Origin of the sequence: Nitrospira sp. (genome assembly GCA_035968315.1) — a bacterium.
GTDB lineage: Bacteria > Nitrospirota > Nitrospiria > Nitrospirales > Nitrospiraceae > Nitrospira_D.
The window spans coordinates 286310-516995 of sequence record JAVYIN010000007.1 but is presented as its reverse complement, the minus strand read 5'-3'; the positions used below and the strand labels follow the sequence as shown (position 1 = coordinate 516995).

226 protein-coding genes, 5 tRNA genes and 1 pseudogene (2 of these 232 cut by a window edge) are annotated in these 230686 nt (G+C 60.5%); 113 read left to right on the top strand and 119 right to left on the bottom strand.

Annotated elements, in window-relative coordinates; translation table 11 throughout:
• Positions 1-2864 carry the 5' portion of a PAS domain S-box protein gene (locus RI101_12320; GenBank protein ID MEC4890835.1) on the bottom strand. 244 nt of this gene lie to the left of the window's left edge, so 2864 of the gene's 3108 nt are visible here — the first part of the coding sequence; the start codon lies at positions 2862-2864; its stop codon lies beyond the left edge, outside the window.
• A 13-nt stretch (positions 2865-2877) separates the two neighbouring features.
• Complete coding sequence (locus RI101_12315; protein MEC4890834.1) at positions 2878-4374, bottom strand: phosphatidylglycerol lysyltransferase domain-containing protein; 1497 nt, start codon at positions 4372-4374, stop codon at positions 2878-2880.
• A gap of 165 nt (positions 4375-4539) precedes the next feature.
• Here RI101_12315 and RI101_12310 point away from each other — a divergent pair, with 165 nt between their 5' ends.
• The 12 genes from RI101_12310 (at position 4540) to RI101_12255 (ending at position 14306) form a co-directional block, all read left to right on the top strand.
• Entirely contained in the window at positions 4540-6027 is a 1488-nt protein-coding gene (locus RI101_12310) for a hypothetical protein (GenBank protein MEC4890833.1), read from the top strand.
• A gap of 110 nt (positions 6028-6137) precedes the next feature.
• On the top strand, positions 6138-6383 hold the full coding sequence (locus RI101_12305; GenBank protein ID MEC4890832.1) for a glutathione S-transferase N-terminal domain-containing protein: 246 nt from the start codon (positions 6138-6140) through the stop codon (positions 6381-6383).
• Between the two features lie 90 nt (positions 6384-6473).
• Positions 6474-7595 (top strand): KamA family radical SAM protein, encoded by a 1122-nt coding sequence (locus RI101_12300; GenBank protein ID MEC4890831.1) that lies wholly within the window; start codon positions 6474-6476, stop codon positions 7593-7595.
• Positions 7596-7602: 7 nt separating this feature from the next.
• Positions 7603-8757 carry a 2'-deoxycytidine 5'-triphosphate deaminase gene (locus tag RI101_12295; GenBank protein ID MEC4890830.1) on the top strand — a complete coding sequence of 385 codons (1155 nt, stop codon included), beginning with the start codon at positions 7603-7605 and terminating at the stop codon, positions 8755-8757.
• A gap of 2 nt (positions 8758-8759) precedes the next feature.
• Positions 8760-9164, top strand: coding sequence for a hypothetical protein (locus RI101_12290; protein MEC4890829.1), 405 nt, complete (start codon positions 8760-8762; stop codon positions 9162-9164).
• A 42-nt stretch (positions 9165-9206) separates the two neighbouring features.
• On the top strand, positions 9207-9899 hold the full coding sequence (locus RI101_12285) for a TIGR04283 family arsenosugar biosynthesis glycosyltransferase (GenBank protein MEC4890828.1): 693 nt from the start codon (positions 9207-9209) through the stop codon (positions 9897-9899).
• A gap of 130 nt (positions 9900-10029) precedes the next feature.
• Complete coding sequence (locus RI101_12280; protein ID MEC4890827.1) at positions 10030-10734, top strand: TIGR04282 family arsenosugar biosynthesis glycosyltransferase; 705 nt, start codon at positions 10030-10032, stop codon at positions 10732-10734.
• Positions 10735-10754: 20 nt separating this feature from the next.
• A complete protein-coding gene (locus tag RI101_12275; protein MEC4890826.1) occupies positions 10755-11489 on the top strand; it encodes an SDR family oxidoreductase in 735 nt (244 codons plus the stop codon).
• Positions 11490-11635: 146 nt separating this feature from the next.
• Complete coding sequence (locus RI101_12270; GenBank protein MEC4890825.1) at positions 11636-12040, top strand: hypothetical protein; 405 nt, start codon at positions 11636-11638, stop codon at positions 12038-12040.
• Positions 12041-12112: 72 nt separating this feature from the next.
• Positions 12113-12691, top strand: a complete 579-nt coding sequence (locus RI101_12265; GenBank protein MEC4890824.1) for a hypothetical protein — start codon at positions 12113-12115, stop codon at positions 12689-12691.
• A gap of 127 nt (positions 12692-12818) precedes the next feature.
• Complete coding sequence (locus RI101_12260) at positions 12819-13919, top strand: hypothetical protein (protein MEC4890823.1); 1101 nt, start codon at positions 12819-12821, stop codon at positions 13917-13919.
• Between the two features lie 18 nt (positions 13920-13937).
• Positions 13938-14306: a hypothetical protein gene (locus tag RI101_12255; GenBank protein MEC4890822.1), complete on the top strand. Its 369-nt coding sequence runs from the start codon at positions 13938-13940 to the stop codon at positions 14304-14306.
• Between the two features lie 249 nt (positions 14307-14555).
• Here RI101_12255 and RI101_12250 read toward each other — a convergent pair whose 3' ends face one another.
• Positions 14556-14879: a glutaredoxin domain-containing protein gene (locus RI101_12250; protein MEC4890821.1), complete on the bottom strand. Its 324-nt coding sequence runs from the start codon at positions 14877-14879 to the stop codon at positions 14556-14558.
• 35 nt (positions 14880-14914) lie between these two features.
• On the bottom strand, positions 14915-15154 hold the full coding sequence (locus RI101_12245) for a BolA family protein (protein ID MEC4890820.1): 240 nt from the start codon (positions 15152-15154) through the stop codon (positions 14915-14917).
• A gap of 611 nt (positions 15155-15765) precedes the next feature.
• On the opposite strand from RI101_12245, the gene RI101_12240 reads away from it, so the two are divergent.
• From RI101_12240 to RI101_12225, 4 genes are all read left to right on the top strand, one after another.
• A complete protein-coding gene (locus RI101_12240; GenBank protein ID MEC4890819.1) occupies positions 15766-16200 on the top strand; it encodes a response regulator in 435 nt (144 codons plus the stop codon).
• Between the two features lie 95 nt (positions 16201-16295).
• On the top strand, positions 16296-17342 hold the full coding sequence (locus RI101_12235; GenBank protein MEC4890818.1) for an ATP-binding protein: 1047 nt from the start codon (positions 16296-16298) through the stop codon (positions 17340-17342).
• Between the two features lie 4 nt (positions 17343-17346).
• Positions 17347-19842: an ATP-binding protein gene (locus tag RI101_12230; GenBank protein MEC4890817.1), complete on the top strand. Its 2496-nt coding sequence runs from the start codon at positions 17347-17349 to the stop codon at positions 19840-19842.
• Positions 19794-20387, top strand: coding sequence for a DUF3365 domain-containing protein (locus RI101_12225; protein MEC4890816.1), 594 nt, complete (start codon positions 19794-19796; stop codon positions 20385-20387). The genes RI101_12230 and RI101_12225 overlap by 49 nt, the downstream gene beginning before the upstream one ends.
• 61 nt (positions 20388-20448) lie before the next feature.
• Here RI101_12225 and RI101_12220 read toward each other — a convergent pair whose 3' ends face one another.
• The 3 genes from RI101_12220 to RI101_12210 form a co-directional block, all read right to left on the bottom strand.
• Positions 20449-21546, bottom strand: coding sequence for an AI-2E family transporter (locus tag RI101_12220; protein ID MEC4890815.1), 1098 nt, complete (start codon positions 21544-21546; stop codon positions 20449-20451).
• A gap of 146 nt (positions 21547-21692) precedes the next feature.
• Entirely contained in the window at positions 21693-22133 is a 441-nt protein-coding gene (locus RI101_12215; protein ID MEC4890814.1) for a polymer-forming cytoskeletal protein, read from the bottom strand.
• 109 nt (positions 22134-22242) lie between these two features.
• On the bottom strand, positions 22243-24534 hold the full coding sequence (locus tag RI101_12210; protein MEC4890813.1) for a PBP1A family penicillin-binding protein: 2292 nt from the start codon (positions 24532-24534) through the stop codon (positions 22243-22245).
• Positions 24535-24843: 309 nt separating this feature from the next.
• Here RI101_12210 and RI101_12205 point away from each other — a divergent pair, with 309 nt between their 5' ends.
• The 4 genes from RI101_12205 (at position 24844) to RI101_12190 (ending at position 28404) form a co-directional block, all read left to right on the top strand.
• Positions 24844-25095 carry a hypothetical protein gene (locus RI101_12205; protein MEC4890812.1) on the top strand — a complete coding sequence of 84 codons (252 nt, stop codon included), beginning with the start codon at positions 24844-24846 and terminating at the stop codon, positions 25093-25095.
• 41 nt (positions 25096-25136) lie between these two features.
• Positions 25137-25499 carry a response regulator gene (locus RI101_12200; protein MEC4890811.1) on the top strand — a complete coding sequence of 121 codons (363 nt, stop codon included), beginning with the start codon at positions 25137-25139 and terminating at the stop codon, positions 25497-25499.
• A 135-nt stretch (positions 25500-25634) separates the two neighbouring features.
• Positions 25635-27458, top strand: a complete 1824-nt coding sequence (locus tag RI101_12195) for an ABC-F family ATP-binding cassette domain-containing protein (GenBank protein ID MEC4890810.1) — start codon at positions 25635-25637, stop codon at positions 27456-27458.
• A 133-nt stretch (positions 27459-27591) separates the two neighbouring features.
• The gene (locus RI101_12190; GenBank protein ID MEC4890809.1) at positions 27592-28404 is read left to right on the top strand and encodes a mechanosensitive ion channel family protein; all 813 of its coding nucleotides are present in this window, start codon (positions 27592-27594) and stop codon (positions 28402-28404) included.
• Between the two features lie 27 nt (positions 28405-28431).
• Here RI101_12190 and RI101_12185 read toward each other — a convergent pair whose 3' ends face one another.
• Positions 28432-29859, bottom strand: coding sequence for a sodium:solute symporter family protein (locus RI101_12185; GenBank protein ID MEC4890808.1), 1428 nt, complete (start codon positions 29857-29859; stop codon positions 28432-28434).
• A 125-nt stretch (positions 29860-29984) separates the two neighbouring features.
• The gene (locus RI101_12180; GenBank protein ID MEC4890807.1) at positions 29985-30389 is read right to left on the bottom strand and encodes a hypothetical protein; all 405 of its coding nucleotides are present in this window, start codon (positions 30387-30389) and stop codon (positions 29985-29987) included.
• A gap of 301 nt (positions 30390-30690) precedes the next feature.
• Here RI101_12180 and RI101_12175 point away from each other — a divergent pair, with 301 nt between their 5' ends.
• From RI101_12175 to RI101_12160, 4 genes are all read left to right on the top strand, one after another.
• Positions 30691-31797 (top strand): HEAT repeat domain-containing protein, encoded by a 1107-nt coding sequence (locus tag RI101_12175; GenBank protein MEC4890806.1) that lies wholly within the window; start codon positions 30691-30693, stop codon positions 31795-31797.
• Between the two features lie 82 nt (positions 31798-31879).
• A complete protein-coding gene (locus RI101_12170) occupies positions 31880-32968 on the top strand; it encodes a saccharopine dehydrogenase C-terminal domain-containing protein (protein MEC4890805.1) in 1089 nt (362 codons plus the stop codon).
• A gap of 43 nt (positions 32969-33011) precedes the next feature.
• Positions 33012-34580: an aldehyde dehydrogenase family protein gene (locus tag RI101_12165; GenBank protein MEC4890804.1), complete on the top strand. Its 1569-nt coding sequence runs from the start codon at positions 33012-33014 to the stop codon at positions 34578-34580.
• Positions 34561-35160, top strand: coding sequence for a VOC family protein (locus RI101_12160; protein ID MEC4890803.1), 600 nt, complete (start codon positions 34561-34563; stop codon positions 35158-35160). The genes RI101_12165 and RI101_12160 overlap by 20 nt, the downstream gene beginning before the upstream one ends.
• A gap of 11 nt (positions 35161-35171) precedes the next feature.
• Here RI101_12160 and RI101_12155 read toward each other — a convergent pair whose 3' ends face one another.
• The 5 genes from RI101_12155 to RI101_12135 all read right to left on the bottom strand — a co-directional run bounded on the left by RI101_12155 (position 35172) and on the right by RI101_12135 (position 39185).
• Positions 35172-35750, bottom strand: coding sequence for a DNA-3-methyladenine glycosylase I (locus tag RI101_12155; GenBank protein MEC4890802.1), 579 nt, complete (start codon positions 35748-35750; stop codon positions 35172-35174).
• A gap of 37 nt (positions 35751-35787) precedes the next feature.
• A complete protein-coding gene (locus tag RI101_12150) occupies positions 35788-36324 on the bottom strand; it encodes an alpha/beta hydrolase (protein ID MEC4890801.1) in 537 nt (178 codons plus the stop codon).
• A gap of 10 nt (positions 36325-36334) precedes the next feature.
• A complete protein-coding gene (locus RI101_12145) occupies positions 36335-37135 on the bottom strand; it encodes a class I SAM-dependent methyltransferase (protein MEC4890800.1) in 801 nt (266 codons plus the stop codon).
• A 76-nt stretch (positions 37136-37211) separates the two neighbouring features.
• Positions 37212-37562 carry a hypothetical protein gene (locus tag RI101_12140; protein ID MEC4890799.1) on the bottom strand — a complete coding sequence of 117 codons (351 nt, stop codon included), beginning with the start codon at positions 37560-37562 and terminating at the stop codon, positions 37212-37214.
• An 18-nt stretch (positions 37563-37580) separates the two neighbouring features.
• Positions 37581-39185, bottom strand: a complete 1605-nt coding sequence (locus RI101_12135; protein ID MEC4890798.1) for a peptide chain release factor 3 — start codon at positions 39183-39185, stop codon at positions 37581-37583.
• Between the two features lie 154 nt (positions 39186-39339).
• Between RI101_12135 and RI101_12130 the strand changes: the two genes are divergently transcribed.
• Positions 39340-40125 (top strand): carbon-nitrogen hydrolase family protein, encoded by a 786-nt coding sequence (locus RI101_12130; GenBank protein MEC4890797.1) that lies wholly within the window; start codon positions 39340-39342, stop codon positions 40123-40125.
• Between the two features lie 82 nt (positions 40126-40207).
• On the opposite strand, the gene RI101_12125 is transcribed toward RI101_12130, so the two are convergent.
• From RI101_12125 to galE, 3 genes are all read right to left on the bottom strand, one after another.
• Positions 40208-40852, bottom strand: coding sequence for a hypothetical protein (locus tag RI101_12125; GenBank protein MEC4890796.1), 645 nt, complete (start codon positions 40850-40852; stop codon positions 40208-40210).
• A gap of 158 nt (positions 40853-41010) precedes the next feature.
• Entirely contained in the window at positions 41011-41742 is a 732-nt protein-coding gene (locus RI101_12120; protein ID MEC4890795.1) for a Crp/Fnr family transcriptional regulator, read from the bottom strand.
• Between the two features lie 165 nt (positions 41743-41907).
• A complete protein-coding gene (gene galE / locus RI101_12115) occupies positions 41908-42924 on the bottom strand; it encodes a UDP-glucose 4-epimerase GalE (protein ID MEC4890794.1) in 1017 nt (338 codons plus the stop codon).
• Positions 42925-43092: 168 nt separating this feature from the next.
• On the opposite strand from galE, the gene RI101_12110 reads away from it, so the two are divergent.
• On the top strand, positions 43093-43626 hold the full coding sequence (locus RI101_12110; protein MEC4890793.1) for a GNAT family N-acetyltransferase: 534 nt from the start codon (positions 43093-43095) through the stop codon (positions 43624-43626).
• Here the strand turns inward: RI101_12110 and RI101_12105 are convergent, their stop codons facing one another.
• The 4 genes from RI101_12105 to RI101_12090 all read right to left on the bottom strand — a co-directional run bounded on the left by RI101_12105 (position 43627) and on the right by RI101_12090 (position 47198).
• Positions 43627-44202 (bottom strand): lipocalin family protein, encoded by a 576-nt coding sequence (locus tag RI101_12105; protein ID MEC4890792.1) that lies wholly within the window; start codon positions 44200-44202, stop codon positions 43627-43629.
• A gap of 89 nt (positions 44203-44291) precedes the next feature.
• On the bottom strand, positions 44292-45956 hold the full coding sequence (locus tag RI101_12100) for a SulP family inorganic anion transporter (GenBank protein MEC4890791.1): 1665 nt from the start codon (positions 45954-45956) through the stop codon (positions 44292-44294).
• Positions 45957-46041: 85 nt separating this feature from the next.
• Complete coding sequence (locus tag RI101_12095; GenBank protein ID MEC4890790.1) at positions 46042-46635, bottom strand: hypothetical protein; 594 nt, start codon at positions 46633-46635, stop codon at positions 46042-46044.
• Between the two features lie 242 nt (positions 46636-46877).
• Positions 46878-47198 (bottom strand): hypothetical protein, encoded by a 321-nt coding sequence (locus tag RI101_12090; protein MEC4890789.1) that lies wholly within the window; start codon positions 47196-47198, stop codon positions 46878-46880.
• A gap of 143 nt (positions 47199-47341) precedes the next feature.
• On the opposite strand from RI101_12090, the gene RI101_12085 reads away from it, so the two are divergent.
• Together RI101_12085 and RI101_12080 are read left to right on the top strand one after the other, a co-directional pair.
• On the top strand, positions 47342-47494 hold the full coding sequence (locus RI101_12085; protein ID MEC4890788.1) for a hypothetical protein: 153 nt from the start codon (positions 47342-47344) through the stop codon (positions 47492-47494).
• Complete coding sequence (locus RI101_12080) at positions 47478-47783, top strand: GIY-YIG nuclease family protein (protein ID MEC4890787.1); 306 nt, start codon at positions 47478-47480, stop codon at positions 47781-47783. The genes RI101_12085 and RI101_12080 overlap by 17 nt, the downstream gene beginning before the upstream one ends.
• On the opposite strand, the gene RI101_12075 is transcribed toward RI101_12080, so the two are convergent.
• The 7 genes from RI101_12075 to RI101_12045 form a co-directional block, all read right to left on the bottom strand.
• Complete coding sequence (locus RI101_12075; protein ID MEC4890786.1) at positions 47780-48085, bottom strand: hypothetical protein; 306 nt, start codon at positions 48083-48085, stop codon at positions 47780-47782. The genes RI101_12080 and RI101_12075 overlap by 4 nt on opposite strands.
• A gap of 15 nt (positions 48086-48100) precedes the next feature.
• Positions 48101-48970, bottom strand: coding sequence for a hypothetical protein (locus RI101_12070; protein MEC4890785.1), 870 nt, complete (start codon positions 48968-48970; stop codon positions 48101-48103).
• 256 nt (positions 48971-49226) lie between these two features.
• A complete protein-coding gene (locus tag RI101_12065) occupies positions 49227-49604 on the bottom strand; it encodes a hypothetical protein (GenBank protein ID MEC4890784.1) in 378 nt (125 codons plus the stop codon).
• Positions 49605-49747: 143 nt separating this feature from the next.
• Positions 49748-50734, bottom strand: a complete 987-nt coding sequence (locus RI101_12060; protein ID MEC4890783.1) for an alpha/beta hydrolase-fold protein — start codon at positions 50732-50734, stop codon at positions 49748-49750.
• A gap of 114 nt (positions 50735-50848) precedes the next feature.
• Positions 50849-51922: a hypothetical protein gene (locus RI101_12055; protein ID MEC4890782.1), complete on the bottom strand. Its 1074-nt coding sequence runs from the start codon at positions 51920-51922 to the stop codon at positions 50849-50851.
• Positions 51923-52161: 239 nt separating this feature from the next.
• Positions 52162-53208, bottom strand: coding sequence for a medium chain dehydrogenase/reductase family protein (locus RI101_12050; protein MEC4890781.1), 1047 nt, complete (start codon positions 53206-53208; stop codon positions 52162-52164).
• A 77-nt stretch (positions 53209-53285) separates the two neighbouring features.
• The gene (locus RI101_12045) at positions 53286-53771 is read right to left on the bottom strand and encodes an alpha/beta hydrolase (protein ID MEC4890780.1); all 486 of its coding nucleotides are present in this window, start codon (positions 53769-53771) and stop codon (positions 53286-53288) included.
• Between the two features lie 880 nt (positions 53772-54651).
• Here RI101_12045 and RI101_12040 point away from each other — a divergent pair.
• Both RI101_12040 and RI101_12035 read left to right on the top strand, forming a co-directional pair.
• Positions 54652-55707, top strand: a complete 1056-nt coding sequence (locus RI101_12040; protein MEC4890779.1) for a protein kinase — start codon at positions 54652-54654, stop codon at positions 55705-55707.
• Positions 55708-55823: 116 nt separating this feature from the next.
• Positions 55824-57212, top strand: coding sequence for a hypothetical protein (locus tag RI101_12035; GenBank protein ID MEC4890778.1), 1389 nt, complete (start codon positions 55824-55826; stop codon positions 57210-57212).
• A 511-nt stretch (positions 57213-57723) separates the two neighbouring features.
• Here RI101_12035 and RI101_12030 read toward each other — a convergent pair.
• The 4 genes from RI101_12030 to RI101_12015 all read right to left on the bottom strand — a co-directional run bounded on the left by RI101_12030 (position 57724) and on the right by RI101_12015 (position 59268).
• On the bottom strand, positions 57724-57987 hold the full coding sequence (locus RI101_12030) for a hypothetical protein (protein ID MEC4890777.1): 264 nt from the start codon (positions 57985-57987) through the stop codon (positions 57724-57726).
• Between the two features lie 5 nt (positions 57988-57992).
• On the bottom strand, positions 57993-58229 hold the full coding sequence (locus RI101_12025) for a hypothetical protein (GenBank protein MEC4890776.1): 237 nt from the start codon (positions 58227-58229) through the stop codon (positions 57993-57995).
• A gap of 386 nt (positions 58230-58615) precedes the next feature.
• The gene (locus RI101_12020) at positions 58616-58912 is read right to left on the bottom strand and encodes a helix-turn-helix transcriptional regulator (GenBank protein MEC4890775.1); all 297 of its coding nucleotides are present in this window, start codon (positions 58910-58912) and stop codon (positions 58616-58618) included.
• Between the two features lie 29 nt (positions 58913-58941).
• Complete coding sequence (locus RI101_12015) at positions 58942-59268, bottom strand: type II toxin-antitoxin system RelE/ParE family toxin (GenBank protein ID MEC4890774.1); 327 nt, start codon at positions 59266-59268, stop codon at positions 58942-58944.
• A 330-nt stretch (positions 59269-59598) separates the two neighbouring features.
• Here RI101_12015 and RI101_12010 point away from each other — a divergent pair, with 330 nt between their 5' ends.
• The gene (locus RI101_12010) at positions 59599-60693 is read left to right on the top strand and encodes a serine hydrolase domain-containing protein (protein ID MEC4890773.1); all 1095 of its coding nucleotides are present in this window, start codon (positions 59599-59601) and stop codon (positions 60691-60693) included.
• A 341-nt stretch (positions 60694-61034) separates the two neighbouring features.
• On the opposite strand, the gene RI101_12005 is transcribed toward RI101_12010, so the two are convergent.
• The gene (locus RI101_12005; GenBank protein ID MEC4890772.1) at positions 61035-61172 is read right to left on the bottom strand and encodes a hypothetical protein; all 138 of its coding nucleotides are present in this window, start codon (positions 61170-61172) and stop codon (positions 61035-61037) included.
• Here RI101_12005 and RI101_12000 point away from each other — a divergent pair.
• The 3 genes from RI101_12000 to RI101_11990 all read left to right on the top strand — a co-directional run bounded on the left by RI101_12000 (position 61171) and on the right by RI101_11990 (position 65164).
• The gene (locus tag RI101_12000) at positions 61171-61941 is read left to right on the top strand and encodes a lytic transglycosylase domain-containing protein (protein ID MEC4890771.1); all 771 of its coding nucleotides are present in this window, start codon (positions 61171-61173) and stop codon (positions 61939-61941) included. The genes RI101_12005 and RI101_12000 overlap by 2 nt on opposite strands.
• A gap of 88 nt (positions 61942-62029) precedes the next feature.
• Positions 62030-64216, top strand: a complete 2187-nt coding sequence (locus tag RI101_11995) for a hypothetical protein (GenBank protein ID MEC4890770.1) — start codon at positions 62030-62032, stop codon at positions 64214-64216.
• A gap of 33 nt (positions 64217-64249) precedes the next feature.
• The gene (locus RI101_11990) at positions 64250-65164 is read left to right on the top strand and encodes an AEC family transporter (protein MEC4890769.1); all 915 of its coding nucleotides are present in this window, start codon (positions 64250-64252) and stop codon (positions 65162-65164) included.
• Positions 65165-65181: 17 nt separating this feature from the next.
• Here RI101_11990 and RI101_11985 read toward each other — a convergent pair whose 3' ends face one another.
• The gene (locus tag RI101_11985) at positions 65182-65475 is read right to left on the bottom strand and encodes a hypothetical protein (GenBank protein MEC4890768.1); all 294 of its coding nucleotides are present in this window, start codon (positions 65473-65475) and stop codon (positions 65182-65184) included.
• The gene (locus RI101_11980) at positions 65393-65683 is read right to left on the bottom strand and encodes a BrnT family toxin (protein MEC4890767.1); all 291 of its coding nucleotides are present in this window, start codon (positions 65681-65683) and stop codon (positions 65393-65395) included. Before RI101_11980 ends, RI101_11985 begins: the two co-directional genes overlap by 83 nt.
• A 307-nt stretch (positions 65684-65990) precedes the next feature.
• On the opposite strand from RI101_11980, the gene RI101_11975 reads away from it, so the two are divergent.
• A complete protein-coding gene (locus tag RI101_11975) occupies positions 65991-67706 on the top strand; it encodes a multicopper oxidase domain-containing protein (GenBank protein ID MEC4890766.1) in 1716 nt (571 codons plus the stop codon).
• A 204-nt stretch (positions 67707-67910) separates the two neighbouring features.
• Here the strand turns inward: RI101_11975 and RI101_11970 are convergent, their stop codons facing one another.
• From RI101_11970 to RI101_11960, 3 genes are read right to left on the bottom strand one after another with little or no spacing between them, the layout of a single operon-like run.
• Positions 67911-71111, bottom strand: coding sequence for a hypothetical protein (locus RI101_11970; protein ID MEC4890765.1), 3201 nt, complete (start codon positions 71109-71111; stop codon positions 67911-67913).
• An 18-nt stretch (positions 71112-71129) separates the two neighbouring features.
• Positions 71130-74411 carry a hypothetical protein gene (locus RI101_11965; protein ID MEC4890764.1) on the bottom strand — a complete coding sequence of 1094 codons (3282 nt, stop codon included), beginning with the start codon at positions 74409-74411 and terminating at the stop codon, positions 71130-71132.
• A 3-nt stretch (positions 74412-74414) separates the two neighbouring features.
• Entirely contained in the window at positions 74415-81824 is a 7410-nt protein-coding gene (locus tag RI101_11960) for a hypothetical protein (GenBank protein ID MEC4890763.1), read from the bottom strand.
• Between the two features lie 504 nt (positions 81825-82328).
• Between RI101_11960 and RI101_11955 the strand changes: the two genes are divergently transcribed.
• Complete coding sequence (locus RI101_11955; protein ID MEC4890762.1) at positions 82329-83210, top strand: hypothetical protein; 882 nt, start codon at positions 82329-82331, stop codon at positions 83208-83210.
• 4 nt (positions 83211-83214) lie between these two features.
• Here the strand turns inward: RI101_11955 and RI101_11950 are convergent, their stop codons facing one another.
• The 7 genes from RI101_11950 to RI101_11920 all read right to left on the bottom strand — a co-directional run bounded on the left by RI101_11950 (position 83215) and on the right by RI101_11920 (position 89435).
• A complete protein-coding gene (locus RI101_11950; GenBank protein ID MEC4890761.1) occupies positions 83215-83988 on the bottom strand; it encodes a transporter in 774 nt (257 codons plus the stop codon).
• 8 nt (positions 83989-83996) lie between these two features.
• A complete protein-coding gene (locus tag RI101_11945; GenBank protein MEC4890760.1) occupies positions 83997-84938 on the bottom strand; it encodes a hypothetical protein in 942 nt (313 codons plus the stop codon).
• 43 nt (positions 84939-84981) lie between these two features.
• On the bottom strand, positions 84982-85716 hold the full coding sequence (locus RI101_11940; GenBank protein MEC4890759.1) for an FAD-binding oxidoreductase: 735 nt from the start codon (positions 85714-85716) through the stop codon (positions 84982-84984).
• A gap of 42 nt (positions 85717-85758) precedes the next feature.
• Entirely contained in the window at positions 85759-87135 is a 1377-nt protein-coding gene (locus tag RI101_11935) for a glycosyltransferase (protein MEC4890758.1), read from the bottom strand.
• Positions 87136-87310: 175 nt separating this feature from the next.
• Positions 87311-87565: a DUF2024 family protein gene (locus RI101_11930; GenBank protein ID MEC4890757.1), complete on the bottom strand. Its 255-nt coding sequence runs from the start codon at positions 87563-87565 to the stop codon at positions 87311-87313.
• 115 nt (positions 87566-87680) lie between these two features.
• Entirely contained in the window at positions 87681-88916 is a 1236-nt protein-coding gene (locus tag RI101_11925; GenBank protein MEC4890756.1) for a TCR/Tet family MFS transporter, read from the bottom strand.
• Positions 88917-88973: 57 nt separating this feature from the next.
• Positions 88974-89435 (bottom strand): hypothetical protein, encoded by a 462-nt coding sequence (locus tag RI101_11920; GenBank protein MEC4890755.1) that lies wholly within the window; start codon positions 89433-89435, stop codon positions 88974-88976.
• Between the two features lie 282 nt (positions 89436-89717).
• Here RI101_11920 and RI101_11915 point away from each other — a divergent pair, with 282 nt between their 5' ends.
• The 11 genes and pseudogenes from RI101_11915 to RI101_11865 all read left to right on the top strand — a co-directional run bounded on the left by RI101_11915 (position 89718) and on the right by RI101_11865 (position 95605).
• Positions 89718-90299 carry a TetR/AcrR family transcriptional regulator gene (locus RI101_11915; GenBank protein ID MEC4890754.1) on the top strand — a complete coding sequence of 194 codons (582 nt, stop codon included), beginning with the start codon at positions 89718-89720 and terminating at the stop codon, positions 90297-90299.
• A 180-nt stretch (positions 90300-90479) separates the two neighbouring features.
• Positions 90480-90914 (top strand): hypothetical protein, encoded by a 435-nt coding sequence (locus RI101_11910; protein MEC4890753.1) that lies wholly within the window; start codon positions 90480-90482, stop codon positions 90912-90914.
• Positions 90915-90934: 20 nt separating this feature from the next.
• Positions 90935-92095, top strand: a complete 1161-nt coding sequence (locus tag RI101_11905) for a hypothetical protein (protein ID MEC4890752.1) — start codon at positions 90935-90937, stop codon at positions 92093-92095.
• A complete protein-coding gene (locus RI101_11900) occupies positions 92092-92352 on the top strand; it encodes a MoaD/ThiS family protein (protein MEC4890751.1) in 261 nt (86 codons plus the stop codon). Before RI101_11905 ends, RI101_11900 begins: the two co-directional genes overlap by 4 nt.
• 17 nt (positions 92353-92369) lie before the next feature.
• Positions 92370-93227 carry a methyltransferase domain-containing protein gene (locus tag RI101_11895; GenBank protein MEC4890750.1) on the top strand — a complete coding sequence of 286 codons (858 nt, stop codon included), beginning with the start codon at positions 92370-92372 and terminating at the stop codon, positions 93225-93227.
• A gap of 9 nt (positions 93228-93236) precedes the next feature.
• Positions 93237-93545, top strand: coding sequence for a TfoX/Sxy family protein (locus tag RI101_11890; GenBank protein MEC4890749.1), 309 nt, complete (start codon positions 93237-93239; stop codon positions 93543-93545).
• Positions 93542-94099 (top strand): DUF488 domain-containing protein, encoded by a 558-nt coding sequence (locus tag RI101_11885; GenBank protein MEC4890748.1) that lies wholly within the window; start codon positions 93542-93544, stop codon positions 94097-94099. The genes RI101_11890 and RI101_11885 overlap by 4 nt, the downstream gene beginning before the upstream one ends.
• Complete coding sequence (locus tag RI101_11880) at positions 94047-94502, top strand: DUF2784 domain-containing protein (GenBank protein MEC4890747.1); 456 nt, start codon at positions 94047-94049, stop codon at positions 94500-94502. The genes RI101_11885 and RI101_11880 overlap by 53 nt, the downstream gene beginning before the upstream one ends.
• A gap of 167 nt (positions 94503-94669) precedes the next feature.
• Positions 94670-94987 (top strand): type II toxin-antitoxin system RelE/ParE family toxin, encoded by a 318-nt coding sequence (locus RI101_11875; GenBank protein MEC4890746.1) that lies wholly within the window; start codon positions 94670-94672, stop codon positions 94985-94987.
• Positions 94984-95295 (top strand): NadS family protein, encoded by a 312-nt coding sequence (nadS, locus tag RI101_11870; GenBank protein MEC4890745.1) that lies wholly within the window; start codon positions 94984-94986, stop codon positions 95293-95295. Before RI101_11875 ends, nadS begins: the two co-directional genes overlap by 4 nt.
• An 82-nt stretch (positions 95296-95377) precedes the next feature.
• Positions 95378-95605 (top strand): annotated as a pseudogene (locus tag RI101_11865) (IS3 family transposase).
• Between the two features lie 196 nt (positions 95606-95801).
• Here RI101_11865 and RI101_11860 read toward each other — a convergent pair.
• Together RI101_11860 and RI101_11855 are read right to left on the bottom strand one after the other, a co-directional pair.
• Entirely contained in the window at positions 95802-98678 is a 2877-nt protein-coding gene (locus tag RI101_11860; GenBank protein MEC4890744.1) for a hypothetical protein, read from the bottom strand.
• Complete coding sequence (locus RI101_11855) at positions 98671-99672, bottom strand: SIR2 family protein (protein MEC4890743.1); 1002 nt, start codon at positions 99670-99672, stop codon at positions 98671-98673. Before RI101_11855 ends, RI101_11860 begins: the two co-directional genes overlap by 8 nt.
• Positions 99673-100102: 430 nt before the next feature.
• Between RI101_11855 and RI101_11850 the strand changes: the two genes are divergently transcribed.
• Together RI101_11850 and arsS are read left to right on the top strand one after the other, a co-directional pair.
• Complete coding sequence (locus RI101_11850) at positions 100103-101290, top strand: methyltransferase domain-containing protein (protein ID MEC4890742.1); 1188 nt, start codon at positions 100103-100105, stop codon at positions 101288-101290.
• Positions 101291-101298: 8 nt separating this feature from the next.
• Positions 101299-102339 carry an arsenosugar biosynthesis radical SAM protein ArsS gene (gene arsS, locus RI101_11845; protein MEC4890741.1) on the top strand — a complete coding sequence of 347 codons (1041 nt, stop codon included), beginning with the start codon at positions 101299-101301 and terminating at the stop codon, positions 102337-102339.
• Between the two features lies 1 nt (position 102340).
• On the opposite strand, the gene RI101_11840 is transcribed toward arsS, so the two are convergent.
• The 3 genes from RI101_11840 to RI101_11830 are packed head-to-tail and all read right to left on the bottom strand — an operon-like array spanning position 102341 to position 104285.
• Positions 102341-102757 (bottom strand): arsenate reductase ArsC, encoded by a 417-nt coding sequence (locus RI101_11840; protein MEC4890740.1) that lies wholly within the window; start codon positions 102755-102757, stop codon positions 102341-102343.
• A complete protein-coding gene (gene arsB, locus RI101_11835; GenBank protein ID MEC4890739.1) occupies positions 102754-103845 on the bottom strand; it encodes an ACR3 family arsenite efflux transporter in 1092 nt (363 codons plus the stop codon). The genes RI101_11840 and arsB overlap by 4 nt, the downstream gene beginning before the upstream one ends.
• 53 nt (positions 103846-103898) lie before the next feature.
• Positions 103899-104285, bottom strand: a complete 387-nt coding sequence (locus tag RI101_11830) for a metalloregulator ArsR/SmtB family transcription factor (protein ID MEC4890738.1) — start codon at positions 104283-104285, stop codon at positions 103899-103901.
• Positions 104286-104340: 55 nt separating this feature from the next.
• On the opposite strand from RI101_11830, the gene hflK reads away from it, so the two are divergent.
• Both hflK and hflC read left to right on the top strand, forming a co-directional pair.
• On the top strand, positions 104341-105375 hold the full coding sequence (hflK, locus tag RI101_11825; GenBank protein MEC4890737.1) for an FtsH protease activity modulator HflK: 1035 nt from the start codon (positions 104341-104343) through the stop codon (positions 105373-105375).
• The gene (gene hflC, locus RI101_11820) at positions 105372-106232 is read left to right on the top strand and encodes a protease modulator HflC (protein MEC4890736.1); all 861 of its coding nucleotides are present in this window, start codon (positions 105372-105374) and stop codon (positions 106230-106232) included. The genes hflK and hflC overlap by 4 nt, the downstream gene beginning before the upstream one ends.
• Before the next feature lie 6 nt (positions 106233-106238).
• On the opposite strand, the gene RI101_11815 is transcribed toward hflC, so the two are convergent.
• From RI101_11815 to cutA, 3 genes are all read right to left on the bottom strand, one after another.
• Positions 106239-107921, bottom strand: coding sequence for a formate--tetrahydrofolate ligase (locus RI101_11815; protein ID MEC4890735.1), 1683 nt, complete (start codon positions 107919-107921; stop codon positions 106239-106241).
• 165 nt (positions 107922-108086) lie between these two features.
• Entirely contained in the window at positions 108087-109124 is a 1038-nt protein-coding gene (locus RI101_11810) for a M23 family metallopeptidase (protein ID MEC4890734.1), read from the bottom strand.
• A gap of 125 nt (positions 109125-109249) precedes the next feature.
• Positions 109250-109582, bottom strand: a complete 333-nt coding sequence (gene cutA, locus RI101_11805) for a divalent-cation tolerance protein CutA (GenBank protein ID MEC4890733.1) — start codon at positions 109580-109582, stop codon at positions 109250-109252.
• 415 nt (positions 109583-109997) lie between these two features.
• Here cutA and RI101_11800 point away from each other — a divergent pair, with 415 nt between their 5' ends.
• Entirely contained in the window at positions 109998-110318 is a 321-nt protein-coding gene (locus RI101_11800) for a rhodanese-like domain-containing protein (protein MEC4890732.1), read from the top strand.
• A 63-nt stretch (positions 110319-110381) separates the two neighbouring features.
• On the opposite strand, the gene RI101_11795 is transcribed toward RI101_11800, so the two are convergent.
• The 9 genes from RI101_11795 to RI101_11755 form a co-directional block, all read right to left on the bottom strand.
• Complete coding sequence (locus RI101_11795; protein MEC4890731.1) at positions 110382-111305, bottom strand: NAD-dependent epimerase/dehydratase family protein; 924 nt, start codon at positions 111303-111305, stop codon at positions 110382-110384.
• The gene (locus tag RI101_11790) at positions 111306-112118 is read right to left on the bottom strand and encodes a TlyA family RNA methyltransferase (GenBank protein ID MEC4890730.1); all 813 of its coding nucleotides are present in this window, start codon (positions 112116-112118) and stop codon (positions 111306-111308) included.
• A 52-nt stretch (positions 112119-112170) separates the two neighbouring features.
• Positions 112171-112428: an exodeoxyribonuclease VII small subunit gene (xseB, locus tag RI101_11785; protein ID MEC4890729.1), complete on the bottom strand. Its 258-nt coding sequence runs from the start codon at positions 112426-112428 to the stop codon at positions 112171-112173.
• Positions 112429-112485: 57 nt separating this feature from the next.
• A complete protein-coding gene (gene xseA, locus RI101_11780; GenBank protein MEC4890728.1) occupies positions 112486-113844 on the bottom strand; it encodes an exodeoxyribonuclease VII large subunit in 1359 nt (452 codons plus the stop codon).
• Positions 113845-113918: 74 nt separating this feature from the next.
• Entirely contained in the window at positions 113919-114698 is a 780-nt protein-coding gene (locus RI101_11775) for a TIGR00282 family metallophosphoesterase (GenBank protein MEC4890727.1), read from the bottom strand.
• Positions 114695-116296, bottom strand: a complete 1602-nt coding sequence (rny, locus tag RI101_11770; GenBank protein ID MEC4890726.1) for a ribonuclease Y — start codon at positions 116294-116296, stop codon at positions 114695-114697. The genes RI101_11775 and rny overlap by 4 nt, the downstream gene beginning before the upstream one ends.
• A gap of 518 nt (positions 116297-116814) precedes the next feature.
• Complete coding sequence (locus tag RI101_11765; GenBank protein ID MEC4890725.1) at positions 116815-117111, bottom strand: cell division protein ZapA; 297 nt, start codon at positions 117109-117111, stop codon at positions 116815-116817.
• Complete coding sequence (locus RI101_11760) at positions 117104-117358, bottom strand: hypothetical protein (GenBank protein ID MEC4890724.1); 255 nt, start codon at positions 117356-117358, stop codon at positions 117104-117106. The genes RI101_11765 and RI101_11760 overlap by 8 nt, the downstream gene beginning before the upstream one ends.
• 78 nt (positions 117359-117436) lie before the next feature.
• Positions 117437-119677 (bottom strand): transglycosylase SLT domain-containing protein, encoded by a 2241-nt coding sequence (locus RI101_11755; protein ID MEC4890723.1) that lies wholly within the window; start codon positions 119675-119677, stop codon positions 117437-117439.
• A 139-nt stretch (positions 119678-119816) separates the two neighbouring features.
• On the opposite strand from RI101_11755, the gene rlmN reads away from it, so the two are divergent.
• From rlmN to larE, 4 genes are read left to right on the top strand one after another with little or no spacing between them, the layout of a single operon-like run.
• Positions 119817-120905 carry a 23S rRNA (adenine(2503)-C(2))-methyltransferase RlmN gene (gene rlmN, locus RI101_11750; GenBank protein ID MEC4890722.1) on the top strand — a complete coding sequence of 363 codons (1089 nt, stop codon included), beginning with the start codon at positions 119817-119819 and terminating at the stop codon, positions 120903-120905.
• Positions 120906-120930: 25 nt separating this feature from the next.
• Positions 120931-122304 carry a pitrilysin family protein gene (locus RI101_11745; GenBank protein ID MEC4890721.1) on the top strand — a complete coding sequence of 458 codons (1374 nt, stop codon included), beginning with the start codon at positions 120931-120933 and terminating at the stop codon, positions 122302-122304.
• Between the two features lie 5 nt (positions 122305-122309).
• A complete protein-coding gene (locus RI101_11740; protein ID MEC4890720.1) occupies positions 122310-123692 on the top strand; it encodes a pitrilysin family protein in 1383 nt (460 codons plus the stop codon).
• A gap of 27 nt (positions 123693-123719) precedes the next feature.
• A complete protein-coding gene (gene larE, locus RI101_11735) occupies positions 123720-124547 on the top strand; it encodes an ATP-dependent sacrificial sulfur transferase LarE (GenBank protein ID MEC4890719.1) in 828 nt (275 codons plus the stop codon).
• An 8-nt stretch (positions 124548-124555) separates the two neighbouring features.
• Here the strand turns inward: larE and atpF are convergent, their stop codons facing one another.
• The 4 genes from atpF to RI101_11715 form a co-directional block, all read right to left on the bottom strand.
• Complete coding sequence (gene atpF, locus RI101_11730) at positions 124556-125059, bottom strand: F0F1 ATP synthase subunit B (protein ID MEC4890718.1); 504 nt, start codon at positions 125057-125059, stop codon at positions 124556-124558.
• A gap of 79 nt (positions 125060-125138) precedes the next feature.
• A complete protein-coding gene (gene atpE, locus RI101_11725; protein ID MEC4890717.1) occupies positions 125139-125369 on the bottom strand; it encodes an ATP synthase F0 subunit C in 231 nt (76 codons plus the stop codon).
• A gap of 37 nt (positions 125370-125406) precedes the next feature.
• Complete coding sequence (locus RI101_11720; protein ID MEC4890716.1) at positions 125407-126156, bottom strand: F0F1 ATP synthase subunit A; 750 nt, start codon at positions 126154-126156, stop codon at positions 125407-125409.
• A 2-nt stretch (positions 126157-126158) separates the two neighbouring features.
• Complete coding sequence (locus RI101_11715; GenBank protein MEC4890715.1) at positions 126159-126404, bottom strand: AtpZ/AtpI family protein; 246 nt, start codon at positions 126402-126404, stop codon at positions 126159-126161.
• Between the two features lie 175 nt (positions 126405-126579).
• Between RI101_11715 and RI101_11710 the strand changes: the two genes are divergently transcribed.
• From RI101_11710 to RI101_11700, 3 genes are all read left to right on the top strand, one after another.
• Positions 126580-128052 carry an anthranilate synthase component I family protein gene (locus RI101_11710; protein MEC4890714.1) on the top strand — a complete coding sequence of 491 codons (1473 nt, stop codon included), beginning with the start codon at positions 126580-126582 and terminating at the stop codon, positions 128050-128052.
• Positions 128049-128948 carry an aminotransferase class IV gene (locus tag RI101_11705; GenBank protein MEC4890713.1) on the top strand — a complete coding sequence of 300 codons (900 nt, stop codon included), beginning with the start codon at positions 128049-128051 and terminating at the stop codon, positions 128946-128948. Before RI101_11710 ends, RI101_11705 begins: the two co-directional genes overlap by 4 nt.
• A gap of 141 nt (positions 128949-129089) precedes the next feature.
• The gene (locus RI101_11700) at positions 129090-129761 is read left to right on the top strand and encodes a lytic transglycosylase domain-containing protein (protein MEC4890712.1); all 672 of its coding nucleotides are present in this window, start codon (positions 129090-129092) and stop codon (positions 129759-129761) included.
• Here the strand turns inward: RI101_11700 and nadB are convergent.
• Complete coding sequence (gene nadB, locus RI101_11695; GenBank protein ID MEC4890711.1) at positions 129664-131355, bottom strand: L-aspartate oxidase; 1692 nt, start codon at positions 131353-131355, stop codon at positions 129664-129666. The two genes, RI101_11700 and nadB, sit on opposite strands and share 98 nt — an antisense overlap.
• Positions 131352-131876 carry a hypothetical protein gene (locus RI101_11690; protein MEC4890710.1) on the bottom strand — a complete coding sequence of 175 codons (525 nt, stop codon included), beginning with the start codon at positions 131874-131876 and terminating at the stop codon, positions 131352-131354. The genes nadB and RI101_11690 overlap by 4 nt, the downstream gene beginning before the upstream one ends.
• 285 nt (positions 131877-132161) lie before the next feature.
• Here RI101_11690 and RI101_11685 point away from each other — a divergent pair, with 285 nt between their 5' ends.
• From RI101_11685 to RI101_11670, 4 genes are all read left to right on the top strand, one after another.
• A complete protein-coding gene (locus RI101_11685) occupies positions 132162-132380 on the top strand; it encodes a hypothetical protein (GenBank protein MEC4890709.1) in 219 nt (72 codons plus the stop codon).
• 114 nt (positions 132381-132494) lie between these two features.
• On the top strand, positions 132495-134225 hold the full coding sequence (locus RI101_11680) for an ABC transporter ATP-binding protein (protein ID MEC4890708.1): 1731 nt from the start codon (positions 132495-132497) through the stop codon (positions 134223-134225).
• Positions 134226-134349: 124 nt separating this feature from the next.
• Positions 134350-134727, top strand: a complete 378-nt coding sequence (locus tag RI101_11675) for a PilZ domain-containing protein (GenBank protein MEC4890707.1) — start codon at positions 134350-134352, stop codon at positions 134725-134727.
• Between the two features lie 665 nt (positions 134728-135392).
• On the top strand, positions 135393-136709 hold the full coding sequence (locus RI101_11670) for an FRG domain-containing protein (GenBank protein ID MEC4890706.1): 1317 nt from the start codon (positions 135393-135395) through the stop codon (positions 136707-136709).
• Positions 136710-137180: 471 nt separating this feature from the next.
• Here RI101_11670 and RI101_11665 read toward each other — a convergent pair whose 3' ends face one another.
• The 4 genes from RI101_11665 to RI101_11650 form a co-directional block, all read right to left on the bottom strand.
• Positions 137181-137843, bottom strand: a complete 663-nt coding sequence (locus RI101_11665) for a hypothetical protein (GenBank protein MEC4890705.1) — start codon at positions 137841-137843, stop codon at positions 137181-137183.
• Between the two features lie 67 nt (positions 137844-137910).
• Entirely contained in the window at positions 137911-138546 is a 636-nt protein-coding gene (locus RI101_11660) for a Maf family protein (GenBank protein ID MEC4890704.1), read from the bottom strand.
• Entirely contained in the window at positions 138537-139721 is a 1185-nt protein-coding gene (locus tag RI101_11655) for a tRNA-dihydrouridine synthase (GenBank protein ID MEC4890703.1), read from the bottom strand. The genes RI101_11660 and RI101_11655 overlap by 10 nt, the downstream gene beginning before the upstream one ends.
• Positions 139718-141202 (bottom strand): DUF692 family protein, encoded by a 1485-nt coding sequence (locus RI101_11650; protein ID MEC4890702.1) that lies wholly within the window; start codon positions 141200-141202, stop codon positions 139718-139720. The genes RI101_11655 and RI101_11650 overlap by 4 nt, the downstream gene beginning before the upstream one ends.
• A gap of 239 nt (positions 141203-141441) precedes the next feature.
• On the opposite strand from RI101_11650, the gene RI101_11645 reads away from it, so the two are divergent.
• The 4 genes from RI101_11645 to RI101_11630 all read left to right on the top strand — a co-directional run bounded on the left by RI101_11645 (position 141442) and on the right by RI101_11630 (position 144963).
• The gene (locus RI101_11645) at positions 141442-142146 is read left to right on the top strand and encodes a CBS domain-containing protein (GenBank protein ID MEC4890701.1); all 705 of its coding nucleotides are present in this window, start codon (positions 141442-141444) and stop codon (positions 142144-142146) included.
• Between the two features lie 120 nt (positions 142147-142266).
• A complete protein-coding gene (locus RI101_11640; protein MEC4890700.1) occupies positions 142267-143322 on the top strand; it encodes an LOG family protein in 1056 nt (351 codons plus the stop codon).
• A gap of 48 nt (positions 143323-143370) precedes the next feature.
• Positions 143371-144243: a DHHA1 domain-containing protein gene (locus tag RI101_11635; protein ID MEC4890699.1), complete on the top strand. Its 873-nt coding sequence runs from the start codon at positions 143371-143373 to the stop codon at positions 144241-144243.
• A gap of 9 nt (positions 144244-144252) precedes the next feature.
• On the top strand, positions 144253-144963 hold the full coding sequence (locus RI101_11630) for a rhomboid family intramembrane serine protease (GenBank protein ID MEC4890698.1): 711 nt from the start codon (positions 144253-144255) through the stop codon (positions 144961-144963).
• Here RI101_11630 and RI101_11625 read toward each other — a convergent pair.
• Complete coding sequence (locus RI101_11625; protein MEC4890697.1) at positions 144960-146120, bottom strand: 5-(carboxyamino)imidazole ribonucleotide synthase; 1161 nt, start codon at positions 146118-146120, stop codon at positions 144960-144962. The genes RI101_11630 and RI101_11625 overlap by 4 nt on opposite strands.
• Positions 146117-146698, bottom strand: coding sequence for a 5-(carboxyamino)imidazole ribonucleotide mutase (gene purE, locus RI101_11620; protein MEC4890696.1), 582 nt, complete (start codon positions 146696-146698; stop codon positions 146117-146119). The genes RI101_11625 and purE overlap by 4 nt, the downstream gene beginning before the upstream one ends.
• Positions 146699-146912: 214 nt before the next feature.
• Here purE and RI101_11615 point away from each other — a divergent pair, with 214 nt between their 5' ends.
• The 4 genes from RI101_11615 (at position 146913) to RI101_11600 (ending at position 152548) form a co-directional block, all read left to right on the top strand.
• Positions 146913-148349 carry a biotin/lipoyl-binding protein gene (locus RI101_11615; protein ID MEC4890695.1) on the top strand — a complete coding sequence of 479 codons (1437 nt, stop codon included), beginning with the start codon at positions 146913-146915 and terminating at the stop codon, positions 148347-148349.
• A gap of 120 nt (positions 148350-148469) precedes the next feature.
• On the top strand, positions 148470-149957 hold the full coding sequence (locus RI101_11610; GenBank protein ID MEC4890694.1) for a TolC family protein: 1488 nt from the start codon (positions 148470-148472) through the stop codon (positions 149955-149957).
• Between the two features lie 121 nt (positions 149958-150078).
• Complete coding sequence (locus tag RI101_11605; protein ID MEC4890693.1) at positions 150079-151746, top strand: ATP-binding cassette domain-containing protein; 1668 nt, start codon at positions 150079-150081, stop codon at positions 151744-151746.
• Positions 151747-151759: 13 nt separating this feature from the next.
• On the top strand, positions 151760-152548 hold the full coding sequence (locus RI101_11600) for an MCP four helix bundle domain-containing protein (protein ID MEC4890692.1): 789 nt from the start codon (positions 151760-151762) through the stop codon (positions 152546-152548).
• Here RI101_11600 and RI101_11595 read toward each other — a convergent pair.
• The 7 genes from RI101_11595 to RI101_11565 form a co-directional block, all read right to left on the bottom strand.
• Complete coding sequence (locus RI101_11595; protein ID MEC4890691.1) at positions 152545-153288, bottom strand: pseudouridine synthase; 744 nt, start codon at positions 153286-153288, stop codon at positions 152545-152547. The two genes, RI101_11600 and RI101_11595, sit on opposite strands and share 4 nt — an antisense overlap.
• A gap of 10 nt (positions 153289-153298) precedes the next feature.
• A complete protein-coding gene (gene speB / locus RI101_11590; GenBank protein MEC4890690.1) occupies positions 153299-154231 on the bottom strand; it encodes an agmatinase in 933 nt (310 codons plus the stop codon).
• 61 nt (positions 154232-154292) lie between these two features.
• Positions 154293-154862 carry an arginine decarboxylase, pyruvoyl-dependent gene (locus tag RI101_11585; GenBank protein MEC4890689.1) on the bottom strand — a complete coding sequence of 190 codons (570 nt, stop codon included), beginning with the start codon at positions 154860-154862 and terminating at the stop codon, positions 154293-154295.
• A gap of 122 nt (positions 154863-154984) precedes the next feature.
• On the bottom strand, positions 154985-156424 hold the full coding sequence (locus tag RI101_11580; GenBank protein MEC4890688.1) for an aldehyde dehydrogenase family protein: 1440 nt from the start codon (positions 156422-156424) through the stop codon (positions 154985-154987).
• 14 nt (positions 156425-156438) lie between these two features.
• On the bottom strand, positions 156439-156702 hold the full coding sequence (locus RI101_11575) for a hypothetical protein (GenBank protein ID MEC4890687.1): 264 nt from the start codon (positions 156700-156702) through the stop codon (positions 156439-156441).
• Positions 156703-156788: 86 nt separating this feature from the next.
• On the bottom strand, positions 156789-157424 hold the full coding sequence (locus RI101_11570) for a thioredoxin domain-containing protein (protein ID MEC4890686.1): 636 nt from the start codon (positions 157422-157424) through the stop codon (positions 156789-156791).
• A complete protein-coding gene (locus RI101_11565) occupies positions 157421-158527 on the bottom strand; it encodes a deoxyhypusine synthase family protein (protein ID MEC4890685.1) in 1107 nt (368 codons plus the stop codon). Before RI101_11565 ends, RI101_11570 begins: the two co-directional genes overlap by 4 nt.
• A 577-nt stretch (positions 158528-159104) precedes the next feature.
• On the opposite strand from RI101_11565, the gene RI101_11560 reads away from it, so the two are divergent.
• Positions 159105-159317 carry a hypothetical protein gene (locus RI101_11560; GenBank protein MEC4890684.1) on the top strand — a complete coding sequence of 71 codons (213 nt, stop codon included), beginning with the start codon at positions 159105-159107 and terminating at the stop codon, positions 159315-159317.
• Positions 159318-159436: 119 nt separating this feature from the next.
• Positions 159437-160177 carry a response regulator gene (locus tag RI101_11555; GenBank protein MEC4890683.1) on the top strand — a complete coding sequence of 247 codons (741 nt, stop codon included), beginning with the start codon at positions 159437-159439 and terminating at the stop codon, positions 160175-160177.
• Between the two features lie 208 nt (positions 160178-160385).
• Here RI101_11555 and RI101_11550 read toward each other — a convergent pair.
• Positions 160386-160463 (bottom strand) — tRNA-Glu (locus tag RI101_11550).
• Between the two features lie 248 nt (positions 160464-160711).
• Here RI101_11550 and RI101_11545 point away from each other — a divergent pair.
• The 6 genes from RI101_11545 to RI101_11520 all read left to right on the top strand — a co-directional run bounded on the left by RI101_11545 (position 160712) and on the right by RI101_11520 (position 165956).
• Positions 160712-161248 carry a hypothetical protein gene (locus tag RI101_11545; protein ID MEC4890682.1) on the top strand — a complete coding sequence of 179 codons (537 nt, stop codon included), beginning with the start codon at positions 160712-160714 and terminating at the stop codon, positions 161246-161248.
• Positions 161249-161325: 77 nt separating this feature from the next.
• The gene (locus RI101_11540; protein ID MEC4890681.1) at positions 161326-161760 is read left to right on the top strand and encodes a hypothetical protein; all 435 of its coding nucleotides are present in this window, start codon (positions 161326-161328) and stop codon (positions 161758-161760) included.
• Positions 161761-161871: 111 nt separating this feature from the next.
• Positions 161872-163572 (top strand): glutamine--tRNA ligase/YqeY domain fusion protein, encoded by a 1701-nt coding sequence (locus RI101_11535; protein MEC4890680.1) that lies wholly within the window; start codon positions 161872-161874, stop codon positions 163570-163572.
• A gap of 164 nt (positions 163573-163736) precedes the next feature.
• Positions 163737-164066, top strand: coding sequence for a PilZ domain-containing protein (locus RI101_11530; protein ID MEC4890679.1), 330 nt, complete (start codon positions 163737-163739; stop codon positions 164064-164066).
• Positions 164067-164401: 335 nt separating this feature from the next.
• The gene (locus RI101_11525; protein MEC4890678.1) at positions 164402-165445 is read left to right on the top strand and encodes an NAD(P)-dependent alcohol dehydrogenase; all 1044 of its coding nucleotides are present in this window, start codon (positions 164402-164404) and stop codon (positions 165443-165445) included.
• A gap of 307 nt (positions 165446-165752) precedes the next feature.
• Positions 165753-165956 (top strand): hypothetical protein, encoded by a 204-nt coding sequence (locus tag RI101_11520; protein ID MEC4890677.1) that lies wholly within the window; start codon positions 165753-165755, stop codon positions 165954-165956.
• A 267-nt stretch (positions 165957-166223) separates the two neighbouring features.
• Here the strand turns inward: RI101_11520 and RI101_11515 are convergent, their stop codons facing one another.
• Positions 166224-166706: a hypothetical protein gene (locus RI101_11515; GenBank protein MEC4890676.1), complete on the bottom strand. Its 483-nt coding sequence runs from the start codon at positions 166704-166706 to the stop codon at positions 166224-166226.
• A gap of 192 nt (positions 166707-166898) precedes the next feature.
• Between RI101_11515 and RI101_11510 the strand changes: the two genes are divergently transcribed.
• Positions 166899-167177, top strand: a complete 279-nt coding sequence (locus RI101_11510; GenBank protein ID MEC4890675.1) for a hypothetical protein — start codon at positions 166899-166901, stop codon at positions 167175-167177.
• A gap of 95 nt (positions 167178-167272) precedes the next feature.
• Here RI101_11510 and RI101_11505 read toward each other — a convergent pair whose 3' ends face one another.
• Complete coding sequence (locus tag RI101_11505) at positions 167273-169621, bottom strand: glycosyltransferase (protein ID MEC4890674.1); 2349 nt, start codon at positions 169619-169621, stop codon at positions 167273-167275.
• A gap of 402 nt (positions 169622-170023) precedes the next feature.
• On the opposite strand from RI101_11505, the gene RI101_11500 reads away from it, so the two are divergent.
• The 3 genes from RI101_11500 to RI101_11490 all read left to right on the top strand — a co-directional run bounded on the left by RI101_11500 (position 170024) and on the right by RI101_11490 (position 171866).
• Entirely contained in the window at positions 170024-170485 is a 462-nt protein-coding gene (locus tag RI101_11500; GenBank protein ID MEC4890673.1) for an ArsI/CadI family heavy metal resistance metalloenzyme, read from the top strand.
• A 25-nt stretch (positions 170486-170510) separates the two neighbouring features.
• On the top strand, positions 170511-171131 hold the full coding sequence (gene sigZ / locus RI101_11495) for an RNA polymerase sigma factor SigZ (protein ID MEC4890672.1): 621 nt from the start codon (positions 170511-170513) through the stop codon (positions 171129-171131).
• A 78-nt stretch (positions 171132-171209) separates the two neighbouring features.
• Positions 171210-171866 (top strand): hypothetical protein, encoded by a 657-nt coding sequence (locus RI101_11490; protein ID MEC4890671.1) that lies wholly within the window; start codon positions 171210-171212, stop codon positions 171864-171866.
• Between the two features lie 66 nt (positions 171867-171932).
• Here RI101_11490 and RI101_11485 read toward each other — a convergent pair.
• The 4 genes from RI101_11485 to RI101_11470 all read right to left on the bottom strand — a co-directional run bounded on the left by RI101_11485 (position 171933) and on the right by RI101_11470 (position 174134).
• Positions 171933-172006: transfer RNA gene (locus RI101_11485), tRNA-Gln, on the bottom strand.
• A gap of 46 nt (positions 172007-172052) precedes the next feature.
• Positions 172053-172126 (bottom strand) — tRNA-Gln (locus RI101_11480).
• Positions 172127-172200: 74 nt separating this feature from the next.
• Positions 172201-173613 carry a glutamate--tRNA ligase gene (gltX, locus tag RI101_11475; protein ID MEC4890670.1) on the bottom strand — a complete coding sequence of 471 codons (1413 nt, stop codon included), beginning with the start codon at positions 173611-173613 and terminating at the stop codon, positions 172201-172203.
• Between the two features lie 104 nt (positions 173614-173717).
• On the bottom strand, positions 173718-174134 hold the full coding sequence (locus RI101_11470; protein ID MEC4890669.1) for a 2Fe-2S iron-sulfur cluster-binding protein: 417 nt from the start codon (positions 174132-174134) through the stop codon (positions 173718-173720).
• 135 nt (positions 174135-174269) lie between these two features.
• On the opposite strand from RI101_11470, the gene RI101_11465 reads away from it, so the two are divergent.
• The 7 genes from RI101_11465 to iscX all read left to right on the top strand — a co-directional run bounded on the left by RI101_11465 (position 174270) and on the right by iscX (position 179600).
• Complete coding sequence (locus RI101_11465; protein MEC4890668.1) at positions 174270-174743, top strand: Rrf2 family transcriptional regulator; 474 nt, start codon at positions 174270-174272, stop codon at positions 174741-174743.
• A complete protein-coding gene (locus RI101_11460) occupies positions 174740-175957 on the top strand; it encodes an IscS subfamily cysteine desulfurase (GenBank protein ID MEC4890667.1) in 1218 nt (405 codons plus the stop codon). The genes RI101_11465 and RI101_11460 overlap by 4 nt, the downstream gene beginning before the upstream one ends.
• A 27-nt stretch (positions 175958-175984) precedes the next feature.
• The gene (gene iscU, locus RI101_11455) at positions 175985-176368 is read left to right on the top strand and encodes a Fe-S cluster assembly scaffold IscU (protein MEC4890666.1); all 384 of its coding nucleotides are present in this window, start codon (positions 175985-175987) and stop codon (positions 176366-176368) included.
• Positions 176369-176387: 19 nt separating this feature from the next.
• Positions 176388-176744 (top strand): iron-sulfur cluster assembly accessory protein, encoded by a 357-nt coding sequence (locus tag RI101_11450; GenBank protein ID MEC4890665.1) that lies wholly within the window; start codon positions 176388-176390, stop codon positions 176742-176744.
• Positions 176745-176757: 13 nt separating this feature from the next.
• Positions 176758-177480 carry a Fe-S protein assembly co-chaperone HscB gene (gene hscB / locus RI101_11445; protein MEC4890664.1) on the top strand — a complete coding sequence of 241 codons (723 nt, stop codon included), beginning with the start codon at positions 176758-176760 and terminating at the stop codon, positions 177478-177480.
• A gap of 5 nt (positions 177481-177485) precedes the next feature.
• Entirely contained in the window at positions 177486-179306 is a 1821-nt protein-coding gene (gene dnaK / locus RI101_11440; protein MEC4890663.1) for a molecular chaperone DnaK, read from the top strand.
• A gap of 81 nt (positions 179307-179387) precedes the next feature.
• Positions 179388-179600, top strand: a complete 213-nt coding sequence (iscX, locus tag RI101_11435) for a Fe-S cluster assembly protein IscX (GenBank protein ID MEC4890662.1) — start codon at positions 179388-179390, stop codon at positions 179598-179600.
• 4 nt (positions 179601-179604) lie between these two features.
• Here the strand turns inward: iscX and RI101_11430 are convergent, their stop codons facing one another.
• Positions 179605-182019: a PBP1A family penicillin-binding protein gene (locus RI101_11430; protein ID MEC4890661.1), complete on the bottom strand. Its 2415-nt coding sequence runs from the start codon at positions 182017-182019 to the stop codon at positions 179605-179607.
• A 297-nt stretch (positions 182020-182316) separates the two neighbouring features.
• Here RI101_11430 and RI101_11425 point away from each other — a divergent pair, with 297 nt between their 5' ends.
• From RI101_11425 to RI101_11400, 6 genes are all read left to right on the top strand, one after another.
• Positions 182317-185880 carry a response regulator gene (locus RI101_11425; protein MEC4890660.1) on the top strand — a complete coding sequence of 1188 codons (3564 nt, stop codon included), beginning with the start codon at positions 182317-182319 and terminating at the stop codon, positions 185878-185880.
• Entirely contained in the window at positions 185877-189317 is a 3441-nt protein-coding gene (locus tag RI101_11420) for a response regulator (GenBank protein ID MEC4890659.1), read from the top strand. The genes RI101_11425 and RI101_11420 overlap by 4 nt, the downstream gene beginning before the upstream one ends.
• Positions 189318-189416: 99 nt before the next feature.
• Positions 189417-189920 carry a response regulator gene (locus tag RI101_11415; protein MEC4890658.1) on the top strand — a complete coding sequence of 168 codons (504 nt, stop codon included), beginning with the start codon at positions 189417-189419 and terminating at the stop codon, positions 189918-189920.
• Between the two features lie 109 nt (positions 189921-190029).
• Positions 190030-190365 (top strand): Hpt domain-containing protein, encoded by a 336-nt coding sequence (locus tag RI101_11410; protein MEC4890657.1) that lies wholly within the window; start codon positions 190030-190032, stop codon positions 190363-190365.
• Positions 190366-190394: 29 nt separating this feature from the next.
• Entirely contained in the window at positions 190395-190793 is a 399-nt protein-coding gene (locus tag RI101_11405) for a response regulator transcription factor (protein MEC4890656.1), read from the top strand.
• Between the two features lie 23 nt (positions 190794-190816).
• On the top strand, positions 190817-191917 hold the full coding sequence (locus RI101_11400) for a HEAT repeat domain-containing protein (GenBank protein MEC4890655.1): 1101 nt from the start codon (positions 190817-190819) through the stop codon (positions 191915-191917).
• A gap of 24 nt (positions 191918-191941) precedes the next feature.
• Here the strand turns inward: RI101_11400 and RI101_11395 are convergent, their stop codons facing one another.
• Genes RI101_11395 through RI101_11385 form a run of 3 tightly spaced genes read right to left on the bottom strand, consistent with a single transcriptional unit; the run spans position 191942 to position 195422 of the window.
• Positions 191942-193771, bottom strand: coding sequence for a tetratricopeptide repeat protein (locus tag RI101_11395; protein MEC4890654.1), 1830 nt, complete (start codon positions 193769-193771; stop codon positions 191942-191944).
• Positions 193737-194768 (bottom strand): hypothetical protein, encoded by a 1032-nt coding sequence (locus RI101_11390; protein MEC4890653.1) that lies wholly within the window; start codon positions 194766-194768, stop codon positions 193737-193739. Before RI101_11390 ends, RI101_11395 begins: the two co-directional genes overlap by 35 nt.
• Complete coding sequence (locus RI101_11385; GenBank protein MEC4890652.1) at positions 194769-195422, bottom strand: hypothetical protein; 654 nt, start codon at positions 195420-195422, stop codon at positions 194769-194771.
• On the opposite strand from RI101_11385, the gene RI101_11380 reads away from it, so the two are divergent.
• The 7 genes from RI101_11380 to RI101_11350 all read left to right on the top strand — a co-directional run bounded on the left by RI101_11380 (position 195403) and on the right by RI101_11350 (position 205291).
• Positions 195403-196809: a glycosyltransferase gene (locus RI101_11380; GenBank protein ID MEC4890651.1), complete on the top strand. Its 1407-nt coding sequence runs from the start codon at positions 195403-195405 to the stop codon at positions 196807-196809. The genes RI101_11385 and RI101_11380 overlap by 20 nt on opposite strands.
• Positions 196810-196970: 161 nt before the next feature.
• Entirely contained in the window at positions 196971-198830 is a 1860-nt protein-coding gene (typA, locus tag RI101_11375; protein MEC4890650.1) for a translational GTPase TypA, read from the top strand.
• An 11-nt stretch (positions 198831-198841) separates the two neighbouring features.
• Positions 198842-199588, top strand: coding sequence for a hypothetical protein (locus tag RI101_11370; GenBank protein ID MEC4890649.1), 747 nt, complete (start codon positions 198842-198844; stop codon positions 199586-199588).
• A 184-nt stretch (positions 199589-199772) separates the two neighbouring features.
• Positions 199773-200243: a redoxin domain-containing protein gene (locus RI101_11365; protein ID MEC4890648.1), complete on the top strand. Its 471-nt coding sequence runs from the start codon at positions 199773-199775 to the stop codon at positions 200241-200243.
• 77 nt (positions 200244-200320) lie between these two features.
• Positions 200321-200650, top strand: coding sequence for a thioredoxin family protein (locus RI101_11360; protein ID MEC4890647.1), 330 nt, complete (start codon positions 200321-200323; stop codon positions 200648-200650).
• Between the two features lie 168 nt (positions 200651-200818).
• Positions 200819-202345: an ATP-binding protein gene (locus RI101_11355; protein ID MEC4890646.1), complete on the top strand. Its 1527-nt coding sequence runs from the start codon at positions 200819-200821 to the stop codon at positions 202343-202345.
• Positions 202346-202510: 165 nt separating this feature from the next.
• Positions 202511-205291, top strand: coding sequence for a PAS domain S-box protein (locus RI101_11350; protein MEC4890645.1), 2781 nt, complete (start codon positions 202511-202513; stop codon positions 205289-205291).
• Between the two features lie 75 nt (positions 205292-205366).
• Here the strand turns inward: RI101_11350 and RI101_11345 are convergent, their stop codons facing one another.
• The 6 genes from RI101_11345 to RI101_11320 all read right to left on the bottom strand — a co-directional run bounded on the left by RI101_11345 (position 205367) and on the right by RI101_11320 (position 209801).
• The gene (locus tag RI101_11345) at positions 205367-206119 is read right to left on the bottom strand and encodes a 6-carboxytetrahydropterin synthase (GenBank protein MEC4890644.1); all 753 of its coding nucleotides are present in this window, start codon (positions 206117-206119) and stop codon (positions 205367-205369) included.
• A gap of 146 nt (positions 206120-206265) precedes the next feature.
• Positions 206266-206856, bottom strand: a complete 591-nt coding sequence (locus RI101_11340; protein MEC4890643.1) for a DUF3501 family protein — start codon at positions 206854-206856, stop codon at positions 206266-206268.
• A 41-nt stretch (positions 206857-206897) separates the two neighbouring features.
• On the bottom strand, positions 206898-208172 hold the full coding sequence (locus tag RI101_11335) for a heterodisulfide reductase-related iron-sulfur binding cluster (GenBank protein ID MEC4890642.1): 1275 nt from the start codon (positions 208170-208172) through the stop codon (positions 206898-206900).
• Positions 208173-208280: 108 nt separating this feature from the next.
• Complete coding sequence (locus RI101_11330) at positions 208281-208709, bottom strand: rubrerythrin family protein (GenBank protein MEC4890641.1); 429 nt, start codon at positions 208707-208709, stop codon at positions 208281-208283.
• A 104-nt stretch (positions 208710-208813) separates the two neighbouring features.
• Entirely contained in the window at positions 208814-209374 is a 561-nt protein-coding gene (rfbC, locus tag RI101_11325; GenBank protein ID MEC4890640.1) for a dTDP-4-dehydrorhamnose 3,5-epimerase, read from the bottom strand.
• Complete coding sequence (locus tag RI101_11320; GenBank protein ID MEC4890639.1) at positions 209364-209801, bottom strand: hypothetical protein; 438 nt, start codon at positions 209799-209801, stop codon at positions 209364-209366. Before RI101_11320 ends, rfbC begins: the two co-directional genes overlap by 11 nt.
• A 63-nt stretch (positions 209802-209864) precedes the next feature.
• Between RI101_11320 and RI101_11315 the strand changes: the two genes are divergently transcribed.
• Complete coding sequence (locus RI101_11315; protein MEC4890638.1) at positions 209865-210140, top strand: MoaD/ThiS family protein; 276 nt, start codon at positions 209865-209867, stop codon at positions 210138-210140.
• 130 nt (positions 210141-210270) lie between these two features.
• Here RI101_11315 and RI101_11310 read toward each other — a convergent pair whose 3' ends face one another.
• Positions 210271-210558, bottom strand: a complete 288-nt coding sequence (locus tag RI101_11310; protein MEC4890637.1) for an HU family DNA-binding protein — start codon at positions 210556-210558, stop codon at positions 210271-210273.
• Between the two features lie 306 nt (positions 210559-210864).
• Between RI101_11310 and RI101_11305 the strand changes: the two genes are divergently transcribed.
• The 4 genes from RI101_11305 (at position 210865) to RI101_11290 (ending at position 212334) form a co-directional block, all read left to right on the top strand.
• Positions 210865-211422: a hypothetical protein gene (locus RI101_11305; GenBank protein MEC4890636.1), complete on the top strand. Its 558-nt coding sequence runs from the start codon at positions 210865-210867 to the stop codon at positions 211420-211422.
• Positions 211423-211427: 5 nt separating this feature from the next.
• Positions 211428-212075, top strand: a complete 648-nt coding sequence (locus RI101_11300) for a YkgJ family cysteine cluster protein (protein ID MEC4890635.1) — start codon at positions 211428-211430, stop codon at positions 212073-212075.
• A gap of 48 nt (positions 212076-212123) precedes the next feature.
• Positions 212124-212200, top strand: a tRNA-Arg gene (locus RI101_11295).
• A 58-nt stretch (positions 212201-212258) separates the two neighbouring features.
• Positions 212259-212334, top strand: a tRNA-Lys gene (locus RI101_11290).
• Between the two features lie 5 nt (positions 212335-212339).
• On the opposite strand, the gene RI101_11285 is transcribed toward RI101_11290, so the two are convergent.
• The 14 genes from RI101_11285 to ricT all read right to left on the bottom strand — a co-directional run bounded on the left by RI101_11285 (position 212340) and on the right by ricT (position 222499).
• Positions 212340-213458, bottom strand: a complete 1119-nt coding sequence (locus tag RI101_11285; GenBank protein MEC4890634.1) for a tyrosine-type recombinase/integrase — start codon at positions 213456-213458, stop codon at positions 212340-212342.
• 4 nt (positions 213459-213462) lie between these two features.
• Positions 213463-213669, bottom strand: a complete 207-nt coding sequence (locus tag RI101_11280) for a helix-turn-helix transcriptional regulator (GenBank protein MEC4890633.1) — start codon at positions 213667-213669, stop codon at positions 213463-213465.
• Positions 213670-213713: 44 nt separating this feature from the next.
• A complete protein-coding gene (locus tag RI101_11275) occupies positions 213714-213905 on the bottom strand; it encodes a helix-turn-helix domain-containing protein (protein ID MEC4890632.1) in 192 nt (63 codons plus the stop codon).
• Between the two features lie 281 nt (positions 213906-214186).
• On the bottom strand, positions 214187-214417 hold the full coding sequence (locus tag RI101_11270; protein ID MEC4890631.1) for a hypothetical protein: 231 nt from the start codon (positions 214415-214417) through the stop codon (positions 214187-214189).
• A 54-nt stretch (positions 214418-214471) separates the two neighbouring features.
• Positions 214472-215848, bottom strand: coding sequence for a hypothetical protein (locus RI101_11265; protein ID MEC4890630.1), 1377 nt, complete (start codon positions 215846-215848; stop codon positions 214472-214474).
• Complete coding sequence (locus RI101_11260; GenBank protein MEC4890629.1) at positions 215839-216123, bottom strand: hypothetical protein; 285 nt, start codon at positions 216121-216123, stop codon at positions 215839-215841. The genes RI101_11265 and RI101_11260 overlap by 10 nt, the downstream gene beginning before the upstream one ends.
• 170 nt (positions 216124-216293) lie before the next feature.
• Positions 216294-216509 (bottom strand): helix-turn-helix domain-containing protein, encoded by a 216-nt coding sequence (locus RI101_11255; protein MEC4890628.1) that lies wholly within the window; start codon positions 216507-216509, stop codon positions 216294-216296.
• 127 nt (positions 216510-216636) lie between these two features.
• Positions 216637-217326 (bottom strand): hypothetical protein, encoded by a 690-nt coding sequence (locus RI101_11250; GenBank protein ID MEC4890627.1) that lies wholly within the window; start codon positions 217324-217326, stop codon positions 216637-216639.
• Positions 217327-218660: 1334 nt separating this feature from the next.
• A complete protein-coding gene (locus RI101_11245) occupies positions 218661-219017 on the bottom strand; it encodes a helix-turn-helix transcriptional regulator (GenBank protein MEC4890626.1) in 357 nt (118 codons plus the stop codon).
• Entirely contained in the window at positions 219017-219352 is a 336-nt protein-coding gene (locus RI101_11240) for a type II toxin-antitoxin system RelE/ParE family toxin (protein MEC4890625.1), read from the bottom strand. Before RI101_11240 ends, RI101_11245 begins: the two co-directional genes overlap by 1 nt.
• Positions 219353-219472: 120 nt before the next feature.
• The gene (locus tag RI101_11235) at positions 219473-220480 is read right to left on the bottom strand and encodes a hypothetical protein (GenBank protein MEC4890624.1); all 1008 of its coding nucleotides are present in this window, start codon (positions 220478-220480) and stop codon (positions 219473-219475) included.
• A gap of 3 nt (positions 220481-220483) precedes the next feature.
• Positions 220484-220936 carry a c-type cytochrome gene (locus RI101_11230; GenBank protein ID MEC4890623.1) on the bottom strand — a complete coding sequence of 151 codons (453 nt, stop codon included), beginning with the start codon at positions 220934-220936 and terminating at the stop codon, positions 220484-220486.
• 91 nt (positions 220937-221027) lie between these two features.
• The gene (locus tag RI101_11225) at positions 221028-221546 is read right to left on the bottom strand and encodes a DUF1264 domain-containing protein (protein MEC4890622.1); all 519 of its coding nucleotides are present in this window, start codon (positions 221544-221546) and stop codon (positions 221028-221030) included.
• Positions 221547-221743: 197 nt separating this feature from the next.
• On the bottom strand, positions 221744-222499 hold the full coding sequence (gene ricT, locus RI101_11220) for a regulatory iron-sulfur-containing complex subunit RicT (protein ID MEC4890621.1): 756 nt from the start codon (positions 222497-222499) through the stop codon (positions 221744-221746).
• A gap of 245 nt (positions 222500-222744) precedes the next feature.
• On the opposite strand from ricT, the gene RI101_11215 reads away from it, so the two are divergent.
• Positions 222745-222996, top strand: a complete 252-nt coding sequence (locus tag RI101_11215) for an ImmA/IrrE family metallo-endopeptidase (protein MEC4890620.1) — start codon at positions 222745-222747, stop codon at positions 222994-222996.
• Between the two features lie 21 nt (positions 222997-223017).
• Here the strand turns inward: RI101_11215 and RI101_11210 are convergent, their stop codons facing one another.
• Entirely contained in the window at positions 223018-223491 is a 474-nt protein-coding gene (locus RI101_11210) for an EVE domain-containing protein (GenBank protein MEC4890619.1), read from the bottom strand.
• Positions 223492-223563: 72 nt separating this feature from the next.
• On the opposite strand from RI101_11210, the gene RI101_11205 reads away from it, so the two are divergent.
• A complete protein-coding gene (locus tag RI101_11205; protein MEC4890618.1) occupies positions 223564-224379 on the top strand; it encodes a YdcF family protein in 816 nt (271 codons plus the stop codon).
• A 23-nt stretch (positions 224380-224402) separates the two neighbouring features.
• Here the strand turns inward: RI101_11205 and RI101_11200 are convergent, their stop codons facing one another.
• The gene (locus tag RI101_11200) at positions 224403-224789 is read right to left on the bottom strand and encodes a hypothetical protein (protein ID MEC4890617.1); all 387 of its coding nucleotides are present in this window, start codon (positions 224787-224789) and stop codon (positions 224403-224405) included.
• A gap of 242 nt (positions 224790-225031) precedes the next feature.
• Between RI101_11200 and RI101_11195 the strand changes: the two genes are divergently transcribed.
• Positions 225032-225841 (top strand): YkgJ family cysteine cluster protein, encoded by an 810-nt coding sequence (locus tag RI101_11195; GenBank protein ID MEC4890616.1) that lies wholly within the window; start codon positions 225032-225034, stop codon positions 225839-225841.
• Positions 225842-225922: 81 nt separating this feature from the next.
• Positions 225923-226540 carry a bifunctional phosphoserine phosphatase/homoserine phosphotransferase ThrH gene (gene thrH, locus RI101_11190; protein MEC4890615.1) on the top strand — a complete coding sequence of 206 codons (618 nt, stop codon included), beginning with the start codon at positions 225923-225925 and terminating at the stop codon, positions 226538-226540.
• A 149-nt stretch (positions 226541-226689) separates the two neighbouring features.
• Here the strand turns inward: thrH and RI101_11185 are convergent, their stop codons facing one another.
• From RI101_11185 to RI101_11170, 4 genes are all read right to left on the bottom strand, one after another.
• Positions 226690-226941: a hypothetical protein gene (locus tag RI101_11185; GenBank protein ID MEC4890614.1), complete on the bottom strand. Its 252-nt coding sequence runs from the start codon at positions 226939-226941 to the stop codon at positions 226690-226692.
• A 163-nt stretch (positions 226942-227104) separates the two neighbouring features.
• A complete protein-coding gene (locus RI101_11180; GenBank protein MEC4890613.1) occupies positions 227105-228961 on the bottom strand; it encodes an ATP-dependent DNA helicase RecQ in 1857 nt (618 codons plus the stop codon).
• A gap of 277 nt (positions 228962-229238) precedes the next feature.
• Complete coding sequence (locus RI101_11175; GenBank protein ID MEC4890612.1) at positions 229239-229493, bottom strand: hypothetical protein; 255 nt, start codon at positions 229491-229493, stop codon at positions 229239-229241.
• 121 nt (positions 229494-229614) lie between these two features.
• The gene (locus RI101_11170) at positions 229615-230373 is read right to left on the bottom strand and encodes a hypothetical protein (protein ID MEC4890611.1); all 759 of its coding nucleotides are present in this window, start codon (positions 230371-230373) and stop codon (positions 229615-229617) included.
• A 158-nt stretch (positions 230374-230531) separates the two neighbouring features.
• On the opposite strand from RI101_11170, the gene RI101_11165 reads away from it, so the two are divergent.
• Positions 230532-230686, top strand: partial view of a hypothetical protein gene (locus RI101_11165; GenBank protein ID MEC4890610.1) — the 5' portion only. Its footprint extends 1348 nt past the window's final position; only the first 155 of its 1503 coding nucleotides appear in the window; the start codon lies at positions 230532-230534; its stop codon lies beyond the right edge, outside the window.

Genomic DNA, 230686 nt, shown 5'->3' with positions numbered 1-230686 from the left:
ATCGTCCCGAGATGCTTCGTGCCGGCCAACAAGGCCTCAATGCCGTGGCGCGCCTCCAGCACCGTATATCCCTGCAAGCGCAACGTTTCATGGACCAGCCCTCTGACCGCCGGCTCATCCTCCACCAGCAGAATCGTTTCACGCCCCTGCACGTTCTCTCCGCTGGGAGCGTCCACGACTCCGCTTTCCGCCACCCCGTCCACACGCGGAAAATAAATTTTAAAGGTGGTGCCGCTCCCCACCTTGGTTTCCACGCCGATCACGCCGCCACTCTGCTTCACAATGCCATAGACCGTGGACAGCCCCAACCCGGTGCCCTTGCCCTTGTCCTTGGTCGTAAAGAAGGGCTCGAAAATGTGCGACTGCGTCTCCTCATCCATGCCATGGCCCGTATCTTTCACGGCCAGCAGCACATAGTCCCCCTTCTCCAGAACCAGCATGTCGCGCAAGGTCTTCTTCCGGATCGAGACGTTGCGCGTCTCCACCGTCAAGCGCCCCCCGGTCGGCATCGCATCTCGGGCATTAACCGCCAGATTCATAATGATCTGCTCAATCTGCCCGGGATCGGCCTTGATCGCCCCCAGATCCGGATCGAGGTCGGAACAGAGCTCGATGATGTCCTCGCCCAGGAGGCGCCGGAGCATGCCGTCCATATTCGCCACCAGCGTATTCACATCTACGATTTTGGTCGCCACGAACTGGCGGCGGCTGAACGCCAAAAGCTGCCCCGTCAAACCGGCCGCGCGGTCCGCCGCCTTCTTCACTTCTTCCAGTTCCCGCTTGGACGGGTCCCCGGGCAGCAACCGGCCAAGAACCAATTCACTGTACCCCCGAATCACCGTCAGCAGATTGTTGAAGTCATGCGCGACCCCGCCGGCCAGCCGCCCAACCGCCTCCATCTTCTGAGATTGCCGGAGCTGCGCCTCCGTCTGATGCAGCGCCTTCACGGCTTTGGTCCGCTCGCCGAACTGTCCGATCTTCAAGCCGATGTCCGTGACCATCTTGAGCAATTCTTCATCCGGCTCGCGCACATACCGGCTGAAGAATTCGATCACGCCTTCAACCTCCTCACCGATCCTAATCGGCAACCCGAACCCGCCGTGCAACCCCACTTGCGCCGCGATGCTCGACCGCACAAAGCGGGGATCGACCGTCACATCTGCCACCCAATAGGGCTCCCCGCTGGCCCATACCCGCCCCGGCAGCCCCTCGCCGGAATGAAACGACTGCTGCCACCCGGCCGCCTCAAACTCGTCGCCCTTGAAGGTCGGGGTGTGCCATTGATTCAAACACCGCAACACCCCCGCTTGTTTATCGAACCGCCAAAACACCCCGTAGTCCCATTCCAGACTCTCGCCGACCGCCTGGATGATTCTCGGCACCGCCTCTTCCAACGTCAACGATTCGGACAGCACGCGGGTGACGGCGTATTGCGACGCCAGCCGCCGCTCGGCTTTCCGCCGATCGGTGATATCGCGGATGAAGGCGCTGAAAATATAGGCCTCGCCGATGCGGGCGGGGGAGACCGACAATTCGACCGGGAACTCCCGCCCCTCGCGATGCCGCGCCGTGACTTCAATCCGCCGGTTGAGAATAGGCCCGGTCCCGCTCTTGAGAAATTCACGCAGACCCTGGTTATGGGCCTCCCGGTCCCGCTCCGGAATCACAGTCTCCGCCAGCAACTGGCCCAGCACTTCTTCACGGGACCACCCGAAGATGGCGGTCGCCTGGGCATTCCAGTCCGTGATCACCCCGGCCGCATCGATGGTAATCACACCGTCCAGCGCCGTATCCACGATGGCGCGGTTCCGTTCCTGGCTTTGCAGCAGCGCCGCTTCCGCGGCGCGCGCCCAGGCGCTTTCCTGCTGAGCCTGGCGATATTCCGCCCGCAACCGCCCGGTAGACCATAAGAGCAGCACCAGCAGCGGAACCCAGACCGCTAGCGCCCCGCCGCCCACTTTCCAGAAGACCTCCGACTGGATCGGCGAGAGCACGGCATCGCGGTCCATGCGAACCAAGACCGTCCAGCCCAATCCCGGGAAATCCCCATACCCTTTCGTTGCGGCATATCCTGTCACAACCGGCACATGCCGCCGCCGATGCTCTTCCTCCACAAACCCCGGCTCCCCCTGCTGGCTGAGCACCGCCGAGGGGAGCCCCATCTCCTGCAGATTCACCGGCGTGGCGAAATGCTGGGTGGAATCGATAAAGATACTGCCCTTTTTATCCAGCATCTGATATTCGATCGACCCCACGAACCCTTCATGCAACTGAAGCGACCGAATGGTTCTGGTGGTCACGGCCTCCAGAACCGACACGGACACCCGCGTGGTGACCACCCCGAGAAAGGTCTCTTGGGCATCGAGAATCGCTGCGGTAAACGCCACCGTGGCGCCCCCTTGTTCACCCTCGTGGCTCGCAACCTCTCCCACCACCACATCCCGCTGTCCGTGCGCTGCCTGGAACCATTGGCTCTGACTATAGTCTTGACCGACCATCGCCGAATCCGTGGCGGCAATTACGACCCCCTGTTGATTCGTCACCGCGAGCGACGCATACATCGGGGCATAGGCCGTCTTCATCCAGTTCAGATAGCTGGTCAGATAGGCCCGATCGGACGACCGGAGCGCAAAGGCCCGCGCCATCATGCGCGCATCGCCGTAGCGCTCGAACAGCAGCCGGTCAAGCTTGTCCGTCACTTCGGCGGCGGCCAAGGTCAGTTGATGGCCCGACGCCCCCAGAAACCGGTGCTCCACGTATTGCAGCAGGATCGCACCAATCCCCACGGCAAACAGCGTCATGAAGATGATCAGAAACGGCAGCCAGCCGTACCGGCGGGAACGATTGAGATCTGGCGTCGTCACGGGGAAGGTCATATCAGCGTGCCATCGCAATCCAACTATTCACCATCGCGGCCGGATGGTAGGCCATCTTGGCCGCCTGCAAGCCGGGCAAGCCGGCATCGTCCATCGCATTGATCCATGTGGCGCCGTTGCGCAACGCGGTCCGGCAGGTCTGCCGAAACAGCGCCTGCGCGAGCCCCGGCACCGAACGATCCGCCACCTCGAACAGCACGGCAAACGTCGCGGGCGTCAGCCAATACCCGAACGTGTACCCCGCAATCTGATCGCCGACCCGCGCGACGGTTCCCGCCAAGCCGATCCGTTCGCCCAGCGCCCAGGCGATCTCATGCGCCGCTTCGGCATCCTCCAGGAGCCACTGCCCCATCTGGTCGAGCCGGCCCGCTTGTTTTTGCGCCACCCACTGCCGGTACAACGACCGGCAGCCCTCCTGATGGTCGCCGGGGCGATAGGATTCGAACGTCACCGGCTGCTCACGCTCCACGCGATTACAGAGGGCGCGCTGGGATTTGTACCGGTCTCCGGCCAAGTTCGCCAAGGCCTCCGCGCGATACAGATAATCGGGGCTCTTGCTCGAAAAGCGGTAGGCGCGCGCATCGAGTCCGTTCTTTTGGCCGTCCGTCAAATTCTCGATCCGGCTGACGGGGGATGCGCCATTCCACTCCCGCAGCAACGCCAACCCCTCGCGAACGGCCCCCTCGAATGAGCCTGGCCCGAAGGGAGGCAGCGGCATAAACCACCCATCCGGAGACTGGGCAAACAGCCAGAATACCCCCTTCTGCTCCATCCACCAATAGGGCAGCGTCGTGGTCCAGACATAGTGATAGGGAAAGGCCCGGGCCGCTAGAGCCGCTTGGCCAAGCATTTCGGACTCGTGCAGCGCAGCTGCCAGCGTTGAGGCATCGGCAAGACGCAGAGGCTGCAGCCGCCGGTCCGGTTGCTGCGCCCGTACCCGCCGAGTGACATCCGGCAACGGGGCCAGAACCACCACATCATCCTGATACCGGCCGATCAGGCGGGGATGGGCCTCGAGAACCCGAAGCGCAGGTTCCTGCCCAAGAAGTTGCTGAACCCGTTCCCCGTGCAGACGAATCTCGTTCGGAACAGCCTCCCGCATAAACGGGCATTTCGTATCCCAGCCTAAAAGAATCTGATCCCCGGCCTCGCTCCACATGAGCGCCAGCGGATACAGCTGGCAATCCAACGGCCGCTGTTGATAGATCCCGCATTGAGCGCGGCCGGCATCGAAGGCCGGGCAGTGATAGCCCTCTCCGGCGGGATCCTTTACCAGCGCAATCTGCGATCCGGCAGGATCGTCGAACAAGGCGGGGGATAGGCCGAGGGAAACCGCCGCGCGTATTTCGTCACGGGTAAAATAGGGGCGGAGAAAGCTGTCGGACTCAGGAAAACGGCAACAGACATCACATTGCGCACAGACCGCACCGGGAACCATCTGCGGCAGAAGCGGCAACAGCGTCACCTGGGAGTGGCACTCCATCTGGACAGGCGTCATTAGGTTCCCATCATACGATGGGCCGCCTGATCGAGCAAGCATCCTTTGCTTCGCCGCCAGGCCTGAAGAGCCAGATCCACTACTTGTCCGGCCCTCGCCCCCGTGGTAGCATCCGTCAACTGACGCTCAATCGTTTGGACGATTGCCCCACTAAGGATTCTCCCATTGGCACAAACTGAGCCCCATCCCGCATCCCCTTGTTCGTCCCTTGCTTCTGATCATGCCCTCCGCCGCTGTGCCGAGATTCGCGCACAGGTCATCTCCGCCGGGCTCTATGCGCCAATCGCCGACGCCGCGCCGGAGACTCATCCCGCCGGCCTGCACGCCACCACCACCTGGCGCGTCAGTCCCTGTCCGCTCTTCCTCTCGCACGAACAACTCGCCTTTTTTACCAACTTGGGGCCCCAGTTGTTGACGTTCTATCGCGCCCTCAACCGGCTCTATCAGGACAGCGTGAAGGGCCAGCAACCAGCCTGGGTGGCGCGCTATCTCGACCAGGGCAAACCCGAATCCTTGATCGCCTACAGCCGGATGAAACGGTTCCGCGACGATCTGCCCGCCGTGATCAGGCCGGATGTGATTCCCACCCAGGATGGCATGGTCATCACCGAACTGGACTCGGTCCCCGGCGGGATCGGACTGACCGCCTGCCTCTCTTCCATTTATAGCGGGCTCGACGCGCCCCCCCTCTCGATCGCCGGAGGGCCAGACGGCATGGTGCGCGGGTTTGCGGCTATGTTACAGGCGGTGCAGGGCGCACGAGCCGGCTGTATCGCCATCGTCGTGTCGGACGAAGCCAAAGACTACCGGCCGGAAATGGCCTGGCTGGCCGCACGGCTCCGCGAACGGCAGGTGGAAGCCTACTGCGTGGAACCGCGCGACGTCCGTTTCACCGAAGAAGGGCTGCGGCTCCGGCTCGACACCCGCGAACAGCCGATTGCCCTGCTCTATCGCTTCTATGAACTCTTCGACCTGTTGAACATTCCCAAAGCCGAATTGATTCAGTATGCCGCCAAAAAGGATTGGGTGTCCGTCACCCCCCCCTATAAACCGGCACTGGAGGAGAAGTCCGCCTTTGCCTTGCTGCACCATCCGGTCTTGCGGCCGTTCTGGGAAAAAGAATTAGGCGCCGCCACGTTCCTCGACCTGACGGCGATCATGCCGCGCACCTGGCTGCTCGACCCGGCGCCTATCCCTCCGGCCGCGACGATTCCCGGCCTTCAGATGGGAGGCCGAGCCGTCACCAATTGGCGTGATCTCGCGGCCGCCACGCAGAAGGAACGGCATTACGTCATCAAGCCCTCCGGTTTTTCGGAACTCGCCTGGGGCAGCCGGGGAGTCTCCGTGGGGCACGATCTCCCGCAGGCTGAATGGGCCGCCGCCATCGACCAGGCGCTGTCGTCATTCCCAACCACGCCCTATATCCTGCAAGAATTCCACAAAGGACGCCTGTTCGAACTGGACTACTGGGACGCGGCATCCCAGACGATGCAGCGCATGAATGGACGCGCCCGCCTCTCGCCTTACTATTTCGTCGCCGGCGGCAAGGCGGAACTCGCAGGCATCCTCGCGACGATCTGTTCGGCTGAAAAGAAAATCATCCACGGCATGAAAGACGCCATCATGGTCCCCTGCGCCGTGCCGCCGCAATAAACCGGAAAGAGCGCCGGCCGGAGCCCGCCTGAGGCGATCAGGAATATGTGCACGATCCCCCAACTCCCTCATTCCACTTTCAGGGATGTCCATGGTAGCCTAAGGCCATTATGGCTCTGACGCTGTATCACGTCGATTGGTGTCCGGACTGCGAAGTCGTCCGCGATAAACTCGCGGAACTGGGTGTTGCCTATGACGAGGTGATCGTGCCGGATGCCAGGCCGATGCGGAAGCAGGTCTATGCCGTGTCCGGACAATACTTCGTGCCGGTCCTGACAGACGGCGAGACGGTCCTGACCGAAACACACGATATTCTGTCCCACCTCGATACACACTATGCCAAGACCTCTCCATAGGAGCGCCCACGCTCCCGAACAATCGACGCCAGGGTCAACTCAGCCCTGCCGCGGATGGGTTCATCTCTTGAAAAGGAGGCCGTGAGACCCGTGGAAGAATGGAGACGCATCCTCGCCGAGAGCATCGTCAAGCCGAAAGACCTGGCCGAACGGTTTGGCCTGGACGAGAAAGACATCGAAGCGATCGTCGGTCCCTATCCGATGCGGATCACCCCGACCGTGCTCGGCACGATCAAAGAAAAAGGCGACGCGATCTGGAAACAAGTCGTCCCGGAAATGGCGGAGCTGGCCGATATCGATGCGGAGGACGACCCCCTCGAAGAAGATCTCATGAGCCCGGTGCCCCATCTAGTGCATCGCTATCCCGATCGCGCGCTCTTAATGGTCACCAACCAATGCCCCATCTACTGCCGCTTCTGCACCCGCAAACGGCTCGTCGGGAAACCGGGGTTTCTCAAGAAGGGCGAACTGGACCGGGCCATTACCTATTTACGCGAGCACCGGGAAGTGCGGGATGTGATCCTGTCGGGCGGCGACCCGTTATTGCTCCCCGACTACTTGCTCGAACGGGTGCTCAAAGCGCTCCGGACGATTCCCCACTTGGAACTGATTCGGATCGGCTCGCGGGTGCCCGGCACGTTGCCGCAACGAATCACGCCGAAGCTCTGCGAGATGGTCAAGAAATACCATCCCATTTATATGAATCTGCACTTCAACCACCCGGACGAACTGACGCCCGAGGTCAAAGCCGCCTGCGGCATGCTGGCCGACGCGGGCGTGCCGCTCGGCGCGCAAACCGTGCTCTTAAAGGGCGTGAACGACGATCCCGAGATCATGAAACGCCTCGTTCACCAGCTGCTGCTCGCCCGAGTGAAACCCTACTACCTCTATCAGGCGGATCTGACCAAGGGCACCAACCATTTCCGCACCACGGTCGAGACCGGGCTGAATATTATCAAGGCCCTTCAAGGCCATACCAGCGGCATGGCAGTCCCGCATTTTGTGATCGATGCCCCCGGCGGAGGCGGAAAAATTCCCCTCCTCCCCGACGACTACCTGGTCCACCTCGACGAAGACGGGGCCATGCTCAGAAATTACGAACACAAAACGTTCCACTACCCCCAACCCAAACAGGGCCAGGGCCGCGAGCTGCCGATGGTGGGCGCGCACCCGGGATGGGGATCGTGCGCGAACGGTCATGAGGAGGCGTGAGCATCCGGTGAGCAGACGCGCAACCCAGGGCATTCTCCCCTACCAAGACATCAAGCAACTGATCGCCAACCGGGCCATCACCGCCTCTCCGGCCGTCGAGGAGCGGCAAATCCAGCCGGCCAGCCTCGACTTGCGCCTGGGGCGCAAAGCCTACCGGCTCATCAGCAGCTTTCTCCCGGAACTCTCTACCATCTCCTCACGGCTCAATGTGCTCGACTTCTATCAATCCGATCTCGTGATGTACGAGATGGATCTGACCGAGGGCGCAATTCTGGAGAAGGGCCACGTGTATCTGGTGCCGCTGCTCGAAACCCTTGCGCTCCCCAAGACCTTGCGGGCCAGGGCCAATCCGAAAAGCACCACCGGCCGGCTGGACGTCTTCACCCGCATCGTCACCGACTTGAACACCGGCTTCGACGAAATCCGCGCCGGCTACCAGGGTCCGCTCTTTCTCGAAATCGTCCCGCGCTCGTTCGCGATCAAGGTGCGCACCGGCCAATCGCTGAATCAGATCCGCTTTGTCCGGGGCGAGGCCACGGTCTCCGATGCGTCGCTGAAAACGCTGCACGGCAAATCCCCGCTGCTCTACCACAACAGCGCCCCCAGAAAACCATTGGGGGCCCGTGAATTCCGCGCCGAGCGCGGGCTGTTCCTGAGGATCGATCTCAAAGGGGAAGACCGCGCCGATTCCACTATCATCGGCTATCGCGCCAAGAAAAACAGCCACGTGATCGACCTGGCCAAAGTCGGCCATTACGCCGCCGCCGACTTCTGGGAGCCGCTCCACCGGCACCGGCACAACAGTTTACTCCTGGAACCGGAAGAGTTTTACATTCTGGCCTCGAAAGAGCGGATCCGCGTTCCGGCGGGCTATGCCGCCGAGATGGTCGCCTACGAAGCGGCCTGCGGAGAACTGCGCACCCACTATGCGGGATTCTTCGACCCCGGATTCGGCTACGGCGCCGACGGGGAAATCAAAGGCACCCAGGTCGTCCTGGAAGTCCGCCCGCATGACGTCCCCTTCCTGATCCACGACGGCCAGACATTTTTTAAGGTTGTATATGACCGCATGCTCGACGTACCCTCACAGCTCTACGGCACCACGTTAGGGTCGTCCTATCAGCGGCAGGCCCTCACGCTCAGCAAACATTTTAAAGTGTAACTATGGCCCCCACAGATTTGCCCTCAAAAGATCCGTCGCACAGCCCCCCGCCGCCGTCCGCCGATGACGAGTCGGGAAACGACAAGCAGTTGAGCGTGGCCGGCATGATGACCGGCACCGCGCTGATGTTCATCGGCTTTTTGAACGTGTTCTTGTCGATCAGCGGCGGATTTGAAATCAACGCCGTGCCGCTGCTCATCTACTTCGGCGGCGTGGCCGTCTGGGCCAACGCGGTGATCGAGCACCCGACCTGGCGCTACAGCGTCATGATCGGCGCCATCGTGATCGGGCTGGGATTCTTTCACTACGGCGAAGTGCTCTTCTGGCACAAGCAAGTCGTCTTCTGGTCGACCGTCGTGCTCGTGATGTACTTCATGTTCCGCGAGCCGAAACAGCCGGACCGATAAGGACTGAATACCGCGGCCCCCTTAGCTCACCATCCTGCGCAGATGACGATTTCCGTCATTATCCCGACGCTGAACGAATCCTCGACCATCGCGCGCACGTTGACGCGCACGGTGGCCTTGGGATTCGACGAGATTATCGTCAGTGACGGAGGCAGCACCGACCCCACCGTCCCCATGGTCCAAGTCTGCTGCGACCGCGTCCCCTCCACCCGCCTCGTGACAGGTCCGACAGGCCGCGCACGCCAACTGAACACCGGCGCTCGGGCGAGCGGCGGCGAGATCCTGTTATTCCTGCATGCCGACACAGAGCTGCCCCCCACTGCCAAGACAGTGATTGAGGCGACGCTGGCAGACCAGACCATCGTCGGAGGCCGTTTCGACGTCCGCTTCGACCGCCCCTCCCGCTGGGGCAACACGATCAGCTGGTTCATGAACCGGCGCTCGCGCATGACCGGCATCGCCACTGGCGACCAGGCCATCTTCGTCCGGCGCCAGGTCTTTGAGCAGATCGGCGGTTTCCCGGACATCCCCTTGATGGAAGACATCGAATTCAGCTGCCGGTTAAAACGCCTGGGATCCACGGCACCGCTCACCGAGACCGTCACGACATCCTTTCGCCGCTGGGAGCGGAACGGCCCCCTCCGCACAATTCTCTTGATGTGGACCCTCCGCTTCCTGTATTGGCTCGGCGTGAATCCGCATCGACTCAACCATTTCTATAGGGCCGTGCGCTAACAGGCGCGGGGCACGAGGCTAGGGGCTAGAGAACGAGATGAACCACCCATCGACTCCGAAAAAATCACCGCGTCCTACCTCTCACCCCTTGCCTCAAGCCTCTCGCCAGCAGGGCGCAGGAAGCGCCCTGGTGATCTTTGCCAAAGCCCCAGTTCCCGGCCAGGTGAAGACACGCCTGTGCCCACCATTGACGCCGGACGAAGCGGCGACCCTGCACGGCAGCTTTGTCCTCGATACGCTCGAACGCTCCAAGCTTGCGGCCACGAAACTGAAGCTCCCGATCGATCGCTATCTGGCCTGCGCCCCGTCCTCCACACATGTCTTTTTCAAAATTATGGAGGAGCGGCAGGGGGTGAAACTCCTCGACCAAGTCGGCGACGATCTGGGCGCGCGCATGCAGCAGGCCTTCGACGCCCTGTTTGCCAAGGGCTATCGGCGCGTGCTCATCGTCGGGACCGATGTGCCCTCGCTGCCGCTGGAGCACTATAAACAGGCCCTCACCCTCCTGGAGACAAACAACCTCGTGCTCGGCCCAGCCCTGGACGGAGGCTATTATCTGATCGGCCTCACCCGCCCAGCGCCCGAGCTGTTTGCCGGCATGGCCTGGTCCACCGACCGGGTGCTTGCCGCCACACAGGAGAAAGCCGCCCAGCTTGGATTGAGCACCACGCTGCTGCCGCCCTGGCGCGACGTCGATACGATCGACGATCTCAACGCGCTCATCGACGCGGCCGCAGTAGACGTCAAGAAGCCCAAACACGAACAGGTATTTTCACAACGGACCGCCGGAGCCCTCCAATTCATCGGGAAGAAGCTGCGCTCACGGCCCTCATAGCAAGAGAGAGCACGATCAGCATGAACGAACGAGTGGCACTCATCACCGGCGGGGCCAAAGGCATCGGGCGGGGCATCGCCCTCGACCTGGCGTCGCAGCAGTGGAAGGTGGCCTTCTGCTATCGGACCAGCGAAGCCGAGGCGCAACAGACCGCACTGGCCATCACGGAGCGAGGGGGGGAAGCCCTGGCCATCCGCTGCGATGTGTCGGACTCGGTAGCGGCACAGAGTCTGGTACAGCAGGTGGAGCAGCAGTGGGGACGCATCGATGTCCTCATCAACGGCGCCGGTCCCTATCACCGTGTGAACCTGTTCGAAGAAACGGTCGATGGCTGGAGCGAGATGTTCGACGGCAATCTCCACCCGATTTTCTACCTAGCCAAAGCGGTGACCCCCGGCATGAAAGTGCGCAAGAGCGGCCGCATCATCAATTTCAGCATGGCCAACGCCGACCAGATGATTGCCCAGCCTGAGGTGACCGCCCACTACATCGCGAAAGCCGGCGTGCTGATTCTCACCCGCACGCTGGCCAAACTGCTCGCCCCGCACGGCATCACCGTGAACGCGGTATCACCCGGCTTCATCGACTCCGGCAGCGCCCCGCCGGAAGAACTGGCCGGGATGACCAAACGCATTCCCGCAGGCTATATTGGAACGGTCGACGACACCGTCGCAGCGGTGCGATACTTGTTGAGCGAGGACGCCCGCTATGTGAACGGGGCGAATATTCAGATCAGTGGGGCATGGGGGATATAAGGGGATGGGGCTATGCTCGTGATGCTTCCTTGCTCACTGAGCGCGCACCAAGGATGATCGAACTTGCAAACTAGCGGCGGTGCTCGCTCAACGTGCGCAGGGGAACCACCACGAGCACAGCCCCATGGAGGGGAGGGCGAAGATCCATGAAAACCGATCAAGAACGCGAACAGCACCATCGGTTCGTGCAGGCCCTACAGCATGAGCACTTGACCTGCGCCAAGCCAGGATGCGGCGGAGCGATGGATGTCGTCGATCTCACGCCGCACAACGCCCGGATCAAGACCTACGAAGCGACCTGCGAACGCTGTCACGTGGTTGAGAAGATTACCGGCAAGGAAGAACACTCACCGTCCTGGGATGTCGCCTCGATCACCATGATGGCCGAAGTGCATCTGCTCCACGACCAGCCGACCTGTCCGTTCGACGATACGCCGATCACGTTCATCTCGATGCCTAATCCCCGCCGCAAAGCCCGCTACCGCCTCTGCTGCTTCTACTGCGGCCGCCACACCGAAATGAACTGGCCGCCACCGGAAGCGAAACGGTAGAGAGCCCGAAAGCGTGATGGGCAGCCAAACATCGGATCGTTGCAGCTAATAGCGATTGAAGGAGATGCTGCAGTGGAACCCTGGCTAAGTTTTTATTTGCCACATTTTGCACTGCTAGAGGAAGCAGAGCATTTCGTTCAAGCATGTGAGAACCTCCATCCGTTGGCACCAAATCATGATGCCAAAATAATGATGCATCAGACTCAACGGTTGATATCCATCGCGGACGATCTGCCACAAATTAGGCCGCATAAGGAACCGCTGCAGGTGTTGTTTCTGATAATGTGCTCAGAAAACATTGCCAAAATTCACGACGGATTCAGCGGTGAAGGAAAATCACGGCATTATGTTCAACAATTCTTTAACAAATTTCTTCCGCAGTCAGACAAGGACACCCTGTCTCATGGCTTCACGGTTAATACAGACCTGCTGCCTCCTATTGGATTCAGCAAAGCTGTAGACCTGTTATACGACATCCGTTGCGAAGTGGTTCATGAAGGAAACTATACGGATTTTGCGTTTCATGATGGTCGCATGTCGTTGGTAAATACCGACCCAGCCGTGACTGCTGAGATCTCACTCGTTCAAATTCGTGACATCGTTGTCCGAGGATGCATTAGAGCGGTCAAGGATAAATTGCAAAGCGCCTAAACTGCGCCTCAAACCAATCGTTTAACAATGGCGGCTAGACTTCGAATTTTCTGCTTACGAGGCTCACAGTTGAACCACTTTGCCGCCAGCTAAACGCATTCAATTTGTACTTGAAGAGGATACGAATATGGCTTTGCCCATCATATGTTCAGAATGTGGCATCCATAATTCACCAGAAAATCGATGGTGTGAATGTGGCCATGAATTGGACAAAGTTCAGAAACTGCCCTCAGTTCCTCCTGCTGCCATAGCCACAGAACAAAAAAACTATACCGCACCAAGATCTTCCCTGTTTCAACGAATCATAGAATATGAAACCCAGGATTGGGTGGCGCTCAAAAGCTACGTCGTCGCGCATTGGCGTGGAGACCTACCTCTTGGATTGAGTTTCTGGGTCAATTATTTGGGAATAAACGTCCTAGCGTATTTTATCTTCGTCAAATGTATCGACTCCGTTCTTGCCGAAAACTCACTTCTTCATGCTCAGCTGCGATTGGTCGTTTTGTACTTTTCATCATTTCTATTATCTCCTTGGCAGATTATTGGCCTCTGGCGATCCGCCCAGAATCATCTTCTGATGAAAAGGCCTGCCTTCTGGGCCAGGTGCGCTCAAGCGAGTTGTATTTTTATTGGAGCATCTGTGTTTTGGTCGTCCTTATCTATTTTCGAATGGACTGGCATGGTTTTTCGTGACAGTGGTTACAAATATACGGTAACTGTCATCCATCATCCTCAAGATGACTTTGATGAGATTGTAGTCAGCGGATTCATGGGACCTGGGATTGCCGACAAAGTAAAAGACGAATTGGCGAATACGCCAAAGGCTTTTATTGTGACGCTGGAACTTGTTGGGGGTCTTCTGCAACAAGCTGAGAAAATTGGAGAGTTGATCGAAAAACGCCAATTGGCAACATACACAGGAACACAATGTGACAGTGCCTGCACCTATGCGTTTATGGCAGGATCATCTCGCATTCTCCATTCTGACGGAAGACTTGGGTTTCATGCGTTTCAGTGGATCGGACCTGACTGGTTCAATATGAACAACTCGCAAGCAAACGAGGGCGGCACCGCTTATTTCAGGAAACGTGGGGTCAGGCCGAAATTCATAGAAAAGGCGTTTAGCGTTCCGGGTACAGACATGTGGCACCCTTCCGTCGAAGAACTGATTGATGCAGGAGTCGTTACGCACACATATGATGGCTCAAAATTTGTAGACCGCAGGTAGAACTGGAGAAACCTAGCAGTGACACTGCCTTGGCGAGCGCTACTGAGGGATATTGGCATTATTTTTGTCCTTACCTTTATTGGAGGGCTTCTCATGCCCTTTGCACCAACTGCTATTAAACAGAATCCATATGTTGGGGCAACAGTCATCATTCTCTTTGGCGCTATGGGATTTTGTATTGCCGGTTGCTTAACAAAGGTTGACCGGTTTAAGTATCTCGGCATGGTGTTTCTAGGGACATGGTTTACTGGCGTTATCAATGTAATTATTGGGCAGCCTCTTAGCACATGGCTGGCCAGTAGCGTTTCGGTTGCATACATGGCAATCTTGGGCGGAGGGCTATCCTACTTTGTTGCGCCAACGCCAGTGGAGAATCAAAACTATTAATCGTAAGTCTAAATTGGTTGTGGATTGGAATCGTTGTTTCGCTAGCAGCTGAGATTCGCCTGCTAGACTCAAGGATGCTGATGCCGGCGAAAATTTGAGGGGGAATTAGAAACTCTCCAGCAACGAAGCAAGGGCACCTTACACTGCCCCCACGAAGCCAAAAGGTGACCGCGGCCACCCGAAACAACACCGGCGGATGCTCGCCACGAGCACCCGCCGGCTGATCCCTGCACAGGATACGATCGCGATTTATTTCCCGAACGCCTTCTTCAGCAACGGCTCGATCTCACCCTTTGCCGCCATCGGATCGAGGATGTCGGTGTCGCCGTAGAAAGTGCCGTCGATGAAGACTTTGGGCAGCGTCGGCCACTTGGTGATCTTCGTGAGGGTTTCCCGCTTGGTGGGCTGGGACAGCACGTCGATCACTTCGTAGGGGTACCCGTACTTATCGAAAAACTGCATCGTCTCGCGGGTAAACCCGCACATCGGCATCTGCTTGGTCCCCTTGCCGTAGATGAGGATCTTATGGGTTTTCACTTCCTGCTGAATTTCGTCTTCAATTGGGTCTGCCATCGTCGGCCTCCTTTGTATCGATCGCCTATCTGTAACTATTTTTCGTCATTGGTCCGCGCCGTCAACTCCAACGCATGGATCCGTCCGTCTTTCATGGGAACGTCCAAGGCCTCATAGATCAGCCGGTGCCGGTCCAGCAAATTCTTCCCACGAAACACATCCGAGACCACCACCACTTTGAGGTGATCCATAGTCCCGGTCCGATCCGTGACCGTCACAACCGCATCCGGCATGCACTTATGAATGTAATCCGTCAACACTGCTGGTGTAATCATCCAGGCCTCCGTTTCCCTTCGGAGAATACCTTAGCCTAAACGGGAAACGCAATTCGACGGGGACGTCGGACGATCGGTGGCGCAAGCACAAGATGCCGAATCCTTTTTTATCCACCCTGAATGAGTTTGGATACGGGCGCCTGCGGAATCCTCTCAGCTCGCGACACACACCGGCCGATTACCGCCGCAATCTCATGGGGTTCAACACTCTGCACGACTTCATCGCCATCGGCATAGTCTTTGCGCCCCTCCCGCGTATCAACACAATTACGTAGGAAGGAGAGCATGATGTATCTCGCGATGCTCCTGTGGGCAGCCGTGCTGCTGATCGTCGGCGTCGCCTTCCTTCGCCGCATGTGGTGACCGCGCCTCGGCATTGCTGGCCTCCTTCATCCCCCATCCCCGCATGGTGCATCTCAGCCAGCGGTGGTGGTGGCTTTCAACCAACTCCATCCGTTCGTTTTCCCCTCACATCACCAAATCATTCAATATCACGGCTTTTTCTTTACGCGGCACGAGGCATCGAGATTGCTCATACAGAAATGCAAGAGAGGCCACCATGAATCGATCCAACCAACTCTGTGCCATCATCCATCACCCAGGAGGCTGCCATGACGGAATTTAAATCGGGGTTCTTCGTCGGCGAAGAAAATTGCAACGGACGCGTCCTCGTCGTGGACGACGAGGCGGATATCCGCAAGGTCGTCCGTATGACCTTGCAGAAAGCCGGCTATGAAGTTTTGGAAGCGGAAAACGGAGAAAAAGCCATCGAGACGATTAACAGCGGCGAAAACCGTCTGCTGCTGGATGTGATGATTTGCGATATCCGCATGCCGAAGGTCAACGGCATCGAGGCCATCGCCTATTTTCGCCAGAACTACCCGCGCGTGCCGTTGATCGTGCTGACCGGTTTCCCCGATACCGACATGGCCACCTCCCTGCTGCGGCAAGGCGTGGTCGATTATCTCGTGAAACCGGTCGAGGGCGAGAAGCTCAAAGCGTCTGTCGCACGCGCCATGGAACAGAGGGAATTGGCCCCGCTATGAAACCAGTGGGGCCCCATCACACTAAGCTCGACCGGGGGGAGAGGACCGCATCTCCATCCTCTCCCCTCTCGGCACACCAGGGTTCGACTCGTCCTATGAGCACCTCACACCCACTGCCCGCCGCTCCCGCCAAAGTCGCCATCATCGGGGCGGGGCGGGGCGGGACCGCCCTGCTGGACCTGCTGCATCAAATTCCCGCGATTGACATCGTCGGCATCAGCGACCGCAATCCGCAAGCCCCCGGCCTGCAACGGGCGCGCGATCTGCACATCCCCGTGGTCGAACACATCGACGATCTTCTCCACAACCACCACACCCAACTGATCCTGGATGTGACCGGAGACCCCGCGATGGATCAACGCCTGCGCCGTGACGCCCGGCCCGGCCTCGACATCCTCAGCGGATCGGCCTCCCGCGTCGTCTGGGAACTGGTGCAGCACGAGTCCGCGCTGCAGGCCGAACTCCTCCACGCTGAAAAACTCGCGGGAATCGGGTCCTTCGCGGCCGGAATCGCCCACGACATCAATAACCCGCTGCAGCTCATCCTCGGGCTGGCTGAAAATCTGGCGGACGAAACGGATCTTTCCACCGTCCACGAGCACGCGCGCGAGATTATCGAAGCCGTCAAGCGGACGACGGCGATCTGCCGCGATCTCACCTCCTACGCCCGGCGGTCCGCCGCCCACCAACAGAGCCTGGTAGACGTGAACACAAAGCTCGACGATGCCCTCAAAATCGCCCGCTACGCCGTCGCCTTTCAAGACATCGCGGTGGTCAAGGCCTATGCGCCGGACGCCGCCGTGCCGGGGAATGCCGACGAGCTCCTGCACGTCTTCGTCAATCTCATCACGAACGCCGTCCAGGCGATGGAGCACGGCGGCACCCTGACGCTGCGCACCGTAGCCGAGGACACGGGTGTGTCCATTCAGGTGTCGGATACGGGCTGCGGCATTCCGCCCGAGCTGTTCCACGAAATCTTCGAGCCGTTTTTTACGACCAAGCCTCCCGGAAAGGGCACCGGGTTAGGGCTGTATAATATCAAGCACGTGATCCATCAGATGCACGGCACGATCGCGGTAACCAGCGACATCGGCCGCGGCAGCACCTTCACCATCACCTTGCCCCGCACCACTTCAGCGTGACCCCATGGCGACACCCAGGCCGGCACAGTCCCTCTACACGCGACAAGGCACCCGGTGGGGCCTCAAGGCCAAGCTGATCCTTTCGATGCTCTTCGTCGGGGTCGTCCCGCTCGTCGTCGGGTTGAGCATGGCCTTCTGGCAAGGATCGCAAGAAATTCGCGACGTCAACGGAGAAAGCTTCAAAGCGCTCGCCACCGAGGCGGCCAGAAAGCTCGATCTGCTGGTCGCCGACGAAGTGGCGCGCACCGCGCGCATTGCGAACGACCCTCTGGTCGTCCAGGAACTCGAGCGTCGGCGGGATGCGCTCGCGAACCGCCAAGCCCAGGGCCCAACCGATGAAGAATCCCGATGGGCAGCCCGCGACCCCGGCCTCGTCAAGCAGATCAACGGCAGCCCCCTCGCCGCGCTCTTACAGGAGTACTACACCGGCACGCGCAGCGCCCCCGATCAACTGCTCCCCCAGGTGGTGCGCTCGGCCACGAAGATGCTCTTTCTCACCGATCTCCAGGGCACGCTGGTGGCCGCCATGACGGCCAATCCGAGCTACCGGCACAGCCAGACGCCCTGGTGGCAAGGCGCCTACAACAAGGGCGTCGGCAAGCTGTACATCGAAGACGTCCATTTCAACAAGCAGGCGGACGCCTACGTCTTTACGATTTCGGTGCCTGTCATGGACAGCCTGCGCTACGAAGTGGTCGGCGTGCTGCACCGCGTGATCGACGCCAAAGAGTTCTTTTCCCCCTCCACCCATGTGATCCGGTTTGGGAAAACCGGCCACGTCATGTTGATCGACAGCCGGGGAATCGTCATGAGCTGCCCCATCCTCCCCACCGGGGTCGCGCTCTCCGACAGAAGCCTGACTCCGCTCATCACCCTGTTACAGCCCGGCTGGGTCGAAGCCCCCAGTGACGGGCACGGAGGCCATACCGCCTCCATTATCGGCTTTGCGCCGCTGCCGGAAACCAGCCGGGCCACCAACGGCTCCCTCAGCGGCGGCTCCTGGCATACATTCGTCTGGCAATCCTCCGACGAGCTCTTCGCCCCCATCCAGCATCTGTTTATGTGGATGACGGTCTTCGGCAGCGTGGCCATTGCGCTCCTCGCCGTGCTCGGCTATGTCGCCGCCAGCCGCATTGTCACACCTGTGCGCACGCTGCAACAGGCGGCCCAGGCCATCGGACGAGGGGAGCTCCGCACCGCCATCGACATCCGCACGGGAGACGAGCTGCAAGACCTCGCCGATGAATTCAACCGCATGAACGCCCAGTTGGAAGCCGCCTTTGCCGGGCTGACCGACCAAGTGACCCTCAAAACCCAAGAGGTCACGTACCTCCAGCGATCCACCGATCAAATCCTGGACGCCGTCCCGACCCCCATCATCTTGCTCAATACGCGGGAGTCGGTCCAATACATGAATCGCGCCGCGCGCGCGGCCTTTCACCTGTCGCCGGAGGCCACCCTGCCGTTCTCTCTGGCCACACTGCAACCGCTTGGTACCGTCGTGCACTCGCAGCTGCGGCAGGACGCTGCCGGAGAAGAAGCCGGCTCGCCACCCCAGAGCGGGCACCCGCGCGACCCGCTCGCTCCGGCCGCGAGTCACGACGCCGGTCACACCCGATCCCGCTCGGAACTGCAGATCGGGCCGCGCACGTATCACTATCAGTGGTTCCGCCTCCCGGGCCGCCCGGGAATCGAGCCCCGAATTGGATTGGTGCTGCGGGACATCACCGACGAAAGCCGGCTGCAGGATCAGCTGATTCAGGCGGAGAAGTCCGGCAGCCTCGGAGTCCTGACCGCCGGCATCGGGCACGAACTGAACAATCCGCTGTTCGGCATCGTCGGCCTCGGAGAAGCCATTCTGGACGAAACCGACCTCTCCCGCGCCCAGTCCCATGCCCGCGATATCGTCGCGCAGGGACAGCGCATGGCCGCCATCATCCGCGACTTCACCGGAGTGACCACGCGGGAAAGCTCGGATCAGCGCATCCCTGTGTGCATAGAGGAGACGATCGATCAAGCACTGGCCGCCATGCATACCGCCGCCGACATGCGGCAGATCACGATCGAAAAACTCTTTTCCGGCAAGACCATGGTCCTGGCGCTCCCGGATCAGCTCCGGCAGGCTGTGATGAATTTGCTCATGAACGCGGTGCAGGCCATGAAAGGCGTCGGCACGGTGCGCATCAGCACCGCCGTCGCCGACCGGTTTGCCATAGCCGAAATTACCGACACCGGTCCCGGGATTGCCCCGCACCATCTGGCAAAAGTTTTCGATCCGTTTTTCACTACCAAAGAACAAGGGGAGGGATCGGGGTTGGGCCTGACCGTCGCCCGCCGCATCATCAGAAAATTCGGGGGAGACCTTCGAATCGACAGTCGTGAAGGACAGGGCACGACCTGCATCATGACCCTTCCGGCGATCCCCCCCCCGCCATCACCCGAGGAGGAGCCATGGACCGCTTCCGCACCGCGCTCGGAGCCGCAGCCGTCACGATCATGATCGGAAGCCTGCTGGCGATTCCCTTCTCTCCGTCGGCAAAAGAGCCGCCCGCAGCTCAAGGCATCTCGCCCGAAAAGGTCGCCGACTATGTGCATGCGATCGTCCAAGCCGATCGGACGATCTACACGACCCAAGTGGTGACGCGCATGCAGGAGAAAGGCATTGTGAAGGCCAGCGAGCATTGGGAACAGGACAATGCGCTGCCGCTGCCCGCCCAGTTTCTGCAGCATTCGGGACGGATCGTCGCCGAAAGCGGCCGCGGTATCCGGTACCGGCTGATCGGCCTCTCCCCAATCTATCAGCGCAACGCCCCCGCCACCGACTTTGAGCGGAACGCCCTGGAAACCCTTGCACGCCAACCGAACCAGCCCGTCATGGGCATGGTCGCCAGCGGGAAAAAGCAGTTCTTCCAAGCCATCTACGCCGATCGCGCGGTCTCTCCGACCTGCATCATCTGCCATAACAGCCATCCGCTGAGTCCCAAGCGGGACTTCAAAGTGAACGATGTCATGGGAGGCATTGCGATCACGATTCCGCTGGAGTAGGGAAAGACGTTCGGCCACGCAGACATGGCGCGGCGCGTGCGAATGCCGGATGCTCCGAGCCTTACACCGGAGAGGGAGGATTCGTCGACGCCACGGGGGCCGGCGCGTAATATTCTTCCCGGTAAATTTGGACGGCCGTCATGAAGAGACTGATGATGATCGGGCCAACAAAGAGCCCGATCAGCCCATACAACGCCAGCCCGCCGAGCACGGACAGCACCAGCAGCAGGACGGGAATCTGCACCTCCTGTCCGATCAGCCAGGGACGGAGAAACTGATCGACCATCGAGACCACGCCGACGCCCCAAACCAGCATCCCCAGCGCCTTCCCGACCGCACCGATCCACAACAGATACAGGACCACCGGCCCCCATACCAGCGCCGTGCCGCCGAAGGGAATCGGCGCCAGCACGATGGTCAGCGCCGTGAGCACCACCGGAAACGGAACCGCCAGCACCAGATAGGCCAGCCCCGCCAGCACGCCCTGCACCATCGCCGTCACCAACATCCCCTTCACCACCGCCCGCACCGTCTGGTCCAGCCGGGTCACGATCTTCCGCTTATGCGACTCGTCCATGGGAATCAATGCATACAGCCCGGCCAGCCAGCGCTCGCCGTCTTTGAGCAAAAAGAACAGCACCAACAGCATGATGAAAAAATTGCTCACGAGCACCACGGCATTCTTGAGCACATCCCCCACCTGACTCACCAAAAACTGGCTCAGCCACTTGGCCCCGGCCATCACCGAATCCTCCATCGACAGCGCCTGCATCCTGTCGGCCGTCACCAGCGAGCGCAACCCCTTGCCGATCAGCGGCACCGCGGCCACACGCTCCGGCAGCTGCTGCAATCCCCCGGCCGCGATCCACTCCCTCACCGCCTGATCCACCGCCCCCGCTTCGCCCACCAGCAGCGCACTCATCCACACCAAGGGCACCACGACCACCGTCAGCACCCCGAAGGTCAGGCACCCGGCAGCCAGCGCATCACGCCCCCCCACGACCAGCGTCAACCGGCGGTGGAGAGGGAACACCCAATGAGCCAGCAGGCCGGCCCACAAGGCCGGGAAGAGGAATGGCTGAAGAATCAGTCCAATTTGATACAGCAACAACGCCAGGAGGGCGAAGAACACGATGGTGAACAGTTGCGGACGAATCATAGAGGCCGCCGGCTCAGGTGAACGCACGCGTCGTTGATAGCAGATCCAGGGCCGCTTGTCACCGCAGGAAGGCCGTACGCGCGGAATGAGAGAATAAGGGGCGGTGCCGCACAACAGAGGCACGCCCCGGCATGGAGTCACACGTCCTACAAATCAGACTCTTTCCCGATGAGGGCCACCGGACGGTTTCGGTGGCTGGCCTGCTCGCGCGGATGAGCCGGCTGGCGCGGCGCTTCCTCGGGCCATGTCGTGACGCCCATATCGCTCGTCCCCTGAAATTTGGCGCCTTCCTCCATCCCAAACATCGGCGTATGCACATCGCCCATCAGCAGGCCGGTCTTGAGCAATTGCACCCGCTCACTCGCCGTCACCGTCGCTTTGATGCGCCCGCTGCTGATCAAAACACCAGCCGTAATCGTGCCCTTCACGACCCCATCTTCCCCGACAATGACCTGGCCCTTGGTATAGATGTCGCCTTCAAGACGGCCATCGATGCGCACGGTGCCATCGACGCGAATTTCGCCCTTCAGCTCAACCCCTTTGGCCAACAGCGTAATGTTGCCGTCATCAAACCCGTTTTTTTTCATAGCCGATCCCCTCTCACCAAGATTCGCATCACAGAATACCCCAGGACGGCAGGGATACCTAGCAGTTTGTGGAAACAACACGCCCCCTGAACCGAAGGGCCCGCCCCGCTTACAAGAATCCAAAGGTCTGCTTGAGGCGGTCCCACAATCCGCTGCCATGGACCTCGCACAACACCGTCGGCTCCGTGCCCTCGCGAAACACTTCCGTCACCCGTTCGGGACATTGCGACGTCGCCAACTGCCCTGTCCGGGGATCGATCGGCCGCGAAACAATCCCGGTGGCCACCTCAAAATCCGGCGCATCCTCCGGAATCAGACGGCGCGCCAGATCCACCCAAATCGGCAGCGCCGCTTGTGAACCCGTCAGCCGGATCGGCCGTTCATCGTCGAATCCCACCCACACTCCGATGACCAATTCAGGCGTATAGCCGACAAACCAGGCATCGTGATAGCCGTCCGTCGTCCCGGTTTTCCCGGCCACCGGACCGCGCAACCCCAGCCCTCTGGCCTTGACACCGGTGCCTCGGTCGATGACGCCTTGGAGCAGCGAGGTGATGAGATACGCGGCCTGCGCGGAAGCGGCCTGCTGCCGATCCAGCACCGGGCTCCACACCGTCTCGCCGGTCTCGCGCGCCAGGTGCGTGACCGCCACCGGCCGCGCCACCACCCCCTCATGCGCCAACCCGCCGTAGGCGGACGTGATCTCCAGCAAGGACACCGATGCGCTCCCCAAGGCGACGGACAAATTCTCCGGCAACGCCCCTTGCAGGCCAAACCGGCGCAACGTGGCATTGACGGTGGCCATCCCGACCAGCTGCGCGGCCCGCACCGCCGGAATATTCAACGACTGCTCCAGCGCCGCCCGCACCGTCACCTGGCCGTGAAACTGCCGGTCATAATTCTGCGGGGACCAGGGCCCGGCCCCCGAGTCGAACGTCATCGGTTCGTCGGCCAGCAACGTGGCCGGCGTCAGCCCCGCCGCCCCCGCTTCACGGCTGGCTTCAAACCCCGCCAGATACACAAAGGGCTTGAAGAGCGAGCCCGCCTGACGCCGCGCCTGCACGGCGCGATTGAATTGGCTGGTCCGATACTCGCGGCCGCCCACCATGGCCAGCACATGCCCCGTGCGCGCCTCCAGCACCACCACCGCCCCCTGCAACGGCGGCTCCGCCTCCTTCAGCGCCGGATAGGTCCGCTCCAGCTTGGCCAATCCATTCCGCAACGCTTCCGTCGCCAGTTGCTGGACATAGGCATCGAGCGTGGAATACAGGCGCGCCCCTTCAGGAATGCCAAGCCCCGTCCCCTCTTCCACTTGCCGCAACAGATAATCGACAAAGTACGGCGCGTCCGGCAGCACGTCTTCCGGCAGCGCCACCTGCACCGGACGATTCACCGACCGCATCCAGGCTTCATCCGAGAGCAGCCCTTCCTCACGCAGCCGGCGCAGCACCACATTGCGCCGCTGCGTCGCAAGCTCCAGATTCTTCACGGGAGAGTAGGCATTGGGCCCTTTGATCAACCCCGCAATCAGTGCAACTTCTTCGATGGACAGCGCTCCGAGGGGCTTCCCAAAATACCGATGCGCCGCTTCGCCGACCCCATAGATCGAGACCGACCCGGCCTGCCCCAGATAAATTTCGTTGAGATAGCTTTCAAGAATCTCCTCTTTCCGGTACTTGCACTCCATCACCAGCGCCGCGACGACCTCACGCACCTTGCGCGTCAACGTCCGCTGCGGCGAGTAGAAGAGATTCTTCGCCAATTGCTGCGTAATTGTGCTGCCGCCCTGCACCACCCCGCCGCGCGTCACGTTGGCCCAGAACGCCCGGCCAACGGCCACAGGATCGATTCCATAGTGAGAAAAAAACCGCCGGTCTTCGACCGCCAAGACCGTCTTGATGACATCGGGCGGGATCTGGCTGTACGGAATCCACTCGCGGAGTTGGCGGGAACTGCCGCGCATCCCGCTCAACAAGGGCGGTTCGAGCAACACAAACGGGAGCGATTCCTGCTCCTGGACAGACAGGACATTGGCGATCACCCCGTCAATAATGTCCAGCCGCACATGCCGGGCCGGAATGTGCGTATCGTCCTGCGCACGGAGGAACAGCTCGAATCCGCTCGAATCCGCCGCATAGTCACCGGGAGCCCGAACGGTGGGCACGGCCTGATAGCCCAGCCGATGCAGCCGGTCGAGCAGCCCCGATTCAACCACATGCACACCGGGCTTGAGGAGAAAGGGCGCGCCATAAATCAGCAGCGGCGGATGCTCATCGCTCTTGGGCAGCGCAAGGGATGCCGCCAGCATCGCGCCATAGCCCGCGAGCGTCAGACAGGCCAGCCCAAGAAGGGCGCCAATCCCACCCACCGTCCATTTTACCCAGCGGCCACGTGCGCGCATGCCACTCTCCTTCGTGACCACAGCCTACACGAGGGACGGGCGAGACGCGACCATGATCGCGCCGGCGCGGTCACGGAAGAATTCACCAGTCCGATGCGTTCGTCGATGCGCTTCGGCCTGTTACCGGCGGCTTGACTTCGCTCTGCTCGTTCAATGACTTGCGCCATCGCCTCCCTCCGGCCCATTGGCTCATCTCTGCACCCCCCTCTTCCGAGGTAACTCCTCCGGGTCTAACAATTCTCCGCAGATCCGCTATGCTCATGTGGACAACGGATAGGCGCCTGGTCCTGTCATCAAAAGGAGAACGACATGAGCTGTTCACGCTGCTGCGGCCTGATGATCAAGGATCATTATATGGACCATGAAGGCACCTCCGGATACACCTGGATGAGTGCCTGGCGCTGCATGAATTGCGGCCATGTCCACGACACGACCATCGAGCGGAACCGCCAGCCCCTGCAGGCCCAGCGGCCGGTATTGGCCGTTGTGACCAGCGAAGCCGATTACGCCGGGGAAGACGTCCACTTGGGAGCGGAAACGATGGTCGCCCAGGCAGCCTGAGCACAACCTCTTCGTAACGGATTATCCAGGGAGCATCTGGCATGGCCTCGATCCTCATCGTAGACGACGAAGAACCCATTCGGCAGCTTCTCCGCTCCATCCTGGAAGGGGACGGCCATCAGGTCATCGAAGCCGCCGACGGACGGGAGTGCCTGACCCTCTACCGGCAAGCGCCAACCGACCTCGTGATCACCGACATCTTGATGCCCGAACGGGACGGCATGGAAGTAACCCTCGAACTCACGCGCGAATTCCTCGACGCCAAAGTCATCGCCATGACCGGCGCCACGGGAGGGCAAAACTTCCTCAACGTCGCCAAGCTCTTCGGCGCCCGCCAGCTGCTCCAAAAACCATTCGGCCTCCAGGAGGTCCGCCACGCAGTCCAGTACACCCTAACGCATTAGTCCCAAACACGCCCTAGCCAGGCATGCCGTATCCTTGCTACACTACCGATTAGAGAAACCCTCTCCCAACTCGGGACTGCTCTCCACGACAACATCTGTTGCCTCGTCACCGAATAACACTCCACGGGATTGTCTATGCCACCCACCATGCTCTTGAGTTGCGAATCCATCAGCAAAAGCTACGGCGTGAAGCCGCTCTTTTCCGGCTTGTCCATCGGATTGGCCGAAGGCGACCATGTGGGCCTGATCGGCCCGAACGGATCCGGGAAATCCACGCTCCTGAAAATTCTGGCCGGACTCGAAGATCCCGACGACGGCACCCGCTCGGTTCGCCGCCATGTCCGCATCGGCTACGTCCCCCAAGAGCCCTCGTTTCCCCAGGACCTGACCATCGAAGAGGTGCTGGCGCAAGTGTTGCGCGACGACGGGCTCGACCCGCATGAAGAAAGCGGCCGGATCACCCGTGCGTTGAGCCTCGGCGAGTTTCCGAATGCCGAGCAGACCATCCGCACCCTCTCCGGCGGCTGGAAAAAACGCCTGGCCATCGCCCAATCCCTGCTGCTGGAACCGGATGTGCTGATGATGGACGAGCCCACCAACCATCTGGATGTCGAAGGCATCCTCTGGCTGGAGCGCGTGCTGCGAGCCGAATCCCGCGCCTTCCTCGTCGTCAGTCACGACCGGCGCTTCCTCGAATCGGTCGCGGGCCGCATGATCGAAATCAGCCGCATCTACCCCAACGGGGTCTTTGAAGCCAAAGGCCGCTACAGCGACTTCCTGGAGCAGCGCGATGCCGCGCTGCACGCGCAGGCCAACGAACAGGCCACGCTCGCCAACAAGGTCCGCCGCGAAGTCGAATGGCTCCGCCGCGGGCCGAAAGCCCGCACGACGAAAGCCAAAGCCCGCATCGACTCAGCCGGCCAGCTGATCGACGCCCTCGCCGAAAGTGAATCCCGCCGGGAATCGGCCCCAGCCGGCATCGACTTCACGGCCTCCGGCCGCCGATCGAAACAATTGATCGTCGCCCAGCATCTGAGCAAAGCGCTCGGCCCCAAGAAGATCGTGACCGATCTGGACCTCATCCTGGGCCCCGGACAACGGTTGGGCCTGCTGGGCCCCAACGGCAGCGGGAAATCCACCCTCATGAAATTGCTCTCCGGCACCCTGGCCCCCGATGCCGGCACCGTCACGCGCGCCGACAAGCTCCGCATCGTCAGCTTCGAACAACACCGGGATTCCTTGGACCAGCAGGCGACCCTCCGCCGCTCGCTGGCCCCCTCCGGGGGGGACGCGGTCGTCTATCAGGATCGCTCCGTCCACCTCGTCTCCTGGGCCAAACGTTTTCTCTTCCGCCCCGAGCAGCTGGATCTCCCGGTATCCCGTCTGTCCGGCGGGGAGCAGGCCCGGCTCTTGATCGCCCGGCTGATGCTCCAACCGGCCGATGTCCTGATGCTGGACGAACCGACGAATGATTTGGACATCCCCACCCTCGATGTGCTGGAAGAAAGCCTGCTGGAATTTCCCGGCGCCCTCGTGCTCGTCACGCACGACCGCTGGCTGCTCGACCGCGTCTCCACCATGCTGCTGGCGCTGGACGGCGAAGGGAAAGCCGAATGGTTTGCCGACTTCGCCCAGTGGGAAGCCGCCCAGGGGCGCAGCGCCTCGGCAGACTCCGGCCAAGCCCCCGCACGCAACAGCGGCAACGCCGGCCCCCGCGTGAAACCGTCCAAGAAAGGCTTGTCGTACGCCGAGCAAAAGGAGTGGGACAAAATGGAGGCCATGATCGAAAAGGCCGAGGCCGCCGTCGTCGCAACCCAGAAAGCTACGGAGGATCCGGCGGTCATGTCCAACGCCGGCGAGCTGCGGACACGCTATGCCGCGCTGGAGGCCGCACAAACCGCCGTCGAACGGCTCTACGCCCGCTGGGCGGAGCTGGAAGAAAAACGCACGCAGGGCTGACAAGACACCTGCGTGCCGGTCCTGCCGCGAGCGCCTTGCGCCCGACGGAAATTCTTGCTAAGACACGGCCGGCTCGCGCCATCTCGCGGGCCATGGGCCTCGTCCTCGACGACCACTGTGATAGGAGCCTCCCATGGACATGAATCTCTCCTACATCCATAACTTCATCACAACCCACGTCATCCCCTTCGGCTGGACCGTGCTCGGCGCGCTGGCCATCTGGATCCTCGGCAGCTGGACGATACGGCTCCTCCGCGCCGCGTTGGGACGCGCCATGGCCGCGCGCGGCATGGACCACACGCTGGTCGGCTATCTGGATACGGCCACCGGTGTGCTGCTGAAGATCCTGTTGCTGGTCGCCGTGCTCGGCACCTTGGGGGTCGCCACGACGTCGTTCGCGGCCATCATCGCGGCGGCGGGTGTCGCCATCGGCATGGCCTGGTCGGGCCTGCTGGCCAACTTTGCCGCGGGTATTTTTCTGATCGTGCTCCGCCCCTTCCGCGTCGGCGATATGATCAGCGCCGGCGGAATCACCGGCGAAGTGAAAGAAATCGGCGTGTTTGCCACCACCCTGCATACCGGCGACAACCTGCGCGCCGTGGTGGGCAACAACAAGATCTTCTCCGACAATATCGTGAACTATTCCAGCAACGCCTTCCGCGGGGTGGACTTGCGCGCGCAACTCGCGCATGGCGTCGATACGAAAGAGGCGATGGCCCGGATCAAGCAGGCCGTCAGCCAGATTCCCAACCTGGTGCCGGAGCCGGCGCCGCTGGTCGAAATTTTGGAATTCAACGCCTACGGCACCTTGCTCGTCGTCCGCCCGTTCTGCCACAACCGCCATTACTGGCAGGTCTACTTCGACACCAACCGGGCGATTCAAACTGTCTGTAAAGAATCCGGCTATCCCATTCCCGAAGCCCGTCAAGCCATCCGCAGCTTGTAGCGCACAGAATCCGGCACAGCGAACCGCTTAGGGATTCCGGCTAAGCGGCGACGGACTCCCCTGTGTCGCCCACGATCCGATGACCATCCCGGCCGCCGCCGCAAGCAACCCCACCAGTTGCGGCGGCCAGACGGCCTCGGGGGAACTGACTAGTTCGAGAGCTAGCCACGTCACTATTCCGGCGGCAATGGCCGTGACGGCGCCTTGGGTCGTCGCCCTGGGCCAATACAACCCGGCGAGCAGCGGAATAAACGCCACCACCAGCGTCACTTTGTAGGTGTTCACAACCAGCTTGTAGATACTGGCATCCGACCAGAGGGCAATCGCCAGCACGGCAGCGGCAAACGTCACCAAAACCACGCGCATCAACCGGAGGAACTCCGAATCGTTCAGCCGGGGGATGGCTTGTTTCAACACATTCTCACTGAGCGCGACGGAGGGCGCCAGGAGGGTCGCGCTGGAACAGCTCATCACCGCCGACAGCACCGCGCCGAAAAAGATAATCTGTGCGGCGACCGGCGTATGCTCCAGAATCAGGGTCGGCAGGATCAGCTGCGAGTCCGTCTCCAGGATCGCGAGAAAGCGCGCCGGATCGACCAGCGTCGCGGCATAGGCCAGGAACATCGGCACGAAGCAAAAGGCGAAGTAGAGACTGCCGCCCAGCAACGACCCGCGTACCGCCGTCGCCTCGTTTTTGGCCGAGGTGATGCGCTGAAACACATCCTGCTGCGGGATGGATCCGAACATCATGGTCACCCAGGCGCCGATGAAGGGAATCCACGCGTTCAGACTCGCGGGCGGGAAAAAATCCAGCTTGCCGGCCTGCGCCGCATGGGCAACGACCGTCTCGACGCCACCGGCCAGGCCGCTGATCAGCGACGCGATATAGAGCAGCCCGCCCATGATGACCGTAATCTGCACGAAATCCAGCACGGCCACCGAGAACATCCCGCCGAACGTCGTGTACGTCAGCACGATCACCGCGCCGGCGATCATCCCGGCCGGCTGGCTGATGCCTCCGTCGCTGACCACGTTCAACACCAGCCCCAGCACCTTGAATTGCGCCGCCACCCAGCCCAGATACGAGGCCACCACGGCCAGCGTACAGAGCACTTCGACCGTCCGGCTGTACCGGATCCGGTAGAAATCTCCGACGGTCAGCAGATTCATCCGATAAAACCGGGGGGCGAAAAATAATCCGGCAAGAATGAGACAGAGACTGGACCCGAAGGGATCGGCGACGACCCCGCGCAACCCCTCTTTTACGAACGTCGCCGAGATGCCAAGCACGGCTTCGGCGCCGAACCAGGTGGCAAAGACCGTCGCCGTCACCACCGGCAGCGGCAAACTTCTCCCGGCGACCGCAAAATCCTTCGTGTTGTGCACACGCGTGGCGGCGTAGAGCCCGATCCCGACAGATAGACACAGATAGAGAATGACGAACCCGAGCAGCATGCCGCCGATCCAGGATGAATAGATGGCGGGATTCTAACCAGGCCATCGCGAGGGCGCAACGGGAATACACCGTCACCCCGCCACAATGCGCAAGGGCTTTGGAAGAGAGAACGGGGCGATGCCTGTTAGATGGAGCCTGCGGGACGAGAGCGCCCGGCCGCGGAGAACCCGACGGTCAACCGGCATCCCACGAGGAACATCGGCTCTCCGGTCTCGATCTGAATCGGACGGGTCCACCGCACGTGATAGACCATCATGGACCGCAGCCAGCCGAGCTTCGTACTGTGCACTTCGATCAACTGATTGACCGCCGGAGCCGCTCGCATCATGAGCAAAATGCCATGGGCACTGCGGTTGACCGTGAATAACTGCCCCTCGCAAATCGCGACCGCGCCATCCTGAGCCGATTCGCAGATCTCGTAGGCGCAACAATGGCAATCCGCAACCCTGGCTTCCTGCCGGCGATTGTGGCCCCCGGTCGAATCGTCACGCTCTGCACCCACATCCATCGCAAAGGGACGAGTTGTCATAGCCTGCCCCCTATCGCAACCAGTTCAAACCGAACACATCCGCCTACAACCACCTGAGAGCAAAGGCTATACCTCACACCGATCCGTTCCCTATCCCCCAATTTTATGGGGAATTATCGTCACCTCCACCTCTGTAGGCCTGTATTTAACTGGGCGAACTGAAGGGAAAGAGCTGCACCTGAGAAGCCAAGAATCTACAATCTCCTACCCAGGACCGGAGGCCTTCCCCCGCTCCCATCGCCTGTGCCACAATCTGCCCCATTCCGTCTTCTTCATTCCGATCGAGAGGCAGACCGTGAGCATGACACGCATCACCGGCACCAGCCGTCCTTGGATAGAGGCCCTCATCCTCATCGGCACCCTGGTCATCTGGCTCACGCCCGACATCGGTCACGCGCGCAAGGAACTCCTCACCCAGGAAGAAAAAGACCAGCAAGCCAAGGCCGAACGCATTTTTCTTGAAGCCCTCGCCCTCACCGGCCACGGACCGATCGATACGGCCAGTCTCGTGAAGGCGGCAGCCGAACGGCTGGCACAACTCGGCTACCGCACGGTCACCGATCCGGCGCAGCCGCACGACGTGACCCTGAAGATCAAATGCGAAGAGCTCAAAACCTGGGAAGGCACGGGGCGCTCCGGCGGCGATGCCGACATGGTGGATGCCGCCGTGCGTTTATGGAAAGGGCCGGCCTGCCAAATCTCCTATCGCTTCGGCGCCCGATGGGCCGACTGGCGGCACGAAGTCCGCACGGAGTTCGCCAATCCGCAAGAGGCCGCACGGCACGCAGGGCCCACGGATAGCGGCGCCTTTGCCATTGCGAAACTGATCGAGCGCGTCCAGACCGACTCGTTCCCATTTCTGCTCGCCGCCGAGTGGGGGCAAGCGGCGCGCCTGGCCGCCGTGCTGGACACCGCCGGCACCACGCCGCCACAGAAGCAGCTGGTGATCGGTTTACTCGGCACCATGCTCGCGACCGACGCGATCCCGCGATTGACAACGTCGCTGAAAGACCCGGATCAGGCCGTCGCCCAGGCCGCCGCGGCCGCGCTCGGCACCATCGGCCATGAAGACTGCATTCCTGCGCTGCTGAGCCTCTTCCGATCAGGCACCGCGGAACAACATCGCGCGGCCGCCTCAGGATTGGGCCGGCTCGCCCCGCTCCACCCCAATAGCGAGATCGTCCCGACGCTGCTCGCCGCCCTCCCCGCCGAACCGGTCCAGACCCAAACCCTCGTGGTCCGCGCCTTGGGGAAAACCACCGACCGCCGCATTCTCGAACCGCTCCGCGCGCTGCATCGTGCCGTGCTCAAACAGGCGCGATCCGACAGCGCGCCGGAACTCAAAGAACTGCTCGCGACACTGGGCATCGCGCTCGATGGATTCGACGGAACCCATACTGAAGAATAAGCCAGCCGGGCTGCCAGCTTGTGGCCGGCCCACGTGCCCGAACCTGGCGAGAGGAGTATACTGAGAATACGCGAGGTCTCCCATGTACCGAGTCCTTGTTCTTGGAGCGGGAAAAATCGGTTCGCTGGTGGCCTGCCTCCTGTCCCAGCAGGGAGAGTACGAGGTCCATTGGGGGGACATACACCTCGATGCGTCCACACGTCTCGTCGATGAGTTAAAACTCCAGCGCGTTACGCCCAGCCTCCTCGATGTGCGGCACCCCGATGCGGTCAGCACCTACCTGTCGGCCAATCCGGCCGATGCCATCGTGTCCTGCCTGCCCTATTTCTGCAACCCGATCGTCGCGGGACTCGCGCTGACACATGGTGCCCACTACTTCGACCTCACCGAGGACATCGAAGTCACCAGCCAGATCCGCATCCTGAGCGCCGGCGCCACACAGGCCTTCATGCCGCAATGCGGATTGGCGCCGGGCTTTATCAGCGTCGTCACGCACGACCTGATGACCCATTTCGAGACCCTGGACACGGTAAAAATGCGCGTGGGCGCGCTGCCGGTCCATCCCAGCAACGCACTGAAATATTCCCTCACCTGGTCCACCGACGGGCTCATCAACGAATACGGCAACCTCTGTTACGGCATTGAAGCGGGCGAAAAAGTGCCGCTGCAGCCGCTGGAAGGCTATGAAACGATCGAGCTGGACGGGCTGCTGTACGAAGCCTTCAACACCTCGGGAGGACTGGGCACGTTAGCGGACAGCTACGCGGGCAACGTCCAGACGATGAACTACAAAACCCTCCGCTATCCCGGCCACTGCGAAAAAATCCACCTTCTGATGAAAGATCTGAAACTGAACGAGGATCGAGAGACCCTCAAACGCGTGCTCGAGCACGCCATTCCGCAAACACTGCAGGATGTGGTGCTGATTTACGCCTCCGTGACCGGCACCAAAAATGGCGGATTCTTCGAAGAAAATTACGTCAAGAAAATCTACCCCCAATGCATCAAGGGCAAACTCTGGTCGGCGATCCAGGTCACCACCGCCTCCAGCCTCTGCTGCGTCATGGACCTCGTCCTGAAGAACCCGGCGCGGCACCACGGGTTCGTCACGCAGGAATCGGTGCCGTTGAAAGATTTTTTGGCCAACGACTTTGGGGCCTGTTTCCGGTGAATACGAATCGGCCCTCGTTCAACGACTATGGAGGCTGATGCCTATGAGCACGATCCACGCGGCACTTCAGGATCTCGGCATCCAGGCCGTCAATCCTGGCGGCCACGCCGGAACGGCACCGTGGTCCGCCGACAGCAAGGCCCCCGTCTTGCCGTCACTGAATCCGGCGACCGGCGAGACCATCGCCGGGGTCCAGCCCTGCTCCGCCGACGAGTACGACCGCATCGTCAAAGCCTCGCTCGAGGCCTTTGCGAGCTGGCGCCTGGTTCCGGCACCGAAACGCGGAGAACTGGTCCGGCTGATCGGCCTGGCGCTGCGAGAGCACAAGGACCACCTGGGCACGCTGGTCTCCCTCGAAGTCGGCAAGATCAAAGCCGAGGGGGATGGCGAAGTTCAGGAGATGATCGACATGGCCGACTTCGCCGTCGGGCAGGCGCGGATGCTCTATGGCGCGACGATGCCCTCCGAGCGGCCAGCCCACCGCATGAGCGAACAATGGCACCCCTTGGGGCCGGTCGGCGTAATCACCGCGTTTAATTTCCCCGTGGCCGTCTGGGCCTGGAATGCGTTCCTGGCCGCGATCACCGGCGACACGGTCATCTGGAAACCGTCCTCCAAGGCCCCGCTCTGCGCCATCGCCGTGCAGCGCATCTGCAACCGCGTGATGGAGCAGCAGGGCTGCCCGGGGATTTTCTCGCTCTGCGTCACCGACCAGACGACGCTCGCCGAGACGATGGTGCAGGACAAGCGGCTGCCGCTCATATCCTTTACCGGCTCGGTTCCGGTCGGCCGCCGCGTCGCCTCGACCGTCGCCCGGCGCCTGGGACGCACCCTCCTCGAACTGGGCGGCAATAACGCGGTCATCGTCGATGAGACCGCCGACCTCGACCTGGCGCTGCGCGCGCTCCTCTTCGGCGCCGTGGGCACCGCCGGCCAGCGCTGCACCACCACGCGGCGCCTCTTGGTCCACGCCGCGCGGTACGACGAATTCCTCGGCAAACTGGTCAAGGCTTACAGCCAGGTCCGCATCGGCAACCCGTTAGAGCCGGATGTGCTCATGGGACCGCTCATCGATCAGGCCGCAGTGGAGGCCTATTGTGCCGCGATCGAGGAGGTCAAGAAAGAGGGCGGGCAGATCCTCTCCGGCGGGCATGTGCTGAATCGTCCCGGCTGCTTCGTCGAACCGACAATCGTCAGGGCGGAGAATCACTGGCCGGTCGTCCAGCAAGAAACCTTTGCGCCGATTCTCTATGTGATGCCGTTTCAATCGCTTGACGAGGCGATCCGCCTCCAGAACGGCGTCCCGCAAGGCCTCTCCTCCGCCCTCTTCACCAACGACCTGCGGCACAGCGAACGGTTCCTCTCCGCCTCGGGCAGCGATTGCGGCATTGCCAATATCAACATCGGGACGTCCGGCGCGGAGATCGGCGGAGCCTTCGGCGGAGAAAAAGACACCGGCGGCGGACGGGAGGCCGGCTCTGATGCCTGGAAGGCCTACATGCGCCGTCAAACCAATACCGTCAATTGGGGCACGGATCTCCCTCTGGCACAAGGCATCACGTTCGGATCATCGCTCGACAGGAGGAACGGCCATGACAGATCACAACCGTGAACTCGATCAGCTCATGGACAAGATGGTGTCGGAGTACGTCGCACACAACAAGGCCGCAACCGTGCTGAAAGCACTGCTGGACGAAGCCGGCGTCGGACTCGCACCGGTCGTCGACCACGTGACGATCAGAACTCTCGACATCGACCGGGGGGCGGCCCCATTTGCCGCACTCGGCTATGCCTACGACGAAACGCTGCAATACGACGATTGGTATGCCAAGGTCTATCGGAAACCAGGCTACCCCGCCCTCTTCGTCGATCAGGCCTACCCGGACGAGCGCGGCAAGACCAGCATCATCCCCGGCTGGGTGAAGAAGTTCGGCGATCAGGTGTTTCACCACGTGGCTGTGCGTGTCGAAGACATTGAGCAGGCGATCGACCGGCTCAAGAAGGAAGGCGTGGTGTTCGCCGGAAGCATCGTGGGGGCCAGGGGCGGCCAGCTCCGGCAGATTTTTTCATCACCTGAAATGGTCGACGGCCAGCCCTTCTCGGTGCTGGAACTCGCGGAACGGCACCGCGGTTATCAAGGATTCTCCCCGCCGCAAGCCGACAGCTTGATGAAATCCACGGCACCCCGCTAAGCCAATGACCTTCACCGGCCGCGGGCTGGCGGTTGCGTCACGAAACAATCCGTCGTGTGATCGTTCACGAGCCCGCACGCCTGCAAGTAGGCGTAGATGATCGTGCTCCCGACAAACCGGAACCCACGCTTCTTGAGGTCTTTGGACAGAGTCTCGCTCACCGGGCTCGTGGCAGGAATCTCGCTCATCCGCTTCCAGCGATTGACGATCGGCTCCCCGCCGACAAACGACCAGACATAGGCATCGAACGAGCCGAATTCTTGCTGGATGGCCAGGAAGGCCTGCGCATTGCCGACCGCCGAGTCGATCTTGAGCCGGTTGCGGATGATATCGGGATTCTCCAGCAACGCCGCTTTCGTCCTGGCCGTGAACCTCGCCACCTTGTTCGGATCGAACCCCGCGAACGCCTTGCGATAACCGGCCCGCTTCCGCAACACGGTGTCCCACATCAGCCCCGCCTGCGCGCCTTCGAGCACCAGCATCTCGAAATGCGTCCGGTCACGATGGACCGGCTGGCCCCATTCCCTGTCGTGATAGCGGATCATGTGCGGCTTGTCCCCGACCCACCGGCATCGAGTCTTTCGATCCATGCCAACCCCTCCAGCCTCTCGCCTCACCACGGCTCGTCTACACCGCCTGTGCAAAATGTTGGAACAGCGCGTAACCCTCGTCCCACTCGCCGAGATGACTGTCGACGTTGATGTGCCCGGCCTCGCCGATGTCCACAAACCGGCTGCCCCAGGCCGTCGCACAGCGCCGGGCGAACGCCGACGATCCAAACGGATCGTTCGCGCTCGTCACCACGAGAGAGGGAAACCGGAGTTGCTGCATCGGCACCGGCGTGAATCCCACGGCCGTGGGCGGGAAACTGGGGTTGCCCGGTTCGGGAATCGCCACCAGGAACGCGCCGCGAACCTCGGCAGTGGACTGTGTCGCCCAATGGGCCACGAGCAAACAGGCCAGGCTGTGCGCCACGAGGAGCGGCGGAGCCGCACAATCCCGGACGGCTTCGTCCAACACACGAACCCATTCGCCGCACACCGGCGCATCCCACCGGCCGAGCTCGACCCGCCGCCACGCAGGATGGCGGGCCTCCCAGAGGGTTTGCCAATGTCCGGACCCGGAATTGCCGAAGCCGGGGAGCACCAGAACAGGGGTCTCCATCACCACCTACTCACTCGGATCTCTTGCGGCCCATCACCGCCACCGTCGCATAATAGATCGCGCGGCTGCGCGGGTCTTCGGTGAAACGGCCGTAGTCCTCCACATCCGACTCCGTCACCAACCCGGTCGCCAGATACTTGTCGCGAAGCTGCGCGGCGGACATCGCCATCAGCCTCGCCATCTCGGACCCGCCGGGAGACCATGGCGCATCGAACTCCATCGCAAGATCATGCAGCCCCCGCACTTGGAGCAGAGACAGGAGCTTCAGCCCCAAGGCGGCATCCATGCCTCGAGTCTCGTACATAGATTGGATCGCCTGATTGATCCGCCGGACCGACGCCAATTGCGCGGCCTCGCCGGCGATGCCGCGGGAGGAGGAGAAATCCGGCTCCTCCAGCACCAACCAGCCGCCCGGCTTGAGCGCCGCCAGCATCGCCGAGAGCGCCACCTCGAAATCCGGCAAATGGATCAGCACATAGCGCGCGTGAACAAGATCAAACGAGGCCGCGGGTAACGGCACCGTTCGTATATCCGCCTGGCGGATTTCGACATGCGCCGGAAGCTGAGCGGGAAGAAATTTCGTCGAGAGATCGACCGCGCAGACCCGTCCGGATGGGCCGACCTTGTCGGCCATCCAGCGCATCACCGAGCCGGCACCAGGCCCCACTTCAAGACAGCGCCACCCGGTCGTCAGGCCGGCTGTGCCCAACCGTCTGCGGCTCGCGGGATCGCACTCCCGTTCGATCGCCTGGAGCCGCTCAATTTCACGCTGATCCCCGGCCGAGGTGAAGACATATTCCGGCTGGCTCATCCCGACACCCTATGATGTGGATACACTCAATCCGTGCCGCAACGAGACGCCATCGACTATGCAGCCTGTCATCAGACTATTCCAACTTCGTAAAACAACGCCCTCCGGAAGCCGCTTCCAGCCGGCGGCAGGTCAGCACGCGTGTGGAGCCGTTCAGATCGTTCTTGATCTGCACCACATACGATTGGCCGCCCGAGCATTCCACATTCCAGAACACGTTCCCCTTCTCATCCTCGCCCTGAAAGAACGTCCGGGCCACCGCTCGGCAGACCTGACCGCTGCTCTCCACGAAGATCGCGAGCGCCTCGCTCCGGTCCACCTCCGACATGGCCGCCAGCCGCTCCTGCGCCGGATTCGCCCAGGCATGCGGCGGCACCAGGCAGAGAAGTCCCCCCGCAGCCAGCACCAGCCATCGGCGATACGCCATACGCTCCCCCTCCGGCTCCTAGCCCATATCTTTTAAAACATGACCGGGGTTGCGGTCTCGGGCGATGTTCTTCATGACCTGATCGGCGAACAGGACCACGATACGGCCGCGGTGATCCTTCACGATCATGGAATTGGATGGGAGCTTGAAGGTGTTCGCATCGCCTTCGAGCCAGGCGCTGCAGGAATACGACAGGACATCGAGCACCGTCTCAACCCGGTATTCTTCACGCAGCCGGTATTGCAAGACCTCGAACTGCAGCCGCCCGACCGCCGCCACCAAGGACTCCAGGTCGTTGAGGCTCCGGAGAATCTGCACCGTCCCCTCCTGCGCCATCTGCTCCATCCCCTTGTCGAACGACTTCCGCTTCCCCACATCGCTGGGGCGGATGCGGGCGAAAATCTCCGGCTGAAATTGCGGCAGAGGCTTGAAGTTGAACCCGCCTCCCACGGAAATCGTATCGCCGATCGCAAAGAGACCGGGATTGATGATGCCGATGATATCGCCGGGGTAGGCTTCTTCCACCGTGCTCCTGGTTTGCGCCACCATGCTATGGGGGCGCGAGAGGCGCACCTCGCGGTTCAAGCGGTGGTGCTTCACCACCATGTCGCGCTCGAACCGTCCGGAACAGACCCGCAGAAACGCCGTGCTGTCCCGGTGTTTGGGATTCATGTTCGCCTGCAATTTGAAGACATAGGCGCTGAACGGGGTGTCGATCGGATCCACCAACACTTCCGTGCCGTCATCCCGGTCAGCCAGGCGGGCGCTTGGCGAGGGCGCCAGGTCCACAAAGGCGTCCAGGAAACTCTCGATGCCGAAATTCGTGAGGGCGGACGCAAAAAACACCGGCGTGACGTCGCCTTGCAGGAACTGCTCGCGCGAGAAGGGATTGCCGGCGATCTCGATCAATTCCAAGTCGTGCTGCACCTGCGCCATCACGTCATCGGACACGCGCCCGCTCCGTGCCAGTTCGTCCAGCATCAGGGTGTCCACCGTCACCTTCGTCGCCCCGCCAGGCGCCGTGCGGCTGAACAGCTGCACCCGGTTGTCGCTGCGGTTCACAATCCCGGCAAACTCGCTGCCCGATCCGATCGGCCAGTTGATTGCGCTGGCATGAATGCTCAAGGCCTGCTCGACTTCGGTCATCAGATCGAGCGGCGGCCGCCCCGGCAAGTCCATTTTATTGATCAGCGTCAGCACGGGAATGCGGCGCAGGCGGCAGACCGCAAACAGCTTGCGGGTCTGCGTTTCCACGCCTTTGGCCGCGTCGATCACCATGATGGCGCTGTCCGCCGCCGTCAGTGTGCGATAGGTGTCTTCGGAGAAATCCTGGTGTCCGGGCGTATCGAGCAGGTTGATGACGGCGTTCTTATAGTTGAATTGCATGGCCGAGGCGGTGATCGAAATTCCGCGCTCCTGTTCCATGCCCATCCAATCCGAGGCGGCCACCTTGCCGCCCTTGCGCCCGCGGACCATGCCCGCCGTGCGAATCATGCCGGAATAGAGCAGCAGTTTTTCCGTCAGCGTGGTTTTTCCCGCATCCGGATGGCTGATAATGGCAAAGGTCCGCCGTTGCGCGGTCGCAGCAGCCAGTTCACCGTGAAGTGTCGCGTCGGTAGTCATAGTGGGTGGGCAATATACCACACCAAGAGGGTGACTGCGCCAGGCGAGGCGGCATCGTCCACAGGAGAAGGCTTATGCGTCCGATCGCTCGCACTGCCGGGAAAGACCTTGTATGATGCCGCCCGGCAGGGTTCCCCTTGACGCCCGCGAGACCATGATGTCCCGAACGGCTCTCCGCATCGCCTTTCTGCACCTGGCCCCGCTCCCCGGCCAGATTGCCCATAACCGCCGGCTCATCGAAGCCGCCATCACGGCCGCCGCGCAAGCCGGTGCCACCTGGATCCTCACGCCGGAACTCGCGGTCTGCGGCTACACGTTCGCCGATCAGATCGGAGTCGAGTGGATCGAACCCCAGCCGGATCCCTGGATGACGCACATCTGCCGGCTGGCGGCGCACTGGCGGCTCACACTCTTCCTGTCCCATCCGGAGCGCGACCGGCAAACGAACCAACTGCACAACTCCCTGTTCGTCATCACGCCTGACGGAGCCATTACCGGGGCCCATCGGAAGATCAACGCCCTGCGGGTGGGGTCGGAAGCCTGGTCAACGCCAGGCCTTGAAGCGATCCCCGTCATGGCACCGCCGCTGGAGCGTGTAGGCCTCCTCATTTGCGCCGATGCCTATTCGCCGGGGATCGCCGAGAACCTCCGACGGCAGGGGGCCGGCCTCCTGGTCTCCGCCGCCGCCTGGGCGCCGGGACTCCACGGCCCCAACGGCGAATGGGAACACCGCACCAAAGACACCGGCCTTCCCTTGCTCGTGTGCAACCGGACCGGACCGGATATCACGCTGGATTTCACCAAAGCGGAAAGCGTCGTGGCGAAAAACGGCCGGCGGCTGCTCTCCATGAGCGCGGTCCGCTCCACGATCTTCCTCATTGAGTGGGATCTGCGCCTACAGGACCTGGCCGCCCCTACATACGAACGCATTGAGTTGTGAGCTCCAGCCTCTCACCTGAGACGCCAGGGGCGGTTCATTCGCCCCTGGCGGCAAGAGACCGGCCTCTTGCTTCGTGACGTCGCTAGAACTTGTTTGGAAACTGCGCGGCCAATCCCATGGCCAGGGTATCCGCCACCACATAGATATGCGACTTCATGCCTGTCCAGGTTTCACCCTCGTGCACATAATCTCCATCTTTCAGCTGTTGAAACTGTTGAAGGTGATGAGCCGCATGAGCCGTGAGCAATCCCATGACGGCATCCTTGGGCCAGTTCGGATTCGCGCCGCTCAGGAAGGTTGAGATTTCCATGGCGTTCGCAGTGAGCTGCTTAACAGCGGCCTCCTGCTGCGCCGAATTGCCCGCAACCGTCGCATCCAAGTGATCGCGAATCGCGCCATAGTGTCCGGCCAGCAGGGTGAACAGCTTGTCGGACGCTGACTTGCCGTAGAACGGCTCGATAGACCCCGCGATCTGTTGAGCATTCGCGACCACGCCTTTTTCAGCCGCCTCGCGCGCGGACGCATTCTTATCCATCGTCGCGACCGCCACATTGCGAATAGACAAGACATGGCCTAGCCAGAGATCCCGAAGCGCCGCTTTGGTTTCCGCTACCTTGACCGGGTTGGCCTGAGCCCCTGCAGCAGCAGGCGAGGACGCACTATGCGCACACGCCACCGGGGACAACAGCAGCACGGCGAGAGACAAGGCATACAATGAATGACGCATGAGACACACTCCTTTGTTCAAGATGGACCATGTGACAACCTCCACACCTGGCCGAACCAACCGACACCGGTCATAGCCAGGCGGAGCAGCGATGGGCAAGCATAGCGAATGGAAGCGGCGCTGTAAGTTAGCGGGATAACACTGACGACAGGAACGATCTAAAAGCTGGAATCTTTCAAACTGACAGAGGCTTTTTCCGAAGACAGCAGGTACCGTTCGATGGCAGGGCGATGCAAGAGCAGCCCATCCTTGCGCGCATAGGTGACGAGGCCCTGCTCGCGCAGCTGATTCAAAAGCGTCGAGACAACCTCACGGCGCGCGCCAATCATCTGCGCCAGATCATCCTGGCGGAAATAGTGGGTGAGTCTGGTCCACTCGCCCTCCGGCTCACCAAATTCATCGGCCAGCCGGTTCAACGTGCGCACCAACCGCTCCATCGTGCTGCTGAACGACAAGGTCTGAATCTGTTCATACGCCGACGACAGTTGCTGTGCCACATTGGAGAGGAAGAGCAGAAACGCCGGACGATTGCCTTGCAGATGGGACACAAATTCGTCGAAGCTCAACTCAACGACTTCACCGTCTTCCATCGCCACCGCCTGTTCGCGACGCTCGCCGGTGCAATGACACAACTCGCCAAACACATCCCCCGCCTGGTGCAGGCGCAAAATGAGCTCGCGCCCATCTTCGTTCAAGGAGGTGAGTTTCACCAGACCCTGCCGGAGGAAGAAGACACTTTGCGCCGCATCGCCGAGCCCATAGACAAGTTCGCCCTTGGACACCGGCCGTCCAGGCCGGCTCATGAGCTGGTCGCAGAGCTTGCCGCGAAAGCACATCGACAGGGCTTGGCACTGCCGATGGTCCGCAATATTCATGGCCGTCTGAATCATGCATCCCTCACGCGTCACCATTTTACAGAGTCGCCACAGCCGATAGCCAGCCCCCGCCCACCACGAAAACGTCTTGAAACTGGTCTTCGCCCAGGAGAGAAAACAATCCGGTCGGGGAAAGCCGGAGATAGGCACGAGAAGAAGCGCACGTGAGAATTCACGCGTCTACTTGTACCCGCCGGGATTCATGCTCTGCCAGCGCCAGGCGTCGGCGCACATGGCGGCCAGCCCGCGTTCTGCGCGCCATCCCAGGATGTCGAAGGCCTTCTTAGGATCCGCGTAGCAGGCGGCGATGTCTCCGGGGCGCCGGGCGGCGATCTTGTACGGCACCGGTCGCCCGCTGGCCGTTTCAAAGGCCTTCACAATGTCCAGCACGCTGTAACCCGTGCCCGTGCCGAGGTTCACCGTCAGCAACGTGTCGGCTCCCTTGCCACGAGCCAGCGCGTCAAGCGCCTTGATGTGGCCGAGCGCCAGGTCCACCACATGGATATAGTCCCGCACCCCGGTCCCGTCTTGCGTCGGGTAATCGTTGCCCCACACATTGAGACACTCGCGCCGCCCCACCGCCACCTGCGCCACAAACGGCAGCAGATTGTTCGGGATGCCCTGCGGATCTTCCCCGATCAATCCGCTGGCATGAGCCCCCACCGGATTGAAATAGCGGAGAATGCCGAGCCGCCATGACGGATCGCTCCGGTGCAGATCGCGCAGCATCTCCTCGATCATCAGCTTCGAGCGCCCGTAGGGATTGGTCGCGGAGAGCGGATGGTCCTCCGTCAGCGGCAGCCGCTGCGGATCGCCATACACCGTAGCGGACGAACTGAACACCAGCGTCTTCACCCCGCACTCACCCATCGCTTCCAGCAACCGCAGGGTACCGACCACATTGTTGTCGTAGTAGGCCAGCGGCTGTTCGACGGATTCTCCCACCGCCTTGAGACCGGCAAAGTGGATCACCGCCTGGGCCCCGCTCTCGCGCAAGGCCGCCACCAATGCCGCACGATCGCGAATGTCGCCCCGGACCAGCCGCAGTGATGTCCCGGTGATGCGCTCGACTCGCGCCAGCGCTTCGGGATGGCTGTTGCAGAAATTGTCGAACACGGTGACCGCATGGCCCGCGTTCAAGAGCTCCACACAGGTATGTGACCCGATATAGCCCGCACCGCCAGTGACAAGAATCATGCGTTCCTGCTTGATAAGAGGGTCAACGGCCAACGCCTCGTCCATCGATCAAAGCCTATCGAGATGGAAAGACCGGGTCAATCAATCTCGCAACTTCTTCCGCCCACAGGCCATGTTTGTCAAACCGGCCTCTGCTGTGGTTTCATCGCCCCTATGGCGCCAGCCCCCATGGTTCGCACAGATCGGCTCCTGCTCCGGCCCTTTGGGATGGGCGACGCCCCGGACGTGCAGCGCCTGGCCGGCAGCTACGACGTCGCCAAGGGGACGCTCGTCATCCCCCACCCGTATCCCGAGGGCGAAGCCGAACGATGGATCGCCAGCCTGCGGCGCGACGAGGAAGCCGGCACGCTCGTCAACTTTGCCATCGTCTTGCAGGCGGAAGATCGTGTAATCGGGTCCATCGGGCTGGACATCGCCGCCGCGCACCGGCATGCCCGGATGAGCTATTGGCTCGGCCAGCCCTATTGGAATCGCGGCTACGGCACCGAAGCGGTACAAGCCCTGCTGGCCTACGGATTCCAACAGTTGCACCTGCACAGGATCTACGCTCCGCATTTCCTGAACAATCCGGCATCAGGGCGAGTGCTGCAGAAAGCCGGGATGCGGTATGAGGGCCGGCTGCGCGAGCACTATGTGCGCTTCGGCCAGTCCGTCGACGTCGAGCTCTACGGCCTTTTGGAGCAGGAATTCGACCGCCGCTGATCAGGGCCGCCGGTCGCGGACGAGGCCGTCTGTGCGATAGCCGAAGCCGCGGCTCAGCTCGACCAGCCGTCTGTAGACCGGCTCCTCCAGCTGCGGCGTCCGCGAAAGGATCCAGAGATACCGGCGATCCGGCGTCCCCACCAGCGCCGTGCGGTACTCGGCATCGAGATCGAGAATCCAATAGTTCCCCTCGCGGGATGAGCCAAAGAGCCGCGCGAACCAATTGTCGAACTGGACGTTCAGCTTGGCGTTCGTCCTCGCATCCACGACCGCCGCCACGCCCTCGATCTGATCCCGCTCACCCGCATCGGTCACACATTCATTGTGCACGCCGACGGTGCCATCGGAACGAAGCGTGTAGATCGCCTTGGAATCGATGCAGTGCCGTTGAAACCACATCGGCAGCCGTGCAATCTCATACCAGGTCCCGGCATACCGGCTCAGATCGACGGCCGCGACCGTCTGCACCTCCCGGCGCGATTCGATCCCCGCGCAACCGCCGAGCACAGCACAAGCCAGGGCAAGGCTCCACCAGAGTTTACTGTGGGCGGTCGATCGAACAGACGGCTGCATCATGATCTGCCTCATTAGCGGACAAACCTCGCTACCGCCCCCTGCGTAACGACGCACGTCCCCGGCGTCGGGGGAGGCGGGCGGCGGCTTAATTATTCGACAGCCCGATCAGCGGAGACGGTCGAGTCCGCCAGCCTGGCCGCATGATGAAGCGCCTCAATCCGGCGGGCATGGTGGTGATCCGGCGGGACGAGGCGCAGAACCCCCAAGCCCTCCAGCACCTTGGTCACGGACGGCTGCATCCCGACCAGGACAAGGTGCTGGCCATGCGCCCGGGCCAAGTGGATCATATCCTCAACCGCCAGAGCAGCCGTCCCGTCGATGGCCGGCACGGCCGACAGATCCAACACCACCGCTCTAAAACTGCTCCAGCGCGCCACGCCTTCAAGCCGCCGAACCATGTCTTTCGCCGACCCAAAGCTCATCGGGCCGTCGATGTGAATGAGGATAATCCGGCCCTCGTGGCGCCCGAGCACCAGGGCCTCTTCCTCGCTGAGCGGAGATTCGGCGGCCGAGTCCGTGATGACCCGCAGATTCATCAATTCAAGATCCGCCATCCGCTTGACGAACAACAGACTCGCCAGCACCAGCCCGACCGCCACAGCCATTATCAGGTCCGCGAGCACGGTCATGGCGCACACCACCGCCATGATCATCACATCCGCTCGCGGGGCTTGGAGCACATGTTTCAGCAAACGCCAGTCGATGATATCGACACCCACCTTGACCAGAATCCCCGCCAGCACCGCCAGCGGAATACGCCCGGCCAGCGGCCCCATCCCCAGCAGCACCGCCAGCAGCACCACGGCATGGAGCGATCCCGAGAGAGGCGTCCGGCCGCCGCTGCGGATGTTCGTGACGGATCGCATCGTGGCCCCGGCGCCCGGCAGTCCTCCAAACAGGCCTGCCACGGCATTGCCGATTCCCTGTCCGATCAATTCGCGGTTGGAGTCGTGGCGCGTGCGGGTCATGTTGTCGCAGACCAGCGAGGTCAGCAGACTGTCGATGCTGCCAAGCACCGCCAGCACGATGGCTTGCCCGATGACAATTTTCACGGCATCAAGATGGAGGCTGGGGAGCCCCGGCATGGGAAAGCTGGCCGGAATCGCCCCGATCACCGGCGCGCCGGGAAACACCAGCACTCCGAGCGCCGTGCCGGCCAGCAGCGCGAGCAGCGGCGGCGGGACGATCTGTCCCACCCGCTCCGGCGTGCCGGAGACGATCGCCAGCGACAGCACCCCGAGCACCAGCGCATCGACGACCGGATCGGCCGCGAAGGACGGCAGCATGGCCAGCGTCGCGAGCACACCCCCCGGATGGGCGGCGTGGCCGACCAGCGGAGCGGCCTGGAGAATAATGATGATCGCGCCAATCCCGCTCATAAACCCGGAGATCACGGGATAGGGCATCAGGGTAATGTAGCGCCCGACACCCGTCAGCCCGAGCAGGATCTGCAATCCGCCGCCCAAGATGACTGCCGTGAACGCCAGCGCCGGCTCCTGGCCGAATTGGAGAATGAGGCCGGCCATGACGACCGTCATCGGGCCGGTGGGACCCGACACCTGCGCGGGAGTCCCGCCGAACAAGGCGGCAAAGAATCCGACGAAGATGGCCCCGTAGAGGCCGGCCATCGCCCCGGCGCCGGACGCCACGCCGAACGCGAGCGCCAGCGGCAGCGCCACGACCGCCGCGACAAGACCGCCGGAGAAATCACCGCGCAGATTGTTGAAGGAGAGACCGTGGATCAGAGGCACCATGTACTCACGCTCAATGGAGTGGCAAGAAGGTCGTAACAAACTCGGCGGCGCGAGTCCATGAAAATGACGCAGCGCCTTCCGGCGCTCACGGCCGCAGCTCCTCCCGAAGCCGGGCCAGCTCCTTCCGGTACGCACCCGCATCGCCGAAATCGAGAAACTCGTGATACCGCTTATGCGCGCCGGCGCAGCGGTGGGCATGCTTGATCGGGCAAAAGTACTGCTCGGTCCGCGACGCGATCTCGCGCGCATAGGCGATCAATCCGTTCGCATAGCCGCAATAGTCACAATTGAACCGCTCGATCGCATTCAGATACCGCAGCTGGCCCCGATCCAGCAGGATGTAGCGCGACCGGTCGACTTTTGCGATTCCATAGACCGGGAAACAAATGGCTTGATAGAGCCAGAGCCAGAGATCGAGCAGCACGAACGGCACGATCAGAGAGTAAATCACCGGCGCCACCAGCAGGCTCGCCACCGGCGCCTCCCGCAGAAACGCCGGCACGCTCTGGCGGACCCTCCGGTGCGCCGCGCGCACATCGGACTCGAAGGCCACCTTCCCCTTCTCAATCACGTAGAGAAACTGGCGCCGCTTCCCCTCCACCTCCTCGGCCAGCGCCCGCTCCAATTGCCCTTCCAGCTCGGCCATCCGGGCCGCAATCTCGGAGATCGTTGCATTCATCAGAGGCTCCTTCCCTCGGCCGCCGGTTAGGCTGTCCGGAACAATTCCAAACCTGAAAAGACCCTACGCCCAGATGGAGGAAGCGTCAAGGAGGGGAACAGGCCGGGCGGTCGGGCATGGCACAGAAGCAGGAGCGTGATGAACAGCGTGGTGCCGATGGCGGGAGCAGAGCAGGCCGAACGGCGCCCGCGGCCTGCGAGGACACCGGCAAGACCAGGGCGCGGCTCCGAGCGGAGCGCCGGCTAGCGGGAGCCCGGCGTGGTGAGGCCCGCCCCGCCGTCTGGAATCTGCAAGGTGATGGACAGCGCATGGCCGTCGGAGCGGACCTGCGCCACGATCTTATCGCCGGTTTTCAACCGGCTCACCACCCCTTCGATTTTCGTCTCGGCGGTGACATGCAGACGGGCTTCCCGGCCGGAGATCTCCTTCACCACCAGCTCGTCACCGTCCCAATACAACACATCGCCCTTCACCGCGGCGGATTCGGCGGCAGGAGAACCGTCCAGGGCTTCTGCATGGGTGGCGAACGCACAGACCAGAATGAGCGCGAGAAGAATTGGCATGATGATCCCTCCCTCGCCATGTAGGCTACGAAGAGGACCCGCCCCTTGTCAATCAGCCCTTTGAAATCAGCCACCCCGGTGCGTCCCTGAACGCCGCCGCACGACGCTGGCGGACGTCCGCGCGAGCCTGCTAGAGTGACGCCATGAGTGACCTGGACTGGCTGGGAGTGGCCCTGGTGATCGGCGGCGCGCTGTTCCCCTTCGGATGGCGATGGTACCGGCGCCGCCGCGCCGCGAAAGCGGCCGACCGGTTATTGGCCGACGTGCTCAAGAGCAAAGATGGCTTCCGCCGATAAGCCCGCGCGGCCGCACACCCCGACGGATGACCCCGCCTGCAGGGACTGGATCGTCTATATCCTGGAGTGCAAAGACCGGAGCCTCTATACCGGCATCACGAATGATCTGGAGCGGAGGCTGGGCGAGCACGGCAAGGGCACCGGCGCCAAGTACACGAAGACCCGCCGGCCGGTGCGGCTGCGCTATACCGAAGTCCACGAGACCAAGAGCGCCGCGCTGAAGCGGGAAGCGGCAATCAAATCCCTGACGCGCACGAACAAACTGGCGCTGATCGCAGCACGCGGTTAGATGCCGGACACTTTGGCCGCGACCTTCACCACCGCGTCAACCGCTTTAGCCACCGTCTTGATCGCCTTGGCCACATCGCCGACATCGCGCTTGGCCTGGCGAAGCTGGGTCACGGCATCATTCAATCCCTCAACGGCCTTGTCATAGGCCGCCGTGTTCTCCCCCAGCACCTTGTCCGCCAGATCCAAGACCGCCTGCAGCGCCCGGTCGTAGGCATCCTGAAGCTGCTGCCGCCGTTCCGGATTCGGCTCGGCCCGATACGTTTCGCGCAGTTCCCAGAGTGCATCATTGATGGCCGCCATGTCGTCCCTTTCTCGTTACTTGATGAGCACCGTCTTGGCATGCGAGACCAGCGTCTTGACCGTCTTCGTCAGCGCCGTGAGATCCGCCCGCGTGACCGTGTGGCCCTGCACCGCCTGCACCAAATCCGCATGCCCCGCCTTGAGCTGCGCCGCCGCGCGGGCAATCTCCAGATACACCGTCTCCGTCGTCCGCCTCAACTCCACACCCCGGCGATTGGCCTCGACGGCGGGAATCCGGTCCTGCACACTCGCGTTCGGCTGATCCAGCACGGAGTCCGCCGCCGTCACTGCCAGCAAGCCCACGCCATTGACGTATTGGGTCAACGGCCCATCCTGCCCAAACTCCGCCGCGAAGAGACCCGCAATCCGCTGCACCTGCTCATCGGCCTGCGGCACAATCTTCTCCAAGGCCTTGCGCTTCTTGTAGTCCACCACCAGGCCGCCGATGTCCTGCACCAGCTCCCCGACCGCCGTCAGTTGCTCCTCATTCAGCCGCCGGCTCTCAGGATCGAGCCCCCGGATGCTGTCCGTGAATGTGGCGGAGGCCTGTGCCAGCTCCGCCTGCCCCGTCTCCTCCACCAGCGCTACCAGCAATTCCGCATAGGTCCGAAGCGTCTCCGCGGCACGCACCCGCGCGCCGACCCGATCCGGCGTGAGCGCCCCATCGATCCTCTCACGATCCTTGATGCGCTGCGGCGTGAGGATCAACACCGACGCATTGGCCTCCATCACGGCACGGCGGGCATCGGCCAGCTCCGCGCCGACGGTCTCACTAAATGACGCCGAGGACCGGCCAAACTCTCCAATCGTGTCCTTCTGCACCTGTGTCAGCCCGCAGCCCGACAGGGCCAGAGCCGCCATCACGCACAATCCTCTCATCCACATAGACTGCCTCCTGGCAATGGGGCGTTGGGCAACCGGCATTGACCGCCCCGTCAGATCCGCGAGCCGGCTGATTCCACACCCTGTTCTCTTACTGGAAAATTCCGTAGCCAACCTACCCGAGAACAACCATGAGCGCAAGACCGGTATGCAGGTACAGCCCTGCCGATGACACGCGGGGGCATGAAGGGAAGGTCTCAGACCGGCCGCCGCGCCGGATCGACGCAAGCCGGATGGGGACGTGATCTGGCGACCGCGGCTATTTCGAGGCCAGCTTCCACACATTGACCGCAAACAGCACGACCGAGGCGCCCAGCAGCAGCGAACCGATGCCGACAAACGGCTCAAGATGGCGGTACCCGAGCAGAATGCCGCTCAGGGACAGCATCGTAATCGGCAGCGCCACGTTATGGAGCCAAAACTGAATCGTGGCCAGCCGGTTCCCGGCAATCTCCGGAAACTGGCGGTACACCAGGCCGATCACCGCCAGCGACACCCAGCCGAGCAGGTTGATGTGCGCATGGGCGGGAAAGAGCGTATGGTTTTGGGAGACCCCCATCACGATCCCCAATCCAACCCCGATGACGAGATACACCACCGCGATTTTCAACCAGCGCACACCGGCAGACTGAGCCATAGCAGCCTCCTAGAATGAGAGGGAGAAGACGGCAGGCTACCGCCGTCATGCCGAGGTGTCAACGAAAAGCCGTGGAGTGGGAAGACAACATGATAGTCCTGCCCGGGATTGCCAGGGAGAATTCCAATACCCTCCCCACCGGACTATCGCCCTGGCTGCTGGCTTGTGGCATCACCCGTGAGGTTGCCGGACAGCGTGCCGCTCAAGACGGCGCGATAGAAGTCCCAGTTGGCATCGCCCAGCGCCTGCAACAGTCTCAGCGGCTGATGCGCCACGTTGGGGACGAGATGAAACGTATGGGGGATGCGCAAACGCAACACGTGCGCCGCGAAATCCTGATTCGGCCCTTGCATCGCATCCTGATCGCCCACCGCGATGCGCAGCCTGGTCCGACCCCGCAACACGTCCGCCTGTTGCTCCGCCAGCGCCCAGGGATTGAGGGCCTGGAAGTACGCCTGGTCGCCGCCATAGACCTGTTCTAAAATTCTGGCCCGGTCGGCCGCCAAGTTCCTAGGGCCCACAGAGGCGTGAAACTCCCGCTGCATCGGCCCGGCACCCAGTAAAGAGATCGCGCCGAACAACGCGGGATATTTCATCCCCAGCCGGGCCGCGCCATAGCCGCCCATGCTGAATCCCTCGATCAGCCGGCCGGCGCGGGAAGGGATCGTGCGCCACGCCGCATCGACCTGCGGCACCAATTCGTCGATCACCACCGTTTCCATCGGCACCGCGCCGTCCTTCGAGTTGCACCACATGCTTTCCGGCATGCCGTTGGGAAACACCACCAAAGCGGGCGGGATTTTTCCCAAGCGCATCGCCCGGTCGAAATACTCCACAATCTGCGGCAGCGCCTGCACCCCGCCGCCATGGCCATGCAGCCAATAGATCACTGGGAACCGCCGCGCCGGGTCGGCCTCATACGAGTCCGGAATGTAGATGTGATAACTGACGTCCGTCTTCGCCGCCGCGCTGTGAAACAGGCGTTGGACGAGATGCGGCGCACGGACCGCCGGGGTCACCCACTCCGGAGCAGCCTGGCTCTGCGCCGCCGGTACGGCAAAGAGACCGGCGGCGGCAAGACCACACCCCAGCCCCATCAGCACAAGACCGCGTTTCAATCGAGTCTGCATCGTGTGCTCCATCTCCACCCTCCTCGCCGATGCGAGGGGCAAGCCACCAATCATTCTGCGCAAACGCTTCGGCGAAGGCAGGGAACGCCGCCGGCAAATCTTTTCAACACTCTGCTAATAACAGGACACCCCCACACCACAGGGAAATCCATTCCAGATCTCCAGCCCCGTCATCAAACTCTGCACACCGGAATGCCCGCCACTGTAGGCGGTCGTGATCATCAGACGAGTAATGGGAAGGTTGTACGCGCCCATGTTGGGGCCGTGATGATCGGCGACCACCTGGCCGTTCACCGCCGCCCAGAAACGGCCATCGCTGCCACTTGACCGGTGCCAGAACACTTCATATTTGAACCACGCATCCACCGGAACGGGAACCCGGGAATTATCCTCGATCCAATAGTCCACCCTGGGCCCGACTCGTGGGCCATTGGCGTCATTGTCCCCCTTGGCCCGCCAAAAGAGCCGGCCATCAGCCCCCTTCATCACATACGTGATAATCCGGTAATCCCCCTGCCCATCAATGCCGCGATAGCCTCCCGTCTTGAACTCGAATTGCGCCCGCCAATTTCCAGCAGGCACCGTGTTGTCCAGTTGCGTCGCGAGATCGGCCTGGTGCTTGAACCAATAGGAAAGATACACATCAGGAACATCGCCGAGCGCCGCCGGCCTGATGAGAATGAGCGGCGCCTGCGCATGCCCCTTCCCCGCCGGCACCATGCCCGCCGGCGCTTTCTTGTGCACACGTTGAAACAGAGCGGAGACCGGCGTGCCGTTGGGCCCCGGCACCTGCCGGATCTCAGCCGTGATGTGCTCGCCCACGGTTTCGGGCGTGATCGGATCGACTGTGATGAGTTGTATCCCTGAAAACTTCGCGCCCAACGCGGCAACTGGCCAGATAAAACCGGTTTCCCGATCGGTCCCGGCAAGATCCTGCCAGCCTCCGCCCCCGCCAGTGGAAGGCGCGTATAAATTCCGGGGCGCGCCGAGCGAGACGCCAGGCCCGAAGTTTGACTTGAAGAGCAGCGTAGGCGCGGAAGTCGTGAGCGGCGGCGCGGGGCCGGCCGAAAGCGGCTCGGCAAAACTGCCGCCCCCAGCGCCCAGGAGCACGACCATCACGAGTCCGACACGTGTGCCGAGGAAAGCAATCATCGCGAGCGCCTCTCGATGGGTCTGAAATCCTGCCACGAGTGATGACAGGCCTCCGTGAGCCTCTCACGAAGAGAACGCGCACCTCACCAGCCCGTTGACGGGATTACGACCGTGATCAGAAATGAAGAATGGCGGGCCTTCTGTAATCGAGAATTAATCAGATCTCCTCTAAGTGAGGTTAGCACGGGGGTTTACGGATCAGTACCTTCATCACACGCATCACAAGCAGACCAAGCGATCAAAAATATTCCCGCCCTCTTTTCGTGTTCCCCTCTTCACTCATTCTTTCCTCCGAGCACGATCTTGCCCGTCACGCCTCCTTCCCCGAGCAGCTCGTGCGCCTGTCGTGCCTCGGCAAGAGGAAATCGTTGCGCGATAAGCGGCTTGATCTTCTGCTGGTGAAGGAGATCCAACAAGGCGGTCAAGTCCTGCCGAAACAATGCCGGTCTCAGCCGTTTAAGCCATTGAATGCTGTAGGGCACCACCCGTTTCCGGCCGGGGAACAGCCAGCCGCCGGCAATATACAACCCGAAGACCGCGATGGCGCGAAAGCGATGCCGCCCGCCTGAACGGCCTGAAGCCAATCGTCCCCCGCGGAGCGAGCCGGTCAGGCCGTAGGCCACCACCCGCCCGCCAGAACGAAGCGCTTTGCGGGACTGCCAGATATGCGCGCCGCCGATGCTGTCAAACACGGCGTCCACGCCCTCGCCCGTGAGGCGGTGAATGGCTGTCACGAAATCCTGATGCTCGTAATCGATCGGGATGCCGCCCAGATCCGAAACCGTCTGCGCCCCGCGCAATGAACAGGTGCCATACAGCTCCAGCCCGGCAAGGCGCCCAAGCTGCAAGAGCGCCGAGCCGACCCCTCCGGCTGCCCCGTGAATCAACACCCGCTGGCCCGGCTGCACCCGGGCGGAATGATGCAGCATCTGGTACGCCGTCACATAGTTCAGCACGAGGCTGACCGCCTCGGCAGGATCCAGCCCAGACGGCACTGGAACCAGTTCACGCGGCGGCAGACAGATGAACTCCGCATAGGCGCCGCTGATCGGCAGCGCGGCAACCCGCTGGCCCGGTTCGATTCCGGAGACACCGGCGCCAAGCCGGTCCACCACGCCCACCAGATCCCAGCCCGGCGTGAAGGGCAGCGGGGGCGTCTCGGGATGAATGCCCTCGCGCATCATCAAGTCGGGCAGGGACACACCCGCAACCAGCACTCGCACCCGCACTTCACCGGCCTTCGGCTCAGGACACTCTTCTTGAATCACCCGCAGGGCATCAGGCCCGCCGTAGTGGCTCACGATAATACGTGTGTGTGTCATGATCCTCTTCCTCCCTTGGCGGACGCCCAGTCTTGTGTGGCTTCATGAGTGACGATGCGGACCTCCCGAGAAGTCTCTCAGGACAATGGCTGCACCACCGGCAACACCCATTCAGCCATCGCCCGGTTGAACGTGTCCGCTTCCTCGACCGCCGGCTCATGGGCGGACTCCTCAAACCAGACGAACCGCTTCGAACGTGCCGAGAGCGATTCGAAATAGGCGGCGCTGGTTTCCCCGGCGACCACATGATCATGGCGTCCTATGAAGAAAAAGATGGGCATCTGCAAGACGGGAACCGTCTTGGTGAGATCCACGGCGGAAATTTCATCCCACATCAGTTTCGGAGACCAGAGGCATCCTCGCAGAATATTGGGGAGATCAATGATGGAGGCTTCCGGCCCGCCATGCAGGAGAATCAAGATCGGGTTGGTGAGGTTCCTGCCACGGATCATCACCCATTGATCAAGACCGCCCAAGCGCAGGTAGGTAATCTCCGCGATGCTGTCAGGCAGGACCCGGCCATCAGGACCGCGAAAGGGCGGTGTCGTTCCCCGGTAGGTCATGGCGTGTCCTTCGGTGTGCCGGCCACCATTGTATCCGTCCCGACAAACGCGGTCTATCGTCGAAGGAGGGGGGAGGCAAGAGACAGTCCGTTCGCCCAAAGGGGCCTGACAACATGTCGTTGTCCCAAAAGCAGCCCGCCGCCTGTATATTTCACGATTCTTTCAGCCCATGATTCCGCACGCACGACCTTATCGCCGCAATCACATCTCCCCGCCACAGCTGCTCGACGGCTGCGTTAGAAGGGTGGACGACTGAGTCGGTTCGGGTGTCATCTAACGAGCAGTACCCCGACCATTGGAGAGTCAGATATAGGCTAGGCGAGTGCTGGCGCGGGCTCTATGAATGGGAAGCTGATATCGCACGCATCACGAGCGGGCAAGGCGATCAATAATATTTCCGACCACCGGCCACTTTTCTTGTCTCCCTTTTTTATTCTACAGTTGACTTAGCCCCGCAAGCAGTGTTAAGTGTTCACTTAACACGAAACACGTTGAGATCCCTATGACGTCCAAAATCGGCAGACTTATAAAAGAGGCACGGCAAAAGAAGTCATTGACACTACGGGAACTTGCCAGACGAATCGGCAAATCTCCCGCTTACATTGTTTTACTCGAAAGATCTAGCAACTCCCCTGGAATCGCTGAGGAAACGCTTCAATCAATTGCTCACGAACTAGAACTAGACCCTGACATGCTCCATGCAGCCGTCCAAAGAACCCCTGAAAATTCTGCTCCACGATCATCGACACAAGTAGCACTATATAGGCTAATCGGAGAGTTACCTGAGGGGCGGCAAGTTGAGCTCAAGGCTGAGCTTGAAGCTGAACTGAAGAAGCGCAAACCAATCCAACGTTCGCAAGTATGATTTCCAGGAGGAGTCATGACAACCAGAACATTTCCCCATGAACTCTTAGAGGGCTTGACTCTTGCCAATGATTGGCATGTCCTAAAAAGAGTGGAAAAGCATGGGACCAGCACAGGAGGCTTCTTCTCTTGTGGATATATTGCCCAGCACAAAGATGGGAAACAAGGCTACGTCAAAGCACTGGATTTTTTCTCAAGACTTTCGGACCATACAAATCCAGCAGTAGCCCTAAAACCATATATTGACGCGTTTGTGTTTGAATGTGACCTATTACACAGATGCAGAGATAGAAAGCTATCCCGAGTTGTGACAGCCTTGGATGATGGGGCCGTTACTGTACCAGGAATTCCTCCTCCATCTACGGTCCAGTACATAATATTCGAACTTGCTGATGGGGATATTCGCTCACAACTTGCGAAGGCAGACCAGGTTGATATCGCATGGATGTTTCGATCACTACACCATATTGCATTAGGGGTGGAACAGCTTCACTCGATAAATGTAGCGCATCAAGACCTCAAACCGTCTAATGTTTTGGTCTTCGATGATGCCTCATCTTCAAAGATAGCCGATGTCGGTCGGGCTGCTGCTCGAGGAGTTGAGCCACCGCATTACGACCTTGTTATTCCAGGTGAGCAGCGCTATGCACCACCCGAGCTTCTCTACGGCTCAGCTCCTAGCTCATGGGAAGCAAGACGGATGGGCTGCGACGCCTACCTTTTGGGAAGTATGATCTCATCTTTTTTTACAACCCTGAGCATGACACAGCTCATTCAAATGACTCTCGATGAGCGATTTCATTGGCTCAACTGGCACGGAACCTACGAAGAAGTGCTTCCATATCTTAGAGCAGCTTTCGCTGACGCACTGGATTATTCAGCACATGAGTTCCCGGCTGAGTTTAGATCAGAGCTACGTGAAGCACTGAGCCAATTATGTGATCCTGATCCATCATTACGAGGCCACCCAAGAGACCGAAGTATGAAATTTGGAAACCCGTTTTCGCTTCAAAGATATGTTTCGCTATTTAACCTATTAGCGAGTAGAGCCGAAATTGGGCTCCGAACATAAACCATATGTCTTCATCATTAGAAGATCCCAGAAGAAGAGTAGTTCCGCGTTGGCGACCCTGGAGAGAAGCCATTAGTCTCGGAGGCGTTGATAGTTCTGCGGATCGACACACTCCTTTGAAACCCCAACTTGAGGAACTAACCAAGGCTAAGGCAGATTGGGACACTCATCACAGCCTCCCCTTCGCAGGAGATTTTATTGGAGCAGCCTTTGCTCTAGGCCAATCATCCGTCGCAAAGCCGGCTGCCGAGTTTATTCTGAATTCGGATCGACCGGCGTCAAAAGCAGCACGCGATCTCGCACACATGATTATTGCCGATAGATCTCGTGCTCAAACCTTGCTACCCGATCCTCCACTTCAATCAATCGAGTCTACCAGGCAAAACATCCGGCTACTTCGGAAAGTACTCCAGGAGTTCCCTAGAAACCCCCTTGCATACCTGGATCTTGCCCGCGAGTACGTAGCCTTGGGGCAACCCCTTCATGCTTTGAAGCCCATGCAGATGGCGTTAAGTTTAGCACCCTCCAATCGATTCGTTCTAAGATCAGCTTCTAGATTTTTCCTCCACTACGACGACGCTGAGCAAGCTCATGATCTGTTACGTCGGGCAAGCAATGTAAAAGAAGACCCATGGTTGCTCGCGGCCGAAATTGCTGTGGCTAGTGCCGCAGGAAGAACCTCCAAACTCATAAAAACGGGAAGGCATTGCATTGAATCACATAAGTTCCACCCATCGCACATTTCTGAACTAGCGGGGGCATTGGGTACGCTTGATTGGGAAGCTGGGAATATTCGCTCAGTAAAAAAACTCTTCCGCAAAGCACTTGAGAAACCGACAGAAAACTCTGTTGCTCAAGCAGCCTGGCTATCAAGGAGGTCGGACAATATCGGCGTGGACCCCAGCTTGCTCCAAGTACCTAGGTCATTCGAGGCGAGAGCTTGGTCAGCCATTGGTGAGTCCCAGTGGGATGAGAGCTTAAAAGCAGCCCAACTTTGGTTAGCAGATGAGCCATTTGCAAAAAGAGCAGCCGTATTTGGATCTTGGGTAGCATTATTATCCACCTCAGGCGCTGAAGAAGGTGAGTCTATAGCCCGCTATGGACTGCGTATGCATCCTTCAGACTTTCTACTGCTCAACAATCTGACGGTAGCTTTAGCCTACCAGGGCAAGATAGATGAAGCCTGCGATAGCTTTGAGAAGATTGTCCTACCCGAAAACAATAGCGCATATAAACCAACATATCTTGCCACCAAAGGATTGCTTCGTTTTAGATCTGGTGCACCTGAGGAAGGGCGATCCTTGTATCAGATGGCCATAATTGAGGCAAGAAACAGGAAAGATCTACGATCCGTTGTGCGTGCTCTTCTTCACCTTGCCCGAGAGGAAAGGCGGCAAGATCCAAAAACAGCAGAAGCGCTAGTTTCGGAAGGCTCAAAGGACACCGATAAGCTTGCACCCTTGGAACAAATCATTTCCATGCGACTGATAGAACTGGCCAAGTAGGATGAAATAGCGAAAAATGAGAAAAGGGGATCTTTTCTCGCCGCAGCCCACGTCAGACATATCCCCTAAAGGCCCTTCAAGCTTGCTCATTCTCGTAACAAGTGCGGCCTGGGCGCTCCTCGAATGCGCGCGGCAGACAGACCTTCCAATGCTCCCTCCAAGTTCGCTCGCGTCTCTCCTAGAAATGGCCTGAATTCATCCCCCGCTGTGCACGCAGCATAACCCTCGTTCACCTTTCCCCACTTCACCATAAGGGGAGCTGCCAGCCGGTCCTTCACTGCGCGCATTGAGGGAGCACAGGCCGATCGTGCGGCCTCAGCGAGCAAGAAGGACCGACTGGCTGCTCACGGCCCTCGCGTTCCGCGAGCAACGGGATTCTTTTCTTTCACTCCGGTCTTGAATCCGATGCGGCGGGATTTGGCAGACGGCGGCTCTATGAGCTGGCGGAGAGCCATCGCCTTAGAGGAACGGGCGCGCTGCAAGTTACAGCAACACACCCGCTGCGGCTTGGTTATCGGGCGACGATGTTGATTTGAGCGGAATAGCCGAGTTGGGAGAGGAGCTGCTCACAGTCTTCCCAGGCCAGTCCAAATGTGCGGACATCCGCGGCGCCAATTCTGGCCACGGCATCCCGAATGGTCGTCAGATGGGCCGGGTCGAAGTCGTCACTCATCAGCGCCGATTCCGCCCAGTCCACAAGAGCGGACAAGGACAGATCATGATGGAGATAGGCGCCAAGCTTTTCTGCAACCGATTCACAGGTGACAAGCGGCATATCGGCTAGACCTTTCGATGGCCTAAGTCTACCGGATATTTGTGATGCACCTCAATCATTTCTCCAATCTCGTTGTAGACCTCTTGATAGAAACGGAGCGTCACTTCGTTGGCATCGACCTCTTTGACGTATCGAACTTTCCAGCCTGATCGGCTTGCGACATTGATCCAATATCGTCTTTCTCCACGAGGCAAGTCTTCCCACTGCTCGAACTTCCGTTCGTTTTGTTGCCTGGTGCTCACAGGGAGCAATCCTCTTCAATGTCGCAGCTTCTGTCAAGGCCGTACGCAATACCATCTTCCTTCAGGATTCCCCGCATTGCCATAAGGGAAACGGCCAGATGGGCCTTCACTGCGCGCATTGAGGGAGCACAGGCCGATCGTGCGGCCTCAGCGAGCAAGAAGGACCGACTGGCTGCTCACGGCCCTCGCGTTCCACGAGCAAGAGGACGACCAGGCTGCCCCTCACCCTCCCTGCTAAAGACGCGCGATGATGCCAGCCTGTTGATACTCGGTGCTGGGCAACTTGATTGCAAATGACGTCATGGCCTGCGGGCAACGCTATGCGTGCGGTAGGGAGCGGATCACTCTTGGATAAGCTTGTGATGGTTCTGAGGGATCGTTCAGGCCTATGCCGCAGTGCGAACTTTCACGGTGAGACGCACCTGCGCACCAAGCCTGGCCAGGATATCGATTAACGCATCCGTACTGAATAAATCGATGCGCCCACGAAGGAGCGCGCTCACACGGGGCTGGGTCACGCCCAGTATTTTGGCTGCGGCTTTCTGTTTGAGACCGCGTGACGCGATGATTTTCTGGACCTGAATCATCAGATCAGACCGGACCAGCAAATGTTCGGCCTCTTCGCGGCCAAACCCAAGGTCACGAAAGACATTTCCGCTGGACGGCGTGATTTTCACCTTCATAGGCAGCTCCTCATTGGTCCTGTTCGCATTCAGCGTTGTGCCACAAGCGCCTGATAGCGTTGCCTGGCGAGATCAATATCGCGTTGCGCTGTTTTCCTTGTCCGCTTTTCAAAGGCATGCAGGACGTAGATCGCTTCCGCAAACTTGGCCACATAACAGACTCGATGTTCGACTGCCGTATGAATTCTCATCTCGCAGACGCCGACACCGATCGTCGGCATCGTTTTCCAATCCATCGGGTCCAGGCCCTTCTGGACCTGACGAAGCTGAAACCCAGCCAGGCGCCTGGCATCTGACGGGAAGGCCTGAAGATCCCGCCGGGATGACCCCAGCCACAGGATCCCCTTCTCACTCATGTTTCAAATATGCAAGTTTCAGTATATTCCTGTCAAGAATAGGAGCCCGCAGTCGATGACATGGACACGAGATGCACGGAAACCCAGCGCGAGCGGCCAATTGGGCCTTCACGTGCGCGCATTGAGGGAGCACATGCCCATCGTGCGGCCTCAGCGAGCAAGAAGGACCGGCTGGCTGCGCCATCCCCATCTCCGGCTCACAGGCTGTTATTCCCGTTCGTGCGCCTGCTACAATCCGTTTCCTGCCGCCTCCCTTCCTCTCAGGAACAGCGCGCCAGGCTTGGCTTTATAGCAGGTCAACCGTTCTTCGGGTTCCGCGTTATTGTCCCCATGCAACACTCTACGATCCTGACCATCTGCCTCTCGTTTGCCATCAGTCTCCTGGCCGGCTGCGGCAGCAGCGGATCGGAGGCCCCTCCCGCACCAGGCCCAGTCACCGGGCCCTCCTGTTCGGTCGCGCAGCTTGAAGGGGCGATGGATAGCACGCTGGCCCAGACCACGTCGGACGTGGACTTCTCCTTTTCGGTGGAACGGCAGGATGGCCGCCGCTACAGCTACAACCGGGGCGGCTCCACGCTGCTCACCTCCTATGAATCGGCCTCAACATCGAAATTGGTCTCAGCAGTCATCATTCTGCGGCTGGTGGAGCAGGGGTATTTGAATCTGTCGGACCGGCCGCAGGATCGTATCCCCGCCTGGCCTATCGGCAGCGGCAACAGTCTCTACGGCATGACACTGGCGCAATTATTGAGCTTCACCTCCGGCCTGACGACCGAGCCGCCTTGCCAGAACTTCGGAGGATCGAATTTTGAGACCTGCGTGATCAACATCGCCAACACCAACATCGCAAACGGCCTGACACCCGGACAACAGTTCTATTACGCCAGCACCCATCTGCAAGTGGCAGGACTCATGGCCATCAAGGCGCGAGGCGTCGCGACCTGGCAGGATGTCTTCACGGAATTCACAACGCAAACTGGCCTCTTCCCCAACTCGACCTATGACCTGCCCTCTGCCACCAATCCCCGCCTGGCCGGCGGCATGCACTGGACCGGCGAGGACTATATGGCTTTTCTGAAGGCGCTGAAAAACGGTGCGCTGCTGAACAGTACATCGATGGGGCAGCTGCTGGCGGATCACACCGCCGCCGCCACGATGACCTATTCACCGGCCCTGGTCGGGCTGGGCGAAGACTGGCACTATGGATTCGGCCTCTGGCAGGAATGTCAGAGCGCCACGTTTAACTGCACGGCCGGCACCAGAGTCTCCAGCCCCGGCGCCTACGGAGCCTATCCGTTCTGGGATCGCAGCAACGGCTATTTCGGCATCGTCGCCCGCCAGGGCGCGCTCGGAACCTTTCCCAACGGCATCGCCATCGAACGAGCCGTCCGGCCCAACGTCGAACAGTGGCTGGCCTGTCCCTAGCCCCATCCTTATATAACTCCCCTCTCCACACTTACCCTCTCCTTCCCCTCAGGGGTGGACTGGTGGAGTCCCCCACTGCGCACGTGGAATGAGCACCACCCACAGCACTCGCTCGCCTGCTCCCTCTCCTCCCGATTGCGAAATCACTCATCTATGTATGCGGGTGGCACGGCGAACTGGCGCCTTTCTCACCCGCCCACCCCTGCCGCGCCAAGACGCGGCTTTCACCGAGCGCCTGCAACGGAAGGGACCCACTGGGGGATGGGTGGAGTGAGCACGGTGAGGCTGTTCGCCGTGACAGGACCCGCATAAGCATCTCCTCCCCCTCGCAATCGGTTATATTATTCCCCCATGTCCTCCCGTCCCAATCGCCGCACCCGCCCCTCTCCGCGCCGCCGCAGGCGGCGCGGACGGCGGAGACCCTTCACCGCCACTTGGCGGTTTCTGCTCAGACGCTGGAAGAATGTGCGCCGCGTCATGAAGGCGGTGCTCCGCTCACCGCCGACGCTGCGCGCCATCCTCATCGTCTCAGGCCTGCTGCTGCTCTGGCTGGGCGCGAACTGGGCCTATCACGCGTTCAACAAGCCGACGGAAGTCCTCTTTCCCCTGGACCACGCGTTGAACAAAACTCCGGCGGATACCTGGAAGGAATACGGCCCGCTCTTCCGCGAGCATGCGACCGCCGTCATCACGCCGGAGCTGCTGGCGGCGCTGGCGCAGACGGAGGGCGCGGGCAATCCGGTGGCGCGCACCTACTGGCGCTGGCACCTCTCATGGAATCCCTTTGAGTGGTATCAGCCGGCGTCGAGCGCGGTGGGCATGTACCAGATCACCGACGGGACCTTTGAACAGGCCCGGCGCTACTGCATCCATGACCATGCGGTGGTGGAAGACGGCCCCTGGCACGACCTGAACGCCTGCTGGTTCAACCGCTTCTACTCGCGGGTGGTTCCGAGCCATGCCATCGAGCTGACGGCGGCGCAGCTGGATCGCGCGGTCGCCCGCGCGCTCGGGCACCGGCAGAGCGGCACGGCGACGCTGCGGCAGAAACAGGATCTGGCGGCGCTCATTCACCTCTGCGGCGCGGGCGCGGGCCAGGACTACGCCAGGCGCGGGTTGCGGCTCACGCCCCATCAGCGCTGCGGCGACCACGACGTGCAGACCTACCTGACCAGAATCGCGCTGCTCAAAAGCCAGTTTGCCACGCTGGCGGCAGGAGGGCCGAAGACGTTCCGGCAGCGGCGATGATCCCGCGGCGCGCCTTGACTCGGCCCGCCCCTCTCACTAAGATCGCGTCACAATTTTCGCTTGTTTCAACCCTAAGGAAATCTGCGCAATGGGCACCTCGGCCGCACAATCGTTCCCCCGCCACTACATCATCGTCGTGCATGGCATCGGCGAGCAGCGCCACAACGAGACGACGGTGGAGGTGGTGCACCGCTTCGCCGAAGCCCGGTCCCATACCGGCGGGCCCGTGCCCTTGGCCGGGCTGATGCCAGCCGATCTCTCCTCGCAATCCATTCGCCGCCCCGGCGGCGGGCACGGCTGGTCGGAATTCCGCGGGATTCCCGTCGATCCGCAGGGCGACACCGGCCGGTTCGACGGCACGCGCGCGGCCCGCACGGCCGGCCGCAACTTCCGCTTCGTCGATCTGCGCTGGGCGGATATTCTCCAGGACCATGCGGCCGCCTTCAGCTCGCCGCCGGAGCAGTGGGCCAGCGCGCGCGTCCAACGCCTGTCGGAACCCTTTACGCCGGCGGGCTGGATGCCGAACTGGGCCATGCCGCTGCTGCGGGAAGTCGATGCCTCCGTCGTGCCGGCCAAGACGCTCATGAAACGGGTCTCCCCGGAGCTGGAAGATCTCGTTTTCAATCGTGTGATCGGCGATATCCATCTCTACGGCGACTACGCCCGCACGAGAGGCCAGGCCGTCCGGCGTTTTCATTGGGTGCTGGACGAAATCTTTCTGCGCGACTATGCGCAGTGGTGCCGCTTCGAACGCACAACGGCGGATGAACCCTATGTCCCGCCGGTCTTCACAATTCTGGCGCACAGCCTGGGAACCGTGATGAGCTTCGATGCGCTGGTCTATGCGTTTGCGAAAGCCGAAATCCGCAGCGGCGGCGAGCGCCATCCGGCCAGCTCCATCCCCTTCCCCGGCTATACGGAGCGCTGTTCGTGTGAAGAACGCGATGAAGAAACTTCCTGGCAGAGCTTGATCCGCGACATTCGCGAGGCGCCACGGCGACAGGGCCTTCCCGATGGAGCGCAGGACTGGCACGCGCTGACGGCGCGGTTCCCCGACCTTCCCGCCAGCCCGCCCGAGAATCCGCCGCTGCTCTGGCGCAACCATGTCAAACACTTTATCTCGCTGGGCTCCCCGATCGACAAGTATCATGTGCTCTGGCACCACAACTACCGCCATATGGGGCTTCCGCACCGCCACGGCGTCGAGCCGGAGTGGGCCGAGGGCTGGCTGGACGACGCGGCGCTGGCGGCACAGGACCGGCAGATCCTGCACTACAACCTGTGCGACGAGCAGGACCCGGTCGGCCATCACCTCGATGTCGCGTCCGCCACCGCCAACTACCGCAAGGTCTTCCGCTACGAACGGAACCAGGTGGCCTTTCGCGATGTCGTGTTCCGGCGCTATCCCGTGCCCGGGGCCGCGCATGTCCAATATTGGAAAGACCACGACCTCTTCAACAACCTGGTGAAGGAAGTCATTGATGACGGCCCCAAAGGCACGTTTGTCGATCCCGACTTCATTCAACAACCGGGGGCCTACAAAACAGCCCTGGTATGGGCCTATTTTCGCGTTCCCCTCATCGCCGCAGTGCTCACCGGCGGGCTCCTGAGTTATGGCTGGATCAGCCTGGCCACCAAAGACTTTTCCATGAGCTACGCCGCCGCCATCGCCGGAGCCCTGCTCCTCTGGGTGGTCCCCAATCTTCGCCAGGGCTATGCCAAGGAATTGAGGCCGTCGGGAGAACGCAATACACAGGCCGCCGCCTCGACGTGGCACGAACGTTGGCGTCCGAAGGCCGGCCTCCTCGCGAACCTCGTGCGCGGCATGGTGGCCTGGCGCCGCATTCTGATCTGGCTGAACGAGCGGCGAGACTATCGCGTCGAACAGAACTGGAAAACGTTCCGCCTCTCCACACGTGTCGTACAGCGCGATCACGCCACGTACGATAGGGCCTCGGCGCAGGAGGCGGGCCAACGCTTGTCCCTCAAGACCGAAGGCGGATTCTGGCGAACGGTCTGGTGGCGCGTCGGCGGCGGGCTGTTCACCTTCGCCCTCTCGGCGGGGCTGGCCTGCACCGGCCATCATCTTCTCGGTGGAGCGGAGCCCTCGGCGGAATCCGGCTGGAGCCTCGGCGAGCTATTGGAAGTCGGCGGCTGGGCCGGCATGACCATCTCGGCCTGTTATCTCGCCACGATGGCCTACGTGATCTCCTGTTTCTATTATATGAAACATCTCACGCCGCTCGATCATACGGAGCGGGCCGCGCCGCGATAGGCTCCACCACCCCTTTCTGCTACGCTCCCCTCCATGCCCATCGCCCTGCACGCCTTCCTGATGCTCTTCGTCGCCGGGGCGGCGCTGCGCCTGTGCGGCCTGCTCGGCAAGCCGCACGCGGAGCGGCTGGGCAGCTTCGTCTTTTCCGTCACGCTGCCGGCCACGATTCTCGTCTCGCTGGATCGCGTGGCCTTCGCGGCGACGGCCTGGAAGCTGCCGCTGGCCGCCTGCCTCGTGACGCTCCCGCTGGTGCTCGCCTCCTGGCCCCTCGCCCGCCGGCTGCAGCTCGCCCGCCCGGCACAAGGCGGATTCCTGCTCGCCATCGGCTGCATCAATTCCATCTACTTCGCCTATCCCGTGACGCTGGCCACGTTCGGACAGGACGGCCTCGCGCAGGCGATTCTCTTCGACCTCGGCCAAACCACCTTCACCCTCACGGCGCTCTATACGATGGCTCTCTGGCATGGCACCGCCGCCCCGTCGGCGCGCGCCTCGCTGACGCGCCTGCTCTCCTCGCCCCCGCTTTGGGCCTTGGCGGTCAGCCTGGCCCTGAAGGCCGCCGGACTCCATCTGCCCTCCTGGCTCCATGAGCTGTTGACGCCGGTGCATCTCGCGACCACCCCGCTGGCGAGCCTTGTCCTCGGCCTCTCGATCAGCCTGGAGGCGGTGCGGCGGACCTGGCCGCTGGCCTGCCTGGGCGTGGCCATGCGCATGGCCGGCGGGCTGCTGCTGGGGTTCGCCGCCACGTGGCTGCTGGATCTCACGGGCCTGGAACGGGCGGTGGTGATCCTGATCGCCGGAATGCCCTCGGCGGTGATGGCAGTCATCTTTGCGGGAGAAACCGGGCTGGATGAAGATTTGGTCGCCTCGATCGTGGCGCTCTCGATCTGTCTCGGCGTGGCGCTGCTGCCCTGGCTCCCCTACCTGGCCGCCGCGCTCCTGCCATAGATTCACGCCCCGGCGGCTTACGAGACGCGGGACACCGAACGCTCCAAGATTTCGTGGATGAGGGTCTGATAGGGCTTGCGCTGGCGGGCCGCCATTTTCCGCAGCTGATTGACCAGCCAGGGCGAGAGCCGCAGGGCGATGAGCTGCTGCGCCATCTTCCCGGACGGCCGCCCCACCTGGCGCGAGCGCCGGAACTCCTCTTCGGTGGATTCCGGAATATCCGAGAAATCAGGGCGCGAAGCGGAGGTAGGCTCGGCCTTCCCGCTCGCTCGCGTGCCGCGCGCTGATGATCCGAACCGTTTCCTGATCATGTTCTGTTCTCCTGATCGTATACAAGACGAGCACGAGCCATTTGTTGGCCGTGAGGCCCAGCCGCTTGAACCGGCGTTCACGGGACTCCTCCGACAGCTCGTCCCAGTCGAGCCCGTTGGCATCGCAAAAGGCAGTGGCCGCCTCCTCGAACGGGACGCCGTGCTTCTCGACGTTGGCTTTGGCCTGCGAAAGATCCCAGGTAAACACGCGTCTGTAGATACAGGAATTCCGTGGTCGTTACAATCGGCCTCGCAGGTTGAGACAGGCCTGGGGATCGAGGCACAAGCCGGCCATTCCCGGGCCTCCTCCTCTAGTCCTGACTCCGATGCGGCGGAGTGCAGCCCCCTACTTGACCGATATCAGCCCAGAGTGCTATTGATAATAATTATCAGGATCATTGCGAGGATCCTCTCCGCGTAAACATTCAGAGGCCAGAGAACTGTCGTTCCAGAGCCCAAGGCGCCTGACGGTGTCTTGGGCTTTTTATTTATGCCTGCAACCAGGAGGTCTATCCATGCTGACCCGGCGAAAACTCCTCACCTCTGCGGCCGTCATCGGCGCCGGACTGGCGCTCGACGGCGGCGCCGCGCCACGGCTGTTCGCCGCATCCGCGAAACCCCGGCTCAACGCGGCGAAGCTCGCGAAGTTCGTCGATCCTCTGCCGATTCCATCCGTGCTGACGCCCGACACGACGCTGTACCCCGGCACCGACTACTACACGATCTCCATGACGCAGTTTCGCCACTCGCTGCACCGCGATCTCCCGCCAACCCCCCTGTGGGGCTACAACGGACAGTACCCGGGCCCCACGATCGAGGCCCGTTCCACGCTGCCCCACAATACGGCCGCGCCGGGCAAGCCGGTCAAAATCCTCTATACCAGCGCCCTGCCCTCCAAACACCTACTGCCGGTCGATACCACACTGCACTGCGGACCCGGCACGTCGGCCTGCTCGCCGCTCGTGCGCACGGTCGTCCACCTGCACGGCGGACACGTCGGCCCTGACAGCGACGGCGATCCGGAAGCCTGGTTCACGCCTGGATTCGCGCAAAACGGACCGGCCTTCCTCCCCGCCCCATTTCTGTACCCGAACGATCAAGAGGCGGCGACACTCTGGTATCACGATCATGCGCTCGGAATTACCCGCTTGAACGTCTACGCCGGGCTGGCCGGGCTCTACGTTATTCGCGACGATCAGGAGGACCGCCTCAATCTCCCGAAAGGGCCGTATGAAATTCCGCTGCTGATCCAGGACCGGCGGTTTCATGCCGATGGCACGCTGGATTACGCCACGGGGGCCGAACCGCCGGAACCGCTGGAGCCCGCGCCGTCCATCGTGCCGGAATTCTTCGGCGACACGATTCTGGTCAATGGCAAGGTGTGGCCCTACCTTCAGGTGGAACCCAGGAAATACCGGTTCCGGATCGTGAACGGATCCAATTCACGCTTCTACGATTTGGGCTTGTCCTCGGAGCAGCCGTTTCACCAGATCGGCACGGACGGCGGGCTATTGAACGAACCGGTGACCGTCTCGCACCTGGTCGTCGGCCCCGGCGAGCGCGCCGACGTGATCCTCGATTTTTCCGGCCGCACCGGCCAGACAATCACGCTGCGCAACACCGCCCGCTCCCCATTCCCCAAAGGCGAGACGCCCGACCCATTGACGGTCGGCCAGATCATGCAATTTCGCGTCACAAAACCGCTGGCCGGTCCCGACACGAGCGCGCTGCCCGATGTCCTGCGCCCCTGGCGCCCGATCATGCCATTGACGGCGTCCGCACCGGCGCGGGCCTTGGTCTTGGTCGAGGAGACGGATCCGCTGGGACGGCTGCGGCCGCAACTGGGCACGGCGGCCAACGGGCCCTTGATGTGGGACGATCCGGTCACGGAACGGCCCGAGCTCAACTCGACGGAAATCTGGACGATCATCAACGCCACGGAAGACGCCCATCCCGTCCATCTTCACCTGGTGCAGTTTCAGATTCTCAGCCGCCAGCGATTTCAGGCGCATCAGTTCGTGCCGGGACGGCCGGAGACGCTGGCAGTGATCGGGCAACCGGCCGGCCCGGAAGCGAATGAAAGAGGATGGAAAGACACCGTGCGGGCCTACCCCGGAGAAGTGACGCGGATCATCGCCAAGTTCGATAAACCGGGCCGCTATGTGTGGCACTGCCATATCCTGGAACATGAGGACCACGAAATGATGCGGCCATTCGTCGTGGAGCCGTAATCAGTCCCGCCTTGTCAGCCCGAGAATCCGCCGCCCCGAGGGGCGGCGGATTCTCGGGCTGCCCACAGAGTGTCAACAAAGCGGTCTGTGCGTCGGATCTGGCGGCGCGAAACGGTTCGGCATAGACAGGAGCTGCCGCTGGAATCACCCTGCGGAGCTAGCCATACCTCAACCGGTGCGGCTCTCACGGCATGAAGGCCCTGCTCACAGCGGCACGCTGCCCAGCGCGGCCAATACCAGCGCGTTCAGCGTTTGGAATTCGACCCCGTCCGGGTTCACCAAGTTGCTGTCGAGGGTGGGTTCGGAATAGGTGACGCCGTCCGTCCGCCCATTCCACAAGGGCTCGATGCGCCCCAGGCCGCCGTCGCGCAGGGTTTCGCGGATGAGGTGGAACACGTCGGCCACATCCTCCAGCATCAACCGGCGGCTGTCGAACCCGTCGCCGGTAATGCCCAGGCGCGCCGCCATCAGCGTCCTGCGGAACGCGGCAATGGAAGGGGCCACTCCGTCGCTGCGCTCAAGATCGGTCCACACCAGGTCGCTGCTGCCGTCGAACGCGAGCCCGCGCCGGCGGAAGCTGGAGGATCCGACCATCGCCCACTCGTCGTCCACGATGACCACCTGCGATTCCAGGCGGCTGGGCCGCCCCGGGAACCCGACCGGGTGGAACGACACCACGTTCGCCGACGGCAGGTCCAGCACCAGGTCGAACCGGTCTTTCACCTCTTTGGCCCGGTATTGCTCGTAGCCCTTCCCGTAGTCCGGCGCCTTCGGCACACAGATCACCACCTTGAGGCCCGGATGGGTCGAGATCTGCGCCGCCAACAGGCTCTTCAAATTGCGCGAATAGGGCTGCGCCGTGCCGGCTTCGGTAAAGGAGAGCCCCGGCGTTTCGAGATAGATGAACCGGCGTGCGTTTTTGATGGCCTGTTCCAGCGCCCACTGCGCATCGCGGCGGCCGAAACAGGCCGCGCTCAGCTCACGCAGGAGTTCGCCGTACAGGCGTTCCCGCTGCGATTCGCGTCCGGGATCGTTGTCCTTGAGCGCGTTGAGCCGGTTCCTGAGCTCGGTGTTCAACCGGGCGCCGGCCGTATCCAGCGGACTGGGCAGCCCGGCCAGGTTGAGGCCATCGATCCAACTCACCACCAGGTCCACCAGGGCGTTCCAATCGCGCGGGATCGACCCGATGTTCGCCTCCACCACCGACTTGAGCAGCGCCAGCTCCGGGGTTTCGCAATAAGGCGCGATCGTCTGCAACACCGCGCCGGCCATCGTGCCGCGTGTGCCGTTGGGCGATTCGCCGAGCGTGAGCGGCGTATTGCGCACAGGCTCGTCCCAGGTGCTGTTGTTCAGTTGCTGAATCCGGTCATACAACGAGGTCGTGCGCCGGAAAGCCATGCGGGCGATGTCGTAAGCCAGCACGGCATTTTGGGTGGAGACGCCGGCATACTGCGTTTCGGGACCGCCCTGCGAACCGGGCGCGCCGAGGGTTGGCTGGGCCGAATGCATGGCGGGCCCGATCGGGCCTCCGGCCAGCACCGCCGTCCAGTTGGCGCCGCGCTTGGCGGCGGCCAGCAGATCGCGGCGCGCCATGGTGGGCAGCCGCGGCGCATCGCGCGGAGGGGTTTCCCCTCCCAGTTGCACGATGGCGTTCAAGAGCGCATTCAGATCGACGAGCGCCGGCAGCGGCGCGCTCGTCCGGCGCAGGCCCAGGACGCCGGCCCGGCACACCCCCTGTTTGGCGGCCGTCGCCACCGCATTGTCGGCCACCGCCGCAGGGCCTGCTTCGGGAGTCGTGTTCAACGGCAATTCGAGGTTCCCGAAAATCCGCTTCTTCCCGGAGCGCTCGACCACGACCATGTCAAAAATCAATTTGGGCGCCGGGGCGAAGGTGAACGGCGGTTCGAGCCCCAGCGGGTTCGCCAGGCGCAGGACACATTGTCCGTTGAAGGTTCGGCCCGCGGCTGGTGCCGCAACGCTATTGGCCAGCCCTCCGGCTCCATCCCCCCGGCTCAGCACGGCGCCGCTGCTAAACACCCGATGGTAGACCCGCACGGCGCAATCCACCGGCAGGCCGGCGAGGGTGAGCCGCACATCGGGACTGCTTCCGTCGATGACAACGGCGCGGCTGGCCGCGATCACTTGCTGTTTGAAATCGGATGGGAACGTGGCGTCGTCGGCCGGCGCGCTGGAGCCGGTCAGCGGCGGGAAGGCGGGCCAATACAGATCCGTGCCGGCCGGCAGGACGAATTTCGGATTGATCTCCGCCGCGGCCGCCAGCGATTCGGTCGCCGCTCCGTTGAACAGGCCATGCAGCCGCTGCATCACGGCATTGCCGTCCGCCAGGGTCGTGAGATCTTCATGCAACCGCACCACCGGAGCCGGTTCGAGGCGGGATCCCATGTAGCCGGCGGTAGACCGGTCCGGCGCTCCCGTGAGGTACGTGCTGGTGTCGAGCACTTTGACGGTGAAAAAGTCGTGCGTCAGCGTGGTGGAAGCGGGAAGCGCGGGCAGGGCGCACCGGTTGCCGAGCCGCCCGAACGTATCCAATCCCAGGTGGAGGTGCCGGGCCTGTTCCAGCGGAAAGGCCCCGGTTGCGCCGGTATCGGCCTGGCGGGTCAGCTCGCCTTTGAGTTCCGTATCGGAACCGGCATAGGCCGACACCGTGAAGAGCCCGATGGCCGGCGTCGCGTCGGTTTTGCCGTTCACAAAGGCTCCGCCGTACGGCGTCCCGTCCGGCTTGACCATCCGCACGGTGAACGACGCGGCGCTCAGCCCCGCAATGCCGGTGATCTGGTCCGGCGTGCTCTCTTTCACGAGGCCGGCATAAGCGCCGGCCAGGACGGTCCAGCAGGAGGCCACCATCAGGGGATGGATGATATGTCCCTGCTCGTCGAAGAAGAAGAGTTCGCCCGCGATCCCCGTGTCCTGCCCCGCATGGAGCCATCCGCCGGTGACAGCCTCGGCCACGTCACCCGACTCGATGAAGACATACTTCGGGACCGGTCTGATGGGCCGGTCGGCCGGTTTATTCGGGTAGTTGACGGGACTGGCCGCTTCCAGGCGGCGGACGTACAGCCGTCTCAGGCGCTGCAGCGCGCCGGGGAACAGTTCGAACAGCAACCCGGCGCCGTTCACGGCTGTGCCGTCGGCTTTGGTCAGCGTGACGGTCGGTTTGCGATCGGACGCATTGGTTTTGACGGCCCGGGCCGAAATCGGACAGAGCCAGGTCTCGCTGCCCGAGAGCGTCAACGAGAGGCGCGCGGCGTTGAAGGCGATGCGTCCGCCTGCGTCGGCCGCGCTGTGGCTGCACCATTTTTTGGAGATGAACGGCATGCCGATGCCCAGCGGCTGCAGGCCGGCTTCTCGAAAGGCGACTGTGGCTGCGTCAGATAGAAAAGACATAACGTGCTCTTCGCCGGTTTAGGAAAACATGATCGATGTCGACCGCCCCAACGGATCGGTGACGCGCACGATTCCGGACACAACCCCGGCCGGCAGCACCAGATCGAACGTGGTGATGCCCGTGCCGGTCGTGGTCACCACATTCTCCAGGCGCGGCGCCGCCGGTGGCGGCGAGGCGGGCGGCAGCGCATCGGCGATCCATTGCCCCACCGGTGTTTTCACGACTCCGGTGCCCGGGATGGTGTCTGTTCGAAACACGTCGATCAGCGCCTTGCCCAGCTCCACGGCATGGAACGGCAGATCGGTCCGCAGATGCAGGACCGGCAAGGCTGCCGGGCCGGTGAGGGCCAGGAGCGGCGGAACGTCCGGCGCCCAATAGGCCAGCCTGGTGGAAGAGCCGGCCGATTCGGCGGCATAGGTGCCCCGCGCCGGATCGGCCGTGCCGATGGCGGTGACCTGGTAATACAAGGGCCGCCAGGAACGCGCCGCGACGGGATCGAGGATCTTCTTGCCGTTCAACGCCGGTCCATGGAGCATCTGTGCCGTGAAGTTTTGCCACGCCGGATTGTCTTCCCGGAATGCCGGCAGCCCCTTGGCGCCCACATCCCGGGAGAGCGGCGGCTTGCGCGTCCGGTAGACCCGGTAGCCCGCGGTGGTGGCCGGACTGTTGCCCAACACCTGCACTTCGATGCCAGTCCCGTTCGCCTTGAGCGAAAGATTGGGCGCGACCGGGCGATTGAGCCGGGGCACGGCAAAAAACACCGGAGCGGACTTGTCCGATTCGATGTTGGACCGATTGACGGACGAAACGCGGAACACCGTCAGCCCTTCGGCACTGCCGGCCAGTTCCAGCTCCACAAATGTCGCGGGCAGCAATTCCCGGTTGTAGCGGGTGAAGGCTTTCGCGCAGAGCTGGGCATACTCCGGCTGCAGGAGCAACCCCCGCAGCTGCGTGGCCCGCGCCACATGCGAGTCGCTCAAGGGCAGGAGCCACCGGCTTTGATCGCCGGGGAATCTGGTCTTAAGCACCTCGCCGAGCGCAAACCGCAGCGCCGTTTCGCTGGCTTCCCACACGATGTACCCGAGTGCATTGGCGGCCGAGGGCCAGCTCAGGCGCCCACGCGCTTTCTTCGTCGCGTCCGGCAGGGCCGTCCACTGCACATCAGCCGGAAGGTTCACGACCGCGGGCTTGCGGGGGTCCGGCAGTTCCGTGGTGGCGGGCGGCGACCAAGGCGAGTACTCCGTGACCGGCTGGCGCAATCGCTCCAGCCCTCGCACATAGGCGGCATAGCCCACGGCATGCGGATCACCGGAGGGGAAGACTGCCGTGACCACGGGAATCTCCAGCCGGTATTGGACAAGGCCGGGCAGGGGCGGCAGAGACGCCCCATCCGGCGGCACATCGGCCAAACGGTAGACGCTGCCCAAGTCCGTGCCGGTCGGGTTCCCGTTCATGTCGAACGTGACGGTGACCAAGGGATGCGCGGCGTTGGACGAATGCACCGAGAACCCCGCTGGCGCCGCAGCCGGGGGCGTGGTGCGAGCGGGGTAAAATTGTCCGGCGAACTGGATCTGAGCGGCGCGGCGGTCGCTCCACTCCCAGGAAAATTCGATTTCCAATCGGCAGTCCACCGCAGCCGGCGTCGGAGGAGGAAACACGTTCGGATCCGGCAAGGCCAGCTTCACCGTGTTGATGATCGGGCGCTGCGAAGGAAGGGCCTCACTCGCATGCACGACGTCCCGGAACGCCGACCAGCGCCCGAGCACATCGATCCCGGCGACGAAGTACCGCACGGGAATCGTGCCGTACGGCGGCAGCGGCGTTTCGGCGTCCACATAATTGAACCGGCCCGTGTCTTCGCCCGGCAGCTCGTTCTGCGGCGCACGGGTGAGATAGGGCTGGTAGCTTTTTTCGGAGAAGAAGTTTTCGGTATTGAGCCATTCGGCCGGCCCGGTTTGCCGGCTCGCGACCAGGCCCCAGGCTTCCGGCAGCTCCGGTTGCTGCCAGGACACTTTAACGGCTTCGGACGCCTGCCCGTCGCGGCTCTCCGGCCGGTTCTTCCGCAAGGTGCGCTCGCGCAGGTCGGCGGGGACCGCCGGCGCGGGCAACCCTTCGGAAAGCGCGGCGAAGATATGCCGGTCCGAAACACTGTCGAAGAGTTCCGGAAGCTTGATCGGCCGGCCAGGCCGCAGCACATACTCCGCTTCAACTTTATAATCGTACGCCAGAGGAACGGCGGCCAGGGTGGGCTGATCGACCATCCGGGCGAAATCGTACGTGCCGTAGCCCAGCGCCAGCGAACCGAAGCTGTCGCTGCTGACCTGCAAGAGCGTGCTCGCCACGACGGGGAACCGCGCGGTTCCGGACGTCGAGGGCGCCACGCCGGTTTGATGAATACCCGAGACCGTGCGCTCGGCGATATAGGCCGGTTGCCGGTCGGCGGGATTCCAGGAACTGTCGTCGGAGATTTCCAGGCACTTCTGAATATCGACCAGCAGGCTTCCCGGATCCGTGGTCAGGTACTGCACATATTTATCCGGCCGGGGGGCTTGCCAATCCGGCGTGGCCAGCGGAGCCGCGCCAAGGTCCGGCACCGGCGGCTTGAGATAATAGCCGAGCAACAGCCGTTGGAACGCCGCCAGATCCGGCCTGGTCGGCGACGACGCAAATCCCTGCAGCGCGCTGCTGTACGCGGTCGTGACACCGGGGGGGAACGGCAGTCCGACGATCTGCACCAACTGCCAGTCGTTCGCATTCACGACGCGGTCGGTGGGCGTGCCCAACACGTAATTGACCGTGCCCGCACCGGCGCAACGCAGCGACGCCATAAACGGCGACCGGAACCTGGCCGTGCCGCTGGCTGTCAGCACCTGCCGGGCTCCCGGCAATGCCTGTCCATTGCGATCACGGGGCTCCAGCGTCAGGCTCTGGCCGGCGGCGAGCGTCACCCCCACTTCCAGCACATACATCTCGGTTGGAAAGGGCACATTGGCTTCGCCGGACACCGCGAGGGGGGAGGTGACCAGTTTATCCATGCTGTACTTCCGGACACGGCGATAGAGCCGGAACGGCTGCCGGGGAAATCCGAACTCGGGCAGCATGGTCCAGCGCAGCCCTACCGGCAGCGCGGAAAAGTCCGGCGTGTAATTGGGCGTCACCGGCTCGCCCGTCTGAAACTTTTTGAGCGCCTCCTGCGCGGCGTTGACAAACTCGGCGGTCTCGACCGGCTTGCCTTCCGGCCCCAAGGGCCAAGGCAGCGGTTCGGCAAACAGCCTGAATTGCGGCGTGACAGTGGACATGGCTTAGGCCTCCCACGGGGGAGTGGGTGAAAGTTCCAGTTGAAGCAGGACGGCGCTCTGCTCGGCCAACCCGAATAACGCGCTCGCGGTGCGCACGATTTCGATCGTGAGCGTTTCACGGCCGGTGAGCACCGGGCTCCGCTGCAGGAAGGCCAGCGTGCGGGTGCCTCCGGTGGAGCGCACGAAGTGACGGATGCGGGTCTGCCCGCTGGCGGGCCGGAGCTTGAGATGCTCGACGGTCTGTTGTTCGTACACGACGAACGCCGGATCGAGGACTTCGTTGTGTTCGTTCACGACTGTTCGTTTCAACGGCTCCTGCCGGACGCGCCACATGGGCTCGGCCGCATCGATCAGCACCGCATAGGGATAGTACTGTCCGCTTGCCTCGCGCCACAGGATGGTAAAGCCGGTGGTCTCGGTATCGTCATCCAGCGGCATGCCCGCCGCCAGAATGGCATTTTGGATTTCGACGTCGGTGGCTCCCGCGACCGGCGTGCCGCTTCCGCCAGGAACCGGCAAGCCCGTGATGTCGGCCGACAGGGCCCGGTGGCGTATGGGATAGACCCGGTGGCTGGCGGCGAAATCGGTCACATCGGCATAGCGGGACGTCTGGAACGTGCGCCGGTACAACGGGGTCACGGCCTGACCGGCGGGCACGGCCTCCGGCACCGTGTATTCCAAGTCAAAGACGTAGGGCGTCAGCGGCTTCAGCTCGAACGGCGCCTGGTACACCGCATGGCCGGTAAAGGTATACGAGCCGCCCAGGCAGGGGAAGAGACCCGCCTCGATCAGCGCCAGGACGGTGTCGCGGTAGGGCGACAGCACGCTGGCCGGCGTCTCGGTGAGCGTGGAGATCACTTCGGGACTCTGCGCCACCGGCGCTCCGTCTGCGCCCCGGATGATCGCCCGCAGTTGTTTGCCGTACGCCTCCACCATGCGGAGGATAGCCGGGTCGTTGAACAACACCTGGAGGGGGTCGGCGAAGAAATGGAAGCGTTCATCCATATCCGGCGTGGTGCCCAGCACATAGGGGGCCAGTTCCGCCGGAACTTTACTATCGGTGCGGAACGCGAAATCCTGGGTCTGCGTCTGATTGTAGACTTCTCCCTTGGTCGGGTGCGTGGCGACGACGGTGTACCCGGCCGACAGCCGATAGACCGTATTGGGCTTCAGCAGCGGGCGGGGCGTATTGTCGTTGAGATAGCCCGTCAAGGTTTCCTTGTCGGTCTCGATGCTCTCGGTCACCGTGGCGTGGCGCTGGACTTCGCCCATCGTCAAGGTTTCGGCGAGCGCCACGAACATGGCCGGCAGCGCATCGGTGACCAGCGCCGTTGAGATCCGGATCTTGCGGGTCTCGGGCTTGGGTTTGACCGAGAACAGAATTTTGTCGTAGGACGCCAAGCGGGAGCCGAACAGGAATTGGCTCACCGGCATCACGCTGGACCGCCAGGGTCCGGCAGGATCGAGCCAGCGGGCCGGCAGCTGGCTCGGGCTGGCCAGCACCGTGGGCGCCAGGGCGCTCAGGAGGTGGGCCGCCACCACCTGATCCTTCTCATCGACTTCCAGCACCTGGACCTTCCCGTAAAACTTGCCGTAGACGGCGCCGCAGAACAGGACTTCCTCGCAGGCATCGGTGTCGAAGGTCACGTAGGAACAGGACTCCCGCTCACTGAGATACTTGGCGACGAGGTCGGGATTCAGTTGAGCCTGGTCGGTCCCCTGTCCTTGGGCCACCCGGCGCCGTTCGACATAGGGCAATTCGAGGGCGCGGTGGCAGCGGTGGCCGGCCGGCCGGTCTGGCCTGGTCTGCGCCCGCTCCAGACACACTTCGATGAGCAGGCCGGTAAAATACCGGTTAGTCAGAATCAGATGATGAATCTCGGCGCCCGTGATGCGGATCGACGCTTGCTCGGTCTCTTTTCCGGATGTCGGCCGCCAGCGAACCTTGTTCAACAAGCGTCCGGCTCTGTCGTAGGCGTACACCGTCAGCGTGGTTTTCGGCTGGTTCTTGGACCAGATCTTCACCGTCACGGCTTGCGCGGACGGGCCGAGCACGTCGATGCGCATATATTCGCGCAGGGACACCCCCCGATAGCCGGCGACATCCCGCATTTGCGTGCGCAGGGGGTAGCGGCGGTTGCGCACAAACTGCTCTTCGGGAATAAATCCGCCCAACTTCGAGACGACCAGATCCTTCTTCGTGGCTGCGCTGTAGATTACCAGCGCGTCTTCGACCTTGAAGGGATTGGGCATGTAGGTGCGCTCGGGCAAAAACAGCTCGTAGCATTTCTTTTCGACGGAGGTCGGCCCGGCCGGGCTGAGATCGTTCTGACTGTCGTCGCCGATGATCTGGGCGGGCACCTCATAGGGATAGCCCATTTCTGCCAGCAGGATGTCGAGGGTCGAAGGCCCGGCGCAGGACTCCGGCGCATACACTCTCATGAGCGTGTCGGGCGGTTCCACCCGCACGGTGTCCGGCGGATCCGGATAGGCCGTTCCCCGCAACTGCCAGCCATGCATCGACGGGCCCAGGGGCTGTCCGCAGAAGGTGTACAACACACGCGCCGGGGGGGCCGCTCTCTTGCAGACGTCGCCCCAGCGCACCGTAATATTTTCCCGCAGGTCGGTGGACCGCTCCACGGCATATTCCGCCGCCGTGGGCACCCGGCTGAACAAAGCTAGATCGATGGCCGTATCCGCGCCGTTGGGCTGGTGGGGCCGGTCAAGGCGCCAGGTGATCGGCGGCTCCGTCCCGGCATAGGCCGCGCCGTTTTCCGTCAACGTCAGGCTGTTGAGTGTGTATTGCAGGCTGATGTCGCCGCTCAAACCATACCAGCCGCCGGACGGGCGTCCGGGAGCGGCCAGCGCGTCTTCGGTGAATGTATTCGTATTGAAGGTGGCCGCCAGCTCCGGCGCAAACGACATTTGCAGGACGATGACCGAGTCGATCGGCACGCTGAGCAGCTCACCGGCCGGAGGAGTGGCCCCGGTGACTTCTTTGGCGTTCCCCAAACTCGCATCGATGGGTTTTTGGTTCGCCGCCTGCCCCGACACCAGGACCGGCGAGTAGCTTTGCAGGAACACGCCCCGCAGCAGCGCGGGCGGCTTGAGGTCGAAATCTTCCGTGCCGATTTCGATGCCCACACAGGCGGAAATCGAAAAGAAGAAGAAACTGACGCTGCCGCAGATTTCGCCTTGCAGATAGGTCTTGTACGAGTTGTCGGGCCGCTGCGAAATCAGCGCGTTGAACTCTCCGCGCGCGCCGATGCTGATGATCAGGAGACGCAGTTCGCCTTCGAGCCGCATCGTGCCGACGATGATGAACGGCGAGAACGCCACGCCGACGTCAAGCCCGGCGGAGATCCGGAGATAGATCGAACCGGGATCCCCCAGCAGGATGGAGGCTTCGATCCCCGCCGCGATGGCCACGCCCGGCAAAATCTTATCCCGCAAAAACTCCGGCACCCGGCTGCCGTAGTCGGCATAGACCAGCTGCTTGCCCTGCAACATGAAGTAGGCGCTGCCGCGCACGATGTTGAGGATTTCGGCGGACGCCGGCTGGGAAATCGTGCCGAGATAGAAATGCCAGTCGGAGCCCTCTCTGAGATTGAAAAAGATTTCGATCGGAATCGCCAGCTTCAGCAATTCCTGGATCTCGAAATTGATCATGACCCCGACCGTCACCGTTCCTTTGCCGAAATCCAGGTCGATGATGCCGATGATGCCGACGCTCAGCTGGTTGGGGTTGTCCCCTACTTTGGGCGGCGCGCTGATCATTCTGATTTTCACCATGATCAGGATGCGCGGGCCGGGCAGTTCGAGCACGAACATGCCCTGGAAATTGATCAGGATCCCGCCTTCCAGCGTGCCCAAGACCGCGCCGACCCCGAAACTCCAGCGGTCGAATTCAGGACCCCACAGACGCTTGTCCGGCGTGCGCGGGGGCGGCGGCGCGTAGAGGTTGTAGGGCTCGCCCTGGGCTTTGATCAGCCATTTGAGCGCGGGCCCGACGGCCTCGGTGGGATTGCGCGGATCCTCCAGACGCCGGTAGTGCATGGCGAACAAGCCGGAAAGGCCGAACAAACCCAGCCCCGACTGGCCCAGGACGATCGGGGTCGGGAACTCGACGATCAGGCCGACAAACACCGCGATGGCTTCGCGCCCGCTGCTGTTGTCTTTGATCGTGCCGACGGCGATGTTGCCGGCAATGCGGAGCTTCAACGACACCAGCGTGAGATCCAGCCCCCCTTCGATGCCCTTGGAGCGGATGCTGTTGCCGTTCGAGTCCGTGACATCCGCATCGACAATGTTGACGAAGCCGTTCCCGATGAGCACGCCGGGAATATTGACCCGGACTCCGCTGGGCAGAATCTGGGGAACGCCGACCGGGTCGAGCGGAATTTTGACCTTGAACCGGTCGACCGTGATGACGCCAAGGTCCACCTTGATGGCAAAGTCGATTTCGAGCGTGACGGGATTGAACCGCGCCACACGGGCTCCCACGATACTGAACAGGTTCCCGAGCGGGTCCGGCAGACGGAACAGGCTGGGATCGGAGAGGTCGAGGTCGTACCCCTTGCTTTGGTCGAAGATCGCGGTATACACGACCTCGCCGGCAGGGCCGCGCGCGATATTGAACCCGATGGCTTTGTACCGGGCTTTCAGCGGCGGTGGCAGCGGCGTGGGCGCGCCCGGCAGCCGGTCGCGGCCGATTCCCAGCGACTCCACCACGATATCGAATTCCACGCCATAGTCGAGGACGATCGCGAAGTCCCAGCGGTCCGGACCGCCGCTGGCGGATTTGATCCATTTGAAGCGGCCTTCGCCGCCGTAGAGGATGCCCCGGCGGGTGCGGAAGACGTTCAATCCCCCGATCGCGACCGGCACCGCCACGCTCACGCCCAACGCCACCCAGTTGCCGGCGTCCTGGCTGTTGTCGGCTGCCGCCGACGCCGCCGCATTGATGATCGGCGCGAACAACATGAGCGCCCCGGCGATGTTCTTGAACCGGTCGTCGCGGGCCGCGTTGTTGTTGAAATGCAGCAGGCCGTCCCGATCTTCCTCGTCGGAACTCAATTGCAGCGCGATGGCGGTTTCGTCGGCCGCGCGGTCCCACTGATAAATCAATTTGAAATTGAGGATTCCGTCGTGGCTTGTCCAGGAGGTATCCCCTTCTTCCGGAGCGGGCGCCCCTCCCGTGCGCAGCTTCTGTTCCAGATCGGACTCGAAATCGATGCTGCCGTACAGCTCGAACAACGCCAGGTCGCCCTGGTCGATCTTGATCCGGACCCCGAGTTGCTTGATGGCCGGGGGCAGCCGGTCCGGGAGCGGCGGCGCGGCGGGCGTCGGTGGAACAGGCGCGGGCTCAGGACCAGAGCCGCTGGACGGAGGGGTGTAGGCGTCGCGCTGCGCACGGGCCGTGAGTGTGTGCGCGCCTGTGCCGCTCAGAGTGAAGGCCACCCGCACAGTCCGGTTGGCCGGATCCGACGTATTCGCCGGGTTGGGCAGCGGATCTCCGGTGGTGCCATGTCCGTGCGCATTGGCCGTGAACGTCGCACTAGGGTACCGGGCGGCCAGTGCCGCCTGCACGGCCTGGTTTCGCCGCCCGGAGAGCGCCTGGTCGCGCGCGGCGTTGCTGGGATCATTGCTCGCGTAGCCGTCCAACTGAATACTTTGGACGGTGGACGCCTCCGGGAAGTTGAACGCGCCAAGCGTGCTTTCGAACTCGCTGTCGCCGCTCGTGTGATCGAGGTACCGCGGCAGCTCGGTATTGCCCGGCCGGTCAAATTGAAACCGGATGAACTGCGCCGATACAGGACCGGCCGGTATGGCTTGATACTGGACTTCGATATCGACATCGCTGCCTTCGGCCACATCCAGCGTGAACTGGCGCTGGTTGGTGATGGTCCGAAGCACGGCCCCGCCGCCGTGGGGCGTAACGGTGACGGTAAATTGCTCCCCGCCCTCCACTCTGAAATGAGCGCTTGTGCCTTCTTCGCGTTCCTTGATCAGGTCATGCCCGCCGGTTTGCCCGGCAGACACCGCATACTGGAGCGCCGGCAACGGATGGTCGTCGGAGCGGCGGTCGACCGGGGTGCCGGAGGGCGGAGCCGCCGTCGTGGCGGCGGCGACCACGATGCGCAGGTATTCGCGATGGCGGCGGGGCGTTCCCGCGCGGCTGTCGGTGACCTTGATGAACACATCATGCGTGCCGGGGCTATTGAACACGGCGCGGCGCGACGAACTCTCCCATACATCGGTGCTGCCATCGAGCACTTCGATGGTGTAGTCCGGCGTGCCTCCTCCGACATCCAGCTGCAGCACATCGCCCTGAATCAGATTGACCAGCCCGGGCGGGTCGCCGGCGGGAGGCGTGTCGAGCGCGTCGCTGACGGTGCCGCGGCGGAACTCGATCCTGGTCGGCCCGTGGAAAAACCGGGGCGTGACGGAAAATATCGTGAGCGCGAGATCGGGATAGACATCGAGCTCGGCTTCGAACGACACTTTCCCATGAAAGGAGAACAGGGCGTCGGCCAGCCGGGCCGTGAAACCAACACCCTGGTCGTTCGAGTAGTAGAGCAGAAGCTGCTTGATGTACAGCCCTTCCCAGTCATCGCCGACGCCAAAGTGATCGAGTATTTCAGGCGGCGTGGATTCCGGGCTGGTATCCAGCACGACTTCGTCGATGCTGAAGGCAAAACTGCCGGAACGGTGCAGGGCAATCCCCGGTTCCATGTTGATGAATTCGCCCACGCCCAAATCGTGCGGGCCGTCAAATCCCGCCGTTCCCCAGGCTTCCAGACGAAATTGCGGGCTCAAATCATTGTCATCGTCGCCCTGGCTGTAACTGAGCAGCACTTTCGGCAAACGGATTTCCACCGGCTTGCCCGCAAAGCGAGGGTCGGTATCCCGCTCGACCCTCCGCGTGGTGGGATGGATCCTGCCCGGCAGCCACTCGTCGCCGAGCGAAAAGGTCAGGGCATCAACCAGCAGTTCAAGGCGGAATCTCAGGCCCGGATAATCGGAGACGGCCGTGGATGTCGGTTCCGTGGGCAACAGATCATCCAGCACGCCGGCCACTTGAGGCAGACTGCCGTTGCTGGACGAGTGCGCAACGGTGTTGACAAATGCGGCCCCGTCGCGCGGGACGACCATGCGGAAGCGCATCCGCAAGCCGTTCCAGCGAAACCGGCCGCCCCCGCCGCCCGGCGGTTCATGGACAATTTCGGTTCCAGCTCCGGCGCCATCCAGCGAACAGGTTCCGCTGTAGAGGATGGCTTGGGGTCCGACCTGCGTCCGCAGTTCATCGACGGAAATGATGGAGAGGTACCGGTGGATATACTCGGGGAAATCGAACCCCACAAGATAGTGGGGCGCCAGCAAATCGAATAAGCCCAGGCGCTGAATGGTCATATCAAAGACGCATTACCATCGTGTGTCGGGATGTATCCTGGCGCCCACACATAACAGGTTGATCGGGAATTAGAAATAGTACGTTTAGGTGTACTACTTATCCTACAATCGATCATTAGAGAAACCGGCGTTCACCGCCTTCTCATCGCGCATGACCACGGCGCACTTCTCACAGCCCTGAGAACACACATCTTGATGGAAATCGCTCCCAGCGCTGTGATCAGCATCTCCGGCGAGGCATCAGGCTCCCATCCCCGCACAGCTCCTGTCCGTTGCTCGCCTCATCACGGGCCAGCGACACGGCTGCGCTCTCCCACACACTCTGCAAGTCTCCGGCCTGAGACCTTGGATATCTGCATAGCAAGGCAAATCTCATCGTCTGGCGGAAGAAGCTGGTGGATCTACGTATCCTGGACGATACTGACCGTATCCGGGCCCATACGAAACGGGCGCTCTACTTTCCTCTTTTCCTCCAGGTCGACTTCGCGTACCCTTTCCGCCTGTATGGATCATCCCGACCGGTTTCTCACGCCCGGCACTCTTTGGGCCGCATGGCTTGAACGCGCAGCCCATGCCCGGCGCTGCGGAGCGATTCAATCGATCCCCACGGAGCCGGAAGTGATCGAGCAGAGCGGCGTGGCATTTCAGGTGCATGTGGTCACGGCGCTGGCGATGAAGGCGTTTGCAGCGGCAGCGCCAACCGGCGCCGATCCCTTCCTGCCGTACGATCCCGACTTGTTCGTCGCGGACCTCTCCCCGACTCACGTGGCCCTGCTGAACAAGTTCAATGTGGTCGAGCACCACCTCTTGATGGTGACACGGGCATTCGAGGCACAAACGGCACTGCTGACCCGCGAGGATTGCGCGGCCCTGCTGCTGTGCCTCGCCGAGATCGACGGGCTGGGGTTTTACAACGCGGGCGCCGCCGCCGGAGCCAGCCAGCGCCACAAACATCTCCAACTGATTCCGTCGTCGGCCTTCCCTGATGCGCAACTGCCGATCGCGCCGCTCTTGCGCCGCGTACGGGGAGATGGCGCGATTGGCACTGTGCCAGGCTTCCCGTTCCTGCACGCCGTTGCGCCGATGCACCAGGACTGGCTACGCTCAATTCAAGACGGCGCCGCCGCCCTGCTCGCCTGCTATCGATCGCTACTGCACGCAACAGGCCTGTCCGATGAGGCGGCCTCAACTCCCTACAACCTGCTCGTCACAAGACAATGGCTGCTGCTGGTGCCCCGGTCTCAGGAATATTTCGAGGGGATCTCGATCAATGCGCTGGCGTTCGCCGGCACGCTGCTGGTGAAAAATGCGGCGCAGCTGGCCATCCTACAGCAGCGCGGCCCCATGACCGCGCTGCAACAGGTGACGCTGCCGCGGAAGCCGTGACGCGTTAAAATCCGACTGAGACGCCCACCGTGCCAAGAAGCGCCGCCCGGTCAGAGGGCCCGGCGAATTCGGTGCCGAGGCCGCCGTCCAAGACCACGCGTGAGGACAGCTGATGGCGCAGACCTATTTCGATGCCGGTGTGATTCTGCTGGCCGCGCAGGTCCGACTGTCTGGTATAGACGCTGGCGATCAGCGTGTCGCGGAAGCTGGTGGGATAGCCCAGGGGATAGCTCACGGCGGCGACCGCACGATAGGCCCCCGGCCGCTCCTGCCCCTGCGGCGTGCCGAGAACGGTATAGCCCGCGTTGAGGTGCGCGCGCAGCCGCCCGAAGGAACGGGTGAGGATGCCGGTCACCTGCGTGTCCACGCCTTTTGAGTTCAGACCGGTGGGCAGATCCACCTCGACGCGGGCCGCGAAGGCCGGGAGCGGCAACGTTTCCGTATTGAAGTTGTAGAGCACCCCCAGATGCAGGTCGCCCGACTTCGCCGAACCGACAAGGCTGTTGGGATCGGACATCAGATCCCCCTGAATTTCGATCTGCGTGTTGTCGAAGGCGCCGTAGATGATCTGCGGCTGGAAGGTGACGCGGGTGCGGCCCTCTCGCCGGTCGTTGAAACGCACGCCGCCTTCCAGCCCGATTTCGCCTTTCGGAATCGCGTAGGCGTCTTCCATCCCGATCGGCCGGTTCGGGTCGAGATTATCGTGATCCAGGGCCAGGCTCCGCAGAGGCCACAGCCCGAGCAGGAGCAGGATCATCACGCTGATTGTGCGCCCCACCAGCCGCTTCAATGGTGGTGCTCCCGGTCTTGCACGATCATCGGATTCGCCGCATCGGCACTTGCCAGATAATAGGTGTCCACCAAGCGATAAATCTCCGCCCGCTTCTCTTCCCAGGTCGGCAGCACCTCGCTCGCCAGGATGTCACTGATGTTGTCATGCAGCATGTGGAGATTGTCGAAGATGTTGGCGATCTCCGGATAGCGCGCGGCGAAGCCCGGGCTCAATTCCGCCGTCAGCGGCATGAAGGTCCACTCGACCGGCGGCTGTTCGAGATACCGGCGATAGGCCGCGAGGATGGGCCGCACCGCCAGGGTCTTGGCTTCACGGTCGCGCGCGGCCTGCAGGGGATCGTACACGGCGACTTGCAGATAGTGATAGGACCAGATGGTGGCGTTGAAGAGCGGAAACCGCCGGCGGAAGGTCTTGGAATAGGGAAACTGATCCAGCCGCCGATGATCCAACCGCTTGGCCGTGATGGCGTAGGGGCTCTCCTGGTAATAAGCCAGCACGTTCCGGAGCGCGCGGGCTTTGTCCGGCTCGTCGGACGCCATAATGTCGTAGGTGGCCCGGTGCAGGGCATGCGCTTCGTCGAAGGTGTTCTGCGCGCGCCAGGCCAGCTTCATATAGGTGGGGGCGATGGCCTCCTCGTTGGGATTGAGCCGGGGCTTGGTGGCAATGAAGGCGAGGGTTTCCTTGCGTGCCCGGTCGTCGATGGCCGGCACATCTGTTCCGCCGGTCAGCAACAGATTTTCGTAGAGATTGGAATGGCCGAAATCGACCCCGTTAAATTCACTGTCGAGCTCGGCGAGATCTTCGCGCAACGCGAAGTTCCACAACGCGCGGTAGTAGAAGCGCTTGTCGCGCGGCTCGAACTGGCTGCAGGCGGCCAGGGCAACGACCATTGCGGCAAGCAACAGAATGGCGCCTTTAGACCAATCGGCCTTCATAACGATGAGGCCATGCGATGACAACGTCTGATCGGACGCCCTGTCATTCCTGCGCCGATCCTTTCTCGTCGTACCACTTCTCGCGATAGATCGGACAGAGCCCTTTCGCCTGCAAGGCCGCAATGACGTCGGCAATCATGCCGCCGTTCCCGCACACATAGACGGCGAGAGACTCCACCGATGCGACACGCTCTTCGACAAGCCGCTGGACACGGCCCGTTTCGCCGAGCCAGCCCGGCTCGGGACGAGACAGGGTCGTGATGGCGGTGAAGTTCGGCACGCGCCGGCTCAACGCCGCCCAGGCATCCTGGTAATACAGATCCCGCTGGCTGCGCAGCCCCCAGAAAAGGGTCGCGGGGCGCGGATCGGCTCGTTCGGCATTCGCCAGGATCATCGACCGGAGCGGCGCGATGCCGGTACCGGTCGCGATAAAGAACAGCTCGCGCCCCGGATCGTCACGCAGATGAAAGCTCCCCGCCGGCCCTTTGAAGCGGACCGTATCTCCGACGGTGAGGTTGAAGAGAAACCCGGACCCCGGTCCTCCCGATACCAGATTGAACAGCAGGGTGATGACATCCGGGCGGCTGGGCGGCGAGGCAATGGAATAGGCCCGCGTCACGAGGCGGCCAGTCTGCGGGTGCGGCATCTCGAACGAAATGAACTGGCCCGGCTTGAACGCGATAGCCGCCGGCTCGACCACACGCAGATCCACCTCGCGCACGTCATGGGTGAGCGTGCGGATTGCGTCAACCTGAGCCTGATGCGTCTGGATCGCCATGGGGGAGCGATTCTACCAGGATGCCGAAACGGTCTGCCAGCGCTACCGGGTCAGCCACGCGCGATTCCGCACCGTGACCAGCGCATAGGGGAAAATCCACACGAGGCTCACGATGTAGAAATACACATAGGCGATGCCGAACAGAAATTCACGGGACCGTTCGGAGTGGAAGAAATACAGCGTATAGAACAGCGACACCACGCCGATCGACAAGACAAAGCGGACGATCGTCCAGGGATCCTGCACGCAAAGATAGAACATCAGCCCCAGGGAACTATAGGCGACGGGATACCGGAGATTGGTGATGACGGTTTCCAGCAGCGTGAGCAGCAGCGACGAAAGGGGAAACCGCCACATGATTTTCCACAGGCGAATTTCTTCCCGGATATAACTCCGATCCCACCGCAGCAGCATGTTGCACAGCTGGCGATACCGCTCGGGGGCCAGGGTATGGACAACCGCCGACCGCTGATAGACCGACCGGTAGCCCGCGGCCAGGATATCGTTCGTCAGCGCGCGGTCCTCCCCGATCGTGCAATCTTCCCCCCAAAACTGCTGCCGCAGCCACGCGGGAATCAACGGCTTGACGACGGACGCCCGATAGGCCGAGAGCGCCCCCGGACAGCAATAGACCGTTCCATAGGTGGACTGCACGCTCCGGAGAAAATCGAACGACAGCACGAACCGCACATGGAGCATGCGCGGCAGCAGCGACCGGAACCGGTTGAGCACGCAGACTTTCCCCGCCACGACCCCGACCTGCTCGTTCCGAAACGGCCCGGCAATGGCCAGCAGCGCGCCGCGCTCGATCACACTGTCGGAATCGACCGTCACGAGAATGTCGCCGGTCGCTTTGGCAAACCCCGCGGCCAGCGCCCCGCGTTTGCCGCCGTTCACCGGAAGCCGGACGGCCTCCACCCGCTGCGGCCATTCGTCGCGCGCCTGCGCGATATGGTGCCAGGTGTCATCCGTACTCCCGTCGTCGATTACGATGATTTCGAGCCGCTCGCGAGGATAGTCCGCGCGGACGCAGGCCTCCACCGCCTGGCGCACCAGCGGCCCTTCGTTATAGGCCGGAATGATGATGGACATCCGCGGCGCCTGCTCGGCCTCCACCGCGGCATACGGCCGATACCGCACCCAGAGCAAGGTCCGGATCACCAGCAACAGCATCCCCATGGAAAACCACAGCAGGCTCGGCCGGGCGATCACGGCGGCCCAGCCTTGCAACTGGAACGATTCCGCCAAGGGATCGAACAACTCGTGGTTGAATCGCACGGCCGTGGCAACGATGGCGCCGCACACCATGACGATCGCAATGACCAGCCGCAGGTCGATCGTGCACCAGGTGGGATTTTCGTCCGGCACGAGATCCAGCACGGACGGCTTCGCAGACACAGGGATGCTCATCGGCTCCATGAATGATTCCTTGGCGGAGAATAATCGAAGACAAGGGCCGACTTTGTAATGGGGTCCGAGGGGGAATGTCAAGATTGCCGCATGAGCCGGCGCCTACTCGAAGAGAGCACGCTCCATCAACACGCACCGGCAAGAGGCCTGAGGCGGGCACAGATTCCGTGCGAAGGGGCCTTCCTTATTCGGACAGCCTGACAATAAAGCCGCCCGACTCGCGAAACGCCCGCTGCTGCGCATCCGAGAAGAAGGCTAAGGGCTCCTGATGGCAAAACTGGCACTCCTGGGTCGTCACCACCGCCGACGCAAGCCCCATCGAGGCCATATGTTCGTTGGCCAGCTTTAACGCCGTCGCCTCGTCGCGCGTCATCACATCGAAATGATGCATGCGGCCTCCCGCTTCCACCCAGGTATCGAACACCTTGACAGCCTCCATTGGCGCCTCCTCTCCTCTTCATCCTATGTACTTAGGACTCCTTTACAGTACGATGCGTTCGGCGTCCTTGTCAATTCCCGGCTTTCGGCGGGACGCGCGATCGAGGGGTTGCGGTTCACCGTGCGGTCGCCCGCCAGGCCAACGTCATCGCCAATAGCAGGAGGAGTGCCGCAAGGAGAAAGGGCGCGCCGGGAAGATACAGGGACGTGCTGAGGACGGAGCCGCTCCTGATGAAGAAGGCGAAGGTCTGCGTGAACAGACCCGGCCCGACGAGCCCGGCGATGCCGGCCAGGCCGGCAATCGCGCCTTGCAACTGGCCCTGCTCGGACGCACTGACACGCCGCGTCATGAGGGCTTGGGTGGCCGGTCCCGCCAGCCCCCAGCAGGCCATGATCGGAATGCCCGCGCAATAGATCCAGGCCGTGGGCGCCAGTCCGTACACCGTAAACCCGGCGGCGCCGCACAACAGCCCGGTCAGCAGCGTCCGTCTCTCGCCCAAGGCGGCGGTGATGGGCCGCATGAGCACTCCTTGCACCAGCATGGCGCTGATGCCGGCCCCGGCCAGCATGAAGCCGACCGCCGACGGCCCCCATCCATACCGATAGCCGACATAGAGGACGGCCGTGCTCGGCAGGACCGCATGGGCGAGATATCCGAGAAACGCGACGGCCGCCAGGCTGAACAGCTCCCGATGCGAGCGGAGCAAGACCAGCGAGCCAATCGGATTGGCCCGCTTCCAGGAAAACCCCATCCGTCTCTCGCGCGGAAGCGACTCCGGCAGGACAAACAGCCCGTAGCAGGCATTCACCACACTCGTCGCCGCCGCGCCCCAAAATGGCAGGCGCGGATCGATGGCGCCGAGCATCCCGCCCACTGCGGGGCCCAGCACAAATCCCAATCCGAACGCCGCGCCGATCATGCCGAACCCGGCGGCCCGCTTCTCCGGCGGCGTCACGTCGGCGATATACGCCCCGGCTGTGCTGAAGCTGGAGGCGGCGATGCCCGATATGACCCGGCCCGCGAAGAGCCAGGTGACACTGGGCGCCAGCGCCATAAAGATGTAATCGAGACCCAAGCCGAGATTCGAGAGCAGCACGACCGGCCTGCGGCCGAACCGGTCCGACAGCGCGCCTTGAATGGGCGAACAGACAAATTGCATGAGAGCCCAGGCCGTGCCCATGAGCCCATAGATCAGCGCGGCCTGCGCCGTGTCGCCGGCCAAAAACTCTTCGACGAGCTTCGGCAGCACAGGAATAATGATCCCGAAGGAGAGCACGTCGAGCATGACGGTGATCAGAATGAAGAGGATGGCCGCCTGACGCGGCGGGGTGGCGGAAGCAGAGGCAGCCATGGTGCCTGCATCCTACCAGAGGGCTGCGCGGGGAGACAGGAACAAATACGCGGACGGCTAAAACATCGCGACGCGCGCGGCGCCGAAATTCACACGGCATCCGACGAGGTAGAGCGCCCCTTGCTCATCCTCCCGCAACGGCTTCGTCCAACAAACTTCGGCCAGATACAGTCCGCAACTGAACGTCGATTGATTGGTTTGCACTTCCAAGAGCTGCCCCGGATGCGGCGCGATGCCCAGCAAGAGCCGCAAGCCAGCGGGGCTCTCGTTTACCGCGGTCCCCAGCCCCTCTTCGAGCGTGACCCCATCGCGATCGACGGACCGCATCAGCCCATAGGTACAGGGACTGAGCTTGGGACTGCGCGCCTCACGCCGGCGTTCGACCCGCAACGGACCTCCTGCTTCCCAGGCCACCATTGGAAGCGTGGGCTCGCTCTGACTGAACCCCAGCTGCCGAAAAATCTTTTTGCTATAGGATCCGATCGATGCCACGATCTGCTTCATAAATTTCCGCCCCATAATTCCATCCATGATCGCTCGGCCTCCTCTCATCCTGAGAAGAGCTGTGCCGCTGCCTCGTCGCGTTGACGTTGTATTATACCGCCCATATGATTGTATAGAAGCCAAAAGGATTCCCTAGAACTACGTAGTCAATTCTTCACGTATCGGCTCCGGCACAAACACCAAATCGCCAATCTCATGGCCGCGATTATTCGACACTGGCACCAATCGCACGATCTTGACCAATCATTCCAGTATTTGCTACCCTACTACCCGTTCCAGATCCATAGGAGAAGTCCCATGCCCCGCCCGAAAGAGTTCAACCCGGACGACGCGCTCGATCACGCGATGCACGTCTTTTGGCATAAAGGCTACGAAGCCACGTCGATGGAGGATTTGCTCGCGGCGATGCATCTGAACCGTGGCTCGCTCTACGACACCTTCGGCGGCAAGCGCCAGCTCTTTGTGAAAGCCCTCGATCGGTATTGCCAGGGCATCGTCGCCCCCCTCTTCTCGCGGCTCACGCAACCGGGCCCGGCCTTGCCGCTGCTGCGCCAGTTTATTCGGGGCATGATCGACGGCGCGCTGGCCGACCCCCAGCGGCGTGGCTGCCTCCTTGCCAACACCGTCATGGAACTAGCCCCCCATGAGGGCGATATCGCGGACCAGTTGAAGCAAGCCCTGCGGATGGGCGAAGAGGCGCTCCTCAGCCTCCTTACTCGGGCCAGAAATCAGGGAGAACTCAGCGCTGAACAGGATCCACGCGCGCTTGCACAGTTTTTCACCACTATGATGCAAGGCCTGATTGTGATGATCAAATCGGGCGCGGCCAAGGAGGCCATCGTACAAGCGGCGGAGATTGGACTCCGCGTCGTCGAATAATTTTTCGCCTTACTCCTGAACGATCAAGCCACGGCCACATCCTTTGAGACTTTTGCGCTGGCCTCCGCGAAAGACGCATGGACGAAGCCCTCCGTCCCCTCTAGCACCACAGGACCGATTGACCTCATCAGACCAACATGATTGACTACACACGCAACCCGTTCACCAAAGGAGGCTGCCATGCAACGAACACTTGGCGTATTCGCGCTCGCCCTTCTCCTCACCGGGCTCAGCGGCTGCAGCTATCTCTTCTACCCCCGCGCCGGCGACTACGCAACGCAGGCCAAAGGCGCGAGCGGCGTCGAAACCATGATCAATCTCACCACGATGATGGAAGCCACCGCTGCGAAAGCGAAGGGCGGGAAAGGTGTCGATAATGCCTTCGATGATTTGCACAATCAGTTCCACGCCCTCTTGGATTCCTTCTGCGGCGTGACAGACGCCCAGGCCAACACGCCGGCGTATGACTTGGCCAAGACGCACAAAAAAGAACTCGGCGCCATATTCGGGCGGCTCTGGAAATTCAAGAACGATCAACCCCAGCGTGACCAGCATCTTGAACTCCTAAGTGCCGAACTGAAGGAACTGCGGGAGACCTTACAAACTTTGAAGTAATCGTCAGACGGAGGTCGGTGATGAGATCCTCGACGACGACCCCAGCAAGCAGCGGTGCCGTCACATTGTTGGTCGGCAGCAGAAAAGGCGCTTTCATCCTCAAGAGCGACCGGATGAGACGGACCTGGAAAGTCTCGGCGCCGCTCTTCCTCGGCCACATCATCCATCACATCGTCGCCGACCCGCGGGACCGCCGCACGATGTTAATGGCGGCCAGTACAGGGCACTTGGGGCCAACTCTATTTCGCTCTACCGATGCCGGGAAGACGTGGAAGGAGTCGGCCGCGCCGCCGGCGTTCAAGAAAGCCGCGGAGGGCGAAGAGGGCCGCTCGGTCGGTCATATTTTCTGGCTCATGCCCTGCCACGCGAACGAACCGAATGCCTGGTACGCCGGGACCTCTCCGCAGGGCCTCTTTCGTTCAGACGACGGAGGCGCCACCTGGAAGCCATTCTCCTACATCAATGCCGATCCGCAATACCGCGAGTGGATGGGCAGCGTGCAGGACGGCACCCCGGACGGTCCAAAGCTGCACTCGATCATCGTCGACCCGCGCGACCCAAAACATCTCTACTTCGGGATGTCCGGCGGCGGCGTGCATGAGTCTCTCGACGGAGGCAAGACCTTTCAGACGCTCATTCAAGGGCTGGATGTCGTCGAAGGGTTCGACCCCTCTACGCCAACCTTCCACGATCCCCACTGTATACGGCTCTGTCCGAGCAATCCGGACCGGCTCTATCAGCAGAACCATTGCGGCATCTACCGGCTCGATCGGCCCTCGGATACCTGGGTGCGGATCGGGAAAAACATGCCGAAGAAAGTCGGCGACATTGGATTTCCCATGACCGTGCATCCACGCGATGCCGATATGGCCTGGGTCTTTCCAATGGACAGCACAACGGTATGGCCGCGGGTCAGTCCGGATGGGAAACCCGCCGCCTATGTCACACGCAACGCCGGGAAAAGCTGGACCCGGCAGGACAAGGGCCTCCCAAAGTCGAACGCCTGGTGGACGGTCAAACGCCAGGCGATGACACGCGACACCCACGAGGCGGTCGGCCTCTACGTGGGCACGACGCAAGGGGAGATTTGGGCGAGCCGGAACGAGGGAGCGACCTGGACCTGCATCGCCAGACATCTGCCGGAAATCTATTCCGTGGAAGCGGCCACGCTCAGTCGATGATCGCCCACATCCCCAGCGCTCTGCGGTCCTACACAGCACAGCAGCGCGAGGTGCCGGTGGAAGGCGCCACGCTCGCCGAAGCGCTGGCGGCCTTGGATCGCCGTTATCCCGGCATCCGGTTTCGCATCATCACGGAACAGGATACCATCAGGCCGCACATCAGAATCTTCGTAAACGATGAACAGCGGCAGGACTTGAACAGTCCCCTGCAGCAAGAGGACCATCTTTACGTTATCTGTGCCCTCAGCGGCGGATAAACCTGAGAGGAGACACGATGCCAACCCCCGAGAACACGAAGCTCATTGCAGGCCAGCGTCAGGACTGGAACCGCGTCGCAGGCGGCTGGGAAAAATGGGACCGGTTGTTCGACGAGCAGATGGCCTTTCTGAACCATCGCCTCGTGGCCGACGCGCGTCTCCATGCGGGCATGAAGGTGCTCGACCTTGGATCCGGCACCGGCTACCCGGCCCTGCTCGGCGCTCAGACGGTCGGACCGACCGGCAGCGTCATCGGCATGGATCTCGCCGAGCACATGCTCGCCGCAGCGGACCGCAAGGCCAAGCGCCTCGGCCTGAGCAACATCTCATTCAAAACCGGCGACGTGACGACGCTGCCCTTTGAAGCCAACTCATTCGACGCGGTCACCAGCCGCTTCTGCCTGATGTTTCTCCCGGAAATTCCGAAGGCCGCGTCAGAAATTGCGCGGGTCTTGAGACCGGGTGGATGGGTCGCGGCGGCCGTCTGGTCCGCACCGGACAGAAATCCCTCTATCGGGCTCTCGATGGCCGCTATCAAGCAAGTCATCGAGCTGCCGCCGCCCGACCCCACAGCACCGGGCATCTTCCGGCTGGCAAAGCCGGACGACCTTGCCGGGATATTCCAACAGGCCGGATTGGTCGATGTCGCGGAGCAGGAGTTTCTTGCGGACTGGTCCTATGCGTCGGCTGACGAGTACTACACCAGCCTGATGGAGATCGCCGCGCCGGTCCAGAATCTCATGGCCAAGCTGACCGAGGCACAGCAGCAGGACGTGAAACAGCGCATCTTGCAAGCGGCGTCGAATTACCGTCGCGGGGAACGCATCGTGTTTCCGATGGCGGTGCGGATGGTAGCCGCGCGAAAACCCTTGTAGAGGGGACCGATGGCCAAAGCCGACGGCTTCAAGGATTTTGTGCTGGACCAGCTGGCCGATCTCCGAGGCCTGACCTGTCGCGCCATGTTCGGCGGATTCGGACTCTACTCCGGGAAAACATTTTTTGGCATCGTCCACAAAGGGCGGCTCTACTTCAAAGTCTCACCAGCCACCGTCACGCTTTATCAAGACCAGGGCATGAAACCGTTCAAGGCCAATACCAAGCAGACGCTCAAATCTTATTATGAAGTCCCGCTCGACGTGATCGAGGACGCGGAGCAATTGACCGACTGGGCCAAGCAGGCAGGCCAGCCGTGAGCGATGGACCGCGTCCCACTCTCTGGACCATCGGCCATTCGACCAGGCCGATAGACGAATTCATCGCGCTGCTGCAGGCTCATGCCATCGCCGAACTCATCGACGTGCGCACGGTGCCTCGCTCGCGGCACAATCCACAATTTAACACGGACACGCTGGCGCAATCGTTACGAAGCAAGGGAATCCAGTATCGGCACATGCCCGCGCTCGGTGGATTGCGCAAACCGAACAAGGACTCTCGCAATACCGGGTGGCGGAACGAGAGTTTTCGCGGCTATGCCGACTACATGCAGACGGAGGAATTTCAACGAGCGGTCGAGGAGCTGATGGCTGAGGGCCGATTGCATCGAACCGCCGTCATGTGCGCCGAAGCCGTCCCCTGGCGCTGCCACCGGTCACTGATCGCCGATGCACTGATCAGCCGGGGCTGGGAGGTCCGGCACATCATGACCGAGTCAAAGGCCGACCGGCACCAGCTCACTTCCTTCGCCGTCAGCCAGAATGGGACACTCACATACCCCGATCCGGACGCCGTCCCTCGGCTGTTCGACTAGCCCCATTGCACCGGCCGCCCGCTTTCTCCACACTAAGCCCATGCTCTATCGACTTGCTGCCGATCTCGTCGTCCTCCTGCACCTCAGCTTTGTGCTCTTCGTACTGCTCGGCGGGCTCTTGGTCCTGAAATGGCCACGAATCATGTGGCTGCACCTGCCGGCAGTGGCCTGGGGCGCGTTCATCGAATTCAGCGGCTGGATCTGCCCGCTGACGCCGTTGGAGAATTGGCTGCGAACGCAGGGGGGCGAGGGCGGCCATGAAGGAGACTTCATCATCCGCTATGTCGTGCCCATTCTCTACCCGGAGGCACTCACACAGGATATCCAACTGATCCTTGGCGCGATAGTCGTCGCCGTGAATCTGACGATCTATGGATGGTGGTGGCGGAGCAAGCGGGCGTGAGGGCTGAGTCTGTCTGGTCTCTTCGGTCTATCCCGTCGTCAGCCACCAGAAAGACAAGACCGACCGGCAACCAGAGACAGCTATCGCCCCAGCCAGGCCCCTGCGCGCACAAATCTCGCAGTCTAATCCCTTGCACGAATATACGCCATTGACGTACCATAAACATCATGCGGTTCATCGAAACTCCGGTCTTTACCGCCATCCTTCGGCGGCATTTGGACGATGACACGTATCGTGCGCTTCAGGTAGCACTGCTGCTCAGGCCTACACAGGGCGCACTCATCAAGGGCGGAGCAGGGCTGCGCAAACTCCGCTGGGCAGCTCCTGGCCGAGGGAAACGAGGCGGCGTTCGCCTCATCTATTATTGGGAACGAGGAAGTGAAGTCTTTTATATGTTGTATCTGTATGCGAAGAACGAGCAAGACGACTTGACGCCGGCACAAATCAAGACCCTTGCCACACTTGTTCGGGAGGAGTTCACATGAAAGAGGCAGCATTCGAAGAGCTACTTACCAGCATCCGACAGGCAGGACGCATCCGGCGCGGCACCTTGAAGCCCGGCCGAGTCACCACGTTTCGACCGGCCGATGTGAAGAGCGTTCGAAAGACGCTCAAGGCCTCACAGACTGAATTCGCCCTCATGATCGGCGTCAGCGTGGCTACTCTTCGCAACTGGGAGCAAGGCCGACGGACGCCAGACGGCCCGGCGCTGGCCCTCCTCCGTGTAGCCGCGCGCAATCCGCGCGCCGTCGCCGAGGCGCTGCACCAAGAGCCGCGCAAAGGCGCGGCATAGTCAGACTAGAAGAGAACCTCCCCATGCGCTGTCCGTCTCCGCATGGTTTTGTGCGAACAAAGGTATCCGACCCCTTATATTCAGCTGTAGCATGAGCCGCTCCGGCAACTGCTGGGACAACGCCGCGATGGAGAGCTTCTTCTCCTCGCTGAAGACCGAACGTACCGCGCGAACGCTGTACCACACGCGAGACCAGGCGAAAGCCGATGTGTTCGATTACATCGAGCGGTTTTACAATCCCCGTCGGCGGCACTCCACATTGGGGTATCTCAGTCCAATGGAGTTCGAACGACAGGCGGAATTAGCGTAGGATGGTGTCAACTAAACCGGCAGCAGGCCATAGAGCCAAATCCTACCAGGTATCGAGACTACAGAAGCTGAAAGACCTGACAGACGCTTTTCGCATTCATCATGCATCCCGTCTCTTATTCTGCCTACCCATGTTTTCACATCCGCCGAAAGTAATTGTACTCATTGCGGGGAATAAACAGGTAAAAACGAGTTGATTAGCCACTTTTTGACTCTTCCACATTGAGTCCACGTTGACGTTTCCCCGCTATTTCTCCCAAATTCGTGTATAGCTCAAGCATGCCAGAAAGGTGCCTAAGTTTCTCCGCATAGTTAATCGCATCTTGTCGCTTTCCAAGTTGAGCAAGCTTCCTGATTATTGACTTGAGTCTGTCCTCGAAATCGTAATCTGGCAGGTATGAATCAAGGAAGGCCTTCATGACAGTGCTGACCTCAGTAGGGTTGGTATCCACCAATCTATCAAGCTCTTCCAGGAAGAAATCATAATTGTAATTAACCTTCACATGGGGCGCGACGGCAAGTAGCCATTCTGTTTCTCGTGAGCCCAAACCTTGAAGATAACAACTCAATCTGCTCAGGCTGGATAGGAGTGCTGTTGGGGGAGTGGGGAGGCCACGACTCCATCCTACACAGCGATCCCAGAATTGGAGTATTCGTGCAATGTGTTCTGGCGATAACTGCTCCTCTCTGATGTCCCAAAAACAACCGCATGCATCCTGGAGATCTTCAAGGTGTTGTGGTTGGAATAGGTAGCCAAATATTGGTGAGTCGAGCTGCTCATTGCCCGAAATATAAGCTAGGGATATTCGTTCGATGAGTCTCTCTCGAACACGTCTGTCCGTGTCTTGATCACAGAGAGCCAACTCAATCACGCCACTTTTAACAAGCTGGTCATACAGTGAATCGGAAACTGTCGTATAGGCCAGACCATCGAGCGCGCATTTGAGATTGTCGCGAAAGGTGGATGGAAATATTCTTCCGATGTTAACCCGAAGCCATTCGGGGGCCATGTATTCCAGATTGGGAAGATAATTCCCTGCCATGGTTGAAAATTCGAAATTCGCGTTCTGACATTTGGCAAGTTGAGCATCAAAAGTGGGCTTCATGATTTCCCAAACGCCTGAGTGCTCCTTCCGAGTCTGATCGCCTACACGACATTCTCTGAGAGCGTGAATAAACAGAGCTTCAATCGCCTTTCCTCTAGGCCAATTGATAGTTTGATTCGTTGCATCGGACCTGGGGGCATCCTGTATGTACTCTAACTTATCAAGCAAAATTTGCAGAAGCGCCCATGTTCTAGATAATAAGGATGGAGAGTAAGCTTTGTTGTCACTCCGTGTTCCGGCTTTAATGCAATCAGCGATTGCCGGAGGAATCCAGTCTCGATTTGGTGTCCTGTTGTGATCTTCGATAACTTGTTCAGTCCAGAAGTCAGATGTTTGGATCAGTTGCTCGAAGAAACGAATCAGTTCTTCCCAGGCTGTGTTCCAGTCAATAGACTGACTGGTTTGATCGGCATCAATCCAGAGACGCCTAAATCCCTCAATGACTCCGAATTGAAATGGACGCTTCGCAGAAACGAATTTTGGTAGCAGCTTGAGAAACGTAGTAGGGGCAAGTATTACGGCTTCCTCCAACGAATCCACAAGCGCACGTACGGTCGGGCCTCGCCATGTGTCCAATTCCTGAAAACTATTTAACTCTTCAACAACGCTCCCAAGTTCTGCAAAAGCGAGCAGTTCCTGAACCTGATATGGAGATGGACCTGGTCCACGCTGAATTTCCATATAGGAATGAAATTCTGGATGCTCGGACACACCGCCGAGATCATGCTCTGTCATCAGGCTCTTAAACCATTGGTCCGCAGGTTCGTAGCCTTTCCCTATGACAGCAGAAAGCCACTTCCGCTGAACTCGCTTTAGCTGTCGCAGATGCTCTTCGTCTGTTGTCGCCTGTTCGAGGTGTCGAATGGCTTCAATAGTCGAGGCCTTGGCAGAGGCGCTAAATGACTCAAACTGGTTTTTTAGGAGACAGTAGAGTTCATGTAGGTGACCGTCTGTGAAAAAATTTTCGTGAACAAGAGGGCTGTATAGCTGCCCTAAGATTTCCCATCTTTGACCTATGACATAGATTCCGATGCGGCGAACCATCTCTGACGTATCAGTCAGCAGTTTTTCGATGAATGGTTTGGCTGTTGATGTATCACTATCGACCCAGCTCAGCAGGACATCGCGGAGGCCATCTACAAATCGATTTTCAGGTCCAAGCCATTCATGGTTTTGAGCGTTGTCTTCAACCGCTGGACGATGTAGCCAACTCGGAACATTTCGGCGTTGTTGGTCGAATACTTCACGGAGGCGATCGAGAAGAATTTCAGCGGAAAGCTTCCCGGCTCGCCTGCCCAATTCTTTGGTGTGGTGGTTAATTAGTTCTTTTAACCAGTGGTCTTCAGTAACCGTCGCCGGCCGCTTGCGTTTCTCTCCAAGGGCTGCTTCATCGATCCAAATAACGGCGGTGCAGTAACGAAGGATGGTGCATGCTTTGATCCAATCGTCAGGTGACTGGCTTCCCAGAAAGCGATGCATTGCCCCCTTACTGAGAGCGTGACAAACCATGCCTTGATCATATTTCCCTTCAAGCCATTCAGGAATAAAACTGAGGTGAGCCTCCGTAATGGTAGTCGTCGGAACAAAACCGAGAATTTCAGCAAACTTTCGATTTGTATGGTAGTTGTCACGGGTACTCGGATTTTCTTCAAAGGCTTCGCTAACAGTTTTGACAACCGCCAACACATTTTCGGCAAGATGAATATCGTTCCTCTCGCCAGACAACTTTGCAACGGCTTCAAGATAATCTAGAGCATCCCAGTAAGGGATTCGAACGTACCCAGGCTCTCCTGCAGGAATAGGGGCAGGGTTACGACTTGGATTAAAAAGCCCCGCTTCTTCAAGAGCGTCGAACAGCTTTTCGTATCCAGGCCGCGCAAGGAGAACATCGAAGCCTCTACGCGCATGCTCTTCGCTCTTGAGCATAAGGGCGATGAACGATTCTTGTTTTGCCGTGAGCTTAGTCATTCAGAAGCTCCCCCATCTCCTTGAACTCTTGCAAGAATTGCAGGTTTGATGCAGGAGCAGTGCGTGCGAATTCCTCTAAGACTTCTAGGAGCTGATCCCAGTCCTTGTTGTCCCGAAGAAACGGAATGAGCTGAATCCCGCATTCATCAAGATAGTATCGTGTAAGGCTACGCATTAATTCATGTTCATGGGAATAGAAGCCTTGAAGAATGTAGTGCTTTGCCTCATGTGGCACCCCACCAGGAGGGCGTTGAGCCTTAAGGATGACATATTCGAGGATCTCGAGTTCTTCCAAGCCATAACCAACAAATAAAACGGTTTTTTCATTGAAGAGATGCTCGAGAAAAGTCAGGACTCGATTTTCCTTCTCAGCATTTCCGGAAAGCCTGTCATTGGCATAATGACGCACATAGTGTTGCGTAGTCAGGATCATGCCATCGGGGTTTACCAATGAGCCATGGAGATGGATAACCGTATTAGGTTTATTGAGATTAGCCAGCGTCAGGTCATGAACTTTATGAATAACGGTCCGTGTGTTCGTAGTGGCTGGCGCTGCTGGGCCGAATGCGACCACTGCAGCAACTGGGGGCAAATCGATCTCTTCATCAAGCCATTCGTCATAGTTGGTCGTAACAAATGTCTTTCCAAGTTTGGACAGACTCGCAAAAAGCTTCCGCCCCTTAATGTGGTCTTTCTTTCCTGACGGGTGCAATAGTTTACGAAAATCGATATGGGTCGCATGCTCCTTTTCGAGTCCTAAAGCGATCGACAACTTTACTCGTGGATTCAGATGGGAAATTTGAGCCAGTTGTTTATGAGAAAATTTTCCTTGATCAATAAAATGTCGAAGTGCTCCGTCAGCAAACTCTGACCAGCCAGGACAGCCTGCGATTCGTGCGGCGCCTGCACCAATGAACGGTATCAAGACGCCTCGCTGAGCAGCCTCACGGAGCCCCTCAGGAATGCGAGGTATGGGAAGGATATCGTCACTCATTCTAGGGGAAACATACGCTATTCAACGCGAGAAATCATGCGAAGCGGTAGGATTAGTTAGATGGCGATCCTCTGGGAGTTTTCTCAAATTTAGCGGAGTCGCAATACGGGGCAGAATTCAAATACGTTAGGGCTGCGAACGACAGGCTCGCAATCTATTTACACCCTCTCCTTCTTCACCGTCTTTCAGTCTCACCCATTGTCCGTACGAGTGATTTGTCCAACCAGCTTCCTCACCCCTGATTCACGATCATTATCGTCCGGCCTGGCATGCGGCTGAACCTCTCGTCGCGGTACTGGCCGAGGGTGGTGCTCAGTGGGTGTCTTTACCCCCATGATTCCCGCCACATCCATCAGCTCCCGGTTGACGCAGATCGGGAGGGGTTGGTACATAATCGCATTCCCTAGACCATCCCCATGATGAGGACACGATGCCGATAGACGAAATCGAGAAGAAAGTCAGCGACCGCTATGCCAAGGCCGCCCGTTCTGGCGAGCAGATGTGCTGCCCGACCAGCTACGACATGGCCAATCTCAAATCGTTTATCCCCGAGGAAGTCCTCAAGATCTCCTATGGCTGCGGCACGCCGGCCGGACTGAAAACGGTGCGCGCCGGGGAAACGGTCTTGGACATCGGATCCGGCGGCGGCATCGACTGTTTTGAGGCCTCGCGCCTGGTCGGCCCGACCGGCCATGTGATCGGGATCGACATGACCGATACGATGCTGGAGATCGCGCGCCGGAACGCCGTGATCGTGGCCGGCAATCTTGGCTATCCCTCCTCCAATGTGGAATTCCGGAAAGGCATGGCCGACGCCATGCCGGTAGCGGACGGCACGGTTGATTTGATCATCTCCAATTGCGTGATCAATCTGGCCCCGGATAAGCGCAAGGTCTTCCGTGAAATGTTCCGCGTCGCCAAGCCAGGCGGGCGCTTCACGATCTCGGATATCGTCGCCGACCAGCCCGTGCCGCAATATCTCGTTCACGACGCGGAGAAGTGGGGCGACTGCCTCTCCGGCGCCCTGACACTCACCGACTATATGGCAGGCATGACGGAAGCGGGGTTTGTCGGCATCCATCTGATCAAGTCGTCGCCCTGGCAGCGGATCGACGGCATCCACTTTTTCTCCGTGACGCTCACCGGCTACAAGCTGGCCAAGGCACCCGGTGTGCCGACGACTCGCTACGCCACGTTGCGCGGCCCCTTCAGCTGCGTGGTGGATGAACTCGGGACAACGTATCGGCGTGGGATTCCACAAGCACTCACCGCGGAAGCGGCACTCTTGCTAAGCCAGCCGCCATTTGCCGCGCACGTGATCCTATCGACTGAGCCCGTCACGCTCGGCCAGACCGATCCGCGATGGACCGCCGTGCTGCCTGAACAAACACCCTGCGTGTGGAAAGGCGATTTCGCCCTGCTGGCCGGCCCCTTCGTGGAAGCGCAGGACGATGATCACCATGTGTTTCGACGCGGCGAGCCTCAGGAAATCTGCGATAGAACCCTCACGGTTCTTGCCACAGAGGGATACGCCCCGCACTTCGCCATTCTCAATCGGGCCGGCGAGCCGGTCGGCGGCGCGGCAACCAGTTGCACCCCCAGCGGCGGCTGCTGCTAGGCACGCCGATGGCGCTCACACTCCTCAGCCGTCAGAATCCGCTGGCCTCCTCGGTCGAACAGCTGCGGATTCTGGACTCGACGGCCGGCATTCCCGCCTTCGACGCCACACTCTCGCAGGCTGGGCTGTCGCCGCTCCACGCCACCGGCATGACGGTCTTCCAAATCAATCTGGGGAAACTCTGCAATCAAACCTGCCGACACTGCCACGTCGATGCGGGACCGGACCGGACCGAGAGCATGTCGAGAGAGACGGCGGAACTGTGCATCGCGGCGCTGGCCCAAACCGATATTCCGACGGTCGATATCACCGGGGGCGCGCCAGAATTGAACCCGAATTTCCGCTGGCTGGTGGAGCAGGCGCGTACACTCGGCAGGCAGGTGATGGACCGGTGCAATCTCTCGATCCTGCTGGTCCCATCGCAGGCAGGCCTCGCCGATTTTCTGGCTGCCCATCGGGTGGAAGTCGTCGCCTCGCTCCCCTATTACCGGGCGAGCCAGACCGACGCACAGCGCGGCGAGGGCATTTTCGAGAAGTCGATTGAGGCGCTGCGCCTCTTGAACCGGCTGGGATACGGCCGGCCTGACAGCGGTTTGCGCTTGAATCTCGTGCATAATCCGGTCGGCGCCTTCCTGCCTCCCAAGCAAGAAGCCGTCGAAGCCCAGTTCAGGAAAGAACTGCGCGCCAGACATGGAGTGGAATTCAACCACCTCTACACCATCACGAACATGCCGGTGAGCCGGTTTCTGGAGTTTCTGGTGGAGAGCGGCAACTATGAGCACTATATGGAGCGGCTGGCCAACGCCTTCAATCCCGCCGCCGCTGCCGGGGTGATGTGTCGCTATACCTTATCGGTGAGCTGGGACGGAAAGCTCTTCGATTGCGATTTCAACCAGATGCTGGATCTGCCCGTGGATTCCGGAACATCGCCCCACATCCGCGACTTCGATCCGACCCGCCTCAATCGACGCCCGATCGTGACGCGCAACCATTGCTATGGCTGCACGGCAGGGGCTGGCTCCTCCTGCGGCGGAACGGTCACCGCTTAGTTTACCCTTGCCGCTCTTTTAGGAATCCACGAATCGACTCCGCGATTTCGTCGCGCACCCGCCGGAATGTCTGCCGCCGCAAATCGGCATCGGCCACAGCCGCCGGATCGTCGAAGCTCCAGTGAATCACTGTCGTTCGGCCCGGCCAGAGCGGGCAGGTTTCCTTCGCCCGGTCGCAGACCGTCACCACATAGTCGAACGACTGGCCGGCCAATTCGCCAACACCTTTCGACCGGTGCCCGGCAATGTCGATCCCGGCTTCGGCCATGGCCTCTACTGAGCCGGGATTCAGACCGACCGGGTGGGTGCCCGCGCTGAACACTTCGAAGCGATCGCCCGCCAGATGCCGCAGCCACCCTTCCGCCATCTGGCTGCGCGCGGAATTGCCCGTGCAGAGAAACAACACGCGCGGTTTCATACGGCCTCCTGTGCGGGAAACCAATGCCTGGTGCGATTGCAGACCTGGCACACCGAGAGCATCACCGGCACTTCGACTAACACGCCGACTACCGTCGCCAAGGCGGCGCCGGACTCCGGCCCGAATAAGGCGATCGCCGTGGCCACGGCCAATTCAAAGAAATTACTCGCCCCGATCAAGGCTCCTGGCGCCGCCACCGCGTACGGAACCCGGAACCACCTCATCAGTCCGTAGGCCAGCGACGAGTTGAAGTACACTTGCACAAGAATCGGCACGGCAATCAACACAACATGGAGGGTCTTGGCGAGGATATTGTCGGCCTGAAAAGCAAAGATCATGGTGAGAGTGAGGAGCAACGCCATGATCGTCACGGGCGCAAAACGCGGGAGACACTCCGCTTCAAACCATCGGACGCCCTGCTGACGGACCAGCCATGATCGTGCGAGGGAACCCATGACCAATGGAATCACAATGAACGCCAGTACGGAATAGAACAGGACGGGTACGGGAATGGAGAGGGATGAGGCCCCACTCACGAGAAAACCCACGATCGGCGCAAAGAGCACCAGCATGATGAGATCGTTCACCGACACCTGCACCAGGGTATAGGCCGGATCGCCATCCGTCAGATAGCTCCAGACGAAGACCATCGCCGTGCAGGGGGCCGCCGCCAGGATGATACAGCCGGCGATGTACTGGTCCGCCTCCGCCGGGCCTATCCACGGAGCAAACAGGAATTTGAAAAAGATCCATGCCAACAGGGCCATTGAGAAGGGTTTGACCACCCAATTCACGAAGAGCGTGACCGCCAATCCCGTGGGCCGCTCACGCACCCGTGCGATCGACGCGAAATCGACTTTCATCATCATGGGAATGATCATGAGCCAAATCAGGACGGCCATCGGGAAATTGATGTGACTCCCCTCGCCGAACTCCCAGGTGCGGAGCGTCTGGACAATACCCGGCGCCATTTGGCCGAGCAGCACACCGCCCACCATGCAGAGGCCGACCCACAGGGTGAGATACCGTTCAAACAGATTGAGCCGCTTTTTGGGTACAGGCGGTGCGGCAGCTATGACGACCTCCATGATCGCTCCTCCCAATGAATCAAGAATTCTTGATACATACAGTAAAAAAATATTCAGCAGCGGGCCGTCCCCCGCGACGCTCTTCCGCCCTCTCTTAAAAGCCGCACCATCTCTTCAAGCTCCTCCATCGCGCCGGCATGAATCGAGTAATAGATCCATCGCCCCTCCGGCCGATCCTTGATCAGTCCCGCATCCTTCAGGACTTTGAGATGGAACGACAGCCGAGACTGGCTGGTTTGAATGGCCTCGGTCAGCTCGCAGACACAACGCTCGCCGCCGCGCAGTTGCGCGAGGATATCAAGCCGCGTCTCATCCCCCAAGGCGGAGAATACTGCGGCAACTTTTTCCCGACTCTTACCCGCTACACTTTGCATCGCCCATTCATACATCAAGATAACTTGATGGTTCAAGTCCGTATAGGGCCGGTTGCGTGCCAGCACACACTCTGCTAGGGTACGTGCGGTTCACGTGTCCTTCACCCTCCGCTGAATAACTATGGTCTGGAATCCCAACGACCCCTGGAATAAAAAAAGCGACAAGCTGGACGACGCCTTCAAAGAGGCGCAGTCCCAGCTGCGCGGCGTGCTTCCCTCCGGAGGGATCAAAAGCCTTCTGCTGGTCGGCGTCGCACTCTTTCTCGTCTGGCAAAGCGCCTTTATCGTGGCCCCGGACGAAGAGGGCGTGGTGAAGCAGTTCGGCGCCCCGGTCAGAACCGTCGGCCCTGGTCCGCACTTCAAGATTCCCGTCGTCGAAACGGTCTTGCAACCCAAAGTGGAAAAACTCCACCGCGTGGAGGTGGGATTCCGCACCGACCGGCAGGGGCACCAGCAAATGGTGCCCCAGGAAGCCTTGATGCTCACCGGCGATATGAACATCCTCGCCATTGAGTTCATCGTGCAGTATAAGATTAAAGAAGCCTCCAATTATTTGTTCAGCGTCGCCGATATCCACGACACCATCGGAAAGGCCGCCGAGGCGTCGATGCGCGAGGTTGTGGGCAAAAGCAAAATCGATGAAGCCCTGACGACCGGCAAGGCCCAGATCCAGCAAGACACCCAAGCCCTCTTGCAAACCATTCTCGACCAATATCACGCCGGCGTCCAAGTCGCGGCCATCCAGCTCCAAGATGTGGACCCGCCCGAAGCCGTGGCCGCCGCCTTCAAAGACGTGACGAACGCCAAGGAAGACCGGGAAAAGCTGATCAACCAGTCGCAAAGCTATCGCAACGATATTCTCCCGAAAGCCAAGGGTGAAGCCGCCCAGATGGTGAACCAAGCCAAGGGCTATGCCCAGGCGCGGCTGAATCGCGCGCAGGGCGAAGCGAACCGGTTCGTGGCAACCCTCAAAGAATACAACCAGGCCAAAGATATCATCAGCAAGCGGCTCTATATCGAAACGATGGAAGAGATTCTGCCCACGATCGATAAAATCATCATCGACGGCAAAGGCGGCGACCGGGTTCTCCCGTACCTCCCGCTCGATCGTCTAAAGGCCAGAAACGGCGCGGCCGCTGAGGAGCAGAAACCGTGAGCAAGCAGGGACTGACCATCGCCGTGATCGCCGTGACCGTCGGCCTCTTCGTGCTGGGCGCCTCGCCGCTCTTTGTCGTGGACGTGACGCAAAACGCCATCGTCGTCCAGCTGGGCGCGCCGGTGAAGAATATTACGGAGCCGGGACTCTACCTGAAAGTTCCCTTCATCCAAGAAGTCACCTACTTCGACAAGCGGCTCTTGGATTACGATTCAGACCCACAAGATGTGATCACCCAGGATAAGAAGACGCTGCTCCTGGACAATTTTGCCAAGTGGCGCATCACCGACCCCTTGAAGGTCTACCAGAACTTCCAGAGCCAGCGCGGCGCGCTCCAGCGGCTGCATGACATCATCTATTCCGAACTGCGCGTCGAATTAGGCCGGCATGATTTGGCGGAAATCGTTTCGACGACTCGCGCGGAGTTGATGAAGGTGGTGACCCAACGATCCAACGAGAAAGCCTCCGCCTATGGGATCGAGATCCAAGACGTGCGAATCAAGCGCGCCGATCTCCCCGAACAAAATGAGAAAGCGGTGTTCGCCCGCATGCAAGCCGAGCGGGAACGGCAGGCCAAGCAATACCGGGCCGAAGGCGCCGAAGAAGCGCAGAAGATCCGCTCCGAGGCGGAAAAGGACCGCGAAATTATTCTGGCGCAGGCGTACAAAGAAGCGGAAGAGCTGCGCGGAGCGGGGGACGCCAAAGCGTTCAAAGTCTACGCCGACGCCTATCGGCAAGATCCGAAGTTTTTTGAATTTACCCGTTCGATGGAAGCCTACAAGAAGACGTTCAAGGATAAATCGACGCTGGTGATGAGCCCGGATTCAGAATTCTTCCGCTACCTGAAACAGCGCTAACGCCCGCTACGATAACCCGACAATATCTCCGCTCACCGGATCAAGGTCGATTCGTTCCCCAGCCGGTTTTTTCGGCAACCCCGGCATCAGCTGAATCCCCGAACAGACGGCGGTCACAAATCCCGCTCCCGCGAGAATGCGCAATTCCTTGATGGGAACCGTAAATCCGGCCGGTCTTCCCTTAAGCGCCGGGTCATGCGAGAGCGAAAGCGGCGTCTTGGCCATGCACACAGGAAGCTGCCCAAATCCCAAGGCCTCTGCTTCGTCGATCTGCCGTTCCACCTCCGGCTCAAACCTGACTCCGGCGGCTCCATACATTTTGGTGGCGATCGTTTCAACCTTCTTCCTGATCGGCCAATTCACATCGTAAAGATGAGCAAAATTGGCGGGCTGCTCCACCGCTCGAACCACGGCATCGGCCAATTGTTCGGCGCCTCGCCCGCCATCGGCCCAATGGGTCGAGACCGCGGCATCGATTGCGCCCACCTCACGAGAACGATTCCTGACCCACTCCAATTCCGCAGGCATATCATCTTTGAAGGCATTGACCGCGACAACGACCGGGATGCCATGGGCCCGTGCATTGGCAATATGCTGCTCCAGATTCGCAAAGCCCTTCTCCAAGGCCGGCTGATTGGGGCCGGTCAATCCAGAGGGCAATGGCGCCCCCACTTTGGCCGCTCCTCCCCCGCCATGCAGCTTGAGCGCCCGCAAGGTCGCCACCACGACGGCGGCAGCCGGCTTCAGTCCCGACACACGGCACTTGATATTGAAAAACTTCTCGGCGCCCAGATCACTCCCAAACCCAGCTTCTGTCACAACATAATCGGCGCACCGAAGCGCCAGGGCATCGGAAAGAATGGAACAATTGCCATGGGCGATATTGCCGAACGGCCCGGTATGCACAAAAGCCGGCGTCCCCTCCAAGGTCTGTACCAGATTGGGCATCAAGGCATCTTTCAACAACACCGCCATCGCCCCCGCACAGCCGAGTTCTTCAGCGGTCCCGATCGCGCCGGATTGCTTCATCCCCACCATGATCCGCCCAAGTCGTTGGCGGAGATCCGCCGGACCGGAGGCTAGCGCGAGCACGGCCATGATTTCTGAGGCTTCCGTGATCACAAACTGGCCGCTTCGCCGGTGCGTCTCCTCTCCTACGAGAACCTGCCGAAGCGCGCGGTCACTGATTCCCAATGTTCTCGGCCAGGTGATGCGAGCGAGATCCAGCCCACGCTCGTTGCCATGAAAGAGGTGATTGTCGAGAAACGCGGAGAGCACATTGTGGCTGGCCGCGACCGCGTGGGCATCGCCGGTGAAATGTAGATTGATCTCCTCCATCGGAAGCACTTGCGCATGGCCGCCTCCCGTGCCCCCGCCCTTGATGCCAAGCACCGGACCGAGAGACGGCTGCCTGAGCGTCACAACCGCGCGCTTGCCCAACCGGGACAGTCCCATGGCCAACCCAATCGACGTCGTGGTTTTTCCTTCTCCAAGAGGGGTCGGGTTAATCGCGGTCACCAGCACATACCGCCCTAACGGACGAGTCTTGAGGCGAGTCACTGCCCGCAATGAGACTTTGGCCTTGTTTGAGCCGAATGACAGGACTTCGTCGTCTTGAAGTCCAAGCTCTGCCGCAATATCAAGGATAGGACGAGGGCGAACGGATCGGGCAATTTGCAGATCAGTCACAATAACCCAGTCGAGATTTGGGGTGAATCATCAATGACCGGCGCAGAGTACACCATGCCTTTGTCACGAGGCTAGAGGAATCATTGCACAGGTGCGGGCAAAACAAGACGGGCTCAAGGTTTCCCTTGAGCCCGCCGGAAGAAAAACAACAACGGCCCGATACGACTATTCAAGAATGTATTTATTGGGATCGAGCGCCTGGCCATTGACCTTGACCATGTAGTGAAGATGGGGACCTGTTGCCAAGCCGCTGCTTCCGACAAGGCCCACCACATCGCCACGCTTTACCCGCTGCCCCTCTTTCACGAGAGACTTCGCCAAGTGGCCATAGACCGTTTCAATCCCAAATCCATGGTCGAGACGAATCAAATTCCCGAGCTTGGGATCAAACCCGACCGACGTCACTCGGCCTTGGGCGGGAGCCTGGACCGGAGCATTTTGCGCTGCGCCAATATCGAGCCCATCGTGCCAAGCCGGCTTTTCGGTAAATGGAGAGATTCTCGGGCCGAACCCTGACGTGACCCACCCTTTGACGGGCCAGATCGACGGAGTGGCCGCCCAACGGGACGACCGCTGTTCAGCCACTTGGGACAATTCGCTCAAGATCTTCTCCTGGCTGGCAGCCTCTTTCGTCAACCACTCCAAATTTTCCTTGACAGAGGCCGCGACTTCTTTCTCATCCCCTGGCAAATCCCCAGACCCCGCAACCGGCAAGCCGTGAGAACCCTCCCCGCCCTGCAGGGCACTTGAGGGGGATCCCGACGAATCAGAAGCCTTCAGATTGTCCATGCCCGGAACCACGCTGCCTTCAGGAAGTGGCGTTTCTTCACCACCTCGCCCGTTCACCAAATCGCCGGGCTTGGCGGAGGTATCGATCCCCAACATGACTCTGAGGCGTTGGTTCACCTCTTTCATCGCCACAATTCGCTTTTTGAGGTCTTCGATCGCAGAGGAAAAGGCCGCCGTCTGCTCGCGGGCACTCATCGCTTCGTTTCGGAAAGCCGCCAGCTCCCACACTTCGCCGGTCCTCACTACATAATGGGAGATGACCAAGATATCGGCCAGGATACAAATACACCCGGCAATCAATAAGTTACGAACAAACTTCCGCGAAAAACTAAAACGGAGAGGCTTCGCAGTTGACCCGCGAAAAATGACGACAGTGTAGGCGTCGCTGCTCTCTTGATTCGGTGTTTGTGCCATAATGATTACTCCCTCGCTGCCTGGGAGACCCTGCGTGCTTTACGGATTGTGGTACTGTACCTTCCCTACCAACCAGGGTCAACCATTTTGATTGTTCTGAAACCAGACCAATCTCCAAACATCTATTAGGTGGACACCTCTCGCATCACCCACTCTAGGTATTGTGGCAATCCATCCTTAACCGAGAGCGATAAAATCTCAGGAACCTTGTACGAATGTAATCCCTTGATCGTTTTCTCGATGGCCCCGTAATGATTGGCCGTCGTCTTCATGATCACCATCGTCTCTTCTTCCTGCGCAATCTTCCCTTCCCACCAATACATCGAATGGACTGCGGGAACGATTGTCACACAGGCGGCATCACGAGCGGTCAGAACCGCATTGGCAATCTTCTTGGCCTCCTCGAGTCCAGAAGTCGCAACCAATATGACGACAATATCCTTTTGCTCTATCGCCATTCCTAACCAGGAACCTTACCCAAGTACGATGGTGCCATCAACTACCCCACCCTCATGACATAACTTATAGACAACCGTTCATGTCTCTTCCGCCATCTAAATGATGCCTTTCGCAACTTCCATACCCTTTCCACATCAGCAATAGCTCACGGTACTCATATAAATCAATGTGTTACACATCTCTCATTCGCACTCTTTGACACGCCCCTCGCCTAAGTGTTCGTAAATTGCTACAGGAAGACATTTTTTGGCATAGCTGGACAAAAATTGCCATTCGCCATCTGCACACTCCCACAATAAAAAACCAAGACCAGACAGACAGGCAAAACGAAAGCCAACCGGTCCATATGAAAATTTGACAGGCTTTTTGGCGGTCACTTATGATGCACGACGTAATTGATGAGGAGGATTCTCAATGAGCTATTCAATCGGCGTGAAAGAACTGAAGACCAGACTTGATAAAGGGGATAAACTCGTTCTCTTGGACGTCCGCGAACCATGGGAACATGCCCTGGCAAAGCTCGACGGGTCAGTTCTGATCCCTCTGGGCACCTTGCCGCAATCCCTCGCTAAACTGGATAAGAATACGGAAATCATCGCCTATTGCCACCACGGTATGCGGAGTGCCGATGCGACAGGCTTTCTGGTTCAGCAGGGATTCGCCAACGTGAAGAACCTGGTCGGGGGAATCGACGCCTGGTCAACGCAGGTTGATACCAGCGTTCCCCGGTACTAGGCGCTTGCCGTCCCTACACGTTTCCCTTCGGGATGCAGGCTTCTCCCAACGGATACCTTTGACCTAACTCATCTTCTCTCGGAAATAGGCCACGGTTCTCTTGAGGCCCTCAGCGAGATCGACCTTCACTTCCCAGCCAAGTTCTTGGCGGATTTTTGAGGAATCCACGAGGCTGCGCTGTTGCTCCCCCTTTTTCGCCGGGCCATGCACTTCCTTGGAAGACGCCCCGGTATAATCCGCGACCATTCTAAAGAGCTCATTAATGGAGGTCTCCACTCCCGTCCCCACGTTATACACGCCCTTAATCTGCTGCCCCATCACCGCCAGATTGGCTTCGACCACATCATCGACAAACACGAAGTCGCGGGTCTGGCGGCCGTTTCCATTGATAATGGGCTGCTCATTGTTCAGAATCTTCTGGATAAAAATCGCGACGACCCCGGCCTCCCCTTCCGGATCTTGCCTGGGCCCATAGACGTTGGCATAGCGCAGACAGACGGTCTGAATCCCGCTGGTCCGCTCAAAATATGACACATAGTGCTCTCCGCACAATTTGCTGATCCCGTACGGTGACAGAGGATTCGTGGGATGGGATTCCGGCGCGGGATAGATCTCCTGCTCCCCGTAAATCGCCCCGCCCGATGAGGAAAACACGACCTTTCTAGCGCCATGCAGCACGGCCTGGTGCACCACATTCATCGTGCCCAAAATATTCGCCTGCGCGTCGAACGCAGGATCCTCAACGGACTTCCTGACACTGACCTGCGCCGCCAAGTGAATGACGACGCTGGGCCGCTCGTTGCGGAAAATCCGTTCCAGCCGCGAGCTTTGAATATCCGCTTTATAGAGATTCGCCGCACGGTTCACATTTTTTCGTTTCCCGGTCGACAGATTATCGACGACCACCACATCGTGGCCTTCCTCAACCAGCCGATCGACCACATGCGATCCAATAAAGCCTGCGCCACCCGTGACCAACACCTTCATTCATCCCTCCAGCTCATGAGGATCCACTGCGCTTGCCGTTTCCTTCATAGCACAACTTGCCGGATCAAACTCAAAAATTGCCAAAAATTCCAGGTTCCCCTTTTTCCCCTTGATCGGGGAATCGAGAGTCGCCTTGGACCGCAGTCCAAGCGGAGCCGCCGACGCGAGAATGCGCTGCAACGCCGACTGCCGCAGCCCTTCATCGCGCACAATCCCGCCACGCCCGACCTGCCCTTTCCCCACTTCAAATTGGGGCTTCACCAGTGCGATGACGATCGCGCCAGGGCGCAGAAACTGGATAATCGGCGGCAAGACCATGGTGAGCGAGATAAAGGAGACATCGATCACCACCAGGGAAACCGGCTCCGGAATCAGCGACCGATCGACATAGCGAATGTTGGTGCGCTCGAACAGGGAGACGCGCGGGTCCTGGCGCAGACGCCAGTCGAACTGGCCATAGCCGACATCCACGGCATAGACACGCGCGGCACCGCGCTGCAGAAGGCAATCGGTAAATCCCCCGGTCGAACACCCGACATCGAGACAAACAGCCCCTTGCGGATCGACGGCACAGGCATCGAGCGCGGCAATGAGCTTGTCACCGCCCCGGCTCACAAACCTGGTCGCTTGCGACACCACCTCAATCGCCGCATCGAGAGACACGAGCTTCGCCGGCTTGTCGGCCAGCGCCCCGTCCAGCCGGACTTCTCCGGCAAGCAGCATCCGTACGGCGACATCCCGGCTCTGGGCCAGGCCGCGCGCGACGAGCACACGGTCAAGCCGGTCTTTGGGAGGGCGAATCTGAGTTCCCATGCGTGAGAAAGAGAGCGGGTTGAAGACGCGTCACATGGATCGGGCGTGCCGACTACGACTCCAGCGAGGGCGCCTCGGCGTCATCATCATCGAGGGAGAAGGCCCGTAACTGCTTTTTGCCGTTCGTATCCTGCACCAACACTTCCACCTTGCGTTCGGCGTCTTCCAATACTTTGAGGCAATTTTTCGACAGCCGAATGCCTTCTTCAAAAATCTTGAGAGATTCATCGAGCGGGAGCTCGCCCTTCTCCAACTCCCCGACAATCGCTTCCAAGCGCGCCATCGCCTGCTCAAACTTCACAGCGGCCACAATTCACTCCTCATCATAGACAGCATTCTGCGCATTATAACGACTCACCGGGTGATTTCAAACCGCGTGGTCCGGCTGCACCGCCTTCACCGTGCACAGCGCCTGTCCGTCCACGAACTGCGCCTGAAGATCTTCTCCGACGGTCACATCCTCTACCCTCCGAACCACGGAACCGGAGGGAACATGCCGGAGAATGCTGTATCCCCGTCCCAAGGTCGCCAGCGGGCTGAGCGTGTGTAAATTCCCCAGACAGGCGTGAACCCGCTGCATACGGGCCGCCATCTCTCCCCGCATGCCACGATGGAGACGGGTGAGCAATTGCGGAACCACGGCCAATCCATGGCGGACGATCGTTTCCGGGCTCCCCGCCAACAACGATCGCTCCGCCAGCTGCAGCCGGTCCTGGCCGGCCTGAACCGCCAACCGCACCGCCGCCGTCATGCCGAACAGCGCCGCATCGACCCGCTGCATCTCCTCCTGAATCCGATAGCGCACCGCCGCCATCTGATGCGTGGCCAAGCGCAACCGCTGCCGCTCTTCCTCAGTCCGGCGCGTCACGGACTGCTGCAACCGCGCCGTCAACTCCGCCAGCCGGCTCACGATCTGCGCCAACACCGGCGCCACCGCCTCGGCGGCTGCCGATGGAGTCGGGGCGCGAAGGTCCGCCGCAAAGTCAGCCAGTGTGACATCCGTCTCATGCCCGACAGCGGATACGACAGGGACGCGAGAGGCCACAATCGCCCGCACCACCATCTCTTCATTGAAACTCCACAGATCCTCCAGTGAGCCGCCCCCGCGTCCCACGATCATGACATCGACCAGGCCCGAATCACCGAGCATCGTGATGGCGGCGGCAATCTGCTCCGCAGACCCCTCCCCCTGGACTTGCACCGGAACAATAATGATCCGCAACGTAGGGCAGCGCCGATGCAGGACGGTCAATACATCGCGCAGAGCGGCTCCGCTGAGCGAGGTCACCACCCCGACGGCGCGGGGCCATTCGGGAAGCGGACGCTTCCGATCCGCCTCGAAAAGGCCCTCCGCTTCGAGGCGCGCCTTCAACTGCTCAAATGCCACCTGCAGCGCGCCGCGCCCCTTCGGCTCCACCGAGTCCAGAATAATCTGGTACTCTCCCCGGGGCTCGTAGACCGTCACCCGGCCGCGCGCCACCACCTGCAGGCCATCCTCCAACGCAAAGCGCAGCCGGCCCGCCACCCCCTTAAACAGGACGGCGCGGATTTGGCTCGACTCGTCTTTCAGGGTCAGATACAGATGGCCGGATGCCGGCGCGCGTAGATTGGAGATTTCACCCTCCAGCCAGATCTCGGAGAAATTGGTTTCGATGGCAGCCCGGACCAAGCCGGTCAGTTCCGAGACAGTCAGAATCTGCCTGAGCGGTGGAGACGGAGGGAACATGGATGAGGACGTTGGGAAGCCCGTAGCGCGGTCTCCCTTACTCAATTTCGAGTGCGGACGTTTTCAGCATCCTGTCAATCGATGACACGAATCCGTTCGATCGCGATGGCCTTGCCGAGCCGCGCGTCCAGCTCGACCAGCACGGCGCAAAAGACCGACGGCCCGGAGGCCACTTCAAACCGTTTGGGCATCCCGGTCAGAAACTTCTCAATCGCCAATTCTTTTTTGACGCCGATGACCCCATGCAGCGGACCGGTCATGCCAATATCGGTGAGATAGGCCGTGCCCTTGGGAAGAATCTGATCGTCAGCCGTCTGCACATGCGTATGCGTCCCGACGACCGCCGACACGTCACCATCGAGATAATGGCCCATCGCCATCTTTTCCGACGTCGCTTCGGCATGCATATCGACGATGACCGCCGCGACCTCCTGCTTGAGCTTGGCCAATTCCCGCTTGGCGACCTGAAAGGGACAATCCAGCGTCGGCATGTAGGCCCGCCCCATCAACTGAAGCACGGCCAGCCGTTCGCCGCCCGCCGATTCCACGATGTAGCTCCCCTGCCCCGGCACACCGACCGGGTAATTGGCCGGCCGCAACAGGCGGGGCTCCCGCGGGAAATATTCCAACACTTCCTTCTTGTCCCAGGCATGGTTCCCCGTCGTAATGACCGACAGGCCCATTTCAAACAAATCTTCCGCCAGCTCCGGGGTAATCCCAAATCCCCCGGCAACATTTTCGCCATTGCCGATGACGATATCCACTTGGCGTTGCGACACGATGCGCGGCACCATGCGGCTGACCGCCCGGCGTCCCGGCTCTCCGAAAATATCGCCGATGAAGAGCACCTTCACTTGGCATACTCCACATACCGGCTTTCACGAATGACCGTGACTCTGATTTGGCCGGGATACGTCAACTCCTGCTCGATCTTCTTGGCCAGATCGCGCGACAGTTGGAACGACTCCGTATCAGTAATATCCTCCTGCCGCACGATCACCCGAATCTCCCGGCCGGCTTGAATCGCATAGGCCTTCTGCACCCCTTTATAGGCCACGGCCAGCGCTTCCAATTTCTCCAGCCGCTTCACATACGACTCCAGCGCTTCACGCCTGGCTCCCGGCCTGGCCGCCGACAAGGCTTCCGCCGCCGCGACAAGGACCGATTCTGGGCAGATCGGCTCCACCTGTTCGTGGTGGCCTGCAATCGCATTCACGATCTTCTCGTTCTCGCCCCACTTCTTGGCGATCTCGGCCCCCAGCATGGCGTGCGGGCCTTCTTCTTCGTGGCTGACCGCTTTCCCGATATCGTGCAGCAGCGCGCCGCGCCGGGCCAGCTTGACGTCGAGCCCCAGCTCCGAGGCCATGATGCCGCAGATATAGGCCGCTTCGCGCGCATGATAGAGATTGTTCTGCCCATAGCTGGTCCGGTACTTGAGCCGGCCGAGCACCTTGATCAATTCCGGATGGAAATCCGAGAGCCCCAACTCGAAGATAATCTTCTCGGCTTCTTCATACATCAGCTTGTCGATATCGACCTTCACCTTTTCGACGATCTCTTCGATCCGCGTCGGATGAATGCGCCCGTCGTGCATCAGCCGTTCGAGCGACACCTTGGCAATCTCGCGGCGCAAGGGATCGAACCCTGAAATAATGACCGCCTCCGGCGTTTCATCGATAATCAAATCAATGCCGGTGGCCGCCTCGATGGCCCGAATATTCCGCCCTTCGCGGCCGATGATCCGGCCCTTCATCGCATCGTTCGGAATCGGCACCACGGAGATCGTGGACTCCGACACATAATCGCGCACCACACGCTGAATGGACCGTGCAATGATCTCGCGCGCTTCCCGCTCCGCATTCTCGCGCGCCTCTTCCAACGTCCGCTTGGCGATGCCGGCCGCATCGAGCTTGGCCTGGCTCTCCATTTCCACCATCAGATGCTTTTTGGCCTCCTCGGCGGTCATGCCCGCGACACGCTCCAGCGCGTCGCGATGCTCCCGCTCCGCCTTGGCGCAGGCCGCCTCTTTCTTGGCCAGGCCTTCTTCACGCCGGCCGAGTTCCTGATCACGCTTTTGAGACTCGGCCTCGCGCTTCTCGACGGCGCCGATTTTCCGGTCCAGATTCTCTTCCCGCTGCACCAGCCGTTTTTCCGTCACGGCCCACTCGCCCTGCTTCAGCTTCTGCTCTTTTTCAAATTCAGTCCTGGCTTGAAAGACCAAATCCTTTGATTCCAGCTTCGCCTCTTTAATGATGGTCTCGGCTTCGCGCTGAGCGTTCTGCAGCACATGTTTGGCTTGCTCTTCCGCTTCGGCTTGTTTCCCGGCGGCGAGATTGCGGCGAACCAGTTCAAGGAGCCCGGCCCCGATCAAGGCGCCGATCAGCCCGCACAGAATATACGCAACGATTGAGGTAGAAATGGGAGCACCCCCTTCTTGGAGACAACCGGCCACAACCGCCGATCGTCTACAATCTGTTAGCCATGAACCGCTATGCGGGGGTATGGAGAACCGAGGAAGGCTGAAACCGACGGACTATATCATCCCAGAAACAACCGCACTCACGAACGGGACAATCCGGCACCTGTGTCTGTGTATCTACCTCTATCCGGCCGAGGCACTCGTACTCGCAACCCGATTCTCCGCCGAAGAGGGACTGCAGCGAACACCGGCTGCCCTTGCGACACGTGTCCTTGCGCAGGCAGAAGCGCCGACGCGACGTCGGCACTCCGGTCTAGGACCGTCCACACGAACCGCCGAATGGGAATCACCCACAGCGTGAGGATCCACTTGACTACACATGCATACACAGAGAGAGGACTGTTCATTGGTGCGTTCACGATTCGACTATCTCGACACATGACCTGTTCTGGATGATATTCCTGAAAGACCTTTCCTCAGACTCGACACACGCATAACGCAATACACTAGACCCACGATAACAAAGGCCTTTTCCGAAAGCAAGGCGAAACTCACCGGAAGAGCGAGGTCGGCATCTGCTCTTCGATGGATTCCATCAAATTGACCATGCGGCGCTCCACATCGGCCTCGCCCTGCGCCCGCTTCTTTTCCGCCTCAAACAGCTGATGCGCCAGGTTAACAGCCGTCAGGACCGCGAGTTTGGAGGGCGTCGCGGTCTTCATGCCTTCAGCCAGCCGCTTCATATGATCATCGACAAAGCTGGCGAGGCGCCGGATATAGGCATCCTCCGCCTGCCCGCGGATCGAGTATCGTTGACCGTAGATTTCGACATCAATGGTCTTAGTCAAGAGCCACCTCCTTGGTGTCTTCTAAACATTCCAACAACTCGATCTCGCCCATCACCTTTTCAATCCGTGCCTTAATATCGACTCGTTCCTGCTCCCACCGCCGATTCAAATCGTCTTGCGTGGCAATCCGCTGGCGCGCGGCCTTGAGCTCGTCTTCCAGCATGACATTTTTCCGCTTGATCTCCTGCACCAGCTTCACAAGATCACGAATCCGCGTTTCCAAAGCATCAAGACGTTCCAAAGCCATACCGGCAAATCTCCTTTAAAAATCCAATAGATTGTGGGCCACTATAAAAATTTCATACCCCCGTGTCAAGGAAGGGAATCAGGACCCTCCTGCCAGCCGGAGATATTCCCGAAAGCTCCGCAACACGCGCTTCACGTACTGCCGCGTCTCGCGAAACGGAATCAGCTCGACAAACTCATCCTGGCTGCGCCCCCGATGCTGCGCCGCCCAATTTTCCACCACAATCGGCCCAGCGTTATAGGCGGCAATCGTCTGGATCACGTTGCCGGAAAATTGCGCCAGCAACTGCTCCACATAGCGCGCGCCGATGCGGATGTTCGTATCCTGATCGAACAGATCCTCCCGCGTCACCGCGGGAAGGTGATGCCGTTGCGCCACCGCATTGGCCGTCGCCGGCATGACCTGCATCAGGCCGATGGCCCCCACCCGCGAGACCGCACGCACATCGTACTGGCTCTCTTCCCGGATGATGGCCGCCACCAGATAGGGGCTCACCCCGTTCAATTCCTGGGTCTTGATAGTCGGAATCAGCCCCGTAGGATACGCCACACTCCACAGCCCCGGCGCCACCGTCCCGCCCGTGCGCTCCAGCTTGTCCCGAAATTGCGCCCGCGCCAGCCGCAGCGCCGGATGATAGGCCCCCACTTCATTCAAGCGCATCGACAGCGTCATGAGCACATTGGGGCTATGGCTATAGTGATCCGTCAACGCCGCCAGTTCGCGCGCCGCATCGGCGTCGAGCCCGAGCAGCTTCAGCTCCACCGCGCGGCGATAGGCCGGCTGCTGCTCCACATCCCCGCCGTTCCCCGCTTGGGCCACGGCCGCCTCGCCATTCACCGGCGCAACGGCTGGCTCCAGTGCCGCCGCACGGTCAGACGCCGCTTCCGCCGATTGCTCTTTCGCCAACTGGCAATAATAGGTATAGGGAAACTGCCGGCAAAGTTGCGCATAGACCTCATGCGCACGGGCCGCGTGCAACTGCGTGAGAGACCGCCCGATCCAATAGAGCGCTTGCGGCTCAAAATCACTGTCGTGCTGCGCCACAATTTGTTGCAGCACATCGATCGCGTCTTTGTAACGCGCCGTGCGGTAGTGAACCCAGCCGATCCGCCAGAGCGCTTCAGCCCGCTGCGTCGCGGGCTCCCCCGCCTTCGCCACTTGGCGATACTTCGCAACCGCCTCCTCGTATTGCCCCTGATCCTCCAGCCAAATACCGGCAAATAAATGGATCTGCCCCTTCTGTTCCGCCGACAAGGCCTGCTTCTCGATCGACCGGCTCAGCTCCAACAGCTTGGGCCCCATCGCCTGGCGCAGATAGACCCGTGCCAGCCACACCGTCGCCTCATCCGATTCCGCCACCCGATTTGCCATAAGGGCATGAAACGTTTCGCGTGCGGGATCGTATTGTTTGAGCCTGACTTGTGCGATGCCGAGTTTGAGTTTTGCGCTCCCCCGTTGCGGCGAGGCCGGCTCCATGGCCAGGAACTGCTTCAACTCGTCGATTGCCTCCGCGTGCAGCGCCTGCCCTAGAAACGCCTGCGCCCGGCCGAAATGATCCTCCGCCGTGGGAGCCCACACCGCTCCGCCGAGGTTCGTGCGGAGCAGCGCCTCCGCCTCCTTGGCTTCAGGCGCATAGGCGAACCGCACCCACAACTGCGTGAGGGTTGCCCGGCCGTCCTCCAACTGATTCTCGCGCAGATAACAGGCAGCCAACCGCAACCAGGCTTGCGGCGCCAGCGGATCTTTGTCGTTGTTTGCCACGGCTTTCGCCAGCCACCCGACGGACTCAGGACAACTCGACGCTTGATACCAGGCCTCCCCGGCGCGGAATGCCGCCTGCGTGAGCAGATTGGAATCGGGCACCGCCTGCCCGATGCTTTCAAAGAACCCCGCCGCCTCTTTGGCATCACCGAGATGCAGCAAGGCCTCGCCCATCCAGAGGCGGAGATAGTCGTCGAGCACCCCAAAATCACGCTGGCCCGCGCGGAGAAACTGTAGGGCCGCCGCCGGATTCGGCTCGATCAGCAACACTCCGGACAGCACGCCCGCGCGTTTCGCCCAAAGCGAACCGGGAAACCGTTCCATCACTAACCGCAACCGTTCGAGTTTGAGCGCCGAGACTTGATCTTTGGTGAGCTGACTGCCCAATCGCTCCTTGGGCTGAGCGGCTGCGGCAAAACATTCTTCGGCAGAGTCACAGGGCGCGGCAGCAGCCACGTCTCCGTTGCCCACCTGCGAGGCCAACGCCCAGGCAGGGCAAGCCCCCAGCACGGTCAGCAGTAAAGAAGAGATAAAACGTGAGCGCAGAGCAATCATCATGTTGAAATCTACTATCATATTATATCCTGCGGGGGTAGGAGATACAGCGCTTGCATGCACGTGGCCCTCAGGACGGATACTGCCGAAGCCCTGCGGGCTGTGTTACTCTGCAAGCTGATTATTGACTGGACGCCTGTCGATGACTGAACCTGCTCGCCCACAGACCAACTTGCTGAGCTTGAGTGAAGCCCAGATGACCACGCTGGTGCGCGGATTCGGCTGGCCTGGCTATCGGACCGGGCAGATTTTGCGCTGGCTCTATCAGCGCCGCGCGCGCACCATCGCGCAGATGACCGATCTTTCACAGAAGGACCGCGAACAGCTGGCTGACGTTGCAACGATTGCACGCACACAAGCCTGCACGGTTCTGGAATCGACCGACGGCACGCGCAAGCTGCTGCTCACCTTGGATGACGGGCTGCGCATTGAAACGGTGCTGATTCCCGATGAGGACCGCCTTACGCTCTGCGTCTCGACGCAGGTCGGCTGCATGCTGGATTGCGGCTTTTGCCTGACCGGTACAATGGGGCTGAAGCGCAATCTCAAAGCGCATGAGATCGTCGATCAAATCCTCACGGCTCAGGACCATTTGACCGGCGAGGAGCGGCTCACCAATCTCGTCTTCATGGGCATGGGCGAGCCGCTGGCGAATATCGAGGCCTTGTCCGCTGCCATCCAGTGCCTCCTCAATAAATCATGGGGGCTGGGCTGGTCACCGCGCCGGATCACCGTCTCGACGGCAGGCCTGGCAGGGCGGCTGAACGAGGTGGCCGCGCTCGGTGTGAATCTCGCCATCTCGCTGAACGGCACGACGGAGGAACAGCGCCAGCAGTTGATGCCGGCGGTCAGCCAGATCGCCTCGCTCAAGACACTCATGGCCGCCTGCCGCCGCTATCCGCTCGCCCCGACCAGACGGCTGACCTTTGAATATGTGTTGCTCTCCGGGGTGAACGATCGCGACAAAGACGCCCATCGGCTCGTGAAGCTGCTGAAGGGCATCCGTTGCAAAGTGAACCTGATTCCCTTCAATGAATTTCCTGGCAGCGCCTTCCGCCGGCCGGCTGACCGGAACGTGCTGTCGTTTCAACGCATCCTCACCCAGGCCGGCATCGACGCCTTTATTCGCAAAAGCCGGGGCCGCGACGTGCTGGGCGCCTGCGGCCAATTGGGCAATGTGCCGGCCGGAGCCGCGCCGGTTGCCTTGACACAAATCGAATCCCGTTGCTAGCATACTCCGTGCGACTCACCCGACTATGAATTCACCCACACGCCATTACTACCCGGCCCTCTTGGCATTCCTCGCGATCCTCTGTTCGTGGAACGTCGCGCGCGCGAATGAACCGCACGAATATCTCTTGTCCAATGGAATGAAGGTCTTGCTGGTCGAGGTGCCCAAGGCGCCGGTGGCCACCGTACAAGTCTGGTACAAAGTGGGCTCACGCAATGAAGTGATGGGCCGGGCGGGCCTATCGCACATGCTTGAGCATATGATGTTCAAGGGCACCGCCAAGTATCCCAAGGGCACGTTCTCCCGGATCATTCGCAAGAACGGCGGGGTCGATAACGCCTTTACCAGCCAGGATTTCACGGCCTACTTTGAAAATCTCGCGGCCGACCGTGTCGAACTCGCCCTGGAGATGGAAGCGGATCGGATGCAGGGCTTACTGCTCGATAACAGCGAATTTCAAACCGAGCGGGAAGTCGTCAAGGAAGAGCGCCGGATGCGCAACGAAGACGATCCGCAAGGCGCACTGGTGGAAGCCCTGTTCGCCCAGGCGTTTCTCAGCCATCCCTACCATTGGCCCATCATCGGCTGGTTTGCCGATCTGGACGCCATGTCGCTCGACGATCTTCAGCGCCATTACGACACCTTCTACTCCCCGAACAATGCGACGCTGATCGTGGTCGGCGATATCAAGGCCGACGCCCTGCTCCCCACCATCAAACAGCTCTTCGAGCCGATTCCCAAAGGACCGACCCCGAAGACGACACTGGCCCCTGAACCGGAACAGCGCGGCGAGCGGCGCTTCCTCCTCAAACGTGAGGCTCAGGTGCCCTTTGTCATGATGGGCTTCCGGGTGCCTAATTATGCGAGCGACGACTCGTACGCGCTCGACATCCTGGAGTCGATTCTCTCGCACGGGAAAAGCTCGCGGCTCTATCAAAGCCTGGTCTATGACCAGAAAAACTCGCTGGCCGTCGGCGCCGACTATGGGTTGATGCAGACCGATCCCGGCCTGTTCTACCTCTACTCCCTCGTCACGCCCGGCGCAAAAACCGAGGCGGTCGAAGACGCGCTCCAGCATGAAATCACCCGTTTGCAGAATGACCCGCCCACCGAGCTGGAATTACAGCGGGCCAAGAACCAAGTGGAAGCCGCCCATATCTTTGAACAGGATTCCAATTTCCGGCGGGCCATGTTGCTGGGGGAGATGGAATCGATCGGAGCCGGCTGGCGGCGGGCCGATCAATTTCTCGAACGCATCCGGTCGGTCACGGCCAAGGACGTGCAACGCGTTGCCAGGCAATACCTGACCCACGACAATCGCACCCTGGGCATTCTGCTGCCTCAGCCGCCGAAGCAACCGGAGCCGCAACCGAGCACCGCCCACCAGGGGAAATCGTAATCGCCATGGCTCACCCATCCGATCAACAGGGACTCCATACCGTGAACCGGCTTCGCCGCTGGCTGGGCGTCTGCCGCGCGCTGTCGGTCATCGCGCTGTTCTGTGTGGCCGCTCCGGCACTGGCCGCGGACATCACTCCGGTCAAAGTCACGACGGCCAACGGCATGACCGTGCTAGTGCTGGAACAGCACTTTCTCCCGATCGTGGAAATCCACGCGCTGATCAAAGCCGGCTCGGCCCAGGATCCTTCCGACAAAGCCGGTGTCGCCAACCTCGTCGCCAGTCTCTTGGACGAAGGCACCTCAACCCGCTCCTCGAAGCAACTGGCGGAACAGATCGATTTCGTCGGCGGGTCGTTGGAAGCCAAGGCCGCCGAGGACTTCACCACCGCCTCGGCGCGGGTGCTGAAAAAAGATCTCGACCTGGGGTTCACGTTGCTGGCCGACATCCTGATGCATCCGGCCTTTCCCAAGCAGGAATTCGACCGCGTGCGGTCGCAAATCCTGGGAGAGATGTCGAGCGACAACGACGATCCCGGCACCGTGGCCATGAGGGCCTTTAACCAGCTGGTGTTCCACAACCATCCCTATCGCTGGCCGGTGAACGGCACGGAGGAGACCGTCGCCAAGATTACCCTGGCCGATGTGCAGGGGTTCTATGCGAGGGAGTACATTCCCAATCAAGTCATCCTCACCGTCGTGGGGGATGTCACGGTCGAACAAGCCACGGCCTTGGTGCAGACCCATTTCGGAGCCTGGAAAAAAGGCACGCCGGCGGCCCGTGCGCTAAAAAAGCCCGCGGCGGTGGAAAAGAAAACCGTGCAGCTCATTGAAAAAGATCTCACGCAATCGACGATTATGCTGGGCCACGGCGGCATCAGCCGAAATAATCCCGACTTCTATGCCGTCACCGTCATGAATCACATTCTTGGAGCCGGCGGATTTTCCTCGCGCCTCATGGACTCCATTCGTGACAAGCAAGGGCTGGCCTACGGCATCTCCAGTCACTACGACGCGCGGGCGCTGCCCGGCTCGTTCTGGATCAATCTCCAAACCAGGACCGAAGCCACGAACCAGGCCATTGCCGGAGTCCTGTCGGAGATCAAAGCGATGCGAGACAATCCGGTCAGCGAGCAAGAACTGTCCGAGGCGAAGACCTTTTTGATGGGCAGCTTCCCGCTTCGGCTCGACTCCACCGCGAAGCTGGCCCAGGTGCTCGCGCAAGTTGAATTCTATGGGCTCGGCTTCGAATACTTCAGCCAATACCCCAAATGGATCGAGCGCGTCACCAAAGAAGATGTGCAGCGAGCCGCCAAACAGTATCTCGACCCCGCCCGGTATGCGCTCGTCGTCGTGGGCAATGTCGCCAAGGCCAAAGTTCGCCAGTAACCACTCACCCGTTTGCCGCGAGTTCCTATGCAGCCCCTTCCTCTCCAGCAGAAGCTCACCCGTCTTCGCCAGATCTTTGCAGGCATGGACTCCGTGCTGGTCGCGTACTCCGGCGGCATCGATAGTACGGTGGTGCTGAAAGTGGCCTACGATCAGCTCAAAGACCGCGCGGTAGGAATTACCGCTCTGTCTCCCACCTTCCCGGCCTCTGAACTGGAGGTCGCAACACGCGTGGCTGAGGAAATCGGGGTCCGCCATGAGCTCATAGAGACCGATCAACTCAAGATTCCCGCCTTCGCCGAGAACGATGCGAGCCGGTGCTTCCACTGCAAAACCGATCTCTACCAGTTATTGGGCACACTCCGAGCTGCGCATGCGGGATCCATCATAGTGGACGGGACGAACCTTGACGATCTCGGAGACGACCGCCCTGGCATCAAGGCCGCCCGCGAGTGGGGCGTCCGCAGCCCGCTGGTGGAAGCCGGACTCTCCAAAGCGGAAATCCGAACGCTCGCCCAGGAGCTCGGCCTGTCGAATTGGGACAAGCCTGCCGCGGCCTGTCTCTCTTCGCGCATCCCGCGTGGGATTACGATCACGAGAGAGAAACTCAGCCGCATTGAACAGGCGGAAGCCGTCCTGCAAGGTGAAGGATTCCGGCACTACCGCGTGCGGGACCATGGGGAGATCGCACGAATTGAAGTGGGCCAGGACGAGCTGGCACGCCTGACTGAGCACGAGCGAGGGCTGCGCATCAGCCGGAAACTGAAAGAGCTGGGGTTTCGCTTTGTGACGATTGATTTGGAAGGGTATCGGCCGGGCGGGGTCAGTCTGGGCTCACCGCGCCCGGCCAGATAGTCTGTTGATCAGGAGTGGGCTTTCGAAAGCGCCTCAAGGGCTTCGTCGGCAAACTTGCGGTGATCCGCATCGGTCAGGCTGCGCTGCACGACTTTTTCAGCCACCAGCAAGGCCAGCTCCGTGGTCTGATTGCGAATCTCCTGCACCGCCTTCCGCCGCTCGTGATCGATTTCACGTGTGGCGTCTCCCTTGATACGTTCCGCTTCGGCCGTCAGGCGCTGTTCGTTTTCATCCAACAGCCGTTGCGCCCGCTCCTTCGCTGCCGCGAGAAGGCCTTCGGCTTCCTTGGCTGCCGCGCTGAGCTTGGCCTCGTACTCCTTGAGCGCCCGCTCGGCGTCGGCACGGTGCCGCTCGGCCTGATCGAGGCTGTCCTTGATCTTCTTCTCCCGCTCTTCGAGGATGCCAAGAATGCCCGGGAAGGCAAACTTGTACAGCACGAAGAACAGAATCCCGAAGGAGACGACCTCCCAAAAAATCAGCGACGAGAAAAAACTCGATTCAAACTGCGGCATAGTTGCCCCTACGTGCTGTGTGCTGAGTCCTGAGTGCCGAGCGCATTGCTCAGCACTGAGCACTCACTGCTCAGCACGGTTATTTGCGAAGGCCCATGATGATAAATGCAATGACCAACCCGTACAGTGCGATGGCTTCGACCAGCGCGAATCCGATCCACATGTACTTGCCGACGCGGCCTTCGGCTTCCGGCTGGCGCGCCACGGCTTCGATCATCTTGCCGAAGATGTACCCGATTCCCACACCGGCACCGGCGAAACCCGCCGCCGCCAACCCCATGCCTAACAACGCTGCTGCTGCTGAATCCATTGTGTGCTACTCCTCCCTTGTCTGATCTGACACGCGATTAATGCGCGTGGTCATCGTGGCCGTGCAGATGGAATGCGTCTCCCAAATAGACGCAGGTCAACACGGTGAAAATATAGGCTTGAATGAACGCAATACCGACTTCCAACCCATTCATGGCGATCGTAAAGGCAAACGGCAGCCAGCCGATGAGCATCCCGCCGCTGATCGCCAACCCGAACAGCACGCCCAAGATCACGTGGCCCGCCGTCATGTTGGCGAACAACCGGACGGCCAGCGAAATCGGCCTGGCTAACTGGCTGATCAACTCGATCGGAATCATCAAGGGCAGCAGCCATCCCGGAGTCCCAGGCGGCACGAGAATCCCGAGAAACTTGGCTCCGTGAAGGATAAAGCCCATCACCAGGCTCAACCCATAGACAAGGCACGCAAACACGGCCGTGACCACGATCTGGCTGGTGACCGTATACGATCCGGGAATCAACCCGAGCAAATTACAAAAGAGGATAAAAATGAACAGGCTGGCGATCAGCGGAAAGAACCGCATCCCGTCTTTGCCCATGGTGTCGAGAATAATGCTCCGGATAAAATCCACGAGCATTTCGGCGAGATTTTGCAGCTTGCCCGGCACCAGGCGGCGGGCCGACCCGGCCATGACCATCAACACCGCCGCCAACGCGACCACGATCCACATGAGAATCACGGCTTTGTTGATGGAGATATCCAGCCCTCCAATGGAGAGCGGGATATAATTATGCAGTTCAAATGCGTGAAGCGGACTTTCTTCCACGGCTATCCTTTACGTTCGTTCTCTTGCGGTGACCCCGGCCATCTCATCGCCGACCGGTATGCGTTCCGTATCCCGGCTATGACGCCCAGCACCAACCCCACCACCATTCCCCAGGGAGTAGACTCCAGGAGATAGGTATCGATGGCCCAGCCTAACCCTCCTCCGACAATCAACGCAGCTAGCAGGTCGGTCCCGATTCGGACCGCCTGGCCGAGCCCCGCATAGAACGGATCTTGTGAAGGGGGCATACCATACCCACTGGGGGCGAGTACTCAGACCGCGATACTGAATAAGCACTCCACCGTTTGCGGGCGCGCAATTCAAGCAGAATCCTTATTGAAATGTCAAGCCGTTAGGCCCTGTCCCTCGACCGGATGGCTACGGTATAGTGTGGTCCCTATCGGAGCGCAGATTCGACCGTCTATGACCATGCCATCACCGACGCCCTTCCTCGACGGACCTCCCCAGCCCTTGATCGTCACGATTCGCGGAATCTCCCTGAGTCCGTTCGAGTGCTATAGCCGAGTCACGTCCAACTCTGGCCCCTCCTTCTTATTTGAGAGCGGCAAAGGCCCCCTCACAACCGGCCGCTATTCGTTCTTTGCCGACGCCCCCTATCAAACGTTCTCGGGAAAGAATCATGACTGGACCCTCAGAACATCGGACGGGAACACCAGCACAGGACGGGAACCATTCCACACCCTTGCTCAATTGATGCAGCGCTCCCCAATCCAGCGCCCGCCGGGAGCCCCTCCGTTCTTCGGCGGAGCCGTGGGCTATCTGAGCTACGATCTCGTCCGTCAATTCGAATCCTTACCCAGCCATGCGCTCGACGATCTGCATTTCCCTGATCTGGAGTTCGCCTTCTTCGACCTCGTGGCGGCATTCGATCATGATTCACACGATCTCCACTTGATCTTCTGCCCTCCGCTTGAACGGTTTTCCGGAGAATCGCGGGAATCCCTCTATCGAGAAGGCTGCGACCGGCTCGCCCGGCTGCACGATCGGCTCACCCGTCCGGCCCACGAACCGCGCACGGCTGACTCGTCGGGACCGATTACCTTTGCGCCCCAGCAATCCCAAGCCTCGTACATGGAGCGAGTGCGCCGCTGCCAGGACTACATTGCCGCGGGCGATTTGTATCAAGCCAACCTCTCACACCGCTTTTCCGTCACGAGCCCGCGCTTTGCCCCGGAATCACGCCTCGCCTCGGAACTCCAGGCCTATGCGCGGTTGCGCACCATGAACCCTTCGCCCTTTTCCGGCCTCCTGCGTGTCGGCGAAACCAGCTTCATCAGCACCTCGCCGGAACGGCTGGTGCGCTTGACCGGCCGGCAGGCCGACACGAGGCCGATTGCGGGAACCAGGCCGCGGGGGCGAGACGCGGCTGACGACCGGCGGCTGATGGAAGAATTGCGGGCCAGCGAAAAAGAACGGGCTGAACACCTGATGCTCGTCGATCTTGAACGGAATGACCTGGGACGCGTATGTGAATTCGGCTCGGTCCTTGTCGATGAATTGATGGCCATTGAGCAATATTCCCACGTCAGCCATCTGGTCTCCCACATCTCCGGCCGGCTCCAGGCAGACACGACCGGCTTTGACCTCCTCCGCGCCGTCTTTCCCGGAGGCACCATTACCGGCGTGCCCAAAATCCGTTGCATGGAGATCATCGATGAACTGGAACCCGTGCGGAGAGGCCCCTATACTGGATCGATGGGCTATGTCAGCTGGAGCGGCGATCTGGATTTCAACATCGTGATCCGCACGCTGGTACTCCGGGAGGAAGCCGGCTACCTTCAGGTCGGAGCCGGTATCGTTGCCGACTCGGACCCGGCCAAAGAATATGAGGAGACGATGCACAAGGCCCAGGCCTTCCTGAGCGCCTTATCGTGACAACACCGATGTGGATTTATCTGAATGACCGGTTTGTCGAAGAGAAGGATGCCGTCGTCTCCGTCTTCGATCACGGGTTTCTGTATGGTGATGGCGTCTACGAAACGATCCGCTCCTACGGGAATCGGATCTTCATGCGCGATCAGCACCTGGCGCGCTTGCAGCGGTCGGCCGATGCCATTGGCCTGACGCTCCCAGTCCCTTCCGGCGGATGGCCGCATCTCTTGCACGAGGCGATGGAACGCAATCAGGTGGGAACCGACCAGACCGACGCCTATCTCAGAATTACGGTGTCTCGAGGCGTCGGCGAAATCGGCCTCGACCCCGCGCTGTGCCCGAACCCCACGCTCGTCATTATGGCGAAGCCCTTGCACCCGCCAACCGAGGACACCTACCAGCGCGGAGTGGCGCTGATCATCGCGCAGACCAAACGCAACCTGCCCAGCGCGTTGTCGCCTCAAATCAAATCCACCAACTTTTTGAACAATATTCTGGCCAAGCGCGAAGCCATCGCCGCCGGAGCATTCGACAGCCTCTTCTTAAACTGGGAAGGCCATCTCACGGAGTGCACCGTGAGCAATCTCTTTTTTGTCTCTCAAAACCGGCTCCTGACACCGGCGATTGCGTGCGGCATTCTTGACGGGATCACCAGAGAACTCATCTTACAGTTCGCACGGGAGCTCGGCATCCCGGCCATCGAAGGCCGCTTCACCCCTCACGACCTGCTGCAGGCCGATGAATGCTTTCTCAGCAACACCAGCATGGAGCTCATGCCCGTCATGTCGATCGACCGCCAGCCAATCGGCGCCGGAACTCCAGGCCCTCTGACTCGGCAACTGCATAAGCACTTTATGGACAATCATCGCCGCTTTCTGGAACCGCCGGCTTCGCCCTAGACTCCGATCCTCTTGTTTTCACGATCTATTCCCATTTCCTTGCAGGGTACAGGAACTGCATTTCCTTGACAGGTAGCAGCAGGCTGCTATCGTTTGACCATGCCTGCAAACGAGCGAACCACCATGTTGAGGAGATCTCCATTGCCTACGACCAGAATGCTTCTTTCGACCCTGCTGCTTGGCGCAACATGGCTCACGCTGTCACCCCAGGATCTGCACGCTGAAATCTATCAATACATCGACGCCAATGGCACGATTGCTCTCACCAATGTGCCGAACGATCTTCGCTACCGCCGCATCACCCCCCAATCGAACCGGTTGCACCCCACCTTGTCCGAACGGGAACTCGGGCCGATGATCAGCCGATCCTCCCAGCAACATCAGTTGCACCCCGCCCTGATTCGAGCCGTCATTAAAGCGGAGTCCGACTTCGACCCCATGGCCGTTTCTCGCGCCGGAGCGGTCGGACTCATGCAGCTGATGCCGCAGACCGCCGTGCGCCTCGATGTCCACGACCTGTATGATCCGGAAGACAATATCGGAGGGGGGACCAAGTATCTTCGCCAGCTGCTCGATCGGTTTAGCGGAAACCTTCCGCTCGCCCTCGCCGCCTACAACGCCGGCGAACACACGGTGGACCGCTATCGCGGCTTGCCGCCGATCGACGAAACGCGCCAATACGTCCGCAAGGTCATTCGCTACTATCGGACCTTTCTCATGAAAGACCTGGCGACGACCGGACACGTGATCGCTTCGACCCAACCTGCATCGCAATCACCACACCCGGCTTCCGCCCCGGCTGCGGCGGAGTAAACTCATCCGTACAGGTCAACTGGCTATGGAGCTTCCACCCGGCCCGTTTGACCTGGGGGAAATCGGACCGGAAATGCGCGCCGATGCTGTTCTCGCGCCAGAGCGCCGCCTCGGCCACGCAATGCGCAACCTGCACCATGTTCTTCACTTCGAGATCGGCCCGGCTCACAAACGGGCCTGAGACGACTTTAAGCCAGCGAGACAATTGCGCCGTGGCCCGAACAAGGGACTCGCGCGAACGCACCACCCCGACCTGTCCCCACATCGTGCGGCGCAATGAGCTTCTCAGCTTTTCGGCATCCTCCAACCGCTGCTCAGCTTCACCAGCCAGCGCCGCGGCCTGAGCCGATAGATCGAGCCGGCCATGGCGCTGCGCAAACGCCGTCGCCGCAACCCCCGCCCGCATGCCAAAGACCAATCCCTCCAGCAACGAATTGCTTGCCAGGCGGTTGGCCCCATGCACGCCGCTGCACGCCACTTCTCCAGCCGCAAACAAACCGGGCAGCGTCGTCGCGCCATTCAGATCGGTCCAGACCCCGCCCATCATGTAATGCGCGCTCGGCGACACGGGGATCCACTCTTCCGTGATGTCAATGTCGTAGCGCAGACAGGTCGCATAGATCGTCGGAAACCGGCGTTTGACGAAGTCCGCGCCAAGATGGGTCACGTCAAGATAGACATGCCGCGCCCGCGTCGCGGCCATTTCGGCCCAAATGGCGCGCGCGACGATGTCGCGCGGGGCCAGCGCCCCCAGCGGGTGGTACCGCTGCATGAAGAGCTCGCCTTTGTTATTCCGCAGCTGCCCCCCTTCTCCCCGCATGGCTTCGGACAGCAGAAACGGCGGACTCGACGGAAGATACAGCGACGTCGGGTGAAACTGGACGAATTCCATATCCTGCAGCATCGCACCCGCGCGAAAGGCCATTGCCATTCCGTCGCCGGTGGCATTGGGCGGATTCGTTGTCCGTGCATAAATCTGCCCGGCTCCGCCGGTGGACAACACCACCGCCTTGGCGGGGATGATGAATTGCTTGCCCGATGCTTCGTCCAACACGACCGCCCCGCAACAGCGCCCCTGCTCCACGACCAGATCGACGGTGAAGTGATAATCCAGCCGCTGGATCCGCTTCTGACGGCCGGCCTGCGCCATGAGCGCGCGCACCATTTCATTGCCCGTGGCATCGCCGCGCGCGCGCAAAATGCGGCTGCGGCTATGGGCGGCTTCCCGTGCGAACGCAAACTTGCCCCCGGCTTTGTCGAACTTGGCGCCCCAGCGAATCAATTCCTGGATCCGCTCAGGTCCTTCCTCGACTAAAACCCGCACGGCCTCCTGGCGGCAGAGCCCATGACCGGCCTTCAAGGTGTCCGTGTAATGAATGGCCACGTCGTCCTCTTCGCTCAAGGCCACGGCCACGCCCCCTTGGGCATAGATCGAGTTGCTTTGCAGCGGGTGCCCCTTCGTCAACATGATGACCCGGCCGGACCGGCTCAATTCAAGCGCGGCGCGAAGCCCGGCCACACCGCTCCCGACCACAAGAAAATCGGCTTGGGGCGCCGATGAGGCACGACGAGCTGTCTGCACGGTCGTCTTCACTGGGGCAACTTCTGGCCGGAAGGTGGGAGATCGGAAAGGGCCTGGCGTGTTTTCATGCCAAACGGCAAGTCGCCTTGCACCCCGCGCAGAAGAATGGATTGCGTTCCCACCCACTGCAAGCGCGCATGCCCGCGCTGCCGGATGCCGGCATCCTCGCCGGTTTTCTTCCACAGGCCTTGCCAGTGGACATACACATCGATGTTGTCGCCGTCGATCAAGATCCGCTCCATCTTGAACTCCAACCGAATTGTTTGGAACATCTCGAAATCCCGCTCCGCATCGGCCTGCAGCTGTTCCAGCTGCTCCACCGGCAGCATCACATCCTGAAGGGCCGAGCGATCCCGTTTCTGATACGCCTCGCGCAAGGCCTCAACGGCCTTATCGATCCGGACAAAGCGCTCATGGTCTTCAGGATACAGCATCACCTTCCCTGAGCAGGCGGCCGACAATGAGAGCGCGACAACGGCACACCCTACAACACAGAGACGCGCGAGCAACGGCAACGCAGAAAATGTAGTCATCGTACCGCAGTATAGGAACGTCGCCGGGAGCGGTCAAGGCATCACAATTCGGCGGAAATGTCCGCCGCCATTCTCACGCATCGCTCCATAGCCGCCCGCTTATGGCTTGCTTTTTCAGCCGAAAGTCTCTAGACTCGCCCGACTTGGGAGATTCATTGCATGTCGAGCGTGTTAAAAAAGCGTCGGAAGAAAATGCGCAAGCACAAGTACAAGAAGCTGCGCCGGCGCCAAAAATTCTTGCGTCGTAAAAGCTAGGCTCACCCCGTTCGCCGGGAGGAGGAGATTGTGCCGGAGGGCAAAAAGGTTCGCATCCGCGTCCGTACTGTAAGCTGTACCTACGTGGGGGACTTTCTCGTTCCGCCGATGCGCCATCGTGTCTCTGACGCCATCAATGAGGAAGCACGTCTGTTCATTAGTTTGACAGACGTGCTCATCAATGATCAGGAGCGCTCAGATTTCGTGGCGCTGAACAAGAACCTCATCGAGTCCATCGCGCAACTGTAGACGTTCCCTTTTAAGGGCGTGTCCACACGGCTGCCGTGTGACTGCGATTATGCCGTCTAGGCTTTTCACTGCCATCCCTATCACACTGCCCTCACGCACTCGCGCGATCAGCTGATGTCGAACTTGAAACGCTTTTTCCCGTTTATCCGCCCCTATCTTTCACGCATGGCTGTGGCAGGACTCCTCGTCATGGGGGTCGCCGCCATCAATCTTGCCCTGCTGCGCCTGGCCGGCACCTTATGGGATGTCATTACCGTCCAGCACGATCAGGGGCGGATGACGGAATTGATCACGCTGTTTGTCGGGCTGGTCCTGCTCCAGGGCCTCTGTTCGATGGGGCACAGCTATCTCACGGCCTGGATTTCTCAACACATCATTGCGGACGTTCGCACGCACCTCTTCAAACATCTCCAAAGCCTGGCCGTCAGCTTCTTTGCCCGGCGCCGAACGGGCGAACTGCTCTCGCGGCTGATGAACGATGTGACCGTCATCCAATCCATTGTCACTGAAACACCGATCGATACAGCCAAGCAACTCGTCACCTTCATCGGCGGCATCGGCTTCTTGCTCTCCATGAACTGGCGGTTATGCCTGCTGATCCTCGTCCTTCTTCCGCTGCTGGTCCTCGCCGCAAAATTCTTTGGACGCCAGTTGAAATCCCTCTCAACCTCCATTCAGGACCAGACCGCCGCACTCAGCACGCTCCTGGAAGAAGTGATTTCAGGCATTCGCATTGTCAAATCGTTCGTGCAAACCGCGCGGGAAGACGCGCGTTTTACCGCACAGCTCCATCAGGGCCTCGCCCTGTCGCTCCGCCGGGCAGGCGTAATGGCGCTGTTTATTCCCGTGATTACGCTGCTGACTTTTTCGGCGGCAGCCGCCGTGCTGTGGTACGGTGGCACCCAAGTCATCGAAGGCACCGTCACGCCGGGCGATCTCTTTGCCTTCGTGTTGTTCGCGGGCATTCTGATCGGCCCCTTCAGCTCAGCGGCCAGAGTCTTCGCGCAGATCAAAGAAGCCCAGGGCGCGACCGAGCGGGTGTTTGAAATTCTCAACGCCCAGCCCGACATTCGCGACGAACCGAATGCCCTTACGCTCTCGGCCGTACAAGGCCACGTGCAGGTTGAACAGGTGAGCTTCCACTACGATCCTCGCACACCGGTCCTCTCACACGTGTCGTTTGAGGCCCGTCCCGGAGAACTCGTCGCGTTTGTTGGGCCGACCGGAGCCGGGAAAACAACCGTTATCAATCTGCTCCACCGGTTCTACGACCCCCTTAAAGGCCGCATCACCATCGATGGGCACGACCTGAAAACCGTGTCGGTCGAAAGCTGGTATCGGCAAGTCGCGTTGGTCCCGCAAGAAACGATCCTCTTCGGCGGCACCATCCTGGACAATATTCGCTACGGCAATCCGCAGGCCGACGAAGCCGCGGTGCAGGAAGCCAGCAAGGCCGCCCATGCCCACGAATTTATTTCCGCATTTCCGGATGGCTACCAGACCGTGGTGGGAGAAAAAGGCATCAACTTGTCCGGCGGACAGCGCCAGCGCATCGCCATCGCCCGCGCCATTCTCAAGAATCCGCGCGTGCTGCTGCTGGACGAAGCGACCTCGTCGCTCGACACCGAGTCGGAACGGCTGGTGCAAGAGGCCCTGGAACGGCTCATGGCGGGACGCACAACCTTTGTTGTCGCGCACCGGCTCACCACCATTCAGCGCGCCGACCGCATTCTTGTTTTGGACAAGGGCCGCATCGTCGAATCAGGCACCCACGCGCAACTCTTAGAGCGCAAAGGCCTCTACCATTACCTCTACACCATCCGCTTCAACGAACAACCGGCATAATCCGATCTTATTCGAGCGCTCCGACAACTCCCCCCTCTTTCGTGTTAACCCTTCTGCGTCTTACTCGGCCAGGGAACCGCTGCTAGAGTTAATCCACACCGCCGACAAACCGGAGGAGGATGACATGCCGACACGCCGTTACCAACGAGTCCCCCTGCAGCGCCCCGTAAGCCTTCGCGGCACCGGACACAATCAGTCCGGCATAACCAAGGATTTTTCTCCGGACGGATGTGCCATCCAACAGGATACGCGTTCACTTCATTGCGGCATGCGCCTGAAGCTGCAGCTGGCACTCCCCGATCGGCAAGACCATCTAGAGATCGAACACGCCATCGTGACCTGGACACACAACCAGAAATGCGGCATCCGGTTCCTTGACCTCAGCCCGGACGCTCTCGCACGAATCAAGAACGTGTACGATTTACTCCTGAGCGCACAGCGGATCGATGACCAGGAAGAAGCGCCCATCCTCATCTCGCTTCAACCGATCACCCTGCACTAATCGCGAAGCATCGCGCCTAAATGCTAGAGCGTGCGCACAGCCGCACCTGTCAGGCAAGAGAGAAATGAGACTGGTGGTTTATACGTTGGCAGGACGCACGCCAAGGGATTACAGAAACCTGAATCCGCGACTCCGCAGGGATATCCCCCTCAGCTCGCACGAGCCCGTTCGCGAACGCACAATGCCGAATGAGGACGTGTAATTAAGTTGTATCCTCAGCACGTCACAACCTATTGATAGTGCAAGTGGTCATTTTCAGAATGAGTGCAATATAGTTGCATCCTATCGCCCTACGACCCAGGCAATTCAAATGCCTAGATGAAATAAAATTGTATCCCGATGGCGTATGCTACTCAAAACGGCCACCTAGTATGACGGAATCCAGCCACTCAAAATGCAGCAAACCAGCCGCCCTAGCTGTTCTGAATGGCTGCTTCCGACCCAAAGCCGCTGTTCACGACCGACCGCTATCCGGTGGGCTTACGCCGATCCGCATAAGAACCCGTGATAAATGGCTCTGCGGCCGCAACGCATTGAAACGACGACGAGCATGGCATATTCTTCACGAACAGTAGCGACGTGTTATACGGACAGAAATGGTCGGATCCCGCTCTTACGCCGATCCGTCTAAACATTGTTAAATTCGTAAAGGATATCTGCACCCCATGTACAACCTCCTAGTGACTTCAATGAATGGCGCTTGGGATAAGGGCTTCTACGAATTCGATAAGAGTCGCTTTCTTGAGTATACGAACGAAGATATTGCTTCGGCTCTACAAGAACTGAGTGCATCTCATATCGAAAACTTGAAAAGCTACCCAACCTTGTTCGCGTATGAGGGCATAGATTCTGATGTTCGTATTGGCTATCTCACATCCATTAAGGAACGTGGGCGAAACCTCCTAATTGAATTCGAATTCGAACAAAACATCGCACCAATTCCCTTCGCTCAAATACAACCCATTGCCCCGCTGCTGGATATCCGTAGCTGGGAAATGAACAGAACCCACTGGGCTGTAAAAGACGAAGACTTATTTGAAAGGCTTCGGAAAAAGGGAGTTTTGGGGGCAAGGGGCGAATCAAGAACAACCAAACAAGAAAGGCCAACGATAGAAGAATCTAAGAACCCCAAGATCACCACCATTCAGGAGTTTATACGTAAGGTTCTATCGCTCGAACAGAAAGATGGCCAGGAGGTATTTTACCGCGGCCATTCAAACAAAAAGAAGTACAAGCTGGAGCCGTCATTGTTTCGCAGGGACGAAGACGGAAACCCACTGTACAAGGAAAATGAGCACATACTGTTTCGGGAGTTATTGGTATCAAACTCCGCTGATTTTCAGTCAGATGTTTACACGCTTGATAGCCTAGTTCGAATGCAGCATTACTCGTTGCCTACTCGGCTACTCGATATCACCTCCAATCCACTGATTGCCCTCTACTTCGCATGCAAGTCAACACCTAGTGAAGAGGGGGAGGTAATCGTTTTCTCGATGAAACGGACTGATGTGAAATATTTTGATTCAGATGTGGCTAGTTGCATTGCAAACCTCGCTCGTTTACCAGAATCGGAGAAAAACGCGATTGAGTTCGACGAAGAAAAGTTTAATGAGCAGCTTCCAATAAAGCGCCTCCTTCATTTTATTAGAGAAGAAAAGCCATTTTTCGAGGCAAAAATTATTCCTGAGGATCTTCGGAAAATTGTTTGCGTTAAGGGAAAACAGAGTAACGATCGAATATCTTCCCAATCTGGTGCGTTCCTTCTATTCGGCATGGATGCCGTTTTTAATGAGGAAGGAACTCCGGAAATCAAAGTGTCCAGATTCACCGTGTCGAATAAGGAAAGCATGCTGAAAGAACTCGATTTGCTAAACATTAATGAAAGCACAGTATTTCCGTACATTGAAAACTCAGCGAAGTATATTGCCGAAAAGTTTAAGTTTAACAAGTCAATCCAGCCGACCGCTGAAAACGGCGACTGATTGAAGCGTTAACGCGACAAGGCTGAGGACCGCTTTACGGCGGTGCGATCTCGGTGATGAACTTCCGCTCTTGGCCGGATGCAGCCGTTCAGAGCCTCGAGAAAACCGCAATCCAGTGCCCAACCTTACCGGAGTCGGGGATCAATCAAGACTCAAGCGACACAGTTTGCCTTGGGCAGTTACGCCGACTGGGTTTCAGCATTTTGAGTGGCTGCTTTGGAGCAGTATGGGTGGCCTGTTTGAGTAGAGTACGCAATCACTTGCGCGCAGGCGAGAGAGCTGAGCTGCAGGCAGAGCTAATGGTGATGCCACCATTAACCACCAGCTTTAACCACCAGCTTCAAAAAACAATTGATCTAGTTTACGACTTTATTCCCAAATTCCGTTGGAGGGCGACGTTTCAGCTTACAACTTTCTAGTCAGTTTACGTTTTTATCCCCTAACTACAACGAAGAATCCCGTTTGCTCGAACTACCGAACCTTTGAGAAGTCCGCGTCAAATTCGCTGGTTTTCCCGTCCGGGGAAAAGACGATGACTTTGGTCTTGCCGTTGGGATCGAAGCTTTCGTAGGCAAAACGCGCGGTAAAACGCGACCGGTAGGCCGGTCCCTGCCCCTCGTTCTTACGGCCCTTCTCGGCGGGGCTCACATCGATCGGCTTGATGTTCTTGTTGCCCTGCTGGAAGGCCACTTGCGCACCCTCGGCAAAATACTCATCATCGCCGCAGAGCTGCACTTCGATTTCCATGTTGGGCATCTCGACGACCTTCTTGATGAACTCGTCGGGCATGCGGATCTCTTTCTTCTGTTTCTTGGATTCCGCCGCCTCCTGGCGTCCGAACGCTTCCAGCCGGAACCGCTTCGTACGCAGAATGGCACTGGCGCCACACGAATCTTTCTCGGGATCGGAACCGATCCGGGTGGCCAGCGAGGCCTGCTGCAGCACTTTCTTCACATCTTCCGGCGAGTTGGCTTTGTCCATCGGGATGCGCCCGGCTTCCAAACTCTTCTGCGCCTCTTCCATCGTCAGTTTCACATCAATCGCCGGCGCCGTCTGCGGAACCGTGATCCCGAGCACGCCCAGCACCGCACAACAGGCCCATACCGACGCACGACGATGTGATACGAACGACATGACCGCCTCCCTCAGGATGAAGACAGAATAATAGACTCCGGCATTGTAGGGAAACCGTTCCCCCTTTTCAATCGTGCGCAAACCGCGCCCAATTCGGATAGGGCTTCTCCCGATAGAGCGCCTCCAGATCGACAGGAACAGGGAGCCCTGCGCCAGCCAGCAAGGTCGCGACCAGCCGCAACGGCAGCCCCACCACGCCAAGATAATCCCCCTGGACGGCTTCCACCAGCGCCCCGCCCTCGCCCTGGATGGAATACGCGCCCGCTTTCCCGAGCGATTCGCCGGTCGCCACATACCGCTCAAGACACGCTCCATCATCGCGCTTCATGCGCACAGTCGCCGTGGCCACCTCGACCAGATCGAGCGACCGGTTCACACAACAGAGCGCGACCGCTGTGTGCACCAGGTGATCCCGCCCGGCCAGCTTGGTCAACATGCCTCGCGCCTCCGACAGATCCACGGGCTTCCCCATCATCTGTCCATCGCACTCAATGACGGTATCGCTCCCCACTACCAGATGCTCAGGATGCTGCCGGGCAATCGAACGGGCCTTCTCCTGCGCAAAATGGCGGACATGCTGAAGAGGCGTGAGCCCTGGAAGCGGCTGTTCCTCGAATGCAGGCGCGTGACTTTCAAAGGGAATCCCCAGCAGCGCCAGCAGTTCACGGCGGCGCGGCGAGGTCGAGGCGAGAATCAGCTGCATCGCGACACAAGCGTCGTCACGGAATCGTCCGGATCCGGATCGATCTGGCCGGAAGAGGGCGCGGGGTCCAGCACCTGATTGGCGCGGTAGTCGGCGACAATCCGTTCGACATCGGCAACGGACGAGGCCCCGAACATCCGGGCGCGCAACGCGGCGGCATGCGCGAACCCCTTGCAATACCACCCCAGATGTTTCCGCATGCGGTGAAACTGCCCGGGGCCGCAGATCGCCTCATATTGCCTGGCGTGGTCGAGCAACAACCCGAACCGTTGATCGAGGACGATGGCCGGCGCTTCGATCCGGCCGGCGGGATCGCCCGCTTGAGCCAGCGCCCGGGCCTGTTCCTTCTCGCGGAAAAACCAGGGCGCGCCCAGCACCGCCCGGCCCACGAGCACTCCATCAACCTGCGCGGACCTCACCCGTTGCACGGTCTCATCCAGACTCTGAATATCTCCGTTCCCCAGCAACAACGTGCCGGTGCCTTTCACCAGTTGCGCGGCCTGGGCGATCGCCGACCAGTCGGCCTCTCCCCGATACATCTGTTGCAACGTCCGTCCATGCAGCGAAATGGCCGCCGGTCGCACCTCCAAGAGATCGGCAATCCAATGTTCGACAATGGCTCGCTCATACCCCAGACGCGTTTTCACCGAGAGCGGCAGCATCCGCCGCGGAACAGGCACGGAGCCTTGACGGCGTTCGTTGAGCGCCCGGATGGCGGCGATCCTCGCAGATTTGAATCCGGCCTGCTCCAGCGTCTGCCCGTTCGCCCAATCGTCCATGCCCCGCCGCGTCTCACGAAGAATCGCCAGGGCCACCTCCGGCGTCTTAATGAGCCCCGCACCAGACCCGGATGAAGCCACGCTTTTCGACGGGCATCCCATGTTGATATCGATCCCGTCAAACCCCAGCTCGCAGGCCGCATGAGCGGCTTGATAGAACAGGGCGGGATCCTTGCCGTAGAGTTGCGCCACGATCGGCCGTTCGATGTCACTGTAGATCAGCGTGCTCAGCAGAAATTCCGGACCACGGCAGATGTCATGGACATGGGTGAACTCCGTCATCGTGACATCAGGCTTCCCCTGCTGCGCGATGACACGCCGAAAGGTGGCGTCCGTCACCCCGTCCATGGGTGACAAGCCGATGATCGGCCGGGGCAATGTCGTCCAAAAACTCATGGCTGATGGCTCTCAACCGATGCGGGGGCTTCATTGGCCGACCGGTAGGCCTCGCGCAACTCGTTCGCTTCACGTTGCGCCATGGTCTCGACGTCCGGAGCAACCTCCCGCACAAATTCCAGAAACCGGTCGATCTTGATCTCGAAGAAATCGTACGACGTCGTCACGGGACGCGGTTCCCGAAACCAAAAGGCGACGAAGGTCTTGAGCGGCACGGCCCGTGCCGCCAACTCACGGCAGGTTCCGGGAAACATGGCCTCGATCTCGCCGCCCCACTGCACAATCTCATAGGGCAGATAACTCGATTGATACCACGTCAGTCCATCGGAACAGGCAGCCGGTGAGGTCCAGTCCGGCCCCGCCGGAGCCGCCTGGCCCGAGACGACGCGCGCATAGGCCTCATACGCCCGGCGCACACCTTCTTCCTCCGCATCCGACCAGACCTCCGTCACGCGATTGGCCCGCACTGGCCGGTTCGCATCGGCACAGACGTCGGCCTGCGCCGTGATCGGGAAGACGGTCCCATACCGGCGGGTGAACGATTCAAATTCCTCGACGATCAGCTCGATCGGCTTGGTATCGACTTCCAGCGCCAGCCCCTTGAGGTGCCTCAACCGCGAATCCGTCAGAATGCGATCCAACATCTCGAACAGCACCGGGGGAATCGGCGCGGCATGGGCGTCGGTCCACAACGGCAATCCCTGATCCTGTTCGGCCAGCGGCCGCAGGGGGCTCACCGTCATCGACTCATGCACCGACAGCCCTGCCACGTGAATCTCGACGACGCGCTCCAGCGGAAACTCCGCCAAGAATCGAACGAGAAATGCCGTCAGCGACAGACGCTGCCACGCCCGTGTATACCGATAGACCGTCCAAAGATGCCCGATATCCAGCACCAGTCCGCAAGCCGCCTGTTCGGTGACGTGGCGGAAAAACTCCGGGATCGACAGGGTGCCCGCCACAAAATAGGTGAGCGGCGGCAGTTCCAACAGGAACAACGGCGATTGCCCGCCAGGCAACCGGCACTCCCGATCGAAGATCGCCTGCACCGCCCGTATATTCCTCGCCACCACCGCCGCGCTCGCCGCCGTATAGAGCGGCGGGAGATAGGTGCCGAACGAATACCCTGCCATGTGTTTCGTGGCGCATTCATGGTTTGACCAGGCACTCTGAAGGATCTCCAGCTGGCCGGCCACCGCACAGGCCTCCTGCAGAAACAGCCGATCCCGCTCTGCTCCCGGCTGAGTCACCCATAACCCTTCGCCATGATACGTGAGGGAAATCTCTGTCTGGCTCCGGACTGCGGCCAAGGCGGTGGATGCCGCGTGGAACACTTCCAGATAAGCAGGAATGACTTGACGGCACCTGAGGGAGGCGAGCAAGCTAACGACGTCTGGGGAATACACATCGACGGAGAGTCCCAGCCCCTGCACGGGAACCTGATCGACACGTCGTTGATATTCATCGCGCAGGGAATTCACGGGGCCCCTTTCCTCACTCTTGTCCCTTGACAAAATTGAAACCTAGTGTATGCCTAGAAACGCTGCAATGACAAGGTGTTAAGCGTGGCAGGAACTCCCGGAATCGTCTGCTATACTTGCCCTACATCGCGACGGTTGGGACTGCTGATGGTGAACGACAAGGACCTGGCTGAGCGATGACGAATCAGGACGATCAACATACCAAAACACCGAACCCCTTATTAACCTTGGTAGCCCATATGATGACTCCAGGTGTCGTGCAAATTCCCGGTGATATCACAGTCACCGAGGCCGCGTCGCTGCTTGAGCAGGAACACATGCCCTGCCTGCTGGTAAAAGACACGGACACGCATTTCGGACTGATGACCCCGGCCGATATCGTCAAGAAAGTGGTCGCCCAGGGCCTCCACCCCGACGACATTGAAGTGCGCGCCATCATGTCACGGCCTGTTCAGTTTATCGAATACGACTGCCTAGCCGATGACGCCTCGACCTTGATGATGTCGTCCGGATCGCCTATTTTGATCGTGACCAAACAAGAACAGCCCGTCGGAGTCCTGACGGCACGCGACCTGATCCTCTCCCCCAAACGCTGCCATACCCGGGTGCCGGCTACCGTCAGCGTGCTGGAGGGAGACGCGCCGGGCGCCCAACATCAGGCCATCATCGTGCAGCTCAGCCATGTGGGCGCCATGGTCCAGTCCCCAACACTGCTCTTGCCGGGAACCACGGTCCTCGTGAGCTTCTCACTGCCCGAACTCCCGGCCCCCCTGACGATCACCGGCACCATTCTCGATGACAGTGAGACCGCCGGTCCCGGCAAGCGGGCGGCATCCACTATCCCCAGCGTGGATATCCAGTTCACCAATCTCTCCCCTGAAGACCAGTCTCGCATCAAAGCCTGGGTGCTGAAAAACTCGCCCAAATCGGCCGATCTGTCCTAACACGTTCCACGCCGCCATTTCCGTCGTAGCAAGTCTTGCGATCTTCTTTGACCGCCGGCCGGTCCACTGGTAGAATTTTTTCTCACGTGGAATTCCTCCGACTCACTAAAGGTGCAGACGATGGATACTCCGACCCAACCCCCGCAACACCGCCAACGGCCGATGCTCTCCAACGAAGATATTCTGGCGCAGATTCGCGCGCTGCTGGAGGGACCGGACGACGATCTCCAGGCCGCCATTATGAAAGAGCTCCTGAGCGGCTTCCTGCGGCTCCATGACGCCCATCTCGACCTCTTGGATCTCAAGATCGTCAACCGGGCCGTCAAGGAACTCCGCCATGCGTTTGGCGTCTTCCACAACTATCGCGACCGGCGGAAAGTCAGCATCTTCGGCTCAGCCCGCACGCCCTCGGACGATCCCAACTATCGCTTGGCCCATCAGTTCGCCGAGCAGGTCGTAACAGCCGGCTACATGGTCATTACCGGAGGCGCCGACGGCATCATGCGGGCCTCGCAGGAAGGCGCCGGGCGGGAAAATAGCTTCGGCGTGAACATCATGCTGCCGTTCGAACAGGGGGCGAACGCCACGATCGCCAACGATCCCAAATTGATTACCTTCAAATACTTTTTCACTCGCAAGCTGATGTTCCAGAAAGAAGCCAACGCCATCGCCCTCTTTCCCGGCGGCTTCGGCACCCACGATGAAGGATTTGAAATCCTCACCCTCGCGCAGACCGGCAAGAGCGATCCGCAACCGATCGTCTGCCTGCAAGCGCCCGGCTGCGACTATTGGGATGACTGGTCAGGTTTCATCGTCAAGCAACTCTTGAAACGAAAATTGATCAACGGAGAAGATCTCAGTCTCTTCAAGATCGTGGACTCGGCGGACGCGGCGGTCGAAGAAATCCAGGCCTTCTATCGGCGCTACCATTCGATTCGCTTCGTCGGCCGCCAACTGGCCATGCGGCTGACGTCACCGATCTCCGCGGAGCAACTCGATCACATTCAAGGCCAGTTCGCCGATCTCCTCATCGACGGACGCTTTGAATTGCGCGGCGCGCTGGAGGAGGAACTCGATGAGCCAACCCTGGCCACACTGCCGCGGCTGGTCTTCCCCTTCAATCGCCGCAGCGCGGGACGGCTGCGGCAGCTGATCGACCATCTGAATAGTCTCTAGCGCCCCTTTAGTCTGAGGCCTGAGCATGGTATGGTGGCTCCCACGTCCATGAGTGATTCGCCCCAGACCCGTCAATTCAGCAGTCCTCCGAGCAGGGTGCTCTATCACGCCGAATGCGCCGATGGATTCGGCGCCGCCTGGGCGATTTGGAAACAATATCCCGGCGCGAAATTCATTCCCGTCAAACACGGGAATCCTCCCCCTGACGATCTAAAAGACGAACACGTCGTCATCGTTGACTTCAGCTATTCCCGGCCCATCCTTGAAACGATGGCGGCCGAGGCCAAGGACCTCATCATCTTGGACCATCACATCACGGCTGAAAAAGCCTTGGCCGGCCTGCCGTACGCCTATTTCGACCTCAAGAAGTCCGGCGCGGTGCTGGGATGGGAATGGGCCCACGGCTCATCGGCTCCCTGGTTGCTGCAATACATCCAGGATAAGGATTTATGGAATTGGGCCCTGCCCGGCAGCCGTGAGATCAACGCCGCGATTGCGTCCTACCCGTTCGACTTCGAACGATGGAATGGATTCACCCAATCGGACCTTGAACAGGAAGGGCGGGCGATTCTTCGCTACGAGCAAGAACTCGTGGGGAAATTGGCGGCCCAGGCCGTGATGGTGGAATTCCAAGGCGCCGTCATTCCCGCGGTCCAGAGCGCCATTCTGACCACCCAGGTCGGCGAGCGGTTGTCACCGCACCACCCCTTTTGCCTCATCTGGCACGACCGGGACGGACGCCGCTACTTCAGCATGCGCTCCCGCGAAGACGGGACCGATGTGGGGACGATCGCAGCCTCGTTCGGCGGCGGCGGCCATACCCATGCCGCCGGTTTTTCGGTTCCCCTCAACGCCGACGGGTCTCTGCCGGCCAATCCCGTCTTGCCCAGACCCGTGCTCGATCGCCGCCGTTCACCATAGACCAGCTCCATGCTCCCGCTGCACGACGACAATCCTACGGAGCGCACTCCTTTCGTCACCATGTCGATCATCGCCGCCTGCGTGCTGGTATTCCTGTATCAAGCGTCTCTCCCATCCCACGGCGATGAAGCCTTCGTCTTTCAGTACGGCGCCATTCCCGCCGTTGTCTTCGGACAGGCCACGCTGCCCGGCGATATGGCGGCCCTTCCCGGCTTGCTGACGCTGCTCACCAGCATGTTTCTCCATGGCAGCTGGATGCATCTGTTCGGAAACATGCTCTACCTCTGGATCTTCGGCAATAATATCGAAGACATCATGGGCCATGTCCGCTTTGTCGTGTTCTATGTCGTCTGCGGAGTTCTGGCCGCCGTGAGCCATGCCCTGACCGATCCCTCATCCCAAATCCCGATGGTGGGGGCCAGTGGCGCCATCTCGGCTATTCTAGGCGCATATCTGTTGGTCTTCCCGCGCGCGCAGGTGCTGATTCTCATCCCACCCCCGTTCCTTCGAACCGCCTATGTGCCGGCGGTCGTGGTCCTGGGCGTCTGGTTTCTTGGCCAGCTCTTGAGCGGCGGGATGAGCCTTGGGACGAAGGGAGGAGGCATCGCGTTCTTCGCCCACATCGGAGGATTTGTCGCGGGGATGGCGCTGATCAGCCTCTTCAAACGACGAGAGGTCCCGCTGTTCTCGCAGAGCCGTCCCCATCGGTGGGATCGCTAAACACGAAGGAGCTTCTCGAACCGGCTTGCCCGTGTCGCCGCCTGTTCCGACTCCTCTGCCAGAAAGGTCACATGGCCCATTTTCCGGCCAGCCCTGGCCACCCGCTTCCCATAGAGGTGCAGCACCGCGCCCGGAGTGGCCAGGAGATCGTGACAGCCCTCACGGCTCGTCACGGCCTCCAGGTCCTGGCCGATTACATTCACCATGGCCGCCGGGCTCAAGAGCCGAACCTCCCCGAGCGGCAACCCGCAGAGCGCACGGACCTGTTGCTCAAATTGCGATACAGAGCAGGCATCAAGGGTGTAGTGCCCGGAGTTATGCGGACGAGGGGCAATTTCGTTAATGAGAAGCGCGCCATTCCGGGCGTGAAACAGCTCTACGCAAAACACACCGACCCCATTCAGCGCACGCACCGCCTGCATCACCAGATCGGCGGCCTGTTGTGACAGGACCTCCGAGATTCCGGCCGGCACGACCGACATCCGCAAGATTCCGCCCTCATGCCGGTTCTCCACGACAGGATAGACGCGCTGGTCACCGTCCTGCCCCCGCACAACAAGGACGGACAGCTCCCGCGCAAAATCCACCATCGACTCGACAATCCACCGTGCGCCACGAGGTACCATGCTGGTGAGCGCCTGCTCGACAGCCACCACATCAGACGCATGCCTGATCGCCCATTGGCCCTTGCCGTCATATCCGGAGGTGGCCGTCTTGCAGATGACCGCGCCCCCCAGTTCGGCCACCGCACCAGCAAGCTCGTGCGGCGCCTGAACCATCCGGAACGAAGGCACGGGAAATCCCTGAGCCCGAAGAAATTGCTTTTGTTCGATCCGGTCTTGAATCACCCGCAGAACCGCACCGGATGGCCGCACAGGAAGGGTCTCCGCCAGCTGATCGCAGAGGGCCGCCGGAACATTTTCCCATTCCAGCGTCACCGCGCTGACCGACTGGCTGAACTCGCGAGCCGTGGCAGGATCGGCGAAAGACGTGGTAAAGGAGCGATAGGCGGCGCGATGCGCGGGCGCATCGGAATCAGGATCCCAGACCGCCACCCGGTAGCCCAGGCGCAGAGCCGCCGCCGCAAACATGGCGCCAAGCTGCCCGCCACCGAGCACGCCCAGGGTGGCTCCGGGATAGAGCGGCGCGCCGGTCACGACGACTGGCTCATCCCATCTGCCTGAAGATTGCCGACACTCCGCCCTTGCGCTTCCGGAGAGTTCAACACGCTTTCCGTTTGCGCCTTGCGAAAGGCCTTCACCCGCTCGGCAATCCAGGGATACCGCCCCCCAAGAATTTGCGCCGCCAATAATCCGGCATTTTCCGCCCCGCCGATGGCGACGGTGGCAACCGGAATCCCCTTCGGCATTTGCACGATGGACAGAAGCGAGTCGAGCCCCCGAAGATTTTCCGTCGGAATGGGCACGCCGATAATCGGCAAGTGTGTCTTGGAGGCCAGCATGCCGGGCAAATGCGCCGCCCCTCCAGCCCCGGCGATAATCACTTCAATGCCCCTGCCCGGAGCCGTTTCCGCATATTCAAAGAGCCGGTCAGGGGTCCGATGGGCCGACACCACCAACAATTCATAGGGGATATCCAGATCGGACAGCAGCGCCCCGGCTTTTTCCAAGATGGGAAAGTCCGACTTGCTGCCCCCTAAAATACCGATCACCGGCCGATTCCCCCGCTTCGCGCGCGGCGCCGTCCGGCGAGACGATTGTCCTGTTCCACTCATGAAAGCACCACCCTTGTTCGCTCCCAATTAACCGCCATTCCGTGTGTTTCCACCCCACGCGCCACCTTAGCGATTCTCTCCCCATGGGTCAAGGTGACGCCGGAGCCGCTCTGTCCGCTTGTTATTTCACCACTTCAAATTGACCCACGCCCTGCCTTTCTTTTATGATGAGCGAGTGATCGTTTCCTGGCCTCTCACGTAAGGGATCACCGTTGTGGCTCGCCCTGGCGTAGATCTCAAAAACACCATCCATTCACTCACCCGAAAGGACAGCGGGCTGAGCGAGATCGCCGTCGATGACCTGGCCACATCGACCCAGCTCCAATCGTGGGAATCCGTTCAGATCCCTGAGCGATTGAAATTTTCCTCCCGTCTCGCAATTAAACTGGTTGTCCTCTTTCTGCTGATTATCGCGTTCCTCCCCTGGACGCAGACCATCACCGTCACCGGCCAGCTCTCGGCCTATTCACCCTACGAACGCCCGCAAGATATCGAAGCGCAAATTACGGGACGCATCCAAAAGTGGCATGTCTTTGAAGGCGTGCGCGTGAAAAAGGGCGACCTCATTGTCGAATTGGAAGACTACGACCCCAACTTCATGGCCCCCGATTTGCTGTCTTTCCTCGATCAACGGAAGAAGGCATTGGAACAGACACGCCGGGCCGCCCTCGCGCGCGCCGAGCAACTCGATAAACGCATCGCGGAAATGCAGAATCTCGTGAAAGCCGCCGTGCCCTCGGCTCAAGCCCGGGTGGTGGAGGCTGAAAACAAGGTCCGTGAGGCCTATCAAAAGGTGGAGTCCGCGAGAATTGCCATGGCCACCGCGGAACTCAACGTCAATCGCCATAAGCAGCTGGCGGAACAGGGCCTGGTCTCCCAGCGAGAACTGGAATTGAGCATTCAAGGGGCCATCGCGACCCAAGCGGACTTCCAGGGCGCTCAGGCCAATGTCAAAGCCGCCGAGCAGGGCATGAAAGCGCTGAGCTTCGGCCGCGATCAAGTCAACGCGGAAGTGCTGCAACGCCTCCTCGACGCGGAAGCGGCACGCGATTCGTCGGTCGCCGAAGCCGCCAAAGCAACCGATCAACTGGCGGAGGTCTCGCTCAGACTGTCGAATGCCACCCAACGGCGCATCGCCAGCAAAATCTTGGCCCCCATCGACGGCACGGTCGTGAAGATGGCCGAAGCCGGAGCCGGCGAAACCGTCCGCCAAGGCGACAAGATCGTGCGCCTCTCCCCGAATAGCCTCGATAAAGCCATCGAGATGACGGCGGACGGCATCGACGCACCGCTGCTCAACGTGGGCCGCAAGGTCAAAATCCTGTTCTACGGCATCCCGGCCATTCCGTTGCCGGCCTGGCCGGAATTGATGTCCGGCACCTACACCGGCGTCATCAAGGTGATCGACCAGGTGGACGACGGCAAGGGCAATTTCCGCTTCTGGGTGGTCCCTGATCCCGAGGATCGCCCCTGGCCGGAGCAAAGCCATGTGCGGCAAGGCACCAAAGCCATGGGCTGGGTGATCCTGAATCGCGTTCCGCTCTGGTACGAGCTCTGGCGGCGCTTTAATCTCTTCCCGCCGGACTATCAAGAACGTCCACCCAGCTTGATCGACACTCTCTTGCCGAAAGCGGGACGAGGTGCGAAGTAATCGCCTCCGGTCTGCCGCTCATCGTCCCTGCATCATCTTCACACTGACCGATCTACTCTATCTGCCGGCACTTCGGCCTATGGCACATGACTCTCTATCCCTGGAGCAAAAGGAGTACGCATGATGACCCTCTTGAGATTGAGCCTGACCCTAAGTCTGCTCTCACTCTGCGCTTTCACGAATCCATCTCCCGCCTCCGCCGAAGGGGAGGCCTCCAAGGGACTTCCCGCCATCCCCTTGAGTCTCAACGAAATCCATGCCTGGATCGACCGCGCACATCCGCTGTTGAAAGGGGCCGGCACCGAGAAAATCATGGCCCGCGGGAAAATGCTCAAAGCGCTTGGGGCGTTTGAGCCAGTCCTCATCAATGACACCGAGGTGGAACGGTTCATCTCAAAAGACAAACTCAATACCCAAACCGTCGGCTTCAACGACACCTTGATCGAAGCGCGGGATCCGATGGGGTTCCGCTACAGCGCGGGCGTGCGCCAGGCCATCGGCGACGCCAAGATTCCCGACCTCTCCTTCGGCAATGGCAGCCAGCAAGTGATCTTGGGCGGCTTCTTTCCGCTGCTCAAAGGCTTGATGGTCAATCCTGAGAAGGCCGAATTACAGCGCTCGGAACTGGCCGATCCGCGAGCGGACGTGCGCATCGCGCAGACCCGCCAGGACCTCTTTCTCGCCGCCGCCACCCAGTTTTGGGATTGGGTCGCCGCCGTGCGGTATGTCGAGATGCAGCGCAAAGCCCTGAAGGTCGCGGAAGACCGGTTTAAACAGGTGGAGGGGCGGTCCAAAGCCGGGGCCGTGGCCCCGCTGGACGTTGTCGAAGCGAATCAGGAAGTCCAGCGCCGGCGCGAGGTGGCCATCGCCGCCCAACGCCAGGTCGAACAGGAACAGTTCAAGCTCTCCATGTTCCTCTGGGAAAACAATGCGCCGACGCTGCCTACCATCGACCGCGCGCCGGACTTCCCAGCGCAGATACTCACGCCCTCGCCATCTCCCGACACCGTCCAGGCGCACAAACTCCAAGCCAAGGCGGACCGCCCGGAAATCAAAGAAATCAGCATTGAAGCGAAGCTCAACGACATCGACCTCGAACTCGCCAAAAACAACCTGCTGCCCAGCCTCGATGCCGAAGCGGCGCCGGCCCGCGCGCCCGAGAAATTCGTCCTGGGACTCGGCTACCGGTTTGGGCTGGAATTGAAAATTCCGCTGCTCCAGCGCAAGAGCCGGGGCGAGGTGCTGGAAGCCCAAGGCAAAGCCGACCGGTTTGTCATGGTGCAAAAATTTCGCGAGCAGCAGGTGGCGATCGACGTCGATAACGCCCTCTCCGCCATCGACCGCGCCAAGGAGCGGATGGACGCCGCCATGCATTCCCTGCGCTTGGCGAAAACCCTGGAAGAAGGCGAACGGTTCCGCTTCAGCCTGGGCGCCACCAGCATTTTGTTCGTCAATCTCCGCGAGCGGAATTCCGTGGATTCGGAAGCGCAGGTGATCCGCGCCAAAGCCGACTATCAGAAAGCCCTGGCCCTGTACCAATGGGCCATTGGCGCCTGGGCGGTGAACATGCCCAGCGCCACGCCGGTCAACTACCGGGCCCGTGACTAAGTCACGGCAGAACGTGGCATTTCCGGCAAAGATTTGCTAGGGTGGCAGCATCGGTGGCGATACGGAGCACCGCCTTTCGCCGCGCCACGGCGTGCCGGTTTCGCGCGAGGATCTAGACGACATGGCGCAAAGCCATTCCGACAACCAGCCGAACCTCTTTCAAGCCATGCTGGGGCACCTGGGGCTCCTGTTCCGGCTGGAACGGCGCATCCTCGCCCTCATTTTCTCCTACTCGCTGGCCATCGGGCTCTTCTCCCTCATCGTGCCGCTGACCGTCCAGGAACTGGTCAACACCTTTGCCTTTGCCATTCAGCCCATTACGATCGTGACCCTGTCCGGCATCATGATCACCGGCTTGGCCTTCGTGGGCGCCTTCAAAACGCTCCAGTACTATGCCGTGGAAGTGCTGGAGCGGCGGATTTTCGCCCGCATCACGATCGCCATGACCCAGCAACTGCCCCAAATGCAGTTTTACGGGTTCAAGCCCCGGTTCGCCAACTACTTCCTGGAAACGGTCCTCATCCAGCGAGCGCTCTCCGTCCTGCTCGTGGATTTGATCAATGTCGTGGTCGGCGGCGCGGTCGGCATGTCGATCCTCGTCTTCTATCACCCGTATTTTCTGCTCTTCAACATCCTGCTGCTCGTCGGATTCAACATCGTCTTTTTCCTCATGTCCCACGGGGGGCTGCGCACCACCATCGACGTGTCCCATGCGAAATACAATACGCTGCATTGGATACAAGAAATCTCCTACAACCTGCTGCACTTCAAAGCCACCGACAGCCAGCCGCTCCTGATGCAGAAATCCGACCGGCTGGTCGAGACCTATGTGCAGGCCCGGCGCGCGCGGTTCACGATTCTGGCCCGCCAATACCTGAGCGCTGTGGGCTGGCAAGCCATCGTCCACGGCGGATTGATCGCCACGGCCGGCTGGCTCATTTCCATCGGCCAATTGACGATCGGCCAATTGGTGGCCGCCGAAGTGGTGGTCAGCGGCTTGTTGACCAACTTCGACGCGGTCGTGAAACGGATGGGGCACGTCTACTACTTCATGACCGGCCTTGCGGAGCTGGACGCCTTTTTCTCGCATCCCAAGGACCAGGTTTCCGCGGAACTGTCGGCCCCGCTGCCGGACCCGGCGATCCATGGCATCCGGCTCACCTGTAAAGGCCTGGCCATGGCCCATCCCGGTGTCCCTCCTATCTTTGAACACTTCGATCTGGAGGCCACTCCCGGAGAAAAAATCGGGATCTATGCCAGCACCACCCTCGCGAAAACCGCTCTGGCCCGCGTGCTGGCCGGACTCGAACCCCCCACCCATGGCGTCATCCGCTATAACGGGGTCGATCTCCGCCATCTGGACCCCTTGGCCATCAATCGCTGCCGGGGATTCATTCTCGACTCCCAACTCTCCCTCTTTGAGGGCACGATCGAAGAAAACATTGTCCTCGGCCGACCCTACGTTCCCTATGCCGATGTGCGGTGGGCGCTGCGCTTCACCGAGTTGGAAGAAGAGATCGATGCCATGCCGCAGGGCATCAAAACCCATATCCGGGCTCCCGGGAAAATCCTGGCTCCGACCCACATCATGCGAATTCTCCTGGCCCGCGCCATTCTCGCCAAGCCGCAGATCTTGATTTTTGACGGCATCCTGCACGCGCTCCAACCGGCCCTGCGGGAAACCCTCATTCGGCGCCTCTGTTCAAAAGATGAATCCTGGTCGGTGGTGTTCGTTTCGAACGATCCCAACCTCACCCCGCACGTCGATCGCCGTCTCATTCTTGAGTGATAAGGACACTGCCGTGGGACTGCTCAACCATCTACCGATTCCCAAACCCCGCGGCTCCCAGCTCTTCATCAGCCTGCTGATTGCCGCGCTCGGCTGGTACAGCGGCCAGGCCCTGAGCCAGGTCGACCAAGACTTGCGCATCATGTACACGGAATACACCCTGGGCGCCGCCGACCTGGCCCACATCTCAGCCGATACGATGCGGTACCGCAATACCATCATTCGTGCGCTGGAGGCCGACAGCCAGAAAGATTTTGAGCGCATCACCGAGTCGCTCCCGACCCAGCGAGCCAAGATTCAGCACGCCATCGACCGGTATGCCGCCGCCGGATTGCGCGTGTCGCGCAGCGGACGGAGCGAACCCGAAGACATCGAAGCGGTCCGAAGGAGCCTCGATCAATACTTCTCCGTCGCCAGCACCACCATCCAGCTCTTAACGCAAGAATGGACGGTCGCCTCCCCCGCGGAGCGAGAGGCCCTGAGGAGAAAAGCCGAGGAGCATGCCTCGGACAATGCGGGGCCGAAAATGATCCAGGTCAGCCTGGCGCTCGACCGGCTCTTGGATACCGTCGCCGAGGTGGCGAAAGACATGCGCGATGAGGGAACCAGGACGATCCAAACCAGCAGTGAACTGCTGGTGGGGGGAAGTTTCTGTATCGCCTTTCTGAACCTCTTCCTTGGACGACGCAGGCGTGACGACGAGGAACCAGCGGCCACTCATCAGCCGGCCATCACCGATGCCGGCACGCTAGGGGATTCGTCGGCTCCGCCGCCCCCTGCTCTCCCGAGCGACGCCCGCTAACTCGCCGCCCTGCCGACCGCCCGAAACAGGTGCATTCGCTCCTCATCCGTCAGCACGTTCCATCGTCCGACCCCAAGCCCCTCGATGCCGATGTGCATGATCCGCACACGATGCAGGCCCGTCACACGATATCCCAGCGCCTGGCACATGCGGCGGATCTGACGATTGCGGCCCTCCGTCAGCACGATCCGGAACCGGTTCGCCCGCACACGCTCCATACGGCAAGGCTTGGTCATACTCCCCAGCACCATTACTCCGGCGGCCATCTGCGTCAAAAACGCGTCATCGAACGGATGATCGACCTCCACGACATATTCCCGCTCGTGGCCAAACTCGGTCCGCAAAATCTCATTGACGATATTCCCGTCGTTCGTGAGCAAGATGAGACCGGACGAATCCTTGTCCAACCGGCCAATGGGGAAGATGCGCTCGGGATGCCCGATTTCTGCGATGATATTGCGCGGCACGTGCGGTTCGCTCGTCGTCGTCACGCCGACCGGCTTGTGATACTTGATGTAGGTGAAGGCCTGCCCCCATGGGATGACGGTGCCGTCACGAGCAATCACATCGGCCTGGCTCACCTGGTCGCCCAGCTTGGCCGTCCGCCCATTGATCGTCACCCGCCCGGATTCGATGAGGGCATCGGCCTCACGGCGCGAACAAATCCCATGCTGGGTGAAAAATTTGTTGATCCGGATGGATGGAGAGGCTGGAGGCGCGTGGTCAGATTCGCGCGACATGGTCACACGGCTAATGGACGCGGCGGCCGGCCTTGATCCGGCCCAGCATGCGGTAAATCAACCGGGCGATCGAAAACTGCGGGGCCACGAACCCGTCGATCGGCGCAATTTCGCTGATGTCCATCCCCACAATACCGGGGCCATTGGCCAGCGCCGTGATCAGGTGCAGCGTATCGTACCAGCCCAGGCCACCCGGCTCCGGCGTGCCCAGCGCGGGAATGATGGACGCATCCAAGCCGTCGCAATCGAACGTCAGATACACCGGCCCCTTGCAGGCCGCCACCACCTCGGGAACCCAGCGCGAGGCCTTGCCTTCATAGGGCCCGGACGGATCGAGGATCGAGGCGGCAAAGAAAGTCGCGATGCGATCCGTCGATTTGATCCGTTGCACCTCTTCCTGGCAAATCGACCGGATGCCCACCTGCACCAGCGGGTGTCCGTCATCGACGACCCGCGCCATCACGCTGGCATGGCTGAAGGGATTGCCTTCGTAGGCCTGGCGCAAATCGCCGTGCGCATCGATTTGCACCACACAGAGATCCGGATAGCGTTTCGCATGCGCTCTAATCGCCCCCAACGCCCCGGTATGCTCCCCCGTCAGCGTCACGAGCAACCGGCCGGTGCCCACATGGGGCGCGACAAAGGCTTCGATGGCATCCACGGCGGCGCCATCGACCTGCCCCTTGAGATCGAGCGGCGTCGCGGTCGCGATGCCCTTCCATTCTCGAAAGGGTTCGTAGCCAAGCTGCTCGTCGTAAAACTCGACCTGATGCGAGGCTTCAATAATGGCGGACGGGCCGCGATCCGACCCAAGAATATAACTGGAGGTATGCTCGTAGGGCGCGGGCAGGACATAGACCCCCGCTTGGCCGGGATGGCACCAGGGCTCATCGATCCCGAGAAAATTACCCTCCGCCCCTTCCCAACCCGATGGCAGCGCCACAGACAATCCTTTAGGCTGACAATTCGACCGGCGGATGAAGGGCCGCTCGGCCAGGCACGGACTAGCGCCGCTCCCGCTTCGGCAGATTTTCTGATGGGATAAAGACCGCCAGCGCGACCACCGTCGTCCACTTGCCGGCCTTGCCGACGGCGGACTGGGTGATGTTGAGCGTCCGCACGATCTGCCCGCCCATTTTGAACACTTGTTCGCGCTCTTTCCACGCGCTGTTCGGATCGAATTCAACCCCCAAGGTCGTTGCCAGCATCTGGGCGGCCAGGTCCTCGGTATATTCGCCCGTTTCCTCATCCGTTTCGCCGTGCGCATGGTGCTCGGACAGATACCCGTAGGTATCCCGGTCCGTGGGAATCGCCAGCCCAATGGAGGCTGACACGAGGCGGTTGCGCTCGTTCGTTTCCGAACGTGCCATCACGCAAAACGTGATTTCACCGGGGTTCAAGAGCTTTTCACCGCGCTTCCGCGGGACAATCTTGCAATTCGGCGGCAGAATGGACGACACCGTCACCAGGTTGCAATACGCCACGCCGGCGCTGCGGAGGGCCTGCTCAAAGGAAGCGAGCTTCTCTTTGTGGACCCCTACCCCTCGTGTCAGAAACATATGTGTAGGTACCATCGTTCTCTTCTCCCTTGGCTACGCCCACAAACCGCCGTTCACCGCGCCGACCATGCACGCATCGGGCCGCTGTTGTACCAAGATTGGCCTGGGTTCGCAATATCCTCAGCGGTTTTTTTACGCTACCCTCCGGCCGGCTCCTTGAGATTCAGGACCAGCAACCGGGGCTCGGTCATATCTTCAATCGCCGCCCGCACCCCTTCCCGCCCCAGCCCGGAATCCTTCACCCCACCATAGGGCATGTGATCGGCACGGAACGTGGGAATTTCGTTGGCCAGGACGCCCCCGACCTCCAGATGGCGAAAGGCGTGGAAGATCTTATTGATGTCCTGTGTGAAAATGCCCGCCTGGAGCCCGTAATCGGAGCGATTCAGCTCCGCAATGGCATCGTTCAGCTGCCGGTAGGACGACACCGTCACAACCGGCCCAAACACTTCCTGGCAGGACACCTTCATCTCCGGCTTCACATTGGTCAAGACCGTCGCTTCCAGCACCGAGCCCCGGCGCTTCCCTCCCAGCAAGACCCTGGCGCCTTGAGCCACGGCTTCTTCAATCCATCCTTCGACCCGCTGCGTCGCCGCCTCATTGATCAACGGCCCCACGACCGTCGTCTCGTCCGTGGGATCTCCGGCCTTCACTCGCGCCACTTGCAGCAGCAACTTCGTCGAAAAGGCGTCGGCCACCGAGTGGTGAACCAGAATACGCTGCACCGAAATACAGGTCTGCCCCGCATAGCCAAATCCGCCCGCCGCGCAGCGTTGCGCCGCGAGGTCGAGATCCGCGTCCGGCTCGATGATCACGCCGGCGTTCCCGCCCAGCTCGAGCGTCACTTTTTTCTTCCCGCACCTGGCCTTCAACATCCACCCCACCGCCGCGCTGCCGGTAAAACTCAGCAGCTTGAACCGGGGATCGATCACCAGCCGTTCGGCGACCGCATTGTCGCAGGGCAGCACGTTGAGGCCGCCGGGCGGCACACCGGCCGCCAGCGCCACCTCACCCAGTAGCAGCGCTGTCAGCGGCGTCTGGGGGGCGGGCTTGATGAGGATCGGATTGCCGGCCGCCAGCGCCGGAGCTACCTTGTGCGCCACGAGATTCAGCGGGAAATTGAACGGAGTGATCCCGAGAACCGGCCCGATGGGGAACCGGCGCAACATGCCCAGAAATGACTCGGTGTTCGGAGTCCAATCCAGCGGCACCACTTCGCCGGGAATGCGCTTCGCCTCTTCCGCCGCGACGGTAAAGGTTTGAATGGAGCGGCTGACTTCACGCTTGGCATCGGCAATGGGTTTGCCCGCTTCAGCCGTGATGGTCTGCGCGAACTCGTCGCGCCGTTTATAGATCAGCGCCGCGATCTCTTGCAACATATTGTAGCGGGCATGGGATGACAACTTGCCCATGATAGGCGCGGCGGCGGCGGACGAGGCCATCGCCGCTTCGGCATCGGCCTCTCCGGCCTGGCACACCTCCGCGATCAGCTGTCCGTTGAACGGATTCGTGACCCGCGCTGTCGTTGCGCCGGGCGTCCATTCGCCATTGACAAGAAAAGGTCGTGGCCCCTGCAAGACCGGCTAGCTCCCTACGACGAGGCAGGCATGGCGGCGGATTCGGCCGCATCGGACGCTTGCTGCGCGGCGACCGCCTTGGCAATCAGCTCTTCGGTCCCCCAATCGCGCACCGCCTCCAGCGTGAACGCTTCATAGGTGGACACACCGTGGCACCCCGGGCAATCGGGCATCGGTACCCGGCGATAAAAGACTTCGCCCAGACATGACATGCACACGAAAAAATCAGCCGAACCTTCCCGCTGAGGCACAGACCAGAATGATTGTGTAGACGCCATAGTTACTCCTATATGAGCCCGTATAAATTGCCCCCGAGCCTCAGGAAACACTTGCCTGGCCGCACACTGACCCCATCCTGAAACGGCTACGGCTTATTGGCCAGCAGCCGATCGATCTCTTCGGCAAACAGCTCGAACGGGAACGCGCCGGGAATCGCAATGGCCGGCTCCTTCTCCGTCGGTTCGATGGCCGTCCGCATGAGAATAAACCCGGGCGTGCCATGAAAGCCCCAGCGATTCGCCTCGTCCCGGTCCGCGAAGATCGAGGCCAGGGACGCCTTGTCTTTCATGCAACGCTCAAACGCCGGCAGATTCAACCCGATGGCGGTGGCATGGCGCAGAATCACCGCTTGATCCAGCCGCCCCCCCTCCGCGAACAGCCGATCGTGCATCGCCCAATACTTCCCTTGCCCACCGGCACAACGGGCCGCCACCGCCGCCTCGACGCCAGGCCCTTGATCGGCCCGGGGATAGTCGCGGTAGATAAATTTGACCTTCCCGGTCTCGACGTAGCGCGCCTGAATCTTCGGCCAGGTCTCCTGGAAAAACTTCAGGCAATAGCCACAGGTAAAGTCCGAATACTCAATCAGCGTTACCGGGGCCTTGGCTTGCCCCCTGACCCGGCCATCGGACTCCCCCGCCTCCTTGGCGCCAACCGACGGTGACCAGGCGAGCACCCCGAGCAAGAGCCATGCAGCCGTTCGACCGCCGAACCGGCTCATGCGGTCCGCTTGCCGGCTGCGCGCCGGCGCTCCAGCAGCCCCATCATCAGCAACGGCCAGACAATCGTGGCATCGCTCAACACTTCGGCAAACCGGCCGCCCTCAGCGGGAGGCACAAACTTGCCCCAGGAAATCCCTTCTTGATAGGTGCAGCCGCTCAACCCGCCCCAGTAGTCCGGCTCCGGACAAATCCGCACGCCGTACTGAAACCGCGGCGGCTGAACATCCATGCCCAACCGATGGTTGCTGATCTCAACATAGGGGCCGACCTGCTGCGCCCAATTGCGCGGCACGCCGCCACCGATCGTAAAGATCCCGAGCTTCTTGGCGGACAACATGCGCCCGGCATAGCTATTCAGATCGAGATACGGGTTAAAGGACGGATACGCATGATGCAGGTCCTGCAACAACCCCAGATCGCCCCCCTGCTTATGCTTCGGACGCGTCTGATCAATCACCCGGCCCATGGCCCAGGTCCCGACATCGAGCCCCATCTCCGAATCGGTGAAGGCCGGAATGTAGACCGGCACATTCTTAAGATAGGCGCTTTTCAAAATCCCGGCGCCGTCGAATTCTTCCGCCAGCGTCTTGCCCAGTTCGCGCGTGAGCATTTCCGAGGACAGCATCGTCGCCGGATCGACCCGCTTCATCGTCTGCGAGACGACCTGCTCGACATAATTGAGGTTCGTCTCCATCTCCAGCGTGTCGTAGACGCGGTTATAGCCCTTCTTGAACAGCTCCTCATCGGACATCGACGGCTTCACACGATAGTGCGTCTTGCCAACCGATTCGCTCAAGCCATGCGCGATCAGCGCGCCGGTGGAGACCACACAATGCACCATGCCCATATCGATCATCGTGCTGACGATCTTCCCCATCTTGGCAATCGTCATGGCGCCGGACAGCGTCATGACCACCTTGCAATCACGGTCATCGAACATCGCCGACAGCACCTCGTAGGCCTCGCCCAATCGGCGGCCGCCGAACGCCGTCTTCCCCATCGCTACGAGCAGCTCGTCAAACGACCCGATTTTCTCCGGATCCAGCGGCTCCAGCGCTTCTAAGCCGTCCTTCGCCCCGTCATGAAATTCGCGTGCACCCATCCCGTATCCCCTTTAAAAATCATTGTGAAAGCGCATTCTTTATACACAACCGTTACTAAAGGCGTCAATGAAGCGAGGGACGCTGAACGTAGCGCGACACGGCAACTGCCGCGCGGCATGGACGAATTGTTTCGCTCACGCCGCTGACCCTATGACGCTTGGCTAAGAGATCAGGCGCTTCAGGATTTCGTGTGGGTGCGTGAACAAGGGAGTCCGTTCGGATTGACACCAACATTCCCATAGGTACCCCTCCTTCGTAAGGAGGGGCAAGGGGAGGTCGAATCCTGAGAATGGCGGCACGAAGCCGCGCTTCGGGAACAGCGCCCGCATGCGGGAATTCTCATTGCCAACCGCCCCCCTCCGCACGTCCTGCGGCTCAGGAAAGTAACGGTCTCGCGCGTCAGGCCGCGGGAAGAACTTCCTCCGGCTGATACCGGCTGCTATAATACCTTCCATGCGACACTGGCGATTATCTCCCCTGCGCGGCTCACTGATCTCGTGCGGAATGTGCCTCCTCGTGCTCTGTGTCGTGCCCTATCTACTCGATATGGCCAGTTGTGAAGAAGCCTCTGCCTCGATGGCGCATCAACCAGCCTTGTTGGCTGGAGAGAATGACGACGCCTCTGAAGACGCCACCGCGCTCGTTACCTACGATAACCACGCCACGAATATCATCCTGCTTTTGGATAATGCAGAAAATTCGTGGCCGCTTTTCGATTTCGTTCCGCTCACACCTCCCAATTACCTTGCCGTCGTTTCGCTGACTTCCAGACCACCACCCTGCTCCTAATCCGTCTCTCTCTCTTCAACCCAGTAGTCACCAGGCCGCAACGAACTGTGCTGCCACGAATGCATGATCCATTGTTTCTACACGCCATTGCGCATGGTAGGGCCACAGGAGGACCTCGCATGGGAGCAAAGATTCTGGTCATCGAAGATGGGGCCGATAGCTGGCAATTGCTCAGTTCGATTTTACGCGCACACCAGTATCAGCCTCTATGGGCGGCAGACGGAGTTCAGGCCCTGAGCGAGGCCCGGAAGCACCAGCCCGACGCCATTCTCTTGGATCTGGGCCTGCCGGGAGGAGACGGGTTTCTCATTCTCCAGCGGCTGAAGAGCAACCAACTGCTCCAGGCCATTCCGGTAATTATCGTGACCGCGCGCGATCGTGAGATGGCGGAGCACAAGGCACGGCGGTACGGAGCCGCCGCCTTCCTCCCCAAGCCCGTGAAGGCGGACACATTGATCGCAGCGATCCGCGGCGTGCTCGGCCAACACACGGGAGAGAGCTCCCCCCACGACAGCATGGCCTGGGTCGCCATGCGGAAGAACCAACGGATCGAGGGATCGATGCCGATAAGGTATAGCGGGACCATGATTGCCGGGGAAGGAACGATCACCGATCTTTCACTGAGCGGGAGCCGCATCGCCGGGAATGTGCCGGTTTTAGCCGGAATGGTCCTCACCCTGCAGCTATTTGTGCCGGGGGACCCGGAGCCGGTGCTCATCGATCGCGCGACCGTGCAATGGGCCAAAGAGTCCGCCTTCGGGGTAGACTTCGGTGCACTCCCGCCGAAAACGGCTGCACGAATCGCACAGGCCATCTCCACGCTCATCACGATGCAGCGCGACTCATCCCGCCAGAAATAAGAGAACGTTACAGCTCGAGCGAGAAACGACTAGCGTCTTTGACCTTGGCCATCATGGCAGGGGCAACTGTCCCAGCTTCCGTTCCAACCAGGGCTCGACCAGACATCCGAGGCCTTGAGCATTAACGACGGACGCTGCCATGCGGTCATGCAGAATGAGGAAGGGAGCACCAGATGGGAGCGAGATACTTTCAGAAGCTGGGGAAAGGTGGTGGTCCCAACGGGATTTGAACCCGTGTTTAAGCCTTGAGAGGGCTCCGTCCTAGGCCAGGCTAGACGATGGGACCATCCGAATCATCATGAGCATTCGCCGCGAGCGGCGAGGCTCCATACGGGCGTGCAGAACGGAGGAACGGTAGCATAGGCTCTTTCAGGTTTGCAAACACCCGTGCCTAAAAGATGCGGGGGCTCTCTCCTCGGTGCCGCTCTTGACAGGCCAGGCGCTCAAGGCCTAGCTTCAGCGTGAGCCTGACGCACGACGAACAGCCTCAGGCTGACGCCATCGCAATCGATACGCCCATCATTGAGGAGGATCATGGCAGAGTTTCTCGGACAGCCCCATCCCGGCATGGCCGCGCCACAAGGGGGCCGCCCCGCTCCGGCCGCCCCGCTAGGATTGGAGCTGCTTATCGGATCGAATATTTTTCGCAACACCAACGGTGTGATCAAGATCCAGGGGAAAGAACAGTTGTTCCTGGAATCGAAACCGGAGCACGGCCTCCTCCTCGTCACCCTTGACCTCTATAGCGAGGCCGGCGTGCATGTCGGCCATGTGCGGCGCAACGTGCTGGTCCTGAATCGCACGGAACAATTTGCCATCGACATCCATCGCACCGACGGCTCCACGCCGTCCGACCTGCCGTCCGTCATCGTCACGGACCGCCTCTCCGGCCAGACCGTGCTTGAAGCCCGCGCGGTTGCCGAGAAGAAAGTGCAGATCCTGACCGGAAAGTTCTATTCCCACAAAGGCATGCTGGTGGACATCACCCCGCACTACTGCCGCATCGGTTCCGGCACAACCCTCTTCGGAGACGTGAGCGAAAACAAGGGCAGCGCCATCGTGCTGGGCTAGCCATTCACGCCTCACCGGCCCATCGCGAAAGTGGAAGAATCCTTTGCCAAATCCCATTCCTCCCATAAAATGACGCCATGTCGGACATTGCCAAACCCAGCGTGCAAGCGTTCCTGGTCTGCGATCAGGTCATCGAGGACAGCCTCACGAAGAAAAAAAGCCTGATCGGGCTCTTCACCCATTTACAGGCCGGCGCGTTCCCCTTCCAGCATAATCAAATGGGGCTCTATTTCTGCCTCACCGATGCCGAGGGCACCTATCACTTCGACATCGACCTGGTCTATCTCAATACGGAGCAATTGGTCTGCCGCGCGAACCTGCCGAATATTGCGATCGCAGACCGGCTCCAGATTTCCGACTTCGGCATCAATATCCCGTCGCTGATCTTCCCCGCTCCCGGCCGCTACGAATTCCGCCTGCGGATGGAAGGCCACCTCATCGCACAAAAAGACTTTCATGTGATTCAGATGGCCTCCGCCCAGCCTCGAGAATCCTCCGAACCCCACGCCTAACAGAATGCTAGGCACCCGCCTTCCCGCTTCTCGCTGAAGCCCGACTGTGGTACAACTACGCCGCAACCTGGCAAACCCGTTCACCTCAGCGACCGGCAAGAGATTGCACCGATGACCGATCCGACTCCAACCGCACCGTCAGATTTTATCCGCGACCTCGTATCCGCGGACCGTGCGGCCGGCAAACATGCCGGGCGCGTGGTCACCCGCTTCCCCCCGGAACCGAACGGCTACCTGCACATCGGCCATGCCAAATCCATTTGCCTGAATTTTGGCATCGCCAAGGAACATCCCGGCGGCATCTGCCACCTCCGGTTCGACGACACCAACCCCACCACCGAAGATCCGGAATACGTCGAGGCCATTCAAGACGACGTGCACTGGCTGGGCTTCGACTGGCAGGGGAAAATGTTTTTCGCCTCCGATTATTTCGAGCAACTCTACGGCTTCGCCGTCGTCCTGATTCAAAAGGGCAAGGCCTATGTCGATAGCCTGACCGCGGAGCACATGCGCGAATATCGTGGCACGCTGACGGAGCCCGGCACGAACAGCCCCTATAGAACCCGCACCGTCGAAGACAATCTCGATCTGTTCCGGCGCATGCGCGCCGGCGAATTCCCGGATGGCACGCATGTGCTGCGCGCCAAAATCGACATGGCCTCGCCCAACATCAATCTGCGCGATCCCGTGCTGTATCGCATCCGGCATGCCGCTCATTACCGGACCGGCACCCAGTGGTGCATCTATCCGGCCTACGACTTTGCCCATCCGCTCTCGGACGCGATCGAAGGAATCACCCACTCCATCTGCACCCTGGAATTCGAAGATCATCGCCCGCTCTACGACTGGGTCGTGGCCGAAGCGGACGCGCCGCATCGCCCGCAGCAAATTGAATTCGCCCGGCTCAATCTGACCTGTGCCGTCATGAGCAAGCGCAAGCTGCTCGAACTGGTGGGCAAGAAACTCGTCGCGGGCTGGGACGATCCGCGCATCCCGACCATCAAGGGGCTGCGGCGGCGCGGCTACACCGCCGAAGCCATTCGCGCCTTCTGCGAGCACATCGGCGTCGCCAAGCGCGACGCAGTCGTGGAAATGCAGCTGCTTGAATATTTCATCCGCGAGGACTTGAACAAACGGTCGCCGCGCGTCATGGCGGTGCTCAATCCTTTGAAAGTCGTCATCGAGAACTATCCCGAGGACAGCGTCGAGGAAATGGAAGCCGTGAACAATCCCGAAGACCCGTCGGCCGGGACCAGGCGCGTGCCCTTTTCGCGGGTCCTGTACATCGAGCAGGACGATTTCCGCGAAGATCCGCCGAAACAATTCTTCCGCTTGGCGCCCGGACGCGAAGTCCGCTTGCGCTACGCCTATATCGTGAAATGCACCGGCGTCGTCAAAGATCCGCAGACCGGCGCCATCACCGAATTGCGCTGCACCTACGATCCCGATACCAAGAGCGGATCGTCGCAGGAACAGCGCAAAGTGAAAGCGACCATTCACTGGGTGTCCGCCGCCCATGCCGTGCCGGCCGAAGTGCGCCTCTACAACCCGTTGCTCACAACCGACCTGGCGAAGATTCCCCCGGACCAGGATTGGACACAGTCGCTCAACCCCCAGTCGCTCGAACGCCTCACCGGCTGCCTGGTCGAGCCCAGCCTGAAACAAGCGCAAGCCGGCGCGCGTTTTCAATTTGAACGGACGGGATATTTCTGCGTCGATCCGGACAGCTCACAGACCGGCCTGGTCTTCAATCGAACGGTCTCGCTGAAAGATGCCTGGGCCAAGATCGAGAAGGCCCAAAAGACCACCTGAGCCAGTTCCGTTCCGCCGCCCGCCGTCAGCCCGGCGACAGCCGCCCAGGCAGATTTTCGATTATTGCTTCAAATAGAAAATAGGCTGGTCTACGATGGCCTCAGAAGCGCGTTCGGTCGCTGCGACCGTCGCCCTGCTCACTCCCCCACGTTCAGGAGGCCAGCATGATCGAGTGCCGCGAGCATCCGCGTGTGCCGGTTGAAGCCCAAGTGTTATTTTCCACAACCAACAACACCGACATCCGCCAAGGCACGATGTTCGACATCTCCGCCGGAGGGTGCGCCGTCACCAGCACCGTGCCGATCAACCCCGGCGCCGGGGTCCAACTCCTCATTCGCGCCACCGATTTGGGGTCGGCCATCACCGTACAGGCCGCTACCGTGCGGTGGGCCTGCCACGGCGAATTCGGAGTCGAATTTCTGAACCTGACCGAGCTGGATCGAAGCCGCCTGCAGCGATTCCTTCACGTCGTGAAGCCGCCGGCGGCGTCATAACATCACGCCCCACGCCCTTGCCCGACCCCGCCGGGAGAGTGATACACTTCCGGCATGACCTGCCCCGTATGTAAAAAGCCCACGACCTGGGAACAGAATCACTGGCGCCCGTTCTGTTCAGAACGCTGCCAGATGACAGACCTGGGCACCTGGGCCTCGGAAGGCTACCGGATTGCAGGCGCGCCCCTGACCATCGATCCTGAACGAGAATCGGGACAAGACTCCGACCGGTAAGGCGCTGACGGTCTTCGCGATTTTCCCAGTTGGCAAGTGCCGTCCGACTTGCTAAGGTCTCCCCATCAGCCTCAACCATTCTCTCACCAGGAGCGCACATCATGCTGCCGACACAAGGCTACGCCGCCCTGACCGCCAAGGCCCCGTTGACGCCCTTCTCTTTCGAGCGCCGCCCTGTCGGTCCTCACGATGTGCTGATCACGATCACCCATTGCGGCGTCTGCCATTCCGATATCCATCAAGCGCGCGACGAATGGGGCGGCTCGCTCTTCCCCATGGTGCCGGGGCACGAAATCGTCGGCACCGTGGCTCAGGTGGGACCGAACGTCAAAAAGTTCAAAATAGGAGATCAGGCCGGCGTCGGCTGCTTCGTCGATTCCTGCCGTACCTGTGCCGCCTGCCGGGAAGGATTGGAACAATACTGCGAAACCGGAATGCTGCTCACCTACAGTGGGCGCGACAAAAGCGGCCAGATCACCCAGGGCGGCTATTCCACCCAGATCGTGGTCGACGAACAGTATGTCCTGCGGATTCCCGCCACCTTGTCGCCAGCTGGCGCCGCCCCGCTCTTGTGCGCCGGCATTACGACCTACTCTCCGCTGCGCCACTGGGGTGTGGGGAAATATCACAAGCTGGCCGTGGTGGGCTTGGGCGGACTGGGCCACATGGCGGTAAAGATCGCACGCGCCCTCGGCACGGAAGTCACGGTCCTCAGCACGTCGGAGAGCAAGCGGGCGGACGCCATGCGCCTGGGAGCCCACAAGTTCGTCGTCACCACGCAGCCCACGGCCCTGGTCAGGCTGCAGCGGCATTTCGACTTTATCCTCGACACCGTCTCGGCTCCGCACGACTACAACACCTACCTCAACCTGCTGAAGACCGACGGGACCATGATCCTCGTCGGCGTCCCCGACAAACCGGCCCCGCTGGAGCCCTTCTCGCTGATTATGCACCGGCGCCGCATCGCCGGCTCCGTCATCGGCGGCATCCGCGAGACCCAGGAAATGCTCGACTTCTGCGCCGAACACAAGATCGAATCCGATGTCGAAGTGATTCCGATCCAGCAGGTGAACGACGCCTACGAGCGAGTCCTCAAGGGCGACGTCCGCTTCCGCTTCGTCATCGACCTGGCGTCGCTGAAGTAGCGCCATCCGGCTTTCGCTCGTACAGACTTGGCAGGCCTCCCGTCCGGCCCCCATTGAGCGAATTCGCTCTCTGCGCACAGTGCATGAGAGCACCAGGTTGATGGCAGGCACGATCGCCCGTGCGCCTGGCTGAGAGCCCCTCTTTCAATCTCGTTGTTTTTCTTCATCCTCTCCAACGTGCCCAGGCAAGCCCCTGTCCCCATTCCAACGGAATACAACTTGCTTTCACACTACTCCCAGAAAAGTTTGTTATCACTCTGAATCAGAGTGCCGGTCGAAAACAGCCGGTTCGAGCAAGGAGGCCTGGATGCTGGAACACCCTACGGCGGCTGAGGAAATTCTCGATATGGTGAGGGCTCATCCTGGCTGTACCTTGGATGAACTCACCCAGTGCCTGCCGAGATGGAGTTGGTCCGAGGTGTTCATCGAAGTGGACCGTCTCAGCCGGCTTGGCCAATTGCGGTTGACGCAGAGCGACGCCGGATTTATCACGACCCTCCACGTCCTCTAACTGCCGCTGGTTCCAGCAATAGGCTTCGGAATGAATACGGGTGGAGGATCTGGCGGCAACTCCCCTTGCCGACCATGACACGATCTCTTCTTCCCCTGGGAGAGACCTCCACCCCATTCCGCCGTCGCTCCCCAACACTCTGTGACGCGAAGATCCTGCACACTCCTCACACCGCCAGGGCAGTTCGCTGATCAGACGCGACGGGCAACACTCTCCGGATGATCGCGCGACTTCGTTCCGCACGGTTTTTTCTGGAGAGATGTGGGCCTACGGCAGACTTTCCTCAAAGCGAATGGCGATGCCTGACAAGACCTGTTCGATACGCGGCTGGTCCGTGGCGCCCTGGGTCAGGAGGTAGGGGTTGGAACTGTAGGGGGTATACCACCCGTACCCATAGAGACTAAACGCCGCTCCAGCCGGGCTCAGCAAGCCCGGCTCATAGTAGGGGCTTCCCGGCTGAGACAGCACGAGCGCCGGCAGGTCCGGCATGATCGCATCGGCCCCCAATGCGCGGGCACGGTCTAGCATCGTGTGCCGGAGCGTCTCCAGACTGTAGTTTGAGCTTCGTACGATAATCCGTGCGAGCTCCACGTGGGCGCCAGCGGGCTCTCCCGTCAGCCACTCGATCGGTGCCGCGCTGTCTCGCGCCGGATAGGTTGTATCAGTGAGGTATTCGATGCGGGTGCCCACGCATCCCGCGAGAGACACGGTCAGCGCGAGAGCAAGCATCGTTCGTCGGATGGTCGTCATACAGGACCTCTCAACGTGTGGTTGAGTCCACTGTACTGGGGGGCCTCCGAGAACCCTATTCCCCGTAAGAGGGGGAATGCAACGGCCAACGAAGCAATGGCTCAACCCTCAGCTTGTTCTTCCTCCCCGCCGAGAGTAGGATAATGCTTCTTGAGCTCTTGTTATTCTCAATCACAGAGGAGAGATCGTATCATGGCAAATCGGTCTATGAATGCATTCGGGGTTATCGCCTTGTTGGGCCTGCTGATTGGCGGTTGTGCGAGCGACGGAGCCTCTGGCGCCGGGTCCGCATCCAGCAGTGGCGCCACGTTCGGCGCGGGGAAAAACATCGACCGGGTTGCCACAGGAGCCGTTGAGGATACCTTGGACGCCTGCCTGGCGCGCATCCCCACGAACGCGAGCGCGGGCCAGAAGATGCTGGCGGAAGAAAGCTGCCGCCGCGACCAAGCTGCCCGTCCTGCCCGTCGCTAATTCTGTTCTGCCTGTGAGAGGGAGGGAGATGGAGTCACACCGTCTCCCTCCTTCTCCCATGACCTCCTGTCGAGCCCCCAAGCTTCCCACGCCGCCTATGTTGCGCTTACGCCTGCGGTAGGAGCGTAGAGCTTGTCCCACCAGTATCGATGTAACTCGGCCCACTCCGATTCCCCCTGCTCCACACTTTCGACGGAACACACAAGCAACCGGCCGCCATCCTGCACCATCGTCCGCTGCGGGCGTATTTTCAGCGTGATCGCATCGAGTTCCAAAACGGCCACACTATTGTGCCCGGCCAAGTGGGTCTGGGGGATCCACAATGATAATCCCGAGTAGGAAATGTCTCGCAATTGCACATCTACGTCCTGTGCGCCGGCCATCAACCGCCCGTGCTGCCGGCAGGGAATCCGGGGAACCCGTCTCCGGCTTGGTGTATATGGCACGTAGGCCGCCGGGATCCCCCGAATAACGGCCCACACACTCGTCCATAATCCTGAGGCAGGATTGGAACCCTTCCAGGCCTGATGGGAGGAAAACATGAGTTTAATAAGGGCGTGGCGGGTCTCGGATGGCAGCGCGCCGAACTGCATCCCGACCTGGCAGTGCCGGGTGTTGCCTCGCTCTTGGCGAACAACCCATCCATGCACGGAAACCGAGGCCTCACCAGGCGGCAAAAACCGCACGAGCAGGCCTTCGGCCTGGGCCTCGATGGGTTCCGGCACAACCAGCTGGGCGCCAAGCTCGCTCAGATTGCTCGTAGTTCCCATCACACGGCGGTGACCGAGCACCACCTCGCAGGGAAGATGCATCGGCACACGCACGCGTTGCTGCCGCTGCGGGGGTTCATAGGCCGTCGAAATAACCGCGCCGAGCAGGAGAAGATTGGCCGCCGCCCAGAACACGCTGAGCGCCGTACCCGACGTCAAATCCCATGAAGAGGCCCGCATCAGGCTGATCAAGACCCCGCCAACCAACAGTCCAAAGAGAATAAGATGCGGCAGGATCAGCCGATTCAGCACCGGGGCGCGCGGCAGCATTTCCCCTTTGGGCGTCACCACGAACGGACGCCGTGCCCTCGGCGAGAATATCGTGCCGGCAACCGCCCGGGTTACCGCAAAACACAGCATCGTTTCATAGATGTCGGACCAAATAGCGCTTCGCATCCCCTTGCTCACTGCATGGGTCGTCAGGAGAAAGGCGAGGAAATAGGAAAAGAACAAGGCCACGAGCATGAGGGGATCGGCCCGCAACACGGCGATATCGAAATACAGCCAAGGCAACGGCGCCACCAAGCAAATGATGCGCGGAAGCCCGAAGAGGAAGTAATGCACCGCCCCCAGATAATCCAGGCGTTGCGCCGCCGTTAAGCCCGGTGTGGTCAGCGGGCTGGCGCGGAACAACAGCTGAATCGCCCCGGTTGCCCACCGCATGCGCTGCGTGAGGTAGCCGTCGAGTGTTTCAGGCAGCAGACCGGCCGAGAGCACCCGGTTCACATAACACGACCGGTAGCCCTTCGCATGGACCAAGAGGCTGGTATGCAGATCTTCCGTGACGGTTTCCTCTCTGAATCCTCCAACCTCCTGCAAGGCGGCTCGTCGAAATAGACCGCTGCTGCCGGCAAAGAATGCGCTGTTGTGCCGATCGCGCCCCGGCTGAATGACCCGAAAAAACAGCCGCTGCTCGTCTTGGAGAGCCTGCTGCAGCCGCAAATTCCGCTGGAAGATATCCCGATTATAAAAGTGATGCGCGGTTTGGACGAACCCAACCGTAGGATCCTCAAAAAATGGCACCGTTTCTTTGAGAAACGATCGAACCGGAACATGGTCCGTGTCGAACACCGCGATGTACTCTCCGCTGGAGCGGGCAAGCGCGTAATTCAAGTTCCCGGCTTTCGCCGATTCTCCGCGGTTCGGACGCCGGAGATACTGACAGCCCAATGCACGAGCCAGCTGTTCCACCTCCGGTCGGTGGCCGTCGTCAAGCACATACACCTGGAACCGCTCTCGCGGGTAATCTTGCTCCAGGCACCCAACCAGCGTCCGTTCCAGGACAAACAGCGGTTCATGAACGATGGGAACCAACAGATCGACAGTTGGCACAACGTGCATCGGCGGCGTAGCGCGATCAAGCGAATCCCACGCCTGATAGACGAAAAACCCGATATGCGCCAGGTTGTAGAACTCCGCGAGATAGACCGTTCCACTGACCGCCATTCCGGCAAGGCTGTCGGTGTTCAACGTATAGAGCCCGCGCCAGAGCATGTACTGGGCGCAGAGAAACAGCAGCGCGCTGAGAATGAATTTCCGCTTTGCTGTCAGCCAGGTCGAGAGAACGACCAGCACGAACACCGTGACCGCCACCGTCCCGGCAATGGGCAAACAATAGTAAGAATCCAGCCAGCCTTTCACGAATACCCCGAAGACACGACCATCGAACGACACACCCAACTCAAGACCATCGGCCGGCCATCAGCACGGCAGGGATCCGGAATTATTCCTCAACGGCGCCGAAAATGACTTATGGCAGAGACACTTCTGCGATCCGACCCAGCGAGAGTCTACCCGAGGGAAACGGCAATAACCAGGGGGAATCCCTAGGTTCCCTCAGACAACCCAGCAGTCCACAGGACAAGGCCCAAGAGACAACTCATCTGGATCCAGGAAGGTACGAAACGCCTGCTGCCTTAATTACCGCCCTGCTCCCGGCCTATCTCCGCACGACAAGACGCCCTTCTGTCCCTCCATACCAACCGGCCTCCTCGTGACGTGCATCCTTTTGGACGAAACTCCGTCTCTAGAAGCAGGCGGGGGAATCCGCTCCTGCCGCTCACCAAGGAGCAGCCCATGAGACCACATATATCGCTCGATGTACGCCATGTCGCCGCATCCGTTGAGTTCTATCGGAAGGTCTTTGGCGTGGCGCCGCAGAAGCAGACGGCGGACTATGCCAAGTTCGATTTGACCGCTCCGGCGCTGAATCTATCGCTAGTGTCGGCAACGGGCCGAACCAGTTCCGTCAACCATCTGGGGATCGAGGTCGATTCGCTCGATGAGCTTGCCCAATGGAACGCACGTTTACAGGCCGGAGGCGTGCTGGAGAACGTCGACACACAGACGGCCTGCTGCTTTGCCTTGCAAGACAAGCTCTGGATGACCGATCCCGACGGCAACGCCTGGGAAATATTTTTTGTGCACGAACAACTGCCGATTGATACACCGCTGAGCCACACGGGATGTTGCGTCCCTGCCAGCCACGGAACCGCACAGGCCGCAACTTGCGCCACGTCCTCACGGCCTGTACCGTAGGCATGGGACTTGGGGAGGAACGGCCATGACCGAAGATATCCAGGGCTTGTGGAGTGAGATGCGCGGGCGCCTGCGCGCCTTCATCGCACAACGGGTCGGCTCCGATGCGGCCGTGGACGACCTCCTGCAGGAGGTCTTTTTACGGATCCATCAAAAGATCGACAGCGTGAGGGATCCCCGCCGCCTTGTCTCCTGGATCTATCAGATTGCCCGCCATGTAATGATCGACTATTACCGGGCGCCACACCGACGGCATGAAGTGCCGGCCGGTCTTGCCGCCGATGTTGAGGGAAAGATGACTCTGGTTGAGCCGGGTGAGGAGCCGGGCGAGCTGCGTACGCAGCTCGCCCGCTGTCTGCGCCCAATGATTGAACGGCTCGCACCGGACTATCGTGAGGCCATGAAGCTCGTCGAACTGGAGGGTTTCACGCAACAGGCGGCCGCCGCCAAGCTGGGGCTCTCGCTCTCGGGCATGAAATCCCGTGTACAACGGGGCCGGCGGCAGTTGAAGGCCATGCTGCACGACTGCTGTCTCGTGCAGCTGGATAGCCGCCGGGGGATTGCTGAATATGCCCTCCGCGACCCCGCGGAAAATCCCTGTGCCCCCTTCGCGCCAATGCTCCCAGCCGAGCGGCGGTCTCGTTAAACCTCCGCCCATTGCGCTCAGCCCGCTGGGCTTGATAGAAAAGGCGCACAGACCTCTCACTGGAGCATCGTAACGATCATGTTCTCACGATCTGCCCTTGGACTGCATGCCGTGCTGCTGACGACATCTCTCAGTCTGTTCCTGACCGGCCTGTCCCCGGCTCCGGTCCAAGCCGCGCCGCGAGGCGGCGGCAAGACGGAAGTCCTGCCGGCACAGAAAGCCGCGCCAGCCGCCGTCTTTATCGAGTCCGTCGGGACCGAAGCCGAGCTGCGCCAGCAATTACGGAGCAAGAACGGTGTGGCAGAGATGCCGGCTGACGCTCCGCAGGTCCGTTTCTCTCAAGCCCCGCTCAACAGCTTTGGGTTTGCGCCTCAGCGCGGACTGGGCATCGCCTTAGTCACGCAAAGCCCGGACATTATGCTGGCACGAGTGGCCCCGGCCCCGAATGCCTATGAAATCCATAAGCTAGCCGACGGCAGCGCCATGGTGGTGGGCTTTGTCACACCGGATCTGAAGCCCCAACTCACCCCGCAACTGCGCCCGAAAAACATCCGGCTGGCGCTCCATTCCAATCCCTCCGACAAGGCGCCGCACATCGTCGCCGTCCCGCTTGGCAAACTGGCCGTGGATCAGATGCCGCATCCCCTGGATTCCAAGAATCCGAATGGCCCGGTCGTGTTTGAGATGGATTTGCAGAGCAGCGCGAACCGGCAATCGCCCCACGGGGGACAGTAGCCTGCGTCATGCCGCTGGTGAAGGATTTCGCGTGGGAGTCCGCCGGTGCGCGGCAATGAGAAGAAATGGCTGGGGGACTAGGAATCGAACCTAGGTAGCCGGCTCCAAAGGCCGGCGTCCTACCGCTAGACGATCCCCCAGCGCGGTACGGAAGCGAATGGTCGAGCTAGGACAGGATGGAAATTTTGGCTGGGGGACTAGGAATCGAACCTAGGTAGTCAGATCCAGAGACTGACGTCCTACCGCTAGACGATCCCCCAACCGACGCACACAGTAATATACGGCTTGTGATTCCGTCAAGATCGATGCGGGTTTATTGGCAGAATTCGTACGATTAGACTGCGGCCCGTTCAATTCCTTGCCTAAGACGGAACAGAGTCCGGTCCCGGCCCAAGACTTCCATGACCTCAAACAGCCCAGGGCTGGCGGTCCTGCCGGTCAGTGCCACCCGCACCGGCTGCGCCAGCTGCCCCATTTTGAGGCCTTCTTCTTCCACGAATGTCTTGAACGACTCTTCCCAGGCCTGTTTGGAAAAGGCGGGCAAGGCTTCGAACCGCGCAAGCAACTTGCCAAGCACCGGCGCGATAGCCGGCGTGAGAAATTTCTTGGCCGCCTCTTCTTCAAAGACGACCGCCTCGCCAAAGTAAGGTCGCACCCACTCCACCATCTCGGCAATGGTCTTCGCCCGCTCTTTGACGAGCACCACCAACTGCGCCAGCCACTCCATCGATACAGCCTTCACCTGTTCATGCAGTCCGGCCGCTTCCAGCAGCGGGACAAGGGCCTGCGCGACCTGGCTCGGAGGGCTGGTTTTGATGTATTCGGCATTGATCCAGAGCAGTTTCTCGGGATTGAAGACGGCCGGAGAAGACTGGACGTTCTTCCAGGAAAATTTTTCAATCAGCTCCTGCCGGGTAAACAGCTCCTGATCCCCGTGCGACCAGCCCAGCCGGACGAGATAGTTCACCATCGCCTCGGGCAAATAGCCCATGTCTTTGTACGCCATGATGGACGTGGCGCCATGGCGCTTGGACAGCCGGGCCTTGTCCGACCCCAGAATCATCGGCAAGTGGCCGAACTGCGGGACGGGAAATCCCAAGGCCTGGAAGATCGGCACCTGGCGCGGCGTGTTGGTCAGATGGTCATCTCCACGCACGACATGCGTGATCTGCATCAACGCATCGTCGACGACGACGGAGAAATTGTAGGTCGGATAGCCGTTCGACCGCAGAATGATCAGATCGTCCGCCGCGCTGTTGTCAAACGTGATCTTCCCTTTAATCAAATCATCGACGACGATCTGCCCTTCTTGCGGCGCTTTGAAACGCAGCGCGGCATCGCCCGGCGGATTCGAGATTCCGAGAGTCCGGCAGCGCCCATCGTAGCGTGGGGACAGCCCTTTTGCCTCGGCTTCTTTCCGCCGCGCTTCGAGTTCCTCGGCCTTGCACACACACCAATAGGCCTGGCCCTTCTCCAGCAGCGCCATGGCATGGCTGCGATAAAGCTCCATGCGCTCGGTTTGCCGATACGGCCCCTCATCCCAATCGAGCCCCACCCATTTCATCCCCTCGATGATGGCGTGAATCGACTCATCGGTGGACCGGCTTTGATCGGTGTCTTCGATGCGGAGAATAAAGACGCCCTCCTGCTGCCGGGCAAAGAGCCAATTGAAGAGCGCGGTGCGGACTCCCCCGATGTGAAGGAATCCGGTCGGACTCGGCGCAAAACGGACGCGGACTTGGGTCATGCGTTCATCTCATGGATAGGGGTGGAAAGGCCGGTATCTATAGCACGCAGAGAAAAGGCTTGTACAGAATCGCCGCGGATTCAGCGAGCCACGGACGCTCTGCGTTAGTGGCCCTCTTTCACGAGGTTTTTGTTGACCGCGGGGATCTCCACCACGATGTCTGCGGTGCCGTTCGGCACGCATTGGCAGCCGAGGCGGGAGTGCAACGTGGTCATCGGCGCCTCATCCAGCTGATCGAACTCATCGTCCGTCCCCTCGTTACAGCTCTCCAACCCTTGCTTCACAATCACGTGACAGGTGGAACAGGCACAGACCCCTCCGCAGACATGCTCCAACTCCACCCCGTTGGCCATGGCGATGTCCAGGATACTGCCAGGAAGGCCTGTCTCCCCGTAAGGGATCTTGGCTGGATCCACCGTCACCTTGGTGACATCCCCGTCGGCCGCAATATAGGTAATCGAGTACGGCTTCTTAGGAAGCTCATATTCTGCCTTCTCAATATAGGGGTTCGTCCCGCCCATGTTCCTCTTCCTTTCTCTGCCCGATGACTTTTTGGAATAAGCCGTTGACAGCCCAGAAAGTTGCGTGGTATCTTTAGTCCGACCTTATTGATCGGAGATCATTATAGTCTCCGACTTAGCTGATCGGCAATACCTATGTTGAAGATTTCAAAAAAAGCCGACTACGCCCTCATGGCTCTCCAGCATATCGCCTCGGTGCAATTCGGCGATGTGACACCCGGCCGTGTGGTGAATACGAAGGAAATCGCGGAAGAGTACCACATCCCGCTCGAACTGTTGGCGAAGGTGCTCCAGACCCTCGCCAAGAACGGCTTGATCGAAAGCCATAACGGGCCCAAAGGCGGCTATCTCCTGGCCCGCACCGCGCGGCAGATCACGATCGCGCAGATTCTGGAAGGGATCGAGGGGCCATTGGGGATTACGGATTGCTCCCATGAAAAAGAAGGCGAACTCTGCCTTCAGCGGGAGCATTGCAACATCCGCACGCCGCTCCTCAAGGTTCAAGACAGCATCTATCAGCTCCTCAACAACATGACGCTCCAGGACATGCTGGGGGGCACCCCCCTGATTACGATTCAGTCTTCCACGGCACAAGGAGTCGCACGATGAAGCTTCCAATATTTCTCGACAACCATTCCACCACTCCGATGGATCAACGGGTCCTCGACGCCATGCTGCCCTATTTCGTGGAGAAATTCGGCAACGCGGCCAGCCGCAACCACGCGTTCGGCTGGGCGGCGGAAGAAGCGGTGGAGAACGCCCGCAAGCAGATCGCCAAGCTGATCAAGGCGGATCCGAAAGAAATCGTCTTCACCAGCGGCGCCACCGAATCGGACAATCTGGCGATCAAGGGCGTGCTGGAGATGTACAAGGAGAAGGGCGACCATATCATCACGTCGTCCACGGAACACCGCGCGGTGATCGACACCGCCAAGGCCCTCGAAGCGAAGGGCAAGGCCACCGCCACCTATCTGCCCGTGGATAAGTACGGGATGGTGAATCCGGAAGACGTGCGGAACGCGATCACGGACAAGACCGTCCTGATTTCCGTGATGCTCGCCAACAATGAAATCGGCACGATCAATCCCGTCAAGGAGATCGGCAAGATCGCGAAGGAAAAGGGCGTGCTCTTCCACTGCGATGCGACGCAAGGGGTCGGCAAGATCCCCGTCGATGTGCAGGATATGGGCATCGATCTGATGTCCTTCTCAGCCCATAAGATCTACGGCCCGAAGGGCGTCGGCGCCCTGTATGTGCGGAAGAAGAACCCCCGTGTGCGGATCGCCGCGCAAATGGACGGCGGCGGACACGAGCGCGGCATGCGCTCCGGCACCCTGCCGGTGCCGTTGATCGTCGGATTCGGCAAGGCCTGCGAATTGTGCGAACAGGAAATGGCCACCGAATCGGCGCGCCTCACCGCGATGCGCGACCGGTTGCAGGCCGAAATCATGAAAGCCCTCGAAGAAAGCTATCTCAATGGCCATCCGACCCAGCGCTTGCCGCACAACCTGAACATTTCCTTCGCCTATGTCGAAGGCGAATCGCTCCTGATGGGCATGAAAGACATCGCCCTCTCGTCCGGCTCCGCCTGCACCTCCGCGACGCTGGAACCGTCCTACGTGCTGCGGGCCCTGGGCGTCGGCGTCGAGCTCGCCCACTCGTCGATCCGCTTCGGCCTGGGCCGCTTCAATACGGACGAAGAGATTGACTACACGATCAAGAAGGTTATTGAGATTGTGACCAAGCTGCGTGAAATGTCGCCGTTGTATGAAATGGCGAAAGAAGGGGTCGATTTGAAATCCGTGCAGTGGGCCGCCCACTGACCTAGATAGTCACGAGGAGGACGCACCATGGCATACAGTGACAAAGTCGTCGATCATTTCAACAATCCCCGGAATATGGGGAGCTTCAAGAAGGACGAAGAAGGCGTGGGCACCGGCATGGTCGGCGCGCCCGAGTGCGGCGACGTCATGAAGCTCCAGATCAAGGTCCAAAACGACACGATCGTCGATGCCAAGTTCAAAACCTTCGGCTGCGGCTCCGCCATCGCCAGCTCCAGCCTGGCCACCGAATGGCTCAAGGGCAAGACCATCGAAGAAGCCCAGCAGATCAAGAACACCGACATCGTCCAGGAATTGAACCTGCCGCCGGTCAAGATTCACTGTTCGGTCCTGGCGGAAGACGCGATCAAGGCGGCATTGGCCGACTACCAGAAGAAAGCTGACTCCAAGTAACGGCAGAAGGGAGCGCACTATGGACGCCACGAATACGGAAGCCCAGACCCCGGTCATCACGCTCACGGACGCGGCCCTGAAGGAAATTAAGCGTCTGATCAACGTCCAGGGCATTGAAGAAGGCGGCCTGCGCCTGGGCGTCAAGGGCGGCGGCTGCTCCGGCCTGAGCTACACCATCAACTTCGACGAGAAGATCGGCCAGTACGACCAGGTCTACGATTTCGACGGCGTGAAGATCATTGTGGATGCCAAGAGCGCGATCTATCTGCAGGGCACCCAGCTGGATTACCACAAGGACCTGATGGGCGGGAACTTCAAATTCGTGAACCCCAACGCCAACAAGACCTGCGGCTGCGGAGAGTCGTTCTCCGCGTAAATGAGATCATACGATGGACGGACACGGACATATCCATAGCGCGAGTGACCGCCGCGAGCTGCAGATGGCCCGCAGCATGTGCTGGCACTGCCAATCCGAAGTCTCGGGAGAATACTTCTGCGACCGGTGCGTGAAGGTCCAGCCGGTGTCGAAGGAGCTGGACTACTTCACCTGCTTCGGCTTTCCCCGCCGCTTGTCCATCGATCCACAACAGCTGGAAGCCAAATTCTACGAATTGAGCCGGGCCTTCCATCCCGACTTCTATCAGAACAAGAGCGATGCGGAGCAGACCATCAGCCTTGGCAACTCGGCCATGCTGAACACGGCCTATCGCACGCTGCGGGACCCGATTCAACGCGCCGAATATCTGCTGGATCTGGAAGCCGGGTCCGTGAAAGACATTCGCACGACACCGCCGGCCGACCTCTTCGAGGAAATCCTCGAACTGCAAGAGACACTCGACGAATTCCGCGCCAGCGACCGGACCTCGAGCGAGGCGGCCGCCCTCCGTACCCAGCTCCAATCCGAGCGCGCCACGCTAGAGCAACGGCAGCGGGACATGGAAGCCCAGATTCAGGAGCTCTTCGGCCAATGGGATGCGCTGCAGGACCGCGGCGAGGCCACCGAACAGGCCTGCGCCGAGCGCAACCGCATTCTGAAAGCCATGCGGGACATCCTGTCCAACCGCACGTACGTAAAGAACATCGTCAACGACCTCGTCGCCACCATCGCCTAATTGCCATGTCACGCATTGTTGGAATCGATCTCGGCACAACCAATTCGCTCGTCGCCTACATGGATCAGGGCACGCCCCGCGTCATCGCGGGCCGTCATGAGCGGGCCATGGTCCCCTCCGTCGTCGCGCTGACCGACAACGGCCTGATCGTCGGCGATCCGGCGAAAGAACACCTGACCAGGAACCCGGAGCGCACCGTCTATTCCGTGAAACGGTTTATGGGCAAAGGCCTGGCCGATGTGCAACACGAACTCGCCTATTTCCCCTATACCCTGACCGAAAAAGGCGGAGTCATCCGCATCAAGCTCGGCGAGAAGACCTATTCGCCGCCGCAAATCTCCGCCATGATCCTGAAGGAACTGAAGCTCCGGGCGGAAGCCTTTCTCGGGGAGAGCATCACCAAAGCCGTCATCACGGTCCCGGCGTACTTCAACGACAGTCAGCGGCAAGCCACCAAGGACGCCGGCATGATCGCGGGCCTTGAGGTCCTGCGGATCATCAATGAACCGACCGCCGCATCCCTGGCCTACGGGCTGCAGCAGCGCACCCAGGGCACCATCGCCGTCTATGACCTGGGGGGCGGCACTTTCGACATCTCCATCCTCAAGCTCAAGAACGGCATCTTCGAAGTGCTCGCCACCAACGGCGATACCCACTTGGGCGGCGACGACTTCGACCAATTGATCGCGGATATCTTCCTGGCGGACATTCGCCAGCAGTACGGACTCGACCTCTCGGCCTATCCCGATCACATGCAAGGCATCCGGCTCGAAGCCGAACGGGCGAAAATCCGCCTCTCAGAAGCCCTTGCCACGACAGCCACCCTCGACCTTCCAGAAGGCAAGGGCCGGTTCACACGAGAACTGACCCGCGATCAGCTGGAGTCATTGTGCCACGCCCTGGTGGAACGCACGCTCGGCCCCTGCCGCCTCGCGCTCAAGGACGCAGGCCTCTCGCCCTCCGATATCGACGAAGTCGTGCTGGTTGGCGGCTCAACCCGCATGCCGCTGGTACGCCAGCGCGTCCAGGACCTCTTCGGCAAACAACCGCACTGCGAACTCAATCCGGACGAAGTGGTGGCCCTCGGCGCCGCGGTACAGGCCGACATCCTCAGCGGCGGCACCACCGATATGCTCCTCCTCGACGTGACGCCCCTCTCGCTGGGCATTGAAACGATGGGCGGCGTCATGAGCAGCCTGATTCGCCGCAATACGACCATCCCCGCCAGCGCCAAGGAAATGTTCACCACGTATGTGGACGGCCAAACCGGTGTGGACATTCACATCCTCCAGGGCGAACGGGAGCTGGCGAAAGACAACCGCAGCCTGGCCCGGTTCCGCCTGAAAGTCCCGCCGCTGCCGGCAGGCGTGCCGCGGATCGAAGTCACCTTCCTCATCGACGCCAACGGCATCTTGAACGTCAAAGCCACCGACATGCGGACCGGTCAGAGCCAGTCCATCGACGTCAAGCCTTCCTACGGGTTGTCGGATCAGGAAGTGGAGCGCATGATCGAAGACTCGTTCAAATTTGCCGCCGACGACGTCAGCGCGCGCAAATTGATCGAAGCGCGGCTCGACGCCAGCGCCTTGATCGTCACGACAGAAAAATCCCTGGCAGACGGCGGGCATCTCATCTCCGCAGACGACATCGCCGCCGTGCGCACCGCGCTCACGGCCCTGGCCTCCGCCAAGGACGGGACCGAGCCCCGCGCCATCCGCGCCCGCATGGCCGACCTGGAGCAAGCGGCCAAAACCCTGACCGTCACCATGCTGGACGATTCCCTCAAACGGAGCTTGCAAGGGAAGAAGGTTTCCGACATCACCTAAACAGGCAAGGGGCGAGAGGCGAAGGGAAAGACACAGGCCCCCCTCGCCTCGTGCCTCTGGCCTCGCGCCAGGGAGAATCCCATGGATCTGAAATGGAATGACACGGAAGATATCGCGATTCGTTTAGTGGAGGAACACCCGGACACCGACCCGTTGACGGTCCGATTCACCGATATGCACGCCTGGATCGTGGCCTTGCCGGACTTCAAAGACGATCCGAAGAAATCGAACGAGAAAATTCTGGAAAGCATCCAGATGGTCTGGCACGAAGAATACCAGGACTCGAAATCCTAACGCGTCACGGCTGAGCGGCCCCCTCCCCCACCGGCTGTCCCTCCGGAATCTGATCCAGCTTATAAAAATCGGTTGGGTCGAGACGGCGGGGCGCGGCCTGGGTCGGCTCACTGCCCTTGGCAAACAACTCCACCGTGCCCTTCCCCTCTCCGTCCTGCCCCTGATCCGATTCTAACAACCCGGTGGAAGGATCGACTTTCACAAACATGACGCCATCGGGGATTTCAAACGGCGCCACCGGCAGCTGCAACAGCGCCTCTTTCATAAACTGAATCCAGATCGGCAAGGCCGAACGCGCGCCGGTCTCCCCGTCGCCCAACGGACGCCGGTCGTCAAATCCGACATACACGCCGGTCACGAGATTCGGCGCGCCGCCGATGAACCAGGCATTCACATAATCGTTCGTGGTGCCGGTCTTCCCGGCGATCGGCCGGCCCAGCGCCTTGGCCGCTTGCCCGGTCCCCTTCTGCACCACATCTTCCATCATATTCGTGATGAGATAGGCCGTCTCTTTGGCAATCACTTCATGGGGCTGCTCCTCCATCACCTCAAGCGTCTTGCCCGTATTGTCCTGCGCCATCGTGATCGTAAACGGCTCGGCCCTCGTGCCTTGATTGAGAAACACGCCATAGACCGACGTCAATTCCAGCAGCCCCACCGAGGAGGACCCCAACCCGAGCGACAGATCCGCGGGCAGCGGGCTGGTGATCCCGACCGTTTTGGCAAAATCGATGACGTTCCGGATCCCCACCTTATCCAGCAGCCGCACCGTCGCCAGGTTGTGGGAGTGGGCCAGCGCATCCCGCAGCGTCACCATGCCGTGAAACTTGTGGCCATAATTTTCCGGCTTCCAGATCTTGTCTTCCGCTTCCTGTTCATAGACGACCGGCGCATCCAGAATCTGCGTGGCCGGACTCATCCCCTGGCCCATCGCCGTCGCATAAATCACCGGCTTGAACGCGGAGCCCGGCTGCCGGCGAGCCTGCACGGCGCGGTTATACTCGCTGCGGGCGAAATCATACCCGCCCACCATCGCGCGAATGGCGCCGGTCCGCGGATCGACCGCCACGAGCCCGCCTTCCACGAGCGGTGTCTGCTCCAGCACCACCTGCACGCCGTCTTTCGCCACCTTTTTCACGCCGACTTCGATCACATCGCCGGGCGTGAGGAGCTTTTTCAGATCCGCATTGAGCACCGCATCCTGGGTCGGATCCGGCCCTTTCAACACACGTTTCGCCCAGGCCATGTCGTCAAATGCCAGCTTCGCCGTCACCTCCCCGACCTGAACGACGTAATGATCCTTGGCGACCTTCAGCACGACTCCTTCCGTCAGATCGCCCGGCTTGAGCGATGAATCGGGAGCCGGCGCGGCCGGTGCCGGGAGCGACGCCACATCGACGGTCTTTTTGGGGCCGCGCCACCCCTGCCGCTTGTCGAGATCGCGCACGCCCGCGAGAAAGGCCTTCTCCGCGGCCCGCTGCATCTCCAAATTTAACGTCGTATACACTTGCAGCCCGCCCTTATACACACTCGTTTCGCCGTACTTGGCTACGAGTTGCTGGCGGACATGCTCGACGAAATACGGCGCGATGTGTTCGCTGCCGGGCCGGCGGAAATTCAGGGTGTCGGCAATCGCCGCATCGCGCTCGGCCGCCGAAATGAATCCCGCCTCCTCCATGCGCGACAAGACATGCTCCTGGCGCTTCTTCGCCCGCTCGTAATTCGTAAACGGCGAAAAGCGGCTGGGCGACTTCGGCAAGCCGGCCAAAAACGCCGACTCCGCCAGCGTCAGAGTCCCGATCTCTTTCCCGAAGTAGGATTGCGCCGCCGATGCGACCCCGTACGCGCCCTGGCCGAAATAGATTTGGTTCAGGTAGGTCTCAAGAATTTGTTCCTTTGACGACACTGCTTCCATTTTATAGGCGAGGATCAATTCGCGCAGCTTGCGGTCATACGAGCGTTCCGCCGAGAGAAACAGCGACCGGGCCAGCTGCTGCGTAATCGTGCTCGCGCCTTCGACCTTTCTTCCGCCATGGCGAATATTCGTCCAGACCGCGCGAAGAATGCCGATGTAATCCAGCCCCGGATGCTCGAAAAACCGGACATCCTCGGTGGCGATGACGGCTTGCGTAAGGGTCTTCGGAATGTCCGACAGCGGAGTCAGAATGCGCCGCTCGATGAAGAACTGGCCGATCGGCTGGCGATCGTCCGCATAGACCGTGGTGACCAAACTGGGCTGATAACTTTGAAGCAGATCCAGGGACGGGAGATCCTGCGAAAAATGCCAGACCACCCCGGCCGCCGCCGTGACGCCCACCAGCGTCAGCGCCAGCAGACTGAGCAGGGCAATCTGCCACCAGCGCCAGATCCGGCGCGGGCGCTGTTCATGAATCTCAACGAACCGGTCGTCGCCAGGCATACACGCACGCTCCTAAGGGAATGAAAACAGGGCGGGATAGTGCTGTCACCTTACAATGCCATCCTGCAAAACTCAAGCAAGGCCCCCGATTCCACAAGGCGATGCGCCCAACTCCGTCTCGGCCTCCCAGCCATCACAATGACCGCCATTATTGACGCTCAACCGCTCAAGAATTCACAGGAACCACCGAGAAAGCACACTGGAACCAATGGGCAAGTCCATGCCCCTGCGTCTTGTCCGGCATGACATCCTCAGCCGCCTGCGGCTACCGCCGCATGTGGGAGAGAGCGGTCCTCGATGAAACCAGCCCCCAAGCCTCACAATGAACAGCAGCGGCTGGACGCACTGCTCCGCTACGGCATTTTGGACACCGAACCGGACCAGGCATTCGACGATCTCGTCCAACTGGCCGCGCATATCTGCGACGTCCCGACCGCCTATATCAGCTTTCTCGACCGGGATCGCGAATGGCTCAAAGCCACGGTTGGACTGCCCGATCGTGCATGGCCCAGAGACCGGTCGCTGTGCGCCCATCCAACCCTGCACCAGCCGGCGGTCATCGTCCCCAACACCCTCGCCGACCATCGATTTACCAACCATCCCCTGGTGATGGGCGCCCCCTTCATACGATTTTATGCCGGCTTCCCGATCCTGACGGAAGAGGGGCATATGCTGGGCACCCTCGGTCTGCTCGCGCAACATCCGCGGCATCTCACCGTCAAGCAGGAACAGGCGCTCGCGGCCCTGGCCCGGCAGATCATGAGCCAGCTGGATCTCCGCCAGCGCACGCGCCAGCTGACCACGAGCACCCGCGGCCTGCAACAGGCGCAAGCCATGCACGAGCGGCTCCTGCTCGCATTGGGATACGGCACCGAAGGCATCGCCCTCCTCACACAAGACGGCCGGTTCACGTTCGTCAACGCGGCCTTTGCCTCCATGCACGGCTACCGCCCCATCGATCTCATCGGGAAATCATGGACTAAGCTCTATACCCCCGAGTGGATCGCCAAACTGGAGACGACCTTCTTTCCCATCCTCAAGAAACAGGGGCACTGGCATGGCGACCTGGTCGGCCAGACACAATCCGGACAAGCCATCTGGACGGAAACCTCCCTGGGCATTCTCCCGGAACGGCATCACGCCGAACAGTGGCTCATCTGGACCGCCAGCAACATCACCCCGCAAAAGTCCGCGCTGGAAGAAATCGCCGAGACCCGGGCGCGGCTGCAAACGGTGCTCGATGCCGCCACGGAAATCGGCATCATCGCCACCGATCCGCAGGGGCTCGTGACGCTGTTCAACTTCGGCGCGGAGCGCATGCTGGGCTATCGCTGCGATGAGGTGATCGGCCAGTCCACCCTCATCGACTTTCACCTGCCCGCCGAAATCGACTCGCGCGGGCGCGAGCTCTCCGAACGGTTTGGACGGCCCTTGGCAGGCTTCGACGTGCTGGTCGAAGCGGCACGGCTCGGGGGCTATGAAGAGCGGGAATGGACCTATCTCCGCAAGGATAGCGACCGCATCACCGTCAGCTTAGTCGTCACCGCCGTACGCGATCCAACCGGCACCCTGACAGGATTTCTCGGCATCGCCAAAGACGTCACCGCGCTCAAGCACGCCGCCCAACAGGCCGAGGCGCAGCAGGAGCTGCTCTCCGCAATTTCCGAGGTGCAGGAAGCCTTTATTGCAGCAACCGGCGCCGACACCGTCTTTGCGAGCTTGGTGAACCGCTTCCGCTCCCTCACGGGCAGCGACTGCGGCCTGATCGGCGAATTCGTGGCGTCCTCTGAGGGGCCGCCCGTTCTGCACCCGCACGCCATGGCCTGCCAGCCCCGTCCGGGAACAGCTCCCATCGAGCATCGGGACTGGAGCCGCAGGCTTCAAGAGCCGCCCTTGCTCCAGTACATCGAACAGATTCTGGCCACCGGCCAGCCGGTGCTCATCAATAAGACCGAGCCGGACCTGCCCGGCAAGACATCCGCCGCAGACACTCTGTTCTGCCGGAGCTTTCTCGGGCTGCCGCTCCTCGAAGGCACGCGCATCATCGGCGTGATCGCCGTGGCCAACCGGCCGGGCGGCTATCCGCCCTCGCTCATTGAATATCTCGATCCCTTCTTGCAAACCTGCGCCAACATTCTCCAGTCCTACCGGAATACCCTCCGGCGCAAAAAGTCGGAAGAGGCGTTGCGGATCGCCGCGGACAGCCTTGAGACACAGAACCGCGAGCTCGAACAGGCGCGGGATCAAGCCTTGGCCGCCACCCAGGCCAAAAGCGCCTTCCTCGCGACGATGAGCCACGAGATCCGCACCCCGATGAATGCCATCATCGGCATGGCCGATCTGCTGCAGGAAACGCCCCTCACCGAAGAGCAAGCCAGCTATGTGGACCGCTTCAACCGGGCCGCGAACTCCCTCTTGGGCCTGATCAACGACATTCTCGACCTGTCCAAGATCGAATCCGGCCATCTGGAAATGGAATCCCTGCCGTTCGACCTGCGGGAACTCGTCGAGACCACCGGGGAACTGATGGCCGTGCGGGCGCAACTCAAGGGTCTGGAATTGATCACCTATGTGGCGGCGGACATCCCCCCGCTCGTCATGGGCGACCCCACGCGCCTCCAGCAAATTCTCATCAACCTCCTGGGCAACGCCATCAAGTTTACCGAACAGGGCACCGTCGTGGTCCGCGTCCAGCCGGACGGCGCCCCGCACGAATCCAGCCGGATTCACTTCTCCGTTGCCGACACCGGCATCGGCATTCCAACGGACAAGCTCGACACCATCTTTGAAAGCTTCACCCAAGTGGATTCGTCAACCACCCGGAAATATGGCGGGACGGGACTGGGCTTGAGCATCTCCCAACGGCTGGCGGAACTGATGGGCGGACGTATCTGGGCAGAAAGCACCGTGGGCGCCGGCAGCACTATGCATGTCACCGTCCAGCTGCCCCAAATCATCCAGGACATCCCCTCCGGCCAAAAGACCGCTCCGCACTTCTCCGGTCAGCGGATCCTGGTCGTCGACGACAATGCCACCAGCCGCCTCGTGGTCCTGGAAATCCTCTCCCAGGCCGGCGCCCTCATGACCGAAGCCGGCGACGGCCCCACGGCATTAGCCGCCCTGCAGACCGCCCATAAGCACGGCACGCCGTTTCATCTGGTAATCCTCGACTGCCGCATGCCCGGCATGGACGGCTTTGCCCTCGCCGAAGCCATGCGCGCCTCGCCGGAGCTCGCCGCAACCCCGGCGATCATGCTGACCTCGGACATCCGCAATGGAAGCCATGAACATGCGCAGGCGTTGGGGATCAAGAAATACCTCGGCAAACCGATCCGCCGGACGACGCTGGTGAATGCCGTCGCCGCGCTGCTCAACGATGCCGCCGCGACATCCCAGGGAAACAGTCCGGCGCCGCCACCGCCCAGATCCCCGGCTGAACCGCTTCTGCCAGAGCTACGCCCTGCGAGGCGGCGCATCCTCTTGGCCGAGGACCTCGAAGACAACCGGGACGTCATCCTGCTGTTTTTGAAAGGCACGGCCTACGCTCTCGACGCGGCGGGAAACGGCGCGGTGGCGCTGGAGAAATTCACCTCCGGCACCTACGACCTCGTCCTCATGGACATGCAGATGCCGGTCATGGACGGCTATACCGCCACCGCCGCGATTCGAGCGTGGGAGCGGGAGCAACGGCGCCCCCCCATCCCGATTGTCGCCCTCACCGCCAACGCTTTTCAGGAGGACGTTGAAAAAAGTCTGGCGGCCGGCTGCACGGCGCATCTCACGAAGCCGATCAAGAAGAAACTCCTGCTGGCCGCCCTCGACCAATATCTCACACCCCCATCGAACCAGGCCGCCGCATGACGCCGCAATCGCACCACGACGATTCGTTATCCTACCGCTGGCTGCCCCGGCTCATGATGGCCACCGCCATCCTGGCACTGATTGTCGGCGCCGTCATGATCGGGGCGCTCGAAAAGCAGCTGATCGCGGATGCGGGACAGGGCATGGCCATGGCCGCCATCGACATCGCCGGCAAGCTGGATCTGCTGCTCCATGAACGCCTGAACAATGTCCAGGTTCTTGCCAGAAATCCGGCCGTTCAAACCCAAGACCACACCCGCAGCCGTGAGGCCCTGCGCGCCCTGGAATCGGTCACGCCCGACTACCTCTGGCTCTCACTCACCGATCGGCAGGGCCGCGTGATCGTCTCCACGCACGACGCCCAGCTCGGCCGCGACTTCAGCCGCGACCCCGGATGGCAGGCTCTCCACAACGGAGCATCCAGCATGGTCACGGAGACGGCGCGGAGCGCAGCAGACGACGGCACCTCGGTCCTCACCGTCATGGCGCGAGTGGAAGGCCCTCAGGGAGAGTGGCAGGGCGGCCTCCTCGCCCGCATCGGCATACCGGCCTTCGAGGATGGGTTCATCCAGACCATCATGGCCCTGCAGCGCACCTGGGGAACCAGCGTGCACCTGGAATATCAACTCCTGACAAGCACCGGCGACCTCCTCGCCGATTCGTTCTTGCGCGAAGAAGGCCTCCACAACTTGCACCAGCTGGGCGTGCCCTCCGCGCGGCTGGCCGAGCAAGGCCCCGCCGGCTATGTCGAAGAACTGTTCCCCCGCCGGCAGGTCGAGGTGATCACCGGCTATGCCCGGACCAGAGAGCTTGAGTCCCAAGGAGGTCTGCACTGGACGATCCTCGTCCGCGTGGACCGCGAAAATATCCTGATCCCCATTCGCACCAAGATCGCCAGGATCGGATTGATCGGCTCCGCGATCATTCTCCCCCTGATCGGGCTCTTACTCTGGAGCAGCGCCAGCCTGAACCGGGCCTGGGAACGGGCCCGATCCGAACAGCAGCGCGCGCAAACCGCCGAAATCCGATTCCTGAAGGTCTTGGATGCCAGCCCCGACGCCTTTGTCATGACCAACAGCGACGGGCTCATTGTCTACGCCAATCACGTCGTCGAAACGGTATTTGGCTATCGCCCGGATGAGTTGCTGGGCCAGGGGGTCGAAGTGCTGATGCCGGAACGGTTCCGGCATCAGCACCCCTCGCACCGCGCTCACTATGCCGCCCATCCGTACACCAGGCCAATGGGAGGCCTGTCCGATCTGGTCGCGCAACACAAAGACGGACATGAATTTCCCGTCTTGATCAGCCTCAGCCATGTGGACATCGAGAGCCGTCATTACGTGCTGTCCGCCATTCGCAACATCACTCAACTCAAGCAGGCTCAGGAGGAACGGGAGCAGCTGCATCGCAATATCCGGCTGCTGCTCGAATCCACCGCCGAAGGGCTCTATGGCGTCGATCGCGACGGGCGCTGCACCTTCGTCAATCCGGCCGGAGCGGCCATGCTGGGCTATCCCGTGGACGAACTCATCGGGCAGCCCATGCACGCCATGATTCACCATTCCCGCGAAGACGGGTCTCCCTACCCGCCGGACACCTGTGCCCTGGAGCGCGTCGTGCTGACGGGAGAAGGCTGCCGGCTGAGTGAAGAAGTCTTCTGGAAAAAGAACCGGACCGCTTTCCCGACCGAAATCGATGCCCGCCCTATCTACGAGGACGGAGCCCTGACCGGCGCCGTCGTGGCCTTTACGGACATTTCCGAGCGCAAGCACGCGGAGCTGGCACTCGCCACAGCCAGCGCCATTCTCAAAGAGCGCAACAAGGAGTTGACGGAGGCCCACGATCGCGCCCTCGCGGCCACCCGCGCCAAAAGCGAATTCCTCGCCACGATGAGCCATGAGATCCGCACCCCCATGAATGCTATCATCGGCATGGCCGAACTCCTGGCCGACACGCCGCTGACGGAAGGGCAGGCCGATTATGTCCGGCGCTTCAGCCGGGCAGCCCATGCCCTGCTCGATCTCATCAACAACATCCTGGATCTCTCCAAGATCGAAGCCGGTCACATCGAATTGGAAACGATTCCATTCGACCTTGGCGACCTCATCGAAAGCACCGCCGAACTGATGGCGGTCCGCGCCCATGCGAAGGGGCTTGAATTGGTCGCCCATATCGACCCGGCAGTCCCCGATCTGGTCCTTGGCGATCCGACCCGCGTCCGGCAGATTGTGGCCAACCTGCTCAACAACGCCCTCAAATTTACCGAGCAGGGCCGCATCGTCGTGCAGGTCGAGCCGGACCGTTCACGCAACCTCCCGGATGTGATCCACTTGACCGTGGCCGATACCGGCATCGGGATTCCGGACGACAAATGCCAGGTCATCTTCGAAGACTTCACTCAAGTCGACTCCTCCACCACCAGGAAATATGGCGGCACCGGGCTCGGCCTGAGCATCAGCGCGCGTCTCGCGGAAATGATGGACGGCCAAATTTGGGTGAATAGCGCCGCCGGGCAGGGCAGCACCTTCCACGTACTCCTCCGGCTTCCACCGTCCACAAACGGAATCGCACCGGAAAAACCGCGGGCCGCCGGCCTGGCAGGACGGCGCATCCTGATGGTCGATGACAACGACACCACCCGTCTGATCGTCCGAGAACTGGTCACCCGCGCCGGTGGGGAAATTGTCGAAGCGGAGAATGGACCGGCCGCGCTGGCCCGCCTCCAGCAACTTCACACGGACACGCACGCACTGGACTTGCTCGTCCTCGACAGCCAGATGCCCGGCATGGACGGCTATGAACTGGCCCGGCAGATCCAGGCGTCCTCCGACTGGACGCCCGTTCCAATCCTGATGCTGACCTCGGATCCGCGCAAGCCCGGCACAACCGAAGCCACGGCCTACCCCCACGCCACCAAGCCCATCCGCCGGACCATCTTGCTCGACCAGATGCGCGCTCTTGTGAATGCGCCGACGGTGGCATTACCGATGCCTCCATCCGATCCGGCCCCGGCCCCGGCGCCTGATCCTCTCCCAGCTGGGAGGGTGCGAATCCTGCTGGTTGAAGACCTGGAGGACAACCGCGAGGTAATCGCGCTCTTCCTGAAACATCGCCCCATTGCCTTGGACATGGCTGAAAACGGAGTGGACGCCGTGAACAAATTCAAAGCAGGGCAGTACGACCTTGTTTTGATGGATATTCAGATGCCGGTCATGGACGGCTATGCCGCGACAGCCGCCATTCGGGCCTGGGAACAGGAGCACCAACGAACACCAACGCCCATTATCGCCCTCACGGCGAACGCCTTTCAGGACGATATCGAGAAAAGCCTGGCCGCCGGCTGTAGTGCGCACCTGACCAAACCGATAAAGAAAACAGTCTTGCTGGAGGCGATTCGCACACATACCACTGTGCCGTCTCATCAAAAAGCCGCATAACTGGAGCCATGGCTGAGAAACCACACCAACGCACCTCGCGCACCAACCACTTCAGTCTCCCTCGCGCACCCTTACGCGAAGGCGAAGGAGGGCCGATCGATGTCTCGTACAATTCTGTGCGTTGAAGACGAACCCGATACCGGCGCACTCCTTCAGGCCACCCTTGAGCGCGCAGGCTATGCCGTCGTGCGGGCCGCCGATGGCCGCCAGGCGGTTTGTCTCATTGAAACCACGCTGCCGCCGGCGCTGATCCTGCTCGATGTTGTCGTGCCCTATGTCAATGGATTTGAATTGCTCGCCGGATTGCGCCGGAATCCTGATTGGCAGCATGTCCCGATCGTCATGGTCAGCGCCGATCATTATCAACCGGACATCGAGCGGGCGCTGGCCGAAGGGGCCAATGCCTATGTCGTGAAAACGCCCGGCTTCCAGGATTTGGTTGAAACGGTACACCGGCTGCTGCCTTCTCCAAGCCTCGAAGCGGCAACCGAGCCCGCACCAGAGCTGGCCTGTGTCGGGGCGGAGTCCCCTGCCCCTCCCCGGCGGCGGATCACGAAACAGAGCCCGGCTCCCCAGCGCAAAAAAACGAAAAAGGCTTCGTAACGGACGCCGCTTGCGTCATTCTTAGAAAAGGCCGAAACGATTATTGCGCGGGCGGCACGGCTCCGCCTTTCAACCGGCCCTATGAAGATTACGATGAGGAGATGGTCTGATGAGCACCATGCCCCCCAACCAGCCGGCAACCATTGGCGAGGCCTTGATCGTCCATGTCGAGGCGGATTTTGAACCGTTGCTGCCGAAATTCATGACGAACCGGAAAAAGGAAGTGGTCACGATGCGCGAGGCCCTGGCGCAGCAGGATTTCGAGACCGTGAGGAAAGTCGCCCATGGCATGAAGGGCGCCGGCGGCAGCTATGGCTTCGACCGGGTCACGGCCATGGCGGCCGTCATCGAGCAAGCGGCAAAAACTGGAACCAGCCCAACCATTGAGGCCGAGCTGGCACAACTCGGTCATTACCTGGAACAGGTCCAGGTCGTGTTCGACTAAATGCGACCCTCGACGAGGCCGGAGGAGCTATGAGCGTAACACATCAACCGGGCAAACCCACTTTGCTGATGGCCGAGGACGAAGAAGACACGGCTAGCCTGCTGCGCTTCCTGCTGGAACGGTCCGGCTACCAGGTCGTCCATGCGCCGGACGGGAAACAGGCGCAGCAGTTGATCGACACCATGCCGACGCCCAACCTGGTGTTGCTGGACATCATGCTCCCGCATATGAGCGGGCTGCAATTGCTCCCCTACATCCGCAAGAAACCGGAATGGAAACAGGTGCCGATCATCATGCTCACCGCCGATTCCAGCGAACACGACATTCAACAGGCCCTGGCCTCGGGCGCCAATGACTATATGGTGAAGCCGTTCAACCCTCGGGAGCTCTCCGCGCGCCTCAGCCGGTTCCTCAAACCGGCAGTCTAACGCCAGGACCATGAGGGCCCGACGTGGCTGAAACCACGCTATCAACTTCCATCAATAACATCGCCTGGCTCGCCACGCTCATCCTCCATGCCCTGATCCTGGTGCTGTTGACGTGGACCCTCATCATTCGCCACCTGCGCACCGCGACCGATCGGCGCCGCAAGGCCATGGTCGCGGTCTGGCGGCCGATCCTGGCAGAAAGTCTCATCGAAGCCCCAGCGTCGCTTCCCTCCATTCATCCCCGTGATCGGATCCTGTTTCTCTATCTTTGGAATCACCTGCAGGAATCCATCAAAGGAGAATCATCCGAGGAGCTCTGTGCCATCATCCACCGCACCGGGATGGATACGGTCGTGCGCCACTTTCTTGCCACAGGCACCATGCGGCAGCAACTGCTGGCCATCGTCACGCTCGGCCACTTGAAAGATGCCTCCGTCTGGACACAGTTGGCCGAACTGGCCCACGCCGATAACGCCTTTCTCTCGATCGAAGCCGCGCGTGCCCTCGTACGGATCGATGCCCCGCACGCCATTCCCGCCTTAGTCCCGCTGATTGCGCAACGGGCGGATTGGTCGCCGCTGAAAATCCTGGCGATCTTGCAGGACGCCGGGGACGAGCTCGTCGCCCGCGCCCTCGGGGAAGCGGCCCAGCACGCGCCGCCGGTCATTGCGGCCCGCCTGATTCGATTCCTCGCGTCCATTCGCAACCACCGCGCCTTGCCGCTGATCCGTCCCTTGCTCCTCCGCCAGCCGCTGCACGAAGACGTGCTGGCCAGCTGCCTGACGCTCTTCGGACAATGCAGCGATCCGCGCGACCTCCCGACCGTGCGGCAATACCTTACCCATCCCACATGGTTCATCCGCGTCCAAGCCGCCACCGCGCTGGGGAAAATGGGCATCGAAGAAGATGAAGACCGGCTGAAGGGACTCTTGACGGACTCCCACTGGTGGGTGCGCTACCGCGCCGCGGAAGCGCTCTCCCTGCTGCCGTCGATGACCGACGACAAACTCTCGACGCTCGTGCAAACCCTGCCGGCGACGGAAGCCAGAAAAGTCCTGACACCGTTTGTCGCCAAGCGTATTGAAGCCTCCCTGATCACGGTGCCGCCCCTCTCCGCCGCGTAGTCCGGCAGACCACCCGCCGGAGCCCTACCAATGATAGATGAGGTTCATGTTCCCGCCACGCCGGACATAGAGAAGGCCCCGGTCTTCGTAGTAGCCGGAGGCCTCGGCAGAAAACCGTTCGTTAATTGGCACCATGACGCCGCCCTGGATGGTCCGGCTGCCGATGCGGGTAAAGTCCTGCGTCGCCACAATCCGCTCACCTGAGGTTCCGAATGAGCCGGAAGCAAACACCTGCATGCGATCGGCCGGGCGCCAGGTCAACTGCGACGACAGTGTCACCGCGCCGGTGTTGGGAATGGCATAGAGTTTTTCCGTAAGCCAGACATTGAGCGGCAAAAAGATCGTCAACCCGGGCATGAGCAGATCGATGTCGTCCTTCTTGTAATTCAAGCGGCGGTACCCGAACGATGCCTCGATCGGGGCTAACGCCGAATGGAGGCCGCCGAGCCCCTGATGCACGTCGCCGACAAACGAGTAATTGGGAGCGAAGCTGGGGTTGATGGTGCCCTGCGCCGCCACATAGCCCCAAGCGCGCGGCCATAATGGACTGTAGAGTTCGGCCGAAACCGGCGTATCGTGAGCGCCGAACCGGTTGATCGGCTCGGCCCGCACCACCAGCGTGTGATCGCCGATCGGTTTCGCCACTTCAAACAAGAAGTCCCGCTCATTGGGAATCCCCTTGGTATAGGAATAATGTCCGTATCCGATTTTGGCATAATCGCGATAGGGCAGCCGCAACCCGGTCAATCCCTGTCCGACGGCCGCCTGCGGCGAAACCAGGAGCTCGGATTTGACGGCCTGAAGCTGCCGTTCGATGTCGGGATCGTGCGTCTCTGCGACAAGCGCTTCGTACTGCGCCAGCGCGTCCGCCCGATGCCCTTGCCAATGCGCCAGTTCGGCCAAGCCCCGCCGGGCATCGACATGCTGGGGATCGGCCTGCAATACCTTTTCATAGAGCCGTTGCGCCTCGCCAAACTGTTTCTCCCAGGACAGCACCCGGGCCAGCGCGACTCGTGATTCCTGATCCTCGGGATGCCGGCGCAGCACCTCGCGATATAACGAGGCCGAATCCGCATGGTTTCCCTGCCAGGCCAGCACCCGCGCCAGCCTCGTGCGAACCTCATCGTCGTCCGACCGAACAGCTAAGGCCTCGCGATAGGCGGCCGCCGCTTCCGGATAGCGGCCCTCCGTTTCAAACGCACGGGCGAGTTCGAGAACACGGGCCGTCTCCGTCTGAACTGGCACGTGACTGGACGGCGGCGGCTGTGCCGACGCAAGGTCCGTCTTCAACGAGCGGAGGCGGGCTGCCACCTCGGCGTCGCCCGTTGCGGCTAACGCCTGTTCGTAAAACGGCACGGCCTGGTCTGGATGCCCGCTCCAGAGCAACACGTCCGCCAAGCCGGTGAGGGCCTCACCATTGTGCGGCTCATCGCGCAGCACCAGTTCGTACTGTTCCTGGGACGCGGCGAACTGTTTCTGCCAGGCCAACACCCGCGCGAGGCCGATTCGGCTGTCATGATCGAGCGGATGCCGATCCACGACCGCGCGATACAACGCCACCGCTTCGTCATAGTGGCCTTGCCATGCGAGCAATTTGGCAACCGTCGCGCGCACCTCGTCATTGTCAGGCTGCGCCTCCAAGTAGGCCCGATAGGCCGCGAGCGCCTCCGGATACTGCTTGGCCGCCTCAAGCTGTTTCGCCCGTTCCAATGCCTGGCGCGGCCTGGCGGGATGGGATCTGGCCTCTGCCCCGGCGGCGACACCGCACGGCCCGCCCAGACCGCTCAACGCGATCAGCAACAAAAAGAAGCCGGCAGCCTTATTCCGTGAGCGCCTGAAATCCATCGAGATCATGAATGATCACTCCTGCGAAACTGCGATGCGGCAGGGTCTCCCGCAACGTCTGTATCGCGGCAGCCACCTCGGCCCTGGAACGGCCGGCAAACGTGAGCCGCTCGGGTCTGACCGTGATGCGGTGATGGATGCGATACCAGTCATGGCGATGGCCGTCGGCCACAGCCAAGGGGACGGGCGCAAGGGCCAACCATTGCCGGTCATAATCGAGCACCGCATCGGCCATGTCGGGACGGAGGGCTCGCGTGAGGATCACGCGGCGCTCAACCGGCAACACCGTCGTCTCCAGGGCCAGCCAGACCGGGGCTCCGATCAGATCCCCATAGCGCAAGGTATCGTCAGCAATTTCGGCGAGTTCGTCAAGATTTGTCCGATAACTCATCACCGCCACTTCATCGACGCGATCCATGACGGCGTAGGCCAACGGCCGGCCGCCGACGGTTTTCGCGGTCAGCCAAAACGGGATCACCATCGACAGCTTGGTGCGTCCTCCGATCACCTCCTTGAGAAGATCGATTGTCTCCAAGTAGCGGCGCGGACCCGAGTCATCACCAAAAAATCCCGGCAGCAGATAGGGCTCGAGGTCAAGCTGAATGCCGGCCAGGGCGCGCGGGGCAATGAGATGCAGCACCTTTCGTATCTTCTGTGCCAGCGGCCGCGGATCCTGTATGGCTTCGGGATACCCATCGAGTGCCAGGGCCTCGATGCCGGCCTGCTGCACCCTCACGAACAGCCGCGCATAGGCCGCCCACAACGCGTCATCGTCCGACAACGCCGGCATCTGTATCAGGATGCGTGAACACCCCTGACGTTGGCATGCCGCCAGCGCAGATTCCGGATCCGCCGCCGCCGCACGGTAGCCCCACACCCAAAACCCGGTCTGAATAGGCCGCGGCGCGGCGGCCGGCGCCTGAATCAATTCCAATTGTTCCAGCACCACGCGTGCACTCGGATCGTCCGTCAATACGACCAGCGCCGTCAGCTGCCGCACATCCACCTACCGCCCGATGGACCGCAACGGGATCGTCAGATCGAACGATCCGGTAACCGCCGCCAGCGGCACGCTCTCCTCCTGCCGCGTCGAGGCCCGGTCTTCCACGGCCAGCACGACATGGCCGGCCGCCTGCCCCCGGAGATGCACCAGGCCGTAAGAGAGGACGTCCAGCGAGCCCCCGCCAGGCTGAAGGGCCATCCGCTGGCCGCAATGCCCCCTCTGCCCCTCATGAACGGTCAATTCAACCGAGACCGCCCCTTCCTTCTGGCTAATCTCCCCCCGGCAAGGACCAAAGACCTGGGGCGGCTCCAGAAACGGGACCAAGTCAAGAACGGGCATAAACGGCCGATAAGGAAGAGACGGAGTAGTGTCGGGAGGACCGTTGAGCGTCACGGAGGGGGTTGTCTGCTCTCCGAGATAGGACAACTCGATCTCCTGCACCGAGGGGGGGATGGGGCCTGAGAGCGGAATCTCGATGGATTGGACGACAGACGTTGCGAGCAGGAGCGCTGAAACCACCAGCCCCAGGACGGACGCAGGGCCTCCGCCTCGACGCCGGGGGACAACACCGGACGCGCCAGACCGGCGAAACCTTCGTCCTGTTCGCACAAGGCGGATACGGAACCGATAAGACAGCATGAGACTTGAGACCATCATCGCACTCTGTGAGTGGCTGTTCCTGCTCTATCTTCTCGGCCTGACGGCGGGATACTTGATGCTCGACCTCGTGGCCGCCGTCCATCTCCGCAGTTATATGGAAGAGCGGGCCCTCGCCAATCTGCCGCACGGCTACACCGGCTTTGAACCCCAAATCAGCGTGCTGGTTCCCGCCTATAACGAAGAAGCGACCATCGCCGCGTCCGTGCGGTCACTCCTCCAGCTCAGCTATTCGGAATTTGAAATCATCGTCGTGAACGACGGATCCAAGGATCGCACGCTGGCGGTGCTGATCGATGAGTTCGCCTTGGTGCCCTTCCCTGAAGCCTATGACCTGCGCCTCCCCACCAAACCGATCCGCACCGTGTACCACTCCACCGCCCATGCGAATCTGCGCGTGATCGACAAGGAGAACGGCGGGAAGGCCGACGCCCTCAATGCCGGCATCAACCTCTCACGCTATCCGCTGTATTGCGGCATCGACGCCGATTCCATTCTGCAACGCGACAGCTTGCAGCTGGTCGTCCAGCCCTTCCTCGACGATCCTCATACGGTCGCCTGCGGGGGAACCGTCCGCATCGCCAACGGCTGTGAAGTCACCAACGGCTTTCTGACCAAAGTGGGATTGCCCACTAATCTGCTGGCGCTCTTTCAAATCGTGGAATACCTGCGGGCCTTTCTCTTCGGGCGGCTCGGCTGGTCGCCCATCAATGCCATGCTCATCATCTCCGGCGCGTTCGGCCTGTTCCACAAGGATACCGTCGTCGGCATCGGCGGATACCGGCACGACACGATCGGCGAAGATATGGAGCTGGTTGTGCGGCTCCATCGCCACATGCGGCTCACAGGCAAACTCTACCGGATTACCTTTACGCCCGATCCGGTCTGCTGGACCGAAGCGCCGGAGGACCTCAAGACGCTCAAACACCAGCGCGTGCGCTGGCAGCGGGGCCTCTGTGAAAGTCTCACCCACAACCTCGACCTGCTCTGCCATCCCAAAGGCGGAGCCGTCGGATGGCTGGCCTTCCCCTTCATGGTCTTCTTCGAATGGCTCGGCCCGGCCATCGAAATCTTCGGCTACGTCTTTGTGACCATTGGGTTTATCGCCGGGTTTGTCTCATTCAACACCTGGCTCATCCTCCTGCTCGCCGCGATCAGCATGGGCATCTTATTGTCCGTCAGCGCGTTCTTCCTGGAAGAAATCTCCTTTCATGTCTATCCGAAACCCAAACATGTGCTCTTGCTGTTTCTGGGCTCCATTCTCGAGAACTTCGGCTACCGCCAATTAAACTCGCTCTGGAAACTCATGGGGCTCTATCAATGGATGCGGGGGAAAAAAGCCGCCTGGGGCACGATGACCCGCAAAGCGGCCTGGCAAACCCGCTGACCCAATCCCGCCATGGCAGCCGACCGGTTTTCCGCGGCTGATGGACGTGTAATACCCCGCCACTCCCGTCTGCTTGTGTAATAGGAACCGCTTCCTGTATACTGCGCTGTTACGCCTCACTGTCGAGGCGTCTTTTTTTTGACCGAGAGAAGACCACGACTATGACACAACACCGCGCCCCTCACGACCGCCGGAACGATATCCGGAACATCGCCATCATCGCCCACGTCGACCACGGCAAAACGACCCTCGTCGATGCCGTGCTGCGCCAGACCCACGTCCATCGCAAAATCGACGATATGGGCGAGCGCATCATGGATTCGATGGACCAGGAGCGGGAGCGCGGCATCACCATTCGCGCGAAGAACGCCAGCGTCACCTATAAAGGGGTGAAGATCAATATCGTCGATACGCCGGGCCATGCCGACTTCGGCGGCGAAGTGGAGCGCACCCTGCGCATGGTCGATGGGGTGCTGATCCTCGTCGATGCCAAAGAAGGCCCGATGCCACAGACGACCTTCGTGCTGCGCAAGGCCCTCGCGCTGGGACACAAGGCCATTGTCGTCATTAACAAGATCGACCGCCCCGATGCCGTGATCGACGACGTGGTGAACCGCACCTTCGATCTTTTCGTCCACCTGGGCGCCACCGACGAGCAGCTCGATTTCCCGATCGTCTACGCGGCCGCCATCAAGGGCCAAGCCACCTTGGACGTCAACAAACCGGGCACGGACATCACCCCGCTGCTGGATACGGTGCTCGAAAAGATCCCGGCTCCGGCCATCAATGCGACCGCGCCGCTGCAAATTCTCGTGCTCGCGCTCGTGCAGGACGCCTACAAAGGCAAGATGGGAATCGGGAAGATTCAATCCGGCTCGATTGCCCGCCGGCAGAACGTCATGCTGCTGGGCAAAGACGGCGCCCAAACCCTCGGAAAGGTTTCCGATCTGGCGGTCTATTCCGGCTTGGAACGAGTCGATACGGACAAGGCGGAAGCGGGAGAAATCGTCGCGGTGGCCGGCCTCGACGAAGTGAGCATCGGCGACACGATCGCCGACGCCGAAAACCCGATCGCGCTTCCGCGCGTGACGGTCGACGAACCGACCGTCCAAATGAGTTTCTCCGTCAATAACAGCCCCTTTGCCGGCCGGGAAGGCAAGTACCTCACGTCGCGCCACCTGCGCGACCGGCTCTTCAAGGAACTGGAAACCAACGTGTCCCTGCGCGTCAATGAAACGGACAGCGCGGACCGGTTCCTCGTGGCCGGCCGCGGCGAACTCCATCTCGGCGTCTTGATTGAGCAGATGCGGCGCGAAGGCTACGAACTCCAGGTCTCGCAGCCGGAAGTCATCATCCATCGCGACGCCGACGGCAAGGCCACGGAACCCTACGAGGAACTCACCATCCAGGTGCCGGAAACCTATCAGGGCGCCGTCATCGAAGAATTGGGCAAACGCCGCGGGGAACTGCGGCATATGCGCCTTATCCATTCCGACGTCGGCACGAGCGAGATGCATCTCGAATACCATATTCCCACCCGCGGGATCATGGGCTTGAAGAACATCCTGCTCGCGAAAACCCGCGGCACGATCATCATGCACCATGTGTTTGCCGCCTACGAACCGGCCGAAGAGCGGGATCTGCTGGTCTCGCCGCATGGCTCCCTGGTCGCCTGCGAAGACGGCACCAGCACCGGCTACGCCATCTTCATGGTGCAGGAACGGGGCACCATGTTCATCGGCCCCGGCGTGGACGTCTACCGCGGCATGGTCATCGGCGAAAACAGCCGGGACGAAGATCTGGACGTGAACGTCTGCAAAGAAAAACAGCTCTCCAACATGCGCGCGTCAGGGACCGACGAGGCCCTGGTCCTCACGCCTCCGAAGGAAATGTCGCTGGAGTTCGCGCTGGAATACATCGGCCCGGATGAGCTGGTTGAGGTGACCCCGCAGAACCTGCGTCTGCGCAAACGGCTGCTCAATGCGGATGAACGCCGCAGAGCCAAAAAATCAGGCAAATAGCGGACGCTCCCATGCGCATTAAGAAGAAAGCCCCGAAACCCTCGTCGAAACGGCCCCCGCTCTATTTCATCGGCTATCGTGGCACCGCCCCGGCCACCGATGAACTCAAGATCTGGTATGACCGGGAATACGGCGGCCCTCTGGTGATTCGGCCGGAGACCGGCGCCCCGGAATCGTGGCAGGCCACGCATGGCCCCTGGTCGGCGCACGTCGTGATGCCCTTGCCCGCGACACACACCGCCGATATCGTGAAAAACATGGCCTGGGAACATGACCAGATGGGGGCCATCGCCCCCTCCATCGTGCCCAATCGCGACATGCCCGACACCGTGCTCTTTGCGGCCCGCCTCGCGCGCGGTCTGACCCTCTTGACGCAAGGCACGGCGTACGACATCGCGACCCAAGCCTATCTCAATCCGTCCGACTGGCAGAACCGGACCCTTGCCAGCTTCCTGGTGGACGACCACATCGCCATTACCCATAACGATGCCGCGAAGCCTGATCAGATCTGGTGCCATACGCTGGGCCTGACCAAATTCGGCCTCGATGAAATTGAAACGTTCTACGGGAAAGGCCTCTCCGAAAACGCCGCAAAGGATTTGCTGACCGAGTCGGCCAATGAACTGCTCCGCATCGGCCAATCGCCCAAAGTCGGCACGGCCTTTCGCCTGCCTCTATTAGGGCGCACCATCCGGATCGTCAATCACCGGACGACGGCGCCAACCGGGCGCATGATCGGGTTTCGAGAACTCCAATGATAAGCAAATCTTCTATCAGTTCGAGGGGTTAGCGCACGAGACCTAGCCCCATAGGCCTTCAGGTCCGTTGACAAGCTTTCAAACCACAAGGTACAAAGTTCGAGGTTTTCATAGGGGTCTCTCCAACTGAGAGCTCATTTCCGTCACCATATAGCGCAGCGATGTTCGCAAAGGAGGATCTGCAATGAGCGATGTAGCACCGGAAATCAAGGTGGGCGATACAGCACCGGACTTTAACCTGAAGGACCAGGATCAGCAAGACGTGAAGCTGAGCGACTTTCGGGGCAAGAAGAACGTCGTCCTCTGCTTCTACCCGCTGGACTGGAGCCCGGTCTGCCAGGGTGAGAACAAGTGCCTGACCGACGACTTCCCCAAGTTCCAATCGGCCAATGCCGAGCTGTTCGGCGTTAGCTGCGACAGCTTCTTCTCCCATAAGGCCTGGGCCGATTCCATGGACCTCAAGCACCGCCTCCTGTCCGATGTCCATCGGACGACCGCCAAGGCCTATGGCCTGTACTTCGAGCCGCTGAACTGCTCCAAGCGCGCGACCGTCATTGTCGACAAGAACGGCAAGGTGGCCTACGTGAAGGTGCAGGAAATCAAGGTGGCCCGCGAGGATAAGGACATTCTCGCCGCCCTCGCGAAACTCAGCTAATCATCCGTCCTGAGTGCTGAGCTGGGGAGCCCTGCTCGCCAGCCTCAGCACTCACCATTCAGCACACAGGGCTTCTTATGAGCACGGTCCTCGACGTCAGAGACGACAACTACAAAGAGTTCACCGACAGCCCTGCGGCGGTCGTCGCTTATGGGCTCGCCACCTGTGAGCCATGCAAGCAATACGATCCGATCCTGGAAGAAACGGCCGCGAAGTTTCCCGGCATCAAGGTGGGAAAAGCCAAGATGCATGTGCCAGGCCGCTGCCGCGAGATTAAAAAATCACATACCTTTGAGACCTACCCCACGACCCACTTCTTTGCAAACGGCGCCCTCCTCCTGACCCGAGAAGGCGTGGTAAACCCGGCCGAGCTGGCCGCCCTGATCACGGACCATTTGCTCAAATAGTTCGTCTGGCTAGGCGTTGCGCCGGCGGCACTCCCGGAATCGCCCTTCTGCTTGACTGGCCACAGACATGTAGTAATGTCATGTGAGCCCGCATGAGCTCGAAACCTGGCGGGCCTTTCGGCATGCAATAAGACATTGGCAACACACCCATTTCCAGAGGCCTAGCGGATGTCGTCACCATCGTCTTCCTCCCCGTCGCCCAACGTCCCGCAGTACGATGCACAGGCGCTGCTCAACTCGCAGCCGGTCATCGTCACCGTCATCGACCCCGCCACCCATCACGTGCAATTTCAGAACGAGACCGGGCTGAACAAATTCGGCAATATCGCCGGAAGCGCCTGTTATGAGAAAATCGCCGGATGCCCGGCGCCCTGCGACTTTTGCCGGATGCCCGAAGCGCTGCACCACGGCGCGGTCGTTTCCAGCGAAGTGCCGCTGCCGGGCAATCAGTTTCTCCTCGTTCATTGGTCGAAAGCCACGACCGCAGAAGGCCAGACCCACATCATCGAGACGATCGCCGATATCACCGAGCACAAACGCACCGAACAGGCGCTCCATCAGTCGCAGAAAATGGAAGCCGTGGGCCGGCTGGCCGGGGGCATCGCCCACGACTTCAACAATCTCATGATGGTCGTGATCGGCCATGCCCATCGTGTCATGCAGCAGCTGGGCACCCATCCGGCGGCGCGGGAAATCGACATGATCAGCCAGGCCGGGTTGCGCGCCGCCGCGCTCACGAAAAAACTCCTGACCTTCAGCCGCCGGCAGGTATTCGAACCCAAGGAACTGGAGATCAACACGGCTATCCGCGACATGGAAGATCTGCTCCAGCGGATGATCGGCGAACATGTCCAGATGGTCGTGGTCCTGCACCCGGAGGCAGGCTATGTCTTGATGGACCCCGTCCAGCTCGAACAAATCATCATGAACCTGGCGGTCAACGCCCGCGACGCCATGCCGGACGGCGGCCTGCTCAATATCGAAACGGATCACGCCGAGCTCGACGAATCGTTCACCCGGCTGCATCCGGGCGCCACCGCCGGCTCCTTCGTGAAAATCGTCGTCCAAGATGCCGGATGCGGGATGGATGCCGACACGCTGGCCCATATTTTCGAGCCCTTCTTCACCACGAAAGGCCCGGACAAAGGCACCGGACTCGGCCTGGCCACGGTCTATGGCATCCTGAAGCAAAGCCGCGGCTACATCGATGTCGCCAGCCAGCCGGGGAAAGGCTCACGATTTACTGTCTACCTCCCACGCGTGGAGGGGGAGCCTGCCGCCGCGCCGGTGGCCTCGATCGCCACCAAGCCAGCGGCCGCACAGGAAACCATTCTGCTCGTCGAAGACGATGACAGCATCCGCGCGCTCATCTCGACAGTCCTGCAAGACCAGGGGTATCAGGTGCTGGCGGCCGAAGACGGCGTGCAGGCCCTGCAACGCCTGCAAGTCCACAAGGGCCCCTGCCATCTGGTCATTACCGACGTCATCATGCCCCGCATGAAGAGCACGGTGCTCATCGAAAGCGTGAGAACCATGAAGCCGGAAGCCCGGGTGCTGTATATGTCCGGTTATGGAGGCGACACGCTGCAGGCCAACGGCATTCTCGAAGACACCGCCTTTTTACAGAAACCGTTCCTGCCCACCACACTCGTCGAGAAAGTTCGGGAACTTCTCAAAGCCTCCCCCGCGCGCTAAGGCTACCGGTGCACACCTCAAGAAAACCGCCTTACTAACCGATATCTATTCGCGAGCGGAATCCCGTCTCCACATCAACCCCGTCGTCAATCAGCTATGACTCCGCGCTCAATATCGGCGTCACAAGCGCCCCGTTGAGCCTAACGCAATATACGCAGGCACCCAGTGAATTCTGCCCTTGCCCCACAACCGGACGACCTGTTCGGCCTCGTCTTCGAGGCGGCGCCAAGCGGCATGCTCTTGGTCAACCAAACAGGCCTGATCGTACTCGTCAATACTCAAGTCGAGCGCCTATTCGACTACTCCCGGCAGGAGCTGCTCGGGCAGCCGATTGACACGCTGATCCCGGAACGCTTCCGGAGACAACACCCGGACCATCTCCGCACATTTTTCACGTCCCCCTCAGTGCGCGCCATGGGGCAAGGGCGCGACTTATACGGGCGGCGCAAAGACGGCACTGAATTTCCCGTCGAAATCGGGTTGAATCCGGTACCACTCCCCCACGGCTTTCACGTACTGACGTCGATCGTCGATATGACTGAGAGGAAACAATCCGCCGTAGCCCTGCAGCGCGCCCATGACGAATTGGAACACCGGGTTCATGAACGGACGGCACAGATACGCGAGGTACAAGCAGCGCTGCAACAGAAACTCGCCGAACACACGCGGACAGAACAATCCCTGCACGAGACCCACCAACTCCTTCAGTCTGTGATCCAGACCGCCCCTATTCGCATCTTCTGGAAAGACCGCCATTCACGCTATCTCGGGTGCAATCAACAGTTCGCCAATGATGCAGGCCTGGCCTCTCCCCAACAGCTCATCGGGAAAGACGACTCGCAGCTCGTGTGGCACGCGCAGGCCACGCTCTATCAGGCCGATGATCGCCACATCATGGATTCCGGCGTGCCTAAGCTAAGTTTTGAGGAACCGCAAACAACACCGGATGGCCGCCAGATTTGGCTCCGCACCTCCAAAGTTCCACTGAGGAATAGCGCCCGTGAGATTATAGGAATACTGGGAGTCTACAGCGATATCACCGCGCAGAAACAGGCCGAGCTGGCCACGCGCGAAGCGCTGGCCACGCTGGACTCCACAGCGGACGGGATCTTCATCTTCGATCCCCAGACGTTGCAATTCAGCTACGTGAACGAGGGCGCTGCCCAGCAAACGGGATACAGCCGCGAAGAATTGCTGCGCATGACGCCATTGAACCTCAAGCCGGACTTCGATGAGCCGGGATTCCGGACAATGATGGCCCCGCTCATTAGCAATCAATTACGAATCCAGACCTTCACGACCATCCATCGAAAGAAAAACGGCGCAGATCTTCCCGTGGAGGTGAACCTTCAATACTTTGGATCGGGAACGGCTCAGCCTCGCCTTATCGCCATTGTCCGCGACATCACTGAACGCAAACAGGGAGAGGCCGCGTTGCGAGACAGTGAGGAACGCCTCCGCCTCGCCATGGAAACGGCACGCATGGGCGCCTGGGACTGGAACGTCGCAGCCAACCACGCCACCTACTCCCATACCCTCGGCCCGCTGTTCGGCTTGCCGCCCGGCGCGCAACATGCCACGCTCGATGAATTCTTGCTGGCCATCCATCCGGAGGACCGAGCGCGAGTCGGCCAGGCCTTAACGCAGTCGCTCGAGTCCGATGTGCTCTATTGCGAAGAATATCGCACCGTCTGGCCCGACAACACCGTGCATTGGCTGAGCGACCGGGGACAAATCTACCGGGACCAGTCCGGCAGGCCTGTCCGCATGATCGGAGTCATCACGGATATCACCGACCGCAAACTGGCCGAGGCCAGCCTCAAACGGACGGAGGAACAGCTTCAGCAAATGCAGAAGCTGGAAGCCGTGGGCCGCTTGGCCGGCGGCGTTGCGCACGACTTCAACAACCTGCTCACCGGCATCAATGGCAACGTCGAATTGCTTCTCAAGCAAGTGGAACCCTGGAGCCCGCTCTACCAGCGGCTGGAGACTGTCCGAACCACAGGCCAAAAAGCGGCTAAGATCACGAAACAACTCCTCACGCTTGGCCGGCAACACATCGCTCAACCGGAACGGCTCAATCTCAACGGCGTCATCGAGAATATGGCCGACATCCTTCCCCAAATCCTCGGTGAAAATATCCGGCTGACCCTTGCGCTGGCCCCCACCCTCGGCATCATCAGCGCCGACCCCGGACAACTCGACCAAATTCTGCTGAACCTCGCCACCAATGCGCGTGATGCCATGCCATCAGGAGGGACGCTGGCCATCGAGACGACGAATGTCAGCAGCCCCTCCCCGGCCGTTCAGTTAGTCGTTCGGGACACCGGCCAGGGCATGAGCCCTGACGTTCAAGCGCACATTTTTGAACCATTTTTCACAACCAAAGAATTCGGCAAAGGGACCGGGTTAGGCCTGGCAACTGTCTATGGCATTATGGCCCAAAGCGGAGGTACTATTGGGGCAATCAGTGCCCTCGGCAAGGGTACGACCTTTACCCTGACCTTTCCCCGTGTCGATACAGAGGCGGTACGCATCGTGGAGCAACCGGATTTCCCAAAAGCGGCGACGCAGACGATCCTGCTGGTCGATGACGACATCATCGTGCGGGAGATCGCGCGGGAGATGCTGACGATGCAGGGCTATCAGGTCCTGGAGGCGCCGAACGGCCAAGAGGCGCTCCAACAGATGGCCGCCGCGGCAAGTCCCATCCACCTCCTGGTAACCGATATCATGATGCCGGGGATGAACGGGCGCGAACTCGCTGAACAGCTGCTCGCCAAACAGCCGACTCTCCGCGTGGTTTTTATGTCCGGGTATAATGAAGACGAACTCTTGCGCAAAGGCATCTCCAGCCAGTCGGTCACCTTTGTGGCCAAGCCCTTTACCATCAACAGCCTGTCGTCTGCCGTGAAAGCGGTGCTGGACGGGCACAACAACCCCTAAGACCGCCCCGCGCACCGCTCCGGACCCACCGCGTCATGTATTCTTGAGTGTCTATCAGGAAGAACCGGCGGCGAATTAGCCGGCGTACTCGAAGGTCAGATCACGGGTTTGGACGAGGCTGACTTTCTGCAACCTCCCGCCGGACACCAGGCTGGCCAGACGTTCCCAGATCACCTTGGCCAGCTGATCGCCCGTGAGAGACGACATCCCCAGCACCTCGCCCAGATGGCGCCGATCGAAGGGCTGCAGCACCTGCGCTTGCATCAGCCGATCCAGCGCCCCGATGTCCGTCACCATGCCGGTGACCGGATCAATGGCGCCATGCACCGTGACAAAACAATCCCAGGTGTGCCCTTGATGCCCGTCCAGCACCGCCGTGAACGAATAGCGCCGGGTGACGCTGGCCACATCCGGCCCGCCCGCCGCCGTGATCTCAGCCGAAAGATCTTCATCCTCCCAGAGGCGAATCTGGTGCAGCGCCCCGATGTCCGGCTGCGACTCCAGCTTGCTCCACAACACCCGGGCGATATTTTCCGAGGTCGGAATCCGGCTGGTGAAATAGGGCATGTCCAGGTTGAAATTCTTATGGTCGAACTCCTCGATCATATCGAGCAGCACCCGCTTCAGGTCGAAGAGGTTGATGACCATGCCGGTCTTTGGATCCACGTCACCGGCCACCGTCACTTCGAGCATATAGTTATGGCCATGGGCCGGCGGATTGTAGCAGGCGCCAAAAACCGCACGGTTTTTCGCCTCGTCCCATTCCGGCTTGACATACCGATGCGACGACGAAAACTCGATGCGCTTCATGAGTGAGACTGTAGACATGCTTATCCTCTATCCGCAATGGTCATAGCTGTCAGGATGCTCAAACAGGCCATCCAGCAAGGCCGCAGGCTATGCAAGGCCGCAGGCGTACCCTTGGGAGTACGTTGAGGATTCTTGCGAGCCGAGAACGAAGCCGGCGGCATTTTTCAGCATCCTGCAAGATCCAGAAGCCATTCTTCCCTCATACTGCCCGACACCGGCGCCTCTGCCCGATAATCACCATGCTGCACCGTCATCGAAACCGGCTGGCGCAAATCGGCAAACGCGGCCTTCATGGAAGCGGTCGGCCGAAACCGCACGAAATGCACGGCACTGATTTTGGTCTCATGGCTATGGCCGCCCTCGAATTCGCCAAAGACCCGCTCATCCCCCGCCACAATCGCCACCTTCTGGCCGTGATCCAAGCCCATAAAGGCATCGAGCCACTGTTTCATGTTGGCTTCATCCGTAATCTCGATCAAGAGCGTCGCGCTCAATTCACCCGTCGCAGGTAAAAGGGCATTATACACATCCAATTCTTCCTGCACTTTCGCGGGATCAACAATCTGCTCGACGCGGACCATCTCCTGGATCTGAAACTGAAGCGTCTCCCGATTCTCGAACACCAGCGTGATCAGCGGGCCAATAGACATACGCCGCCGCTGTTTGAGCGCAATGATGCGGCGGCGGAACGCCTCCCGCTGCCGCTCATACTCGGCGGCAGGGATCATCTCTTCTGGCAACAATGGCTTCATCATTCGTCTCTCGCCCTCTTATTTCCGATCACTCGTCACAACGTCTACGATGGCAATCCGTAGGCATCCCGCACGATCTGGATGGGATGCTTGGCCGGTTTCCCGCCAACATGCGCCGACGCGCCGGCCTGATCGAGCTGCAACCCGGCCAGCGGACAGTCCGACGCCACAAGATCGGCAGGGGCTTGCTCGATGGCCCGCACGGCCTTCTTGGCAATCGTCATCGAGAGGGGGAAAAATTCCGTCTTGGCGGACCAGGACCCGTCGTGACCGGAACATTTCTCGATCACCTCGACCTGCGCCCCGGCGCACTCCATCAACTCTTTCGACTTGAACCCGATGTTCTGGTCGCGGAGGTGGCAGGGAATCTGGTAGGCCACGCGGCCCGGCTTGTTCACAAAATCCGTCGCGAGCGCCCCCTCGCGCTTCAGCTTCATCAGGTATTCGCAGATATCGAAGGTGTGTTCGCTGACGGTCTTGGGTTCGTCCCCGGCAAGCAATTCCGGATATTCCCGCTTGAGCATGAGACTGCAACTGGGCACCGGCACGACGATATCGTATCCCTGCTCGACCCACGGAAGCAGCGAACAGACATTCGCCTGCGCCGCTTTCTGCATCGCCACCGCATCGCCGAGATCGAAGGACGGCATCCCGCAACATTGCTGATCCGGCACCACGACCTGCACGCCGTTTTTTTCCAGCACCTGCACCGTCGCCTTCCCCACATCGGAGGCCTGGTAGTTCACCAGGCAACTGGCAAATAACGCCACCTTCTTCTGCGACGGCTTGGTGGGAGACGGCGCGGGCCGGCGGTGAAACCAGCGCACAAACGTGTCCGATGAAAAGTGCATGATGCAGCGGTCGCGATGCACGCCCAGGACCCGCTCCATCACCTGACGCAGGCCGCCAAGCGACAACGCCCAATTGGTGAGCGGCGCCACGATCGTGGAGAGGCGCCCGATTATATCCGTCTGGACTAACAGACGATCCCGCCAGCGCACGCCCCGCTCCGCGGCAAACCGTTGCTTCCACAAGACCATGAGCTTGGGAAAGTCCAGCGCGTATTGATGCGGCGGCGTATAGGGGCAGTGGTTGTAACAGAGCTTGCAGTAATAGCACTCGTCGACCACCCGCTGATGCTCGGCGGCCATGACCTGCTCGACATGGCCGTCATGCCGATCGACGCCGTCGAGGAGCGTATTGAACGAGGGGCAGAGGTTGAAGCAGCGGCGGCACCCGTCGCAGATTTCATAAATCCGCAACGTGTCCTTCTCCAGCTGCGCCGGATCGACGGGATTAATGAGGCTCAGACCTTTCACAGCCGGTATTGTCTCCCGATGAGAGGCGAGAACACAAGGCGGAAAAGAGGAAGGGTGGACCAAGCCTCAGCTCAATCCACCCTTCACAGACGTTCCGTCAGACTTCAATTAGCCCTGCTTCAGGCTGTCGAGTCCCTTCTGGAACCGATTGGCATGGGAGCGCTCCGCTTTGGCCAGCGTCTCAAACCACTCGGCGAGTTCGGCAAACCCTTCGTCCCGCGCCGTCTTCGCCATGCCCGGGTACATCTGGGTATATTCGTAGGTCTCGCCCTCGATGGCGGACTTGAGATTGGCTTCGGTATTGCCGATCGGCACCCCGGTGGCCGGATCGCCGACTTCCTTCAAGAAATCGAGGTGGCCGAAGGCGTGGCCGGTTTCGGCTTCAGACGTGTCGCGGAACAATCCGCCCACATCGGGATACCCTTCAATATCCGCGCGCCGCGCGAAGTACAGATAGCGCCGGTTTGCCTGCGACTCGCCGGCAAACGCGTGCTTTAAATTTTCGTGGCTCTTGGTCCCCTTCAAACTGTTTCCCATTATCCGTCCTCCTCCGTAAGAATCGATTGGTGCTGACTGTCTGCCCGGTTATTCGCCTAGGCCGTATAACATAGCCGCCGCGCTGGATCAACGGGCCAGAAGGCTCATGACGCTCCGGACCACTGCGGGAGATCGCGCTCGACTTCCGCCAAGGTCTTGTACGCCGCATCTTTTGCCGATACCAGCGGATTCAGGGCCGGCCAGTCGATGGCCAAGCCGGGATCATTCCACCGAATGCCCCGCTCATCCGATGGCGCGTAGTAGTCTGTACATTTATACAGAAACCCCGCCCGCTCGCTCAGCACATAAAATCCATGGGCAAACCCCGGGGGGATATAGAGTTGCCGGCCATTGTCGGCGGACAATTCCACTCCGTACCACTGTCCAAAAGTCGGCGATCCCTTCCGAATATCGACCGCCACATCGAACACCCGCCCCTCGACAGCCATCACCAGCTTTCCCTGAGGATGGGTGAGCTGGTAATGCAATCCCCTGAGGACATTCGCCTGCGACCAGGAAAAGTTGTCCTGAACAAACGGAGTGGCAATACCGGCCTCCCGATAGCGCGCCTGATGATAGGTCTCCACGAAGGCCCCGCGCGCATCCCGCCAGAGCACGGGTTCGATGAGCAACAAGCCGGCCAGCGGAGTGGCCTTAATCTGCATGGCCACCTGCCGGATCGACAATATCGGGCCCTTCGGGGTACAGTTGCTGCAGACGGTCAATCAGCGGCTGAGCGGCTGGCGTGCTGGACCGCGTCGGTTCGCTGGGCGGATGGTCCCAGGTAATGGTATGAATACCGGCCTCTCGCAAGATCGAGCGGATGGCCTCCAGACAGGCCTCCAAGGTCAGGTCGTCGCCGTAGCGAAGATCCAGCACCCGTTCCTGCCGGCGCGTGGGAGGCGGATCGGTATGGATGAGCGCCCAGCACCGGTCGAAAATGGCCGTACGAACCTCAGGGGGAATATTCAGCGAGTCGAGATCAGAGGTACAGAGCGCCGACACAAACAGCACAAACTGGAGATCCGGCATCCCTGGGTTGTTGAGATCGAGCGATTGCATAACGGGGCCATTATCGGTGGACCGCGCCACCGAGTCAACGTCCGCGCCCGAGCAGCTGAACTATCGTCATAGAAACAAAGGAGCCGCCCGCCCATGGTGACCATCATGCTCACAGGCCAACTGCAAACCGCCGACGGAGAACGCGATCTGGCCTGCGAAATTCCGGCGTCGATGTCCGTCCGGCAAGTCATTCAGCGCCAAGGCGTGCAGCTCCGCCATTTGTTGCAGCTCCTGCGCGAAAAGAAAGTGCTGGTCACGATCAATAAGCGCATTGCGAGCGAAGATTCCCTGGTACAAGACGGGGACGCCATTCGGCTGGTCGGTCACGACGGGATGGGGGGAAGCGGCCTGGGGCCCTCGCACGTCTAACATGCCGGCGGCAGACAAAGAAAAGGGCCGGCTTCCTCGATGGAAACCGGCCCGTTCGTATGTCGTCATCTGCAGCGGATGAAGCCGGAGAATGGCCATGGCGCTGCATCGGCGCCAGACGGAAATCCTGTTACTTCTTGCCGAGGATTGCGTCCTTCGCCACCTTCGCGACGCGGAACTTCACCACACGCTTGGCTGGAATCTTGATCGGTTCGCCGGTCTGCGGGTTCCGACCCATGCGGGCCTTGCGGTTCGCCAACACCAGCTTGCCGATGCCCGGCACCGTGAACACGTTCTTGGCTTCACGATAGGCCAAGGCGGCGAAATCGTCCATCATCTGGACGGCGGCCTTCTTGGTCAAGCCGGTCTTCTGGGCCATGTAATCGGCGATCTGCGACTTCGTCATTGATTTTGCCATTCGAGAACCTCCTTGGAAGTGAGAGAAAGTAAGAACACAGACTCGATGTTGCTTCGCCTCTCTTGCAAACGCCCTGACTCAAAGTCGTGCATCAGGAAACCAAGCCCTGATGCGGGATACCGCTAAAACCCGCGAGAGTGTAGCCAAGAGTCTCCAGGCTGTCAACGGGAAAAGCGCCCGTCTGGCGTGGAGAACAGCCGATGAGGCCCTCTTGCAGTTCCAAGACACCCAGGGGTAGAGTAGCCTCCAGATTCGCCGGCAGCCGAGCGTTCGCTCCCCTACGCTGACCGGCGCGAAAGGATTGTCATGGGCAAGGAACTCCCGATTCTTCCGGCAGCGGCACAGCCATCGTCATCCGAACAGGCTGAAACCTTTGTCTATTCCCGCGTGTTCTGCCAGAAAGAAAACTCGCCGCCGCTCAGGCTGTTGATCGATTTCCTGAAAGCCCGCGGCCAAACGCCGATCGTCCCGTCCAACATCGACGAGGCCGCGCTCGATGAATGGGCGTGGGTCAGAATTGCCTTGGGCTATCACCGTGACCGCCAGCCGGTCCAGCTCTTTTGCGTCCGCGACCGGGGGAGCTATCAAGATGTATTCAAGCAGGAGCAGAAACAATTCGTCGATCTCCTGACCGCCTATGAGGATGTTGAAGCCACACTGGCGCAGGAATATGTCACCCGCTCGCGGTTCATCTTGACCACCCGCTTCTCCAAAGCCGATATTACCGACGAAGGTTATGATTTCAACGGCTGGATTTTGGAGTTCTATCAGGATCAGTGCAACGGCATCGTGCAGATCGACGACCAGGGCTTCTACTCCCCCAAGGGCGATCTGATCGTCGATATGGCACCCCAAGAGGATTAGCCCTCGTGGCCTCTACGCCTCCACCGGCGGTGCGCCCCTCCACACTTTCGCAAAAAACGTCCCGGTGGTTCGAGCGGGCCACGGCGGCGCTCTTAGGCCAAGTACCCTGTCACGCCGGCTGCTGCCGCTGCTGCATCGGCCCCTTTCCCCTTACCCTTCTGGACCGCGCAGAAATTCAACGCGGCCTGCGCCAACTCTCTGACCGCCAACGCCATGCCATTCAAGAAAAAGCCAGCGCTCAAGCCGCTGCCATGGAGGCAGCATTCCCGCAACTCGCCGCGTCACCCTTCCTCGATCACTGGCCCGATCCGCTGGTCGAACAGCTCGTGGAGCAGTTCGCCGATCTGCCCTGTCCGGCACTTGATGCTGACGGACACTGCGCCGTCTACGCCTTTCGCCCCCTCACTTGCCGGTCCATGGGAATCCCGTCGGAAGAGGCCGGAACGGTCGAGGGCGCGTGCGACATACAAACGGCTATTCCTATCATTCGACTCTCTCCGGTTCTTCGCCAAGAAGAAGAGCAGCTGGCCGGAGAAGAAGCCGAGCAACTGGCGGCCCTGCAACAAACGGAATCCGCAGAGGGAGAAGAACTCCTCCTCCCCTATGCTTTTCTGCCCGAAAAACCCCACAAAACTAGATCAATCACCGCCTAGACAGAGTCTTTTCTCCTGTGCTATGGTAGCCACTCTTTGCTTGCGGGAGCGCCTGTAGCTCAGCTGGATAGAGCATCAGCCTCCGGAGCTGAGGGCCACAGGTTCAAATCCTGTCAGGCGCACCACCAGCAAGCAGGCAAGGGATATAACCGCCGCACATTTCCGCACCGTACATACCTAGGTGGGCCGTTAGCTCAGTTGGTAGAGCAGCTGACTCTTAATCAGCGGGCCGTAGGTTCGACCCCTACACGGCCCACCAAAAAATCAAGCACTTGCAGATGTAAGTTGGTGGGATGATTCTGGTGGTGTTATTAGGGTGTTAGAAAGATACGTGTTCAGCTTCCCCGCAGCCTTCGTTAAATCCTCTTCAGAGACAGTGTTGTAGCGGCGGTGCATCTTCTCTGACTTGTGCCCCACGATCTTCATAGCAGTCACTGTATCCACGCCAGCTCGCCTGAGATTGGTTGCGGCACAGTGCCGAAGATCGTGAAAGCGCAGGTCCGTCATGCCAGCATTCCTACAGGCGGTCATGAATGACCGTTTAACCCGCTGAATCGGCTCCCCCTCGTAGAGAAAAACATGGTTAGTGTTGAGATGGCGCACCTTTGCCAACTTATTGAACATATCCCTTACCTCTGGCGTAAGGGGAATCGTTCTTCCCTCGCCTGTCTTACACTTAGCGCCTAGAATCCGCAGGAAACCTCTCTGGAGATCCACACAATCCCAGGTGAGGCTCATAATCTCCCCCCAACGCATACCAAGCTGGTAGGCGATCAGGAGAATAGGCTTTAAGTGGTCGGCGGCGGCGTTATACAGTCGAGTCCATTCCTCAGCGCTCAATACGCGGTCCCTCTCATTGCCTGGGTCAGGTAATGGGACTCTCTTGGCCGGATTACTGAGCACCAAGCCACGCCTTTCAGCAATGCTGAACATGTGTTTGAGCGTTGCATGATCGGCATTAATCGTTGCAATAGCGGGGGCCTTCTTCCGATGTAACAGCACTCGTTGCCCTCGAAACGCCTCCACATCAGCAGGAGTAATCTCCGCCAGGGACTTTTTCCCAAAGAACGGGATGAGTTGCTGTCGCACAGAATCCACCCTGTCCTTATAGGTACTGAGCACCTTTACCGCCTCAAGTTTGAGGTATTCCTCCCCCCATTGCTCAAACGGTTTGGAAACAGCCTTGGGGCTCTTTACTGCGCATTTCATCAGCTCTGTTTTTATCAATGCCTCTTGTTGCTTCGCTACAGCCTTGTTGGAACACCCAACCTTCCACCGCTTCAACTTGCCCACACTACCTGGAGGAGCGAGAGTTAGCGTATTGCCGTCGTCTGCGATACGAAACTCCACGTACCACCCATCCTTCCGTTTCGTGAGTCCCATAGACTCAGCCTCCTTTCTTGAGCGCCCGTTCCCCGATCAACTCTGCTACGGTCACGTTGAGCGCCTTTGCCAGCTTCCGCAAGGTGCTCAATTGCGGGTCCCCCTTCCCAGCTTCAAACAAAGCCAATGAGGACACCGCGACCCCGGACGCTTTCTTGAGCGCCCGTAAGCTCACCCCCTTTCCTTCTCGAATTTCACGTAACCGTAGCATCGGTAATATGTTCCTCTATAACGGAACGGTCTGTCAAGTAGAACTCAGGTTCGTTTCGACGGCATCGGCATCACGGTTTGTTGCCGAATCCACTTATCCAGTAACTCTAGATCGAACTTAACCAACCGCCCCAGCTTCACAAAGGGAATCCGGCGCTGGCTCACCATCGTATACATCGTATGGGGCGATAGCCCTGTGTAGACGGCGGCTTCTTTAATCGACACAAGCCGTGGCATTGATCGCAGTTCCTTTCCTTTTGGCATTCTCTCTCCGCCTCGCCCGACCCATCCCCCTCCACATGAGAGAGCCTGACTCGCTCTGACTGCGCTAGGCCTGTTCAGCCAGCCATATCAAGACTGTGGCCAGGTGATACCGTCTCAATCGATCCCGCCCTACAGAGGGCAGCCCACGCTTCCGTAGACGGCGTATGGTGCTGGCACTCATCTGGAGGTAGTCCCGCAACTGCGGCTCACCTACCCACGTATCGGTGGCAGAAGAAATCACCGTCTTACTCTGGCTATTCATGGCCTGACCCAGTTACGAACTTCATGTTCACCGCCTCCCAGCTCTCCCCAACGCTCCCGAACGCCCATCGAGTTCCAGTATCATCGACGTGAATGAAATCACCCTCGCCAATTTGCTGGGTCAGGTCGTCGGCTCGTTGCCACTCGATCCAATCGCCAGATTGAAGAGCGCGGTCGGTATCAAGGCGCTGAGTGAGTTGCTTTAGCTTGTCGAGATAGGTCATCTGCCTCCTAGAGCGAAATAAGCGAGAAAAGCGAAAAAAGCCCCCTTCTTTCGCTTAATTCGCTTTTTTCGCACCTGCACGCCAGACAATACGGGACCGTCCCTCTGTCTCTATGGTCACCGGATGGGCTAGCCCAGCCTGAATCAAGACACCTTTGGCTCGCTCTAGTTCTGCTGCTGTTTTGTGCCGTTTGAAGAGGTCGGAGAGGTCGCTGTCTGTCCGCTCGCCGTTTACACGTATCGCCTTGAACATGGTATCGGCCACGGGATCACCGAGGGAGTCCCCGAAGATCATGCGGGTTGAGGCTTCTCCATGCTGCCAGAGGGCTAGAGCGGCCTTGAGGTGAATGCGATCAATGACGCTGCATCCATCCAAGACGGCATAGAGTCCACTGAGCCGCATCACCTGGGCCTCTGCCCGTCCGAGCAAGGCTCCCGCCATGCCAGGGCGATCCGCTGAGAGATCGTGATAGAGGCTCTTCCATTCATCACGGGCGGACTCAGAGAGCGTCAATTCTCCACAGGCACGGGCCACGGGAAGGACTCGTCTGAGCGTTGTGGCAACGGCTGAGAGGTCGGACTCTGAAGGGCTCCCAGGAAATGGGAGTTCTTTCGAGCGGCGCACCGCGAACCAGACAAAGCGATTCCCGAATCCGTTGACGGTCTCCGTATCCGTCAGGTTTCGCAAGAGTTCATCTTGGGTCACATGGGCCACGATGCCGATATGGGGATTCGTAGCCCGTACTCGGTTGGCCTTCGTCATGGGAGCCAACGTCAATCCATCCCAGGCGTCACGAAGCACACCGGATAGGGAATTGCCTTCCCGTGCCATGATCTTCAACACCGCGCCAAACTCTGATTGAACGAGAAAGAGCCGTTTATCTTCGACCCCGCTATCTATGCAGATCGTCTGCATGTCTCCAGTTAGCTTCCCGCCCTGCTTCACGGGCTCTTCTTTGAATTGCGCATCCCGCACCGCAAAGGCAAGGCCTTCCCCGCTAGAGAGTGTCCCCTTACACTCGCCACGGGTCCACCCCTCATCGGCAAGCGTGAAAACCGTTTCAATCCGTCGGCTGGCGGTTCCTTTGCGACTCTTCGATGATTGCCCGACCAGCACCGGCCAGAAGAGCAAGGGGTGATAGGAGCCGTCGAGGATCAAGTTAGGCCCACGGTTGAGCATGGCTCCAAACTCAGAGAGAAATGACACCAGCAACGCAACCGGGTCGGCTTCTGTGTGCGGTTCGATCAGCCGGACAACGTCACCAGCAAGGCCATGCAAGGCGGCATCGTCGAGGCTCGGCCATCCAGCAGCAACGCTCTGTACTGTGGGGGACACGTCCGGCATCTCATCGGGCAAAGTAGCTAGGGCAGATTGCGCCCGCCGCACGACTGTTCGAAAGTGGTTGCGTGAATCTTCAAGCGTCATATCCATGATGCAAGCTCCTCGGCCCATAGCAATGCATGCGCCTCGGCGAGCGCGTCTATTTCGTTGTTGAGGCGGTCGTTCGTCCATCCAGAAATGTCGAGCCCTTGACGTGATTGGACGAAGTAATCCGCTTCTCGGAGGGCGTCAACGGTGAAGCCGTCCGCTTCATCGCGTTGTGTCTTGCGTTCTCGCTCCTGGGTACGCCGCACTCGTTCACGGTAGGCAGTGTGAGAGGCGGGCGCATCTTGGAAAAGATCGGACACTTTGAGATCAAGGGCCACACAGATCTCGTCAATCGTGCATCCGCTAAAGCAATGCATCAGAATCCCTCGATCACACTCGCGTATGGAGAGGGACGGGGATTTGTCAGGATGCGCCGGACATCGTGCAGACCAGCGACCGGTCCCACGTTGGCGAACAACTTCGAGACGGCGCAACAGATCATTCGCAGTCATGGCCGCTCGCCACGTTTCCCGCCCATAGGCGTGGTTCGCATTCGCAACAATGCCTCAAGGTCAGAACGACGATACCGAACAGCTCTCTTGCCGGTCGGTCTCACAGCTGGCAATTCGCCTGCCCATGTCATCTTGCGAATGGTGCCCGGCATCAGCCCCAGAAAATGTGCAGCCTCCACGTTCGTAAACAACTGGTCTTCTTGATCTGGCATGCAGCCTCCCCTAACGCTTCCCGACACGCACACTGCGCGACATCGAGCGCTGTTGTTTACTTTTTACAGAAGCTGATTGGAGGCAGTCTATTTTGAGAGTTGCCGCAGACCCTGGGGGGCCTGAAGATTATCGGCGGGAAGATTTACTGAGGAGGGAGCGAACGGCAGAGGCGGAGATCCCAAATTCTTCAGCGGTGTCTTTGTCGGCTTGATACGAACAGCGAAGCCCATTGGCAATGTCTTGAGGCCTCAAACGAAGATACCAATAGGCACGAGCTAAGTCTTCTGTGGTCGAGCCCCGTAGCGACTTCTTTATATCGTTTTTCTGCATCTCTGACTCTTTTCGTAGAAATGCCCATACGAATTGCCTTTCGGCTCGATACTCAACTAGCTTCAAAAGCTCAAGACCAGAAAAGCGGCGCTTTGCTTGAGGTGTTTTCAGAACAACGTTCTTCAGCATTTGACGCGCACGAATTGGTCCACGTTGGGCAAGCCCTCTTGCCTGGCGTCTGGCTTGCGCCTGTGCTTGTTTCGTTTCAGCAAAGTACAATTGCGCTAGGGGCGTCTCATAATTCCAAAATTCTTCTTGAGAGAGACCCAGCCCTTCGAGGTCTGGCCATTGTTCTGATTTGGGGCTTTGAGGACGCCTCCCTTGTTGGCTGCTAAAAAGCCGAGCAAGGTATTCTTTACGTCTAGCCGTGATGTAGTGCTCAGCACACCCACGAAACTCTTTGGATAACAATGGCCTATTCAAGTGGAATGGAATCACGACGAGACAGGTTGGGTTCTCACGAACAGGTCGGAAGATCTTCCGCATAGTATTGTAGAACCGACGGGGAGACCAGTCTTCTACGGACTCTCTGACTGACTCCTTTTTGTGGATTGGCATACCCCAGCCCCAACCCATCCGTATAGACTATTGCACGATAGACTAGCATTTCACGATGGTGAAGCCAACGCTGCCAAACCCGCTCCTTTGTCCAACAATCTCGGTCTGCGACCAGCACACACCTTCAATGGGCGTCTTGGTTCAGAAAATGGAGGGAGCCGCCAGGGGATGATGTAATCAAGAAGGTTGAGTACGGGTGCGGTTAATATGAATAACAGTTCACGCTTCCCGCTAGACCCTGCTGACAGGTCGTCGTGGTCGGTGAAGAAGGAGTGTTAATCACAGTCTCTTGATGAGAGGGTGGCCTATAAACCGTCTTGGGGCCACCCAAAGCTGTCCAGCCAATGGATGTAAGTTTGCCATCGACAAAAACATATGGCGTGAACATATCATCGGTGACCTGATTCCCTGCCCACGGTCCCGTTCTGAAGTAATAAATATCTGTTTGTACACCGTCCTTACGAAACGATTCAGGTGGCCTCCTCTGAGCTGCTGGAAGGCCTTCCTGGGTGACTAGCAAAACGGACAACACCTTCTCTTTCGAGTCCCCCAAGCTCACATTGACGGAGGCTCGATGATATTGCTTAATGCCGTCATTGATAGCAGCCATCCCGCATCCAGAAAAAGCTACAACGATTATTACCCCTACAAAGCCACACCATCCGCGCATTTATTCCTCTTCATTCTGTAACCAAAGCAAAGAGGTTAAAATTATACTTGGCCCTTGATGTTGGGGCAATACGGTCCCTTTTGTCCCCGTGGCGCACAAGGCTTATGAGTCTCATGCCCCTTGATGGGTGGGTGTGTGCCGATGACGGGGGGAGGTGTTATTCCAGTGTTAGCGGAAGCGACAAAACAGGTTGAAGTGCGATGAATAGGGACAAGGTGGGACAAGTGGACAAGCTGCGATTCGCCTAGAGGAGAGCGGGGATTGCCCAAATCGTCAAGGACTTGAGCAACCCCCACAAGCAGCACTCTTAATCAGCGGGCCGTAGGTTCGACCCCTACACGGCCCACCAAAAACAAGCACTTACAACTCCCCTCTTTCCCGACACCGAGCGGTGTAGACACCCTGTAGAGGGTCACAGAAAATATTTCCTGTGACTTTCCGATTGCTTCTCCCCCTGGAACCTATACTGAAGAAGATCTTTCAAAGCCCAACTCGCTTTGAAAGTTTTCGCCATATTTCTTTCAAACAAACATGATCGGCAAAGGGACAGGAGAGCGCGACGAATACTGTTGATTGAGCAAAATTCCTCGTATTACCCAGCAACCCTTTCTAACTTCTTGGCAATCTTCATCCGTACGGTCCCGCGTCGCTGCCCTCGTGAAGCCTTTCGGACTGTGACTTCGACATCCTGCCCCAGCAGCGAGAGAAAATGAACCAGCCGTTCAATGGAAAATCCCGCCATCTGCCCGGCCAACAATTTTGACACCTTGGCTTGGTCTATCCCCAACTGCGCCGCTGCCTCGACTTGCTTCCACCCCCGCTCTTTTATCGTTTCTTGCAGCGCTTGCAGCAGACTGCTTTTCAAAATCAGTTCGGCGGATTTTTCTTCGGAGAACCCCAAATCCCTGAACACATTCCCGCTGCCTTTGGTCACGGTTGCGCGTGTCATTAACCTTGCTCCTTCCTCCACTTCAACAAATCAGCATAGCGCCCTTTGGCTAACTGAATGTCGCCTTTCGGGGTCTTCTGAGATCGTTTCTCGAAGACATGCAGCACATAAATGGCTTCTTCAAACTTCGCCAGGTAGAGCACTCGATAGGCCCCACTCTCATCCTGTACTCGGATCTCATTGACGCCACTCCCAACCGTTGGCATCGGCTTCCAATCATCCGGCTCTTTCCCCTGTTGCACCTTGAAGAGCTGATGCCCAGCCGTCTCTCTGGCTTCGTCGGGAAGATCCCGGAGATCCTCCCGCGAAGATCCGACAAAATGCACCGGCTTCATGTGAGCCCCTCGCATGGCTCACATGATATGCTAGATTTGGCATATCCGCAAGCCACGACCGCCTATGAGCAGGAAATCATGTAGCAGATCCCCCGGGCCTCTCATCCCACTGCCACGCCGCTAGAATCGGTACTGTCCGCCGATCGACACCTGCATATCCTGGAAACTCCGCGTCTCGCTCGTGGAGACACGCTGGGTGCGCTGCACGCCCACCGTCAGCAGCGCCGCCGAGGTCATACGGTATTGAAGCTCCGCTGCGCCCTGATGCGTATCGTCGTGCCGATTGAGGTGGGTGTCGCCGGCCAACTCGCTGGTGAAATCTTTCCGGCGATAGAGATAGAGGAGATGGAGAGACAGATGCTCCGTCAGACCGGCATCGACACCAGCCGATGCGACATGCTGCCGATAGGACACATCGTCATTGAAGCGGAGATCCCCGGCCCCGTCCGCATACCCGCGCTCAAAGAGATACCCCAGCGACGCCGTCACCCGGTCGAACAGCACATAGGAGATATGGGGACCGGCCGCCCAGAATTGCGTATCCCGCTCGGCAAACGCCTCGTTATAGAGCCGAAGCCCGCCGCGCCCGATCAGGCTGACCACCCACCGGGCGCCGAGCTTCTGCTCCCATTCGATCCGCCCGGTATGCGACGTCACCCGTTCGTCCTGGATCGATCGCGTGCCGGTTCTCCGCTCGAAGTTTGGCCCCAGAAACATATTCGGCACATAGCGGTAGCGAACCAGGACCGTCGTGTCAGGCGAGAGCCCTTGCTTCATCTGAAGCCGGTAGTCGGCATGGTTGAAAACAGGGTTGTCCGTATAGATAAAGCCGTGCGCTTTGGCGGAAATCTGATTGATGCCGAGGGCGTTCGCCGACGTCCGAACGACTTCCAGCGAAGGGTCCCAGACGACGTCCGCTTTCTTTTCCGTGGGAACGACGGTCGGCTGACTCGGATCTTCGCTGAACTTTTGGCGGCGTGAGGCAGAGAACTGGAAGACGTCGTCGGTGTAGGTCATCCGGCTCCCGGCGATGGCCGACCAATCGGACTCGGCGCAGGCGGGAATGGACGGGAACCCGAGAACGGCTGCCAGCGCGATGGCGGCCCATGGCCGCGCCGATTGTCGCATGCCTTATGGACGGCTAAACGACCGCACGTAGAGCAAGACGTGCCAGGCTTCTTCTTCGGTGAGGATCAGCGGGACAAACGACGCCATATCCGTCCCGGGGCTCCCGTTCTTGAGAATCCAGAACAACTCCCCATCGGTTCGGGCCGCTTGCCACACCTTGTCGGTGAAATTGCGCGGGAGCTTGCCGCGCAGCCCCTCGATATCTCCCAGCCCTTTTCCATCGCGCCCATGGCAGGTCACGCAAAAGGCCTTCCCCTGGAACAAGGTCTTGCCCTGCTCGACATGCTCCTCGGTGGCCGGAAAGGGATTCGTCCAGGTCCGCGCTTCTTCAATCTTATCGGCCGGCACACGAGGCCGCAGCACGGCTTCGTCGGCGCCGAACACCGGTGCGTTCCACTGGCCGGCCGCCAAGAACAGCACCGCAACCGCGTTCCAATACACCCGTGGCAGACGCATGCGCCAGCCTCCTGAACTCGTTGCTCTCTGCGTGATTGAGACACGGGCCGGCCCGTTCCTTCGTGGAACGGACCGGCCGGTTTCATGCGGTCTACTTGTCAGAGTGCCCAGGGAACTTATGGCCGAGCGATTGCGGGAAGGTCACCGTCCCATCCGGGAATTCCTGCCCATGCTGCCAGAGATGATAGATCACGCCGTCCGTCCCTGCCGCGACTTCCGCCACCTTCGCAGCCTGGTCCGCGGGCATGTCCAGAATCTGCACGCGGCCCGTGGCAATTTCCACCTTGTGATCGTGGAAATGCCGATGCCATTGAATGGCCGGCAGCTTGCGGGTCAGATCCTTCGCGACGAAATACTCAATGGCGACCAGCTTGGCTTTCGGCTCGGTGGATTCGAAGAGCAAACATTGGAAAATCTGATCCGAAATACCTTTGCAATAATGATGGAAAGGGCCGCCCGGCGTGCCATCCGGCATCATGTGCGGCGCTTGCACGTGAATATCGAACCCTTCGACGGGGGACTTCGGCTCCCCGCTGACGGCCTTCTGGGGCGCGATCCCCGAACATCCAATTGCAGCCACCGCCATGATGGCAAGCAGTCCTTTTTTCATCACACGCAACCTCCTGATTATTATGGTTAAACCATCGCCCCGAACCAGCAGGCCCGAGGTGCCAGCATAAAATACCATTTACTTAGAGTCGCCCCTAGGAAAAACGATTCAGGAAGTTTCACCGGCCCATGCCCTTCGGCAAGACGAGCAGAGCACATGCTCACTCCGGCTCTCGCATGACTCGGAGAAACCGGCATCTAGGACGTAATCGTTGAGGGATTGGACTTGGTGGGTGTGATCAGCTTCTGCGCGGACTGCGGGATATTGCCCTGCGCATCCATCATTTCAAACATGAGGCAGCATTTGAGCCGCCCGCAGACACCGAGCAACCGGGGGTCTTCCACTTGCAGGCCCAGTGTTCTGGCTTGCTTCACCGTCACGGGCTTCACTTCGGTGAGAAAACTCGCGCAGCAGAGGACCAGCCCGCAGGTATCGATGCCCCCAAGCCGCCGCGCTTCTTCACGCACACCGACCTGCCGCATTTCGATGCGGCCGCCAAAGCGCCGGGCCAGGTCCCGCACGAGCTCGCGGAAATCGATGCGATCGTCGGCCGTGTAGACAAACGTGAGCTGCCGCCGCTGCAGCGCGCCGAACACTTCAACCAGTTTCAGACGGAGTTTGAACTCCGAGGCTTTCGCCCGACAATAGCTGGTGGCCTCGTGTGACAGCCGCTCAAGCCGGGCAATCAGCGCCGCATCCTCCGAACTGGCTTTGCGCAGGATAGGTTTCAAGACACGCATCGGCGGAATGAACGGCGTGCGATAGGGCTCGGCATAGACCACCCCATACGTCACTTCGCCATCCACTTCGAGCAAGACCCGGTCGCCGACATGCAGCGGCAACTCTCCGGCATCGAGCTTCTTGACTTCCCCGCGATCGCGCACCTTGACCTCGGTCAGCCTGACCGAGTGGGGATATCCCTTTGACAATTCTTCAATAATGGCCTGATCCATGACGCGGCATAATACACGAAATCCCTCCGAAGGGGAACCGTAGACCAGCCCCCTCTTGCCCTCCTCCCGTTCCTGAAACGATCATCAAAAACACTCATAGAGCATTGATATATAAGCAATAACTAGACAGGCACTCCGCAACGGCTTTATGGTACTGTAACGGCAGGATACGAAAGAGGGTGGGGCGTCCCCCTGATTTGAGCAGGTCACCGGGGCATCCGCCACCATATTGGATGGAGCAGGTTGTGATTACGCGAATCCCGACTCGAGTTATTCTTCCGTTCGGCTATCGCATTTCGGTCCGCCAACTCACGGACGCCGAAATGGATAAGCAGGATTCCAATTCTGATGGGATCTGGGACGAGGAAACCAAGACGATTTATATTCGCAAACGTCTCCCGGTGACACGGCGCCGCTATATTCTCGCCCATGAACTCGGACATGCCTGGCTGGACTGGCAGCACCGGTATCTCGATGAAGGAAAAGCCCGCAACTGACAGGCGGTTGTCAGATCCGGGTCACGCCCCAGCCATGTTCAGAATATGACGCCATTCCTTTTCGGCCACCGGCTGAACGGACAGCCGCGATCCCTTCTGGAGCAGCACCATCCCTTTGAGCGCCGGCTCGTCCCGCAAACGCGTCAGAGAGAGAGGCTCAGCGAATGTCCGGACATGCCGAATCTCGACCATGTCCCAACGGGGCTTCAAGGGATCGCTCTTGGGATCGAAATGCTGGTTCGACCGTTCAAACTGAGTCGGGTCCGGATAGACCGTATTGATGACTTCCGCTATTCCCACAATCGCGGGAGGCGTGGCATTGCTGTGATAAAACAGCACCTGATCGCCCTCCTGCATGGCCCGCATATAATTTCTGGCCTGATAGTTCCGCACGCCGTCCCAACAGGTGCTGCGATTGGGGCCGCGCGCCAGATCGTCAATCGAAAAGACCGACGGTTCCGATTTCATCAGCCAATAGCGCCGAGATGGAGCCATGCGAGCTGTCCTCCCTTGACTAGACGTCTGATAGATATGCTGGGCCACCGGCCCTAATCACACGGAGCCTCTATGGAACTCACCCCATTCTTCTTCGTCCTCTACAAACTCGTCAAGTACGGCGTGTACCCCTTGACCTGGGTCGTTGGCTTGGCCGGCCTCACCCTCATCCTCGCCTGGCTCCCGGCCACACCGGCGCGTCAGCGCCACATCCGCCTGGCCGCGACCATGACCTGCCTCACCCTGCTGTTCACCACGACCCCCCTCGTGGCCAAACCCCTCACGAGCCTGCTCGAAAGCTGGCCCGTGAATCAACCCGGCCCCTCTGCTCCCCCTGCGCAGGCCATCGTAGTGCTCGGCGGGGGGATTCACGACAAAGGCACGCTTCGGCCATCGATTGAGCTTTCGCCGGAGTCGCGGCTGCGCACCATCTGCGGCGCCGACCTATTCCACCAGGGGCTCGCACCGGCCTTCCTCATCACGGGCGGAGATCTCAGTCTCTTCGGGTCCGGCCCTACGGAGCCCGCTACCATGAAAGAGTGGGCCATCCGGCTTGGGGTCCCGGCACCGGCCATCCTCACCGATGATCACGCCAGAACCACCTATGAAAATGCGCTGGGCACCAAACGGCTGCTCGGCGAACAGGCCTCGATCCTGCTCGTCAGCTCAGCCGGCCACCTGTGGCGCGCCACCGCCCTCTTCGAAAAGCAGGGATTTCACGTCACACCCTACGCCTGTGGATTTCATGCCAAACACCGGGTGATGGACGCCTGGAAAGATCTCACGCTCTTCGATCTCCTGCCGGCAAGCTGGGCCTTGCAACGCACAACCGAAGTGGCGGAGGAAACGGCCGGCATGATCCTGTACCGGCTGGCAGGCAAACTATAAGCGCCTCGTCGCCAACCGGCTCATCACGCGGCCCCTCCCAGCGACGGCGCACGGCCCCCCGCTTCGATGAATTCCAGCAAGGCGCGGTACGTCAATTCCCTGGTTCTGGCTGTGCTGCTGGATTCGGAATCGACGTTCGCCTCCACATACACACGATCCGTCACGTACGCACCGGCCTCATTGCACAACGTCCACATATCGTGGAGAAACCCGTCCGGCAATCCCACCTGCACGCCTTCCGACTCGATCCGGTCGTCGAGCAGCGCCAACAAATCCGATAGCGCCTGGTCCGGCCGATAGGCGGTTGTCGCAAAGCCAAAGCGCGCCTGCGCCTGCGTCTCTTGCCTGGCCTGCTCCACGAGATCCCGCATGTACTCTTTCAAGAGTCCGATCACATGACCCGACAACATGGTTCGCCTTCCCCCTGCCGCATTATCGGGATTCCGGATGGCCGGGGCAAGAGAGCCCGTCGGTTGACCATCGCGCAAACGGTTCTCTATGATGCCGCTAATGCGCGGCGAGCGGTCCCTGCTGGCAAGAGGCCAGGGGCGCGAGGCGAGAGCTCGGAGATAGAATACGGCCGAATGCAATCCAGCAGGTGTTATCCTCTCTAGCCACGTGCCCCGCACCCCTGGCCTGAGTACGAAGTACGATGACCGAACAATACGACATTGCCCTGAACACACCAGCCGGACGGCTCACCAGCACCGTCGAGGTCCCGACCGGCTTCGTGCCGGTTTCGGCCATTGTGCCGTTGATGCGCCGGTTGGGAGAAGAAGCGCAGGGGCTGGAAGAACAGCAGCTCATCGCGGCCGGGAGCACGATCTCCTGCAAAAAAGGCTGTGCCGCCTGCTGCCGCATGCTCGTGCCCGTCTCGGCTCCGGAAGCCTTTGCCCTCCGCGCCTATGTGCACACCTTGCCGGACGAGGAACGCGCGCGCCTCACACAGCGATTGGCCATCACCAGGACGGCGCTGCTGGCCCAGGGACTCTGGAACGACTTGCTGGCAATGGGAGAATCGGCCAACCCGCCGGATGACGCCGCGCTGGAGCCGGTCAATCGGGCCTACTACGCGCTCAAGCTGCCCTGCCCATTTCTGGAGCAGGAAGTCTGCTCCATCTATGAGCAGCGGCCGGCCGCCTGCCGTGAGCTCCTGGTCACCTCACCGGCCGAATGGTGCCAAGACCTCGTGGCGAATGCGGTTCAACCCATCCCGGTCCCGGTGCGGATCGGGCCGGCCCTGAGCCTGCTATGGGGCGAGTTGACCGGCACGCCGCCACGGCTCATTCCCCTGGCAACGGCATTGGACTGGGCCGAACGCCATCACGAAGAGAATCAGCCCCGCTGGCAGGGCACCCAGCTGCTCGACCGCGCGCTCGACAAAGTCTGGCGGTTTCTGAGCCAGGCCTTTCAACAAGGGCAAGAAGCACGAGGCGAGAGGCAAGGGGCCGATGGCAAATAGTCGGAACACGCTCCTCACCCCTAGCCTCGTGCCCCTCGCCACTTGCCAGACATTTTTCAACTCGCAACAGAGGGAGACAACATGCAGAAGCCTGTCATTGCCTGTTTGGACCTGGAAGGCGTGCTCGTGCCGGAAATCTGGATCAACGTCGCGCTGAAGACCGGCATCGAAGAACTGAAAATCACCACGCGTGAAATGCCGGACTACGACAAGCTGATGAAGCGCCGGCTGGCCATTCTTGACGAGCACAAGCTGACCATTGCCGACATCCAGGACGTCATCGGAAAGATGGGCCCGCTGGAAGGCGCGCCGGAGTTCGTCACCTGGCTGCGCGAGCGCTGCCAGGTCATCATTCTCTCCGACACCTTCTATCAATTCGCCCTGCCGCTCATGCGCCAGCTGGGCTATCCCACCTTGTTCTGCAATCAGCTCGAAATCAACGGCAGCGGGAACATTCTCGCCCACCATATGCGGATGCCGAATCAGAAGAAACATTCCGTCGCCGCCTTCAAGAGCCTGAACTTCTTCACCATGGCCGCGGGCGACGCGTACAACGACACCGCCATGCTCGGCGAAGCCGACGCCGGCTTCTTCTTCAGACCGCCCGATCATCTGCCCAAAGAATTCCCGCAATTCCCGGTGACACAGACCTACCAGGAGCTTCAGGAGCGGTTTGCCAAGGCGGGGAATCTAAAGTAGCTGTCATCCATCAGCCTTCAGCGATTAGTTTTCAGGAAATACCTCCCCTTTGTAAGGGGAGGATAGGAGGGGTAGAGAAGACCGAGAGGTAATGCGTCATGCCGAGAGCCAAACGCGGACAAGCAGACTATCTTGGCCTCAAGCGAAAACTACGCTCTACCATGACCGGTCCAGAGCAGCAGGTATGGTGGAAGCTGCGGGCACGACAAGTTCAGGGGCTCAAGTTCCGACGTCAGCATGGGATTGGCCCATACATTGTAGACTTCTTCTGCCCAGAACAGGCGCTCGTCATCGAAATCGACGGGGACAATCATGCCGATGCCGAGCAGATTCAAAAAGATCAGCAGCGCGATCGCTATCTTGAGTCGCTCGGGCTGCAAGTCGTTCGCTATCAGAACCATGACGTGGTCAGCAACCTTGACGGTGTCCTCAATGACTTACTCAAGCGCATTGCAATAAACTCGACTTCAGCGGCCCCGCACGGAAAGACTCGACCTCCCCTAGCCCCTCCTTACGAAGGAGGGGTTAGAAAAGAGAGCTGAACGCTGACGGCTGAGAGCGTTCCTATTCCCCTTTCACAATCTCCAGCACCCGGCGGCCGTACCGTTCGACTTTCACGTCGCCGATGCCGGGAATCTCCAGCAAGGCCGCCGCCGTCAGCGGCTTATGGCTGGCGATCGTGCGCAGCGTCTTGTCGTGGAAAATCACAAAGGGCGCCACCCCTTCTTCCTCCGCAAGGGCCGTCCGCAACTGACGCAATCGTTCATAGAGCTGGGCATCGCCGGGAGAGGCGCGGAGCAGGACCATGGTCTTGGGCCGTTCGCCGGACGGCTTGCTCGCCCGTGAAACAGGCTGCGCCGGATCGGACGGCGGAACGGTGATCGTGCCAATTCCCTTCAAGGCCTCACGCCCAAGACGGGAGAGATCCAGCGTGGGGTACTCCTGCCCTTCGACGGCCAGATGACCTGAGTCGATCAGCTCTTTGACCAGACGCGTCATCGCCACCTTCGAACGATCGCGGCAACTGCCATAGGTCGGGCAGTGCTCGGCGCCAGAGGAGGCCATCGCCTTCGAGCGGCTCCCGCGCAAAATTTCAACGAGGCGGCTGACGCCGAACCGCCCCTCGCACCAGGACACCGTCTCCAGAATCGCCTTCGCGCAGGCCTGATCATCCGCCATCAACGCCGGCTCAGCCGGCTGGCCGGTCGCACACCGGTCGCACAGACCGCAGGGACCCAGCGCCCGCTCTTCCTCATCGCTGAAGTAATCCAGAATCGCGAGCTGGCGGCACGTCGGCACCGCAACATAGGCGAGCATCTCTTGTAACAACGTCCGCATGCGCTCCGCCCGGTCGGCGCTCGACGGATCTTTCCCCGCCTGCTGAATGAAATACTCCTGCGTCGCCAGATCCCGCTCGTGGAAGAGCACCACGCAGGCGGCAGGCAATCCGTCGCGCCCAGCCCGCCCGGCCTCTTGGTAATAGGCTTCCACACTGCCGGGAATATCGAAATGGACCACGAGGCGCACATCCGGCTTGTCGATACCCATGCCGAAGGCGTTCGTCGCCACCAGAATGCGCAGCACCCCCCGGCGAAAATCGTCATGCACCAGCCGCCGCTCGTCATCGGACAGGCCCGCATGGTAATAGCCGACCGAGGGCTGCGACTGCCCCAGCCAGCTCGCCACTTCCTCCACCGTCCGGCGGGTGGCGCAATAGACCAGGATCGTGCCGGTTTCACAGGCGCGGACCAGCCGCTGCAGCGCGCCCAGCTTGTCAGGCATGGATTGGCAGGGGCGGACGGACAGGGCCAGATTCGTCCGGCGGAACCCCGTCACCAGCTTCAGCGGATCGCGCAGGGCCAGCCGTTCACATACATCGGCCTGCACACGCGTCGTGGCCGTCGCCGTCAGCGCCAGACAAGGCGGCTGATTGAGTTCCCGGCGCAGGCGGCCGATCTTCATGTAATCGGGCCTGAAATCGTGCCCCCATTGCGAGATGCAGTGCGCTTCATCCACCACCAGCAGCGAAATGAGGCAGGAGCGCAGGATCCGGAGAAATCCCTCATGCTGCATCCGTTCCGGCGCCACATACAGGAGCTTCAGCCGTTGCAAATGCAACGCTTGCATTACCTTGTCGCGCTCCGGCTCGGATAGGCCGGAGTGAAAGGCGGCGGCGGCGATCTGCCGCTGCTTCAGACTCTCGACCTGATCCTGCATCAAAGCAATCAACGGGGACACAACCAGCGTCAACCCCGGCAGCAGCGTGGCGGGCAATTGATAGCAAAGCGATTTCCCCTGGCCGGTCGGCATGACCGCCAGCGCGTCGCGCCGGGCCAGCACCGCTTGAATCACCTCAAGCTGGCCGGGCCGGAATTCCGCAAAGCTGAACTGTGTTTTGAGTTGTCGAGTGAGATGGTCCACGGGGCATTACAGATTGGCATGAAACCGATGACTGCGCAGGAAGTATAGAGGAGCAGGGAGAAAGAAAGCTATCGGCAACCGGCCATCGGCGATCCATGTCCGTTCTGTCCTCCCCTTTGTAAGGGGAGGCACGGAGGGGTAGAGGCTCACAGCAACCACGCCGCGCACGAACACACAAGCCTCTCATGGCTGGCGACAGCCTCGACCTCCCCTCACCCCTCCTTACGAAGGAGGGGAAATGAGTTCGGCTTTCAGCAATCGCCTTCTATATTCTTAATTACTCCTCCTCGATTTTCCGCCAGCCTTTTTTCTGCAGACAGCGGTCTATTCGCTGCCGCGTGAGCGCTTGATTATCAGCCATTCCCGCAATGCCAGGATTCGTGGCCATCAGATTGAGCCAGTCGCGCTCGCATTGATTCCAGTCGTAGGTCAGAAACTCCTCTTTCTTGGTCGGATGCACCCAGCGGGTCGATGAACAGGCCGTCCACGCAGTCGCCAGCAACAACACCAACAGGACATGAAACCAGCGCATAGATACCTCCAGCCGTGAGAGGGGCTCCTCGATCAGATGAGGCAGGATAGTGGAGAGCCTCCGGCCAGGTCAAGGACAAGACAGGCTGCGTCCGTATGGAGAGAGCGGCCGCGAAGGCGCATCAGGATTTTGGCCAGGCCTCTTGCAGCTTGGAAGCGGCCTGCTCTAAGGCCTCATCGGCGGCCAGGCTGCGCAAGACGTCCTTGGCATCGGCGGCCGGCGGGTAAATAGGCGCCGGGCGAAGCGAGCGATGAATCACCGGGTAGGCGTTCGACGCCATCGGCACATTCAACCGGTTGAGCCTGGCCCAGGCCCGTCCATCGGACCGGGCGATGACCTGCCCGCTCGCCGTGTCGAGCAAGGCCAATTCAGCCAGCGCATAATTGACCGCTTCATAGCCCGGCACCCCCGGACGCGAGCCCCCCTGCTCCGGATCGCCCGTGAGGGGAAGGTACATAGGCACTTCGGACTCGGCACTGGAGAAGAGCGCGACCAAGAGATGCGTCAGCCCTTGCTCCCGCGCCAGCTTGACCAGCGCGTCCGGCCCTTGCGGCTGCGCGGAACCATTCGCCGCAAGCACCTGGGCAATATGAATCGGCGTCGCTCCTTCGACTCGCTCGCGGACCTGATGCGTGAGAAAAGCCTTGGCCCGATCGGATAAGGCAGTGGCGGGTCCTGCGGCGGACGTGTCATTGATCACCAACAGCCCGGCCATGATCGGGCTGCTTACTGAGGCCGGTTGAACAGAGACCGCCAGAGGCGCCTGCTCACCGGAGCCGCCCACATAGTGACTGATGCGCGAGAGCGGCTGCTGACTGCACCCGGCAAACAAGAAGGCACTGCACGACAGCACAGCGGTCATTACTCGCACGAGCGCCATAGCCGACCTCCCGGTGAAAGACTCAGGATGACATCGAAATGAATCATCCTCCTCCCCTCACCAAACAGTCAAGCTGGGCTGAGCCGGATCGGGTCCAGCCAGGGGGTTGAGCCAATATCCTCGTTGTATCCATCCACACGATCGGGTATCTTATTCCGATGTTGATGCGGCCTGCCCCCTTGCTCCTGACAACCCTTGTAGGGGCCATCGTCTGCGTCACGGCCGCATGCAGCAATTTTAAAGCCCCACGCCTCTCCGATGCGCCAGCGCGGCAATCGCAACCGCTTATCCCCGCGTCCGTCGCCCTGAGTTT

What these genes read in the sequence shown, in the direction of transcription:
- RI101_11890 (MEC4890749.1), top strand. Translation starts at nt 93,237, where the DNA reads ATGGCCAAAGCCGACGGCTTCAAGGATTTTGTGCTGGACCAGCTGGCC.
- RI101_12100 (MEC4890791.1), bottom strand. Translation starts at nt 45,956, where the DNA reads ATGGTGCCTCTGATCCACGGTCTCTCCTTCAACAATCTGCGCGGTGAT.
- RI101_11355 (MEC4890646.1), top strand. Translation starts at nt 200,819, where the DNA reads ATGTCGTCACCATCGTCTTCCTCCCCGTCGCCCAACGTCCCGCAGTAC.
- RI101_12160 (MEC4890803.1), top strand. Translation starts at nt 34,561, where the DNA reads ATGACAGATCACAACCGTGAACTCGATCAGCTCATGGACAAGATGGTG.
- RI101_11875 (MEC4890746.1), top strand. Translation starts at nt 94,670, where the DNA reads ATGCGGTTCATCGAAACTCCGGTCTTTACCGCCATCCTTCGGCGGCAT.
- RI101_11175 (MEC4890612.1), bottom strand. Translation starts at nt 229,493, where the DNA reads ATGCGCTGGTTTCATGTCCTGTTGGTGTTGTTGCTGGCGACTGCGTGG.
- RI101_11310 (MEC4890637.1), bottom strand. Translation starts at nt 210,558, where the DNA reads ATGGCAAAATCAATGACGAAGTCGCAGATCGCCGATTACATGGCCCAG.
- RI101_12030 (MEC4890777.1), bottom strand. Translation starts at nt 57,987, where the DNA reads ATGCCGCTTGTCACCTGTGAATCGGTTGCAGAAAAGCTTGGCGCCTAT.
- RI101_11575 (MEC4890687.1), bottom strand. Translation starts at nt 156,702, where the DNA reads ATGGCGTCTACACAATCATTCTGGTCTGTGCCTCAGCGGGAAGGTTCG.
- RI101_11745 (MEC4890721.1), top strand. Translation starts at nt 120,931, where the DNA reads ATGAATTCACCCACACGCCATTACTACCCGGCCCTCTTGGCATTCCTC.
- RI101_11340 (MEC4890643.1), bottom strand. Translation starts at nt 206,856, where the DNA reads ATGATGAAGCCATTGTTGCCAGAAGAGATGATCCCTGCCGCCGAGTAT.
- thrH (MEC4890615.1), top strand. Translation starts at nt 225,923, where the DNA reads ATGCAGAAGCCTGTCATTGCCTGTTTGGACCTGGAAGGCGTGCTCGTG.
- RI101_11185 (MEC4890614.1), bottom strand. Translation starts at nt 226,941, where the DNA reads ATGGTTCTGATAGCGAACGACTTGCAGCCCGAGCGACTCAAGATAGCG.
- iscX (MEC4890662.1), top strand. Translation starts at nt 179,388, where the DNA reads ATGGATCTGAAATGGAATGACACGGAAGATATCGCGATTCGTTTAGTG.
- RI101_11540 (MEC4890681.1), top strand. Translation starts at nt 161,326, where the DNA reads ATGTCGGACATTGCCAAACCCAGCGTGCAAGCGTTCCTGGTCTGCGAT.
- RI101_12135 (MEC4890798.1), bottom strand. Translation starts at nt 39,185, where the DNA reads ATGACTACCGACGCGACACTTCACGGTGAACTGGCTGCTGCGACCGCG.
- RI101_12150 (MEC4890801.1), bottom strand. Translation starts at nt 36,324, where the DNA reads ATGGAGACCCCTGTTCTGGTGCTCCCCGGCTTCGGCAATTCCGGGTCC.
- RI101_12200 (MEC4890811.1), top strand. Translation starts at nt 25,137, where the DNA reads ATGGCCTCGATCCTCATCGTAGACGACGAAGAACCCATTCGGCAGCTT.
- RI101_11855 (MEC4890743.1), bottom strand. Translation starts at nt 99,672, where the DNA reads ATGAGTGACGATATCCTTCCCATACCTCGCATTCCTGAGGGGCTCCGT.
- RI101_11450 (MEC4890665.1), top strand. Translation starts at nt 176,388, where the DNA reads ATGGACGCCACGAATACGGAAGCCCAGACCCCGGTCATCACGCTCACG.
- RI101_12080 (MEC4890787.1), top strand. Translation starts at nt 47,478, where the DNA reads ATGGCTTCCGCCGATAAGCCCGCGCGGCCGCACACCCCGACGGATGAC.
- RI101_11860 (MEC4890744.1), bottom strand. Translation starts at nt 98,678, where the DNA reads ATGACTAAGCTCACGGCAAAACAAGAATCGTTCATCGCCCTTATGCTC.
- RI101_11690 (MEC4890710.1), bottom strand. Translation starts at nt 131,876, where the DNA reads ATGACTACATTTTCTGCGTTGCCGTTGCTCGCGCGTCTCTGTGTTGTA.
- arsS (MEC4890741.1), top strand. Translation starts at nt 101,299, where the DNA reads ATGGCGCTCACACTCCTCAGCCGTCAGAATCCGCTGGCCTCCTCGGTC.
- RI101_11380 (MEC4890651.1), top strand. Translation starts at nt 195,403, where the DNA reads ATGAGACTTGAGACCATCATCGCACTCTGTGAGTGGCTGTTCCTGCTC.
- sigZ (MEC4890672.1), top strand. Translation starts at nt 170,511, where the DNA reads ATGACCGAAGATATCCAGGGCTTGTGGAGTGAGATGCGCGGGCGCCTG.
- RI101_12120 (MEC4890795.1), bottom strand. Translation starts at nt 41,742, where the DNA reads ATGATTCAGACGGCCATGAATATTGCGGACCATCGGCAGTGCCAAGCC.
- RI101_11585 (MEC4890689.1), bottom strand. Translation starts at nt 154,862, where the DNA reads ATGGTACCTACACATATGTTTCTGACACGAGGGGTAGGGGTCCACAAA.
- RI101_12240 (MEC4890819.1), top strand. Translation starts at nt 15,766, where the DNA reads ATGACGGAATTTAAATCGGGGTTCTTCGTCGGCGAAGAAAATTGCAAC.
- RI101_11605 (MEC4890693.1), top strand. Translation starts at nt 150,079, where the DNA reads ATGGCGCAAAGCCATTCCGACAACCAGCCGAACCTCTTTCAAGCCATG.
- RI101_12060 (MEC4890783.1), bottom strand. Translation starts at nt 50,734, where the DNA reads ATGCAGACTCGATTGAAACGCGGTCTTGTGCTGATGGGGCTGGGGTGT.
- RI101_11520 (MEC4890677.1), top strand. Translation starts at nt 165,753, where the DNA reads ATGCTGGAACACCCTACGGCGGCTGAGGAAATTCTCGATATGGTGAGG.
- RI101_11710 (MEC4890714.1), top strand. Translation starts at nt 126,580, where the DNA reads ATGACCATGCCATCACCGACGCCCTTCCTCGACGGACCTCCCCAGCCC.
- RI101_12215 (MEC4890814.1), bottom strand. Translation starts at nt 22,133, where the DNA reads ATGAAAAAAAACGGGTTTGATGACGGCAACATTACGCTGTTGGCCAAA.
- RI101_11200 (MEC4890617.1), bottom strand. Translation starts at nt 224,789, where the DNA reads ATGTTGTCGGGTCATGTGATCGGACTCTTGAAAGAGTACATGCGGGAT.
- RI101_11670 (MEC4890706.1), top strand. Translation starts at nt 135,393, where the DNA reads ATGTACAACCTCCTAGTGACTTCAATGAATGGCGCTTGGGATAAGGGC.
- RI101_11810 (MEC4890734.1), bottom strand. Translation starts at nt 109,124, where the DNA reads ATGGCACAAACACCGAATCAAGAGAGCAGCGACGCCTACACTGTCGTC.
- RI101_12075 (MEC4890786.1), bottom strand. Translation starts at nt 48,085, where the DNA reads ATGGCGGCCATCAATGATGCACTCTGGGAACTGCGCGAAACGTATCGG.
- RI101_11755 (MEC4890723.1), bottom strand. Translation starts at nt 119,677, where the DNA reads ATGATGATTGCTCTGCGCTCACGTTTTATCTCTTCTTTACTGCTGACC.
- RI101_11675 (MEC4890707.1), top strand. Translation starts at nt 134,350, where the DNA reads ATGCCGACACGCCGTTACCAACGAGTCCCCCTGCAGCGCCCCGTAAGC.
- RI101_11285 (MEC4890634.1), bottom strand. Translation starts at nt 213,458, where the DNA reads ATGGGACTCACGAAACGGAAGGATGGGTGGTACGTGGAGTTTCGTATC.
- RI101_11630 (MEC4890698.1), top strand. Translation starts at nt 144,253, where the DNA reads ATGCTCCCGCTGCACGACGACAATCCTACGGAGCGCACTCCTTTCGTC.
- RI101_12005 (MEC4890772.1), bottom strand. Translation starts at nt 61,172, where the DNA reads ATGACGCGGCGCACATTCTTCCAGCGTCTGAGCAGAAACCGCCAAGTG.
- RI101_11905 (MEC4890752.1), top strand. Translation starts at nt 90,935, where the DNA reads ATGAGATCCTCGACGACGACCCCAGCAAGCAGCGGTGCCGTCACATTG.
- atpE (MEC4890717.1), bottom strand. Translation starts at nt 125,369, where the DNA reads ATGGATTCAGCAGCAGCAGCGTTGTTAGGCATGGGGTTGGCGGCGGCG.
- typA (MEC4890650.1), top strand. Translation starts at nt 196,971, where the DNA reads ATGACACAACACCGCGCCCCTCACGACCGCCGGAACGATATCCGGAAC.
- RI101_12045 (MEC4890780.1), bottom strand. Translation starts at nt 53,771, where the DNA reads ATGACCTACCGGGGAACGACACCGCCCTTTCGCGGTCCTGATGGCCGG.
- purE (MEC4890696.1), bottom strand. Translation starts at nt 146,698, where the DNA reads ATGAGTGGAACAGGACAATCGTCTCGCCGGACGGCGCCGCGCGCGAAG.
- RI101_11515 (MEC4890676.1), bottom strand. Translation starts at nt 166,706, where the DNA reads ATGACGACCATCCGACGAACGATGCTTGCTCTCGCGCTGACCGTGTCT.
- RI101_11415 (MEC4890658.1), top strand. Translation starts at nt 189,417, where the DNA reads ATGTCTCGTACAATTCTGTGCGTTGAAGACGAACCCGATACCGGCGCA.
- RI101_12285 (MEC4890828.1), top strand. Translation starts at nt 9,207, where the DNA reads ATGACGATTTCCGTCATTATCCCGACGCTGAACGAATCCTCGACCATC.
- RI101_11465 (MEC4890668.1), top strand. Translation starts at nt 174,270, where the DNA reads ATGTTGAAGATTTCAAAAAAAGCCGACTACGCCCTCATGGCTCTCCAG.
- RI101_12110 (MEC4890793.1), top strand. Translation starts at nt 43,093, where the DNA reads ATGGTTCGCACAGATCGGCTCCTGCTCCGGCCCTTTGGGATGGGCGAC.
- RI101_11655 (MEC4890703.1), bottom strand. Translation starts at nt 139,721, where the DNA reads ATGAGTTTTTGGACGACATTGCCCCGGCCGATCATCGGCTTGTCACCC.
- RI101_11555 (MEC4890683.1), top strand. Translation starts at nt 159,437, where the DNA reads ATGGGAGCAAAGATTCTGGTCATCGAAGATGGGGCCGATAGCTGGCAA.
- RI101_11645 (MEC4890701.1), top strand. Translation starts at nt 141,442, where the DNA reads ATGATGACTCCAGGTGTCGTGCAAATTCCCGGTGATATCACAGTCACC.
- RI101_11365 (MEC4890648.1), top strand. Translation starts at nt 199,773, where the DNA reads ATGAGCGATGTAGCACCGGAAATCAAGGTGGGCGATACAGCACCGGAC.
- RI101_12220 (MEC4890815.1), bottom strand. Translation starts at nt 21,546, where the DNA reads ATGATTCGTCCGCAACTGTTCACCATCGTGTTCTTCGCCCTCCTGGCG.
- RI101_11565 (MEC4890685.1), bottom strand. Translation starts at nt 158,527, where the DNA reads ATGGGTGCACGCGAATTTCATGACGGGGCGAAGGACGGCTTAGAAGCG.
- RI101_11395 (MEC4890654.1), bottom strand. Translation starts at nt 193,771, where the DNA reads ATGATCTCGATGGATTTCAGGCGCTCACGGAATAAGGCTGCCGGCTTC.
- RI101_12305 (MEC4890832.1), top strand. Translation starts at nt 6,138, where the DNA reads ATGGCTCTGACGCTGTATCACGTCGATTGGTGTCCGGACTGCGAAGTC.
- RI101_11425 (MEC4890660.1), top strand. Translation starts at nt 182,317, where the DNA reads ATGAAACCAGCCCCCAAGCCTCACAATGAACAGCAGCGGCTGGACGCA.
- RI101_12140 (MEC4890799.1), bottom strand. Translation starts at nt 37,562, where the DNA reads ATGGCGTATCGCCGATGGCTGGTGCTGGCTGCGGGGGGACTTCTCTGC.
- RI101_12290 (MEC4890829.1), top strand. Translation starts at nt 8,760, where the DNA reads ATGGCCCCCACAGATTTGCCCTCAAAAGATCCGTCGCACAGCCCCCCG.
- RI101_11235 (MEC4890624.1), bottom strand. Translation starts at nt 220,480, where the DNA reads ATGCGACAATCGGCGCGGCCATGGGCCGCCATCGCGCTGGCAGCCGTT.
- RI101_12250 (MEC4890821.1), bottom strand. Translation starts at nt 14,879, where the DNA reads ATGGCAGACCCAATTGAAGACGAAATTCAGCAGGAAGTGAAAACCCAT.
- RI101_11960 (MEC4890763.1), bottom strand. Translation starts at nt 81,824, where the DNA reads ATGACCATTCAGCGCCTGGGCTTATTCGATTTGCTGGCGCCCCACTAT.
- RI101_11965 (MEC4890764.1), bottom strand. Translation starts at nt 74,411, where the DNA reads ATGTCCACTGTCACGCCGCAATTCAGGCTGTTTGCCGAACCGCTGCCT.
- RI101_12145 (MEC4890800.1), bottom strand. Translation starts at nt 37,135, where the DNA reads ATGAGCCAGCCGGAATATGTCTTCACCTCGGCCGGGGATCAGCGTGAA.
- RI101_12070 (MEC4890785.1), bottom strand. Translation starts at nt 48,970, where the DNA reads ATGTGGATGAGAGGATTGTGCGTGATGGCGGCTCTGGCCCTGTCGGGC.
- RI101_11245 (MEC4890626.1), bottom strand. Translation starts at nt 219,017, where the DNA reads ATGACACGCGCAACCGTGACCAAAGGCAGCGGGAATGTGTTCAGGGAT.
- RI101_11840 (MEC4890740.1), bottom strand. Translation starts at nt 102,757, where the DNA reads ATGAAACCGCGCGTGTTGTTTCTCTGCACGGGCAATTCCGCGCGCAGC.
- RI101_11660 (MEC4890704.1), bottom strand. Translation starts at nt 138,546, where the DNA reads ATGCAGCTGATTCTCGCCTCGACCTCGCCGCGCCGCCGTGAACTGCTG.
- RI101_11370 (MEC4890649.1), top strand. Translation starts at nt 198,842, where the DNA reads ATGCGCATTAAGAAGAAAGCCCCGAAACCCTCGTCGAAACGGCCCCCG.
- RI101_11170 (MEC4890611.1), bottom strand. Translation starts at nt 230,373, where the DNA reads ATGGCGCTCGTGCGAGTAATGACCGCTGTGCTGTCGTGCAGTGCCTTC.
- RI101_11940 (MEC4890759.1), bottom strand. Translation starts at nt 85,716, where the DNA reads ATGGCGATCCAGACGCATCAGGCTCAGGTTGACGCAATCCGCACGCTC.
- RI101_11975 (MEC4890766.1), top strand. Translation starts at nt 65,991, where the DNA reads ATGCTGACCCGGCGAAAACTCCTCACCTCTGCGGCCGTCATCGGCGCC.
- RI101_11210 (MEC4890619.1), bottom strand. Translation starts at nt 223,491, where the DNA reads ATGGCTCCATCTCGGCGCTATTGGCTGATGAAATCGGAACCGTCGGTC.
- RI101_11900 (MEC4890751.1), top strand. Translation starts at nt 92,092, where the DNA reads ATGATCGCCCACATCCCCAGCGCTCTGCGGTCCTACACAGCACAGCAG.
- RI101_12130 (MEC4890797.1), top strand. Translation starts at nt 39,340, where the DNA reads ATGATGTCCCGAACGGCTCTCCGCATCGCCTTTCTGCACCTGGCCCCG.
- RI101_12180 (MEC4890807.1), bottom strand. Translation starts at nt 30,389, where the DNA reads ATGACAACTCGTCCCTTTGCGATGGATGTGGGTGCAGAGCGTGACGAT.
- larE (MEC4890719.1), top strand. Translation starts at nt 123,720, where the DNA reads ATGCAGCCCCTTCCTCTCCAGCAGAAGCTCACCCGTCTTCGCCAGATC.
- RI101_12275 (MEC4890826.1), top strand. Translation starts at nt 10,755, where the DNA reads ATGAACGAACGAGTGGCACTCATCACCGGCGGGGCCAAAGGCATCGGG.
- RI101_11715 (MEC4890715.1), bottom strand. Translation starts at nt 126,404, where the DNA reads ATGCCCCCTTCACAAGATCCGTTCTATGCGGGGCTCGGCCAGGCGGTC.
- RI101_11910 (MEC4890753.1), top strand. Translation starts at nt 90,480, where the DNA reads ATGCAACGAACACTTGGCGTATTCGCGCTCGCCCTTCTCCTCACCGGG.
- RI101_12010 (MEC4890773.1), top strand. Translation starts at nt 59,599, where the DNA reads ATGCAACACTCTACGATCCTGACCATCTGCCTCTCGTTTGCCATCAGT.
- RI101_11935 (MEC4890758.1), bottom strand. Translation starts at nt 87,135, where the DNA reads ATGGAGCCGATGAGCATCCCTGTGTCTGCGAAGCCGTCCGTGCTGGAT.
- RI101_11510 (MEC4890675.1), top strand. Translation starts at nt 166,899, where the DNA reads ATGGCAAATCGGTCTATGAATGCATTCGGGGTTATCGCCTTGTTGGGC.
- RI101_11265 (MEC4890630.1), bottom strand. Translation starts at nt 215,848, where the DNA reads ATGGATATGACGCTTGAAGATTCACGCAACCACTTTCGAACAGTCGTG.
- galE (MEC4890794.1), bottom strand. Translation starts at nt 42,924, where the DNA reads ATGATTCTTGTCACTGGCGGTGCGGGCTATATCGGGTCACATACCTGT.
- RI101_11205 (MEC4890618.1), top strand. Translation starts at nt 223,564, where the DNA reads ATGGAACTCACCCCATTCTTCTTCGTCCTCTACAAACTCGTCAAGTAC.
- RI101_11795 (MEC4890731.1), bottom strand. Translation starts at nt 111,305, where the DNA reads ATGAAGGTGTTGGTCACGGGTGGCGCAGGCTTTATTGGATCGCATGTG.
- RI101_12230 (MEC4890817.1), top strand. Translation starts at nt 17,347, where the DNA reads ATGGCGACACCCAGGCCGGCACAGTCCCTCTACACGCGACAAGGCACC.
- atpF (MEC4890718.1), bottom strand. Translation starts at nt 125,059, where the DNA reads ATGCCGCAGTTTGAATCGAGTTTTTTCTCGTCGCTGATTTTTTGGGAG.
- RI101_12245 (MEC4890820.1), bottom strand. Translation starts at nt 15,154, where the DNA reads ATGATTACACCAGCAGTGTTGACGGATTACATTCATAAGTGCATGCCG.
- RI101_11800 (MEC4890732.1), top strand. Translation starts at nt 109,998, where the DNA reads ATGAGCTATTCAATCGGCGTGAAAGAACTGAAGACCAGACTTGATAAA.
- RI101_11195 (MEC4890616.1), top strand. Translation starts at nt 225,032, where the DNA reads ATGACCGAACAATACGACATTGCCCTGAACACACCAGCCGGACGGCTC.
- RI101_11470 (MEC4890669.1), bottom strand. Translation starts at nt 174,134, where the DNA reads ATGGGCGGGACGAACCCCTATATTGAGAAGGCAGAATATGAGCTTCCT.
- RI101_11250 (MEC4890627.1), bottom strand. Translation starts at nt 217,326, where the DNA reads ATGCGGAAGATCTTCCGACCTGTTCGTGAGAACCCAACCTGTCTCGTC.
- RI101_12210 (MEC4890813.1), bottom strand. Translation starts at nt 24,534, where the DNA reads ATGCGCGCACGTGGCCGCTGGGTAAAATGGACGGTGGGTGGGATTGGC.
- RI101_11535 (MEC4890680.1), top strand. Translation starts at nt 161,872, where the DNA reads ATGACCGATCCGACTCCAACCGCACCGTCAGATTTTATCCGCGACCTC.
- RI101_11255 (MEC4890628.1), bottom strand. Translation starts at nt 216,509, where the DNA reads ATGCCAGATCAAGAAGACCAGTTGTTTACGAACGTGGAGGCTGCACAT.
- RI101_11385 (MEC4890652.1), bottom strand. Translation starts at nt 195,422, where the DNA reads ATGATGGTCTCAAGTCTCATGCTGTCTTATCGGTTCCGTATCCGCCTT.
- RI101_12315 (MEC4890834.1), bottom strand. Translation starts at nt 4,374, where the DNA reads ATGACGCCTGTCCAGATGGAGTGCCACTCCCAGGTGACGCTGTTGCCG.
- RI101_11610 (MEC4890694.1), top strand. Translation starts at nt 148,470, where the DNA reads ATGATGACCCTCTTGAGATTGAGCCTGACCCTAAGTCTGCTCTCACTC.
- RI101_11680 (MEC4890708.1), top strand. Translation starts at nt 132,495, where the DNA reads ATGTCGAACTTGAAACGCTTTTTCCCGTTTATCCGCCCCTATCTTTCA.
- RI101_11595 (MEC4890691.1), bottom strand. Translation starts at nt 153,288, where the DNA reads ATGTCGCGCGAATCTGACCACGCGCCTCCAGCCTCTCCATCCATCCGG.
- xseA (MEC4890728.1), bottom strand. Translation starts at nt 113,844, where the DNA reads ATGTTCCCTCCGTCTCCACCGCTCAGGCAGATTCTGACTGTCTCGGAA.
- RI101_11225 (MEC4890622.1), bottom strand. Translation starts at nt 221,546, where the DNA reads ATGAAAAAAGGACTGCTTGCCATCATGGCGGTGGCTGCAATTGGATGT.
- RI101_12165 (MEC4890804.1), top strand. Translation starts at nt 33,012, where the DNA reads ATGAGCACGATCCACGCGGCACTTCAGGATCTCGGCATCCAGGCCGTC.
- RI101_11790 (MEC4890730.1), bottom strand. Translation starts at nt 112,118, where the DNA reads ATGGGAACTCAGATTCGCCCTCCCAAAGACCGGCTTGACCGTGTGCTC.
- RI101_11930 (MEC4890757.1), bottom strand. Translation starts at nt 87,565, where the DNA reads ATGGAGGCTGTCAAGGTGTTCGATACCTGGGTGGAAGCGGGAGGCCGC.
- RI101_12095 (MEC4890790.1), bottom strand. Translation starts at nt 46,635, where the DNA reads ATGAATGCAACGATCTCCGAGATTGCGGCCCGGATGGCCGAGCTGGAA.
- RI101_11895 (MEC4890750.1), top strand. Translation starts at nt 92,370, where the DNA reads ATGCCAACCCCCGAGAACACGAAGCTCATTGCAGGCCAGCGTCAGGAC.
- RI101_11270 (MEC4890631.1), bottom strand. Translation starts at nt 214,417, where the DNA reads ATGACCTATCTCGACAAGCTAAAGCAACTCACTCAGCGCCTTGATACC.
- RI101_11525 (MEC4890678.1), top strand. Translation starts at nt 164,402, where the DNA reads ATGCTGCCGACACAAGGCTACGCCGCCCTGACCGCCAAGGCCCCGTTG.
- dnaK (MEC4890663.1), top strand. Translation starts at nt 177,486, where the DNA reads ATGTCACGCATTGTTGGAATCGATCTCGGCACAACCAATTCGCTCGTC.
- RI101_11545 (MEC4890682.1), top strand. Translation starts at nt 160,712, where the DNA reads ATGGCAGAGTTTCTCGGACAGCCCCATCCCGGCATGGCCGCGCCACAA.
- RI101_12235 (MEC4890818.1), top strand. Translation starts at nt 16,296, where the DNA reads ATGAGCACCTCACACCCACTGCCCGCCGCTCCCGCCAAAGTCGCCATC.
- hflK (MEC4890737.1), top strand. Translation starts at nt 104,341, where the DNA reads ATGGTCTGGAATCCCAACGACCCCTGGAATAAAAAAAGCGACAAGCTG.
- RI101_11360 (MEC4890647.1), top strand. Translation starts at nt 200,321, where the DNA reads ATGAGCACGGTCCTCGACGTCAGAGACGACAACTACAAAGAGTTCACC.
- RI101_11925 (MEC4890756.1), bottom strand. Translation starts at nt 88,916, where the DNA reads ATGGCTGCCTCTGCTTCCGCCACCCCGCCGCGTCAGGCGGCCATCCTC.
- RI101_12190 (MEC4890809.1), top strand. Translation starts at nt 27,592, where the DNA reads ATGGACATGAATCTCTCCTACATCCATAACTTCATCACAACCCACGTC.
- RI101_11970 (MEC4890765.1), bottom strand. Translation starts at nt 71,111, where the DNA reads ATGTCTTTTCTATCTGACGCAGCCACAGTCGCCTTTCGAGAAGCCGGC.
- RI101_12155 (MEC4890802.1), bottom strand. Translation starts at nt 35,750, where the DNA reads ATGGATCGAAAGACTCGATGCCGGTGGGTCGGGGACAAGCCGCACATG.
- RI101_11500 (MEC4890673.1), top strand. Translation starts at nt 170,024, where the DNA reads ATGAGACCACATATATCGCTCGATGTACGCCATGTCGCCGCATCCGTT.
- RI101_12085 (MEC4890788.1), top strand. Translation starts at nt 47,342, where the DNA reads ATGAGTGACCTGGACTGGCTGGGAGTGGCCCTGGTGATCGGCGGCGCG.
- ricT (MEC4890621.1), bottom strand. Translation starts at nt 222,499, where the DNA reads ATGGATCAGGCCATTATTGAAGAATTGTCAAAGGGATATCCCCACTCG.
- rfbC (MEC4890640.1), bottom strand. Translation starts at nt 209,374, where the DNA reads ATGCAGATTAAGGCCACTCCGCTGGCCGGCTTGTTGCTCATCGAACCC.
- RI101_11345 (MEC4890644.1), bottom strand. Translation starts at nt 206,119, where the DNA reads ATGTCTACAGTCTCACTCATGAAGCGCATCGAGTTTTCGTCGTCGCAT.
- RI101_11570 (MEC4890686.1), bottom strand. Translation starts at nt 157,424, where the DNA reads ATGAGCCGGTTCGGCGGTCGAACGGCTGCATGGCTCTTGCTCGGGGTG.
- RI101_11995 (MEC4890770.1), top strand. Translation starts at nt 62,030, where the DNA reads ATGGGCACCTCGGCCGCACAATCGTTCCCCCGCCACTACATCATCGTC.
- RI101_11880 (MEC4890747.1), top strand. Translation starts at nt 94,047, where the DNA reads ATGGGACACTCACATACCCCGATCCGGACGCCGTCCCTCGGCTGTTCG.
- RI101_11460 (MEC4890667.1), top strand. Translation starts at nt 174,740, where the DNA reads ATGAAGCTTCCAATATTTCTCGACAACCATTCCACCACTCCGATGGAT.
- RI101_12050 (MEC4890781.1), bottom strand. Translation starts at nt 53,208, where the DNA reads ATGACACACACACGTATTATCGTGAGCCACTACGGCGGGCCTGATGCC.
- arsB (MEC4890739.1), bottom strand. Translation starts at nt 103,845, where the DNA reads ATGGAGGTCGTCATAGCTGCCGCACCGCCTGTACCCAAAAAGCGGCTC.
- RI101_12260 (MEC4890823.1), top strand. Translation starts at nt 12,819, where the DNA reads ATGGCTTTGCCCATCATATGTTCAGAATGTGGCATCCATAATTCACCA.
- RI101_12205 (MEC4890812.1), top strand. Translation starts at nt 24,844, where the DNA reads ATGAGCTGTTCACGCTGCTGCGGCCTGATGATCAAGGATCATTATATG.
- RI101_11275 (MEC4890632.1), bottom strand. Translation starts at nt 213,905, where the DNA reads ATGCCACGGCTTGTGTCGATTAAAGAAGCCGCCGTCTACACAGGGCTA.
- RI101_11740 (MEC4890720.1), top strand. Translation starts at nt 122,310, where the DNA reads ATGGCTCACCCATCCGATCAACAGGGACTCCATACCGTGAACCGGCTT.
- RI101_11850 (MEC4890742.1), top strand. Translation starts at nt 100,103, where the DNA reads ATGCCGATAGACGAAATCGAGAAGAAAGTCAGCGACCGCTATGCCAAG.
- RI101_11305 (MEC4890636.1), top strand. Translation starts at nt 210,865, where the DNA reads ATGGGCAAGGAACTCCCGATTCTTCCGGCAGCGGCACAGCCATCGTCA.
- RI101_11665 (MEC4890705.1), bottom strand. Translation starts at nt 137,843, where the DNA reads ATGTCGTTCGTATCACATCGTCGTGCGTCGGTATGGGCCTGTTGTGCG.
- RI101_12040 (MEC4890779.1), top strand. Translation starts at nt 54,652, where the DNA reads ATGACAACCAGAACATTTCCCCATGAACTCTTAGAGGGCTTGACTCTT.
- RI101_11530 (MEC4890679.1), top strand. Translation starts at nt 163,737, where the DNA reads ATGATCGAGTGCCGCGAGCATCCGCGTGTGCCGGTTGAAGCCCAAGTG.
- RI101_11405 (MEC4890656.1), top strand. Translation starts at nt 190,395, where the DNA reads ATGAGCGTAACACATCAACCGGGCAAACCCACTTTGCTGATGGCCGAG.
- hscB (MEC4890664.1), top strand. Translation starts at nt 176,758, where the DNA reads ATGGACGGACACGGACATATCCATAGCGCGAGTGACCGCCGCGAGCTG.
- RI101_11230 (MEC4890623.1), bottom strand. Translation starts at nt 220,936, where the DNA reads ATGCGTCTGCCACGGGTGTATTGGAACGCGGTTGCGGTGCTGTTCTTG.
- rlmN (MEC4890722.1), top strand. Translation starts at nt 119,817, where the DNA reads ATGACTGAACCTGCTCGCCCACAGACCAACTTGCTGAGCTTGAGTGAA.
- RI101_11330 (MEC4890641.1), bottom strand. Translation starts at nt 208,709, where the DNA reads ATGGGAAACAGTTTGAAGGGGACCAAGAGCCACGAAAATTTAAAGCAC.
- RI101_12175 (MEC4890806.1), top strand. Translation starts at nt 30,691, where the DNA reads ATGACACGCATCACCGGCACCAGCCGTCCTTGGATAGAGGCCCTCATC.
- RI101_12090 (MEC4890789.1), bottom strand. Translation starts at nt 47,198, where the DNA reads ATGCCAATTCTTCTCGCGCTCATTCTGGTCTGTGCGTTCGCCACCCAT.
- RI101_12105 (MEC4890792.1), bottom strand. Translation starts at nt 44,202, where the DNA reads ATGATGCAGCCGTCTGTTCGATCGACCGCCCACAGTAAACTCTGGTGG.
- RI101_11430 (MEC4890661.1), bottom strand. Translation starts at nt 182,019, where the DNA reads ATGCCTGGCGACGACCGGTTCGTTGAGATTCATGAACAGCGCCCGCGC.
- RI101_11240 (MEC4890625.1), bottom strand. Translation starts at nt 219,352, where the DNA reads ATGAAGCCGGTGCATTTTGTCGGATCTTCGCGGGAGGATCTCCGGGAT.
- RI101_11920 (MEC4890755.1), bottom strand. Translation starts at nt 89,435, where the DNA reads ATGGGGCGGAAATTTATGAAGCAGATCGTGGCATCGATCGGATCCTAT.
- RI101_12225 (MEC4890816.1), top strand. Translation starts at nt 19,794, where the DNA reads ATGGACCGCTTCCGCACCGCGCTCGGAGCCGCAGCCGTCACGATCATG.
- RI101_11280 (MEC4890633.1), bottom strand. Translation starts at nt 213,669, where the DNA reads ATGCTACGGTTACGTGAAATTCGAGAAGGAAAGGGGGTGAGCTTACGG.
- RI101_11955 (MEC4890762.1), top strand. Translation starts at nt 82,329, where the DNA reads ATGGATCATCCCGACCGGTTTCTCACGCCCGGCACTCTTTGGGCCGCA.
- gltX (MEC4890670.1), bottom strand. Translation starts at nt 173,613, where the DNA reads ATGACCCAAGTCCGCGTCCGTTTTGCGCCGAGTCCGACCGGATTCCTT.
- iscU (MEC4890666.1), top strand. Translation starts at nt 175,985, where the DNA reads ATGGCATACAGTGACAAAGTCGTCGATCATTTCAACAATCCCCGGAAT.
- RI101_11985 (MEC4890768.1), bottom strand. Translation starts at nt 65,475, where the DNA reads ATGATCAGGAAACGGTTCGGATCATCAGCGCGCGGCACGCGAGCGAGC.
- RI101_11640 (MEC4890700.1), top strand. Translation starts at nt 142,267, where the DNA reads ATGGATACTCCGACCCAACCCCCGCAACACCGCCAACGGCCGATGCTC.
- RI101_11315 (MEC4890638.1), top strand. Translation starts at nt 209,865, where the DNA reads ATGGTGACCATCATGCTCACAGGCCAACTGCAAACCGCCGACGGAGAA.
- RI101_11915 (MEC4890754.1), top strand. Translation starts at nt 89,718, where the DNA reads ATGCCCCGCCCGAAAGAGTTCAACCCGGACGACGCGCTCGATCACGCG.
- RI101_12270 (MEC4890825.1), top strand. Translation starts at nt 11,636, where the DNA reads ATGAAAACCGATCAAGAACGCGAACAGCACCATCGGTTCGTGCAGGCC.
- RI101_11490 (MEC4890671.1), top strand. Translation starts at nt 171,210, where the DNA reads ATGTTCTCACGATCTGCCCTTGGACTGCATGCCGTGCTGCTGACGACA.
- RI101_12185 (MEC4890808.1), bottom strand. Translation starts at nt 29,859, where the DNA reads ATGCTGCTCGGGTTCGTCATTCTCTATCTGTGTCTATCTGTCGGGATC.
- RI101_12170 (MEC4890805.1), top strand. Translation starts at nt 31,880, where the DNA reads ATGTACCGAGTCCTTGTTCTTGGAGCGGGAAAAATCGGTTCGCTGGTG.
- RI101_12125 (MEC4890796.1), bottom strand. Translation starts at nt 40,852, where the DNA reads ATGCGTCATTCATTGTATGCCTTGTCTCTCGCCGTGCTGCTGTTGTCC.
- RI101_12065 (MEC4890784.1), bottom strand. Translation starts at nt 49,604, where the DNA reads ATGGCTCAGTCTGCCGGTGTGCGCTGGTTGAAAATCGCGGTGGTGTAT.
- RI101_11635 (MEC4890699.1), top strand. Translation starts at nt 143,371, where the DNA reads ATGAGTGATTCGCCCCAGACCCGTCAATTCAGCAGTCCTCCGAGCAGG.
- nadS (MEC4890745.1), top strand. Translation starts at nt 94,984, where the DNA reads ATGAAAGAGGCAGCATTCGAAGAGCTACTTACCAGCATCCGACAGGCA.
- cutA (MEC4890733.1), bottom strand. Translation starts at nt 109,582, where the DNA reads ATGGCGATAGAGCAAAAGGATATTGTCGTCATATTGGTTGCGACTTCT.
- RI101_11945 (MEC4890760.1), bottom strand. Translation starts at nt 84,938, where the DNA reads ATGAAGGCCGATTGGTCTAAAGGCGCCATTCTGTTGCTTGCCGCAATG.
- RI101_11560 (MEC4890684.1), top strand. Translation starts at nt 159,105, where the DNA reads ATGGCGCATCAACCAGCCTTGTTGGCTGGAGAGAATGACGACGCCTCT.
- RI101_12000 (MEC4890771.1), top strand. Translation starts at nt 61,171, where the DNA reads ATGAAGGCGGTGCTCCGCTCACCGCCGACGCTGCGCGCCATCCTCATC.
- RI101_12015 (MEC4890774.1), bottom strand. Translation starts at nt 59,268, where the DNA reads ATGAGTGAGAAGGGGATCCTGTGGCTGGGGTCATCCCGGCGGGATCTT.
- RI101_11420 (MEC4890659.1), top strand. Translation starts at nt 185,877, where the DNA reads ATGACGCCGCAATCGCACCACGACGATTCGTTATCCTACCGCTGGCTG.
- RI101_11410 (MEC4890657.1), top strand. Translation starts at nt 190,030, where the DNA reads ATGAGCACCATGCCCCCCAACCAGCCGGCAACCATTGGCGAGGCCTTG.
- RI101_12195 (MEC4890810.1), top strand. Translation starts at nt 25,635, where the DNA reads ATGCCACCCACCATGCTCTTGAGTTGCGAATCCATCAGCAAAAGCTAC.
- RI101_11990 (MEC4890769.1), top strand. Translation starts at nt 64,250, where the DNA reads ATGCCCATCGCCCTGCACGCCTTCCTGATGCTCTTCGTCGCCGGGGCG.
- RI101_12020 (MEC4890775.1), bottom strand. Translation starts at nt 58,912, where the DNA reads ATGAAGGTGAAAATCACGCCGTCCAGCGGAAATGTCTTTCGTGACCTT.
- RI101_11760 (MEC4890724.1), bottom strand. Translation starts at nt 117,358, where the DNA reads ATGGCTTTGGAACGTCTTGATGCTTTGGAAACGCGGATTCGTGATCTT.